The 222,144-nt window shown below is 62.4% G+C and carries 230 protein-coding genes, 8 tRNA genes, 1 other RNA gene and 7 pseudogenes (2 of these 246 cut by a window edge); 123 read left to right on the forward strand and 123 right to left on the reverse strand.

Annotated features, from left to right (window positions below):
- The 3 genes from hmgA to gfo6 all read right to left on the reverse strand — a co-directional run.
- On the reverse strand, positions 1 to 1,005 hold the 5' portion of the coding sequence (hmgA, locus tag NJU76_RS11355; RefSeq protein ID WP_254528576.1) for a hydroxymethylglutaryl-CoA reductase (NADPH). Its footprint begins 222 nt before the window's first position; only the first 1,005 of its 1,227 coding nucleotides appear in the window; its start codon is at positions 1,003 to 1,005; the stop codon falls past the left edge of the window.
- Positions 1,006 to 1,057: 52 nt separating this feature from the next.
- A complete protein-coding gene (locus NJU76_RS11360) occupies positions 1,058 to 1,456 on the reverse strand; it encodes a hypothetical protein (RefSeq protein WP_254528578.1) in 399 nt (132 codons plus the stop codon).
- Positions 1,457 to 1,731: 275 nt separating this feature from the next.
- Positions 1,732 to 2,802, reverse strand: coding sequence for a D-xylose 1-dehydrogenase Gfo6 (gene gfo6 / locus NJU76_RS11365; protein WP_254528580.1), 1,071 nt, complete (start codon positions 2,800 to 2,802; stop codon positions 1,732 to 1,734).
- Between the two features lie 205 nt (positions 2,803 to 3,007).
- Between gfo6 and nadA the strand changes: the two genes are divergently transcribed.
- Together nadA and NJU76_RS11375 are read left to right on the forward strand one after the other, a co-directional pair.
- Entirely contained in the window at positions 3,008 to 4,141 is a 1,134-nt protein-coding gene (nadA, locus tag NJU76_RS11370; RefSeq protein ID WP_254528582.1) for a quinolinate synthase NadA, read from the forward strand.
- 25 nt (positions 4,142 to 4,166) lie between these two features.
- Positions 4,167 to 5,717 carry an L-aspartate oxidase gene (locus NJU76_RS11375; RefSeq protein WP_254528584.1) on the forward strand — a complete coding sequence of 517 codons (1,551 nt, stop codon included), beginning with the start codon at positions 4,167 to 4,169 and terminating at the stop codon, positions 5,715 to 5,717.
- 80 nt (positions 5,718 to 5,797) lie between these two features.
- Here NJU76_RS11375 and NJU76_RS11380 read toward each other — a convergent pair whose 3' ends face one another.
- Positions 5,798 to 6,961: a mechanosensitive ion channel family protein gene (locus NJU76_RS11380; protein ID WP_254528586.1), complete on the reverse strand. Its 1,164-nt coding sequence runs from the start codon at positions 6,959 to 6,961 to the stop codon at positions 5,798 to 5,800.
- 299 nt (positions 6,962 to 7,260) lie between these two features.
- Here NJU76_RS11380 and nadC point away from each other — a divergent pair, with 299 nt between their 5' ends.
- Positions 7,261 to 8,076: a carboxylating nicotinate-nucleotide diphosphorylase gene (gene nadC / locus NJU76_RS11385; protein ID WP_254528588.1), complete on the forward strand. Its 816-nt coding sequence runs from the start codon at positions 7,261 to 7,263 to the stop codon at positions 8,074 to 8,076.
- Positions 8,077 to 8,092: 16 nt separating this feature from the next.
- Here nadC and NJU76_RS11390 read toward each other — a convergent pair whose 3' ends face one another.
- Positions 8,093 to 8,656 (reverse strand): DUF7529 family protein, encoded by a 564-nt coding sequence (locus NJU76_RS11390; RefSeq protein WP_254528591.1) that lies wholly within the window; start codon positions 8,654 to 8,656, stop codon positions 8,093 to 8,095.
- A 64-nt stretch (positions 8,657 to 8,720) separates the two neighbouring features.
- Positions 8,721 to 9,422, reverse strand: a complete 702-nt coding sequence (locus NJU76_RS11395) for a lipoyl protein ligase domain-containing protein (protein WP_254528593.1) — start codon at positions 9,420 to 9,422, stop codon at positions 8,721 to 8,723.
- A gap of 58 nt (positions 9,423 to 9,480) precedes the next feature.
- Between NJU76_RS11395 and NJU76_RS11400 the strand changes: the two genes are divergently transcribed.
- Entirely contained in the window at positions 9,481 to 10,362 is an 882-nt protein-coding gene (locus tag NJU76_RS11400; protein ID WP_254528595.1) for a DUF8155 domain-containing protein, read from the forward strand.
- Between the two features lie 110 nt (positions 10,363 to 10,472).
- Here NJU76_RS11400 and NJU76_RS11405 read toward each other — a convergent pair whose 3' ends face one another.
- The gene (locus NJU76_RS11405) at positions 10,473 to 10,913 is read right to left on the reverse strand and encodes a DUF4385 family protein (protein WP_254528597.1); all 441 of its coding nucleotides are present in this window, start codon (positions 10,911 to 10,913) and stop codon (positions 10,473 to 10,475) included.
- Between the two features lie 150 nt (positions 10,914 to 11,063).
- On the opposite strand from NJU76_RS11405, the gene NJU76_RS11410 reads away from it, so the two are divergent.
- Positions 11,064 to 11,555 carry a PaaI family thioesterase gene (locus NJU76_RS11410; RefSeq protein ID WP_254528599.1) on the forward strand — a complete coding sequence of 164 codons (492 nt, stop codon included), beginning with the start codon at positions 11,064 to 11,066 and terminating at the stop codon, positions 11,553 to 11,555.
- Between the two features lie 65 nt (positions 11,556 to 11,620).
- Here NJU76_RS11410 and NJU76_RS11415 read toward each other — a convergent pair whose 3' ends face one another.
- Positions 11,621 to 11,785: a hypothetical protein gene (locus NJU76_RS11415; protein ID WP_254528601.1), complete on the reverse strand. Its 165-nt coding sequence runs from the start codon at positions 11,783 to 11,785 to the stop codon at positions 11,621 to 11,623.
- A gap of 131 nt (positions 11,786 to 11,916) precedes the next feature.
- Complete coding sequence (locus NJU76_RS11420) at positions 11,917 to 12,489, reverse strand: cysteine hydrolase family protein (protein ID WP_254528603.1); 573 nt, start codon at positions 12,487 to 12,489, stop codon at positions 11,917 to 11,919.
- Positions 12,490 to 12,563: 74 nt separating this feature from the next.
- Here NJU76_RS11420 and NJU76_RS11425 point away from each other — a divergent pair, with 74 nt between their 5' ends.
- Together NJU76_RS11425 and NJU76_RS11430 are read left to right on the forward strand one after the other, a co-directional pair.
- On the forward strand, positions 12,564 to 12,725 hold the full coding sequence (locus NJU76_RS11425) for a hypothetical protein (protein WP_254528605.1): 162 nt from the start codon (positions 12,564 to 12,566) through the stop codon (positions 12,723 to 12,725).
- Positions 12,726 to 12,879: 154 nt separating this feature from the next.
- Positions 12,880 to 13,152, forward strand: coding sequence for a DUF7967 family protein (locus NJU76_RS11430; RefSeq protein ID WP_254528607.1), 273 nt, complete (start codon positions 12,880 to 12,882; stop codon positions 13,150 to 13,152).
- Positions 13,153 to 13,550: 398 nt separating this feature from the next.
- Here the strand turns inward: NJU76_RS11430 and NJU76_RS11435 are convergent, their stop codons facing one another.
- A complete protein-coding gene (locus NJU76_RS11435) occupies positions 13,551 to 13,898 on the reverse strand; it encodes a four-helix bundle copper-binding protein (RefSeq protein ID WP_254528609.1) in 348 nt (115 codons plus the stop codon).
- 457 nt (positions 13,899 to 14,355) lie between these two features.
- On the opposite strand from NJU76_RS11435, the gene NJU76_RS11440 reads away from it, so the two are divergent.
- The 7 genes from NJU76_RS11440 to NJU76_RS26555 all read left to right on the forward strand — a co-directional run bounded on the left by NJU76_RS11440 (position 14,356) and on the right by NJU76_RS26555 (position 23,863).
- Positions 14,356 to 16,263, forward strand: a complete 1,908-nt coding sequence (locus NJU76_RS11440; RefSeq protein ID WP_254528611.1) for a glycoside hydrolase family 15 protein — start codon at positions 14,356 to 14,358, stop codon at positions 16,261 to 16,263.
- A 6-nt stretch (positions 16,264 to 16,269) separates the two neighbouring features.
- Positions 16,270 to 17,778: a vitamin K epoxide reductase family protein gene (locus tag NJU76_RS11445; protein ID WP_254528613.1), complete on the forward strand. Its 1,509-nt coding sequence runs from the start codon at positions 16,270 to 16,272 to the stop codon at positions 17,776 to 17,778.
- A 2-nt stretch (positions 17,779 to 17,780) separates the two neighbouring features.
- Positions 17,781 to 18,800 (forward strand): SDR family oxidoreductase, encoded by a 1,020-nt coding sequence (locus NJU76_RS11450; RefSeq protein WP_254528615.1) that lies wholly within the window; start codon positions 17,781 to 17,783, stop codon positions 18,798 to 18,800.
- A gap of 129 nt (positions 18,801 to 18,929) precedes the next feature.
- Entirely contained in the window at positions 18,930 to 20,666 is a 1,737-nt protein-coding gene (locus NJU76_RS11455) for an Hvo_1808 family surface protein (RefSeq protein WP_254528617.1), read from the forward strand.
- Between the two features lie 54 nt (positions 20,667 to 20,720).
- A complete protein-coding gene (locus NJU76_RS11460) occupies positions 20,721 to 22,217 on the forward strand; it encodes an Hvo_1808 family surface protein (protein ID WP_254528620.1) in 1,497 nt (498 codons plus the stop codon).
- Between the two features lie 201 nt (positions 22,218 to 22,418).
- A complete protein-coding gene (locus NJU76_RS11465; RefSeq protein ID WP_254528622.1) occupies positions 22,419 to 23,618 on the forward strand; it encodes a nicotinate phosphoribosyltransferase in 1,200 nt (399 codons plus the stop codon).
- 116 nt (positions 23,619 to 23,734) lie between these two features.
- Positions 23,735 to 23,863, forward strand: a complete 129-nt coding sequence (locus NJU76_RS26555; protein WP_256566006.1) for a hypothetical protein — start codon at positions 23,735 to 23,737, stop codon at positions 23,861 to 23,863.
- A 76-nt stretch (positions 23,864 to 23,939) separates the two neighbouring features.
- Here NJU76_RS26555 and NJU76_RS11470 read toward each other — a convergent pair whose 3' ends face one another.
- The 3 genes from NJU76_RS11470 to NJU76_RS11480 form a co-directional block, all read right to left on the reverse strand.
- Positions 23,940 to 24,542: a TIGR00296 family protein gene (locus NJU76_RS11470; protein ID WP_254528624.1), complete on the reverse strand. Its 603-nt coding sequence runs from the start codon at positions 24,540 to 24,542 to the stop codon at positions 23,940 to 23,942.
- 119 nt (positions 24,543 to 24,661) lie between these two features.
- On the reverse strand, positions 24,662 to 25,201 hold the full coding sequence (locus NJU76_RS11475) for a hypothetical protein (RefSeq protein ID WP_254528626.1): 540 nt from the start codon (positions 25,199 to 25,201) through the stop codon (positions 24,662 to 24,664).
- Between the two features lie 141 nt (positions 25,202 to 25,342).
- On the reverse strand, positions 25,343 to 25,504 hold the full coding sequence (locus tag NJU76_RS11480) for a hypothetical protein (protein ID WP_254528628.1): 162 nt from the start codon (positions 25,502 to 25,504) through the stop codon (positions 25,343 to 25,345).
- Between the two features lie 231 nt (positions 25,505 to 25,735).
- Between NJU76_RS11480 and rnpB the strand changes: the two genes are divergently transcribed.
- An RNA gene (gene rnpB / locus NJU76_RS11485) (RNase P RNA component) lies at positions 25,736 to 26,254 on the forward strand.
- A gap of 201 nt (positions 26,255 to 26,455) precedes the next feature.
- Here rnpB and NJU76_RS11490 read toward each other — a convergent pair.
- Positions 26,456 to 26,710, reverse strand: coding sequence for a hypothetical protein (locus NJU76_RS11490; protein WP_254528630.1), 255 nt, complete (start codon positions 26,708 to 26,710; stop codon positions 26,456 to 26,458).
- A 244-nt stretch (positions 26,711 to 26,954) separates the two neighbouring features.
- Positions 26,955 to 27,027: transfer RNA gene (locus NJU76_RS11495), tRNA-Arg, on the reverse strand.
- 411 nt (positions 27,028 to 27,438) lie between these two features.
- Between NJU76_RS11495 and NJU76_RS11500 the strand changes: the two genes are divergently transcribed.
- The 3 genes from NJU76_RS11500 to NJU76_RS11510 all read left to right on the forward strand — a co-directional run bounded on the left by NJU76_RS11500 (position 27,439) and on the right by NJU76_RS11510 (position 30,463).
- Entirely contained in the window at positions 27,439 to 28,932 is a 1,494-nt protein-coding gene (locus tag NJU76_RS11500; protein ID WP_254528632.1) for a single-stranded DNA binding protein, read from the forward strand.
- A 66-nt stretch (positions 28,933 to 28,998) separates the two neighbouring features.
- A complete protein-coding gene (locus NJU76_RS11505) occupies positions 28,999 to 29,430 on the forward strand; it encodes a histone family protein (protein ID WP_254528634.1) in 432 nt (143 codons plus the stop codon).
- Positions 29,431 to 29,434: 4 nt separating this feature from the next.
- Positions 29,435 to 30,463, forward strand: coding sequence for a histone deacetylase family protein (locus tag NJU76_RS11510; RefSeq protein WP_254528636.1), 1,029 nt, complete (start codon positions 29,435 to 29,437; stop codon positions 30,461 to 30,463).
- Positions 30,464 to 30,484: 21 nt separating this feature from the next.
- On the opposite strand, the gene cca is transcribed toward NJU76_RS11510, so the two are convergent.
- Entirely contained in the window at positions 30,485 to 32,032 is a 1,548-nt protein-coding gene (gene cca / locus NJU76_RS11515; protein WP_254528638.1) for a CCA tRNA nucleotidyltransferase, read from the reverse strand.
- Between the two features lie 130 nt (positions 32,033 to 32,162).
- On the opposite strand from cca, the gene NJU76_RS11520 reads away from it, so the two are divergent.
- Positions 32,163 to 32,235: transfer RNA gene (locus NJU76_RS11520), tRNA-Asn, on the forward strand.
- A gap of 135 nt (positions 32,236 to 32,370) precedes the next feature.
- On the opposite strand, the gene NJU76_RS11525 is transcribed toward NJU76_RS11520, so the two are convergent.
- Positions 32,371 to 33,852, reverse strand: a complete 1,482-nt coding sequence (locus NJU76_RS11525) for a right-handed parallel beta-helix repeat-containing protein (RefSeq protein WP_254528640.1) — start codon at positions 33,850 to 33,852, stop codon at positions 32,371 to 32,373.
- Positions 33,853 to 34,232: 380 nt separating this feature from the next.
- Here NJU76_RS11525 and NJU76_RS11530 point away from each other — a divergent pair, with 380 nt between their 5' ends.
- From NJU76_RS11530 to NJU76_RS11540, 3 genes are all read left to right on the forward strand, one after another.
- Positions 34,233 to 34,817 carry a MogA/MoaB family molybdenum cofactor biosynthesis protein gene (locus NJU76_RS11530; protein WP_254528642.1) on the forward strand — a complete coding sequence of 195 codons (585 nt, stop codon included), beginning with the start codon at positions 34,233 to 34,235 and terminating at the stop codon, positions 34,815 to 34,817.
- 280 nt (positions 34,818 to 35,097) lie between these two features.
- A tRNA-Ile gene (locus NJU76_RS11535) sits at positions 35,098 to 35,172 on the forward strand.
- 1,005 nt (positions 35,173 to 36,177) lie between these two features.
- A complete protein-coding gene (locus NJU76_RS11540; RefSeq protein WP_254528644.1) occupies positions 36,178 to 37,281 on the forward strand; it encodes an IS630 family transposase in 1,104 nt (367 codons plus the stop codon).
- 680 nt (positions 37,282 to 37,961) lie between these two features.
- Here the strand turns inward: NJU76_RS11540 and NJU76_RS11545 are convergent.
- A complete protein-coding gene (locus NJU76_RS11545) occupies positions 37,962 to 38,234 on the reverse strand; it encodes a helix-turn-helix transcriptional regulator (protein WP_254528646.1) in 273 nt (90 codons plus the stop codon).
- A gap of 394 nt (positions 38,235 to 38,628) precedes the next feature.
- On the reverse strand, positions 38,629 to 38,823 hold the full coding sequence (locus NJU76_RS11550) for a cold-shock protein (RefSeq protein ID WP_006087767.1): 195 nt from the start codon (positions 38,821 to 38,823) through the stop codon (positions 38,629 to 38,631).
- A gap of 510 nt (positions 38,824 to 39,333) precedes the next feature.
- Here NJU76_RS11550 and NJU76_RS11555 point away from each other — a divergent pair.
- The 4 genes from NJU76_RS11555 to NJU76_RS11570 all read left to right on the forward strand — a co-directional run bounded on the left by NJU76_RS11555 (position 39,334) and on the right by NJU76_RS11570 (position 43,001).
- Complete coding sequence (locus tag NJU76_RS11555; RefSeq protein ID WP_254528648.1) at positions 39,334 to 40,059, forward strand: queuosine precursor transporter; 726 nt, start codon at positions 39,334 to 39,336, stop codon at positions 40,057 to 40,059.
- Positions 40,060 to 40,149: 90 nt separating this feature from the next.
- Positions 40,150 to 41,247 (forward strand): aminopeptidase, encoded by a 1,098-nt coding sequence (locus tag NJU76_RS11560; RefSeq protein ID WP_254528650.1) that lies wholly within the window; start codon positions 40,150 to 40,152, stop codon positions 41,245 to 41,247.
- A gap of 190 nt (positions 41,248 to 41,437) precedes the next feature.
- Complete coding sequence (locus tag NJU76_RS11565; protein WP_254528652.1) at positions 41,438 to 42,052, forward strand: DUF309 domain-containing protein; 615 nt, start codon at positions 41,438 to 41,440, stop codon at positions 42,050 to 42,052.
- A 76-nt stretch (positions 42,053 to 42,128) separates the two neighbouring features.
- A complete protein-coding gene (locus NJU76_RS11570; RefSeq protein ID WP_254528654.1) occupies positions 42,129 to 43,001 on the forward strand; it encodes an LLM class F420-dependent oxidoreductase in 873 nt (290 codons plus the stop codon).
- Between the two features lie 42 nt (positions 43,002 to 43,043).
- On the opposite strand, the gene NJU76_RS11575 is transcribed toward NJU76_RS11570, so the two are convergent.
- Complete coding sequence (locus tag NJU76_RS11575) at positions 43,044 to 44,015, reverse strand: aldo/keto reductase (protein WP_254528656.1); 972 nt, start codon at positions 44,013 to 44,015, stop codon at positions 43,044 to 43,046.
- A 132-nt stretch (positions 44,016 to 44,147) separates the two neighbouring features.
- Positions 44,148 to 44,891 (reverse strand): NAD-dependent glucose-6-phosphate dehydrogenase Azf, encoded by a 744-nt coding sequence (azf, locus tag NJU76_RS11580; protein WP_254528658.1) that lies wholly within the window; start codon positions 44,889 to 44,891, stop codon positions 44,148 to 44,150.
- A gap of 259 nt (positions 44,892 to 45,150) precedes the next feature.
- Here azf and NJU76_RS11585 point away from each other — a divergent pair, with 259 nt between their 5' ends.
- The gene (locus NJU76_RS11585) at positions 45,151 to 45,516 is read left to right on the forward strand and encodes a dihydroneopterin aldolase family protein (protein WP_254528660.1); all 366 of its coding nucleotides are present in this window, start codon (positions 45,151 to 45,153) and stop codon (positions 45,514 to 45,516) included.
- Positions 45,517 to 45,982: 466 nt separating this feature from the next.
- Positions 45,983 to 46,429 (forward strand): DUF5790 family protein, encoded by a 447-nt coding sequence (locus NJU76_RS11590; protein ID WP_254528661.1) that lies wholly within the window; start codon positions 45,983 to 45,985, stop codon positions 46,427 to 46,429.
- A gap of 71 nt (positions 46,430 to 46,500) precedes the next feature.
- Here the strand turns inward: NJU76_RS11590 and NJU76_RS11595 are convergent, their stop codons facing one another.
- Positions 46,501 to 47,238, reverse strand: a complete 738-nt coding sequence (locus NJU76_RS11595; protein WP_254528662.1) for a creatininase family protein — start codon at positions 47,236 to 47,238, stop codon at positions 46,501 to 46,503.
- 138 nt (positions 47,239 to 47,376) lie between these two features.
- Here NJU76_RS11595 and NJU76_RS11600 point away from each other — a divergent pair, with 138 nt between their 5' ends.
- Positions 47,377 to 47,721 carry a DUF5789 family protein gene (locus NJU76_RS11600; RefSeq protein WP_254528663.1) on the forward strand — a complete coding sequence of 115 codons (345 nt, stop codon included), beginning with the start codon at positions 47,377 to 47,379 and terminating at the stop codon, positions 47,719 to 47,721.
- 79 nt (positions 47,722 to 47,800) lie between these two features.
- Here NJU76_RS11600 and NJU76_RS11605 read toward each other — a convergent pair whose 3' ends face one another.
- Entirely contained in the window at positions 47,801 to 49,738 is a 1,938-nt protein-coding gene (locus NJU76_RS11605) for an ABC transporter ATP-binding protein (protein ID WP_254528664.1), read from the reverse strand.
- A gap of 90 nt (positions 49,739 to 49,828) precedes the next feature.
- Complete coding sequence (locus NJU76_RS11610) at positions 49,829 to 50,389, reverse strand: DUF192 domain-containing protein (protein ID WP_254528666.1); 561 nt, start codon at positions 50,387 to 50,389, stop codon at positions 49,829 to 49,831.
- Between the two features lie 62 nt (positions 50,390 to 50,451).
- Here NJU76_RS11610 and NJU76_RS11615 point away from each other — a divergent pair.
- Positions 50,452 to 50,525: transfer RNA gene (locus NJU76_RS11615), tRNA-Val, on the forward strand.
- 314 nt (positions 50,526 to 50,839) lie between these two features.
- Here NJU76_RS11615 and NJU76_RS11620 read toward each other — a convergent pair.
- Complete coding sequence (locus NJU76_RS11620) at positions 50,840 to 51,286, reverse strand: DUF7344 domain-containing protein (RefSeq protein WP_254528668.1); 447 nt, start codon at positions 51,284 to 51,286, stop codon at positions 50,840 to 50,842.
- A 264-nt stretch (positions 51,287 to 51,550) separates the two neighbouring features.
- Between NJU76_RS11620 and NJU76_RS11625 the strand changes: the two genes are divergently transcribed.
- Together NJU76_RS11625 and NJU76_RS11630 are read left to right on the forward strand one after the other, a co-directional pair.
- Positions 51,551 to 51,624 (forward strand) — tRNA-Phe (locus NJU76_RS11625).
- An 825-nt stretch (positions 51,625 to 52,449) separates the two neighbouring features.
- Positions 52,450 to 52,890 carry a hypothetical protein gene (locus NJU76_RS11630; RefSeq protein ID WP_254528670.1) on the forward strand — a complete coding sequence of 147 codons (441 nt, stop codon included), beginning with the start codon at positions 52,450 to 52,452 and terminating at the stop codon, positions 52,888 to 52,890.
- A gap of 325 nt (positions 52,891 to 53,215) precedes the next feature.
- Here NJU76_RS11630 and NJU76_RS11635 read toward each other — a convergent pair whose 3' ends face one another.
- Positions 53,216 to 53,761 carry a hypothetical protein gene (locus NJU76_RS11635; protein ID WP_254528672.1) on the reverse strand — a complete coding sequence of 182 codons (546 nt, stop codon included), beginning with the start codon at positions 53,759 to 53,761 and terminating at the stop codon, positions 53,216 to 53,218.
- On the opposite strand from NJU76_RS11635, the pseudogene NJU76_RS26905 reads away from it, so the two are divergent.
- Positions 53,666 to 53,887, forward strand: a pseudogene (locus tag NJU76_RS26905) (ATP-binding protein); the annotation flags it as partial. The gene NJU76_RS11635 and the pseudogene NJU76_RS26905 overlap by 96 nt on opposite strands.
- Before the next feature lie 3 nt (positions 53,888 to 53,890).
- Here NJU76_RS26905 and NJU76_RS11640 read toward each other — a convergent pair.
- Both NJU76_RS11640 and NJU76_RS11645 read right to left on the reverse strand, forming a co-directional pair.
- Positions 53,891 to 54,238 carry an AzlD domain-containing protein gene (locus tag NJU76_RS11640; protein WP_254528674.1) on the reverse strand — a complete coding sequence of 116 codons (348 nt, stop codon included), beginning with the start codon at positions 54,236 to 54,238 and terminating at the stop codon, positions 53,891 to 53,893.
- Positions 54,235 to 54,935 (reverse strand): annotated as a pseudogene (locus NJU76_RS11645) (AzlC family ABC transporter permease). The gene NJU76_RS11640 and the pseudogene NJU76_RS11645 overlap by 4 nt, the downstream one beginning before the upstream one ends.
- A 287-nt stretch (positions 54,936 to 55,222) precedes the next feature.
- Between NJU76_RS11645 and NJU76_RS11655 the strand changes: the two are divergent.
- The 3 genes from NJU76_RS11655 (at position 55,223) to NJU76_RS11665 (ending at position 57,305) form a co-directional block, all read left to right on the forward strand.
- Positions 55,223 to 55,900 (forward strand): cysteine dioxygenase family protein, encoded by a 678-nt coding sequence (locus tag NJU76_RS11655; protein ID WP_254528678.1) that lies wholly within the window; start codon positions 55,223 to 55,225, stop codon positions 55,898 to 55,900.
- Positions 55,901 to 56,145: 245 nt separating this feature from the next.
- Entirely contained in the window at positions 56,146 to 56,286 is a 141-nt protein-coding gene (locus NJU76_RS11660; RefSeq protein WP_254528680.1) for a hypothetical protein, read from the forward strand.
- A 155-nt stretch (positions 56,287 to 56,441) separates the two neighbouring features.
- A complete protein-coding gene (locus NJU76_RS11665; RefSeq protein ID WP_254528682.1) occupies positions 56,442 to 57,305 on the forward strand; it encodes an aldo/keto reductase in 864 nt (287 codons plus the stop codon).
- Positions 57,306 to 57,387: 82 nt separating this feature from the next.
- Here the strand turns inward: NJU76_RS11665 and NJU76_RS11670 are convergent, their stop codons facing one another.
- Entirely contained in the window at positions 57,388 to 58,665 is a 1,278-nt protein-coding gene (locus NJU76_RS11670) for a DUF2238 domain-containing protein (RefSeq protein ID WP_254528684.1), read from the reverse strand.
- Between the two features lie 182 nt (positions 58,666 to 58,847).
- On the opposite strand from NJU76_RS11670, the gene NJU76_RS11675 reads away from it, so the two are divergent.
- Positions 58,848 to 59,696, forward strand: coding sequence for an alpha/beta fold hydrolase (locus NJU76_RS11675; protein ID WP_254528686.1), 849 nt, complete (start codon positions 58,848 to 58,850; stop codon positions 59,694 to 59,696).
- Positions 59,697 to 60,000: 304 nt separating this feature from the next.
- Here NJU76_RS11675 and NJU76_RS11680 read toward each other — a convergent pair.
- Positions 60,001 to 60,072: transfer RNA gene (locus NJU76_RS11680), tRNA-His, on the reverse strand.
- Positions 60,073 to 60,273: 201 nt separating this feature from the next.
- On the opposite strand from NJU76_RS11680, the gene NJU76_RS11685 reads away from it, so the two are divergent.
- From NJU76_RS11685 to NJU76_RS11695, 3 genes are all read left to right on the forward strand, one after another.
- Positions 60,274 to 60,729 (forward strand): DUF5814 domain-containing protein, encoded by a 456-nt coding sequence (locus NJU76_RS11685; RefSeq protein WP_254528688.1) that lies wholly within the window; start codon positions 60,274 to 60,276, stop codon positions 60,727 to 60,729.
- Between the two features lie 256 nt (positions 60,730 to 60,985).
- Entirely contained in the window at positions 60,986 to 61,474 is a 489-nt protein-coding gene (locus NJU76_RS11690) for a hypothetical protein (RefSeq protein ID WP_254528690.1), read from the forward strand.
- A 271-nt stretch (positions 61,475 to 61,745) separates the two neighbouring features.
- Positions 61,746 to 61,955: a hypothetical protein gene (locus NJU76_RS11695; RefSeq protein ID WP_254528692.1), complete on the forward strand. Its 210-nt coding sequence runs from the start codon at positions 61,746 to 61,748 to the stop codon at positions 61,953 to 61,955.
- 76 nt (positions 61,956 to 62,031) lie between these two features.
- On the opposite strand, the gene NJU76_RS11700 is transcribed toward NJU76_RS11695, so the two are convergent.
- On the reverse strand, positions 62,032 to 62,439 hold the full coding sequence (locus NJU76_RS11700) for a DUF8146 domain-containing protein (RefSeq protein ID WP_254528694.1): 408 nt from the start codon (positions 62,437 to 62,439) through the stop codon (positions 62,032 to 62,034).
- Positions 62,440 to 62,618: 179 nt separating this feature from the next.
- Between NJU76_RS11700 and NJU76_RS11705 the strand changes: the two are divergent.
- Positions 62,619 to 62,780 (forward strand): annotated as a pseudogene (locus NJU76_RS11705) (VOC family protein); the annotation flags it as partial.
- A 101-nt stretch (positions 62,781 to 62,881) separates the two neighbouring features.
- On the opposite strand, the gene NJU76_RS11710 reads toward NJU76_RS11705, so the two are convergent.
- From NJU76_RS11710 to NJU76_RS11720, 3 genes are all read right to left on the reverse strand, one after another.
- A complete protein-coding gene (locus tag NJU76_RS11710; RefSeq protein ID WP_254528696.1) occupies positions 62,882 to 63,517 on the reverse strand; it encodes an RPA family protein in 636 nt (211 codons plus the stop codon).
- A gap of 1 nt (position 63,518) precedes the next feature.
- Complete coding sequence (locus NJU76_RS11715) at positions 63,519 to 64,448, reverse strand: replication factor A (RefSeq protein WP_254528698.1); 930 nt, start codon at positions 64,446 to 64,448, stop codon at positions 63,519 to 63,521.
- Positions 64,449 to 64,678: 230 nt separating this feature from the next.
- Positions 64,679 to 65,569, reverse strand: coding sequence for a dihydrodipicolinate synthase family protein (locus NJU76_RS11720; RefSeq protein ID WP_254528700.1), 891 nt, complete (start codon positions 65,567 to 65,569; stop codon positions 64,679 to 64,681).
- 130 nt (positions 65,570 to 65,699) lie between these two features.
- Between NJU76_RS11720 and NJU76_RS11725 the strand changes: the two genes are divergently transcribed.
- Both NJU76_RS11725 and NJU76_RS11730 read left to right on the forward strand, forming a co-directional pair.
- Positions 65,700 to 66,011: a DUF7091 family protein gene (locus tag NJU76_RS11725; RefSeq protein ID WP_254528702.1), complete on the forward strand. Its 312-nt coding sequence runs from the start codon at positions 65,700 to 65,702 to the stop codon at positions 66,009 to 66,011.
- A gap of 1 nt (position 66,012) precedes the next feature.
- Positions 66,013 to 67,065, forward strand: a complete 1,053-nt coding sequence (locus NJU76_RS11730) for a mannose-1-phosphate guanylyltransferase (RefSeq protein ID WP_254528704.1) — start codon at positions 66,013 to 66,015, stop codon at positions 67,063 to 67,065.
- A gap of 91 nt (positions 67,066 to 67,156) precedes the next feature.
- On the opposite strand, the gene NJU76_RS11735 is transcribed toward NJU76_RS11730, so the two are convergent.
- From NJU76_RS11735 to NJU76_RS11750, 4 genes are read right to left on the reverse strand one after another with little or no spacing between them, the layout of a single operon-like run.
- On the reverse strand, positions 67,157 to 67,366 hold the full coding sequence (locus tag NJU76_RS11735; protein ID WP_254528706.1) for a CbaC protein: 210 nt from the start codon (positions 67,364 to 67,366) through the stop codon (positions 67,157 to 67,159).
- Positions 67,367 to 69,124, reverse strand: a complete 1,758-nt coding sequence (locus tag NJU76_RS11740; protein ID WP_254528708.1) for a b(o/a)3-type cytochrome-c oxidase subunit 1 — start codon at positions 69,122 to 69,124, stop codon at positions 67,367 to 67,369.
- Entirely contained in the window at positions 69,111 to 69,902 is a 792-nt protein-coding gene (locus NJU76_RS11745; RefSeq protein ID WP_254528710.1) for a cytochrome c oxidase subunit II, read from the reverse strand. Before NJU76_RS11745 ends, NJU76_RS11740 begins: the two co-directional genes overlap by 14 nt.
- Positions 69,899 to 70,108, reverse strand: a complete 210-nt coding sequence (locus tag NJU76_RS11750) for a signal peptidase complex subunit 2 (RefSeq protein ID WP_254528712.1) — start codon at positions 70,106 to 70,108, stop codon at positions 69,899 to 69,901. The genes NJU76_RS11745 and NJU76_RS11750 overlap by 4 nt, the downstream gene beginning before the upstream one ends.
- Positions 70,109 to 70,208: 100 nt before the next feature.
- Here NJU76_RS11750 and NJU76_RS11755 point away from each other — a divergent pair, with 100 nt between their 5' ends.
- Genes NJU76_RS11755 through NJU76_RS11765 form a run of 3 tightly spaced genes read left to right on the forward strand, consistent with a single transcriptional unit; the run spans position 70,209 to position 73,803 of the window.
- Positions 70,209 to 70,427 (forward strand): DUF8131 family protein, encoded by a 219-nt coding sequence (locus tag NJU76_RS11755; protein WP_254528714.1) that lies wholly within the window; start codon positions 70,209 to 70,211, stop codon positions 70,425 to 70,427.
- A 14-nt stretch (positions 70,428 to 70,441) separates the two neighbouring features.
- A complete protein-coding gene (locus NJU76_RS11760) occupies positions 70,442 to 71,263 on the forward strand; it encodes a sulfite exporter TauE/SafE family protein (RefSeq protein ID WP_425604271.1) in 822 nt (273 codons plus the stop codon).
- Between the two features lie 2 nt (positions 71,264 to 71,265).
- The gene (locus NJU76_RS11765; RefSeq protein WP_254528716.1) at positions 71,266 to 73,803 is read left to right on the forward strand and encodes a heavy metal translocating P-type ATPase; all 2,538 of its coding nucleotides are present in this window, start codon (positions 71,266 to 71,268) and stop codon (positions 73,801 to 73,803) included.
- 120 nt (positions 73,804 to 73,923) lie between these two features.
- Here NJU76_RS11765 and NJU76_RS11770 read toward each other — a convergent pair whose 3' ends face one another.
- On the reverse strand, positions 73,924 to 74,166 hold the full coding sequence (locus NJU76_RS11770; RefSeq protein ID WP_254528718.1) for a CDGSH iron-sulfur domain-containing protein: 243 nt from the start codon (positions 74,164 to 74,166) through the stop codon (positions 73,924 to 73,926).
- Positions 74,167 to 74,315: 149 nt separating this feature from the next.
- Between NJU76_RS11770 and NJU76_RS11775 the strand changes: the two genes are divergently transcribed.
- Positions 74,316 to 74,609, forward strand: coding sequence for a DUF7521 family protein (locus tag NJU76_RS11775; protein WP_254528720.1), 294 nt, complete (start codon positions 74,316 to 74,318; stop codon positions 74,607 to 74,609).
- Between the two features lie 266 nt (positions 74,610 to 74,875).
- Complete coding sequence (locus NJU76_RS11780; protein ID WP_254528722.1) at positions 74,876 to 76,069, forward strand: NAD(P)/FAD-dependent oxidoreductase; 1,194 nt, start codon at positions 74,876 to 74,878, stop codon at positions 76,067 to 76,069.
- Between the two features lies 1 nt (position 76,070).
- Here NJU76_RS11780 and NJU76_RS11785 read toward each other — a convergent pair whose 3' ends face one another.
- Complete coding sequence (locus NJU76_RS11785; RefSeq protein ID WP_254528724.1) at positions 76,071 to 76,556, reverse strand: Hsp20/alpha crystallin family protein; 486 nt, start codon at positions 76,554 to 76,556, stop codon at positions 76,071 to 76,073.
- Between the two features lie 239 nt (positions 76,557 to 76,795).
- Positions 76,796 to 76,954, reverse strand: a complete 159-nt coding sequence (locus tag NJU76_RS11790) for a DUF7559 family protein (RefSeq protein WP_254528726.1) — start codon at positions 76,952 to 76,954, stop codon at positions 76,796 to 76,798.
- A gap of 159 nt (positions 76,955 to 77,113) precedes the next feature.
- On the opposite strand from NJU76_RS11790, the gene NJU76_RS11795 reads away from it, so the two are divergent.
- Together NJU76_RS11795 and NJU76_RS11800 are read left to right on the forward strand one after the other, a co-directional pair.
- The gene (locus NJU76_RS11795; RefSeq protein ID WP_254528734.1) at positions 77,114 to 78,865 is read left to right on the forward strand and encodes a radical SAM protein; all 1,752 of its coding nucleotides are present in this window, start codon (positions 77,114 to 77,116) and stop codon (positions 78,863 to 78,865) included.
- A gap of 127 nt (positions 78,866 to 78,992) precedes the next feature.
- The gene (locus NJU76_RS11800) at positions 78,993 to 79,403 is read left to right on the forward strand and encodes a TRAM domain-containing protein (RefSeq protein WP_254528736.1); all 411 of its coding nucleotides are present in this window, start codon (positions 78,993 to 78,995) and stop codon (positions 79,401 to 79,403) included.
- A 64-nt stretch (positions 79,404 to 79,467) separates the two neighbouring features.
- On the opposite strand, the gene NJU76_RS11805 is transcribed toward NJU76_RS11800, so the two are convergent.
- From NJU76_RS11805 to NJU76_RS11815, 3 genes are all read right to left on the reverse strand, one after another.
- Positions 79,468 to 80,145: a YkgJ family cysteine cluster protein gene (locus NJU76_RS11805; RefSeq protein WP_254528738.1), complete on the reverse strand. Its 678-nt coding sequence runs from the start codon at positions 80,143 to 80,145 to the stop codon at positions 79,468 to 79,470.
- Between the two features lie 30 nt (positions 80,146 to 80,175).
- The gene (locus NJU76_RS11810) at positions 80,176 to 80,967 is read right to left on the reverse strand and encodes an MBL fold metallo-hydrolase (protein ID WP_254528740.1); all 792 of its coding nucleotides are present in this window, start codon (positions 80,965 to 80,967) and stop codon (positions 80,176 to 80,178) included.
- A 179-nt stretch (positions 80,968 to 81,146) separates the two neighbouring features.
- Positions 81,147 to 81,428, reverse strand: coding sequence for a MarR family transcriptional regulator (locus NJU76_RS11815; RefSeq protein ID WP_254528742.1), 282 nt, complete (start codon positions 81,426 to 81,428; stop codon positions 81,147 to 81,149).
- Between the two features lie 222 nt (positions 81,429 to 81,650).
- Between NJU76_RS11815 and NJU76_RS11820 the strand changes: the two genes are divergently transcribed.
- Together NJU76_RS11820 and NJU76_RS11825 are read left to right on the forward strand one after the other, a co-directional pair.
- On the forward strand, positions 81,651 to 82,358 hold the full coding sequence (locus NJU76_RS11820; protein ID WP_254528744.1) for a class I SAM-dependent methyltransferase: 708 nt from the start codon (positions 81,651 to 81,653) through the stop codon (positions 82,356 to 82,358).
- A 53-nt stretch (positions 82,359 to 82,411) separates the two neighbouring features.
- On the forward strand, positions 82,412 to 83,311 hold the full coding sequence (locus NJU76_RS11825; protein WP_254528746.1) for a glycosyltransferase family 2 protein: 900 nt from the start codon (positions 82,412 to 82,414) through the stop codon (positions 83,309 to 83,311).
- Between the two features lie 78 nt (positions 83,312 to 83,389).
- Here the strand turns inward: NJU76_RS11825 and NJU76_RS11830 are convergent, their stop codons facing one another.
- Positions 83,390 to 84,178 carry an enoyl-CoA hydratase/isomerase family protein gene (locus NJU76_RS11830; protein WP_254528748.1) on the reverse strand — a complete coding sequence of 263 codons (789 nt, stop codon included), beginning with the start codon at positions 84,176 to 84,178 and terminating at the stop codon, positions 83,390 to 83,392.
- A 68-nt stretch (positions 84,179 to 84,246) separates the two neighbouring features.
- Between NJU76_RS11830 and NJU76_RS11835 the strand changes: the two are divergent.
- A pseudogene (locus NJU76_RS11835) lies at positions 84,247 to 84,486 on the forward strand (hypothetical protein); the annotation flags it as partial.
- 15 nt (positions 84,487 to 84,501) lie between these two features.
- Here NJU76_RS11835 and arcS read toward each other — a convergent pair.
- Positions 84,502 to 86,259: an archaeosine synthase subunit alpha gene (gene arcS, locus NJU76_RS11840; RefSeq protein ID WP_254528750.1), complete on the reverse strand. Its 1,758-nt coding sequence runs from the start codon at positions 86,257 to 86,259 to the stop codon at positions 84,502 to 84,504.
- 323 nt (positions 86,260 to 86,582) lie between these two features.
- Here arcS and NJU76_RS11845 point away from each other — a divergent pair, with 323 nt between their 5' ends.
- Positions 86,583 to 87,182, forward strand: a complete 600-nt coding sequence (locus tag NJU76_RS11845) for a nitrous oxide reductase accessory protein NosL (RefSeq protein ID WP_254528752.1) — start codon at positions 86,583 to 86,585, stop codon at positions 87,180 to 87,182.
- Positions 87,183 to 87,277: 95 nt separating this feature from the next.
- Here the strand turns inward: NJU76_RS11845 and NJU76_RS11850 are convergent, their stop codons facing one another.
- From NJU76_RS11850 to NJU76_RS11865, 4 genes are all read right to left on the reverse strand, one after another.
- Positions 87,278 to 88,168, reverse strand: a complete 891-nt coding sequence (locus NJU76_RS11850; RefSeq protein ID WP_254528754.1) for an ABC transporter permease — start codon at positions 88,166 to 88,168, stop codon at positions 87,278 to 87,280.
- The gene (locus NJU76_RS11855) at positions 88,165 to 88,902 is read right to left on the reverse strand and encodes an ABC transporter ATP-binding protein (protein ID WP_254528756.1); all 738 of its coding nucleotides are present in this window, start codon (positions 88,900 to 88,902) and stop codon (positions 88,165 to 88,167) included. Before NJU76_RS11855 ends, NJU76_RS11850 begins: the two co-directional genes overlap by 4 nt.
- The gene (locus NJU76_RS11860) at positions 88,899 to 90,830 is read right to left on the reverse strand and encodes a NosD domain-containing protein (RefSeq protein ID WP_254528758.1); all 1,932 of its coding nucleotides are present in this window, start codon (positions 90,828 to 90,830) and stop codon (positions 88,899 to 88,901) included. The genes NJU76_RS11855 and NJU76_RS11860 overlap by 4 nt, the downstream gene beginning before the upstream one ends.
- Positions 90,831 to 91,014: 184 nt before the next feature.
- A complete protein-coding gene (locus NJU76_RS11865) occupies positions 91,015 to 91,377 on the reverse strand; it encodes a TRAM domain-containing protein (protein ID WP_254528759.1) in 363 nt (120 codons plus the stop codon).
- A 252-nt stretch (positions 91,378 to 91,629) separates the two neighbouring features.
- On the opposite strand from NJU76_RS11865, the gene NJU76_RS11870 reads away from it, so the two are divergent.
- Positions 91,630 to 93,276 carry an outer membrane protein assembly factor BamB family protein gene (locus NJU76_RS11870; protein WP_254528761.1) on the forward strand — a complete coding sequence of 549 codons (1,647 nt, stop codon included), beginning with the start codon at positions 91,630 to 91,632 and terminating at the stop codon, positions 93,274 to 93,276.
- 166 nt (positions 93,277 to 93,442) lie between these two features.
- Here the strand turns inward: NJU76_RS11870 and tgtA are convergent, their stop codons facing one another.
- Positions 93,443 to 94,927: a tRNA guanosine(15) transglycosylase TgtA gene (gene tgtA / locus NJU76_RS11875; protein WP_254528763.1), complete on the reverse strand. Its 1,485-nt coding sequence runs from the start codon at positions 94,925 to 94,927 to the stop codon at positions 93,443 to 93,445.
- 163 nt (positions 94,928 to 95,090) lie between these two features.
- Between tgtA and NJU76_RS11880 the strand changes: the two genes are divergently transcribed.
- The 3 genes from NJU76_RS11880 (at position 95,091) to NJU76_RS11890 (ending at position 98,060) form a co-directional block, all read left to right on the forward strand.
- On the forward strand, positions 95,091 to 96,191 hold the full coding sequence (locus NJU76_RS11880) for an archaeosine biosynthesis radical SAM protein RaSEA (protein ID WP_254528765.1): 1,101 nt from the start codon (positions 95,091 to 95,093) through the stop codon (positions 96,189 to 96,191).
- A 225-nt stretch (positions 96,192 to 96,416) separates the two neighbouring features.
- Positions 96,417 to 97,520 carry an IS630 family transposase gene (locus tag NJU76_RS11885; protein WP_254528767.1) on the forward strand — a complete coding sequence of 368 codons (1,104 nt, stop codon included), beginning with the start codon at positions 96,417 to 96,419 and terminating at the stop codon, positions 97,518 to 97,520.
- Between the two features lie 375 nt (positions 97,521 to 97,895).
- Positions 97,896 to 98,060 (forward strand): hypothetical protein, encoded by a 165-nt coding sequence (locus NJU76_RS11890; protein ID WP_254528769.1) that lies wholly within the window; start codon positions 97,896 to 97,898, stop codon positions 98,058 to 98,060.
- Positions 98,061 to 98,603: 543 nt separating this feature from the next.
- On the opposite strand, the gene NJU76_RS11895 is transcribed toward NJU76_RS11890, so the two are convergent.
- Positions 98,604 to 99,323: a TetR/AcrR family transcriptional regulator gene (locus NJU76_RS11895; protein ID WP_254528771.1), complete on the reverse strand. Its 720-nt coding sequence runs from the start codon at positions 99,321 to 99,323 to the stop codon at positions 98,604 to 98,606.
- On the opposite strand from NJU76_RS11895, the gene NJU76_RS11900 reads away from it, so the two are divergent.
- Positions 99,322 to 100,239 (forward strand): ABC transporter ATP-binding protein, encoded by a 918-nt coding sequence (locus tag NJU76_RS11900; protein ID WP_254528773.1) that lies wholly within the window; start codon positions 99,322 to 99,324, stop codon positions 100,237 to 100,239. The two genes, NJU76_RS11895 and NJU76_RS11900, sit on opposite strands and share 2 nt — an antisense overlap.
- Entirely contained in the window at positions 100,232 to 101,023 is a 792-nt protein-coding gene (locus tag NJU76_RS11905; protein ID WP_254528775.1) for an ABC transporter permease subunit, read from the forward strand. Before NJU76_RS11900 ends, NJU76_RS11905 begins: the two co-directional genes overlap by 8 nt.
- Before the next feature lie 340 nt (positions 101,024 to 101,363).
- Here the strand turns inward: NJU76_RS11905 and purQ are convergent, their stop codons facing one another.
- From purQ to NJU76_RS11920, 3 genes are all read right to left on the reverse strand, one after another.
- Positions 101,364 to 102,056 (reverse strand): phosphoribosylformylglycinamidine synthase I, encoded by a 693-nt coding sequence (gene purQ / locus NJU76_RS11910; protein WP_254528777.1) that lies wholly within the window; start codon positions 102,054 to 102,056, stop codon positions 101,364 to 101,366.
- Between the two features lie 59 nt (positions 102,057 to 102,115).
- Entirely contained in the window at positions 102,116 to 102,367 is a 252-nt protein-coding gene (purS, locus tag NJU76_RS11915) for a phosphoribosylformylglycinamidine synthase subunit PurS (protein ID WP_254528779.1), read from the reverse strand.
- A gap of 139 nt (positions 102,368 to 102,506) precedes the next feature.
- Positions 102,507 to 102,821, reverse strand: a complete 315-nt coding sequence (locus tag NJU76_RS11920; RefSeq protein ID WP_254528781.1) for a HalOD1 output domain-containing protein — start codon at positions 102,819 to 102,821, stop codon at positions 102,507 to 102,509.
- 580 nt (positions 102,822 to 103,401) lie between these two features.
- Here NJU76_RS11920 and NJU76_RS11925 point away from each other — a divergent pair.
- Positions 103,402 to 104,361 (forward strand): formyltetrahydrofolate deformylase, encoded by a 960-nt coding sequence (locus NJU76_RS11925; protein ID WP_254528783.1) that lies wholly within the window; start codon positions 103,402 to 103,404, stop codon positions 104,359 to 104,361.
- Between the two features lie 64 nt (positions 104,362 to 104,425).
- Here NJU76_RS11925 and NJU76_RS11930 read toward each other — a convergent pair whose 3' ends face one another.
- Positions 104,426 to 104,596 carry a DUF7576 family protein gene (locus tag NJU76_RS11930; protein ID WP_254528785.1) on the reverse strand — a complete coding sequence of 57 codons (171 nt, stop codon included), beginning with the start codon at positions 104,594 to 104,596 and terminating at the stop codon, positions 104,426 to 104,428.
- A gap of 194 nt (positions 104,597 to 104,790) precedes the next feature.
- Between NJU76_RS11930 and NJU76_RS11935 the strand changes: the two genes are divergently transcribed.
- Together NJU76_RS11935 and NJU76_RS11940 are read left to right on the forward strand one after the other, a co-directional pair.
- A complete protein-coding gene (locus tag NJU76_RS11935; RefSeq protein WP_254528787.1) occupies positions 104,791 to 106,098 on the forward strand; it encodes an acetamidase/formamidase family protein in 1,308 nt (435 codons plus the stop codon).
- 177 nt (positions 106,099 to 106,275) lie between these two features.
- Positions 106,276 to 107,034, forward strand: coding sequence for a hypothetical protein (locus NJU76_RS11940; RefSeq protein WP_254528789.1), 759 nt, complete (start codon positions 106,276 to 106,278; stop codon positions 107,032 to 107,034).
- Positions 107,035 to 107,105: 71 nt separating this feature from the next.
- Here NJU76_RS11940 and NJU76_RS11945 read toward each other — a convergent pair whose 3' ends face one another.
- The 4 genes from NJU76_RS11945 to NJU76_RS11960 all read right to left on the reverse strand — a co-directional run bounded on the left by NJU76_RS11945 (position 107,106) and on the right by NJU76_RS11960 (position 109,528).
- Positions 107,106 to 107,396, reverse strand: a complete 291-nt coding sequence (locus NJU76_RS11945) for a MoaD/ThiS family protein (protein WP_254528791.1) — start codon at positions 107,394 to 107,396, stop codon at positions 107,106 to 107,108.
- 165 nt (positions 107,397 to 107,561) lie between these two features.
- The gene (locus NJU76_RS11950; RefSeq protein WP_254528793.1) at positions 107,562 to 107,771 is read right to left on the reverse strand and encodes a hypothetical protein; all 210 of its coding nucleotides are present in this window, start codon (positions 107,769 to 107,771) and stop codon (positions 107,562 to 107,564) included.
- A gap of 302 nt (positions 107,772 to 108,073) precedes the next feature.
- A complete protein-coding gene (locus NJU76_RS11955; protein WP_254528795.1) occupies positions 108,074 to 109,093 on the reverse strand; it encodes a phosphoribosylaminoimidazolesuccinocarboxamide synthase in 1,020 nt (339 codons plus the stop codon).
- Between the two features lie 144 nt (positions 109,094 to 109,237).
- Positions 109,238 to 109,528 carry a hypothetical protein gene (locus NJU76_RS11960; RefSeq protein ID WP_254528797.1) on the reverse strand — a complete coding sequence of 97 codons (291 nt, stop codon included), beginning with the start codon at positions 109,526 to 109,528 and terminating at the stop codon, positions 109,238 to 109,240.
- Between the two features lie 272 nt (positions 109,529 to 109,800).
- Between NJU76_RS11960 and NJU76_RS11965 the strand changes: the two genes are divergently transcribed.
- The 4 genes from NJU76_RS11965 (at position 109,801) to NJU76_RS11980 (ending at position 113,809) form a co-directional block, all read left to right on the forward strand.
- Positions 109,801 to 110,814, forward strand: a complete 1,014-nt coding sequence (locus NJU76_RS11965; protein WP_254528799.1) for a potassium channel family protein — start codon at positions 109,801 to 109,803, stop codon at positions 110,812 to 110,814.
- Positions 110,815 to 110,978: 164 nt separating this feature from the next.
- Positions 110,979 to 112,367, forward strand: a complete 1,389-nt coding sequence (gene cofH / locus NJU76_RS11970) for a 7,8-didemethyl-8-hydroxy-5-deazariboflavin synthase subunit CofH (RefSeq protein WP_254528801.1) — start codon at positions 110,979 to 110,981, stop codon at positions 112,365 to 112,367.
- Positions 112,368 to 112,539: 172 nt separating this feature from the next.
- Complete coding sequence (locus tag NJU76_RS11975) at positions 112,540 to 113,298, forward strand: SDR family NAD(P)-dependent oxidoreductase (RefSeq protein ID WP_254528803.1); 759 nt, start codon at positions 112,540 to 112,542, stop codon at positions 113,296 to 113,298.
- 58 nt (positions 113,299 to 113,356) lie between these two features.
- Positions 113,357 to 113,809 (forward strand): nucleoside deaminase, encoded by a 453-nt coding sequence (locus tag NJU76_RS11980; protein ID WP_254528805.1) that lies wholly within the window; start codon positions 113,357 to 113,359, stop codon positions 113,807 to 113,809.
- A gap of 59 nt (positions 113,810 to 113,868) precedes the next feature.
- Here NJU76_RS11980 and cofG read toward each other — a convergent pair whose 3' ends face one another.
- From cofG to NJU76_RS12005, 5 genes and pseudogenes are all read right to left on the reverse strand, one after another.
- Positions 113,869 to 115,047, reverse strand: a complete 1,179-nt coding sequence (gene cofG, locus NJU76_RS11985) for a 7,8-didemethyl-8-hydroxy-5-deazariboflavin synthase subunit CofG (RefSeq protein WP_254528807.1) — start codon at positions 115,045 to 115,047, stop codon at positions 113,869 to 113,871.
- Between the two features lie 256 nt (positions 115,048 to 115,303).
- Positions 115,304 to 115,417 (reverse strand): annotated as a pseudogene (locus NJU76_RS26910) (N-methyl-L-tryptophan oxidase); the annotation flags it as partial.
- 61 nt (positions 115,418 to 115,478) lie between these two features.
- On the reverse strand, positions 115,479 to 116,147 hold the full coding sequence (cofC, locus tag NJU76_RS11995; protein ID WP_254528809.1) for a 2-phospho-L-lactate guanylyltransferase: 669 nt from the start codon (positions 116,145 to 116,147) through the stop codon (positions 115,479 to 115,481).
- 181 nt (positions 116,148 to 116,328) lie between these two features.
- On the reverse strand, positions 116,329 to 117,504 hold the full coding sequence (locus NJU76_RS12000; RefSeq protein ID WP_254528811.1) for a tubulin/FtsZ family protein: 1,176 nt from the start codon (positions 117,502 to 117,504) through the stop codon (positions 116,329 to 116,331).
- 228 nt (positions 117,505 to 117,732) lie between these two features.
- On the reverse strand, positions 117,733 to 118,650 hold the full coding sequence (locus NJU76_RS12005; RefSeq protein WP_254528813.1) for a complex I NDUFA9 subunit family protein: 918 nt from the start codon (positions 118,648 to 118,650) through the stop codon (positions 117,733 to 117,735).
- Positions 118,651 to 118,746: 96 nt separating this feature from the next.
- On the opposite strand from NJU76_RS12005, the gene tmk reads away from it, so the two are divergent.
- The 4 genes from tmk (at position 118,747) to NJU76_RS12025 (ending at position 120,803) form a co-directional block, all read left to right on the forward strand.
- Entirely contained in the window at positions 118,747 to 119,349 is a 603-nt protein-coding gene (gene tmk, locus NJU76_RS12010) for a dTMP kinase (protein WP_254528815.1), read from the forward strand.
- A 93-nt stretch (positions 119,350 to 119,442) separates the two neighbouring features.
- Positions 119,443 to 119,673 carry an Lrp/AsnC family transcriptional regulator gene (locus NJU76_RS12015; protein WP_254525475.1) on the forward strand — a complete coding sequence of 77 codons (231 nt, stop codon included), beginning with the start codon at positions 119,443 to 119,445 and terminating at the stop codon, positions 119,671 to 119,673.
- A gap of 159 nt (positions 119,674 to 119,832) precedes the next feature.
- The gene (locus NJU76_RS12020) at positions 119,833 to 120,573 is read left to right on the forward strand and encodes a potassium channel family protein (protein ID WP_254528817.1); all 741 of its coding nucleotides are present in this window, start codon (positions 119,833 to 119,835) and stop codon (positions 120,571 to 120,573) included.
- On the forward strand, positions 120,573 to 120,803 hold the full coding sequence (locus NJU76_RS12025) for an Lrp/AsnC family transcriptional regulator (protein ID WP_254528819.1): 231 nt from the start codon (positions 120,573 to 120,575) through the stop codon (positions 120,801 to 120,803). Before NJU76_RS12020 ends, NJU76_RS12025 begins: the two co-directional genes overlap by 1 nt.
- Positions 120,804 to 120,934: 131 nt before the next feature.
- On the opposite strand, the gene NJU76_RS12030 is transcribed toward NJU76_RS12025, so the two are convergent.
- The 3 genes from NJU76_RS12030 to NJU76_RS12035 all read right to left on the reverse strand — a co-directional run bounded on the left by NJU76_RS12030 (position 120,935) and on the right by NJU76_RS12035 (position 122,821).
- Entirely contained in the window at positions 120,935 to 121,381 is a 447-nt protein-coding gene (locus NJU76_RS12030) for an AAA family ATPase (RefSeq protein ID WP_254528821.1), read from the reverse strand.
- 130 nt (positions 121,382 to 121,511) lie between these two features.
- Positions 121,512 to 121,646, reverse strand: coding sequence for a DUF7577 domain-containing protein (locus NJU76_RS27040; RefSeq protein WP_425604272.1), 135 nt, complete (start codon positions 121,644 to 121,646; stop codon positions 121,512 to 121,514).
- A 137-nt stretch (positions 121,647 to 121,783) separates the two neighbouring features.
- Entirely contained in the window at positions 121,784 to 122,821 is a 1,038-nt protein-coding gene (locus NJU76_RS12035; RefSeq protein ID WP_254528823.1) for a DUF7972 family membrane protein, read from the reverse strand.
- 115 nt (positions 122,822 to 122,936) lie between these two features.
- Here NJU76_RS12035 and NJU76_RS12040 point away from each other — a divergent pair, with 115 nt between their 5' ends.
- Entirely contained in the window at positions 122,937 to 123,980 is a 1,044-nt protein-coding gene (locus tag NJU76_RS12040) for a DUF5787 family protein (protein ID WP_254528825.1), read from the forward strand.
- 115 nt (positions 123,981 to 124,095) lie between these two features.
- Here the strand turns inward: NJU76_RS12040 and NJU76_RS12045 are convergent, their stop codons facing one another.
- From NJU76_RS12045 to NJU76_RS12055, 3 genes are all read right to left on the reverse strand, one after another.
- Complete coding sequence (locus tag NJU76_RS12045; protein WP_254528827.1) at positions 124,096 to 124,596, reverse strand: DUF5797 family protein; 501 nt, start codon at positions 124,594 to 124,596, stop codon at positions 124,096 to 124,098.
- 134 nt (positions 124,597 to 124,730) lie between these two features.
- Positions 124,731 to 125,894, reverse strand: coding sequence for an epoxide hydrolase family protein (locus tag NJU76_RS12050; RefSeq protein ID WP_254528829.1), 1,164 nt, complete (start codon positions 125,892 to 125,894; stop codon positions 124,731 to 124,733).
- A 105-nt stretch (positions 125,895 to 125,999) separates the two neighbouring features.
- Entirely contained in the window at positions 126,000 to 127,289 is a 1,290-nt protein-coding gene (locus NJU76_RS12055) for an MFS transporter (protein WP_254528831.1), read from the reverse strand.
- Positions 127,290 to 127,404: 115 nt separating this feature from the next.
- Between NJU76_RS12055 and NJU76_RS12060 the strand changes: the two genes are divergently transcribed.
- Positions 127,405 to 127,659 carry a DUF5789 family protein gene (locus NJU76_RS12060; protein WP_254528833.1) on the forward strand — a complete coding sequence of 85 codons (255 nt, stop codon included), beginning with the start codon at positions 127,405 to 127,407 and terminating at the stop codon, positions 127,657 to 127,659.
- A gap of 74 nt (positions 127,660 to 127,733) precedes the next feature.
- Positions 127,734 to 128,042, forward strand: coding sequence for a transcription factor S (locus NJU76_RS12065; protein WP_254528835.1), 309 nt, complete (start codon positions 127,734 to 127,736; stop codon positions 128,040 to 128,042).
- Between the two features lie 77 nt (positions 128,043 to 128,119).
- Here NJU76_RS12065 and NJU76_RS12070 read toward each other — a convergent pair whose 3' ends face one another.
- The 3 genes from NJU76_RS12070 to NJU76_RS12080 all read right to left on the reverse strand — a co-directional run bounded on the left by NJU76_RS12070 (position 128,120) and on the right by NJU76_RS12080 (position 130,564).
- A complete protein-coding gene (locus NJU76_RS12070) occupies positions 128,120 to 129,193 on the reverse strand; it encodes a phosphotransferase family protein (protein WP_254532459.1) in 1,074 nt (357 codons plus the stop codon).
- A 211-nt stretch (positions 129,194 to 129,404) separates the two neighbouring features.
- Positions 129,405 to 130,196 (reverse strand): methyltransferase domain-containing protein, encoded by a 792-nt coding sequence (locus NJU76_RS12075; RefSeq protein ID WP_425604273.1) that lies wholly within the window; start codon positions 130,194 to 130,196, stop codon positions 129,405 to 129,407.
- A complete protein-coding gene (locus tag NJU76_RS12080) occupies positions 130,193 to 130,564 on the reverse strand; it encodes a nascent polypeptide-associated complex protein (protein ID WP_254528837.1) in 372 nt (123 codons plus the stop codon). The genes NJU76_RS12075 and NJU76_RS12080 overlap by 4 nt, the downstream gene beginning before the upstream one ends.
- Before the next feature lie 196 nt (positions 130,565 to 130,760).
- On the opposite strand from NJU76_RS12080, the gene NJU76_RS12085 reads away from it, so the two are divergent.
- Positions 130,761 to 131,381: an HD domain-containing protein gene (locus NJU76_RS12085; RefSeq protein WP_254528839.1), complete on the forward strand. Its 621-nt coding sequence runs from the start codon at positions 130,761 to 130,763 to the stop codon at positions 131,379 to 131,381.
- 147 nt (positions 131,382 to 131,528) lie between these two features.
- Here NJU76_RS12085 and NJU76_RS12090 read toward each other — a convergent pair whose 3' ends face one another.
- The gene (locus NJU76_RS12090) at positions 131,529 to 132,017 is read right to left on the reverse strand and encodes a PUA domain-containing protein (RefSeq protein ID WP_254528841.1); all 489 of its coding nucleotides are present in this window, start codon (positions 132,015 to 132,017) and stop codon (positions 131,529 to 131,531) included.
- Positions 132,018 to 132,216: 199 nt separating this feature from the next.
- Between NJU76_RS12090 and NJU76_RS12095 the strand changes: the two genes are divergently transcribed.
- The gene (locus tag NJU76_RS12095; protein WP_254528843.1) at positions 132,217 to 132,393 is read left to right on the forward strand and encodes a hypothetical protein; all 177 of its coding nucleotides are present in this window, start codon (positions 132,217 to 132,219) and stop codon (positions 132,391 to 132,393) included.
- Between the two features lie 105 nt (positions 132,394 to 132,498).
- On the opposite strand, the gene NJU76_RS12100 is transcribed toward NJU76_RS12095, so the two are convergent.
- The gene (locus NJU76_RS12100) at positions 132,499 to 132,996 is read right to left on the reverse strand and encodes a LabA-like NYN domain-containing protein (RefSeq protein WP_254522761.1); all 498 of its coding nucleotides are present in this window, start codon (positions 132,994 to 132,996) and stop codon (positions 132,499 to 132,501) included.
- 414 nt (positions 132,997 to 133,410) lie between these two features.
- Here NJU76_RS12100 and dapA point away from each other — a divergent pair, with 414 nt between their 5' ends.
- The 3 genes from dapA to NJU76_RS12115 are packed head-to-tail and all read left to right on the forward strand — an operon-like array spanning position 133,411 to position 135,931.
- Positions 133,411 to 134,334, forward strand: a complete 924-nt coding sequence (gene dapA, locus NJU76_RS12105) for a 4-hydroxy-tetrahydrodipicolinate synthase (protein ID WP_254528845.1) — start codon at positions 133,411 to 133,413, stop codon at positions 134,332 to 134,334.
- On the forward strand, positions 134,331 to 135,098 hold the full coding sequence (dapB, locus tag NJU76_RS12110) for a 4-hydroxy-tetrahydrodipicolinate reductase (protein WP_254528854.1): 768 nt from the start codon (positions 134,331 to 134,333) through the stop codon (positions 135,096 to 135,098). The genes dapA and dapB overlap by 4 nt, the downstream gene beginning before the upstream one ends.
- On the forward strand, positions 135,095 to 135,931 hold the full coding sequence (locus tag NJU76_RS12115) for a 2,3,4,5-tetrahydropyridine-2,6-dicarboxylate N-succinyltransferase (RefSeq protein WP_254528856.1): 837 nt from the start codon (positions 135,095 to 135,097) through the stop codon (positions 135,929 to 135,931). The genes dapB and NJU76_RS12115 overlap by 4 nt, the downstream gene beginning before the upstream one ends.
- A 191-nt stretch (positions 135,932 to 136,122) precedes the next feature.
- Here the strand turns inward: NJU76_RS12115 and NJU76_RS12120 are convergent, their stop codons facing one another.
- Positions 136,123 to 136,887 (reverse strand): hypothetical protein, encoded by a 765-nt coding sequence (locus NJU76_RS12120; RefSeq protein ID WP_254528858.1) that lies wholly within the window; start codon positions 136,885 to 136,887, stop codon positions 136,123 to 136,125.
- 186 nt (positions 136,888 to 137,073) lie between these two features.
- Between NJU76_RS12120 and lysA the strand changes: the two genes are divergently transcribed.
- The 7 genes from lysA (at position 137,074) to NJU76_RS12155 (ending at position 143,359) form a co-directional block, all read left to right on the forward strand.
- Positions 137,074 to 138,342, forward strand: a complete 1,269-nt coding sequence (gene lysA / locus NJU76_RS12125) for a diaminopimelate decarboxylase (RefSeq protein WP_254528860.1) — start codon at positions 137,074 to 137,076, stop codon at positions 138,340 to 138,342.
- A gap of 213 nt (positions 138,343 to 138,555) precedes the next feature.
- Positions 138,556 to 139,389 (forward strand): diaminopimelate epimerase, encoded by an 834-nt coding sequence (gene dapF, locus NJU76_RS12130; RefSeq protein WP_254528862.1) that lies wholly within the window; start codon positions 138,556 to 138,558, stop codon positions 139,387 to 139,389.
- Positions 139,386 to 140,525: a M20 family metallopeptidase gene (locus tag NJU76_RS12135; RefSeq protein ID WP_254528864.1), complete on the forward strand. Its 1,140-nt coding sequence runs from the start codon at positions 139,386 to 139,388 to the stop codon at positions 140,523 to 140,525. Before dapF ends, NJU76_RS12135 begins: the two co-directional genes overlap by 4 nt.
- A gap of 304 nt (positions 140,526 to 140,829) precedes the next feature.
- Positions 140,830 to 141,384 carry a hypothetical protein gene (locus NJU76_RS12140; protein WP_254528866.1) on the forward strand — a complete coding sequence of 185 codons (555 nt, stop codon included), beginning with the start codon at positions 140,830 to 140,832 and terminating at the stop codon, positions 141,382 to 141,384.
- Between the two features lie 323 nt (positions 141,385 to 141,707).
- On the forward strand, positions 141,708 to 142,121 hold the full coding sequence (locus NJU76_RS12145; RefSeq protein WP_254528868.1) for a DUF7994 family protein: 414 nt from the start codon (positions 141,708 to 141,710) through the stop codon (positions 142,119 to 142,121).
- Between the two features lie 396 nt (positions 142,122 to 142,517).
- Positions 142,518 to 142,721 (forward strand): hypothetical protein, encoded by a 204-nt coding sequence (locus NJU76_RS12150; RefSeq protein ID WP_254528870.1) that lies wholly within the window; start codon positions 142,518 to 142,520, stop codon positions 142,719 to 142,721.
- Complete coding sequence (locus NJU76_RS12155; protein WP_254528872.1) at positions 142,718 to 143,359, forward strand: formate/nitrite transporter family protein; 642 nt, start codon at positions 142,718 to 142,720, stop codon at positions 143,357 to 143,359. The genes NJU76_RS12150 and NJU76_RS12155 overlap by 4 nt, the downstream gene beginning before the upstream one ends.
- A 20-nt stretch (positions 143,360 to 143,379) precedes the next feature.
- Here the strand turns inward: NJU76_RS12155 and NJU76_RS12160 are convergent, their stop codons facing one another.
- The 4 genes from NJU76_RS12160 to purB form a co-directional block, all read right to left on the reverse strand.
- The gene (locus NJU76_RS12160; protein ID WP_254528874.1) at positions 143,380 to 143,796 is read right to left on the reverse strand and encodes an EamA family transporter; all 417 of its coding nucleotides are present in this window, start codon (positions 143,794 to 143,796) and stop codon (positions 143,380 to 143,382) included.
- Positions 143,797 to 143,819: 23 nt separating this feature from the next.
- Entirely contained in the window at positions 143,820 to 144,791 is a 972-nt protein-coding gene (locus NJU76_RS12165) for an IS1595 family transposase (protein ID WP_254528876.1), read from the reverse strand.
- 12 nt (positions 144,792 to 144,803) lie between these two features.
- Positions 144,804 to 145,265 (reverse strand): EamA family transporter, encoded by a 462-nt coding sequence (locus tag NJU76_RS12170; protein WP_254528878.1) that lies wholly within the window; start codon positions 145,263 to 145,265, stop codon positions 144,804 to 144,806.
- A 186-nt stretch (positions 145,266 to 145,451) separates the two neighbouring features.
- Complete coding sequence (gene purB / locus NJU76_RS12175) at positions 145,452 to 146,840, reverse strand: adenylosuccinate lyase (RefSeq protein ID WP_254528880.1); 1,389 nt, start codon at positions 146,838 to 146,840, stop codon at positions 145,452 to 145,454.
- 177 nt (positions 146,841 to 147,017) lie between these two features.
- Here purB and purH point away from each other — a divergent pair, with 177 nt between their 5' ends.
- A complete protein-coding gene (purH, locus tag NJU76_RS12180) occupies positions 147,018 to 148,694 on the forward strand; it encodes a bifunctional phosphoribosylaminoimidazolecarboxamide formyltransferase/IMP cyclohydrolase (RefSeq protein WP_254528882.1) in 1,677 nt (558 codons plus the stop codon).
- 120 nt (positions 148,695 to 148,814) lie between these two features.
- Positions 148,815 to 150,167 carry a glycerate kinase type-2 family protein gene (locus NJU76_RS12185; RefSeq protein WP_254528884.1) on the forward strand — a complete coding sequence of 451 codons (1,353 nt, stop codon included), beginning with the start codon at positions 148,815 to 148,817 and terminating at the stop codon, positions 150,165 to 150,167.
- A 60-nt stretch (positions 150,168 to 150,227) separates the two neighbouring features.
- On the opposite strand, the pseudogene NJU76_RS26720 reads toward NJU76_RS12185, so the two are convergent.
- Positions 150,228 to 150,695 (reverse strand): annotated as a pseudogene (locus NJU76_RS26720) (amidohydrolase family protein); the annotation flags it as partial.
- Positions 150,626 to 151,054, reverse strand: coding sequence for a hypothetical protein (locus NJU76_RS26725; RefSeq protein WP_340681215.1), 429 nt, complete (start codon positions 151,052 to 151,054; stop codon positions 150,626 to 150,628). The pseudogene NJU76_RS26720 and the gene NJU76_RS26725, both read right to left, overlap by 70 nt.
- Before the next feature lie 186 nt (positions 151,055 to 151,240).
- Here NJU76_RS26725 and thsA point away from each other — a divergent pair, with 186 nt between their 5' ends.
- Complete coding sequence (gene thsA, locus NJU76_RS12195; protein ID WP_254532461.1) at positions 151,241 to 152,785, forward strand: thermosome subunit alpha; 1,545 nt, start codon at positions 151,241 to 151,243, stop codon at positions 152,783 to 152,785.
- 48 nt (positions 152,786 to 152,833) lie between these two features.
- Here the strand turns inward: thsA and NJU76_RS12200 are convergent, their stop codons facing one another.
- Together NJU76_RS12200 and NJU76_RS12205 are read right to left on the reverse strand one after the other, a co-directional pair.
- The gene (locus NJU76_RS12200) at positions 152,834 to 153,658 is read right to left on the reverse strand and encodes an SAM hydrolase/SAM-dependent halogenase family protein (RefSeq protein WP_254528886.1); all 825 of its coding nucleotides are present in this window, start codon (positions 153,656 to 153,658) and stop codon (positions 152,834 to 152,836) included.
- Between the two features lie 28 nt (positions 153,659 to 153,686).
- Positions 153,687 to 154,205, reverse strand: a complete 519-nt coding sequence (locus tag NJU76_RS12205) for a nicotinamide-nucleotide adenylyltransferase (RefSeq protein ID WP_254528888.1) — start codon at positions 154,203 to 154,205, stop codon at positions 153,687 to 153,689.
- Between the two features lie 366 nt (positions 154,206 to 154,571).
- Between NJU76_RS12205 and lonB the strand changes: the two genes are divergently transcribed.
- From lonB to NJU76_RS12220, 3 genes are read left to right on the forward strand one after another with little or no spacing between them, the layout of a single operon-like run.
- Positions 154,572 to 156,746: an ATP-dependent protease LonB gene (lonB, locus tag NJU76_RS12210; protein WP_254528890.1), complete on the forward strand. Its 2,175-nt coding sequence runs from the start codon at positions 154,572 to 154,574 to the stop codon at positions 156,744 to 156,746.
- On the forward strand, positions 156,747 to 157,838 hold the full coding sequence (locus NJU76_RS12215) for a CPBP family intramembrane glutamic endopeptidase (protein ID WP_254528898.1): 1,092 nt from the start codon (positions 156,747 to 156,749) through the stop codon (positions 157,836 to 157,838).
- A gap of 24 nt (positions 157,839 to 157,862) precedes the next feature.
- Positions 157,863 to 158,207 carry a hypothetical protein gene (locus tag NJU76_RS12220; RefSeq protein ID WP_254528900.1) on the forward strand — a complete coding sequence of 115 codons (345 nt, stop codon included), beginning with the start codon at positions 157,863 to 157,865 and terminating at the stop codon, positions 158,205 to 158,207.
- Between the two features lie 109 nt (positions 158,208 to 158,316).
- On the opposite strand, the gene NJU76_RS12225 is transcribed toward NJU76_RS12220, so the two are convergent.
- The 3 genes from NJU76_RS12225 to NJU76_RS12235 all read right to left on the reverse strand — a co-directional run bounded on the left by NJU76_RS12225 (position 158,317) and on the right by NJU76_RS12235 (position 159,790).
- A complete protein-coding gene (locus NJU76_RS12225; protein ID WP_254528902.1) occupies positions 158,317 to 158,694 on the reverse strand; it encodes a DUF8147 domain-containing protein in 378 nt (125 codons plus the stop codon).
- Between the two features lie 113 nt (positions 158,695 to 158,807).
- Positions 158,808 to 159,479, reverse strand: a complete 672-nt coding sequence (gene rnhB, locus NJU76_RS12230; protein WP_254528910.1) for a ribonuclease HII — start codon at positions 159,477 to 159,479, stop codon at positions 158,808 to 158,810.
- 134 nt (positions 159,480 to 159,613) lie between these two features.
- Entirely contained in the window at positions 159,614 to 159,790 is a 177-nt protein-coding gene (locus NJU76_RS12235) for a hypothetical protein (RefSeq protein ID WP_254528912.1), read from the reverse strand.
- Between the two features lie 122 nt (positions 159,791 to 159,912).
- Here NJU76_RS12235 and NJU76_RS12240 point away from each other — a divergent pair, with 122 nt between their 5' ends.
- Complete coding sequence (locus NJU76_RS12240) at positions 159,913 to 160,053, forward strand: hypothetical protein (RefSeq protein WP_254528914.1); 141 nt, start codon at positions 159,913 to 159,915, stop codon at positions 160,051 to 160,053.
- Between the two features lie 68 nt (positions 160,054 to 160,121).
- On the opposite strand, the gene NJU76_RS12245 is transcribed toward NJU76_RS12240, so the two are convergent.
- A complete protein-coding gene (locus NJU76_RS12245; RefSeq protein WP_254528921.1) occupies positions 160,122 to 161,471 on the reverse strand; it encodes a tRNA pseudouridine(54/55) synthase Pus10 in 1,350 nt (449 codons plus the stop codon).
- Positions 161,472 to 161,665: 194 nt separating this feature from the next.
- On the opposite strand from NJU76_RS12245, the gene NJU76_RS12250 reads away from it, so the two are divergent.
- The 4 genes from NJU76_RS12250 to NJU76_RS12265 all read left to right on the forward strand — a co-directional run bounded on the left by NJU76_RS12250 (position 161,666) and on the right by NJU76_RS12265 (position 163,837).
- Positions 161,666 to 162,781, forward strand: a complete 1,116-nt coding sequence (locus NJU76_RS12250; protein WP_254528923.1) for a S1C family serine protease — start codon at positions 161,666 to 161,668, stop codon at positions 162,779 to 162,781.
- Between the two features lie 296 nt (positions 162,782 to 163,077).
- Positions 163,078 to 163,269, forward strand: a complete 192-nt coding sequence (locus NJU76_RS12255; protein ID WP_254528925.1) for a DUF7511 domain-containing protein — start codon at positions 163,078 to 163,080, stop codon at positions 163,267 to 163,269.
- Between the two features lie 7 nt (positions 163,270 to 163,276).
- On the forward strand, positions 163,277 to 163,465 hold the full coding sequence (locus tag NJU76_RS12260; RefSeq protein WP_254528927.1) for a DUF8028 family protein: 189 nt from the start codon (positions 163,277 to 163,279) through the stop codon (positions 163,463 to 163,465).
- A gap of 213 nt (positions 163,466 to 163,678) precedes the next feature.
- Positions 163,679 to 163,837 carry a hypothetical protein gene (locus NJU76_RS12265; RefSeq protein ID WP_254528929.1) on the forward strand — a complete coding sequence of 53 codons (159 nt, stop codon included), beginning with the start codon at positions 163,679 to 163,681 and terminating at the stop codon, positions 163,835 to 163,837.
- Here the strand turns inward: NJU76_RS12265 and NJU76_RS12270 are convergent.
- Positions 163,834 to 164,019, reverse strand: coding sequence for an HVO_A0556 family zinc finger protein (locus NJU76_RS12270; RefSeq protein WP_254528931.1), 186 nt, complete (start codon positions 164,017 to 164,019; stop codon positions 163,834 to 163,836). The two genes, NJU76_RS12265 and NJU76_RS12270, sit on opposite strands and share 4 nt — an antisense overlap.
- Before the next feature lie 110 nt (positions 164,020 to 164,129).
- Between NJU76_RS12270 and NJU76_RS12275 the strand changes: the two genes are divergently transcribed.
- From NJU76_RS12275 to NJU76_RS12290, 4 genes are all read left to right on the forward strand, one after another.
- Positions 164,130 to 164,693: a metal-dependent hydrolase gene (locus NJU76_RS12275; protein WP_254528933.1), complete on the forward strand. Its 564-nt coding sequence runs from the start codon at positions 164,130 to 164,132 to the stop codon at positions 164,691 to 164,693.
- A gap of 104 nt (positions 164,694 to 164,797) precedes the next feature.
- Entirely contained in the window at positions 164,798 to 165,400 is a 603-nt protein-coding gene (gene trmY / locus NJU76_RS12280) for a tRNA (pseudouridine(54)-N(1))-methyltransferase TrmY (protein ID WP_254528935.1), read from the forward strand.
- A 100-nt stretch (positions 165,401 to 165,500) separates the two neighbouring features.
- Positions 165,501 to 165,573, forward strand: a tRNA-Pro gene (locus NJU76_RS12285).
- A 535-nt stretch (positions 165,574 to 166,108) separates the two neighbouring features.
- Positions 166,109 to 166,258: a hypothetical protein gene (locus tag NJU76_RS12290; protein ID WP_254528937.1), complete on the forward strand. Its 150-nt coding sequence runs from the start codon at positions 166,109 to 166,111 to the stop codon at positions 166,256 to 166,258.
- Between the two features lie 96 nt (positions 166,259 to 166,354).
- On the opposite strand, the gene NJU76_RS12295 is transcribed toward NJU76_RS12290, so the two are convergent.
- The 6 genes from NJU76_RS12295 to NJU76_RS12320 all read right to left on the reverse strand — a co-directional run bounded on the left by NJU76_RS12295 (position 166,355) and on the right by NJU76_RS12320 (position 175,381).
- Entirely contained in the window at positions 166,355 to 166,750 is a 396-nt protein-coding gene (locus NJU76_RS12295) for a rhodanese-like domain-containing protein (protein WP_254528939.1), read from the reverse strand.
- 346 nt (positions 166,751 to 167,096) lie between these two features.
- Complete coding sequence (locus NJU76_RS12300; RefSeq protein ID WP_254528941.1) at positions 167,097 to 169,463, reverse strand: amino acid permease; 2,367 nt, start codon at positions 169,461 to 169,463, stop codon at positions 167,097 to 167,099.
- A gap of 149 nt (positions 169,464 to 169,612) precedes the next feature.
- A complete protein-coding gene (fen, locus tag NJU76_RS12305; RefSeq protein WP_254528943.1) occupies positions 169,613 to 170,590 on the reverse strand; it encodes a flap endonuclease-1 in 978 nt (325 codons plus the stop codon).
- 298 nt (positions 170,591 to 170,888) lie between these two features.
- Entirely contained in the window at positions 170,889 to 172,814 is a 1,926-nt protein-coding gene (locus NJU76_RS12310; protein WP_254528946.1) for an aldehyde ferredoxin oxidoreductase family protein, read from the reverse strand.
- 381 nt (positions 172,815 to 173,195) lie between these two features.
- Entirely contained in the window at positions 173,196 to 173,384 is a 189-nt protein-coding gene (locus tag NJU76_RS12315; protein ID WP_254528948.1) for a DUF1328 family protein, read from the reverse strand.
- 110 nt (positions 173,385 to 173,494) lie between these two features.
- Entirely contained in the window at positions 173,495 to 175,381 is a 1,887-nt protein-coding gene (locus NJU76_RS12320) for a bacterio-opsin activator domain-containing protein (protein WP_254528950.1), read from the reverse strand.
- 107 nt (positions 175,382 to 175,488) lie between these two features.
- On the opposite strand from NJU76_RS12320, the gene NJU76_RS12325 reads away from it, so the two are divergent.
- Together NJU76_RS12325 and NJU76_RS12330 are read left to right on the forward strand one after the other, a co-directional pair.
- Positions 175,489 to 175,680 (forward strand): HVO_0649 family zinc finger protein, encoded by a 192-nt coding sequence (locus tag NJU76_RS12325; protein ID WP_254528952.1) that lies wholly within the window; start codon positions 175,489 to 175,491, stop codon positions 175,678 to 175,680.
- 300 nt (positions 175,681 to 175,980) lie between these two features.
- Positions 175,981 to 177,003 (forward strand): hypothetical protein, encoded by a 1,023-nt coding sequence (locus tag NJU76_RS12330; RefSeq protein WP_254528954.1) that lies wholly within the window; start codon positions 175,981 to 175,983, stop codon positions 177,001 to 177,003.
- Between the two features lie 53 nt (positions 177,004 to 177,056).
- On the opposite strand, the gene NJU76_RS12335 is transcribed toward NJU76_RS12330, so the two are convergent.
- Positions 177,057 to 177,629 carry an NUDIX hydrolase gene (locus NJU76_RS12335; protein WP_254528956.1) on the reverse strand — a complete coding sequence of 191 codons (573 nt, stop codon included), beginning with the start codon at positions 177,627 to 177,629 and terminating at the stop codon, positions 177,057 to 177,059.
- Between the two features lie 197 nt (positions 177,630 to 177,826).
- Here NJU76_RS12335 and NJU76_RS12340 point away from each other — a divergent pair, with 197 nt between their 5' ends.
- Positions 177,827 to 178,102: a PadR family transcriptional regulator gene (locus NJU76_RS12340; protein ID WP_179262730.1), complete on the forward strand. Its 276-nt coding sequence runs from the start codon at positions 177,827 to 177,829 to the stop codon at positions 178,100 to 178,102.
- 367 nt (positions 178,103 to 178,469) lie between these two features.
- Here NJU76_RS12340 and NJU76_RS12345 read toward each other — a convergent pair whose 3' ends face one another.
- Entirely contained in the window at positions 178,470 to 179,198 is a 729-nt protein-coding gene (locus tag NJU76_RS12345) for a profilin-fold protein (RefSeq protein WP_254528958.1), read from the reverse strand.
- 87 nt (positions 179,199 to 179,285) lie between these two features.
- A complete protein-coding gene (locus NJU76_RS12350; protein ID WP_254528960.1) occupies positions 179,286 to 179,549 on the reverse strand; it encodes a hypothetical protein in 264 nt (87 codons plus the stop codon).
- Positions 179,550 to 179,727: 178 nt separating this feature from the next.
- On the opposite strand from NJU76_RS12350, the gene NJU76_RS12355 reads away from it, so the two are divergent.
- Both NJU76_RS12355 and NJU76_RS12360 read left to right on the forward strand, forming a co-directional pair.
- Positions 179,728 to 180,117 (forward strand): PPOX class F420-dependent oxidoreductase, encoded by a 390-nt coding sequence (locus NJU76_RS12355; RefSeq protein ID WP_254528962.1) that lies wholly within the window; start codon positions 179,728 to 179,730, stop codon positions 180,115 to 180,117.
- A gap of 133 nt (positions 180,118 to 180,250) precedes the next feature.
- On the forward strand, positions 180,251 to 181,834 hold the full coding sequence (locus NJU76_RS12360; protein ID WP_254528964.1) for an acetolactate synthase large subunit: 1,584 nt from the start codon (positions 180,251 to 180,253) through the stop codon (positions 181,832 to 181,834).
- A gap of 42 nt (positions 181,835 to 181,876) precedes the next feature.
- On the opposite strand, the gene mvaD is transcribed toward NJU76_RS12360, so the two are convergent.
- Both mvaD and NJU76_RS12370 read right to left on the reverse strand, forming a co-directional pair.
- Entirely contained in the window at positions 181,877 to 182,860 is a 984-nt protein-coding gene (gene mvaD, locus NJU76_RS12365; RefSeq protein WP_254528966.1) for a phosphomevalonate decarboxylase MvaD, read from the reverse strand.
- A gap of 190 nt (positions 182,861 to 183,050) precedes the next feature.
- Complete coding sequence (locus NJU76_RS12370) at positions 183,051 to 183,755, reverse strand: hypothetical protein (protein WP_254528968.1); 705 nt, start codon at positions 183,753 to 183,755, stop codon at positions 183,051 to 183,053.
- A 163-nt stretch (positions 183,756 to 183,918) separates the two neighbouring features.
- On the opposite strand from NJU76_RS12370, the gene nth reads away from it, so the two are divergent.
- Both nth and NJU76_RS12380 read left to right on the forward strand, forming a co-directional pair.
- Positions 183,919 to 184,602, forward strand: coding sequence for an endonuclease III (gene nth, locus NJU76_RS12375; protein ID WP_254528970.1), 684 nt, complete (start codon positions 183,919 to 183,921; stop codon positions 184,600 to 184,602).
- A 149-nt stretch (positions 184,603 to 184,751) separates the two neighbouring features.
- Entirely contained in the window at positions 184,752 to 185,012 is a 261-nt protein-coding gene (locus tag NJU76_RS12380) for a hypothetical protein (RefSeq protein WP_254528972.1), read from the forward strand.
- A 48-nt stretch (positions 185,013 to 185,060) separates the two neighbouring features.
- Here the strand turns inward: NJU76_RS12380 and NJU76_RS12385 are convergent, their stop codons facing one another.
- Together NJU76_RS12385 and NJU76_RS12390 are read right to left on the reverse strand one after the other, a co-directional pair.
- A complete protein-coding gene (locus tag NJU76_RS12385; RefSeq protein WP_254528974.1) occupies positions 185,061 to 185,882 on the reverse strand; it encodes an NAD(+)/NADH kinase in 822 nt (273 codons plus the stop codon).
- 87 nt (positions 185,883 to 185,969) lie between these two features.
- On the reverse strand, positions 185,970 to 187,280 hold the full coding sequence (locus NJU76_RS12390) for a M28 family peptidase (protein ID WP_254528976.1): 1,311 nt from the start codon (positions 187,278 to 187,280) through the stop codon (positions 185,970 to 185,972).
- 138 nt (positions 187,281 to 187,418) lie between these two features.
- Between NJU76_RS12390 and NJU76_RS12395 the strand changes: the two genes are divergently transcribed.
- Positions 187,419 to 188,483, forward strand: coding sequence for a polyprenyl synthetase family protein (locus NJU76_RS12395; protein ID WP_254528979.1), 1,065 nt, complete (start codon positions 187,419 to 187,421; stop codon positions 188,481 to 188,483).
- A 27-nt stretch (positions 188,484 to 188,510) separates the two neighbouring features.
- On the opposite strand, the gene NJU76_RS12400 is transcribed toward NJU76_RS12395, so the two are convergent.
- Entirely contained in the window at positions 188,511 to 189,215 is a 705-nt protein-coding gene (locus NJU76_RS12400) for a DUF2270 domain-containing protein (protein WP_254528981.1), read from the reverse strand.
- 370 nt (positions 189,216 to 189,585) lie between these two features.
- Between NJU76_RS12400 and NJU76_RS12405 the strand changes: the two genes are divergently transcribed.
- From NJU76_RS12405 to NJU76_RS12415, 3 genes are all read left to right on the forward strand, one after another.
- Positions 189,586 to 189,981, forward strand: a complete 396-nt coding sequence (locus tag NJU76_RS12405; protein WP_254528983.1) for a DUF7541 family protein — start codon at positions 189,586 to 189,588, stop codon at positions 189,979 to 189,981.
- A gap of 184 nt (positions 189,982 to 190,165) precedes the next feature.
- Entirely contained in the window at positions 190,166 to 190,414 is a 249-nt protein-coding gene (locus tag NJU76_RS12410; RefSeq protein WP_254528985.1) for a DUF6684 family protein, read from the forward strand.
- A gap of 157 nt (positions 190,415 to 190,571) precedes the next feature.
- A complete protein-coding gene (locus tag NJU76_RS12415; protein ID WP_254528987.1) occupies positions 190,572 to 190,850 on the forward strand; it encodes a DUF7520 family protein in 279 nt (92 codons plus the stop codon).
- 84 nt (positions 190,851 to 190,934) lie between these two features.
- On the opposite strand, the gene NJU76_RS12420 is transcribed toward NJU76_RS12415, so the two are convergent.
- The 17 genes from NJU76_RS12420 to NJU76_RS12500 all read right to left on the reverse strand — a co-directional run bounded on the left by NJU76_RS12420 (position 190,935) and on the right by NJU76_RS12500 (position 208,998).
- Positions 190,935 to 192,635: a methylmalonyl-CoA mutase family protein gene (locus NJU76_RS12420; protein ID WP_254528989.1), complete on the reverse strand. Its 1,701-nt coding sequence runs from the start codon at positions 192,633 to 192,635 to the stop codon at positions 190,935 to 190,937.
- 85 nt (positions 192,636 to 192,720) lie between these two features.
- A complete protein-coding gene (locus tag NJU76_RS12425) occupies positions 192,721 to 193,461 on the reverse strand; it encodes an SDR family oxidoreductase (protein ID WP_254528997.1) in 741 nt (246 codons plus the stop codon).
- Between the two features lie 171 nt (positions 193,462 to 193,632).
- The gene (locus tag NJU76_RS12430) at positions 193,633 to 194,463 is read right to left on the reverse strand and encodes a CBS domain-containing protein (protein ID WP_254529006.1); all 831 of its coding nucleotides are present in this window, start codon (positions 194,461 to 194,463) and stop codon (positions 193,633 to 193,635) included.
- 298 nt (positions 194,464 to 194,761) lie between these two features.
- The gene (locus NJU76_RS12435) at positions 194,762 to 196,261 is read right to left on the reverse strand and encodes a DHH family phosphoesterase (RefSeq protein ID WP_254529008.1); all 1,500 of its coding nucleotides are present in this window, start codon (positions 196,259 to 196,261) and stop codon (positions 194,762 to 194,764) included.
- A 45-nt stretch (positions 196,262 to 196,306) separates the two neighbouring features.
- A complete protein-coding gene (locus NJU76_RS12440) occupies positions 196,307 to 197,833 on the reverse strand; it encodes an NADH-quinone oxidoreductase subunit N (protein ID WP_254529010.1) in 1,527 nt (508 codons plus the stop codon).
- The gene (locus NJU76_RS12445; protein ID WP_254529012.1) at positions 197,833 to 199,356 is read right to left on the reverse strand and encodes a complex I subunit 4 family protein; all 1,524 of its coding nucleotides are present in this window, start codon (positions 199,354 to 199,356) and stop codon (positions 197,833 to 197,835) included. The genes NJU76_RS12440 and NJU76_RS12445 overlap by 1 nt, the downstream gene beginning before the upstream one ends.
- Entirely contained in the window at positions 199,353 to 201,401 is a 2,049-nt protein-coding gene (gene nuoL, locus NJU76_RS12450; protein WP_254529014.1) for an NADH-quinone oxidoreductase subunit L, read from the reverse strand. Before nuoL ends, NJU76_RS12445 begins: the two co-directional genes overlap by 4 nt.
- A gap of 1 nt (position 201,402) precedes the next feature.
- The gene (gene nuoK / locus NJU76_RS12455) at positions 201,403 to 201,708 is read right to left on the reverse strand and encodes an NADH-quinone oxidoreductase subunit NuoK (RefSeq protein WP_006181260.1); all 306 of its coding nucleotides are present in this window, start codon (positions 201,706 to 201,708) and stop codon (positions 201,403 to 201,405) included.
- The gene (locus tag NJU76_RS12460) at positions 201,705 to 202,187 is read right to left on the reverse strand and encodes a hypothetical protein (protein WP_254529016.1); all 483 of its coding nucleotides are present in this window, start codon (positions 202,185 to 202,187) and stop codon (positions 201,705 to 201,707) included. Before NJU76_RS12460 ends, nuoK begins: the two co-directional genes overlap by 4 nt.
- Positions 202,184 to 202,462, reverse strand: coding sequence for an NADH-quinone oxidoreductase subunit J (locus NJU76_RS12465; RefSeq protein WP_254529018.1), 279 nt, complete (start codon positions 202,460 to 202,462; stop codon positions 202,184 to 202,186). Before NJU76_RS12465 ends, NJU76_RS12460 begins: the two co-directional genes overlap by 4 nt.
- 39 nt (positions 202,463 to 202,501) lie before the next feature.
- On the reverse strand, positions 202,502 to 202,963 hold the full coding sequence (locus NJU76_RS12470; protein ID WP_254522901.1) for a NuoI/complex I 23 kDa subunit family protein: 462 nt from the start codon (positions 202,961 to 202,963) through the stop codon (positions 202,502 to 202,504).
- Positions 202,960 to 204,042, reverse strand: coding sequence for a complex I subunit 1/NuoH family protein (locus NJU76_RS12475; protein WP_254529020.1), 1,083 nt, complete (start codon positions 204,040 to 204,042; stop codon positions 202,960 to 202,962). Before NJU76_RS12475 ends, NJU76_RS12470 begins: the two co-directional genes overlap by 4 nt.
- A 1-nt stretch (position 204,043) precedes the next feature.
- The gene (locus tag NJU76_RS12480; protein WP_254529022.1) at positions 204,044 to 205,705 is read right to left on the reverse strand and encodes an NADH-quinone oxidoreductase subunit D; all 1,662 of its coding nucleotides are present in this window, start codon (positions 205,703 to 205,705) and stop codon (positions 204,044 to 204,046) included.
- Positions 205,702 to 206,409 carry an NADH-quinone oxidoreductase subunit B gene (locus NJU76_RS12485; protein WP_254529030.1) on the reverse strand — a complete coding sequence of 236 codons (708 nt, stop codon included), beginning with the start codon at positions 206,407 to 206,409 and terminating at the stop codon, positions 205,702 to 205,704. Before NJU76_RS12485 ends, NJU76_RS12480 begins: the two co-directional genes overlap by 4 nt.
- Positions 206,406 to 206,810, reverse strand: coding sequence for an NADH-quinone oxidoreductase subunit A (locus NJU76_RS12490; RefSeq protein WP_254529032.1), 405 nt, complete (start codon positions 206,808 to 206,810; stop codon positions 206,406 to 206,408). Before NJU76_RS12490 ends, NJU76_RS12485 begins: the two co-directional genes overlap by 4 nt.
- Before the next feature lie 312 nt (positions 206,811 to 207,122).
- Positions 207,123 to 207,758, reverse strand: coding sequence for an AIR carboxylase family protein (locus NJU76_RS12495; protein WP_254529034.1), 636 nt, complete (start codon positions 207,756 to 207,758; stop codon positions 207,123 to 207,125).
- 25 nt (positions 207,759 to 207,783) lie between these two features.
- Positions 207,784 to 208,998, reverse strand: coding sequence for a 5-(carboxyamino)imidazole ribonucleotide synthase (locus NJU76_RS12500; RefSeq protein ID WP_254529036.1), 1,215 nt, complete (start codon positions 208,996 to 208,998; stop codon positions 207,784 to 207,786).
- Between the two features lie 142 nt (positions 208,999 to 209,140).
- On the opposite strand from NJU76_RS12500, the gene ribH reads away from it, so the two are divergent.
- The 7 genes from ribH (at position 209,141) to NJU76_RS12540 (ending at position 215,317) form a co-directional block, all read left to right on the forward strand.
- Positions 209,141 to 209,578 carry a 6,7-dimethyl-8-ribityllumazine synthase gene (gene ribH / locus NJU76_RS12505; RefSeq protein WP_254529038.1) on the forward strand — a complete coding sequence of 146 codons (438 nt, stop codon included), beginning with the start codon at positions 209,141 to 209,143 and terminating at the stop codon, positions 209,576 to 209,578.
- A complete protein-coding gene (locus tag NJU76_RS12510) occupies positions 209,575 to 210,720 on the forward strand; it encodes a pyridoxal phosphate-dependent aminotransferase (RefSeq protein WP_254529040.1) in 1,146 nt (381 codons plus the stop codon). Before ribH ends, NJU76_RS12510 begins: the two co-directional genes overlap by 4 nt.
- Before the next feature lie 869 nt (positions 210,721 to 211,589).
- Positions 211,590 to 211,692, forward strand: a tRNA-Gln gene (locus tag NJU76_RS12520).
- A 444-nt stretch (positions 211,693 to 212,136) separates the two neighbouring features.
- A complete protein-coding gene (locus tag NJU76_RS12525) occupies positions 212,137 to 213,135 on the forward strand; it encodes an IS110 family RNA-guided transposase (protein ID WP_254529042.1) in 999 nt (332 codons plus the stop codon).
- Between the two features lie 380 nt (positions 213,136 to 213,515).
- On the forward strand, positions 213,516 to 214,208 hold the full coding sequence (locus tag NJU76_RS12530) for a helix-turn-helix domain-containing protein (protein WP_254529044.1): 693 nt from the start codon (positions 213,516 to 213,518) through the stop codon (positions 214,206 to 214,208).
- Positions 214,209 to 214,445: 237 nt separating this feature from the next.
- On the forward strand, positions 214,446 to 214,766 hold the full coding sequence (locus NJU76_RS12535) for a HalOD1 output domain-containing protein (RefSeq protein WP_254529046.1): 321 nt from the start codon (positions 214,446 to 214,448) through the stop codon (positions 214,764 to 214,766).
- Between the two features lie 227 nt (positions 214,767 to 214,993).
- The gene (locus NJU76_RS12540; RefSeq protein ID WP_254529048.1) at positions 214,994 to 215,317 is read left to right on the forward strand and encodes a DsrE family protein; all 324 of its coding nucleotides are present in this window, start codon (positions 214,994 to 214,996) and stop codon (positions 215,315 to 215,317) included.
- 34 nt (positions 215,318 to 215,351) lie between these two features.
- Here NJU76_RS12540 and NJU76_RS12545 read toward each other — a convergent pair whose 3' ends face one another.
- Entirely contained in the window at positions 215,352 to 216,086 is a 735-nt protein-coding gene (locus tag NJU76_RS12545) for a helix-turn-helix domain-containing protein (RefSeq protein WP_254529050.1), read from the reverse strand.
- Positions 216,087 to 216,298: 212 nt separating this feature from the next.
- Between NJU76_RS12545 and NJU76_RS12550 the strand changes: the two are divergent.
- The 3 genes and pseudogenes from NJU76_RS12550 to NJU76_RS12560 form a co-directional block, all read left to right on the forward strand.
- Positions 216,299 to 216,568 (forward strand): annotated as a pseudogene (locus NJU76_RS12550) (MBL fold metallo-hydrolase); the annotation flags it as partial.
- Positions 216,569 to 216,571: 3 nt separating this feature from the next.
- Positions 216,572 to 217,864, forward strand: coding sequence for an MFS transporter (locus NJU76_RS12555; protein ID WP_254529054.1), 1,293 nt, complete (start codon positions 216,572 to 216,574; stop codon positions 217,862 to 217,864).
- Positions 217,865 to 218,384: 520 nt separating this feature from the next.
- On the forward strand, positions 218,385 to 219,884 hold the full coding sequence (locus tag NJU76_RS12560) for a glycoside hydrolase family 55 protein (protein WP_254529056.1): 1,500 nt from the start codon (positions 218,385 to 218,387) through the stop codon (positions 219,882 to 219,884).
- A 252-nt stretch (positions 219,885 to 220,136) separates the two neighbouring features.
- On the opposite strand, the gene NJU76_RS26560 is transcribed toward NJU76_RS12560, so the two are convergent.
- Positions 220,137 to 220,268 (reverse strand): hypothetical protein, encoded by a 132-nt coding sequence (locus NJU76_RS26560; protein WP_256566012.1) that lies wholly within the window; start codon positions 220,266 to 220,268, stop codon positions 220,137 to 220,139.
- Between the two features lie 734 nt (positions 220,269 to 221,002).
- Here NJU76_RS26560 and NJU76_RS12565 point away from each other — a divergent pair.
- Positions 221,003 to 222,144, forward strand: the 5' portion of a protein-coding gene (locus NJU76_RS12565) for an alkaline phosphatase family protein (RefSeq protein ID WP_254529063.1). The gene runs 544 nt beyond the window's last position; the window shows 1,142 of its 1,686 coding nt (coding positions 1-1,142); it begins with the start codon at positions 221,003 to 221,005; the stop codon falls past the right edge of the window.

Here is a 222,144-nt window from a genome sequence, read left to right on the forward strand (position 1 = left end):
GAGCGAGACGCTGGCGTAGAGATCCGATGTGCCGTCGGCGCGTTTGCGCGCGTCCATCGTAGTGATGGTGTTGGCAGCCTCGACGACCTGCGCCTCGTCCTGGCCGGTCGCGAGGAAGGCGGAGCCAACGACGTTGGCCGCGTGGGCGTTGAACCCGAGACTGCCCGCTTTGGCGCTGCCGATCAGGTTCTTGCGCATGTTAGCCTCCGCAATGGCCTCGGCGGTCGTGTGAAGTCGCTCCTCGACGAGGTCGCCGGGAACCAGGACGTCCGCGGTCACGGAGCGGCCCCGGCCCTCGACGGCGTTGACGGCGGCCGGTTTCTTGTCCGAGCAGAGATTCCCCGACAGCGCTACGAGCGATGCGGGGGTTTCGGCCTCGATGAGTTCACAGGCTTTTCCGGTGGCGATTGTGGCCATGTTCATGCCCATCGCGTCCTTGGTGTCGTAGGCGAAGCGCAAGAAGACCGAATCGCCGACAACGTACGGCTCGATATCGAGCAGTTCACCGTGATTCGTCGTCGATTCGGCAGCCTCCCGCAGCGCCTCGACGTTGTCCGCGACCCACTCGACGGTCTCGGCGGCCTCGACGACGCCGTCGACGCGAAACACGGGTGCGCGAGTCATCCCGTTCTTGGTGACGCGCGCCTCGGCTCCGCCCGCGGCGCGGATCACGCCGAGTCCACGATTGACCGACGCCAGCAGCGCACCCTCGGTCGTCGCGAGCGGCAAGTAGTGTTCGCCGTCGGCCGCGCCACCGTCCACAGGAACGGGGCCCACGACGCCCATCGGAACCTGCGCAGCGCCGATCATGTTCTCGATATTCGGGTCGGCCCGCTCCGCGGCGAACGCATAGTCGCCGATCGCCTCGAGTTCGGCTCCCGATTCGCGTTCGACGAGTACTCGGCGCGCTTCGGCCGCCGTATCGTGATCTGCGTGGTCCTCGAGTTCGTGCAGTCTGAGGTCGCCGTCGCGCACCCGCTCGGCTATGTCCTCGGGGTCTGTCATGGATGGGTCGAGACGGTGGGGCGTCCTAACAGTTGCTGATTCCCACGCTCCGTTACCGATCGCTCAGGTCGAGCGACCAGTCGGTACTCGAGGATCGATATCCGCCGAGCGTCTCGTAACAGAGCAGCCCGAGTATCGAGCCGACGCCGATGGCACCGATCAGCAGGGACTGCAGTCCGGCTGCGCTGTCGGCGAACGCGACGGCGAACGCGGCCGTCGCGATCGCTGCGAAGCGGAGTCTACTTTGCGACGTGGGCCCGGCACCGCCTTCGATCGACGCGAGATAGAGCTGCGGCAGTGCCACGGCGACGCCGGCAAAGAGGAACAGCGACGGAAGCGGTTGGTCGCGAAGCGCGACCCCGAGCTGAAGCTCGAGGACGAGTGAGCTGGCCCGGATCAGGACGAACACCAGAAACGAGCCAAAGACGATGCGGCCCTCGCGGTCGAGCATATAGACCGGCCAACGGGCAGGCAGGTCAAGTTTGCGCTCCGTTGCAATATCTCGAGTTCGAATCGGGACGCGGTCGTGCCGGCTTCTGTGCATGGGGGTCACTGTTCGGTCGACTTCTCGGCCCGGCTCCGGGTCACGAGTCATCCGTCGGGTCGCATTCGCGACGTGGCGAGCGGGTCGACGAGGTAGTACGACTGACGATACCGAGATGGCCGTGAATGACGGTCTCGGGAACGCCGTGACTCTGCTCGAGAGCGCGCAGTTCGAACGGCCGCTCATTCGAGGTCGACCCGATAGCCGGTTTCGGCCGATTCGTAGGCGGCCTCGACTGTGCGGAGATCCATGACCCCGTCTTCACCGTCTGGTTCGGGATCGGTTCCCGTTAGCACGCAATAGCCGAAGTAGTCGAACTCTTCGCGAACTTCGTCGATTCTGGGACCGGTGTACTCCATTCGCATGTCGCCGCTCTCGATGGTCATCTCCTGGGGAACGACGCCTCCGAACGGCGACTCGATGTCGATCATTCCCTCCGTGCCGACGAATTCGAGTGCGCTACTCGCGTGAGCGTCGAAACTCGCCGTACAGGAGGCGGTCACGTCGGTTTCGTAGTCGAGCTGGAACGCGACGTGCTCGTCGACGTTCGCGAACGGGCTGTCCTCCGAGCGAGTGGTGGCGTACACCCCCGTTGGCTCGCTGTCGAGGACGAACCGAATCGTGTTGAGCGGATAGATTCCGAGGTCGACGAGCGCGCCACCGCCGGCGATATCGGGATCGAGTCGCCACGTGTCGGGCCCGGAATCCGTCAGAAGTGGATGCGAAAAACCGCCGTGAACCTGCACGACGTCGCCAATCACGTCCTCGCGGACGAGTTCTCGAGTGCGCCGAACTGTCGGTTCCGTTTGCAACCGATAGGCGGTCATCAACGTCACGCCGGCGTCCGCACACGCGTCGACGACGGTCCGCGCACGATCGACGGTTATCTCGAGCGGTTTCTCACAGAGGACGTGCTTTCCGTATTCCGCCGCAGTCGTGGCGTATCGGCCGTGAAAGGCGTTCGGTGCTGCGATATAGATCGCGTCGTAGGCATCGACGTGATCGCCCGCCAGAAAGCCGTCGTAACTGACAACGTGGTTCGCACCGTACTTCTCGACGACGTCGGATACTCGTCCTGGGGATCGGGCGACCAGCACCGACGTCTCGCAGTAGGTGCTGTCGGCGATCGCGGGGAGCGCACGCTGTCGTGCGAAGGACCCGACCCCGATGACGGCGAGTCGAATCCTCCCCCGGGCCGGTTCGCGCTGCCAGTCTCGCCGCGTGAAGTGTGAGAATGCGTCTTCGAGTCCCATGCAATTGGTACGGACGCTATAAAAAAGGATTTCAGCGAACGGAACCGTGACTCTCGTCGTCGAATATCTCTCACGTCTGGTGATACAACGCCGATCAGATTTCGGTCAACGCATCAATTAGTGGTATTCCCACAGACTGCCTTTTCGAAGGAAAAAGTTATTCAATGACCTCCACTGATATGCGATCAACCACAGGTGACGTGAAATGGTCAAAATGGAAACGGCGGAGCTAGAAACCGATTTGAGTCTGTTCAAATACGACACCCTCGAGCAACTGCCGTCCCGATACCGGAATCTCGAGGCGGACGAACGGACCGAACGCATCGAGGCGGCACTCGCCGAACTCGGCGACGACGTCGTCATCCTGGGTCACAACTACCAGCGTCGGGAGATCGTCGAACACGCCGACTTCATCGGCGACTCGTACCAGCTCTCGAAGGAAGCGGCAAACACGGACGCCGAGTACGTCATCTTCGGCGGCGTGACGTTCATGGCCGAGAGCGCGGACATTATCACGGACGACGACCAGTCCGTGATTCTTCCGAGCATGGAAGCGTCGTGTCCGATGGCGGGAATGGCCGAGGCGCTCCAGGTCGACAGCGCGTGGGCTGAAATCACCGATGCGGCCCCCGACGCGGACATCGTCCCGATCACCTACATGAACTCCTACGCGGACCTGAAGGCGTTCTGTGCGAGCAAGGGGGGGCTCGTCTGTACCTCCTCGAACGCGCACAAAGCATTCGAATACGCCTTCGAGAGGGGTGACAAGGTGTTGTTCCTCCCCGACAAGCACCTCGGAGAGAACACTGCGTACCGGCTCGGGATGGAAGACGAAATCGCTGAGTGGGACCCATGGGACCCTGAGAGCAAAGACATCGACGACGTCGCGGACAGCGACATCATCCTTTGGGACGGTTACTGCCAGGTTCACGAGCGGTTCCGGGTAGATCACATCGACCGGATTCGCGAAGCGAACCCGGATGCGAATGTCATCGTCCACCCGGAGTGTCGCCGCGAAGTCGTGGAGGCGGCGGACGTGGCCGGATCGACGGCGACGATCTGCGAGACGATCGAAAACGCAGCCCCCGGCGATACCTGGGCCATCGGTACCGAAATCCACCTCACGAACCACCTCCAGCGCTGGCACCCGGAGGTCGACGTCTTACCGCTCTGTGGCGACGCCTGCATGGACTGCAACGCCATGCGCCAGATCGACCCCAACTACCTCACCTGGGTTCTCGAGGAACTCGCCGAGGGCCGTGAACACAACGTGATCGAGGTCGCACCCGAGGAGAAGGAACTCGCGGGCGTCGCGCTCGATCGAATGCTCGAGATCTGATCACAATCAACTGAGAAAATGACACATGACTGAAACAGACACCGCCACGGCGACCACGACCGACGTCCTCGTCGTCGGCAGCGGCATCGCGGGCTGTGCAGCCGCGCTCGCGGCCGCCAGGAAGGGCGCGGACGTCCTCCTGGTGACGAAAGCGACGAAACCCGACGATGCGAGCACCGACTGGGCACAGGGCGGCATTTCGACGACCCGCGGGAACCCCCCGTCGCTCAAAGAAGACATCATCGAAGCCAGCGACGGAACCGCCGATCCGGACGCCGTCGACGTTCTGGTCGAACACGCCGACGACGTCGTCGAAGACGTTCTCATCGACACCCTCGGGGTTGGATTCGATCAGAGCGACGACGGCACGCTCGACTACACGCGGGAAGCCGCCCACTCCGAGTACCGCATTCTCCACGTCGACGCCGCGACCGGCACGCACATCTTGCGGCCGTTCCTGAACCACGTCGACGATCACGAGCGCATCGACGTCCGCCAGGATACCGCCGCGCTCGAGTTGATCACCGCCGAGGGGCGCGTCCACGGCATCGTCAGTGACGAAGAACCGACCGGCAAGCCGATCTACGCTGGCGCGACGATCCTCGCAACGGGCGGCATCGGTGCGCTCTACGGGCGCTCGACCAATCCCGACGATGCGACCGGCGACGGAATCGCCATGGCCGCCCTCGCAGGTGCCGACGTCGATGATCTCGAGTACATCCAGTTCCATCCGACGGCGTACGCGGGAAGCGAGGCGCTAAGTGCCTCGAAGCGAAGCGGCGAAGCCGCGGAGCAAGACGATACGTTCCTCCTCTCCGAAGCCCTCCGCGGTGAGGGGGCGGTCCTCCGCAACGCCGACGGCGAGCGGTTCATGGAGGACGTCCATCCGCAGGCCGACCTCGCGCCGCGGGACGTGGTCGCTCGCGGGGTCGAGACCGAACGCAATGCGACCGGCGAGGTCGTCCTCGACGTGAGTCCGCTCGAGTTCGAGGCCGACTTTCCCGCCCTCGCCGAGACGTGTCGGGACCGGGGTATCGACGGCGACGAGATTCCCGTCGCGCCGTGCGAACACTTCCTCTGTGGCGGGATCGACGTCGACGACCGCGGACGAACGAGCCTCGATCGACTCTACGCTGTCGGCGAGTGCGCCCGTACCGGCGTCCACGGTGCGAACCGACTGGCGAGCACGAGTCTGCTCGAGGGACTCGTCTGGGGCCTCCGAGCGGGCGGGGACGCGACCGGCTTCGAACCCGAGGTCGTCGAGTCTCCCGACCTCCTGAATCGGGATCCGGAACTGCCTGAGCGCTTCGTCACGGAGAAGTTCACCCGCCTAAAGCGGACGATGGACGACTATCTGGGTCTCGAGCGCGATCCCGACGACATCGAACGCGCGAGCGCCGTCCTCAGGCGGCTCAAAGGCGAGGTCGACGCCTATACCCGTACGCGAACTGCTCGAGATCTGTACGAACTCCGGCACGCCAGCGTCACCGCGGTGTTGATAGCGCGCGCGGCGAGTGAGAACACCGAGTCGGTGGGTTGTCACTACGTCGCCGACGACGAAGCGCCCCTCGCGTAAGACCACTCGATCGTGCCGCCTGTGTCCCGACCGTCGCGGGTGCGTTGCTCCGGTTTCCGCTCTCTCCCGTCCGCCGCTCGTCACGTCCGCGGATCCGGCAGAGATTCGTCCGAATCGCCCAGTACCGGCTGCGTCGAGTCCGTCCGTTCGGCCGTCGGTTCCGCCCACTCGGTGATCACGTCCTCGTCCGAGACGTGGATCTCGCGCTGGGGGAACGGAATGTCGATATCTGCCTCGGTCAGCGTCTTGTACATCGTTCTGTTGAGTTTGTGCGTCGCCTTGGCCGCGCGCGTCGGCGAGGCCACCCAGCACAGCAGTTCGTACTGGAGCGCCGAGTTACCGAACGACCGAAACCGCATCCGCGGCTTCGGCGAGTCGAGGACGAGCGATTCCTCCGCTGCGATTTCGAGAACGAGTTCCTCGAACGCGTCGATGTCCGTCCCGTAGGCGACGCCGATCGGCACTTTGAGTCGCTTCCGGCGCTTCGGGGCCGACTGGTTGATTACCTTCGCGGCGTTTAGAACCGAGTTCGGAACCGTCACCAGGACTTCGTCACGCATCATAAGAGTCGTCGATCGGATGCCGACCGAGACGACGGTGCCCGCCTCCCCGGAATCCAGTTCGATAAAGTCGCCCAGTTTGTAGGTGTCGTCGAAGTAGAGCGCGATACCCCCGAAGAAGTTTGCCACGGTATCTTTCGCGGCGAACCCAACGGCGATGCCCGCGACGCCGGCGGCGCCGAGCAGCGGCGAGATGCTGTACTCCCACACCGACAGCAAGACGGCGATTGTGCCGGCGGAGACGATCAGGGTCCAGACGTTCGAGAAGACGGGTGCGAAGTCGAATCGCGAACCTTTGTCCTTGACCTCCTCGACGAACCGGTTGACGATCCGATTCGAGGCGAACGCCCAGGCGACGATGATGACGGACAGCGAGGGCTTTCCGAAGAACGTATCTAGCTGGTCCTTCGTCACGAGAACGGTTTCGGTGACAGAGAGCACTTCCGTGAGCAGAAAGACACCCGCCAGCGCGGCCGTCACGACGATCGGCAACCTGAGTTCCTCGATGAGAATGTGATCGTACTGGGTCTTCGTCCGACTGGTGTATCGAAGCAGCGCCCTGAGAACGACGACCTCGAGGGCGACCGCCATGCTGAGGGAGATGCCGATGAGCAAAACCGTCGCCTGCCAGCCCGGAATACCGTCGAAGAGCTGCGTGAGTAGATCGATGAGAGCCGCGTTCATACAGGGAACAGGAAGATGGACGAGGTAATAGTTTCTGAAGAATGACTGTCAAATTTACGCGACAGTCCCCGAAGCCAACAGTTGGCCCGTGGTCGGCGTGAACAGGCGCTTTATCGGCGGTACAGGAGAATACTTCGGGGCGTGACTCCGAAGATGAATCCGAGAGGCAGAGTCAATACAAACCACTAAGCAGACACATTCCTAACCAGTAGACAGCGATGGAACGTAGTAGCTGGCCAGACGATCAAGTCTCGAAACCCTCCCTGTCCCAGGAGGCGGGGGTTCCCGCCTGAAGAAAGATGATAACCGATACACAAATCGAACGCTGGTTGCGCGAGGATATCGGCCACCACGACGTCAGTAACGAGGTCCCGGGGGAGACAGTCGGTCGACTCGTTGCCAAGGAATCGGGTGTCGTCGCCGGTTTAGAGGCCGCGGCGGCAGTCTTCGACTATCTCGACGTGTCCGTGACCGATCGGATCGAGGACGGTACCGACGTCGACGCCGGTGACGAACTGCTCCGGGTCATCGGTCCAGCACGGTCGGTCTTTCGCGGCGAGCGGATCGCCGTCAACCTCGCGGGCCACGCCTCAGGGATCGCGACGCGGACGCACGAAGCCGTCGAGAACGCGCGGACCGAATCGGACGACGTGGCGATCGCAGCGACGCGAAAGACCACGCCAGGTCTGCGAGGGCTGGAGAAACGTGCCGTCGTCGCGGGCGGCGGCGACACCCATCGGCTCGACCTCTCCCACATGGCGATGGTCAAGGACAACCACATCGCGGAAATGGGTCTCGAGAACGCGATTGCACACTTCCGGGAGCAGACGTCGTTCGTTACAAAGATCGACGTCGAAGTCGAAGACGTCGCGGACGCCCCCCGGGCGGCCGAGGCGGGTGCGGACATCGTCCTGCTCGACAACATGACGCCCGAGGAGACGCGGGCGGCCGTCGGGGAACTCGCCGAGTACGAGAGCGTCCTGGCCGAAGCAAGCGGCGGTATCACGATCGAGGACATTCCGGCGTACGCCGCGACAGGCGTCGACGTGATATCGATGGGGGCGCTCACTCACTCGGCACCGTCACTCGATCTGTCGTTTCGCACCGGCCAGTGAACCGACGCGCGCTGGGTCACTCCGCGGCCCAATTTTGTACGTCGGACTCCTCTACGAACAGCGACGGGTCGTCGTGGGAGAAGCTGACCCAGCCGTCGTCCGGATCCGACAGGACGTGAATCAGCAGTTCCTCGTCGACGAGCGCCGTTTCGAAGACGGATCGCGTCTCGGTGATGTCGTAGGAAAGCGGGACGAAGATCGCGGTTTCCTCGTCCTCGTCGCGCTCGACCGCTAGCGCAACCCGCCGATCGCTTCCGCCATCGGTGAGCGGGCGGTAGTAGACGTCCGCCGCCGAAATCGTGACCCCGCCTGCTTCGATTCTGTCCGAGACGAGGTCGTACTCGTCGTCGGAGACCGTGACGTCGAGCCCGACTCGCTCGTCAATCTCGACGGGCGAGACCCTGGTGGGCTCGAGAACGACGACGTCCCAGCCGTCATCGCGATACTCCTCGGCGATGTCTCGTGCGTCTTCGAGGAGGTCGCCCCAGAGTGGCGCCGTCGAATTCGAACTGTCTGCGTCCGCGTCCGCGTCGTCATCGGCTGCCGAGTCGTCCGTCGTTTCGGGCCGATCCGGTGTCATCGTCCACCCTCCGGTCCTGATCGTGACGTCATACTCGAGTAGGCCACCGCGGAGCGGAAAAACGTTACCCGACGTCGGTTACCGTTTTCTGTGACTCGCCAACCAGCGCGTCCTCGAGTGCTGACCGGACGATTTCGGGGTCCGACGGGCCGCGGGCGTCTTCGACGGTTCCCACGGTCGACGGATCGAACGACACCTCGAGCGCGCCGTAGACGCCATCGAGAACGTCCGCGAGATCCCCGCGGTTGGCCACGGCGACGACACCGGCGACGAGTGCTGCGTCCTGTCGAACGCGTTGAGCGATACCGACGAGTTTTCGCTGGCGGCCGACAGTAGCTCCGTCTGCGACCGATAGCGAATGTGTTCCGGGACAGAACGAGTCCGTCGGCTCGCCACGGACCAGTTCCACGTCCAGCGATCGAAGCGCTCGCTCGACGTCGACCGTGGCCCGTTCGTATCGGGTGGCAGTTTCGGTTCGGAAATCGGCAGTCGGTTCGGCGCGAGCGAACGCCAGCGTCGTCTCCCCGTCGTACGCGACCGCCCGGCCGCCGACGTCGCGCTCGATCGGCGGAAATCCGCGCTCGCGCGCGGCCTCGCGGGCACGATCGTAACCATCACGACCGGCGTCCCGGCGGCCGAACGCGACCTGGCGGTGGGGGATCCAGACGCGGACGGCGTGGTCGCCGGTCGCGGCAACCGACAGGAGCTGCTGACTCATGTCGCGATCGGTCGCGATCGATGCCGCTCGGCCGCGAAACACACGCATAGTGGAACGTTGATCCCGATGCACCTAAACGCTCCCGCCGCCCAGATTACGGCACTCGATGGCCGTTACGCTTCCCGAAGCCATGCTAGAGCAGTACGAACGCTTCTCGCTGTACAATTCGCCGTATCCGGCACACGACGGCGGCTGTGCGGTCGACCTGTATCCCGGAACGCTGGTCGACGGACGGACGACCGCCGCGCCGAGTCCGGTCGCCGGTACCGTCACCGAGATCCGCTCCGTCCGCGCGCCGCCGAAACCCTACGCACCCGAACACGACCACTTGATTCTGATCGATTGCGAGGGCCCCGCCCCGCTCGATGGAATGACCGTCCGCATCCTCCACGTCGAGCCGACCGTCGAAGTCGGCGATGGGATCGACTGCGGCGACTCGCTGGGCCGACTCGTCCGGGCGGGCTTTTTTGCGCCGTGGGTCGACAATCACCTCCACGTTGGCTTCCGCGCCCCCGAACAAAACCCGTACCGAGCGTCGGGCTCGCTTCCGATCGAACTCGAGGTCTCGCCTCGGCCGCTCGCGTGGGACGGCAGCGGGCGGGTCGTCTCGAGCGGCGATACTTACGTGGTGCTGGACGCGCCTGCCCATCCCGACCCCGGGACGGGATTCGTTGGCGTGCGTGCCGACGGTGGTGGCGTTCTTGACGGCGGAATGCCACACTACGAGGGTGGCGGTGTGTTCAGACGGGGCAGATCACTCGAAGACGGCTCCGAGTCGGTCTCACTGAACGGCGACCGACTCGGCGTCGCCGACGGCCGGACGGTCGCGTGGGACGGCGTGACCGTCACGGCGAACGACGACCCGATCACCGGACTGTCGCTGTTCTGCGCTCGAGACGGAGATTTCGGCGCGAAGCTGATCTGTCCAGATCGCGCGTTCGACGTCGGCGAGCGGGTGCAGGTGCGGGTTCGGTCGGACGAGTCGTAGTCGAGCAGAAACGGGAGGCGTTTATACTCCAGCGATGACACCGACGCACTCGACCGGCGGACGTGCGTCGCCCTCTTGAGCACCGTATCGAACGGTTCAGTTTTCAGCCGTTACCGTTCGCGGTGGGCTGCTTTCGCTCGCTGGTAGGCGTCGTCGTCGCGGACACGGGTCCAGTACGTCTGGAAAACGAGCGCGGCGGCTCGTTTGTCCCGGTCGGCCCAGCGGTGTGGTTCGCGTTCGTCACCGTTCTCGTCGTACTTCCTCCCGCCGGGATACTTCGCGTAGCGCATCGCTCGCGTGTACCCCATTCGAAGGTATTTTCGGGCCATGTCCATTCCCGGAAATTCGTCGTCGTCGCGGTAGCGTTCGTACTGTTCGTAAATCGCCGTCGCGGACTCGCGGGCCGCCGCTGCATCCGCGTAGGACCACAGCGGGAGGAGTTCGCTCTTGTACGGTTCGACCTTGAAGACGCCCGCCTCGCCGCGCCCGATCTCATACTTTTCGGGATGATCCCGAAAATCGATATCGTATTCGGGGCCGTCGTCACTCATCGGACTCACCATGGACAGTGCCGTTTGCGATCTCTCCATAGACAGTTCCATCGACCATCGATTCCCAAACGGTCCGGAGACGGAAGACCCCTTGCCGAGCGAAAATCGAGAAACGTAGCGGTAAAGTCGGTCGCACGGTGACGAGCGTACATGACGCGTAATATGCAGGCGCTGATCGAGGAGTTCGGTGACCTCGAGAGCGTGCTCCAACACTTTCTCGATGAGAACCAGGAATTTCTCTCGTGGCTCGGAACGACGGTCGAGCACATCGGCGACGGAACCATGACGCTCGCGATTCCCTATGACGAGAAACTGACCAACGTGCGTCCGAACGCGCCGGACGACCGACGTGACGATCTTCACGGGGGTGTCGCTGCGACCCTCATCGATACCGTCGGCGGATTCTCGCTTCGGACCGCAATCGAGGACGAGGAACCGTTCTCCGTCGGCATGGCGACGATCAACCTGAACGTCAACTACCTCCGGCCGGCGACCGGCGACCTCGAGGCGACGGCAAACGTGATTCGCGTCGGACAGAGCGTCGGGGTCAGCGAGATCACCGTCGAGAGCACGACCCCAGACGGGGAAACGAAGGCCGTGGCGACCGGTCAGGGCGCGTATCGAGTGTTCAGACACGACTGAGCGGCTATCAGTGGGCAGAGTGGTGAGGCAGGATACGTGGCGGGGCAGCGCCGACGATGTGATCGTCAGGAGCCAGCGGTCAACGTTCGGAGACGGAGTAAGAAAAATCCCGTCAGAAGGACGAATGCGGCGGCGGGCACCGCCGCGCCCGACGAGACGAAGTACCAGAGCGCGTACGCACTGACCGCGATGCCCAGCAGGTACACCGACCGCAATCGTCCTTCGTTCATTCGGAATCATCCCCGAGCCCCGCTCCGAGTCGCGGTCTCGTCACTCGGTGCGCGAGTCGCGTGTGCGGCGTGGCCATGCCCACTCGTTGGATCCGCCGCGACGAAAAGACGGGGGAAGACGGCGGGATCGATTACGCGAACTGGATGTTCTCGCTCGGATCCACCTCGCCGAACAGCCACGCGGCGTGATCCAGGGCGTACTCGTGATGTTCGTCCTCGATCGCTCCGATACAGTCCTCGACCAGGACCGGATGGAAGTCCCGGAGTCCGGCACTACCGCCGGTATGGAGCACGCAGACGTTCGCGAGCGTCCCACAGATCACGAGGTTCTTGATCCCGCGTGCGTCGAGCCACCCCTCGAGTTCGGTGTTGTAGAAGGCGTCGTAGGTGTGTTTTTCGACGACGTGATCCTCGTCTTCGACGTGGAGTTCCTCGACGATCTCTGCCTCCCACGTTCCCTCGAGGACGTGTTCGCCCCATTGCTCGAACTCGTCGTAATAGTGGACGTCCTCGAACTGCTCGAGCGTGTGGACGTCGCGGGTATAGATGATCTGCACCCCGGCCTCGCGGGCTCGAGCGACGAGATTCGCGATCGGCTCGATGACCTCCTCGCTGCCCGGCGCGTACAGCGACCCGTCCGGGTGACAGAACCCGTTTTGCATGTCGATGACCAGGACTGCCGTCATGTCTGGCTCGAATCGCATATGTACCCAATTCTAGGGGTGGAACCCTAAAAACGATCACGTTGGGCTCGAGGTGGTAGGAGACGGCTGTAGAGGTGACGGACCCCAGTCAATCGTCGCACTCGCCGGAGGGATCGACGAGCGACGACGCCGAGTCGCCCGCCGAATGGACGACCGATGCGGACTCGATCCTCGCCACCGTCGTGTTGGGGCGACGGTCGGTCCAGAGTCCGCGCCACAACACGTCGATTGGCTGACCGTGGGTGACCGGATTCCCGACCGGCAAAGCCAAGCCACGTGGCTGTGGGGACTCGAGGAGACCGCAGCGACCCCGTGTAAGGTGTCACGGGCGTGGGACGGAATCGTCCCCGCGACCAAACGACTAAATCCGTGCTCCCAGTGTGTTCGGTCGTGCCACCGGAGACCGATAAGGTTCGCGTTTGGCTCGTCGAGCGTGGATACAACAACCGCGATCTGATTATCCTCCAGTATGCGACTCCCGATGGGGACCGGGTCTACCGACGGGAGCTCGCACCGCAGGTTCTCGATACGGCGACAGTGACCGCCGCCAAGGACGTCTCTTCCGGCGATCTCGAAACCGTCGACGACGCGGATGTACAGAAACGGTACGCGGCCGAAGCCGGACGGATGGCTGGCAAGCACGACCCCGATGACGTGATTTGACCACCGCTCGTCCGTTCCGTGTCGGGGTTTTCCGCCATCACTCGCCGGCAGAACGGCTGTCGGAAGTGCCAGAAGGGGTTCGGGGGATGTCCACGAAAGCTAGTCTTGCTGTACTCACAGAGAGACGGGTGGAAGAAGTGTCTCGGTCGCGAGCAAAACCATCGGCCATACGTACGGCATCGGGCTACTGCACGACCTGAGTCTGGCGCTCCTTCTCGGCGGTGGGCTAGCGATGAGCGGTACCGTCCTCTCGCTGGGGTGCAGAATGTGCGTAAAGAACGGTTGGCTGCACACCAATAGCGCGGCCCCTCGAGGACACCGGACCCACTGATCCACTCCGGAAACGAGGGACGGGGCACTGGCCGACGTTCGGAATGGAATAATACCGGACGGCTGCGTTACGACGCCTGTACCATCTCGCGGCACGATTCGGCGCACGCTTCGACGACGTCGGCACAGACCTGGCAGTGCTCGTGGTCGTGACGCCGACACTCCTCGGCGCACTCTTCGGCGGCACCGGCGGTGGCTTCGGCGAGTTCGGTGCTGTAGTTGGAGTCGCGCGCCATAAACCGGGCGTTGTCGCTCGCGAGGTCGGCCACGTCTCGGCAGAGTCGGATGCAGCGGGACATGTCCATGTCTTCGTCGAGGCACTCGTCCGCGCACCACTCGCAAGCCTGCACGGCTTCGAAACAGTTGTCTATACACTCGTCTTCGAGTTCGCTCAGGTTGAGTTCTGCAAGTGACATCGCATGGGATGCACAGTTGCGATGGGAAAGGGTATTGTGCCTTCCATTTCAGTGGTTCCTGGGTTTGACGCTCAGGCGTCCATCTCGCGTCCCATCTTCGCTGGGTTCATCGTCCCTTCCTTGACGCCGGTGTCGATGAGCATGGGTTGACCGGATACGCCGCGACCGATCCGACGGTGGGCGAGAAGACGAGGCCGGCGCCGCGGAACGCACCGAAATCTCGTCGCTCGTCGTCCATCGGTATCATTCACTCTGCCGGCAATCGATCCCGGAACGGCTCACTCAGCAACGCGCCCACTCCGTCGTCCGTACGTCGCGCCTGTTTCGGCCGAGAGTGGCCCTTTCGTATGACTGCCCAACTGGGAACTCGATCCACCGACAAGACATCGATCGGCGGTTGGCGGTCGACATCCGCCCCGTACGCACACCGATCCGTGTCCACGTCACACCGCTTCCCATGCAGTACAAACGCCTTGAGGAATACGGCGCGATCGGCGATAGGAACGCCATCGCCCTGGTCGGTCGAGACGGCTCGATCGACTGGTGTCCGCTACCGCACGTCGAATCTCCGAGCGTCTTCGCCGCACTACTCGACGCGGGTCGTGGCGGTCGATTTGCCGTTCGCCCCGTGCAGTCGTTCGACTCCGTCCAGCGGTACCGCGATCGGACGAACGTCCTCGAGACGACGTTCCAGACCGCTAGCGGGAGCGCGACCGTGACTGACTTCATGCCCGTGCCCGAAGCGACCGGGTCGAACGCCCTGCCGCCGGCCCTCTTCCGGAAGGTGACGTGTGAGTCCGGGCCGCTCGAGCTCGAAATCGCGTTCGATCCGCGCTTCGACTACGCGCGGGACGTCCCCGAGATCGAACCCGTTACAGACGGCGTCGTCGCGGTGGGCGACGACGAACGGGCGGTCCTCTCGAGCGACGTGCCGCTCGCGCCGTCGTCCGACGACCCCGGAGCGAACGGGACGGTGACGCTCGACCCCGGTGAGACGAGCTGGTCGGTGCTCGGCTACGACGAGACGATTCCGCTGGAGCCGGCGCGGTTTCAGGAGATACTCGACGGCGTCGTCGACTACTGGCGGGGGTGGACCCACGACTGCGACGGGTCGGACTGTCCCGTCGGCGGTTCGTGGCACGACCTCGCGACACGCTCGTCGCTCGTGCTCAAGCTGCTCTTTCACGGAGAGACGGGCGCGGTGTGCGCTGCACCGACGACCTCGCTCCCGGAGGCCCTCGGCGGCGTCCGCAACTGGGACTACCGGTTCAACTGGATCCGCGACGCGGCCTTCACCGTCCGCGCGCTCTCGGAACTGGGCCACCTCGAGGAGGCGCGGTCGTACTTTCAGCTGTGTCTCGACCACTGCCGACATCACGATCCCGCTTCGATTCCGCCGGTCTACGGACTCCACGGCGGCGACGGCCTCGAGGAACGCGTTCTCGATCACCTCGAGGGATACCGCGAATCCGCTCCCGTACGCATCGGCAACGCGGCCCGGGAGCAACACCAGCTGGACGTCTACGGCGAGTTGATCCTCGCGATATACGAGAGCGTTCGCTACGGCGAAGCGATGACGACCGACGACTGGGCAGTGATGTGCGACCTCATCGAGTACGTCTGCGAGGGGTGGGACGAACCCGACGCGGGTATCTGGGAGATGCGCGTCGACCGAGAGCAGTTCGTCTATTCGAAGATCATGTGCTGGACGGCACTGGACCGGGGGATCGACCTCGCCGAGGCGGCCGACCGCGTCGACGCCCCTCTCGAGCGCTGGCGGTCGTGCCGAGAGGCCGTTCGGGAGGCGATCCTCGAGCAGGGGGTCAGCGAGCATATGAACTGTTTCGTGCGCTCGTTCGGCGACGACGACACGCTCGACACGGCGAATCTGCTCGTCCCGGTCGTCGGTTTCCTCCCGCCGGACGACGACCGCGTTCAGGCAACGATCGACGCGACGCTGAACCGGCTGGCGACCGACGACGGGCTCGTCCGACGGTACGAAGGTGACGATGGCCTTCCGGGCACAGAGAGTCCGTTCGTCGTCAGCTCACTGTGGCTCGTCACCGCCCTCGCGCTCTCCGGGCGGACCGACGAGGCGGTCGATCGCTTCGACTCCATCCTCGAGTTCGCCAGTCCGCTCGGGCTGCTGGCCGAGGCCGTCGATCCAGAGACCGGCGAACAGCGCGGCAACTTCCCACAGGCGTACAGCCACATTGGACTCATCAATGGGGCGCTTTCCCTCGCCGACGCGGACGACTCGACCGACGGTCCACCGGCATCGCCGGCACCGCTGGGTCGAGACGAGTCGATCGCCGACGTCGTCTCCAGCGGAGAGATCGTTCGCCGACCGACCGATACGAAGTGAGAGACCATGACCGACGACAGACAGACCGACTCGATCGACGACCCGACCGCCGTGACGACCGACGCACGAGAGCGAAACTCGCGGATCGACGGCGGGGGCGAGACGACGGACGACAGCGCCGAGAATGGAAGCGACGGCGAGAACCGAGACGGCGGCGACGGCGGATCGATGCGGCCGGGGACGATGATGCTCGCACACCCGACGAAGGAGATCTGGCCCCAGTACGCGATCATCTCGCTTGGCATCTGGCTACTCGCGACCGCGCCGGCGCTCGGTTACGAGAGCGCGCTGATGAGCTGGAACAGCGTCGTCAGCGGGCTCGTTCTCGTCGCACTCGCCGGCCTCACGATCTACCGGGAGAGCGGCTACGCCAATTACGCCAACGGTTTCGTCGGCCTCTGGCTGGTGTTCGCGCCGATCGCGTTCTGGGCGCCGTCAGCCGCCGCGTACGCCAACCACGCGCTCGTCGGCGTCATGGTGATCACGTTCTCGGTCCTCATCGTGATGCGTTCGGAGATGGACGGTCCAGCCGTCCCGCCGGGCTGGTCGTACAATCCGTCGACGGGGACCCAGCGCGCGCCGCTGATCGCGCTCGGTATTTTCGGCTTCTTCGCCTCGTGGTACATGGCGGCGTTCCAGCTGGGGTACATCGGCAGCGTCTGGGACCCGATCTACGGCACCGGCTCCGAGCAGATCCTCACCTCGAAGGTGTCGAAGGCGTTCCCGGTTTCCGATGCCGGCCTCGGCGCGGTGGCCTACTCGGTCGAGGCGCTGATGAGTTTCATGGGCGACCGGCGGCGGTGGCGCACGATGCCGTGGATGGTCGCCTTCTTCGGCGTCGTCGTGATCCCGCTCGGTTTCGTCCAGGTACTTCTGGTCATCATGCAACCGATCATGGTCGGGACCTGGTGTACCCTCTGTCTCCTGTCGGCGTTCGGTATGCTCTGGATGATCTCGCTGACCGTCGACGAGGTCGTCGCGATGGGACAGTTCCTCGTCAGGCTGATGCGGCAGGGCGACTCCTTCTGGACCGCCTTCTGGATGGGTGGGACCATCCCCAAGGACGAGTCCGCCGTGAGCGATGGCGCGATGCGAGCGATCGATAACTCGCCCGTTCGCGAGCCGTTCTGGGGCGTTTCGATCCCGTGGACGCTGCTGGCCGCGATGGCACTCGGCGTCTGGCTCATGCTGTCGCCGACGGTCTTCGGGACGACGGGACTCATGGCCGACAGCAGCCACCTGGTCGGTTCGCTCGTCGTCTCCTTTACCGTGATCGCGACCGGCGAACCCGCTCGAGCGATCCGGTTCCTCAACGTTCCGCTGGCCGCGTGGATCGTCGTTGCACCGTGGTTGATCGGCGGGGTGCCGACGATTGCCGTCATCAACGCTATGGTCGTCGGGGCGCTCGTAGTGGTCTGTAGCGTCCCGCGCGGCCCGATCGAGGATCGCTACGGCGGTTGGGAGCGCTACGCCACCCTCGACACAATCGACCGACTGAACCCCCTCAGTAGCTAACCATGTCAGAATCCAATCATTCCGAAGTCGTTGTCGTCACGGGCGCATCGGCCGGCGTCGGGCGAGCCACCGCTCGCGCGTTCGCCGAACGTGGCGCGAAGATAGGGCTCCTCGCGAGAGGCGAGGACGGCCTCGAGGGCGCACGGAAGGACGTCGAGCGAGCTGGTGGCGAGGCCGTCGTCGTTCCGACTGACGTCTCCGATTCAGAAGCTGTCGAAGACGCGGCCGATACCGTCGAGAACGCGTTCGGACCGATCGACGTCTGGGTGAACAACGCGATGGTGTCGGTGTTCTCGCCGGCCGCGGAGATGACCGCCGACGACTACCGCCGCGTCACCGACGTGACGTATCTGGGGTACGTGTACGGGACGCAGGCCGCCCTCGAGCGGATGCGGCCCCGCGACGAGGGGACAATCGTCCAGGTCGGGTCGGCGCTGGCGTACCGCGGCATTCCGCTCCAATCCGCCTACTGCGGTGCGAAACACGCGATACAGGGCTTTACCGAATCCGTGCGGACGGAACTCATCCACGACGACTGTAACGTACAGCTGTCGATGGTCCAGATGCCCGCCATGAATACCCCGCAGTTCGAGTGGTCGAAGAGCAGACTGCCGCGGAACCCCCAGCCGGTACCGCCAATCTACCAGCCCGAGGTCGCCGCTCGAGCGATCACCTGGACCGTCGATCACGGCGAGGACGAACTGTGGGTCGGACGGTCCACCCTGAAGGCGATTCTCGGCGAGCGCCTGATCCCGCGGCGGCTCGACGAGTATCTCGCCCGCGGTGGCTACGAGTCACAGCTGACGGACGAGTCGGTCGACCCCGATCGGAAGAACAACCTGTACGAACCGGTTTCGGGTGACTTCGGCGCGCACGGCCGATTCGACGAGCGGGCTCGCGATCGAAGCTACCAGCTTCAGGCGTCGATGCACCGGCGCGCGCTCACGCTGATCGTCGGACTCGCGGGCGCCATCGCGGCCACGATTCTCGGCCGGCACGCCGTGACTGGCGATCGCGAGTGAAGTACTCGCACACGTTCAGTACGAGCCCCGATCGGTCTCGGCTCGGCGTCTCTCGGACCGTTCGCGCTCGAACGGTGCAACCGTCGCGCTTTTTGCAATCCCATTCGTACGGATAGCTATCCAATCCAGATGCAATCGACGTCCCCTCGCTCGTCCGTCGTCCTCTTTTCGGTGCTGCTCGCCACGGTGATTCTGACCGGTGGGCTCGCTGGCCCGGCACTGGCGACCGGTGGACTCGCCGACTCGGACCCGACGTCGGCCGCGGCCGCACGCGCGGACGAACCAGTCGCCGCCGACTCGACTGCGGCGGTAGCGTCGGCAGCCCTCCAGACCCAACGCGATCGGCCCGAGAATCCCACGACGGAGGGCACCGTCGGCTACGTCGCGGGCTACTGGTACGACGACGAACTGCCGGTCGACGATCAGTCGAACGCGGTCGTCGACGACGACGAACTCACGCCAGTCGTCTACCGGGCGATGGCTCGCGTCGAGCGCATTCGGAACCTGACCTTCGAGGACGAAATTTCCGTGGACGTCGTCTCTCGTGCGGAGTACCGACGGACCAACGGCGACCGATTCGCGAACCTCTCCCCGGCCGAGCGCTTAGAGCAGAACGTCGGCTACGAAGCGCTGTTCACGGTCGATCGGAACACGGCGGCCGCCGACGCGACCGAGTCGTTGTACGGCGGGGCCGTCAACGGCTACTACGACCCTGCCACCGACGAGATCGTTATCGTCTCCGAGAACCCCGAGACGCCCGAACTTGATGAACTCACGCTCGGTCACGAACTCGCCCACGCTCTCCAGGACCAGCGGTTCGACCTGTCCCAGCTCAACGGATCGACGCAGGACGAGACCCTGGCTATCGACGGGCTCGTCGAAGGTGACGCAAAGCAGGTCGAACTCGAGTACGAGAATCGGTGTCAATACGAGTGGGACTGTCTCAGACCGAGCACCGGCGATCGAAATATCTCCGCCGACGTTAACTGGGGCATCTATTTCACCGTCTATCAGCCATACAGCGACGGTCCCGACTACGTCACCCTCCGTCGCTATCAAGGTCGGGGCTGGTCGGCCATCGACGCGGCCTACGACGACCCGCCGACGACCACCACGGCCGTGATCCACCCCGACTCGGAACGCGAACCGGCGAACGTGTCGGTTCCGGACCGTTCGGGCGACGGCTGGCGACAGCTCACCGTCGACGGCGACGCGGCGTCCGACACCGTCGGCGAGGCCGGCATGGTCGCGATGTTCGTCGCCGACGCGTTCGGATCGAGCCGGCAACCGGTAATCGAGCAGAGCGACTTCCTCGACGGCGGTCCCGGGTACGACTACAACCAGTCGGTCACGAACGGATGGGCCGGGGACCGACTGGTCGTCTACACGAACGACGACGTGACCAACACGAGCGCGCCGACGGCTGCCGGCGACGCCGGCTACGTCTGGCGGTCGGAGTGGCAATCAGCCGCTAACGCCCAGGAATTCGTCGACGGCTACCTCCGATTGCTCGAGACGCACGGTGCCGAGTCTGTCGACGGCCGCCGAGACGCATTCCGGATCGCCGACGGTGGCTACAGCGGTGCGTACTATCTCGAGCAAAATGGGTCGACGGCGACGATCGTCCGCGCGCCGTCAGTCGACGAACTGTCCGCCGTCGAGGCCGGTGCTGCACCTGCAGGTGAAGATTCACTCGACCTCCCGGCGAGCGACGAGTCGAACGAGTCCAACAATATACCTGGCCTCGGGCCGTCCGCCGTGGCTGGAGCGATTTGCCTCGTCGTCCTCGGTGCGGTGACTCGGATCGCGGTGAGTCGAGGCTGGCTCCAAATCGATCCTCGCGGCCGGAACCGGAATCGTGACTGAGCCTCGAGCCGATAGATTGATATGCTGAATGCCGTCGTACCGAACAGCAGGCACATGAATCGGGTCAGACTGCTCGCGGTTATCGCGTTGGTGGTGCTCTCGGGGTGTACGCTCCCCGGCGACACGAATGGGTTCGATTCCGACGGCGACCTCGGGCACGTCGGCGAGTACGCACACGACGAGACGCTCGCGTTCGACACGAGCGACGGCCTCACTCGCGAGCAACTCGAGGCGGTCAAGTACCGGGCGATGGCGCGGATCGAGGTCGTCCGTGGGCGCCAGTTCACACGCGACGTCGAACTCGAGGTGCTGACCCGAGCCGAGTATCGCGACCGGCGGGCGGCCGGAACCGCGAATGCGTCGGCGTTCCGGAACGAACTCTGGCGTGGTGCGTTCGTGGTCGACGGCGAGACGGACGTCAGTCAGGCGTTCGACGATCTCTACAGGAACGCCATCCAGGGCTACTACGTCAACGATCGGATCGTGATCGTCGCCGAGGACACTGATCGGATCCGGATCGACCGGTGGGTCCTAGTCCACGAACTGACTCACGCGCTGCAGGATCAGCAGTTCGGGATTTCACGGGAGGCGGAAACGATAGACGGCATTCGAGCCGAGAACGGCGTGATCGAGGGTGAAGCGAGCTACGTCTCGCGTCGCTACGACCGCCGTTGTGGGGACGAGTGGCAGTGTCTCCCGGGCGGGAAGGGAGAGACGAGCACCGGCGAGGCGCTCGCCGACCGTCCCTTCGACGCCGGTCTCTACCTCTCGATCTACGTCCCATATGCGGAAGGGCCGCAGTTCGTCGCCGATCTCGCCGAACGCGGTGGCTGGGACGCCGTCGACCGTGCTCACAGAACTCCTCCCCGGAGCACCACCCAGTTGATCCATCCAGGCCACTATCCCGCCACCCAACCGGAAGCGGTCACGATTCCGGATCGCTCGAGCGACGACTGGCGGCCGATCACGGAGAGAACCGACGACGAGGGCGATCGCGCAGGCACACCTGACCCCCGCACGGAGACGATCGGCGAGGCGACCCTGTTCGCGATGCTGTGGGAAAACGGCGTGATCGACCGCCCGCTCACTGAGAGTGGGTCCGATCTCGCGCCGTACAACTACTCTCACCCAGCGACCGCGGGGTGGGCCGGGGACAGCTTCCGGGTCTACCAGAGTACGTCTGATCCCAATCGAACCGGACACGTCTGGCGGCTCGCCTGGGACAGTCCGGCAGATGCGACGGCGTTCGCCGACGCGTATCGACGGCTCCTCGAGAATCGTGGAGCCGAAGCGGTCGAATCCGCGGGATCGACGGCGGGAACCGTGTATCGAATTTCAGACGGAGAGCCGTTCGCCGGCGCCTACCGAGTCGCTGTCGTCGACGAAACGGTCGTGATCGTCGGCGCCCCGACAGGTGACGATCTCGAATCGATCCACGCTGCGAGGTCGGAGTCGGAGATGGCCCCTTCACTCGAGCCTGCTGCTACCCTCGAATCGACCGCCCGACCTCCCGGTCTCCTGGCTTCCGATCGGTCGGCGGTGTCCACCTAGCGGGGAACCAGAACCGTCACAGCAGGGACGGGAACCGTCGCCGCGAGTATCGGGCCCCTCAGCACGAGTGGTACGTACGATCACGGCGCCGATACTACGGACACCGACAGCGACGCCGGCGCAATCACAGCAGGGTCGGTGGCCATGTCTCAGTCGGCGCCAGACGGGTAGCTTTTTTGCCTCCCGGGAAAAACCGGTGATATGTCAAATCCGTTCGGAACGGTCCCCCCTGAAGCGATTCTCGAGGGGAAAGCGACCGACGCCTACTTCGAGCGCACCCGGGCCACGCTCGAATACGCGGACAAGAATCCACACGTGGTCGCCGAAGTGACCGCAGATCAATTTCCGACCGGGGAGTTCGAGGTTTTCACCGGCGTGAAGGATGTCGCGACGCTACTCGAAGGCAGACGGCTCGACGTCGACGCGCTCCCCGACGGCCAGTTGTTCGACGGTGGGCCGGTACTTCGGATCGAGGGACGGTACCTCGAGTTCGCCGAATTCGAGACGTCGTTGCTCGGCTTTTGTTCACAGCCCAGCGGGTTCGCGACGGCCGCACTCGAGGCTCGACTGGCGGCCCCGGACTCGCTCGTCCTCTCGTTCGGCGCGCGCCACGTCCACCCTGTGATTGCGACCACGGTCGAGCGTGCAGCCTTGCTCGCGGGTTTAGATGGCTTCTCCCACGTCGCCGCAGGAGAGATCCTGGGACGGGAAGCGGGCGGGACGATGCCCCACGCGCTCATGTTCTGTTTCGGCGAGGGCAACCAGGCCGAGGCCTGGGAGGCGTTCGACGAGGCCGTTTCCGATGACGTTCCCCGAATCGCGCTGGTCGACACCTTCTGGGACGAGAAAAGCGAGAGTCTCCTGGCGGCCGAGACGCTCGGCGACGACCTCGACGGCGTTCGCATCGACACGACCAGCTCCCGTCGCGGAGACTTCGAACACATCATCCGCGAAGTCCGCTGGGAACTCGACGCTCGCGGCTACGAGGACGTCGACATCTTCTGTAGCGGCGGCCTCGAGCCCGATACTATCCGTCCGCTGCGCGAGATCGCAGACGGGTTCGGCGTCGGGAGCTACATCACCGGGGCCGATTCGGTTGACTTCAGCCTCGATATCGTCGAAATCAGCGAGGGATCGGACGGTCCCTCGAGCAGCCGGACGCAGTCCGGCGACGAGGGCGAACCCGTCTCCAAGCGGGGCAAACTCGGCGGCGTCAAGGAGGTCTATCGAACCCCTGACGGCGGCCACCAGATCACTCTCGCAGACCGCGAGGGCCCGACCGACGGCGAGTCGTTGTTCGAGCCGCTGATTCGCGACGGCGAGATCGTCCGCGAATTCGATCTCGACGAGGCGACCGACCGGTGTCTTGAGGACGCCGAGACGGTCGGGTTCGGTCAGTGACTGATTCGATTCCTGATACCGATATCGCAATGGGACTGGCAATTCGACTCGTCACCGTCGTCGCGCTCATCGGGTTCTGTAACTGGATCGTCCTCTAGTGACCCTCGGTCAGTTCGATGCTGTTCCTCATCCTCGTCGACACGATTGCCATCTGGCTCGCCGTCCACTATGTCTTCGATGCGCTGAACGGCCCGGTTGGCGTGAACCCCGCGGATCTGAACGAGCCGGTGCGGACGGGGGAGTGAAGTGTCGGTGCGATCGGTACCCGGAGACAGGGCGGACTCTCGAGGAACGAATCGTCGGACGAACGGTATCTAGTACTCAGACTTGTTCGATGCTGCCGTCTGCTTTGCGTTCGCGGAAGACCTGCCCCTCGAATAGCGTGACGACGACGTCGTCGTTCTGCCAGGCGCCGGGGGCGAGCTTGGCTTTTCGGCACGTTCGATCGAGATACTCGCGGGCACTCCAGTTGTTCTCGACCGGTACCGTCGGGTACAGCCAGCCACCTTCGCCGCCGCCATCGATGGCGACGCCGTGGGTGCCGAGTTCGAGGTCGACTAACGGATCGTCGGTGAGAACGACGTTCCTGACGGTACAAACCGAAACCGTGAGATTCGGTAGTTCCGATGGACTCACCTCAGAGCCACAGGAGTCTCCGCTCGCGGCTTCGATCGCCGCGTCGACGATGACGTGGCCAAGTTGGTCGTCCGAGCGGTAGCCGCCCGCACAGCCCCGCAGGCTTCCCCGTCCACGGGTCGACTCGAGGCGGACGAATGCGCCGGTTCGCTCGTAGAACGCTTCGCGCATGCTGCCGGGTTGTTCTCGTTGTCCGTGTTGTACGTAAGATTCGACGGCCTCGCGCGCAAGTTCCACGGCGCGCGCGCCGTCTTCGTAGGAGAGGTCGACGCCCTGTCGCTGGGACATACAGATGAACATGGGAACCGTCGTCCTAAAACGCTTCCATTCGTTTCCGGCGTTCGTACGGGGGACGACGGGCGAATTAATTCACTCACGTGATCGTCGATAATTGGGGGACGGCCCGTTCACTCTGTCCGATGCGAACGTTCAGAACACGTCCCATATATTCGAAAATTTATAATTTCGGCACCGATTCGAGTTCCATCGCGCGTGATCGAGAACCGTTCTCGATCGGAACGCCCCTTCGATACGACGCCGTGGAACACGCTGCTAGCAAGTACTGCAGCCGGTCGTACGAAGTCGTCGACGACTCGATCGATGCAGCCGACCGGGCGACCGGGGACGAAGTAATCGCAGTGCTGCGGCACGGACGTCGTCACGTCGACGTCGTCGTAGTCGTCGGGCATCGATCCGTCGTCCCACCAACTCCCGCAATCCGCGCCTTCACACCCCAGTCCGTCCTCGACGGTACGAAGGTCGTAAAACGTACAGACCACGGTATCGTTCTCGGAGCGATAGCTGTACACTTCGTCCGCGGAGGCCCGAATGCCGGCCGAAAACCGACCGTCGTCACACACCGAATCATCTTCGACGGCAGCTCCGAGCAGCGAAACGGTATCGAGGACGACGTCACCGTCGAGTTCGGAGAGCGTCTCGAGTATCACTCGAGTCCCCAGCGAGTGGCCGACGACACGAATCGTCGTCTCTCCCGTCGGTTGTAACTCGTCGCAGAGCCAGCGACCGAGCCGAACCCCGGCAGCGTCGGCGTTGCTCTCCGCCTGCCAGAAATTGAGCGTGTCCGACGCCTAGAACGCGGCGATCACTGGTTGGGCGTAGCCCGCTTCCCGGAGTACCTGCTCGAGCGCGTACGTCTGGCTGTCGCTCTGCGCTCTTCCATTCCAGCCGTGGATGTAGAGGCATAGTTCGTCTTCGTCCAGTCCCAGTAGGCTGGGTCGCTCCTGTGTCAAATCGACCGTCTGATACGTCTTCGGCGAGTCCGGCCAGTTCGAGCAGTCTTTGATACTGCCCGCAGAGACGGAGCCGTACGCGCCCGCGAATCCGATCGTGCTGACCGTTGCAGCCGACGCGATCCCGAGAACGCGGCGCCGAGTCGTTCGTTTCGGTTTCCGCTCTGTTCTCCCGTCGCCATGTCCTACGACGATCGGGGGACTTATTCTCCAGAGGGCCCAATAGATACTGGGAGAGAGAGCCCGGCTGCCGCGATGGTCGTGCCGGCAACGGCGCGACCACGGGATACGTTGGCCGACCCACCGGGTCGCCCAGCGCCTGCGAGGAAAGTCCCCCCACCCGTTCGGGCAGGTGACCGGGCGCAAGTCCGGAGCGGGAGACCGCTGGCCCTGGAACAGAAACGACACGTCTCGGCCCGACCGATGACGCGCGCGAACCCAACCGCGAGGAAGGGGAGTTAACCCGCAGAGGGATCGAGCGACTCCGAGTGCGTTACACAGGGTCGCCCGGTGGTCGACCGATCACGGTTCGAACCCGTGGATCGCGCACGACAGGTGACGGCGGTGCACCCGCCAGTCGATCTCGTCGTGATCGACCACTCCGTGACGGCCGAGGATCGATGGAACGGCGAATCCTCACCGGTGCAAGTCCGCGCCGTGGTAGCCCGAACGTCCCACGGCCCGCCGTGGACGGCGCGGATGCTCAGCCGAATGCCGGGTCGAACAGAAGGGGGCTTACTCCTCTCACCCACGTTCATCTCCGCGAGCGATGCGTCCAGCATCTCGTCGGTCGATCGACGGACCGAATCGACGTTCGCTTGCACGTACCATCGGTTGCAGAACACTCATCGTGACGAACATGGGCACCGTTCGCGGACTCGACGAGATCGAAGGCCTGTTCGAAGACCTCTTCGAGGAGTTCTCCCAGGAAGGAGCCACGATCGACGTAGATCAGGAGCGCGTCTCGGCCGGCCGGTCGACTCCAGCGGCGATCGAGGCCTCGATCCCAGTGAACAGCCCGTGGACGGCGAGGAACACGCCGAGCAAAAACAGGGTTCCGAAGATCAAGGGGTCCCAGAGACCATAGCTGTCTATTTCACCGTAGGTGATCAACGCGATCGCTAATCCAGCCACGACCTTCAGAACGTGATTTGCGTATCGATCCGACGACCAAAGCTCCAGCAGGGTGTGATTAGCGTACGTCATACCCGTTCGTACCCAGTACTGTATGAAAACTGTTCCAGTTCTGACGGAAGTCTGAACCCTTTCCGCACGACCTGAGCGACGCGAAGCATTCGCAAGGAGTGAGCGTCCTGACGGAGATTTCAACTCGTGAAGACGGTTGACCTCACTTCGTTCGGTCGCTGCGACTTCCCTGCTCAAATCTCCGTTTACGAGTTTCGTCGACGCTGGCCGCTCGCTACGCTCGCAGGCTTGGCGTCGACAGAAACGTCCTGACGGAGATTTGAACTCCGGTCCCTGGCTCCGCAAGCCAAGAGGATAGTCCACTACCCTATCAGGACTCATCTCATCGTAGCCGCGTAGACATTAAAGCCCTTTCGAAAGGATTCGGTCGCCGCCCGTCGATTCCTGTCGATTGCGGACACGGTTCGGACTCGAGAGCGGACGTGGACACACCTCGGCGATTCGACGGTCGATCGGACAGTCGGGGATTCGGATCGCGAGTGTCGAATTGGCCTCCTCGAGCCGCCTGTTTCAGTTTTCAGACTGAATTTTTTATATTATGGGGAGGCCAGCGGACCTCGTGATCTATCGCTCGCAGTATCCCGACTTACGAACCGACCGACCCGGTTCGACGAGACCGAGTTCGGTCAATCCGACCGGCTCTACCGCGCCCCACATCGAACGCAGAACGACGCTGGGATACCGAATGGATAACGCTTATGCGCGGGCTACCCATGCACGAGCATAGAATGAGCGACATCGAGGGCGTATACGAGAACCTCGAGGCCGACGTCTCCCTCGAGGAGTTTCGCGAGGCCGTCGAGGCGAAAGTCGAGCAGATGGGAGGGCTCGCGGACGAGGAGACGGCGGCGATGCTCGTCGCTCACGAAATCGACGAGAGCGAGGTCGGTGGTATCGCCGATATCGAGCCCGGAATGGAGGACGCGAAGTTCGTCGCGAAGGTAACAGCTATCGGTGAGGTGCGAACGTTCGAGCGCGACGGCGAGGACGAGGACGGCACGGTCGTCAACGTCGACGTCGCCGACGAAACCGGGTCCGTCCGGGCTGCGTTCTGGGACGAACACGCCGACGCAGCCATCGAGGAACTCGAGGAAGGGCAGGTCCTGCGCATCAAGGGCCGACCCAAAGAGGGTTTCAGCGGCGTCGAAGTCAGCGTCGACGACGTCGAACCCGACGACGAGACCGAGATAGACGTCACGGTTTCCGATACGCACACTGTCGAGGACCTCTCACTCGGCCTCTCGAACGTCAACCTCGTCGGCCTGCTCCTCGATACGGACAGCGTCCGGACGTTCGACCGTGACGATGGCTCCGAAGGAAAGGTCTCGAATCTCGTCCTCGGTGACTCGACCGGCCGCATCCGCGTGACGCTCTGGGACGAGCAGGCCGAGCTGGCGACTGCGTTCGACGTCGGCACCACCGTCGAGGTGATCGACGGTTACGTCAAGGAGCGCGACGGATCCCTCGAGCTCCACGTTGGTAACCGCGGCACCGTCGAGGAAGTCGACGAGGACGTCGAGTACGTCCCCGAGAGTACTTCTATCGAGGATCTGGAGATCGATCAGACGGTCGACATCGCAGGAGTCGTCCGCTCGGCCGATCCGAAACGGACGTTCGATCGCGATGACGGCTCCGAAGGACAGGTCAGGAACATCCGCGTCCAGGACGCGACCGACGACATCCGCGTGGCGCTCTGGGGAGAGAAAGCCGACATCGATGTGGGTCCGGGCGACGAGGTCGCGCTCGGCGATGTCGAAATCCAGGACGGCTGGCAAGACGACCTCGAGGCCTCTGCGGGCTGGCAGTCGACGATTACGGTGCTGGAATCCGACTCCAGCAGCGCCGCCGCAGGCGAGGATGCGGCCGACTCGAGCGATGCGAACGCCGGCCTATCGGCGTTCGCTGGGGACGACGACGGCGTGGACGACGAGACGGCACCAGTCTCGACCGAGATGAGCGAGACCGACAAACCCGATTCGGCCGGCGAGTCGAAGACGGAGACCGAAGATACCGAACGCGCGAATGCCGGGACGGACACCCCGTCGGACGGTGACACAGTCGAGTTCACCGGTGTCGTAGTTCAAGCCGGCGACCCGATCGTCCTCGACGACGGGGAGACGACGATGAGCGTCGCGACCGACGCCGACGTCGGACTCGGCGAGGAAGTAACCGTCCGAGGGGTCGTCCGCGACGGCCGTCTCGATGCAAACGACGTATTCTGATGCCGCGAGCAACCTCATCGGCCGACTAGGAAAAGCGTTAAGGGAGTCAGCTTCGCCTATCATGATATGAACGTCGAACTCCCGTTCGCCCCGGTTGATACGATCATCCGGCGGAACGCGGGCGATCTTCGGGTGAGTGCCGACGCGTCGAAGGAACTCGCAACGCGGATTCAAGAACACGGGAGCGAACTCGCGATCGACGCTGCCGAGGAAGCGACGGCGGACGGGCGCAAGACCCTGATGGCGGCGGACTTCGGGGTCGAGACGGTCGTCGAAAAGACCGACCTCGAGTTGCCGGTCGCACCGGTCGATCGGATCGCCAGACTGGAGATCGACGACCGATATCGCGTTTCGATGGACGCCCGCGTTGCCCTCGCCGACATTCTCGAGGATTACGCGGACAACGTCGCGAGAGCGGCAACGATCCTCGCACACCACGCCGATCGGCGGACGATCACCGAGGCTGACATCGAGACGTACTTCTCGTTGTTCGAGTGAGCAAATGCAGTTCGGTTACAGCGAGACCTGTCTCGCACACGATCCCGGTTCGCGCCACCCGGAGTCACCGGACCGGCTACGGGCGATTCGGGAACGGTTGAAGCGCAAACACGGCGTCGCCTACGTCGAAGCCGATCCCTGCGAACTCGACGAGATGGCGGTCGTCCACGATCGGGATTATCTCGAGTCCGTACGAGAGTTCTGTGACGCCGGCGGCGGGAGCTGGGATCCCGACACCGCTGCCGTCGAGGCGACCTGGGACGCGGCCCGGCAAAGTGCAGGTCTCGCTTGCTGGGCCGCTGAAACGGCCCTCGAGGGGGCGACAGGCCGGGAAACTCCGTTTTCGATCGGGCGGCCACCGGGCCACCACGCGGTCGTCGACGATGCCATGGGGTTTTGCTTCGTCAATAACGTGGCCGTCGCGTCACAGCACGTGCTCGATCACGATGCGTACGATGTCGATCGGGTGGCGATCCTCGACTGGGACGTCCATCACGGCAACGGAACGCAGGACATTTTCTACGACCGGGGCGACGTATTCTTCGTCTCGCTCCACGAGAAGGGGCTGTATCCCGGTACCGGCGCCGTCGACGAGACCGGCGAGGGTGATGGCGAGGGCACGACGATGAACGTCCCGATGCCCGCCGGGACGGCCGATGCGGAATACGTAACCGCACTCGAAGGACCGATCAGTGCCGCGCTTTCCGAATTCGATCCCGATCTGCTGTTGATCAGCGCCGGCTTCGACGCCCACCGCCACGATCCGATCTCGCGCATCCGGCTCTCGACCGAGGCCTACGGGCTACTGACCGATCGCGTCCGATCGCTCGCCGACGACACCGACGCCGCGCTGGCGTTCATCCTCGAGGGTGGCTACGGACTCGACGTCCTCGCCGAAAGCGTCGCGCTCGTCCACGAGACCTTCGACGGCCGCGAGCCGATCGAACCCGACGACGAACCCGATGAATCGGTAGAATCGGCACTCGAGGACGTCATCGACGCACACGATCTCGATGTCGACATAGATGGTTAGTGCCGATCGACGCTGGCGGGCTCAGGGGCGAGGCTCGAAGTAGGCCGCGAGTTCCGCGTCGAATTCGTCGAGCAGCGCCGTGATTTCGTCGCCGACCAGCACCTCGTAGCCGTCCTCGAGCGCCGTCTCGACGTGCGCGCCGAGCCCGACGTCGAAGAGGCGATCGCTTTCGAGGAACGCGAGAGCGGACGTGAACTCCCGGTCGCGCTCGGTGACGTAGCGGTCGCCCTCGATGAACGGGCCGTAGGCATCGGGATCGTCGCGATAGGTGTCGTAGAACCCGGTGGCGTGATCGCGGACGTGTATCGGCGGCCCCTCGTGGCGTTCGACGGCGGGTCGAACGCTGACGGCGAGTTCGACGAAGACGACGGCCGTTTCGTCGGCAACCGTCGTCGCTCGGAAGACGTCGAATCCGCGGTCGTTCAGCCCCTGGGTGATCCCGTGTTTCGATTTTCGGAGTTGCGGGTATAGCTGGTCGTCGACGAGGTCGGGCGCCGTGAATCGGACGGCGACCGGAGTCGTCTTCCGGCGCGTGACGTGTGCGAGCAGGTCCGATTCCGAAAGCGGGTCGGGCTGGTCGGGGACGAAGATGTCGGCACTCGGGGTCGCGAGAAACTCGCGCGCGTAGTGCTGGAATCGGGCGACGTTGTCCCGCGAGCAGACGGCTGCCACGTTGCGCCCAGGGTCGGTGGGATCGATGACGATCAGCGGATCGTCGAACGGCAGGTCGGCATCGTCGACCTCCTCGTCCCAAGACGCCTTCTCCGTCTCGTGCGCACGGCCGTGGTCCTCGGGATCGAGTATGATCGGCGGCTTCCAGTCGGCCGCGGCCTCGAGCAACGGCAGAAAGCCGTCGTACTCATAGACGAGTAGCTCGGTGAGGTAGCCGCTGAAGCCTCGCGTCCGGAGATCACTCCCGTAGACGCCGATCCCCGTCAGAAATTGTTTCGCGACTCGTACGTCAGCGGCGAGGTCGTCGTCGAGTCGCGCCTGGAGGTATCGGGTGTGAAACGGCGTCCGATCGACAGCCGAACGGATCTCCGTGGCCGAGTCGAGCCGAAAGCACGGGACAACGTCGACGTCGAACGCGTCGACCGTGCCCTTGACGTAGGGATGTTCGGCGTACTCCTCGTGGCCGTCGGGAAGCGTGGCGTGGCCGACCTCGAGGCCGTAGCGCTCTAAGGTTTCGCGGTCGAGATCAGGCGGAAAGCGGACGAAGATGTCGATGTCTTGGTCGCCGCTAATCCAGGTATTCCTGGCCGTCGAACCGACCTGCAAGACGTCGGCGTCCGCACACCGCTCGGTCGCGGCGCGTTCGGCACGGTCGATCAGCCGGTCTGCGATCTCGCGGAGCTGTCTACGTTCGTCCGCGTCGGGCGTCACCCAGGCCCGAACGTCGGCGACGACCTGCTCTCTGTCGGGGGCTCCGTTTCCATCTGCAACCACGTCACGATCGTCGGTACGAGTCTCGCGCTGACCGTTCGTGGAATCGCCTTCCACGCCGTCACCGGCCCGTGGCCGACTGCTCGTGGGATCCCGGTCCACGTCGTCGGCGTCCTCCTCGCTCATCGACTGCTCATACTCGATCCCCGCGTGAAAGAGTATCGACCTCCCGGCATCCGATACTGCGTGAAACGGTCTCGAATCGCGGGACTGAAAACGAAAGCCCTATCAAATCAACCCGGCTATCACAGGACGAGCCGAAGTAGCTCAGATGGTAGAGCACCTCGCTGTTAACGAGGTTGTCCCAGGTTCGAGTCCTGGCTTCGGCGTCCGACAACTTTCCTCGAAATATTCTGGAAAACTCGAACGCGGCGCGTTCCAGCCGAGCCGTTTTTTCACTGCCCGATTCGATCTCACCGTCAGCGTCCGTCAGAGCTCGCTTGTCGTCTCGGTCGCTACGCTGGTCATCCGTCGACCGGTAATTCCGCGTCAGCCACGTCGATTGTCTCCAAGAGCTGCTCTCGTTCGCCGGTTTCGACGAGCACCTCGAGTGGGTCCGAGAGCATCGGTTGCTCGTCGGTCCCACGCGGCGTTCCGTCCGCGGTCGCCTCGGTGTAGACGACCCCGTTGATTTCGATACTGTTGCCCTCGCCGCCGACGATATTTATCGGTCCGCCATCGTTGCCTCGCGCGGTGTTGGCGCGCCCGCGGTTGGCACTCGAGTCGAACAGGTTGAAGCCGGGCCCGAGGGTGGGGTCGATGTCCGGACCGCTGAGCGCGCTCGCCCCGATGTTGCCGTTTGCAGTATTGTTCGAGAGCGTATTTCCGTCCGAGTACGTGAGGACGATCCCCCCGTCGAACCCGTTTCTGTTCGCCGTATTACCGACGAGCGTATTGTCGTCTGCCTCTACGAGCGTGATGCCACCCTGTGCGTTCCCGTTGACGGTGTTTTCCTCGAGCGTGGTCTCGTGTGAGTCGAAGAGGATAACGCCGAAGAGGTTGGTGTTCGAATTCACGGCGTTGCCGACGAGCGAGTTCGCTCGCGATCCCAGCAGGACGATGCCGTCGAAGATGTTGCCGCTTACGCTGTTTTCCTCGAGCCTGTTACCGTGTGAGCGGTTGAGTTCGAGGCCGCTGATGTTTCCATCGACGTCGTTGCCGACGAGTCGGTTCTCGTGCGACTCGGCGAGTGTGATGCCGGTGCCTCCCGGCAACCCGTTGTCGTTTGCAGTGTTCGCTTCCAGCAGGTTCCCGTTCGCACGCTCGAGTCGAATCCCATTTCTGTCGTTTCCGGTCGACTCGTTCCCGCGGAGCGTATTTTCGGACGACTTGATCAGTAAGAGTCCGTACTGCATGGTCGTCATAGTCGTCCCCGAGATCTCGCCGCCCGTCACCCCCTCGAAGGTGATACCGGCGTCGAATCCTTGGACGGTGAGATTCTGAACCGTCACGTTCGAAAGGCCGTCGGTCAGCGGCACCGTGACGCCTGCTTTCTTCCGTTTCTTTTTCGCCGCCGTCAACGTCGGCCGGACGAGGACGCCGGTGGTCGCCGGTTCGAACGGCTCCTCCAACGGCTCGGTCCGCCCGCTGCCGGTGATCGTCCGCCCCCGCCCGTCGAGCGTGACGTCGCTCGCGCGGATCTCGATGCAGGTTTCGCCCGGCCCGGCCTCGAGATCGGCCGCCAACACGTACGTTCCCGGTTCGGTGATCGTCGTACACTCGGTGATCGACACGGCATCAGTCGCCTCGTCGTCGCCGCCATCGACTCGCTCGTCGGTCGTCTCGTTGCCCGAATGGACCGCTGTCGACTGCTCGCCCGTGCCCTTGCGCGCTGTCCGGTCGTCCCTCGCACCAAGACATCCTGCGAGTCCACTCACCGCAGCAACGCTCCCGTAGAGATACGATCGACGTCTGATCCTCGGTCCATCGGGGTCGGAATCTCGCATGTCAGTTTTGGGCTGCAGCGCGCTAATCTTGAGTATGAGCGGCCTTTGAAACCAGCGTGTGTGACACGTGTTCCGTACGAGCACTGTGTTTGAAACCGGCAGGTGATGAATCTGTGATATCGCAGTCGTCATCGGTGCGGTCGCGATTGAAGACGGTGTACTCGAGGCGATCCGACAGGTGCCCGAAGAGCGCCGCCACCCCCTACGACCGGAGATGTGGCCGTGTTCGGTCCGGCTACCGGCACCAATCGTCACCTCCTCGTGATGGTCCCGGTCGCCCTCGCTATGAAGACCGTCTAATGAACTGATCGGGACCGAGGGGACGCTGGCGGTCTGGCGAGAGGGGAGGGATTATCGCCTTCCAGCGTGGATGTCACTGTATGACAGTCGATAGCGACGACCGACGAAGTACCGACCATCACGGCCACGACGTCATCGATCCGCTCTACGTCGGGATCGTGACCGTCTCGAGTTCGCGAGCGGCGGAAACGGATCCCGACGATCCGGGTGGGGACACGATCCAGGCTGCATTCGAGGCCGACGGACACGAGATTCGGGAGCGGCTGCTGGTCCGGGACGACTACTCGGCGATTCGGACCGCCGTCAGGGGGCTGGTCGCGCGCCGTGACATCGACGTCGTGTGTACGACTGGCGGCACGGGAGTCACCGCCGACGACGTCTCGCCAGAGGCGACCTCGTCGCTGTTCGAGCGCGAACTGCCAGGCTTCGGCGAACTGTTCCGCTCGTTGTCGTGGGATGAAGTCGGGACGCGAGCGATGGCCTCGCGTGCGACGGCCGGAATCGCCGTCGATACTCCGGTTTTCTGTCTCCCCGGAAGCCGAGGTGCGTGCGAAACGGCCTGTGAGGAGTTGATCGTCCCCGAGACGCCCCACCTCGCGGGGCTGGCGACGCGTCATCGCGCCGAGGCGAAGGACCCGACGCTCGCCGAGTACCAGGAGGACTAGAGTCGGGTCGGTCCAGCCACCGCCTCAGGCGACCGGGTCTGCTTGGCTGAGCACCACTGGATCTCGTCTCGTGTTCGACCGCTGTGCCCCCTTCGGAACTGCTGCGGAATGCGACATCGAGCGCCACGAAGGCGGCCTCGAGTTACAGTGCGACGACGAACTGATAGCGGTGACCGGACGGAACTCGAGACCACGATCGGAGAGCGACCCTGCGCGGGGTGTCCTCCTGACGAACCGGACAGCAAGTGTTAATTAGTGCGCGCGATTTCTCCCGACTGAAGGGCCCTTAGCTCAGTCTGGTGAGAGCGCTCGGCTCATAACCGAGTGGTCGATGGTTCGAATCCGTCAGGGCCCATCCGTTCACTACCCGAAGTGTGGCTGAAACGGATTCGACCGCTATAGGTGTTTGGAGCACCCGCCACCCCATATTCGTTTCAGAAACAGTGGTCCCCGGATCGATACTGAACGAGTCACTCGTGCCGGGTCGTCGCCATCTCGCGAAATTAGCGGACGGAACGAGTCGAGTAGCGGTGTCCCAGGTCGAGGTTACGCTCACGACGGATGATCCGGCCGCAAAAACTCGATCGAACGGACGCGTCCGACGCGTCCGTCGACGGAGCCCCAATCTTGTTGACTATACGGACTATGCCAACATCGAAGATGGAGTCGGTACGCGATCATAACTATGCCCTTCCTAAAGAGTGGGCTATTCCCGGTTTCAAAACAATCAAATAGACGTTGAACCGCACCAGATACTCACGTGATCGGTTCTATTGCCGAACTGTACTTTTCGCTTCCGACTGTCGTAGCTATCGTCGGTGTAACCGACGTGTTCGTGCCCGATCGACCCCTCGAAATTCTCGACTAGCGCTCGTACCCGGTTAGCTTCGCCTGCGGCCATATGGCCCGTTTCTGGGCTTGCCGCCAAAACGGCGAAGCCACGGGACTTGCCCCCGTGGTACTTCACGAGCCGTATTAGCTGTAATTGAGGACGCTAACCCCACCTTCTTGTTCACGGCGACGCCGTTCGCATGGTCAGCGGGACCGACGGTCCCGCGCTATCCGCAGCGAGCGAAGCGAGCAGGGAGGGGAGACAACGCCCGTACGTCTTGTTTTCGTGTGAATCGGCACCCTTATTATCCCTTCGGTCGAAGGTGAGAATAAGATGCTCACCACGCTTCCGGCGGTGTTCACACGCGACAACAAGCGTGCATCGTCGATTGTGGCCGAGTGTCGATTCGGTAGGAGCGGGACACTCCGAACCGCCCGTAACGGGAAGCCGCCTGCGGAGTCTGGAACCGTCCGCAGAACGCCATAATGAGTGACGGAAGTTATGGGCATAGACTGAGACGGGCGAGTGATGGGAGGAGACCGGCGAGGCGATCTTGTTCGTCATCTAAGTGAGCAGGAGTTGGATCGTCTGCTGGACGAAGCAGACGATCCAAAGATCATCAAGCGACTCACCTTTGTCAAACGTCTCTACAAGGGAGCAACGTACGAGGAAGCAGCCGACGACGTTGGCAAATCTGCGTCGACTGGAAGTCGCTGGGCGCGTCGATGGAACGATGGCGGACTTGGTCAGTTGACACCGAACTTCGGGGGCGGAAGGCCCCCGAAGCTCGGTGACGAGGAACAAAAGCGTCTTTTAGAACTTCTCCGGGAGGGGCAACCCTGGAAAGCACAGGAAGTTCATCAGCTCTTGGACGAAGAGTTCGGTGTAGAGTACCATCCGGATTATCTCGGTCGATTCCTCCGGAATCTCGGACTGTCCTACGCTAAACCACGTCCAAAGCGCCCCTCTCGGCCAGAAAACGCAGATGAAATCCTCGAAGAACGCGTCGCAGACGCGTTCGACGAGGAGACAGAGACGGCACATAACAAGCGTCCTGATGATGAGGACGAAGGATGGGTCCTCGACGACGATATTTGCACGGATGGGGGAACTGTCGTCGGTTTTTGTGATGCTTCGCATCCACAACCATACGACAATTCGCATCGACTGTGGTACGTTGATGATCCGACACTGGAACGACCGCTGGTGAAACTTGACGAACCAGCGGTCGGATGCTATACGCTCAACGGCGAAAGTGTCCTGACGTTCCCTGAAGATCAATCGAAAGAGAACATCTGTGCGCTATTGGAGCAAGTCCGCGAGCAGAATCCGGGAACACGGATTCTGCTCGTCTTGGATAACTTCTCGTCTCACATCTGTGAACACACGCGCAAGCGCGCACATCAACTCGGTATTGATCTCGTCTTTCTTCCGGTCGGCTCACCGCATCTCAACCCGATTGAACAGGTCTGGAAAGTACTCAAACGCACTGCCTCGCCAATCGTGGTGGCGAGCGAGAGCGCGTTCCGAACTCTCGCTCGCCGTCTCTTTGACACCCTTACCGATCGACTCGGATTTGCCAAGTCCTGGATCGATCAATTCCTCAGTCCATATTTGCAAAAGTTATCTTGATCATTACGGCGTTCTGACGGGCCGCACGAGACGCTCCGCGTCTTGTGGACGCTGTGGGATCTGTTCCTGCACGTTCCGACACAGAAACAGGACGCTCCGTCCGCACCAAGCGAGGGCCGGGGAGACCCGAGCGCGGTAGGGCGGAGTAGTTCACCGGTCTTCCTCTTCCTCAGTCTCGCAGCAGTCCTCCACTTCTCCGGGAACGACCCGAACCCTGGGGGTGACTCGACCCACCTATCAACTGCATGCATGAAGCTCGGAGAGTTTTGCCGTCATTCTTGGCGCTTCTGGCTGTACACTCGATGAACGGTGCCGTTTGCTCGTCAGTCTGGTTCGTCTTCAAGGGCGAAGCCAGCCCGGTCGCTACGATGATGGTGATGCGTTTAGGGCGGCCGAGTTGAAACACCGGCGACTGCCATTCTGGGGTTCCGATCCTCGAACCGTCGTTGAACCATCACACGGGAAAACCAACGCCCAGTTTGGTATATTCCGTTCTCGAGTCGAGGAATCCGCTCTCCTCGAAATTTTGGTCTGGCGGTAACCGGAACCGGAGGTCGTCTCTCCACTCTGTGAATCCTGCAAGGCACTCTCAGCCGTATCTCTGGGTGCTACCTGCCGCGTCTCTGCAGGAGCGGGACGCTCGGTGGCGGTGCGGCCGCTACGGGACGGGCCGTCTCGAGTCAATCGAGATATTGTTGTTCCCACTCTTGGCGTTCTTCGATTGCCTGGCGGCCATGGTCGCTGATCTCGTAGTAATTCGTTCGCCGGTCGAGTTGACCTTTTTCGACGAGATCTTTGTTGACGAGCGTATCGAGGTTCGGATACAATCGTCCATGATTGATCTCGCTGTTGTAATACGTCTCGACTTCGTCTTTAACGTCCTGGCCGGACGGCTGATCGGCCCCTGCGATCACGTACAGGAGGTCTCGTTGAAACCCTGTCAGGTCGTCCATTGTTGTATTCCAGTGGACGAACGGGAACACGGCTAATTGTTATCGATTTCGTATCAACTGTTTCTCATACGTTCAGCGCCACTAACTGAGTCAAGTCTGGCACTGTCTCTCGTTTCATCTGGTAATCTGAGACTACAGTCGGCGGCTCGAGCCCCGATTCGTACGTATTGCTGCCGGAAATAGAATACTACGGTTCCGCTGATTCGAACAGCAGACAGTCATCACTGAAACTAGTCAAGGGACGTGCGTCGACGAACAGCGAGTGTCGGCGCTGGCAGTGTGGACTGCCGGTACCACAATGTCGACTGGCGACGCTTGCTGTCGCTGGTCGCGCGTCATGTCTGCAAGAATAATAGTCGAATGTGAAACCCGTTACCGAACGTGAAAAGCCGTGTTACAGGCGGGTGACGTTGGTGGCGCGGGGGCCCTTGGGGGCCTGTTCGATATCGAATTCGATGTCTGTGCCTTCTTCGAGGTCCGGACCGCCAACGTCTTCCATGTGGAAGAATACGTCATCGTCTGCGTCGTCCGTCGAAATGAAACCGTAACCGCCTGTGTCGTTGAAGAAATCAACGTTTCCTTTCGCCATTGCATTTCGAGAGAGACCTCCGATACGTATAACGGTTATGTTACGGATCGAGTGTCGAAACAAGATAAATGGCGCGATATACCGGATAATCGGTGGTCGAAATCGGCAGAAACGACTGATTCGGTTTTTCTATTTCGCCGAGACGTTTTGTGGTTGGTTCTCGCTCGTAACCCGTACGAGACCGCACTATTTGCGCCTCGAGCACGGCGAGCGGTCGGCAGTCGATTACAGGAACCGACGAGAGCGCGTCGGTCCTACTGCTTTTGACGCGAGTCTAACCGACCGTTCGTCCAGAAGGACCGGTCGCGACGGTGGCCAACTCGGGCCAGTCGCCGCAGCGACGGTCGGTCGTCGTCGCGCGCGCATACTCGGCTCGGGGGCGTACCTTCGTACGAGCAGACTCGCTACGGGCTTTCCCCTTCTCAAGCGAATACCCGGTACGTGTACCGTGCATACTCGAGGCATCCTCGAATAGCACCGCTTAGGTACGTCCGATGGATACGCTGTGCTATGACCGACGGACAGACCCGCGTCGGGCCCACCATCGCGCAGGTCGCGTTGATCGGGCTCTTCGTGACCGCGCTGGTGACCGCACAGTTGACCGCATCGAAAGTACTCGCGTTCGAACTGCCGTTTGCGGTCCCGATTTCCGGGTCGCAACTCGCACTCCCCGGCGCGGCGCTCGCGTACGCGCTCACCTTTCTGGCGAGTGATTGCTATACCGAACTGTATGGCCGACGCGCCGCCCAGATCGTCGTCAACGTTGGGTTCGTACTGAACTTTCTCGTTCTCGCACTCGTCTGGTCGACGATTGCCGCACCGGCGGCCGACTCGAGCGTCGATCCGGACGCGTTCGCGACGGCACTCGGTGCGTCGACGAACGTCGTCGTCGGGAGCCTGCTCGCATACATCGTCAGTCAAAACTGGGACGTGATCGTCTTCCACCGTATTCGAGTGTACACCGGCACCGAGATGCTCTGGCTCCGAAATATCTTGTCGACGGCGAGCAGTCAGGCGATCGACACCGTCATTTTCGTCGGGGTCGCATTCGCCGTCGCACCCGCCGTTTTCGGTGTCGGTGTCGTCCTTCCGACGGACGTTATCCTCTCGCTTATCGTGGGTCAGTACCTGCTGAAACTCGGAATCGCCGTCCTCGATACGCCGATCGTGTACGCCATCGTCTCGCTGGTTCGCTCCCGCGAAGGGCTGGCCGCCGAAGACGTCCACCCCGTCTGAATTTTCACCTCGATCTGTGATGGCCGTGTCCGACTTCCGACTTGTGTTCCGAACGGAGAGCGTTTAGTAGCCCGCTCGAGAGGGACGGATATGGACGAACGCGTACGCGAACACGCCGCGGTACTGGTCGACTGGAGCGCTCGCGTCGAGGAGGGCGATACCGTCGTCTGTTCTGTAGGGCCGGATGCCCACGAACTGGCGGTCGCGGTGGCGGAGAAACTCGGCAAACGCGGTGCGAATCTGGTGGCGACGTACAGATCGGGCGAGATCACGCGGGCGTACCTTCGGGCCCACGATGGCGACTTCGACGAGAACCCCGCCCACGAATTAGCTCTGGTCGAGAACGCCGACGTCTACCTCTCGCTCGGCGGTGGTCGAAACGCGAGCGCGACAGCCGACGTCCCCGGAGACAGGCGTCGATCCTACGATAGCGCCAGAACCGAAATTCGCGAGAGTCGGCTAGAAACTCGCTGGGTGTCGACGGTCCACCCGACGCGGTCACTCGCCCAGCAGGCGAACATGGCCTACGAGGAGTACCAGGCGTTCGCCTACGACGCGATCTTGCGGGACTGGGAATCGCTCGCCGAGGAGATGGCTCGGCTCAAAGCCTTACTCGACGACGGTGACGAGGTGCGACTCGTTTCGGACGGGACCGATATCACGATGCGGATCGACGGCCGTACGGCGGTCAACAGCGCCGCCTCGGTCGCCTACGACTCGCACAACCTGCCAAGTGGCGAGGTTTTTACCGCCCCCTACGCGACGGATGGCGAGGTGACGTTCGACGTACCCATGACGATCCACGGCGAAGCGGTTCGGAACGTTCGCCTCGAGTTCGACGCGGGTGAAGTAGTCGAGTTCGACGCCGAACAGGGTGCGGGCGTCATCGAGGACGTCCTCGAAACTGATGCGGGCGCGCGCCGACTGGGCGAACTCGGGATCGGAATGAACCGCGGTATCGACCGCTACACGGACAACATCCTCTTTGACGAGAAGATGGGCGACACGGTCCATCTGGCGCTCGGCCGGGCCTACGATTCCTGTCTCCCCGACGGCGAAACCGGCACCGAATCGGCCGTCCACGTCGATCTGATAACGGACGTGAGCGAGGACTCTCGCCTCGAGATAGACGGCCGGGTGGTCCAGCGAAACGGTGTGTTCAGATTCGAGGACGGATTTTCGGGCTAGAACTGCGCCGACTCGAGGCGGCCGTCCTTCGAGCGTCGTCTTCGACATCCGGAACGTCCGTCGATATTCGGCTTCAGCATTCGGAACGCGGTGTTTCGTGCGCCAGGATCGATCGACCGCCGCGTTCGACTGGATATTGGCCGGTCATCGTTTTCGTTACGTTCTCGGGTCTGGAACTCCACGTACCGGTATGCGCGACCGGCTCAGAGCGGGCGTCGCAATCTTCAACGACGGCTACTATCACGCCGCACACGACGCCTGGGAGGACCGCTGGCTCGAACTCAAGTCCGGCAGCGACGACGAGCGATTGCTCCACGGCCTCATTCAGTACAGCGCCGCGGTCTATCACGCGCGCGAACGCAACTGGGAAGGGGCGGTCGGACTGGCCGAGAGCGCGGGGGGGTATCTCGCAGCTCTACCCGCAGACTATCGCGGACTCCGGCTCGAGCCCGTTCGATCGGCACTGGCACAGCTGGCGGCAGATCCCGAGGTGATCGAGCGGCGGTCGCCAGTACGACTCGAACACGAGGGATCCACACCGACGCGTTCGGATCTCGGGTTCGGGCCGACGGCGATCGCGGCTGTCGTCCTCGCAGAGGAGTTCGGCTTCGACGAGGAGCCGATCGAACGGGCGCGGGCGTACGCTCGGCGGGACCTCGAGGCCGGCGCGGACGACAGCCTGTTCATCACGCTCCTGTTCGATTTCGTTCGTGAGGACGAGCATCGCGGTCTCGTCGCACAGCGCCTCGCAGATCACGTCGGGAGGCGGCAGGCTCGGGAAGCGGACGTGGATGGACTGTTTTGAACGCAGACGAGCGCATGGTCGGGGACGCGTCGGATTCGCCCAGAGCTTCAAGATCGACCCGTCCGAACGCGAGGATATGGAAATTGGAACGGTGCTCCCGCAACTCGAGATCGGGAACGATCCGCAGACGATAGCCGAGTATGCGATCCAGGTCGAAGAATCCGGCTACGAACACCTCGTCGCGTACGATCACGTCCTCGGTGTGAACCCCGACCGCGAGGGGTGGGACGGTCCGTACGATTACGAGAGTACGTTTCACGAGCCGCTTTCCACCTTTTCGTATTTGGCGGGTCAGACGGACGAACTGGCGTTTATGACCGGCATCCTGGTCCTCCCTCAGCGCCAGACCGCGCTGGTGGCCAAACAGGCCGCTCAACTGGACCGCTTTGCCGACGGACGCGTCCGCATGGGCGTCGGCGTCGGCTGGAACGAACCCGAATACGTCGCGCTGGGGGAGGACTTCTCCCGGCGCGGGCGGCGCATCGAAGAACAGGTCGAGGTCCTCCGACGGCTCTGGACCGAGGAACTCGTCGAGTTCGAGGGCGAGTTCCACGAGATTCCGGACGCCGGCATCCGGCCGCTCCCGCTCCAGCGACCGATTCCGATCTGGATGGGCGGGATGTCCGAACCAGTCAAGCGCCGAATCGCCCGACTCGCCGATGGCTGGCTCCCGCAGTTTCAGCTCGGCGACGAGGCCGAGGCTCACCTTGCCGACCTCTACGAATACGCCGAGGACGCCGGTCGAGATCCCGACGACATCGGCCTCGGGGGTCGGATGTACGCCGTTCCCGGTGAGGAAGACGAGTGGATCGACTGCGCGCAGGACTGGGACGACCTCGGTGCCGACTACCTCTCGATCACGACGATGTACCAGGGCCTCGAGGGCGAGGAACACGCGGCTCACCTCGAGCGAGTTGCCGAGGTGCTGCGAGACGCCGGTCTGTTGTAGCTGGACGGAAACGGTCCCGCGTCCGCGTTGATCCGTCTCCTTTTAATCGTGGCCCGTGACCGGAAGCGGTTCGTATGGATCTTCGAGATAGTCCATCTCAGAGCCGGTGAGGTCGATTTCGATCGCCTCAACTGCGTCTTCGAGGTGCTCGACGGAGGTCGTTCCGACGATGGGTGCGTCGACCCAATCTTTATGAAGCAGCCAGGCGAGCGAAATCTGGGCCATCGAAACGCCCTTGTCGTCGGCGAGTTCCTGAATCCGCTCGTTTATTTCCTCGCCGCCACCCTGGAGGTAGGACATCTGCTCGAGGTACTGGTCGGTCCGGCCGCGCGTGGTAGACTCGAGTTCTTCGTGCGGCCGGGTCGCGACGCCGCGAGCGAGTGGCGACCACGGAATCACGCCGATGTCTTCCCTGTCGCACAGCGGGAGCATCTCGCGCTCTTCTTCCCGATAGAGGACGTTGTAGTGGTTTTGCATCGTTGCGAACCGATCGAGACCCAGCGAATCGCTTGTCTGTAAGGCGGAGGCGAACTGGTGTGCCCACATCGACGATGTTCCGATGTACCGCACCTGTCCGCGTCGAACTGCGTCGTCGAGGGCTCGCAGGGTTTCCCCGATCGGCGTGTCGTAATCCCAGCGGTGCGTCTGGTAGAGATCGATCGTGTCTACTCCCAACCGGTCGCGACTCGCCGCAAGTTCCTGCTCGATCGCCTTGCGCGAGAGACCGCTCGCGTTTGGGTTTTGCGGGTCCATTTCGGCGAATACCTTCGTCGCGATCACCTGCGCGTCGCGATTGTAGCCCTCGAGTGTCTCGCCTAGAATTTCCTCGGATTCGCCCGTGGAGTAGACGTTTGCGGTGTCGAAGAAGTTGATTCCGAGGTCGATGGCACGATCGATGAGATCCTGACTCTCGTCGGGATCCAGCATCCACTCTCGGCCGGTACCGAAACTCATGCAACCGAGACAGATGCGACTGACCGTCATTCCCGTCGATCCGAGGGTGGTGTACTCCATACGGATAGACGACACGTCGAGAGACAAAAGGTCGCGGCTCGTCCGAGTCGGTTGCCGGCTTCCGACCGCACTCGGCCCATGTTTCGTCTTTTCTTCCTACGATTCGTCTCGTCCGTTCCCCGTGTGGCAGACTCAGTCGTGGTGGGCGGAATTGTCCCGTGGCTCGTAGTCGAGCACGTCGCGGGCGCGCTCTATCGAGTAGTACTTTCGGTCGTTATCGGAGATGCCGTAGACGATCTCGTAGTCGTAGTCGGCACGGATGCAGCGGTCGAAGAGGTGGGCGCAGTCGCGATACGAGAGCCACATCGCCTGCCCGCGCTCGTAGTCAATCGGCGGGTGACTTTCGGTCAGGTTTCCGATACGGACGCAGACCACAGAAATTCCGTATTCATCGTGGTAGTACCGTCCCAGCGTTTCACCGGCCACTTTCGAGACGCCGTAGAGGTTGCTCGGCCGGGGGAGTTCAGTCCCGTCGAGACGGTAGTCGTCGTGCGTGCGGTACAGTTCCGGCGTGCGTTCGTCGGTCTCGTAGGAACCGACGGCGTGGTTCGACGATGCGAACGCGACCTTCTCGACGCCGGCGTCGACGGCGGCGTCGAAGATCTTCTGGGTGCCGTCGATGTTGTTCGTCAGGACGCTGTCCCACGGTGCTTCCGGCCGCGGATCGCCAGCGAGATGAATCACGACGTCGATGTCGTCCATCGCGTCGCGAACGGCCACTTCGTCCGTGATGTCTGCGACGACGAACTCGCCCGGTTGGTCGTCCGTCGGCGGATCGCGGTCCAGCAACCGCCACTCGTGATCGTCCGCGAGGCCGCCGAGGATAGCCTCTCCGACCCGCCCCGCAGCCCCAGTAAGCAGGACTGACTGTGCCATTCATTCGATGTGAGGGAAAGCGGCGATAAGAACCATACGATTCGGATGCAAAATGGACGGAGGTGGAACTTCGGACGTAGAACAGATGTTGATGGTGGTGGAACCCACCATCCGGAGACGCAGGCGGTCGACGTCCCGAGAAGCGCGTAGTCGCCGTACGAAAAGACGGAGACGTCTGTCACGACAACCTGGCGATGGCCCACATCGAGCGGCCGTTCGCATCGAAACCCCCTTCCTCCCCGCCTGCGAGTACTCGCACATGTCCACGGACACGTCGCCCACCGACGCCGAAGCTGCCTGCTTCGAAGCCGGCATCAAGTTCGGCTCGCTCTACCACCAGTTCGCTGGGACACCGATCTCGCCCGACAGCGCCTCGAGCCTCGCGACCGCGATGGAAGAATCGATCCAAAACCAGCCCCACTGTACGGACGTCGTCGTCGAGATCCGAACCGACACACTCGAGTCCGCCATCGCCGACTCGAGTGCCGATTACACCGAACTGACGGGCCGCTTTCTCGAGGTGGAAATCGTCGTCGAGTACGAGGGCTGCGAGGTCGTCACCCGCATGGAAATGGATGGCGGCTATCCGCTGATGCGACTCGAGTCGGTTCGAGGCCGGAAGTAACATCGCGTCAGAAGGGGAACGACGTTTCGATTCGGCCGGGAAACGCAGTGCTTCGTCGCGAGTTGGATTCTGCACGCGGCCTTTCCGTTCATCTTGTTTGGTCGGGGTCGGAATAGACGATCGATTACCTGTTCGACTGGCGGGGGTCGCTCGTTCGCTCGGAGGGGCAGAATTCGGTGGGCGGGGACCGTGTCGCTGTTTCACTCTCGATACGAAACACGCCGACGCCGGACCGGCGACGGACTATCTGCGGACCGAATCACTCGAGCCGACACGGAACGTCCCCGCGCCGACCCGACGTTCACCGGGTCGATATCGGGATCGGCTGGGCCGATCGGATCTCCGTTACTCGAGGTCGTTCCTTTCGAAATCTCGTCGCTGTTCGACCGATATCGGCACGCTCCCGACGGATTTCACTTTCACTTTCGGGCTATCTTTTAACCTCGGTGGCCGCAAAGACGAGGATATGAGCCAAGCCACATTCGGTGATGACGAACTGTTCGGGGAAGCGGCCAGCGAAATGCGCGAGGACGTCGAATCCTCGCTTGCGGACGCCTGGTCGGCGTTGCCCGATGCCGACGACGTCTGGGAGACAGACGCCGACAACGTACTGGGCGCTCTCAACGGCCTCAACTCCGCGCTGAATGCCGGCGACGCCGAGGACCATCTCCGCGACGCGAAAAAATGGTTCACCATGGGACAGCGAGCCGATGCCTTCGACGACGCCGACGACCTCGAGAAGGATATCAGCGATCTCGAGGACACTATCGCCGATATCTCGGATGCGGGCGAGCAGGTCGGTGAACTCACCTCGACGATTCCGGCGCTTCGCGGAACGCTCGAGGATGCGGGCCCCGATACCGAAGACACCGACGAGACTGACGCTGCGGGCGAGGACGAAGCCGAGGCGTAACGGGATTCGCGCTCTCGAACCGATCGCGGTTAGACAGTCCCGTCTCGAACCCACCCCCGCGAACCGTCTGGCTATCGGCGCTCGGACTGCGTAATATCTCGCTCGGCGACCGCCTCGAGCAGCCGAGCCAGCGAATCCGCGGCTAACTCGAGTAGTTCGTTACCACGCTCGGCGTCGCCCCCGCTCGGATCCCCGACGACTCCGTTTTCTGTAAACTCCGCCGAGTCGTAGGCCAGATTGACTCCACTCGTCCAGTCGCCCCACCCTTCGGCCGCACCTGCACGCGCCTCGTCGATTCGATCTTCCCGGATCGATTCCGGCTCGAGGTGGCGAAGAAGCGCCGTCTCGAGGGGGCCACCGTGTCCCATCTCTGCGGCGTGTTCACCGACGCAATCGAACCAGGTGAACGGGACGACGTACGCGTCGCTGTCCCTGGTGAGTCGTCCCCCGACTTCTCGCAGCGCGTCGACGTTGCCGCCGTGTCCGTTGACGACGACTACGCGGTCGAAGCCGTGGTGAACGAGACTCGAGACGGCCTCACCGACGTAGTCGCGGAAGGTGGCGTCGGAGACCCACATTGTTCCGGGGAACTGGCGGTGTTCCTCGGCGATCCCCACCGGAATCGCCGGTGCTCGGACGACCGTCCGGTCGACGCACTCAATTCCGGCGTCGGCTACCGCCTCCGCGGTCAGAACGTCCGTTCCGAGTGGCGCATGAGGGCCGTGCTGTTCCGTACTCCCGACGGGAACGACCGCGAGATCCGTCTCGAGGTCCCGCACGTCCGTCCACGTCGCGTCGGAGAGATCCATGCCCGACTATGTCCGCCGTGCGGGCATGAAACCCTCGGTGCGACGGCCGAGACGCCGATCCGGAGTCGTTGGCCACCGGCCGCCATCCGTGGCGAACGCAGGGCGAAACCGTTTCTGCGCCGTCACAAATCATCGAACATGCCAGATGATAGCCGCGAACTCGGCGTCGAACTCGGCAACCTTCAGGAAACGCTCGAGAACGAGGAATATCCGATCGGCCACGATGAATTGCTCGACGAATACGGCGACGCGGAGATCGAAATGAGCGGTGACACGAGCACGCTCGAGGCTCTCATCGGGCCGATGGGGGAAGACGAGTACCGGGACTACGACGAAATCGAAGGTGCGATCATGACGATGGTCGACGACGAGGCGATCGGCCGGAAGAACTACAGCGACCGCACGCCGCCCGCGGCGGGCGAGGACAGGCAGGACGAAGGCGCACCGGACCAGGACGACCAGCGGGAACAGGAGTCGTTCTAAGTTACGGTGGGAGACAGATCAGCTACTCGTTCGTGGATGATTCGCTTGCGGTCGATCGGTTGCGGTCTGACGTCTACCGTCAGTCGTCACCGACTTCCGTTCGCGCCTGCCGGCGCTGGGCGCGCTCGATGAACTCCTGTGGCAATTCATCGATCTCGCCGGCTTGCACGCCCCAGAGGTGCGAGTAGAGGCCGTCGTTTGCGAGCAACTTCTCGTGAGTTCCGCGTTCGGCGATCTCGCCACCCTCGAGGACGAGGATGTGATCCGCGTCCTTGATCGTCGAAAGCCGGTGGGCGATGGCGAACGTGGTCCGATCAGCGGCGAGGTCGTCGATCGAGCGCTGGATCAGCATCTCCGTCTCGGTGTCGACGTCGCTGGTCGCCTCGTCCAGCAGGAGGATGTCGGGATCTCTGAGAATCGCGCGGGCGATGGAGATCCGCTGGCGCTGCCCGCCGGATAGCTTGACGCCGCGCTCGCCAACCTCGGTGTCGTACCCGTCGGGTAGATTCTGGATGAACTCGTGCGCCTCGGCCATCTTCGCCGCCTCGACGACGTCCTCGCGGTCCGCGTCGAACGTACCATACGTGATATTCTCTGCGACGCTCCCGTAGAAGAGAAACGTGTCCTGACTGACGTACCCCAGCGACTCGCGGAGGCTCTGGAGCGTGACGTCCTCGATATTCTGGCCGTCGATACGGATCGCCCCGTCGTCGACGTCGTACATCCGGAGGAGAAGCTTGAGGACCGTCGATTTACCGGCTCCGGTGGGCCCAACCAGCGCGACCGTTTCGCCGCCCTCGGCCGCGAAGTCGATTCCCTCGACGATCGTCTCGTCCCCGTCGTACCTGAACGCGACCTCGTCGTACGCGACGCGGCCCTCGGTCACCTCGAGGTCGGGAGCGTCGGGCTCCTCGCTGACCCGGTTGGGCTGGTCCATCAGTCCGAAGATGCGCGCGCTCGAGGCGCGAGCGCGCTGGTACATGTTTATTATCTGCCCGAACTGGGCCATCGGCCAGATGAATCGCTGGGTGTAGAGGATGAAAACGACGAACATCCCGGTGCTCAGGTCTCCCGAGAACGGGCCTGGCGGGCCGCCGATGACCCAGAGCCCGCCCACGAGGAAGGTGATTACAAAGCCGATGCCCGCGAGGACGCGCAACCCGGGGAAGAACTTGATCCGTGTCCGGATCGCGCTCCAGTTGGCGTCGAGGTACTCCCGTGAGACGTCCTCGACACGGTCCGACTCGTACGATTCAGTCGTGCTGGACTTGATGACCTGGATACCGCCCAGGTTGTTCTCGAGCCGGGAGTTGACCTTTCCGACGGTCGAGCGCACTTGGGCGTACTTGGGCTGGATGGTCTGGATGAAGAGATAGGTGAAGACGGCGATCAGCGGCACCGGAAGCAACGCGACCAGCGCCAGTTGCCAGTTGATCGCGACCAGCAAGCCTCCGATCCCGAGGACCATCACGAGTAGCCGGAACATGGAATTCATCCCGTCGTTGAGAAACTTCTCGAGTCGGTTGACGTCGTTCGAGAGGATCGACATCATCTCGCCAGTCTGCTTGTCGGCGAAAAATCCCATGTTGAGCCGCTGCATCTCGTCGTAGGTGTCGGTCCGGACGTCGTGCTGGACGTGCTGGGCGAACGTGTTGAACCCCCAGTTTCGGGTCCAGTGAAAGACCGCCGAGAGGAGAAAGGCGCCCGCGATGATGCCGATCGTCAGCCAGAACTGGGCCATCCGGCTCTCGGGAACGTACGGCGCGACGAGACTCCCACCGATTGGGAAGGCCTCGACGTACCCGATCTCCCGGCGGATCACGGCGTCGATGGCGACACCGAGCATGAGCGCCGGCAGTAGATCGAGAATCCGGGCGAAAAAGCTCGCGATCACGCCGATCGTCGCAGCGCCTAGATAGTTCGACCCGTACTCGAAAAATAGTCGCTTCATCGGATTTTCGACCTCCTCGCGCTGCTCCTCGAACGGATCGTCCTCGTCCAAGTCGGCGCTACTCATTGAACGGGCCTCAGGGGGCGCCAGCAATAAGAATTACCTACGAATCGAAATACGTTGCTCGACCGACGACGGTTCGCAGAGGCGATTCGCTCACGCGACTCCCTCGAGTATCACGGCACTCGCTCCCTGCCCGGTGATGATCGTCTGGTTCGACTCGAGGTCGATCTCGACCTCGTCGCCGGCTTCGATGCCCGTTTCGTTCGTGTAGCCCCGCGGGACCTCGAGGACCCACTTTCCGCGGCCCGAATACTTGATGTCGTTTCCATCCTCGTTCGGGCCGGGCGCGCGGGCGTGGTGAATCGACGTGATTTCGTGATCCGCGCCGATGAAGATGATGTCGATCGGAAAGTCCATCTTCCGCATCACGTACGTCAGATCTTGCTCGTCGTCGTAGACGAACAACATCCCGTTGCCCGACTCGAGAGAGCCGTGGTTACTCAGCCCGATATACCGCTCTCGCGAAGAGTCTGCCACCTCGACGTCGATGACAGCTTTCGGATCGCCAGAATCGGTTTCAGGATCCACGACGCGGGTCTCTCCGTTCTCCGGACTCCAGGGGCCTGAAACGAAGCCTGCCTGCACGAGGGCAATACCAACGATTGAGAGGGTCGCGATTATGAGGAGCGCTTTCCATCCGCGCTCGAAAGCCATGGACGATACTTCCACCGCCAGAAGGTAAAGGTTATTCGGACGGGGGCACTCGTCTCGAATGCGGGCTCGTGGTCTAGTTGGTCATGACGCGGCCTTTACAAGGCCGAGGTCGGTGGTTCGAACCCGCCCGAGCCCACTGTTGCTGTCGTGAACAATTCGTGAGCGACAGCAGCGTAACGGGAGGGCGGTTCGAACGAGACGAGACGTGCTCACTCCATTGCGCGCGTCTCGGCGTGGTTCGAACCCGCCCGAGCCCATTTTCAGCCAGCAACACTCACACGTCGTGACCGAAGCCAGTCCTCACAGGCCTCGTGGAAGCGACTCTGCCTGAGCCATCACACGTCGGAAAGCACTGTGTCGCTCTCGCGGAAGCGGACGCGAGACCTCGAGTCTGACCGGCACTACCAATCAGTCACTATCTCCGAGTCAGCCTGTTGTAACCGAAAGTAGTCACTGCTTGAGCCGCGCGACGTTCTCCCGGATTTGACCGAGCAGCCCCTCACCCGAATCGGTTTGCAGGGCGGCATGGAGCGTCGAATTCTCCGGCTCGTCTTTGACGACGATCCGAAGGTACGGTTCTAACTGATCGAAGTTGTCCGCGAGGACGACGGTGTGATTGTCCTCGTCGTGGTCGACGACGCCTGCATCGTCGAGTTTCGGGACGTGACACTGAACCGAAGAGACGTAGACGCTCTTGTACTCGTTTTTCGCGACCTCGTCCGGCGGAACGTCGTGTTCCCAGCCCGCGACCGTCTCGGCCAGCGTCGAGAGTTCGATGGGATCCTCCCGTCCGCGCAAGGCGTACAGAAGGTAGCGCCGCCGCCGGTTCGCCAGTAATTCGAGGATGGTATTTGCGGAGAGTTTTTGCTCCGCCTGGCTCGAGGCAAGTGCTTCCATAACATGATATTACCCCCCAGGGCGCAAAAGAGTGTCTTGAATATCCGATAATCCAACAGACAGCCGGTAATCGTGCGGAGGCGCGACCGTAGCCTCAGTGTAACGTCCGTTTCGAGTAACTTACGTGAAATCACGAAGCCATGTGATCCGGTCCGAGCGGCAGACTGACACGACGTGTGCGACCCCCGCCAGTCCCGTACTGGGGTCGGGTCGTCGGCCCCGATTCGAAATCCTTTTTTATACGATGGACGGAGGGAGGAGTAGGCCGCCTTAGCTCAGACTGGGAGAGCACTCGACTGAAGATCGAGCTGTCCCCGGTTCAAATCCGGGAGGCGGCATTTCGATTCTACTCGGTCCGAATTCACAGGCTAGTAGCGCCGTGTGTCGATTTCTCCGCGATTCCAGGCTGAGACTTGATCATCATTCCATTCGTGCCCCGACGCCTTCGACCACTTCAGGCTAGATTCGATTTGAGCGGGCTTATATTTCAGCGTACAGAATGGAACTCACAGGGACTCGTCCCTCGAAAACCTCTCTCGCGTCATCTCTATGGGATCAGGATCGAATTTCACCTCATTGACTAATCCGGCGGACTTGGAGAAAAGTACGCTGCGATCTACAATGACGCCTCTACCAATTGACTTTCTCTCTAACCCTCTCGCTTCGAGGATCCACTAAGCGCGGCAGAGAGTAGCGAGGGGCAGATAGCAACCGAATTCCCTTTATCATCTCGACAGGTCCGACGGATTCGCCTTCTTGCCACGAGAAATAGTGAAGAGAATAGACTCGAGGATCAGGTGGTGTCATAGAACGGATCAGAGACTCCCTCTACGACGATCCGATGAGCGGTATGCAAAAGTCAGATATCTAACAGAACGGGGCTGCTCCTACCGATGGCCGTCGATGGTGGACACAGCGGGCGAGGTCAGCACGACATCGCTGTTTCTTTCGCTCCGTTTCGATCATCTCCTCCCCGTCGCGGATTTACCGAGGGAATCGCTTCCGGTGTCTCTCCTGGTTAAGCTATGTGACTTGACAAACGAGTCTGGGAAGATGTTCTTAAAGTCAAGTGTGGTTATAATTTTACCGTGTAACAATTGTATTCAGTACAATTAACTCATAACAACTTGATAGGGAAGGTGTCTATCGGAGTTGATGGTGGTATGTCAAACTGGCATCGCCGAACGGTCCTCGTGACAGGTGTAACGCTTTCGAGCGGACTTGGACTCGCTTCGAGTGGGGCGGGTGAATCTAACGATGACGATGTCGAGGGGGAGGGCGATCTCGAACTCTCGGTGTCGGCACCTGAGTCGATCCCATACAAAGAGGTCGCCGATCCGAGCGAGGACGCCGCCGACTTCAACATTGAGGTGACAAACTGCGGCGACGAATCCGTCACGGTCGAGGGGAGATTCAAGATCGGTCAGTTTAACGAACCTCTATTGTCCGCTTCGCCAATCGAGCTGGAGCCTGGCGAGACGGATACCGCCCACTTCGGCGTCATGAGCCGGGATCTCGGTCCCGGTGACCACGAGTGGACCATCACCGCGAACGACGAAACCGAAACCGGGACGCTGACGGTGACCGACGACGAGGAGTGCTGACCAGTTTCGGGCCCCGAATAACGGGAAAGATTCGAGTTGAGTAGGGTCCTCGAATTCACTTTTCTGACGACCTGTTGGCAAAAAAATTGATGAAAACGACCACTGTTGTGGGGTTCCCTCCGCGCCGGGAATAAAACACTTACACTGCTCGCGGCTATTTGCTTCACACCGGCTGTCCCATTCGCACCTCTACGTACCGGCTGGTTCATCAAAATGTGGGTGAAATCAACCCTTGGGGATAGTTCTATAACATACTCTCGGGGATTGGTCTACTCACCAAGCTTCCGGGTTCTATGAGATATCCCACTCGAATCTCGGTCATTTTCTACCAGAAATGCCAGTGATCTCCGATAGATTTCGTATCGATTATCTCACTCTGGATGTGGTGGTCGAGCAGTTCCTCTTCTTCCATGTCGAACTCTTCCGAAATCTCATCGAACGAGATGACTGGATTGTCCCTGGTCCGGCGAACGAAGTGAGTGGGTCCACGGCAAGCAAAGCTCGCCGGAAGTTCAACTTCGGAAGGCGGCATCATATTCACAGTTCCAATGCCTATGAGCAGCGGGTCGGCCGTCTGGAATCCCCTTATTTGGACTCTTTCTATCGCCGAGGTAACAGTCGGCAGTATCGACTCGGTATCGGTCGAAAAGCGACCGACGAAGTGCGAAAATAGTAAAAACAGGATTAGTACAATTGTGATTTGGATGATCGAAAGCATCGCCGTCGAAGCGGAACGATTGATATGGTCACTCCGCGTTTTGTCGACCGCGACCTGTTGGAATCGCGGTTCGGGAACGACACCGCCGAACTGGTAGTCATCTACGGACGTCGACGACTCGGCAAAAGCGCGCTCGTCCGTGAAGCGGTCCACGGCTGTCAGGATGCTATCTACTGGCAGGCGACCGAAGAGACGCCGGACGTACAGCTTGCGAATTTCGTCGACACTGCCAACGAGATGTTTCCATTCTTGGACGACATACAGCGTGACTGGGAAGCCGGATCACCCGATCAGCAACGGCCCGAACCGTATCACCCACAACGCGCTCATGCCGACCACGATCGTATAGAAAATGTCTCCGGTGCGCCACGCCACCAGCGTCGCGATCGTCCCTGCGATCAGGCGGTCGTCGAGCAGGGTTTCGCCGACCGTCGGCTGAACCGTCACGACCGCCGGGACGACGAGCGCGGCGAGGACGGCCGCGGGGACGTACCGGAGTATGTGGCGGATGCGCGGCGGAATCGAGTCGATTCGACCGAACAGATAAATGAACGAGAGCCGGATCGCATACGTACAGATACCGATGCCCGCTATTGCGGCCCAGATACCCGCGTGTGACCACTCCGTCATACGTTCCTCCACGCGTCGACGGCCATCCCAGAAAGGATTCCGATCACGGCAGCGATCGGCAGATCGAAGTTGAGCGGCACGCCGACCGTCGCAATACCGAGCGAAACGATCCCCGCGACCACGCCCGCAGTTGTCGTTCCTGCGTCTTTCATTGCCGGCACCAGCAACGCGATGAACACCAGCGGCAGCGCGAAGTCTAGCCCGAGTGCGTCGGGAACACTCGCTCCGAGAACTGCCCCGACGACCGTCCCGACTTGCCAGACGACCCACAGTGTCGCAGCGATTTCGACGTAGTACCAGAGTCGGTGTCGTTCGTCGTTCGTTTCGTATTCAGCCACGGATATCGCGTACGCCTGGTCGGTCAGTACGTATGCGGCCAGGCCGCGAATGCGGAGGGAGAACGGTTGAAAATACGGCGCGATCGACGCCGAATACATTATCATCCGGATGTTGATCACGACCGCTGTTCCGACGACGACGATAAACGACGCGTTCGAACCGATAAGGTCGATCGCAGCTAACTGTGAGGCGCCCGAAAGACGATGACAGACATTCCGACCGTTTCCGCGATCGTCAACCCCGCACCGATGGCAGTGATTCCAGTAACCAGCGCGAAGGGGATAATTCCGATGACGATCGGCCCTGCTGCACGGATGCCGGCAACCAGATCGGGGTGGAGCCGCTCACGAAGCGTCATGTACCGCTCTCACGGATGAGAACGTGAAACCGTACCGATTCACCGATGCCGACGAGGGCCTCTGCGTTTCGGCGTTGTCAGTTCGTCCGATCTCCAGAACGGTTCACAGTCCGGAGAACGCGCGGGTGGACGCCCGTTCGCTGGCGGGAACTGCCGGGAGTACCAGCAGTGTCGTTCGACCGCATTTGAACGATGCGAGACGAGCGTCGAACGGCTCGAGTGAAATGTTGATAGAGGAGCGATGGCACCGGGAGAAAGTTAAGACAGTTGGGGAGAAACGGGGTGCCATGACCGAAGAATGGCACCTCGAAAACGAGCGTCTTCAGTCGTTCATCGACACGGTAGACGAAGCTGCAAACACACACGAGGAGATTCCGGATCTCCTGGACGCACTCCACGATCCCTTCCAGGATCTTCTGACCGACGATGACTGGCTTTCCGAACCGTACGACGGGCTCGTCCCCGATGGGTACGACGACAAGGGTGAGATGGGGCGTGACATCGCCCAGTGGCTCCTGTACCGCAGACCAGAGAAACTTACGCTGTTCACGCTCGCACTTCCGCCGGGCGTTGAGACGCCGGTTCACGACCACCTCGCCTGGGGACTCGTCGGAATCTACTCGGGAACCCAGACTGAGGAATTCTACCGGCGGGCGGACGACGCAGACAACCACATCGGCCACGCCGACCTCGAGCACCTCCGAACCGAAGAGATGGAACGCGGCGATTTTTACGAAATCGTCCCCCCAAACAACGATATCCACCAGGTAGAGACGTCGTCTGACGTGCCGAGCGTGAGCGTGCACTTGCTCGGGGCAGACGTGGGATGCATCCAGCGCCACCAGTTCGATCCCGACGACGAATTCGTGGAACTGTTTCAGTCGCATTACTCGAACGTCCGGTGTGAGCGGTCGCTGTCACCACCGGAAGAACACGGCCATATGCACAGCCACAACCACGGGTGACGGCGGCGGTAGACCTCGTTTCTCATTTTCACCGACGCTGTGCTGGAAGCCGTCCGAGGCTCACTGTACTCTGCGAAGCCGCTAGGTGGCGCATCGCAGGTTAACGCGAGGCCCACCAGGTAGTCAGCGCTCTTGGCGTGAGACCGATCGAGAGCCGTCGAATCCATCTACGTTGGCTTCGCGGCGGTCTCCAGTTCGTCCGTCGCGATGCTCGTCTACGATGGCTCGCTCGACTGTCGGCTTCCGTGCCGGCGCAGCTCGCCGGATTCAGTCTGCTGTGCGGGGTGGCGTTTGCCCCGCTCGCGTTTCTGCTTTCGTACACGCTTCGGCTCTCGAAGATCGTGAGTTATCCGCCGCTTCGGAACTCGTTCATCACCGACGGGTGAACGATAAGAGGTTCGGACGGCCGTCGGATCGATTTCGTCGCGCGGACGTCGTCGCACGTGATAGCGAATATGAGCGCGACCATCCGCACTCGGATCGGCCCGCGTCGGCGGCCGAACGCCCAACGGTTATCAGTCCGCTCTGAGTTATGCCACTCGTGAGCAGCGATACGATCACCAACGAGAGCGATACGTTCCACATCGGCGAAACGACCGTCCATCGACTCGGGTTCGGTGCGATGCGACTCTGTGGCGACGATATCATTGGTTCGCCCGAGGACGAGGAAACCGCGCGCGAGGTCGTCGCGCACGCGGTCGATTGCGGAGTCGACTTCATCGACACGGCCGACTCGTACGGCCCGGCCGTCAGCGAGCGGCTCATCGGCGAGGCGATCGGCGATCCCGACGACGTCCTCGTGGCGACGAAAGCCGGCCTGTTGCGCAACCGCGAGGGCGATTGGATCGCCCACGGCAATCCGGATTACATCCGAAATCAGGTCCTCACGTCGCTGGATCGGCTTCGGACCGATACGATCGATCTCTATCAGTTCCACCGACCCGACGACGAGAAAACGCCGTTCGAAGACTCCGTCCGGGCCTTCGCGGAACTCACAGACGAGGGGGTCGTCGACCAGGTCGGGCTCAGTAACGTCTCCGTCGACCTCATCGAGCGGGCCCGCGAACACGTCGAGGTCGCGACCGTCCAGAACCGGTACAACCTGAACGATCGCGGAAGCGCGGCGGCCCTCGAGTACTGCGAGGAACACGACATCGGTTTCATCCCGTGGGCACCGATCAACGGCGACGACCTGGCGGAACACGGCGACCTCGTAGACGAAATCGCAGCCGATCACGGCGCGACGCGGCGACAGGTCGCGCTCGCGTGGCTACTCGAGCGGTCGCCGGTTATGCTGCCGATTCCGGGCACGTCCGATCCCGGCCACCTCGAGTCGAACGTCGCCGCCTCACGGCTGTCGCTCAGCGACGACGACGTCCGCCGATTGACCAACGCAGCGGACTGATTCGGCTATCGCATTTTCGTGTCCGTCTCGCCCGGTCGTCGCCCGTTGTCGTTCAGTAGCGCATCGACGATGAGTACACGGGTCACCTCTCGAGTCGCCGTGCGATCTGCTGGGAGAGGTCCGTGAGGTAGAACGAGCCCCAGATCGCGGCGACGACGGCACCAGCGCTATCGAAGACGAGGTCGACGATCGTATCATCGAGTCCGTACTGGGCGACGACCGCCCGGAACCCAAGCAGCCGTGCACTCTCGTCGATGGCGAATTCGAGGAGTTCCCAAATGACGCCGAAGGCCAGAACGAACACGAGGATGAACGCGAACAGCATCGTCGTCGGCAGATACACCTCGTCGGTGTGAAGGTCGATCCCTCGAACGACCGCGTACCCCGCCGCCGCGACGATCGACGCGGAAATCGTGTGGGTCAGACTATCCCACTGGCCGACGAGAGCGTAGGCTCCGGCGGAGCCGAGCGCGTGGAGGAACACGGCCGTAGTGAGCCAGAATACGAGCCCCGGCTCGAGCGGTAGTCTGGCGTCTCGTTCGAGGACGGCGGGGAGAAACGTGATCGCCAGCGCGACGCCGGCGTTGACGAGGGTCGTCAGGTCGCGGCGGACGACCCCGACTAACAGGAGAGCGGCGAGTGCGAGTTGCATCGCTCGCGAGACTGTCCTGACGGTTTCGTCGGCCACGTTTAACCGATCGCGGATCGGGGCAGGGACCGGGTCGGATTTCGCGGCCGGTCCGGTTTCGTTCGTCGGCGTCGTCCGCTCGGAGACGCCCTCCGAGTACGATCGGAACGACCGGTCGAAGAGGATTCCCGCGACCAGACCCGCGGCCGCCGCGTATGCGAAGTCGACCATCAAGACTCGATTGGCCGTGTCCTGCGATCGGCCGTCCAGAAGGTAGTCGGTACCGAACGCCACGTCCGCGACCCACTGGGCGACGTTCCAGGCGCCGGCGACGGCGAGCGTCGTGAGGACGACCAGTACCACCGCGAACGAGTGGCTCATCCGAACCGCGGTAAACCGGTCGATTTCGACGGCGACGATGAGCGCAACCGCGGCGACAGCGACGTAGGTCGTGATCGCCGTCAGGAACGACTCACCGAACACCGTCGCGTCGGTAACGGGAAGGAGGACGAGAACGAGCAGGTTCCAGGGCGGGATCGCGAGCGGGTCCCGAAACGCGACGACTGGGAGCAACACGATCACTACCGCAGACCCGGTGAGGGCGAACCACCGATACGAGTCGGTGAGTCCGTGCTGGATCGCGAAGAGAACGAGGACGACCGTGATGAACCACGCCAGCGCTGCGTCTCGCTGTGATTCGTCGAGCAACCCGTCACGTCGTGCGTCCGCCATATGCCAAATTACGGGTCCGGCCGTCTAAACGAGAGTGCCTGTGTATCAGGGGTGGATCGCCGCCCGTTCGAGTGTACCCGTCGACAGGAGCGGAAGTCGACCGAAGCACGAACTCGCCACCGTCGGCAGTCCCGACCGACACGGTACCGAAGACTGATAGATCGCTGCTTCAACAATGACATATGGTCGCAATAAACGGCCTCGAACACGGATCAGCCCGCGTCAACGGTGTCGAGCTACACTACGTCATCGCCGGGGAGGGGCCGCCGCTCGTCCTGCTCCACGGGTGGCCCCAGACGTGGTACGAATGGCGGCACGTGATTCCGGACCTCGCGGAGCGATACACCGTCATTGCTCCCGATTTGCGGGGACTGGGCGACTCCGAGACGCCCGTCTCGGGTTACGACAAAGACACCGTCGCGACGGACGTGAGGGAACTGGTCCACCACCTCGGATTCGGCGGCGATCAGCTCGCGCTCGTCGGCCACGACTGGGGAATGCCGACGGCCTATGCGTACGCCGCGCAGTACCGCGACGAAGTCCGAGCACTCGCCGTTCTCGAGGCCGGGCTCCCGGGCGTTCACGAGGATGAGAAACGAAAGCTCTGGCACACCCGGTTCCACAGCGTTCGAGACCTCCCGGAACAGCTCGTCGCCGGACGGGAGCGGCTGTATCTCTCGTGGTTCTACCGAGAAGGAGCTTATGACCCGTCCGCGATCGACGACGACGCTCGCGACGAGTACGTCCGGTGTTATTCTGCACCCGGCGGCCTTCGCGGCGGCTTCGAGTACTACCGCGCGTACGACTCCGACGCCGAACACAACCGGGAACACGCCGATGACCTCCTCGAGATGCCGGTTCTCGCACTCGGTGGTGTCGCCTCGTTTGGCGAACTGCCGATCAGAGACATGAACGCCGTCGCGACGTCAGTCGACGGCGAGGTTGTCGACCGCGCTGGCCACTGGATCCCCGAGGAACGGCCGGCGTATTTCGTCGACCGAGTGACGTCCTTCCTCGAGGACTCGGCGTGACTTCTTCCACACCCTACTCGCTCACTCCGTGAGAATATGGCTTCCTGTTTCCACGACGACGTCAGACGTCGTCTGACAGCCTGTCGAGGGAACCTCGATAAACGCGCGTTGCAGGAACCGACGCGGTTCCTATCGGAAGCGCAGTCTCAGCGGGCGTTCGAAAATCGCGGCGCGATTTTCACAGCCCATCAGCATCGCAGCGTGATTCCGAGGACGTTGATTCGGGACAGCCCGTCCCTCCTTTCACGACCCGTGGTTCGACCTTCCCTCCCGGCTTTTCCACTCCCACCGGTCGTCGTAAAAAGTCCGGGTGCGAGAATCGAACCCGCGTCTCAGCCTCCACAAGGCTGAAGGATAACCACTACCCCAACCCGGACGCGCTTGCAAGTTATCCTACACGCGGTCGGCCTGAAATACGTTACGACTCCGCGTTCGGGGTGTGCGACTCCGTACCGCGCGATTTCGGGGCCGTGATGACACGCGGTGACGACGTCCCAGTTCGGTCGACCGCGATCTCGACCCGATCAGGTCGCGACCGAGACGTTTTTCGGTCTACGGCCGCAAGAACCGCCAACGCGTGGCTATCACCGACAAGATTTACGTCAAAAATCACCGCCAACTCAGTTCGCAACTCGAGACGAACATTCCCAAGGGCGCCTTCAAGGGCGCGACGCTCGACGTTCTCTTTCAGGGGTCGGGCCTCGAGAAACTCGACGACGCGACTCGCGAACGCGTTCTCGATTTCGCAGGGGACTTCCTCGATTGTGACTGTGACACCAACCCCTACTGCGGCTGTCCGGAGCGGAAGTTCATCGAGTACCTCCTCGAGTTACGCGCCCAGGGGCTCGGCCCGGACGCCATCGTCGACGTGATGACCGACGACTACATGGTCTATGCGTACTCCGGCGACGTGCTTTCGTTTCTCGACAGCGCCGTCCGAACGCTCGAGGCGGCAGAAGGACTCGCTCGCGTCGACGGCGCTGACGAAAAATACGACGAGATTCGGCATTCGAAACAGGAACTGGCTCGGTGAGGCTGTCTCCGACTCGCCCCCGTCGAGTCGGCGCGTCGCGCTTTTCCTTTGCCCCAGCGTTGTATCGTGTCTCTGGGGCACCGTGTAAGTCGATGATGACGACGTAGAGTGGCTATCTTATAGAGTTGCTGAAATGATCGAGATGATCGAGAAAGTATAGTTTGACAGCCTGAGAGGCGATTAATACGGACAGAACTAACTTAATTTTATATCATCGGAGATTTTTCTCGCAAAGAAAACTCTCGAAATGATTAATATGCAATCACCATTTGTTTTGGTCGTGGCGAAAGATAATCGTAACCGACCATCAAGGCGGAACGTAATCAGATCGACAGCGGGTCTCTCCAGTCTCGGAGCAGCCTCGTTCCTTGCAACAGGAGCGGGAGCAGCCGCGTCTGGTACTCGAGGGAAATACGGGTACGGGATTGACGACAGCGGGTATCTCGTCTACTATGGCGACGATGACGATGCGATGACCGCCTCTACTGAGGCGATGAACGAGGCGAAAGACGAGGGAAAACTCGATTTCTCGATGCAGAATGGTGCGGTTACGATTAACTCGCAGACCGAGTCGCAGACGCAGCCCGATACGGGCAAGATAGGGGCTCTTAGATGGAGCCGTTCGCCGGTTTGCCCAGGCAAAACCAAATATGGCAATACTTCACCGCTGGCGGAATCAGACATAAGCTCTGGATCGATCACTGTGACTGCAACGACCTCGTGGATCTACTCACTGCCGGTGTAGAACTCGGGGCGCTGTCCACGACGATTAGTACACTCTACGGTAACATCCCGGCTGCAATTGCCAGTGCTGCCGCAGCGTTCCTTCTGCGAACCGCCAATGGCCTAATCAACAACAACGACGGGGGCGCGGGCATCGTCGTTGGTCTTATAACGTCCTATATCGGTGGGAACGTCAGGGGCGCTGGCCTCGAACCACAGGCCTGATTCCATCGAAGCGTCGAACAACCATCACACCACAAAATACTTACGTTCATTCGCTGTTAAAATAACCAATGGTATTCGAAACAGGATTCACGAAACACCCGGCATGGTCCGTATATTTGCTCGTGATGTCGATTTTTCTCATGGCTTCGTCAGTGTACTTTGAAGGGATAGACGGAATACTGAGAGTGGATAGTTTTTGGGAAACGGCCATATTCTTCACAGGCGGTGCCTTTGGGCTGATTTCGATAGTCGTACTGGTTTGGCTTGCTGTCCGGTAGGGTCAGAACCAGTATCAGCCATCTCAAATTTTGAGACCACCTGCTCGAGTACGTCCGTCGTCCAAGCTAAGAAATACTATCGGAGCTGATACGATCCTTCCTCGTCGTCTAACTCGTCGAGTAGCAGGACTTCGTCCTCCTCGTCATCGAGCCGATCTTGAAGATCGTTGACGTATCCTTTGTACTCGTCGAGTTGTTCCCGGAGGTGTTCGGCCTCCAGTTCCAGGCGCTCGTGTTCGCGGATGAACCGCTTCGGGACTTCGACGGTCGGTGGGAACGAGATGTCGTCTTCCCCGTCGTTGACGCGCGCCTCGAGGTCACCCTCGGGGACGACCTGGACTCGTCCGTCGTGTTCGACTAGCTGGTCGACGTAGTCTCGGAAGACCGCCGAGAGGGAGATGTTGCGTTCTTCGGCGATCTCCTGGAGTGCCTCGAACGCGTCCTCGTTGACACGAAACGAGATGGTCTTGTTCTTGTTCCCCATGGTTACCCATACTCTTCTTTCACGCCACTTAACAGTTTGTCAGACGATCAGGTTCGATCGATCGGGCTCGACCGGTCCCGACGGATCGCGACTGGACTGGACTCGACCTCGTGCGGTCGCGATCGAACCGGACTGGCCGATCCGATAGGCTATCCACTTCGAGGGCCAACTGAGCGGTAATGGTATCCGACACGCCGGGCCTCCACCACGTGACGGAAATCGTCGGGGACGCCCAGACGGCGATCGATTTCTACGGCGGCGTGCTCGGCCTGCGGCTCGTCACGCGGACCGTGAATTTCGAGGACGTTCTCCAGCACCACCTCTACTTCGACGACGCGGCCGTCCTCGAGGACTGACCGGAACGCGGACTTCCGGTCTCGGATCGGATCTCGCGGGAAAATCGACGAACGGAGAATCGAGAGCGACCGCAGGCGCGGGCGTGTCAGGCGGTCGCTTCCGCGTCGTCGACGGTCTCGAGGCTCTCGAGCGCCTGGATCACGTCGTTGCGGTAGTTGACGACGGGCGAGTCGTACTGCTCGCGGGCCATCTGAGCGTACTCGTTCGTCGGCGCAGTCGAACCGCTTTCGGGCGCCTCCTGTTCGCGTTCCCACTCTTCGAAGGCCTCGATGCGGTCTATGGTTCGCTCGGCGGTTTCGACGACCCAGCGGTCGCGGGTGTCCTCGTCGACGATCGAGATGGACTCCGGTCGCAGGGAGACGTTGACGGTGCCGTCGTCTGTTTCGTAGGTTCGGGGTTTGCCGACGATGGAGACGTAGGCCGGCGGTTCCGTGTCCCGCAGGACCGAGGCGGCCTCGGGCTGGTATTGACCAGCATAGACGAAGAACGTGCCCGTCGGGTCGACGACCCGGCCGCGCCAGTACTCGCTGTCCTCGCCGACGTCTTCGGTTTCGGTGAGGGTGCCGACGACGAACACGCGGTTCGCACGGTCGCCTGTCGGGAGCAAAGCGTAATTGGGTGCGCGCTCGTCATCGCTCTCTTTGAAGGTGTACGTCGAATCGTTGAATTCCGAGGCGAAGACGCGGCGAGCGACTTCGCGGGTGAGTTCTGCCTGGCTCATGTCACATCGACCTCGCTTTGATCAGCAACTGTTCTGCATCCGCCGGCCCGCCGAGTTCGTCGACGTCGTCGGCCAGGACGTAGCGACCGAACGTCGGGCCCTCGATTCGGTAATAGGTGCCGACGATGTCGTCTGCGATCTCGTCGGCGACGACGGTCGTATCCAGCGCGTCCATCGCCATTTCCTTCGCTTCCTCGAGGCTCAGACCGGTCAGCGCTTCGGTGGCGTCCTCGTCGAAGATGACTTCGTGGGCGTCGATGCCGTCGTCGACGACGGCCTTGATTCGGAGATCGAATTCGCCTTCGACCTCGCCGTGTTCGTTACAGCGGCCGTTCTGAAGGACACGCGTACAGTCGTCCTCCGGGCAGCGCTTGATGAGGCCGCTTCCGCTTTGCATGTCGACTAACGCGCCCTCGATCTCGCTGGTGTCGTCGCCGACCTCGAGGTCCTCGTCGAGTTCCTCGATGACGGTCGTCGAGTTGAGTTTGACCGAGTACCGGCCCTGGTACTCGTCGGTGACGACGTTGCGAAGCTCGTAGACGCCGCCCTCCTCGAGGGCGGGAAGGTCGGACTTGGCCCATTTGGTGAATTTGATGGTTCCCGTCGGGTCGCCGAGCAGACCGACCTGCGCGACCGAGTCGCTGCGGGGATCCCAGAGTTCGATGACTTTGGCCGTCAGATCGATCCACTCTTCGGGTTCGTCGATGTCCTCGACGTTGGCCGCCTCGCTGCTATCGCCTGCGATATCCTCCCGCTCGAGGCCGGCCTCCTCGAGGTAGTGGTTCGTGACGCTCCGTCGCGCCTCGTCGATCGGGACCTTGTATTCGTCGACGAGCGTGGTCAGGCGCTCTTCGACGTCCTCGACGCTCACGTCGAGGTGGTCCGAAAACTGCTCGTGTATGTCGTCCGCGTGTTGGCGTACGTCGCTCATTGTGTCTCGCCTCCTCCTTGGTTTCACTGGGAGGCACACGTCCGTTCGCGCCCGATAGTATTTAAAGTACCGCCACCGGAGCGGAAGTGAACGGCGAGGCGTGAAACCGAAAGAGTGCGTCGAGGTCCCGGTTCGTCTCTGGGTTTGCCGCCGACGCGTTCGATTCGATGCGAGGGTTGGCGCTCGCCGACTGCGAGTGCAGTCCTGAATCCGTCCTGTCCCGTAGCCCGTCAGCGCGCATGTGCTGTGACGATCTCGTCGACGGTGTCGCCGATCGTCTCCGTCCCGGCGTCGTCGACGGCGACCAGTGGCGGACGAACCTCGTCGGACGGAACGATACCGCGGTGGGCCAGCGCCGTTTTCGTCGCCGGGGCGAAGTCGTGCGTCGTACAGGCGTCGAACAGCGGTGCGATGGCGTCCAGCTGGAGAGCCCGGCCGCGCTCGTCTCCCGCGTGCTCGAACGTCTCGCCCAGCACTTCGGGGATGACGTTCGACAGCGCATTGATCCCGCCATCGGCACCCATCCGTAGCGCGGGGACCAGCAGGGCGTCGTATCCTTGCAGACACAGGAACTCGTCGGGGGCTTTCCGGAGGACGGACTGGACGTACGCCAGATCGCCGCTCGAGTCCTTGATCCCGATCGCTCGCTCGTGGTCCGCGACGGCGGCGACGGTCTCGGGTTCGATACGCTGGCCCGTACACTGCGGAATGTTGTACAGCAGGACTGGGAGCGACGCCTCGTCGAGGACGGCCTCGATGAACCGTCGATTGCCCGCTGGCGCGTTCGCGGTGGTGAAGTAGGGAGTAACGATCGCCACGCCGTCGGCACCCGCTGCCGCGGCACGGTCTACGGCCGCGACCGTCTCGTCGATGCTCGTCGCAGTGGCGCCGGCGACGACCGGAACGGCGGCGTTGTCGACGGTCGTCTCGAGGACGTGTTGCCGTTCGTCGGCCGTCAAACTCGGAAATTCGCCGGTCGTCCCGCAGGGAAAGACGGCGTCGATCCCGCCGTCGTGGAGATGCTCGAGCAGGTCGACGAGCGCCGATTCGTCGATCGATCCGTCGTCGAACGGGGTCACCATCGGACAGGTGATTCCCCGAAGCGCGTCGCGGACGTCCATGTGACTTGATACGGTCGATCCGCTAAAGTCGTTCTCATCGGACCGGCTGACGGCGCCCGGGCGGCGTCGCTCGGCTGACGACGGTCCGTCGGCGACGAACCTATGTGCCCGGCGCTCGAACGGCGGAGCAATGGCGGATCGGCGTCAACTCGAGCGATTCCTCCGCTCGACGCTGCAAGGGGCGGGCGAGCAATTCGAAGCGTTCCGCAGGTCGACGGACGAGCAACTCGAGGAGGCTCGTGGCACCTACGAGGTGGCGAAGAACGCCCGCAGTCTTCCGACGGACGAGGCGGGGCGGGCGAAGATCGTCTGTCGGCGCTACGCCCAGGAGCGGGCCGCAACGCTCGACGAGGAGTACCGACCGGCCTGTTACGAGGCGGGCCACCCCGACTGTGAGGGCTGTGTCGAGGACGTCCGCGAAGGGCGAATCGAGACCTGGTGACATGGATCGGCCAATCGTCGCCTGCGTCCTCGCTGGTGGGACCGGCAGTCGCCTCTACCCTGCCAGTCGAAGCGATCGACCCAAACAATTTCTCTCGCTCGTCGGTGAGCGATCGTTGCTCTCCCGAACGATGGACCGGACTGCCTTCGCCGACGAACGGTACGTCCTGACCCGCGACTCGTTCGCCGACGAGATTCGCGACCACGCGCCCGAGGCGGGCGTGCTGGTCGAACCGGCCGGCAAGGACACCGGTCCCGCGCTGGTCTACGCCGCCTGGCGGCTTCGCGAGCAGTCCAGGCGGGAACCGGTACTGCTCTGTCTCCCAAGTGACCACCACGTTTCCGACGACGCCGCGTTCGCGGCACGCCTCGAGCGCGCCGCCGAAATCGCCGTCGAAACCGACGGACTCGTGACGTTGGGCGTCGAGCCCACACGACCGGCGACGGGATACGGGTACATCGTCCCCGAACGCGACGGTCCGTCCCTCGTGGCGGGTGACGGCCCGGAGACGGACCACACCGGAATCGATCGATTCACGGAAAAACCCGACTGCGAAGAAGCGACGCGGCTCATCGAGTCCGGCGCGTACTGGAACGCGGGGATCTTCGCCTGGACGCCGAGTGCCCTTCTCCGGGCGGCGCGGACCTCGCCGCTGGCACCGCTTGTCGAGGCGCTCGAAGAGGGAGACCCCGACCGCGGATTCGACGCGATCGACCCCGTGAGCGTGGATTACGCGATCATGGAGCGAGCGGCCGAGGCGTACGTGACGCCGCTGTCGGTCGGCTGGGACGACCTCGGGACGTGGGACGCCGTCGGACGGGTGATCGATCGGCGCGCCGAACGCGACGGCGAAAACCAGATCGTCGACGGAGACGTGCTGTCGGTCGACGCGTCGAACAACGTCGTCGCCGCGCCCGACGCGCACGTCTCCCTTCTCGAGGTCGAAAACCTGCTCGTCGCGGCGTTCGACGATCGAATCGTCGTCGCCCCCCGCGGTGCGTCACAGCGACTCCGGACGGTCGTCGAGGCGCTTCGCGAACGCGATGCGTTTTGAGAGTCTGAGACGTACGAGGACTTCTTTTTGAGTGCCTGAGAAGGAGGATTCGGGAAGCCGGACTCAGTTCCGATCGTGGGAGTCAGTTCGGTTAGCCGGCCCGGGACGACTCCCCGTTCGCGTCACCGTTTGGCGACCACACCGCCCAGACGATGATCGCGAGGGCGGCTGCCGAACCGATGACGCCCGTCTCGAGGATGGATAGCTCGACGCCGAACCACGAGAGCGCCGTCCGGAGTTCGACGACGAATGGGATGAGCATAACCAGAACGACGAGGAGCGCGCCCTCGGAGATGCGCATCTACTGCATCACCTCCGTGAGCAACTCGAGGGCGAGCCTGGGATCGGCTCCGATCGTGAGCTTGAAGCCGTCGATGCCAGGACCGAACAGGCCGCCGGAGTCGACGATGCTCGCGAGCGGGAGGGTGTAGGCGATGATCACGAGGGTGGTCGCGATGGCAGTCCAGAGTTTCAGGTTGTCCAGAACGGCCGGCGAGTCCTCCGGTCCGGAGAGTGTGCCGGCGAAGGTGTTGTCGGGAATTTCGTGGCTGGTGCCGTTGAACGAGGTCATGATCATGTTCGCGAGGAACAGGGCGAGCGACACGGTCAGTATCACGCCGCCCAGCGCAACCTGCATGTTGATCTCGCCGACGGTACCGACGGCGGGCTCGAACTCGAAGCCCTGATACTGCGGCTCAGCGGTCCGACGGGGCATCCCGAACAGGCCGGACCGGTGCATCGCGTTCGACATGAACGTCATCCCGACGAACCAGAGCAGAACCTGCGCCAGCGCGACCGACTGGTTCCAGAGCTTCTTCCCGGTTAGTTGCGGGATGAACCAGTACGACGCCGCCATGAAGGTCAGCGCGACGGCCGTGCCGACGGTGAGGTGGAAGTGACCGACGACCCACCAGGTGTTGTGGACGAGGTAGTTGATGTTCATCCCCGCGTTGATCATGCCCGAGAAGCCGGCCGCGGCGAACATGAGTCCCGCAAGCGCCATTCCGGTGAAGACCGGATCACGCCACGGAAGCGCTTTGAGCCAACCGAGATAGCCCTCGCCGCCGCGCTGGCGTGCGCCGTGTTCGATGCTCGCAACGACGGTAAAGGCCGTGAGCAGACTCGGCAGGAGGAGGAACATCGTGTTCGTCATCGCGATGAACTTGTACCCCTCCGCGATGCCGGGATCCAGGTACTGGTGGTGGATCCCGAGCGGCGTCGAGAGTAACAGGAACAGCACGAAGACGACACGCGCGAGGGGATCGCTAAACAGCTTTCCGCCGGAGAACTTCGGCAGCATGACGTACCACAGCAGGTACGCCGGCATCAGCCAGAAGTAGACGACGGCGTGACCGAAGTACCAGAACAGCGTCCGGGTCAGCAACGGATTCACCGACTCGGTGATCCCGAGCGACCACGGCAGCAAGAACACGAGTATCGACAGGGCGACGCCGAGGGTACAGATGTACCAGAACAACGTCGTGGTCAACACCATGAACGCCGGAAGTGGGATCCGCTCGTCGGGGTTCTCGTCGCGCCAGGCGAACCACGTCCAGAACCAGTCGGCGCCGGCCAGCCAGGACCCGACGACGAACAGCACCAGGCCTACGTAAAAGAACGGGTGGGCCTGCAGCGGCGCGTAGAACGTAAAGAGGACGTCCGCGTTCAGCGGCGCGCCGAGTACCTCCGGCGCTTCCTCGAGGAATCCGCTGAAGATCGTGACGGCGACCAGCACGGAGCCGACGACCATCATCGCGTACCACCCCCACGTGAACCGGCTGTCCACGACGCCGCGCTCGAGGCTCGTCGTCACGGCCCAGGTAAAGGTCCCTACCAGGAAGAAGATCGTGAACGTAATCGCGAGCAAGACGCCGTGGGCTGTCAACACGGTATAATAATCGGGCGACTGGAGGAATCGGAAGACGTCCGTTCGGTGCAGCGCCTGTACGAGACCGAGCGTCCCGCCGATTGCCAGCGCGACGAAGGAACTCCAGAACGCGGCCTTGATAACCCTGGCTTCGGTCGGGAACTGGTCGACGTAGGCGTTACGCATCGCCATCACCCCCGCTGGTCTCGTTGCTGACCGTGAGCGTCCCGGTTTCCTCGTGGCTGTCGACCGTCACCGTCCAGTCGTAGTCGCCCGTGCCCAGTTCCGCGGTGTCGACCGGGAACTCGACGGATTCGCTTCCGGCGCCGGAGATCGAAACGTCACGCTCGTACGTTTGTTCGCCGATCTCGAGCGAGACGGTCGTCTCGAGGTCGGTCTGTTTGCCGTCGCTCACGGTCGCAGTGATCGTCGTTTCGTTGCCCGCCTGGACCTGTTCGGGTGCCTCGACGGACAGTTCGGTCATGTCGAACTCGTTTTCGGGGACGACGTTCAGTTTCCCTTCCATGGTGTGGTGAAACTCGCCGCAGTATTCGTTACAGAGGATGCCGTATTCGCCCGGTTCGTCGAACTTCACGGTCATCTGGGACACCTGACCGGGGACGACCATGGTGTTCATGTTCGTTCCGACGACGGTGAAACTGTGCGTCACGTCCCGGCTCGTGACGTAGAACGTTACCTCGCTGTTCGCCGGGACCTCGATTTCACTCGGCGTGTACGACCACGCCTGTGCGACGACGGCGACCTCGTATCTGTTGCCGCCGAGGTGTGTGACGCCGGGTTCGCTGAACCGCTCGTCGTCGTTGATCTGGGCGGGATCGATCGACCCGCCGTCGTCGTCGATCATGGCGATCCCAGGCCCGACGGCGCCGTAGGTGATCGTCGCGATGAAGCCCACGATCAGTACCATCGAGGCGACCAGCCACGCTTTCTCGTACGTGTGGATATTCATGCCAGTCCCACCACCGTCAGGGCCGCCCCGACGACGGTTGGACCGTTGCCGAGGAACTCGACGAAGTACATGAACACCCATAGCAGGACCAGTATCAGGAAGTAAATCCCGATTAAGATCGCGGTCCCTATTGGATCGTACTCCTCGTGACCGATCTCGCGAACGTGATCGGGGTCCCGTTCCCGTCGTTCCGTCCTGGAACTCATACGGATGAGTAGGGAATAGGGGTGACTTACGACCAGTTGTGATTCCCGTCCCGTGGGAAGTGCTCGGGGTATTAAGCCCTGGTCGTGTATAGAACCGAGTATGCCCCTCGAGACACTCACACCGCGGCTCGCAGCGGCCGTCGGGCTCCTCGCTTTCGTGCCGATTCTCGTCTACGGGATCACTAACTCGGGTCTCGCCGGGATCGTCAGCGCGGTCAACGTCGTTCTCATTATCGGCGCGCTGTACATCGCGATGTCACCAGTCCAGGGAACGCACGGGAGGGACCACCACGGCGACGGAAACGGAACCGTCAGCTAATTCTCGCCGTCCAGATGACCGTCGTTTCACTCGTCGCGCCGCAGATGGCTTCCGCCGGTCCGGGCCCCGGCCTCGAGCGTGTGAATCTGCTCGTGCTCTTCGTCGTCGGCCTCCTCGCCGGGGCCCATTGCCTGGGGATGTGCGGCCCGCTGGTGACGACGTACGCCGATCGGATCGGTGCGGTGAGCGGAAAGCGTCGCGACGATACGCTTACCGGCTACGAGGTGCGCCAGCACGCGCTTTTCAACCTTGGTCGGACCGCTAGCTATGCCGTCATCGGCGGCCTGTTCGGCCTGCTCGGTGCGGTCACGATCGCCTCGAGCGATGCCATCGCCGCAGTCGGCGACACCGTCAGAGGGGCGACCGGAATCCTCGTCGGAATCGCCATCGTCGCGAGCGGGCTCTACTACGTTCGCGGGCGGACCGCCGTCCCCGGCCACGACCTGCCCCTCGTCGGCACGCTGTTTCGTCGCCTTTCGGAGGCACTCTCGAGTCGAGTCGATCGGCTCGCGACGTCGCCGGGGATCGTCGCGCTCGGCGCGGTCCACGGATTCATGCCGTGTCCGATCATCTACCCGGCTTACCTCTACGCGTTCTCGCTCGGCTCACCGACACGAGGGGCGCTCTCGCTGGCCGTTCTCGGGATCGGGACGATCCCGACGTTGTTCGCGTACGGCACCGTCCTGACCTCGATCGGCCCCGAGACGCGCGTCCGCCTTCATCGCGGACTGGGCGGGGCGTTTATCATTCTCGGCTACATCCCCCTGTCACACGGCCTGATGCTGTACGGGGTCCACCTGCCGCATCTGCCGCTCCCGTTCGCCCCCCTGTTCTAACGATGGGAAAGGAATCACGATCGTCCGCGCGGTCGCACGCATCGCCGACAGCCGATGCTTCGAATGCGCCGGGGGCTGCAGCCACCGAAGGCAGAGACGGTGCGCCGGCCGATGCCGAAGCGCAGGGAGGACCGGCGACCGATTCCGAGTCCGGAGGCGGATCGACGGGCGATGCCGACGCCGAGTCCTGTGACCTCTGTGACCTTCCGACCCCCGCGGAGCCGATAACCGATTCCGACGTGGACGGGTCGTTTTGCTGTCGTGGCTGTCTCGAGGTCCACCGCGCGCTCGAGCGAACTGACGACGGGCCCGACGAGTCCGTGGTTCGGTCCCGGCTCGACCGGGCGGACGCCGAGGACGGCCCCGACCTCGACGACCTCGACGGCGAGGACGCGTATCTGTCGGTCGACGGCATGCACTGTTCGACGTGCGAGGCCTTCCTCGAGACGAGCGCCGAGCGAGAGGCGGGCGTCCTCGGCGCGACGGCGAGCTACGCGACCGATACGATTCGGCTCGTCTACGATCCCGACCGGGTCGCGTCCGACGACCTCCCCGATATCGTCTCCGGATATGGCTACACCGCCGCCGATCGGTCCGAGACCGATGACGACGCAGGATCCGACGACGGACTCGCCCCGCTGCTGCTCGGCGGCTTCTTCGGCATGATGGTCATGGTGTGGTACGTCCTGTTTCTGTACCCGACCTACTTCGGTCTCGAGCCAGTCGCAGATTTCGGCCGCTACGAGACCGTCTTCCTGTCGGCGAACATCTGGGTATTTACGTCGTTCATTCTCTTTTACACCGGTTACCCGATTCTCCGAGGTGCGTACGTCAGTCTCCGGGCGAGACGGCCCAATATGGACCTGCTCGTCGCGACGGCTGCGCTAGGTTCGTACGGGTACAGTGCAGTCGCGATCCTGCTCGGGGAGGCCCACATCTACTTCGACGTCACCGTCGCGATCGTCCTCGTCGTCACCGCGGGCACCCTCTACGAGAAGTCCGTCAAGCGCCGCGCGACCGGATTGCTCTCCGACTTGACCGAACAGCAGGTAGACGAAGCGCGTCTCGAATCCGGCGAGACGGTCCCGCTCGAGGCCGTCGAGCCGGGGGACCGCCTGCTCGTCCGCTCCGGCGAGCGAGTCCCGCTCGACGGCGAAATCGAAACGGGCAGTGCCGCAGTCGACGAGTCGCTCGTCACCGGCGAATCGCTCCCCGTCGGGAAGGGGCCGGGCGATCCCGTCCGCGGCGGCACGGTCGTCACCGACGCGCCGATCGTACTCGCGGTCGGCGACGACGCCGAGAGCACCCACGATCGGCTCGTCTCGCTGCTCTGGTCGATCCAGAGCGCTCGGCCCGGCGTTCAGCGGCTCGCAGACAAGCTCGCGACCGTGTTCGTTCCGCTGGTGGTCGTCCTCGCGGTCGGGACGGCGGTCTCCCTGCTGGCGACCGGCTCGAGTGCGTCGACGGCCCTCCTGATCGGATTGACGGTCGTGATCGTCTCCTGCCCGTGCGCGCTCGGCCTCGCGACGCCACTCGCGATCGCCGCGGGCGTTCAGAGCGCCGCGGAGCGTGGCATCGTCGTCGCCGCGGAGACGATCTTCGAGGACGCCCCGGACGTCGACGTCGTCGTCCTCGACAAGACGGGGACCCTCACGACCGGACAGATGACCGTCGAGGAACTATCCGCCGTCGACGACGCTGAAAACGACGAACTGCTTCGGCGGGCCGGCGCGCTCGAGGCCCTGTCTCACCATCCGATCGCGGCCGCCATTACCGAAGCAGCCCCCGATTCCGTCACGGAAGACGCCGTGAGCGCGGTCGAGGGGTTCGAGCAGTCGGATCGTGGGGTCAGCGGCGTCGTCGACGGCGAGCGCGTCGTCGTCGGTCATCCCGAGTTCCTCAGAGAGAGCGGGCAGACCGTTCCCCCCGCCCTCGTGTCGTCGATCGAGGACGCTCGAGCAGCGGGCGATGTCCCGGTCGTCGTCGGCTGGGGTGGACGGACCCGCGGCACTATCGTCGTCGGTGACGCCCCTCGCGAGGAACTGGATAGTGCGCTTTCGACCCTCTCGGAGGGTCGCGAACTCGTTGTCCTCACCGGCGACGAAGGACCGGCGGCGGCGCAGTTCCGTGCGATCGACGCGGTCGACGAGGTCTTCGCCGGTGTTCCGCCGGAGGCGAAAGCCGAAACCGTCGATCGGCTTCGCGCCCGCGGGACGGTCGCGATGGTCGGCGACGGGAGCAACGATGCCCCCGCGCTGGCCGCCGCCGACGTCGGAATCGCGATGGGCAGCGGAACGAAACTCGCGACCGACGCGGCGGACGCGGTGATCGTCGGCGACGACCTCCAGGCCGTCGCCGAGACGTTCGCCGTCGCCTCGAGCACCCACCGGCGAATCCGGCAGAACCTCGGCTGGGCGTTCGGGTACAACGCGGTCGCGATCCCGCTGGCGATCGCCGGCCTGCTGAACCCGCTTTTCGCTGCCGTCGCGATGGCCGCGAGCAGTGCGCTCGTCGTCTGCAACTCGTCGCGGTCGATGTAGCGATTCGTCGACTGACGGTCGGTCGGTACTGCTGCCTGACATACTCCCACGACTGCAGTCGTGGGCTTTCTCCTCGAACCTCTGTAACTGCTGAGTAGGCGTCGTTCCTGTCGTCCGCGGTCACGATTTCTCGTCGGTGTCGTCGGCCGTCACGACCCGTTCGACTTCTCTCCGCCGCCCGTTCTCGTAGACGTAGGTCATCTCGTCGTCCTCGTCGCGCGTCCGCCGGTGGCTCCCATCACAAAAGGGAAACGAGTCCGAGAGTCCGCACTGACAGACTGCGAGGTCTCCTTTCTCGTCGTCGATATCGGACGGTTCGAGTTTGCGCGGTCCCGTCGCCTCGAGTTCGACCAGTCGAGTCATCGACTTCGTCTCGGGCCGCCGCGATCAAAACGCTTCGCACGAGTTCGCGTGAGTGGACCGCCATCTGCGTGAATCGGTGCCACGCACCAGGGCTTACGGGAACGGCAAAGTTCTTGGTACAGGTCTTGAATATCGGAGTGAGAACAGACATGTCGTTCTACGCCGCGGCAATGCCGACCGCACTCGCGCTCGCGGTCGTCAAGACGCTCGTCCTCATCGTCGGCGGCGTGATAACGTTTTTCGCGTACAAGGCCTATCGGCGAACTCGCCAGCAGGCGCTTGGTTACCTCGCGTTCGGGTTCGGCCTCGTGACGCTCGGTTTCGTCCTGGCCGGCATGCTGTACGAACTACTTTCGGTTCCGCTCGCGACGGGCATCCTGCTCGAGAGTCTGCTGGTCCTCGCCGGCTTCGTCGTGATCGCCTACTCGCTGTACGTCACCTGAGTGTGACCTGCACCCTGCACTCCTCACTCGCGTTTCGACCGTTCGCGACAGCAATCGGGAGAGACGGGGTTCGCTCCGTCGGACGGAGCTGTCGCCGCACGGATCGCGGCTCGCGTCTTACTGCGTGATACCGTGGCACGACCATCTACAGGTAAGTGGTTCCCACCCTCAGTGGCGTCTATGATTGCCGACCCAGAACGCGCGAAATCGTTCGCTCGTCGCGTTTCGAGGCGACCCAACCGACCCGTACCGGCGGGTGATCTCTCATGACCGGCGCCAGCGAACCGGAACTGGCCGTCGGTGCGGACGCACTCTCTCAGCAGGGCGCGGGCCTCGAGATCGCCATCGTCGGTGCCGGTGCAGTCGGCGCGACCGCGGCCTACGACCTCGTCCGGGAGGGAGCGGACGTGATACTCTACGACCGCGATGACGTCGCGAGTGGCTCGTCCGGGCGGGCGGCGGGGATCTGTTACGACGCCTTCGCAGACGATTTCGACGCCGAGATCGGGGGCGAAGCGATCGAACGATTCCGCGCGCTATCGGGTGACGATACGTTTTCGTTTGTCGAGTGCCCCTACGTCTGGTTGGCTCGCGATGGGGACCCAACGCGAGCCGACGCAATTCGAGAACAGGTCCGACGCATGCAGGAAAACGGCACCGTCGTCTTCGAGATGGACGACGGAGCACTCGCCGACAGGTTTCCCGCGTTGCGGACCGACGATATCGAACTCGCGGGGGTCGCCAGCGCGGCGGGCTACGCCGATCCGACGGCGTACACGGCCTGTCTCGCGTTCGCGGCGGCCGGGGCTGGGGCGACCCTCGAGACCGATACCGCCGTCTCGATTCGAACCGATCCCCCGCGTGTGGTCCAGCCCGACGGTAGCACCCGCGAGTTCGACGCAGTGCTGGTGGCCGCCGGTGCCCACACGGCGGCCCTGGTTGCGGACGCGGGCGCGGCCCTTGCGATGAAACCCTATCGCGTCCAGGCGCTCGTCGCGGACGTCGATTTCCTCGCCCCGATGTGTTACGATGCGACCGGCGGCTTCTACCTCCGACCGCACACGGACGGCATTCTCGCGGGCGATGGCACGGAAAACCGCGAAGCCGACCCCACCGGATACGATCCCGACGCCGATCCGGCGTTCGCAGACGACCTTCTGGAACGGATCGCACACCGCGTTCCGTCGGTCGGCAGCGCGGGAGACGCCCGACTCGAGCGAGCGTGGGCCGGCCTCTGTACCGCGACGCCCGATCGAGATCCGCTGGTCGGAGCGGTCCGAGATGGTCTGTACGTCGCGACCGGCTTCCAGGGTCACGGCTTCATGCGTGCACCGGCGATCGGACGGCGGCTCGCAGACGAAATACTCGGCGGATCGGGGATCGACGCGTTCGATCCGACGCGGTTCGACGGCGACGAAGACTTCGACGTCGTGGAGGGACTGGCGCTCGATCCGAACTGAGTCAGTCCTCGATCGTGACTCGTTCCGTCTCGGCGCTCGATTCCGAATCGGCGTCCGCCACGCCGGCATCCTCGCGATCGGGTGTGCTCGCGGTTTCGTCGGCGTCGATCGCCGAATCTTTCGGGATTTCGACGCTCAGCGTCCCCGTTTCGGAGAGTCTCGCCGTTCCGGCGTCCGGATCGACCACCGCATCGGTCGGCAACTCGGCGTCGCCGTTCAGGGCCATTCCGCGTCCGGGAAATCGCATCTCGTACCCCTCGTAGAACTGCCGGAATCGGTCGACTCGGATCTTGACGTTGCCATCGAGGTAGCGAACCTGGACGTCGTCTGGTTCGGCCCCGGGCGCATCGAAGACCACTCGATATGAACTGTCGTTCTCGAGGATGTCGGCGGGCAGCGACCGATGGCTCTGGACGCGGCCGTTCGCGCGGCCGATCTGGCGGTACAGCGCGCTGCTGAGCGATTCCCCGATGTCTCTGAGCGTCACGGGTCTTCACCTCGGGCGGTACGTCCGTCACTGACCGCTGTCGGAGGGAGCGGGATCAGGGCTTGCGTAGACATGGAAGTGACGAGTGTGAACGGAACTACGACTGCCGTGATGATATCCCTTTTGCCAGATACGACGGAACCGTTCGAGGAGTGTGCCACTCGTCCGGGCGGTCGCGTCGCCTGCGGGGGGACTGTGACCCCCACCTCAGTAGGTCGGGAACTCGCTCTCGTAACTAGTTAGAGTTCGACCCGTTCGAGGCAGTCGGTGCCGCCACAGACCGGACACGACAGGTCCGAGACGCCGAAATCGTCCGGTACGTCGTAGGTGTAGTGGTTCTCGAACAGGTCGAGGAAACAATCATCGGCGGTACAGACGATTTCTTCCGTCGGGGGCATGTCCAGTTGTAGTGCCAGGAGAACTATCAACGCAGGGGTTGCGGCTGGACGTGCAATGTTACTGCGTCACCGCTGTATTTTGCGACGCTGTGGCGTCGGTCTCGCCCGGTTCCCGCGCGTGTAGTCACCGTTTTATCTCTCGAGTCGTTATCCGAGGGCATGACAGACCCCGAGACGCTGTTGGTGACGGTCGTGGACGGATACGTCGACGAGCCAGCACACTTCGGGGTGCCGCCGTACATTTCGACGTACCCGCGGTACACGGCGGGGGCGCTCGTGGACGCGGGCGTTCCGCGCGAAGGGATCACGTATCACACGATCGATGGCCTCCGAGACGACCCGGATCGATGGCGGGATGTCGACGAGGCGGATCTGCTGATCTACCTCGGCGGAATGACCGTCCCCGGCAAGTACGTCGGCGGTACGCCGGCCGAACCCGACGAAGTCAGAAAGCTCGCCTGGACGGCCACCGGAACGAGCCTGATGGGCGGCCCCGTCAAGTTCGGCGTCGGCGACGAAAACGCTGGCGCGACCGAGACTGAACGGCAGGACCTGGACTTCGACTTCGTCGCGAAAGGAGACGTCGAGGCCGCCGTCTACGATCTGGTCGAGAGCGGTCTCGAGGGATTCAACAATCGGATGCGAGACGTCGACGAAGTATCGCGGTGGGCTCGGGACGGCGCGTTCGTGGTCGAAGAACACCCCAACCACCCGGACCACCTCATCGCCGAACTCGAGACTTCTCGGGGCTGTGCATATCGATGTTCGTTCTGTACGGAGCCGCTCTACGGCAACCCCGAGTTCCGGCCACCACCGTCGGTCGTCGGCGAAGTCGACGCGCTGTCCGACCACGGCGTCAGGCACTTTCGGATCGGCCGACAGGCTGACATCCTCGCCTACGGCGGCGACGGTGAGGCACCCAACCCCGACGCGCTTCGGCAACTCTACGGCGGGATTCGCGCGGTCGCTCCCGACCTCGAGACGTTACACCTGGACAATATGAACCCGATCACGATCGTCCGGTGGCCCGACGCGAGTCGCGAAGGGATCCGGATCATCGCCGAACACAACACGCCCGGTGACACGGCGGCGTTCGGGCTCGAGTCGGCGGATCCGGTCGTTCAGGAGGAGAACAATTTAAACGTCACCGCCGAGGAGTGCTTCGAAGCGGTGAGGATCGTCAACGAGGAAGGGGGGTGGAGACCCGGCGAGGAGGGTGAACAGCGACCCGAGACCGAGCAGATAGTCGCCCGGCGAAGTGGTCGGGACGGACCCCGACGATTGCCGAAATTACTTCCCGGCATCAACCTCCTCCACGGTCTCAAAGGTGAGCGCGAGGAGACCTACGAGCGAAACCGCGAGTTCCTCCGACGGGTCTACGACGAGGGATACATGCTCCGACGGGTCAACATTCGGCAGGTGATGGCCTTCGACGGCACCGACATGTCCGACACCGGCGCCGCGATCGCGAACGAGCACAAGAAGCTCTTCAAACGATACAAACGACAGATCCGCGAGGAGATCGATAATCCGATGCTCGAGCGCGTCGCGCCCGTCGGCACCATGTTGCCGGACGTCCACCTCGAGTACCACCAGGACGGTACGACCTTCGGCCGCCAGCTCGGCACCTATCCGCTGCTGGTCGGGATACCGGGCGAACGCGACCTCGGGCGAACGATCGACGTCGCGGTCGTCGATCACGGCTACCGTTCGGTGACCGCGGTTCCCTACCCGCTCGATCTCAATGCGGCATCGATGGACGAACTCACCGCCATCCCCGGCATCGGCGACAGCACCGCGGGGGATCTCATCGTCGATCGTCCCTACGAATCCGTCGAGGACGCGGCGTTCGGGACCGAGTTCGACCTCACGCAGTTTGTGACCACGCGACCGCTCGAGCGGGCGGAGTGATCCAGTCCGAAGTCCGTCGCAACCGTGTCCGTCACTCGCGTTCGACTCGATTTGCCTGTCTATCGACCACTCGGTGTCGGTAGTTCTATTATGGATGGGAATCAGAGGTGAAATAGAGGGTCTACCTGTGGAAATATCTGAAAAACTGTTGTGTCTGTTCAGTACGGACGTTTCGGAAGAGGAGGACCGATACATCATCGAAGTACCGAGTCAAGAGGTCGAAACCGGGGACGTCGACCCGGGCGAGATCTACCGAGTCGCGCTCATCTCGCGCGAGGAGGAGACACGGGCCGAAGAGAGCACGGCGACCACCCAGCCAAAAACTGCGCCGTCCGAACCGCAACCGCCGGTCGACGTCGGAGAAACGCGCTACGTCGAAATCGAGGACATCGGCAAGCAGGGCGACGGAATCGCCCGCGTCGAACGCGGGTACGTCATCATTGTCCCCGGTGCCGACGTCGGCGAACGCGTCAAAATCGAAGTGACCGAAGTCAAGTCGAACTTCGCTGTCGGCGAGATCATCGAGGAGACGTTCTAAGCACGACTGGACGACTGGTTTTCCAACGCACGCGAACCACTCACCGCGACGATCACGACAAAAGTTACTCCTCGAGCAAGGTCCCGTCGTCCCGTTTCGCGCCCTCTGAATCGTGAACGACGACCTCGTCGGGGGCGGGGTCGGCGGGCCGGTAGGCGTCTCGGACGTCGATCGCTTCCTCGAGTTCTCGTACGGCGCGTTCTTTTACCGCTCGAGCGAACGCCTCGGCGTCCGCTCGTGAGATGTCGCGGCCGAGTCCCTCGCACTCGTGTGCACGAACCACGCCTTCCTCGTCGACGGCGTCGCCCATCGGCTGACTCGTGCCCGCGAGCGCCACGCTGAAGGGGTAAGTCTGACAGATGAGCGGCCGATCGTCGTGGGCGACGCACGCGCCGACCCCGGCGTCGTCTTCCTCGTAAAACACGCAGTCGCCGCAGCCATCGGTCTGAAGGGCCCACTCGAAAGTTTCACCCTCGAGTTCGCCGTCGCCGGTCTCCGAGAGGCCGTACGGCATCGGTCGCGCGACGTCGCGCCAGCCGCGGGTCGTCTCGCCGGTCGCATCGCCGTCCCGGAGGTCGCGCACCTCGTCGGGAAAAACCGTCGCCGTGTGGTGGTCGTCGCCGTGACTTGTACAACAGGCACCGCAGCGAGTACACTCGAAGCCGATCGATTCGATCGCGTCCGCGAGGTCGTCGACGGCGAGTGAACGGGCTTGCTCGAGTTCGGCTTCGAGTGATCGCACACCCGAGAGGAGTCCGTCGATGCTGAAAAGTTAGTCGCCATCAGGCGGGGCCGCTCGCCGTCCGTCCCACGCCACCCGACCCTCGACATCGAGTTTCTCGAGGTGGGCTGCGACGGTCCCCCGTGCGAGGTCGCGGACGCCGGAGAGGTCCTTCTCGTACGCCCTGTCGAGGATTTCGTCGAGCGTTTCGGCCCCGTCGGTGACTGCCACGTGCACGCGCTGTTCGCGCTTAGCTCGGTGGGAGAGGAGTCGCTCGAGGGTCTCGCGAGGGGCGTCGATTTCGGGGCCGTGGCCGGGATAGAGCGCTGGCGGATCGATCGCCCAGAGCCGACGCAACGTGGTCACGTACGCACGCATATCGCCTTCGGGTGCGCCGACGACGACGCTTCCCTCGCGGACGGCGCAATCCCCACAGAGGATGGGACCGCTGCGACCGGCTTCGAAAACGACGTGGTCCGGAGCGTGTCCCGGTGCGGTCAGGACGCGAACGCGCGTGTCTCCGAGCCGAATCGTCGTCCCCGGGGTGAACGTGCGGTCGGGTTCACGGCCAGTTGCGTCGCGGAACCGGTCGGTTCGACCGTATCGTGCCCAGACCGTCGCGTCGGTCTGAGCGGCGTACGAGTCGACCGCGCCGACGTGATCGGGATGCGTGTGGGTGACGAGGATGTGCTCGACGCGATGGTCGCGAACCAGTCGATCGAGTTCGGGAGTTTGGGTCGCTGGATCGACGAGAATCGCCGGTTCGGCCCCGAGAAGATACACGTTCGTATCGCCGCTCGGCGCACGCGTCGGGACCGGAACGGAACGGGTCTGAACGTCCATACGTCGAGGTATCACCGAACGAAAAAGTGGGTATCGGCTGGTCTCGTCGCGGCACTCGCCGTGGTGTGATTACAGCCCGTTCCCCCGTGGCGTCGACTCATACGGACTACTGTACGTCATTGCCGGTGCAACCGCGACCGTCCTGCGGTTGCACCGGTACATCGTTACAGCAGACCGTATCAGTGTTTGAGGAAATAGACCTGCTTCCGAGCGTCCCGGAAACTGTATCGGGAGCCGACCAGACCGGCGTCATCGAGTCGGTTGAGCGCGTAGCGGACGGTTCGGTCGGGAAGCAGCGATTCTTCGGCGAGTTGTCCCTGCGAGAGCGGGGAGTCGATTTCCAGCACCTTGGCGATGAGTTTCGCACTCGGTGGCAACTCGCGGAGCCGCTCGCGGTATTCGTCCTCGGATAACGCTTCCTCGGCGACGGCACCTGGGTCCTCGGCTGTACTCGTGCTCATATCTACGGAAGCGGAATCAGCAGTGGTAAAGCTTCCCTATATGTGGATACGAACAATCCAGTTTGTATAAGGCATATAAATGTGCTACTAACACAGGTATATTCGATCCCCATTCCGCGAACAGGTGCTCGGTAAATCGGGTCGATCGGGGGTCGATTTCGACGGCCTCGCTGACGGACTCCAGTATCGTTTTATCCCCGCAGGATAGTAGATCCGTCCAGTGTGAAAGGACAGGAGTGGTACCAAGCCGACGACGTCGCCAAGGAATACGACGATAAGCGGTTTTCCCGGGGCGGACAGCTCATCGATAGCCGGGAGAAGAACGCCGTTCTCGAGGCCATCATGCCGGTCGAGGATCGGAAAGTACTCGAAATCGCCTGTGGTACCGGGCGATTCACGCTTATGCTGGCCCATCAGGGGGCCGACGTCGTCGGACTGGACATTTCGGCGGCGATGCTACAGCAAGGCCGGCAGAAAACCCGGAACGTGGACATCGCGGGCACGATCGAGTTCCTCCGCGGTGACGCGGGCCGGCTTCCGTTTCCAGACGATCACTTCGATACCGTGATCGCGATACGGTTTTTCCATCTCGCGAACGACCCAGAGGCGTTTCTACGGGAGATGCGGCGAGTCTCCCGCGATCAGATCGTCTTCGATACGTTCAACCGGTTTTCTGCACGCAGCGTCTACAACTGGGCGCTCCCGATGGGGTCACGACTGTACTCGAAGAGCGAAGTAGCAGTCCTCCTCGCGAAAACGGATCTGACGCTTGCCGACGTGGAAGACGATTTTCTCCTTCCCTACGGTCTATATCGCTCGATTCCCAACGCATTCGCGTCCCCGCTGCGAAAACTCGACGAATCGGCCAGCGGACTGCCGATCATGGACTACCTCGCGTCAGTCTCGTACTGGAACGCACACGTTCGCTGAGCGATTCGGCCGGAATCCCATCTATTTACTATCAGGAGCCCCTATCGGGCCGTATGGAGCTCTCGGTAATTGTGTCGACGCTGAACGACCGGGAGCGACTGCTGTCGTGCCTCGATGCGCTTTCGGCGGGGACGCCACGGTCGACCGAAGTTATCGTCGTCAACGGCCCCTCGTCCGACGGGACGACAGGCGTCGTCCGTGAACGCGACGACGTCGACGTTCTCGTCGAAATCTCCGAGCGGAACGTAAACGTGTCGCGAAACGCGGGCTTCGAGCAGGCGACAGGTGACGTCGTCGCGTTTCTCGACGGTGAATACGCGATCGACGATAGCTGGTATCCGGCCATCGAGGGGGGGATCGGCGACGAAATAGACGTCGTTACCGGACCGGTTACCGGGGACCCGGTCGAATCCGATCTCCGGTCGCAACGTGAGATGTGGAGTCAACGGGTGACGCAGTTCCACGGCGACAACGTCGCGTTCGAGCGACAGGTTCTCGAAGCGCTGGACGGGTTCGACGAGTATCTGGAAAAAGAGAGCGAACGCGACTGCGCCAACCGAGTTGCCGGTCTGGGTTTCGAAGTTTTGTGGGACGCGACGATGGCCGTCCGCTGTGAGGTTGGGACCGACGGTGGTCGGGCCGAGCCCGACTGGGGAACGACCTATCGGTCGATGTCGTACCGACTCGCGAAGAACCACGGACTGCAACCGCGGGTCCTCGGTCGTACTGTTGGGAGCGCAGTACGCGACGGTGCCACCGGTGCCCGACTGCTCGCTTCCGGAGACGTGACGCCGACGGGCTGGGTGTCCAACGGCGTAGATGTCGTCAAAAACGTTGCGCGCGGGTTCTGGGACGGCGTTCGGGCACGGTACGCCGATCAAACGAGCCGGCGAAACCCCCACGGTCTCTCGAAACGACACGACCGGGCAGTTCACATATACGACCGGCGCTGATTCTGATCTGGCGCTGATTCCGGGCTCCATCGGCTTCGGACCGACGCTACTCGTGATCCGTCGACCGAGAGGCTCGACTCACTCGCCGCGAAATTCGGGCTCTCGATCGTCGAGTCGGGCTTCGAATCCTTCGCGGTAGTCGGCGGTGTCGTCGAGTTCGCGTCCCAATTGCCGTTCGTACTCAAGTCCGTGTTCGAGGGGCATCTCGAGTGCGGCGTTGAGCGCCCGTTTTCCGTTCCGAAGGCCGAGCGGCGCGTTATCACAGAGCCGATCCGCGAAGGCTTTCGTCCGCTCGTCGACCGCGTCGGCATCGACGACATCGTGAACCAGCCCCATATCGGCGGCATCGACAGGATCGACGAGTTCGGCCGTCAACACGATCTCTTTCGCCTTCGAGAGTCCGACCAGTCGGGGCAGGCGTTGGGTACCGCCGCCGTGCGGGAAGGTCCCGAGTGCGACCTCGAGCAATCCGTACTTCGCGTCCCGGCCGATGAGACGGAAGTCACATGGGAGCGTTAGCTCGAACGCGCCCGCGAGAGCGGCTCGCTTGATTCCGACGACGACCGGCTGGCGGGTGGTCTCGATCGTCTCGAGGAGTTTCGGGAAAACGTCACGGTCGATTTCGGTCTCCGGTTCGACGCGTTCGCGCATCATGTTCAGGTCCATCCCCGCGGAGAAGACGGGACCCTCCCCAAGGAGGGTGACCGCTCGAATGTCGTCGTTCGCGTCGACCCGCTCGAAGGCCACGATGAGGTCACGCATCAACGCGACGGTCATCGCATTTCGTTTGTCCGGCCTCGAGAGGGTGACGTCCGCGCGGTGGCCGTTCCAGTCGATCGCCACAAATCCGTTACCGATGGATTCCATGGGCGGAAGTCGTGTGCTGTTCTTATAATACTCGGGCAGGGGAACGTGCTGCCGACCCAGTCGGACGTGACGCGTGCGAAACTGTCGTCAACGCCGACGTCACCGGAGCCGAGAACATTCGACGCAACCTCGTGGACGCACGAGCATCTCCGAATCCGACGGACGATTCGTCCGTGGATAGGAGTATCGGCTGGATGGCACAGCCGCCAGTCCACTCGTTCGATCGCGAGAGCGGCCGGTTCACACCGAGAGAACAGGTTGTCGACTGCAAACCATACTATCCTACCACCAGGGAAACCCTGGCGTGAACGCCGAAGCGAATGTCATTTCTCTTCGACGTGGCGGATCTCGCATGCGATGCCGCGTGTGCTCTCCGCCATCTCGCGTCCGAACATTTCGGCGCGGCCGACGGCGAAGGCCCTGGGTCCGTCGACGATCACCTCGTCACCGACGCGTATCTCCTCGTCGGCGTCGACGACGCCCGGTGCGAGGACGCTCCCATGCGGAACGAAGCCGTCTATCTCGACGCGTTTGACCGGCGCGTCGCTCTCGAGCCAGCGCCGGGCGCCCTCGAGGGTAAACGAGAGCGTGCCGTACTGCGGAACCATCGTCGCGAGCTGGGTGTCCGCCGCGTCACGGACCTGGATCTTCGGATACCGGCTGGTCGTTCGAATGTCGTCGAAGAGGTCGTCGCCGGCGCCGTCGCCGAGCAGGTAGTCCGCGATGGCGCGGACGGTGTTGTGTTCGCGCTCGCGCTTCGAATACTTCAATTCGCCCGACAGCGACTCGGAGAGGTTCGCGAGTGCCGTCCCGTCGGTCGGATGTCCGCCCTCGGGAACGGTGTACGTGATATCGATCTCGAGCCGTTCTTCGACGCGCTCGACGATGTCCCGATACCCTTCGTCGGGGACGTGCGCGATTAGTTTCGGATACTCGTTGCGCTCGAGATAGCGCCGCAGAACCTCGCTTACGAACGCCTTTTCGTCTTTGGACCAGCGACCCGTGACGACGGTGTCGTAGTGTTGTGCAGGGTAGGTCGTCTCGAGTTCCTGTGGAACGACGCCGATGGGACTGGTCATGGAGACGAGATGGGCGCGCCACTGGACGGCGTCGTGGAACTGGCGGTGGCTTTGGGACTCGCTGTACGGTTTGGTGGCCGAACAGGGAACGAGCACAAGTGGGTTCTCGAACCGGTTGCGGTACCGCGTCGTCACCCGGTCTGCGAATCGTTGGATTTCCACCCGGCGGAGGGTATCCTCGGTCGTGGCGCTGATCTGGGCGTCCCGGAGGACCGGCGTTCGTTGCTCGAGGTATCGCCACTCCGAGTCGAGTTCGCGCATCGCGGCGGTGAGCCACTGATCCTGGCGCACCTGGCCTTCCACGTAATCGCGGAGGCGACCGTCCCGAATCCGCCGCCGGACGATCGCCAGTTCGGCCGCGAGCACGTTGACGTTGTGCTCGGCGCAGTCCGCCCGGGTGAACGACTCGCGGGGCTGTTGACAGGACGGACACGAGCAGGGCAGTTCGTCGAGGTCCTCGAGGAAGTACGCGTCGTCGGTCGTGAGATATCGACCTTCCGTCCCCTTCACGACGGCCGCGGTCTCGTCGAACAGGTCGACCCCGGCGTAGGCGAGGAGGGCGACGTTCCGTGGTGTTGCGACGCCCGAGAACAGCAACGCAGTGTCGGTCGGGATCAGCTCGCGGACGCCGACGACGGCCTCGACGAGCGCGGCGCCGTGGCCCATCACTGACTGTACGTCCGAGAGGGCGTACGCGTCAGTACCGTGGTCTTGGACGTGGTCGCTCGAGACGACGGCGACGCTGGGATAGTCGACGTCGGGGTAGTCGACGGCGAACGAGTCCTGAACTTCCTCGGCGGTACCGCCGGGGAACGCCCGATGGGGAAGAACGGTGAGTGCGGACGCGTCCCCTGGTGGGACCTCGCGGTCCGCGCTCCAGAGCGAACCCGCATCCTCGAGGACGTCGTCGACGAGCGCAGGGGTCGTAATCGGCGAAGAGAGGCGGAGTTCGCCCACGCGCGCGGCCCCGTCGCGCTCGTGTACTTCGAAAGAGTCGGTCATACACGATATGACCGGGGCGAGCGAAAGAGGTTGTCGATAGCGAGTGGCGGCTGTCTCGAGCCGAGCGCGTTCCAGTCTACAGTTATTCGTATTGCTTGGCCTATCAGCTAGCTTGATTGATGCGCTAAGCCCCTTCCTCAGTGAGCGAAGCGAGTAGGGTTGCTGACGGCGGTCCTCCTCCGTCACTACGCTAGAGCCGAGAATCGGACACGTCGATCCAAACCGCATCACGGACTTTCTCACTGGTGTTCCGGTACCGGGGCGGTTCGCGCTTTCGTCAAAAGGACCAGATAACGTTTACCGCTACCTACCTACGTTCTCATATGGAGAAGCTGACCAGACCTACCGGTTCAGGACGTTCTGTGACGCGTCGAGCAGTTCTGGACGGCGTTGGGGCTGCCGGTATCGGAATGATGGCCGGTTGTTTCGGCGGCCAGGAGTCGGAGAACGTTCCCGACCCGATGAGCATCGATCCGGAGCAGGCGTGCGATAACTGCACGATGATCATCGGGAACCATCCCGGACCAGCAGGGCAGTCCCACTACGCCGATCCGACGGCGATTCTCGACGAGGATCGCCCGGCGCAGTTCTGCAGCACGCTCTGTCTCTACGCGTTCACATTCGAACACGAGCGCGAAAGCGAACCCGCCGTCTCCTATATGACTGACTACTCGACGGTCGACTACGAGGTCGACGACAGCGGTCAGCGCACCGTCATCTCTCGCCATCTCGAGGCCGACGCGTTCGGAGACGTCACGGCGTTGACGATGATCGCGGACAGCGACGTCGAGGGAGCGATGGGAAAATCGATCGTGCCGTTCGGCGACGCCGACGACGCCGACCAGTTCCAGTCCGAGTACGGCGGTGAGACCTACGTCCACGACGAAATCACGCAGGAACTGATAATGTCGCTGATGGGGTGAGTCGATCGCTCGAGATCCGAGCGAGGGTCGCTACAGTGATCGACGGCTCCGTTTCTAATCGTCCTCAGAGAACCGATCCCGTCCACGACCGTCGGCTACCGGTTCAACAGCCACGTCGCGATTCCGAGGGACGCGGCCGTCCAGACGACGAAACTCAGCAGACTCGAGATCGGTGATGCCGCCGCTGGGCCGGTTCCCGCCGCGACGATGATGGCACTTTCGAAGACGAGCCCCCTGTACGCGCTGAGCGGACTGATCGCGAGTACGTGGATGAGCGAACTGTCGCCGATTATCCCGGCCGAGAAGCCGTAGACGAGCGCGAGGTCGATCCCGACCAGCAGGACGACGAGCGCGACGACCGACAGCGCGAGTGCGCTCCGCGTACTGCTGACCATCGCCGAAATCGCGATCGCGACGGCGAGGACGGTCAGTGCGAATAGTATCGTCAGCACGACGAACCGGGCAAACAGGATCGGCGAGTCGACGCCCGAGTGAGATGCGTAGAGGGTCCGTCCCTCGTCTTCGACGACGAATACCGTTACTGCGACGAGGACGAGCGGGACGACGAGGGTGGTAACGAGGCCGACCGCTCTCCCAGTGTAGACGCCGAGGACGATCTCGCGGTTCGAGACGGGATACGTCTTCAGGACGTCGAGTTCACCGCGCTGGGCGTCACCGAGAATGGCGCGATAGCCGTACGCGACGGCGACAACCGGAACGAGCAACTCCATCGGCGTGAGTAAGTCGACCAGCGTCGGAACGTACCCGCCGCGGACGCTCCTGCTGACCCAGGCGATGCCGAATACGACGGCGGCGAACGCGACCCCCAGGACGAAGAACGTTCGCGTCCGCACGACCGTCCGAAGCTCTCGTCCGACGATCGCCTCGAGGATGTGTTTCGATCCGGGGGCCACCGTCGTTCGACCGGCACTGGTCCCGTCCTGGCCGCCGGTGGTGTCCCCCGTCGGATTCGTGTCGGCGCTCATTGGCTGTCACCCAGAACCTGGACGGTATCACGCTCGCCACCGATGGCGGTGTCGTAGACCGGTCGTAGCGAGTCGACTCCCTGTCGATCCCGCAACTCGACCGCCGATCCCTCCGTTACGACACCGCCGTCGGCGAGTATCACCACGTTATCGGCGACCCGTTCGACGAGTTCTAGATCGTGCGAACTCAACAGGACTGCAATCCCGTCGTCCGCGAGCCGTTCCGCGACGTCGAAGACGTGCAGGCGCATTCCTGGATCGAGTCCGCTACCCGGTTCGTCGAGAACGACGATCGGCGGGTTCCCGATCGTCGCCTGGGCGATGCCGAGCAGTCGCGTCATCCCCCCGGACAGCGCTTCGACCGGTCGGTCGGCCGCATCTTCGAGTCCGATCCGCTCGAGGTGCGTCGACGCGTGTGTTTCGTCGCCACCGACGAGAGACGAGTAAAACCGAAGCGTCTCCAGGGCCGTGAATCCAGGTCGAAACGCCGGCTGTTGTGGCAAGTATCCGATATGTCGTGCGGTGTCGGGTCCGTTGTACGCGACCTCGCCGGCCGTCGGCTCGTTGAGTCCCGCCAGAACGCGGATGAGCGTCGTCTTGCCGGACCCGTTCGGTCCGATCAGAGCCGTCACCGTTCCGCGCTCGATGGTCATCGAGACGTTCCGGATAACGGATACCGTCCCGTAGTCGTAGTCGATACCGGTCGCCTCGAGGATGGGTGTGGTATCGGTCATGGATCGTATCGGGTCGTTTCGTAACAGGACCAGGCGTCGTCAGCCCAGTCGGTTCGGTTCAGCAGCTCGGGGTTATTCGGCTCGCAACTCGGGGCCCTGTCGACGATGCTCCCGGTTCGCATCCCGGGGACCGACCCCTCGAATCCGGCGAGGGCCTTGAGCGCCGGTGCTCGGGCCAGCGTCGGCGTCCCGCCGGTCCGGTGGAGTCGCCTGTCAATGGGGTCCGTTGGCGTGTACGAGAGGTCGGATTGGCCCTCGCCCGCGACGCCGGCAGCACCCTGCCAGTAGTTCCCATGCCCCTCGTAGCTCCAGATTCGGAGCGGGCCCGACATCGCGTCGGCGTGAATATCGTTCCCGACGAAGTCGTTCCCGACGACGCGGTTCGTGGGGAGCATGGCGCTGGCTTCCGCACCCACGTCGTTGCCGACGATGACGTTGTGTTCGTAGATCGACGTGGTCGAACTGACGCGAAGCCCGAGTCCGTTGCCCTCGAGGAGATTGTCCGCGATGTACGCCCCGCTCCCACCCGGGCTGAGACCGGCTTCGGCGTCGCGAATCGTGTTTCCGACGACTGCGTTTCGCTCAGGACCGGTCATGATGACGATGCCGTGATTTTCCTGGGTGCGCAGGTCGTTATCTGCGAGGAGGCTGTCGCCCGTGTACATCAGGTGAACGCCCAGGAAATTCCCCTCGATCTCGTTCGAACGGACGACGGTCGTGGGGGACCGGTAGAGATAGACCCCGTTTCTCGTACCGTTGATCGTGGAATCTTCGACGACGCTCGGCGACTGGAACAGCAGGGTACCGGCGAGTCCCGACGACGGATCGTCGGGGCCGTTCACAGTTACGTCCCGGATGACAGCAGCGTCGCTCTGATAGGCGATGATACCGCTGGCGGGCGTGTCGATGCTGACGTCCCGTACGAGTAATCCCGTGGCGTCGTAGGCTGCGATCCCGGCGTCAGTTCCCGCATAATACTTCGTAAAGGTCGCGTCCCACGCTTGCTCGTCGATTTCGACGGGTAATTCCCCGCCCTCTCTGGTCACGTTCCCGACACCGGTAATGTCGATCCCTCGAATCGCCGTTCGTTCGGCGGTGACTGTTATCACCGAGCCGTTTCCGTTCCCACGAAGCGTCACGTTCCCGTCACCGGCGAGCGTGATCGGGTGGTCGATTTCGATCTTCTCGTCGTATGTCCCGTCGGGAATCACGACCGTCGTGTTCGCCGGCGCCTCGTCGATCGCCTCCTGGACGGTGTCCGTATCTTCGCCGACGACCACCGACGTCGGCCGGTCGGTGAGTGAGGATGCGTTTTCTCTCCGTTCGTCGGCCAGTCGCCTGCGGTCGTCGACGCGGTCGCGGGCAACCGCGGCATCGTCGCGATCGAACGAGCGATCCAGGATCGATTCCCACGTCTGAACGGAGCCGCCGTGCTCCTCGGTGAATACCGCCGCATCGTCGCGGTCTGAGAACGGGATGACGGTGTCTCCGGCCGGCGTCTGTGCATCGCTCTCGACGACGAACCACGCTGTCTCGGCGTCGGTCCAGCCGGGAGACCGGTCGGAAACCGGAAGGCCCTGCTCCGTCAGTTCGACTCCGGTGTCGCTATAGTCGGAGACGTACACCGTAAGCGGATAGCCGAATCGCTGCTCGTGGGCCGGCTGGCGCTGATTTTCGACGAACGTTTCGATGCCATAGTAGCCGACGACGTACTGGTACTGCGAATAGAACACCTGCGCGCGGGGGAGTTCGACGGAGTCGTCGAGCGAGTACTCGGCCTCGAGTGTGAGACCGACGGAGACCGTGTCGTCGAACGGGACGGGATCAGGCGACGTCGAACCCACATCGACGACGAAGAGACCCGCAGCACCGACTGCAACCACGACGAGGAATCCGAGAAAGATGGTGCTGGCAGAACGATCGATCACGACCGGTCCTTTGGACCTAGAGAAAATATACCGTCTGGTCTGCTCCTCGAACCAGCCCGCCCGAACTCGTCGAAGTCGCCCGCCGGAGTCGCTCGAACGCACCCGCTCGAACAGTGCTCGTCGCGATCGTGGGATCACCGTCGCGTTTCGTCGGTATCCCCCGTCTCTGTGGGTTCCGACGTCGCTACGCGGCCTCGAGAAATCGCGCCGTCGCCGACGTGTGGCCGCGGTTGAACGAGAGGATCGCGACCCGAATCACGTCCGTCACCTCACACTCGTCGGGAATGTCTTCGATGAAGATGACGAATCCCTCCACCTTTCCGACCGCCCGCCGTTCGCCCGAGTGGTGGTCGCTGAACTCGCGAATGGCGACTGTTACGGTGTCGCCGATGTCGACCGGTGGGTCGCGTTCCTGCGCTGCCTCGTGACGTTCCCTCGATCGCCGCTCGTCCGCTGATCGATTCCGGCCTCGAACTCGTTTGAACAGCAACGAGCCGACCAAGAGGATGACGAGTCCGCTCGCGCCGATCATCGTTGGGTCGAGCATACTCAAATCGGTTCCGCCGGGGTCTTTGGTGTTGCGGTACTGGCGACCGGATTCCTCCGCGACATCGCGTCCGCGAGCCGATTCCGTTATTCATTCGAAAAGCAGAATCAGTTCGCGATCGTTGCCCGGACTACAATTCATCGACGAATCCACGAAAGAGAGTGTCCCGACGCCGCTCAGGGCGTATGTTGCTCGACGTGCAACATACTTAGATTGTGTGTATGAATATATGTTCTTTGTAATTTTCTGTGTATGTCGAGATGTAATCGGCGCGGCCTCCTGATGACGGGGGCTGGGGCAGCTTTTGCTGGCAGGGTAGCCACCGCCGGTGATAGCGTCAGCGCCAACACGGGACCCGAATCCGACGTTTCGGACGGAAGTGAGACTTCTGGGGAGAGCGAGGAGCCGAACACGCCCTCCGAAACTGCGGCCCTGCCTGACTGGACGTCGTATCGGGGAAATGAGGGGAATACGTGTTTCTTCGAAGCTGGTCACGAATTCGACGGGGAGACCCTCGAGGTCGCGTGGTCGGTCGAGTGTGGATGTGACGGGTTTGCGATCGCGGACGATATCATCTACACGGGAACGGGTGACGGTGTCGTCGCCCGCCGCGTCGACGACGGCTTGATCGAGTGGGAAACGACCGACGTGAGCGGTACGTATCCGGTCGTGGCCGACGGAACACTCTACGTCGACGGCGACGGCGAAATCGTCGCGCTCGATCCGACGAACGGGAGTCGCCGTTGGCAGAGCGACATCGGTGGTGCATACGTCTCCGCGCCGACGGTGGCCTACGGCACGGTCTACGCGACCGTGGATGCAACGCTGTATGCACTCGAAACCGACGACGGATCGATCCGGTGGCAGCGGGAGTTACTCGAGCCCACGGGGAATACGTGGAGGTGTAGCGCCCCCCTCTTCGGTACAGCCGCAGCCAACGAGCGGCTCTACGTCGCGACGGCTCAATCCTGTTTCACGATCGATCCAGAGACGGGCGAAACGGTGGACCGATTCAGGAGCGACACGGAAAGCCCAGTGACGTCGATTGCCGCCAATTCGACCGTAATCGCGACCGAGACCACTGCGTTTGGCGGGACTGACGCGACCATCTACGACTCCGAGACCAAGGATATCCGCCTCACACGCGGCGGGAGCAGTTTCGCGCTGGGCGACGACATCGCCGTTTCCAGCCACCGGGAAAACGGTCTGAAGACGGTCGACCTCGAGAGCGGCGAAACGATCCATGAGTGGTCGATCGGGAGCACTCGGCCCGTCCTCGTCGGTGATACGATCTACGTTTACTCCCCGGCGCAGTACTCGAAACCCGAGACGGAATCCGGTTCGATCGTCGCGCTGGACACGAACCAGGGGACCGAGAAGTGGCGGTTCGAGGTAGACCGCGCGGTTCAATTCGGCCGTCTCGCTCTCAGCGGAAACGCGATCTATCTGGTGAGCGAGGACGGCGTGACGGCGATTCGGGAAGCGTCGTCCGGCGAAGTTCCAGACGACGGGGCCGGCGACGGATCCGATGGCTCTGGCGGTTCGGATGGATCTGGTAGCTCCGGCGACGGATCTGATAGCTCGGATGGATCTGGTGGCTCCGGTAGCTCGGACGGCTCAGGCGAGTCCAGCGACGGGTCCGCCGGCTCTGGCGGCTCGGGGTCCGATTCAAACGGGGCCGGCGGATCCAGCAGCGAATCCATCGAATCCGACGACGATACCCAGAACGAATCAGCGGCTCCCGCCAGTACGAAATCGACGGGCGGTATATTCAGCGATATCAACCCGCTCGGCGCCCTCACCGGGCTCGCCGTCATGGGCGGCGGTGCTGCACTCGCCTCACGGCGGTTCAACCCGCACAACGACACGACGGACGACGATGGATCGTCAGAAGACTGACCTTGCGCTATCCGTCCGTTCGAAGTGTTAGCCAACCATAGGGCGATGTCGGGATCCCCGAGGAATCATTCGAGGCGCAGTGACGTGGCGCTCACGATTCGGCGAACGTGGTAGCCGTCGTGCGCTCGCGGTGTCCCGCAGATGCGAGGGTGTGATGCGGATATCGTCACCGATCGTCGGTCGACCGGAGATCGAGCAGTTCGACCGACTCGGGCACGGTCTCGAGGACGCTCGCGGGCCACCCTCGGTGCGCGAGCGAGACGGACGCGTTCGGATTCGCGTCGACGAGCCGAGCGACGCCGTCGGCCGCGGCCTCGAGCGCCGCTCGATCGGTCCGCGCTGGAACTTCGGCGGTGAGCGGGTAGCTCTTCGAGAGGGCTCTTGGGAAGGGACCGAACGGGGGCTGGACTCGCCAGACTTCGTCGAACCCGTCGTCGGGCGCGGACCGGTCGACGGTGAGCAACAGCGAATCCGGGACAGAGAGTCGCTCGAGGCGCTGCTGGTGGCGCACGACTTCGGGCCGGCGCGCGCTCTCGTGGGAGGTGTAGAAAAAAGACCCTTTTGAGACGGGATCCGAGCGCTCGAGTTGGGCTGCGTGGTCGAGCAATGCGCGGTACCCGTCGAGCATCGTCGGGTGAGCGCGGGCACGTTGCTCGACGAGTTCGAGCAGATCGCCGGCACGGATGGCCTGCTTGATTCGGCGGATCTCGGCGAAGGTAACGTGGAGGTTGTGGGCTGCCAGTTCCGACTCGCGGTCGTCCGCCGGGAGTGCGCGGAGGTCGTCGGGCGAGTGCTCGGTGCAGACGGCACAGGAACAGGGGAGGTACTCGAGATCCCCGAGCGCTCGAGTGCCCCGAACCGTCAGGTAGCGGTCGTCACGAGCGTATATCGCGTAGGCCGCCGAGTCGAACAGGTCACAGCCCATCGCGACCGCAAGCGCGAACATCATGGGGTGGCCGGCGCCGAAGAGGTGGACGGGAGCGTCGGCGCCCAGGCCGCGTTTGGCCGCGGCGACGACGTCGATCATGTCGTCATACCGGTAGTCGTTCATCAACGGAACGACCGCGCCGACCGGGAAGACGTCGAGATCGGTCCCCGCTGCGTGGCGGCCTGCTCGCTCGCGCAGGTCCGGATCGGTCGACCCCTGGACGGGCGCGCTGACGAGCATCTCGCCCGTGTCGGCGGCCTCGGCGATTTCGAGCCGTTCCTGCGTTGTCTCGAGGTCGGCTTCGGCGCGCTCGCGGGAAACGTCCGGCGGCGTCGGGATGTCGACGGGGGTAGCGATATCGGAGCCGATCTCGCGCTGGAAGGCGAGAATCTCCTCGGTCGTGACGTCGATTTCGCCGTACTCCGAGAGCTGAAAGGAGCCGGAGTCCGTCATGATCGCACCCGAGAAATCGAGCATGTCGTGGAGACCGTCGGTGCGGGCGCGCTCGCGGAGGACGTCGTCACCGTGAATGATATACGAGTTGGTGATGAGAATCTCCGCACCGAACTCGTCAGCGAGCCGACGCGGGCGTATCGTATCCAGATTTGGGTTGATTACCGGCAGAAGCGCCGGGGTTTCGACGGTGACGCCGGCACGCGGGACGGTGAGTTCGCCGATGCGACCGCCGGCATCCGCGCCCCGAAGTTCGAAGCACTCGCGCATTGACCGCCCTTTGTGCCGTCGAACGTAAGTCGTGATTGTTTTCGATCGGCCGACGAGCCGACCACGGACGGCCACTCGGATCGACGGTGCGAGACTGTACCCACGTATTCGGCAGCGAAAGGAGACGAAGCCGCTTTACGCGCTGGACCGCTTGCGTTTCCTAATGAGTAATCCCACGCCCGAAGTCTACGAGCAGGGCAAGGGCATGGACGCCCACAATCAGGTGATGCGGGAAATCCGCTCGCGCAAAGAGGCCAGTTACGATCCCCACGAGCCAACCCGCGTCTGGCTCGACGAGGACAACACGCCCGGTGGCGTCAAAACGAGCCTCACGATCATCCTCAACACCGGCGGCTGCCGCTGGGCCCGCGCTGGCGGTTGTACCATGTGCGGTTACGTCGCCGAGAGCGTCGACGGCGGCTCCGTCTCCCACGATGCAATCATGGACCAGATCGACGTCTGTCTCGAGCACGAGGCCGACAACGCGGACGAGCCCGCTGATCTCATCAAGATCTACACCTCCGGTTCGTTTCTCGACGAACGTGAAGTCGATGCAGAGAGCCGCCGAGCGATTGCCGAGACCTTCGGCGACCGTGAACGGATCGTCCTCGAATCCCTGCCCGACTTCGTCGACCGTGAGAAGATCGGCGACTTCACCCGGCACGGACTGGACACCGACGTCGCGATTGGCCTCGAGACGGCGACCGATCGCGTTCGCCACGACTGCGTGAACAAGTACTTCGACTTCGCGGATTTCGAGGCTGCGTGCGCGGAAGCGACAGCCGCAGCCGCGGACGCGAGTACCGACGCCGCGGCGGGGATCAAGGCCTACCTCCTGCTGAAACCGCCGTTTCTCACCGAGTCCGAGGCCGTCGAGGACATGATCTCGTCGATCGAGCGCTGTGCGGACGTCGAGGGCTGTCACACCGTCTCGATGAACCCGTGTAACGTCCAGCGCTATACGATGGTCGACGAACTCTACTTCAACGACGGCTACCGCCCGCCGTGGCTCTGGTCGGTCGCCCACGTCCTGGAGGAGACGGCGGGGGTCGACGCAATCGTGGTCTCGGATCCGGTCGGCCACGGCTCCGATCGCGGCCCCCACAACTGCGGAGACTGTGACGACCGCGTCCAGACGGCAATCAAGGACTTCGACCTCCGTCAGGACCCGACGGTCTTCGAGCAGGTGTCCTGCGACTGCGAATTGACCTGGGAGACCGTCATGTCGCGCGAGCGAAGCTTCAATCAGCCACTCACGCACTGACGACGCCAGTCCACGAGACGTGATAACCGGAGGTGAACTACTCCGCCCTCCCGCGCTCGGGCCTCCCCGGCCCTCGCTTGGTGCGGACGGAGCGTCCTGTTTCTGTGTCGGAACGTGCAGGAACAGATCCCACAGCGTCCACAAGACGCGGAGCGTCTCGTGCGGCCCGGCAGAACGCCGTAATGAGTGACGGAAGTTATGGGCATAGACTGAGACGGGCGAGTGATGGGAGGAGACCGGCGAGGCGATCTTATTCGTCATCTAAGTGAGCAGGAGTTGGATCGTCTGCTGGACGAAGCAGACGATCCAAAGATCATCAAGCGACTCACCTTTGTCAAACGTCTCTACAAGGGAGCAACGTACGAGGAAGCAGCCGACGACGTTGGCAAATCTGCGTCGACTGGAAGTCGCTGGGCGCGTCGATGGAACGATGGCGGACTTGGTCAGTTGACACCGAACTTCGGGGGCCTTCCGCCCCCGAAGCTCGGTGACGAGGAACAAAAGCGTCTTTTAGAACTTCTCCGGGAGGGGCAACCCTGGAAAGCACAGGAAGTTCATCAGCTCTTGGACGAAGAGTTTGGTGTAGAGTACCATCCGGATTATCTCGGTCGATTCCTCCGGAATCTCGGACTGTCCTACGCTAAACCACGTCCAAAGCGCCCCTCTCGGCCACAAAACGCAGATGAAATCCTCGAAGAACGCGTCGCGGACGCGTTCGACGAGGAGACAGAGACGGCACATAACAAGCGTCCTGATGATGAGGACGAAGGATGGGTCCTCGACGACGATATTTGCACGGATGGGGGAACTGTCGTCGGTTTTTGTGATGCTTCGCATCCACACCCATACGACAATTCGCATCGACTGTGGTACGTTGATGATCCGACACTGGAACGACCGCTGGTGAAGCTTGACGAACCAGCGGTCGGATGCTATACGCTCAACGGCGAAAGTGTCCTGACGTTCCCTGAAGATCAATCGAAAGAGAACATCTGTGCGCTACTGGAGCAAGTCCGCGAGCAGAATCCGTGTTCCCGGATTCTGCTCGTCTTGGATAACTTCTCGTCTCACATCTGTGAACACACGCGCAAGCGCGCACATCAACTCGGTATTGATCTCGTCTTTCTTCCGGTCGGCTCACCGCATCTCAACCCGATTGAACAGGTCTGGAAAGTCCTCAAACGCACTGCCTCGCCAATCGTGGTGGCGAGCGAGAGCGCGTTCCGAACTCTCGCTCGCCGTCTCTTCGACACCCTTACCGATCGACTCGGATTTGCTAAGTCCTGGATCGATCAATTCCTCAGTCCATATTTGCAAAAGTTATCTTGATCATTATGGCGTTCTGCGGACGGTTCCAGACTCCGCAGGCGACTTCCCTTGACAGGTGGTTCGGAGTGTCCCACTCCTACCGGTTGGACACTCGACCACAACCGACGATGCACGCTTGTTGTCGCGTTTGAACACCGCCGGAAGCATGGTGAGCATCTTATTCTCACCTTCGACCGAAGGGATAATAAGGGTGCCGATCCACACGAAAACAAGACGTGCGGGCGCTGTCTCCCCTCCCTGCTCGCTTCGCTCGCTGAAGATAGCGCGGGACCGTCGGTCCCGCTGACCATGCGAACGGCGTCGCCGTGAGCAGAAGGGAGCTTAGCGCCCTCAATTACAGCTAACTACTTCACTTTCGAGGCGGTACCGTCGGATATGGACCTCCCGTCGCTTTCGGAGTACTGGAACGAAATTGAACCCACACTGCTGATCGCCGTCGGCTTCGTGCTGTTCATTTTCCCCGAGCCCGCGACCTCCGCTTTCGGCGCGGGGCTCATGCTACTCGGCGTTAGCTGGTGGTTCTACGAGTGGGGACGCTGAGGAGATACTGGACGGTGAGGACAGGCTAGTGCTATCGAGGGGACCTCTGCGGTCCACTTCCGATCGAAGTGGTTCAACTCAACTCGACGTGACTCAGACGGACTGCTGTCCGTCGGTTCCGGAGCAATCGCAACCGTCCGGTGGGTGCTCCGGCAAAACGTTACAGCAGACCGTATCATCCCCCCTTTCTCGATGGCGTTGCTCGCTCAGTGGTTCCGAAGGTGTCTCGTCGTTTTCGACGCGTCGATCGCTGGTCGCCGTGCGATCGTACGCCGCGAGACCGACTTCGCGTCGGCGCGGGGAACCTCGAGCGTCACGACGGGGCCACGGGGGTCATTGTCCGTAAAGGAGAACTGTTCGCCCGTCTGAGTGACGATCCGGTCGACTAGAGGAATTAGCAAAACAATTCGTAGTTTTGCTTCAGTGCTCTTCAGAGACCGATGAATACTTCGCGATGAATACAGCGCGCGAGTCTTGCATCCTGAAAAAGTCCGAACAGCAGGTATCTGTGGAACTCGATCTGATAAAATCGAGACGTATTCGTTAATTCGGAGTGGTCGTCAATCCGCGGGAAAGTGCACTAATAAGCAGGTCCTGGATGGCTTCGTAGTACTCTGGACCGTAGGCCTCGAACTCCGATCTATTCCGAACGACGAGGCTGATCACACTCATCACGCCCATGACAGTGACCGGATCCTCATCGGATACCAGACCGTCACTCTCAGTACGGATCGACTCGATGAAGGGCAGGAATTTGCCCAAGCCTTCCTGCTGGACTTCTTCGAATCGTTCAGACGAGACGTTCTTCCGGAACATTTGATTCACGTTCTCCTCGGCCATCATCTGTTGGATGTAGGGATTCTCCTCCGCGAACTCTCGATAACACCGGAATAGTGCTTCCAACTGTTCGCTTGACCCATCGGCACCAGCTATCTCATCCTGAGCTCGGTCGTGAAGTTGTTCGAATTCTCGTCGAAGAATTTCGAGGTAGAGGTCAGCCTTCGATTCGAAGTAAAGATAGAATGTACTCTTTGCGACCCCGACAGGTTCGGTGATGTCGGCAACGTTGGTCTTTTTTGGACCGTACGAAAGCAGCCGCTCACGCCCTGACTCGAGAAGGGCCTCATACATCTCGCGTTTCTCTTCGGTCTCGAAATCGGTCATATCGGAACGAGGGTTTCTAACTCTATAACTAATTTGGTCATCGGTCAGTGACTTACTGACCAATACAGTTATTAGGTCAGTCAACGCAGTTGTAGCCATGGATCCAATCGAAGTACTCGATCTCACGAAGGAGTACGGGAGCGTCCGGGGTGTCGATTCGCTCTCGTTCACCGTCGAATCGGGCGAAGTATTCGGGTTTCTCGGCCCCAACGGGGCTGGAAAGACGACCACCATCGAAACCCTTCTCGGATTACTCAACCCCACTGAAGGGACAGCCGAAGTCCTCGGGGCAGACATCCGAGACGAGGATGCTCTCATCGAAGCGAAGCGGCGAATCGGGTATCTGCCAGCCGAACTTGGGTTCAATGAAGAGGTGACCGGCGAACGCGTTCTAGAGTATCACGAATCGGTCAAAGGGGCACAGCGCCGAGCTGATCTGCTTGAGGTGTTCACTCCTCCGCTCAAACGACCGATTCGGGAGTATTCCTCCGGAAATCGCCGAATGCTCGGCCTCGTCCAGGCGTTCATGCACGACCCCGACCTCGTCATCTTGGATGAACCGACCTCCGGTCTTGACCCGCTCAAACAAGCGGAGTTCAACGAGTTCATCAGGGACGAACGAGAGCGCGGGACGACGATATTCTTCTCCTCGCACGTCCTCAGTGAGGTCCGTCGAATCTGCGACCGTGTCGGAATCCTCAGGAACGGTCAGCTGGTCGGTCTGGTGGACATCGAGACGTTACTCGAGCAGGGCGGGAAGCGGGTTCAGGTCAGAATCGACAGTGACGCAGCTGAGGAGGTAATCGAGCTCGACGGTGTTATCGAAGCGACGGTGATAGGGGGTGAGCTTCAGTTCACGTATGTGGGCGACTACAACGAACTGTTTCGGGTTCTCGCAGAGCAGCATGTGCTCGATGTCGAAATCAGTGAACCGCCGCTCGAAGACGTCTTCATGCACTATTACGAGTCAACCGATGCAAATCCGAACTTTTCAGCTGAGGTCGCCAATGTTTGAGACCACTCAGTACGAGGTGGGTCGTCGGCTTCGGGGGACGGCGATTCTGACGGCCGGTGTCAGTGTTCTCGCTGTCTTCATGATTTCAATATTCCCATCGATGGAGGCCTCTGGTATCGATCTCGATGCGATGATCGAGTCGTATCCGCCGGCAATGCGGGAAGCGTTCGGAATCGAGACGCTCGCCTCGATCGAAGGGTTCCTCGCCGTGGAATTCTACAACTTCGTCTGGCTGCTGCTCTTTGGACTGTATTTCGCGTATTCCGCAGCGGGTCTCATCGCAGATGATATCGAGCGAGATCGGATGGGCTTGTTACTCTCGTTCCCGGTGGCGCGGACACGTTTGCTTGGAGAGAAATTCGCCTCGTTGCTGGTCCAGATACTGGTTTTGAACGCGGTGGCTGCTCTCGTGGTCTATGCTGGAGTGACCGTCATTGGGGAGTCCATCGACCCGGTGAGCGTTGGAATGGTTCACCTCCTGTCCGTCCCGTATCTGCTGGTCTGCGGTGGGATTGGGCTCACGTTGTCAGTTCTCGTGAATCGAGCAGAAACCGCCAAACGAGGCGCTATTGCGTCTGTTTTCGTGTTGTACTTGGTCGATTCGATTACCGCGGGACTCGAAGCGTTGGACTGGCTTCAGTACATCAGTCCAACACAATACTTCGATCCCACGGCGATCCTCGTACACGGGAGTTACGACCTACTGAACGCAGCGACTCTGATAGTGATGTTCATCGGCCTACTTTCGGTGAGTCAGCTACTATTCGCCCGTAGAGATATCTGAGATTGGAATCGCGAATATCTTCGGTAACCGACTGAAATTCCCTGATTCTCCTCCACGGACGTACTCGGTTGCGTGATGCTGGACTCCTGCTCTGAATCGTGCACGGCAAAAGAAAAGTGATAGAGAATATCTATTTTGGGACTATGAATTTAAATGCTGATTCTTATAGCCAGCGGCCGAGTCCGCTCGCGTGTCTCGTGCGTGGAACACTGGCAGTTGAATCGGTGTCTGTTGCGGCGAGAGCCGGTGTCAAACGAGTGAGCCGACTGTGTCGACCGACATAAAACAAGTTACCCCCCGACCGTGAGCGAACGTACCGTCAGCCCCCCGCTCGTGCCCGCTATGCGATCGTATCCGTGTTAGCGAATCCCCGGAGGATACCCTGGCCGTCCGTCGGGCCGACGTCGGGGAGGGTGGCGCGCTCGGGATGGGGCATCAACACCGCGACGGTTTCGCGCTCGCCGAGGACACCGGCAACGTCGTGTTTGGATCCGTTAGGGTTCGCTTCGGGTCCGGTCGTCCCGTTCTCGTCACAGTACCGAAAGAGGATCTGGCCCTCGTCTTCCAGTTCCGTGAGTCTATCGTCGTCGGTCTCGTAGCGGCCCTCGCCGTGGGCGATCGGAACTTCGATGACGTCGCCTTCGCTGTAGGCGGCCGTCCACGGTGTGTCGTCTCGTTCGACGCGCAGATAGACGTGTTCGCACTGGAAGCGAGCGCTCTCGTTGGTCGTGAACGCTCCCTCGGTGAGGCCGGACTCGCAGCCGACCTGTGCCCCGTTGCAGATGCCGAGGACCGGAACGCCCTCGGCCGCAGCGTCGCGGATCTCGGTCATAATCGGCGAGCGGGCCGCCATCGCCCCTGCGCGCAGGTAGTCGCCGTATGAAAAGCCTCCTGGCAGGACGACGCCCGTCGTATCTGGCGGCAGACCGTCTTCGTGCCAGACGATCTCGGCGTCGATGTCGAGGTGTGCGAGAGCGCGTTCGGCGTCGCGGTCGCAGTTCGAACCGCCGAAACGAATTATCGAGACCGTCACAGTCGCCACCCCGCAGTGCCGTGACTGCCGGACTCGATACGGGTACTGGAACCCACCATCTACCGTTCGTCGACTTCCACGTCGTAGTCGTGGATCGTCGGATTCGCCAGGAGTCGGTCGGCCATTTCGCCCGCGCGATCGCGAGCGCCATCCGCGGAGTCGGCCTCGAGATCGATCTCGAAGCGATCGGCCGAGCGTAGATCCTCGAGCGCGAAGCCCAGTCGCTCGAGGGCTCCTTTCGTCGTCTCGGCTTCGGGGTCGAGCACGCCGTGTTTGAGTCGAACCGTCACCGTCGCGGTGTAGGCGGTCATCATCTAATACCCCGTAACCGTGCTCAAAAACGCTTTCGTTGTTTGCCTGCAATGCACGTACGTGGACACAACCTGGCGCTCCCGATGACAGGTCGCCGCTCGCACGGCCGGTGTCCGGTGGCGCTCGGCCGGGCGGCGATCACGCCGGGCGCGCAACGACGATGTCGCCCGTCGCGTGGACGGTGATCGAGTACGCGTCTAGCTGGAACGTCACTTGGCCGATGTTTCGGCCCGCGGTCCCGCCCGTCGGCGCGAAGAGCGTCTCGAGGCTTTCGGGATCGATTTGGTCGTAGAGCCGTTCCACCTCGGTTGGGTCGGATTCGGAGAGTTCAGCGACCATCGAGACGATCGTCGTCGTCAGCGAGTCGGTACCCGTCCAGTCGTGTGAAACGAACGCGGTCTTCCGTTCGCGATCGATTCGTGATCGTCCGTAATCGTGTGGTTTTGCCGTCATTGTAGTTACCTATCAGCTGGCGACTGTCACTGTACGTGACTGAAAAGTCATTCCACAGACGAAGGTATAAATCCCTGTCAGACAATTTACGAACGGTTGTAGGACAAAATAATCGCATTCGCGAGACGGGGTGGCGGTCTCTCGAGAGCGTCCGTCATACGTCAGACACGGGAGACCAGATCGACCGAGGGACCGCCCCAAGAACGCTCGGTTTCTCAATCGAACCGGCGAACACACCGACAAATCGTGCCGAACGGCGTCAGACAATCGGCCGGGATGCTCGAGCGAACGGTCCGCATCCGACCGCAGGCCACAGCGAACCTAACCCGGGGCTTACAGGTTCCGGTGGTGGTCGATACCGGTGGACACGGGACGAGTCGACGAGAAGATGCGGCACAGCGTTGCACGAGCGTGACGCGGTGGACGATCAGCGAGCGACGACCGGTTCCATTCATCCACGGAAATTGTCGGATCGATGGGATAGTGTGGGTAATTCTCACGCGGTACCGCGGAAAGCAGGATTTTTAGCCGCTCGAAAATTGATATCCGTCGTGATGAATCGACAATCGCTCGAGCGGAGGTGGCAGCGTTGACGACCGACGTAACCGAAATCACGGTGATCGGAGAGGACGATACCGGGCTCGTCGCCCGGGTGACCAGCCTGCTGTTCGAGCGAGGAATCAACATTGAGGATCTCGACCAGGCGGTCCGCGACGGCGTCTTCCGGATGTATCTGGCCGTCGACACCTCCGAAATGGTCTGTACGGAGGCGACGCTCCGGACGGATCTCAACGACCTCGGAGACGACCTCGGACTCGACGTTCAGGTCCGGTTCCCCGCCGACCGCGAAACGCAACAGATCGCGGTCCTCGTCACCAAGGAGAGCCACTGTCTCGAGGCGCTGTTCGAGGCCTGGGCCAACGACGACCTCGGCGCGGACATCGGCGTCGTCATCGGCAACCACGATGACCTCCAGCCACTGGCCGAACACTACGACATTCCGTTTCACGACGTCGGCGACGAGGGCGGCCAGCAAAACGAGGAACGCCTCCTCGAGTTGCTCGCCGAGTACGACGTCGATCTGATCGTTCTCGCCCGGTACATGCGCATTCTCAGCCCGAACGTCGTCTTCCGCTACGAAGACCGCATCATCAACGTTCACCCCTCGTTGTTGCCGGCGTTCCCCGGGGCGGAGGCCTACCGACAGGCAGTCGAGGAAGGTGTTCGCGTCGCCGGCGTCACCGCCCACTACGTCACGACCGACCTCGATCAGGGGCCGATCATCACCCAGCGCGCGTTCGACGTGCCCGACGACGCCGACGTAGAGGAGATGAAACATCGCGGCCAACCGCTCGAAGCCGACGCCCTGCTCGAAGCCGTCCAGCTTCACTTAAACGGCGATATTTCGGTCCATCGCGGCCGGACGTCCGTCCGGGAGAACGGCGATACGTACCAGCTCGGTCTGCCCGATGAAATCCGGGAGTTCACCCCGGACCGGCCGGTCGACGGAATCGGTAGCGCGGTCGCCGACAACCAGTAGGTCCCTCGGATCGGTATTCGCAGTGATCGGTCGGGTTCCGTCCGGTCTGACCGCCGTCAGTCCGTCAGGCCGACCTCGACATCTCCCAGGTCTCGAGGCATCCGTCGCTACAGAAGTACTGGTAGACCGCCGTTCCGTCTTCGACGGTCGTCACGACGCGCTGTTCAGAAGCCGGTCCTGACCGTTCGCCACACTTGTGACACGCGGGTGCGTCCTCGTCTGTCGAGTCAGTCATCGATCGACAGATGGGACGAGACTCACTTTAACGAATTCATTTCGGCCGTATCAGCCGTAAAGGGTCTACTCGTCCCGACCGCGTGCTGTGGGGGCTGAAGCCCGATACCCCGACTCTACCTGCTTGAGTCGGTGGTGCGTACGCGTGGGTCCACGGGTAGCCTTATCGCAACCGACGACGTACAATGGGATGTCATGGCACAGCAAGAAATACAGCAGGAGTTGTACGTCGATCAGTACACGCTCGGTCTCGTCGGTCCCGACCAAGAGTGGGCAGGAACCGTCGCCGACGGGGGGACGGTCACGACGTATACGCCGCCGGGGTGTTGGGGGCCGATGATCACGCCGGAGTTTCGCGGGGGACACGAGGTGACGAGACCGATCCGTGTCGAGGGCGCGTCGGTTGGCGACGCCGTTGCGCTCCACATTCGGGACGTCGACGTGACGAGTATGGCGACGAGCACGGGATCGATGGCCGAGCGGGAGGACGCCTTCGGTGACGACCCGTTCGTCGATCACCGCTGTCCGGAGTGTGGCACCGAGTGGCCGGAGACCGTCGTCGAAGGGACCGGCGAGGACGCGATCAAGTGCGCCGAGTGCGGTGCGAACGCCTCTTCATTCGGTTTCGAGTACGGCTATACCGTCGCCTTCGACGACGACCACACTGTCGGGATCACGCTCGACGAAGACGGCGCCCACGACCTCGCCGAAACCGCCGACGAGGTGATGGACATCCCGGAGAACTCGCGCCAGCACCCCATCGTACTGTACGAACCCGGCGAGATGCCCGGCACCCTGGGACGACTGCGCCCGTTCATCGGGAACGTCGGCACGACTCCGCCGATCACGATGCCCGATTCGCACAACGCAGGCGACTTCGGCCAGTTCCTCATCGGCGCCGAACACGACTACGGCCTCGAGAGCGAAGCCGACCTCGAGGCCCGCACCGACGGCCACATGGACGTCCCGCAGGTCCGGCCGGGCGCGACGCTAATCTGCCCGGTCAAGATCGATGGCGCCGGAATCTACGTCGGTGACTTGCACGCGAATCAGGGTGACGGTGAACTTTCGCTGCACACGACCGACATAAGCGGCACCGTCACGATGGACGTCGACGTCATCGAGGGCCTCGAACTCGATGGTCCGGTCCTCCTGCCCACCGCTGAGGACCTCCCGTTCATCAGCAAACCGTACAGCGACCGGGAGCGCGAAACGGGGCGTGAACTCGGCGAAGAGCACGGTGTCGACGTGGAAGACGACATGGGTCCGATTCAGGTGATCGGCTCCGGTGCGACCGTCAACGACGCCACGCAGAACGCGTTCGACCGCGCGACCGAACTACTCTCCATGAGCGAGGGCGAGGTTCGCTCGCGGTGTACGTTCACTGGCGGCGTCCAGATCGGCAGGCTCCCCGGCGTCGTCCAACTCGACATGCTCGCGCCGATGGACGTCCTGGAGGACTTGGATATCGCTCATCTGGTGCGCGAGCAGTACGGGCTCTAGCGCCGGCCGCTTTCTCCTGGCCGACATGACGTTCTCCGGTCGATATTCCCGTTGGAACGACGCGATGCGTCGAACGGCGTCGGTGTCGCCCTGCCCTGTTCGTTTCGACCGTGTATTACATTCTGGAATCCATTCACCAAAGGATATTGTCTCTGGCCATCGGATTGAACACATGTGATGGCCAGTTCACAACGATCAAAAAGCGTCGAAATTCAAGAGCATTTGCTAGAAGCCAGAGAGCGTGAACTCTCGAGTCAGATCGAATCCGTCGAGTACACCGATGCGAAAGCAGCGAGCCTCTTTACGCTGATTTCCGGCGCTTCGGGGATCGTTTCGCTCGTCGCCATCGTCTCGCCCTACGTCGGCCTCCCAGTTCCGCCCTCGCAAACCTCTGGCGCGGATGTCCTGACATATTACGAGCCATTTTTGGCCGAACCCGCGATCATTTTCGGGATAGTGAGTTTGCTGTTATCACTCGTACTCGCAGTGTTGACCCGCGACGTCGGTGACTATTACGACGGACTGAAAGAAGACGAGTTCGACGATGTTATCGCCGACGTCGAATCCGGTTCGGTCTCGGATCAGTGGCGAATTGACGTGATAAAAGACTTAGAGAAGAGCGTCGAACACAATGCCATTCGCATTCAACACAAGACCTTCACGTACAGTCTCTCGATCTACTGTCTGATGGGTTCCATTCTGTTTCTCTTCACCGGTCTGTACAATCTCGCATACGATACGTCCCCCTCCGTTTCGAATATTACCGCGGCCAGCATCGTGTTCCTGGTCGGCATCGTGTGGATCGTTTCGAAGATAACAGCGCCGACGGTGGACGAAAACGCGCCGCAGAATCGGGGGATGCCGAGTACTACCGTCGTTCAGGTCGCTCGGAAACGAGCCGGAGAGACGACACATTCGAGCGTCGACGACCGGTAAGGAAGAGATTGAGACGGCAGCGCGTGGCCAGTGAGCAGTCGTCTGGGTCTCCGATCCGTCGTGATTTTCGGTCAGTTCGGTGGATCCGTCCGCTTCCCGGAGCCACCCTGAACGGCCGGAACTACCGTCAGCGTCGCGTCGTCCGGCACTCGGTGCTCGAACCCGGTGCGCTCTCCATCGACCGTCGCCCTGACGCTCGGTCGCACGGTATCGCCATCATAGAGGTAGCCCTCCGCCCGCGGATACGCGTCGACGAGGGCGGCCATGGCGTCGGCGACCGTTCCACCCGACCACTCGAGTGTCACCGTTTTCGCACCTGTCGCGCTCCGCAGGGGGCCGTACACCGTGACTACGGTCTCCATGGGTGCGACTGGGTCGAGCGGACACATATATCGACCGGACGCGTTAGTCGTCCAATGCCCGTCGAGAAACGTAGGACCGACCCTCATACGGACTCCTGTACGTCATTGCCGGTGCACCCGCAGGACGGTCGCGGTTGCACCGGGACATCGGTACAGCAGACCGTATCAGTCGTCGCTCGGTTCGGCGGTACTCGATGCGGTCGCCGTCGTGTCTCTCTGGCCGGCCCACTCTCCGGAGAACGCAGATGCGGCGGTGAGACCGACCATCGCGAGAACGATGAGTCCGAGGACGACGCTCGCGACGGTTGCGACTCCGGTAGTGAGGTTGAACAGGACGATACCCGCCACGATTCCACTGGCTGTTGCGAGTGTCATTTTCGCTCACTCGAACGTGGTTGATCCCCCCATATGAGGGTTACTTTGTCCGATTCCTGTTGTGAAACGATACCAGTGGACGTACCAGAGTTCGTCCGCGGACCGTCCTCGTTGAGCGACGGTATCCGTGCAGCCGGGCCGATACCATGCGGTCGAGCTGTCGGGTCGAGACAGTGCAGTCGGGCCGTCGAACCGGCGAACCGTTCCTGGGCGTTCGAGCCGAGAAAATTCACCTCCTCGCTCTATCCCCATCGAACTGGGCGTCGATCGACCGAGCGGCGTCGGGTTTCGCCGAAATCCGTTCAGAGACGGCGAACTGCACCGATCGCAGTCGAGAGCGGCGGTGCGTCGAAAATCTCACGGCCGGTGTACGCGTTCGCACCGGAACAGTACATGTCGCGGGCCGTCTCGAGGACGCCGTCCGCGAGCGGTTCGGGGTCTACGCCGCAGAGCGACTTCCAGTCGGCGACGCCCGCTTGTTTTGCTTCGGCTTTCGCGGCTTCGACGGCCTGCACCCACTCGGGCTGGGTGCGCTTGTGGTACTGGCGCAGCACCTCCTTCGAGAGCTGCGTTCCCTCGTAGCTGAACCGATTCTCGTCGAACGTGCCGACGACGTCGGCGACGCGGATTTCGCCTCGGTAGTACAGGCACTCAATCTTGCCGTCCTCGTGGACCAATCCAGCTTTATTGGCCTGTTCGGTGACGATCCGATTGACCTCGCGGGCGACCGACGCAAGGTCCTCGATATCGGCCTTGCCCGCGATTACGTCGGCTTCGCCACGCTCTAGATAGCGGTCGCCTTCCTCGTACTTCGTCGAAAACTCGACGATTGGGACGTCCAGATCGACAGCTTCCGCCGGCCACTCGTCGAATTCGAGGTCGTGATCGGATGGCTCGGTCCGGCGCCGAAGACTCGAGCCGACCGGGACGCGGTTCCGGAAGACGATTTCGAGCGGAATCAGATAGTTCTCGCCAGCTGCGTCGTGGTAGCGGTCGTACTCGTACTCCCGGCCCTTGTGTGGCAGATCCGGCACCTGCGTGAGATCGATGGCCATCTCCCAGGGCGGGTGCGACGCGTTGTCGAGGTCGATCATGTCACCATTTTTGACGACGCCCCGATAGTGAGTGGGGACGCCTTCGCTCTCGAGGAGTTCGAAGTTGAACGCGCCCATCGTACAGAGGCTCGCGCCTTTCTGCGGGATCTGATCGGGCATCTTTCCCCAGTCGAACACCGAGTAGTCGTCTGTGAAGACGAACGAGCCGCGACCGAGATCCGTCGCGGTCGCTTCTTCCTCGATGCGGAATTCTTTGACGCTCGTCACGCGAGACACCCCGGGACGCATTCGGCGCCGCAGTTCATACCTCAGTTGCCGTGTCGGGACCGTAAGAAGGTTTCAATATCCGATTGGGGTCCGGCGACCGACGATGAAACTCCCTCGAGTACGAATCAGCGGCGAGTCGTTCGCTCAGTCGTCTTCGACGGTCTCGAGCAGTTCCGTTGCGTCCTCTCGTAACGGCTCTTTCAGGGCTCCTTCGTCGACGAGTCCGCGCAGTGTTGAATGGCATTGTGGCGTCGCTAACGCCTTGAGGGTTTGCTGCCGGTACCGATCGTCCAGACTCTCCCGTCGAACGAGTCGCTCGAGTTCGTCGCACTCGTTCGCCATCTTCAGTTCGCTGATAGCCTCCCGTCGCGTTTCGGCTGTGGCGCTCTCGTTGAGTGCGAGATCGATACACTCCTCGGGCGTCCGAGAACTCATGTGGTACCGTTTGCGGCCCCGGCCGATAACTCCACGACCTGCGTTCGACGAGCGTTACTCGTCTGTGGCGAGAGCGAACAGTTCGGGTGTTTCGACGGCGACGGGCGCGAAGCGCGAACACGCCGAACGGAGACCTTTCCGGCTCGAGAACGAAGCTGGGTACGTGATCAGACCGATTTCGGTCCAAAACGTCGCACAGTCCGCGTCCGATCGCTCGCAGTTCGGCTGCGACGGGGACCCGGAAAGCCGTTCAATCGCGAGGTGGCGGTGAAGTGGATTTTCTCCGCTTTGCCCTCGGGAGCGTTCTTCTCGCTACCATCGTCGTGGATCTCCTGTGGACGACGATCTGGGTAGAGGGGGGTGCGGGTCCGCTCACATCGCGGTTACTGGTGTGGACGTGGAGCGGACTCCGACGAATTGGAGACCGGGACTCCCGTCTGCTCACGCTCTCTGGACCGCTCTGTCTCGTGAACGGCCTCGCCGTCTGGATTTTCCTCCTCTGGGCGGGCTGGACGCTCATCTTTGCGAGCGCCGACTATTCCATCATCGATACGATCGACGGCGGGCCGGTCTCCTGGCTGGACCGTCTCTATTTCACCGGATACACGATATTCACGCTGGGAAACGGTGATTTCGCCCCACGGGATGGTATCTGGCAGCTCATGACCACGCTCACGACGGCCAGCGGAATGTTGTTCGTCACCCTGAGCGTCACTTACGTCCTTTCCGTCCTCGACGCCGTCACGCAGAAACGGTCGTTCGCGAGCAGCGTGAGCGGCCTCGGAACGCGGAGCGACGAAATTCTTCGAACGAGCTGGGACAGCAACGAATTCCGCGGCCTCGACGTGCCCCTGAACGACCTCACCTCGCAGTTGAACGCGCTCACGGAGAACCACAAGGCGTACCCGATCCTGCACTATTTCCACAGCGGACAAAGCGACCGTGCGCCGGTGACGAGCATCGCTATCCTCGACGACGCGCTCACGCTGCTTCGGTTTGGCGTCTCCGAATCGGACCGTCCGAGCGACACAATCGTGAAAAACGCGCGGATGAGTGTCCACAGTTATCTCAGAACGCTCCACGAGACGTTCATCGAGCCCGCGGATCGATCGCCACCCGACCCGGCTCTCGATTCGCTTCGCGACGCCGGAATCCCGACCGTTTCCAACGAGGAGTTCACCGCGTCCCTCTCGGATTTGACCGAACGCCGGAAGACGTTGCTCGGTCTCGTCGAGTCGGACGTCCGGGAGTGGCCAACCGGGGACGGACGGCGTCCCAGTTCGTGACGTTTGACCCGCGAAGCCGTCGCTGTCCAGTTCGAAAGCCGCGGATGTCGGGCCAGCAAATTCCTGTGTCGAATCCGCAACTCCGTGTGCGGCGGGTCCACACATCCGCGTGTCGGGCCGACAAATCCATCACGTTTTTCTCACTGTACGGGAATCTTTCGTCGATGGCGCGACCGGTGACCGAGGCTGACCTCACGTTCGAACACGTTCCCGAGACCGACCAGTCCTTCGAGAACGCACTGGCAAAGGCACGCGACGGCGACCGGCTCACGGTCGATGACGCGATCGAGTTACTCACCACGGGGACGGAACATGAGGGACTCGATCGGACTCGTAAGGAACGCGTCCTCGAGGCAGCCGACCGCCGCCGCGCAGAGACCGTCGGCGAGGAGGTAACGTTCATCGCGAATCTGAACAACAACGTCACGACGGCCTGTAACGTGGGCTGTCTGTTCTGTAACTTCAAAGACGCCGCACACACCTTCGAGCGCGAGACCGATGTCGAGTCGGCGGGGTTCACGAAGACGCCCGCCGAATCCAGAGAGATCGTCGCCGACGCGGTCGAACGCGGCATCTACGAGGTCACGTCCGTTTCCGGACTGCACCCCGCGTTCGCACTCGACGACGAACATCGGGAGATACTCGAGGCTCATCCGAACCCGAAGGAGGTGAACTACAAGTCCCCCGCCCTGTACGAGACCAGCCCCGGTACCTACACCGAGCAGATGTCCGCGATGAGCGTCGGCGGGGTGCACGTCCACTCGATGACGCCGGAAGAAGCGTATCACGCGCGACGCGGGACCGACTGGTCGTACGAAGAAGTCTACCGACGGTTGCGTGATGCAGGGCTCGATACGGTCCCCGGAACGGCCGCCGAGATCCTCGTCGACGAGGTCAGAGACGTGATCTGTCCTGGAAAGATCGACACCGACGGCTGGCTCGAGGCCATGGAGGCCGCTGCGACCGTCGGTTTCGACATGACGGCGACGATCATGTACGGTCACGTCGAAAACGAAGCCCACCGAGCGATGCACCTCAAACGGGTCCGCGACTTGCAAGACCGGACGGGGACGATCACGGAGTTCGTTCCGCTTTCCTTTATCCATCAGAATACCCCGTTGTACGAACACGACGTGGTGTCCGGTGGCGCAAGTACTGACGAGGACGAGCTGCTGATCGCCGTCTCGCGGCTCTTTCTCGACAACGTCGATCACATCCAGTCTTCGTGGGTCAAGTATGGCGATCAGCAGGGGGTGAAGATGCTCTCCTGTGGGGCCGACGACTTAATGGGGACGATCCTCTCCGAGGAGATTACCAAACGGGCCGGCGGGGAGTTTGGCGAGTACCGATCGTTCGCCGACTACGTCGACCTCGTTCGTTCGATCGGCCGGATCCCCGTCGAACGGTCGACCGACTACGAGAAACGTCGCGTGATCGATCCCGACGAGTCCCCCATTGGCCCCCGGCTCGGCCCGAAAGCGAACGGAACCCCGCTGCTGACTCGCGAAGAACGGGACGAACGCGAGGCCCGCACCGCACCCATGGACGATTGACCCCATCGGGAACGACCGACCGCCGCTGGTGGCGATAACCCACTCTCGAGCCCGTCATCGTCCGGGCTCTGGTCACGAGCGTGCTGATTCCTATCGAAAGCCAGTACCCCGGTGAAGCCCGAGCGGGTTCCGGTGTGACATACTTTATATCACGTCGAAATGAGATATGGGTATGCGACTCAAAGGCAAGACGGCATTTATCACTGGCGCAGGCTCCGGCCTCGGTCGGGAGGCCGCCGAACTGTTCGCCAAAGAGGGCGCAACGATCGTCGCTGCCGATGTCGACCTTGAGAGCGCCGAGGAGACGGTCGGTCGGGTCGAAGACGCCGGGCAGGAGGGGACGGTACTCGAAGTCGACGTTCGCGACTCGGACGCGGTTCATGCGGCCGTCGACGAAGCGGCCTCGGCGTTCGGTCTCGATATCATGCTCAATAACGCCGGAATCAGCCATGGCCGCGCCGCGGTCGAAGAAATCGGCGAGGACGAGCGCGACCGTCTCATCGACGTAAACATCAAGGGCGTCTGGAACGGCTGCCAGGCGGCCATCCCGCATTTCAGGGAGCAGGGATCGGGCGCGATCGTGAACACGGCCTCGCTGGCCGGCGTCATCGGTGCGCCACAACTCGGGGCGTACTCGCTGACGAAGGGTGCGGTCGTCAACTTCACCCGCACGGTCGCGGCGGAGGTCGGTCCGAGCGGCGTCCGGGCGAACGCCGTCTGTCCGGGCGTAACGGACACGCCGATGCCTCGAAAGAATCGGACCGATGCGGAGTGGGAAGCAACCAAAGAGAAGATGGCACGTCACTACCCGCTCAAGCGACTCGGGCGGCCCGAAGATATCGCCAACGCGATGCTGTTCCTGGCGAGCGACGAGGCCGACTGGATCACTGGCCAAGCGCTGGTCGTCGACGGCGGCTTCTCCTGTGCATGACATCCCGTGAGTTCTCGAGAGAGGAAGTATTTCAGTGCCGGCGACGGAAGAGCGGGGTATGTCGACGGACGAATCCTACGTACGGCGGGCGATCGAACTCTCGAAGGGAGCGGTCGAGAACGGAAACACGCCCTTCGGCTCGCTGCTCGTGATCGACGACGATGTCGTCCGGACGGCCGAGAACACCACGCTCACCGAGGACGATATCGCGGCGCATCCGGAGTTCAAACTCGCCCGATGGGCCGCACGTGAACTCGAGGCGGCCGAGCGTGAGGCGTGTACGATGTACACCAGTACGGAACCGTGTCCGATGTGTGCGAGCGCGATTGCGTACGCGGGGCTCGAGCGGGTCGTCTACAGCGTCCCCGTCGAATCGCTCGCGGACGTTCGAGACGACGGCGTGATCGAAATCCCCTGCGAGGAGGTATTCGACCGGGCCGACGTGAGAACGGGCGTCGACGGACCGATTCTAGAAGACGAGGGACTCGCGGTTCATGACGCGTATTTCTAGCGTTGCTCGCCCCTTCAGCACGGTCGACGGAGCGTTGGCGAGTTGCTATCGGACGGCCGTTACCGCGTCGCGGTCGTCGTTTCGCCTCGGAGCACCGATCGATAGCGCTCGCCTGCGGGGTCGGCCGCCTCGAGCGCATCCCGAATCGTCGGCGAGATCCAGTCGCGTTTCCCGTCCGATCCGTCGTCATCCGCGCCGTCGGCGACGAGGCCGTCGAATTCGTCCGTTCGCACGTCCTGCGGCAGGAACCGTTCGTAGACCGGCAGCCGTTCGCCCAGCGGAACGCCGGCGTAATCGGCAATGTCCTCGAGTTCTCGTAGCGCGGGCCATTCGTATTCCGGATTGATGTGGTCGTCGGTGACCGGTGAGACGCCGCCGAGATCGTCGACGCCGCAGTCGATCAGGTCCTTTGCAGGGGCGAGGTTGGGTGGGACTTGCACCGAAATCTCCTCGGGCAATGCAGCGCGAGCCATCGCCGTCACGCGGCGCATCGTGGCGAGGTCGGGCGAGCCGTCGGACCAGCGTTCGTTGTTCACGACCGGCTGGACGATCACTTCCTGGATGTGGTCGTAGCGCTCGTGCAGTTGGCGGATGGCCAGCAGGCTCTTTGCGCGATCCCGCCAGCTCTCGCCGATCCCCACGAGGATCCCGGTCGTGAAGGCGACATCGAGTTCGCCTGCGTTCGCGAGCGTTCGGAGCCGCTGTCCAGGTACCTTGCGCCGCGGGCCGGCGTGTGCGCTGACTTCTGCGGTCGTCTCGAGCATCACGCCCATGCTGGCGTTGACGTCCGCGACGAGCTCCATCTGCTCACGTGTCTGGTCTCCCGGATTGGCATGTGGGAGCAGTCCTTCCTCGAGCGCGACTTCACAGGCCTCGCGGAGGTAGGCGTGGATCGAATCGTGACCCCACGCCTCGAGTTGTGCGTGAATTTCGGTGTAGCGATCGTCGGGGTCGTCGCCGAACGTGAACAGCGCTTCCGTACAGCCCGCGTCCGCGCCGCGCCGACAGATCTCGCGGACCTCCTCGAGCGAGAGCAACGAGGCCTGGCCGGGCGGGTCGAAGTACGTGCAGTAGGTACAGGTGTACCGACAGGCCGTCGTGAGGGGAACGAACACGTTTCGTGCGAACGTCAACGCTGGCGGTGCGTCGACGTCGTTCGGGCTCGCTTGGAGGAGGTTCTCGACGGCCCGATCATCGACCGTGATATCGACGCCGTACTCGCTCGCCCCGGGGAACATTACGTCGAAGTGTCGGCGCTCGGCACATAAGACTTCACTTCCTCGAGCGGCGGACGCGGACCCAGGCTTGTCGGTCGCTGCTTGCGTGCGACGGACGAGTGGACGCCGCGAATTGGTCACACGCGTCCGGCCAGCCGGTGGACGTCGATTGGGTTGTCGGTATCGCCGTCTGCGGGTCCGGCGTGGGTCGAGCCAGTCTCCGTGAGGAGGTCGGCGTCCGACCCGGCCTCCAGATCCTGCCACAGCGATCCCGCCCGTCGTGGCGCTCGAGGCCGAGGACGTCGACGCCCCGCCTCGCAGGGTGATAGACCGCGGCACTCCCCATGCCACCGACGCCGATCACGATCGCGTCGTGCGAACTGCGTGTCATCGGCCCACCCGACGGAGCAAGGTGGAGAAGTCTTTACGTCACGTCGACACCGGAACCGCCGTCACTCGGTCGGATCGCTCCTCGCTCGAGTCGCCTGGAGCCGTCCCGTCGCCCTCTCGAGTTCGAACCCGAACGCTCGGAGCTGATCGGCCGTTCGCCCGGTCCCGTGGACGAGCACTTCGACGAGGTCCGACGGCTCGTCGACGTCGGTTGCGAGCCGGAAGGAGTCGACCGTCTCGAGGCTCGCGTCCGCCGCCCGAGCGATCTCGCGGTGGTCCAGGTAGGACGCACCGTGGTAGTCGACCCGGAACTCCGGGTGGCGGACGACGAGCCCGTTCGTTCCCCCGCCCCGTCCCGGTGCGATCGCGACGTCGGCGTCAGTCGCGAAGAGAATCGCGAGCGCGTCCGGCGTCGCCAGCGCGAGATCGGCCATGACGACGGCGACGGGTTCATCGTCCTCGCTTGCCGGGAGCCGCGCGTTGACCGCCGGCGTGAGCGGGCGGTCGTCGACTTCGACGGACGTCGCCTCCGCCACCTCGTCCGGAAGTGCGAGATCGGCAGCGACGAGCGGTGCGGTCGAGACGACCGTCGGCTCGTGGTCCGCCTCGACGACGGCGCGCAGGACGTCCGCGAGCATCTCGCGAGCGAACGTCGATCGCTCCGGTTCGGTGAGGACGGCCGCGAGTCGAGTTTTCGGCGTCTCAGCGGCGAAGGGGACCACGACGCGCATCTGAATCTGCTTGTGGTACTCCGGGTGCGCTCAAAAACACGTCGAACCGAGTGCGATCGCCGATCCCGTCGCGGCGGGTGGCCCTTCGTTCCTACCGGCGCCGACCGAATCGTTCTGTGCTCCCGCGGCCCCCAACGTGAACGCGACCGTTCGAGACGTCGAAAAGAGACCGAAACGTAACCTAGAAGAGCGGTTCGAGTTCGTCCTCGTCGTCTTCGACCAGTTCCTCGAGGTTCTCCTCACTTTCCCGTTGAATGTCGTCGATGTTGTCCTGTGCCTCGATAGCGACCTGCTGGAGGCGCTTGATTCGGGGAACGTTCGTCACGCCCGAGAGCAAAACCGCCGCGGCGACCTCCGGTTCGCCGCGCGGGAAGTCACCGCCGCGGACCTCCATGCTCCCGGTTTCCTCCTCGAGCCACTTCCGTCCGCGTTCGATACCTTTCCGGTTCAGGTAGTCCGAGGGACCGGAGAGGACGAGCAGGGCGCGTTCGGCGCCTTCGATCTCACACGGAAGCGTCAGTCGGCCGAGCGCGGCCTTACGGACGAGGCTCGTAATGCGGTTGGTCGTGTTCGCGGCGTCCAGGTTGTCGTCCCCGCTGGTATCGCCGGTGAACCGCGAGAGGAGCCCACCCGTGTTGAGTTCGACCTCTTCTGAGGCGAAGCCGACGGTGGAGACACCGCCGCCGGAGAGCGTGTTGATGATCTCCGAGGAGTCGACGACGCTCTCCGCGACTTCCTGGCCGTCGCTGACCTCGCCGGCACCGAAGAGAATGCCGAAGCGACGAACGATCTCTTCATTGATCTGATCGTAGCCGCCCTCGACGGATTCGCCAGTCTGTCGCCAGGAATCGTTATCGAAGACGAGCAGGTTGTCGACCTCGCGGACGAACGTCGGGAACGAACGAGCCGCGTTGAGCGTGTATATCCCCCCTTCGTCCGTGGCAGGGAGGACGCCGAGCCCGTAGATGGGGATCGTATAGATCCGCTTTAGGTGCTTTGCGAGGATGGGCGCGCCGCCCGAACCGGTTCCGCCGCCCATGCCGGCGACGATCAGAAAGGCGTCGACCTCGTGGGTCGGAATCGAGTCGATGGCGTTTTGGGCCTCGTCGATGTCCTCTTCGGCGATTTCCGCGCCGAGTTCGTTATCAGCACCGACACCGTGACCCTTCACGCGGGCCTGGCCGATGAGGACACGATTCTCCTGTGGAATATTATCGAGGCCGAGGAGATCCGCCTTCGCGGAGTTGACGGCAATCGCCGCGCGGACGATTCCGCTGTTCGTCCGATCGTCGTACTCGAGGAATCGATCGACGATCTTACCACCGGCCTGTCCGAATCCGATCATCGCCAGCTTCATTGTTTGATAGGGGCCCCGTTGGATTTATAACAGTTCGATGAAGGATATAAATCTTGTGCTGACGTGAATTTCCTGAATAAATCAATAACGAGTTTGACTGATCAGTTAGTGGGGTTTCTGGCGGATATTATGATGTACATTAGCAAATGTACAAATTATCGAATTATATTTTATATTATTCGGGCGCGCCAAGTATGGCCGGTCGTGACCGCACTGTCGTGGCCGTCGTCAGGTCGTTTTCATCGGCCTCTCACCCGCGCTCGAGGGTTCGAGACCGAGTTGTTCGCCGAGGGTCCGCAAGTCGGCCGGGTCGTGGTCGAACGCGCTCACGTCGTTGTCCGAGACGGTATTGTCGATTTCGAGCGACCGAGCCTGGTCGGGACCGAACGGAACGAACGGAACAGGTCCTGCCGCGGCGAATCCGAGTTTGGAAATGGCCATCGGAACGGGGACGATCATGACGTCTTTGCCCTCGGCTTGGTAGACGAGTTCCGTCACGTCCGCGAGGGTGAGGACCTGCGGACCGGCGACTTCGTAGGTCTCACCGACGTGGGCGCCGTCTTCTAGGGCGTCGGCCAGCAGCGGGACGAGGTCGCCGACCCAGATCGGCTGAAATCGTGTCTTCCCACCTCCAGGCAGTCCCGTCACGTACGGCGTGGTCACCGTTTTCGTGAAGTCAGTGAACTCGGCGCCCTCGCCGAAGACGACCGAGGGGCGAACGATCGTCCACTCGAGAGACGAGTCCCTGACGACCGCTTCCGCCTTCCCCTTGGCGCGAAGGAAGGCGGTGGTGGCGTTCGGATCGGCCCCGAGCCCGCTCATTTGGAGGAACCGGTCGACGTCGCCGGCTTCGGCGGCGCGAACGAGGTTTTCCGTCCCACCGAGGTGGACCTCTTCGTGCGTCTTCCCGCGTGGGGGCTGATAGAGCGGTGAAAGGGACACGAGGTTGACGACCGCATCGTGGTCCGCGACCGTCTCAACGATCGAGTCGTACGCGCTGACGTCGCCCATAGCCGAATCGACGCCCTCTGGGAGGTCGTCGGCCGGGGATCGTGACAGCGCCGTTACCTCGTGGCCGCGCTCGGCCAGTTCTGCACACAGATTCGTGCCAATGAAGCCGGTGCCGCCGGCGACGAGGATCTTCATACAATGGATATGCAGACACGGCGATATATAGATGGGCGACTGCACTGTATGGCTCCTCTCGACAGATTGTAGTAGTAGTCACGACGAGGTGTGACCATGCTCGTCACGCTCGAGGGGTTAGATGGTAGCGGCAAGACGACGGTTTGGAAGGCCCTGCACGAGCGCTATCCGGACGCCACGTTTACGCGCGAACCGACGGATTCGTGGTACGGCGACGCCGTCTATCGCTCGATCGAGGACGACGACGCGGATCCGCTCGCCGAACTCTTTCTCTACACCGCCGATCACGCCGATCACCTCTCACGAGTGATCGAACCCGCACTCGAGCGCGGCGATCTCGTGGTCTCCGATCGCTACTCCGACTCCCGGTTCGCCTATCAGGGTGCGACCCTCGAAGCGGCCGATGCCCACGGTCTCGCGGATCCGCTCGAGTACGTCGTGGACGTCCATCGGCCGTTCTCGATCGAACCGACGCTGACGATCTACCTCGAGCTCGATCCCGAAACGGCCGCGGCGCGAGCGGGTACGACGAACAAGTTCGAGCGGGCCGACTACCTCGCATCGGTTCGCGACAACTACGAGCGGTTGATCGAGCGAGATCCCGACCGGTTCGCCCGCGTCGATGCGACCCAGTCGCCGGACGCCGTTCTCGAGGCGGTGACCGAGACACTTGCGGCGACCGTCTCAGAGTCGCGATAGGCGCGTTTTCGGGCCGTCGTCTGCGTCGTTGAGAACGTGAGGCGTCGGTCTCGGGCAAAGGCTTTAGTCGTGCCAGGGTGTACCACACCGCCGATGGTCCACGCGTTCATCATGGTGAAGACAGCCGCCGGGAAATCCGAGGGCCTCCTCGCGGAGATCGGCGACCTCGAGTCGGTCACCGCTGCCCACATCGTCGCGGGTAACTACGACATTATCGCGGAAATCGACGCGCCCGAAGTCTACGACGTGTTACAGACTGTCTCCTCGAGCATTCAGGGCCTCAGCGGTGTCACCGACACGAAAACGTACATCGCGATGGGATAGAGAGCGCTCCCTCCCGATCGGTCTGTACGACCGATTGAAATCCTGCCTGCCGGCCGCTCGGCGTTTTTCGTCCTTCTCGTCGCTCGAGCGCCGCCTTCCGAACAATTAGCATGGTACATGGGGGCAAACTTATTCACCCGTGCGAGCGTATCCCCGTTCATGCGGTTCGTGATTATCGGGGCTGGACGGGTCGGTTTGCGTACAGCGCGTGTCTTGCGTGACGAAGGCCACGAGGTGACGCTGGTCGAACGCGACGACCGGCGGGTCAAGCGCGCCCGTACGCAGGAGTTCACCGTCGTAGACGGCGATGGTTCCCGCGATGTCGTTCTCGAGGAGGCTGGCGTCACGACGGCCGACGCCGTCGGTGCGTTGACCGGCGATTTGAACGTCAACTTCACGGCCTGTATGATCGCCAACCATTACGGCTGTCGGACGGTCATGCGAATCGACGAAGCCTATCGAGAGGGAATCTACCGGAAGTACGCCGATCAGGTCGACGAGGTGGTCTACCCCGAGCGCCTCGGCGCAATCGGCGCGAAAAACGCCTTGCTCGGCGGAACCATCCGCGCCATCGCCGACATCGCACCGCACCTACAGGTCGTCGAACTCACGATCACCGATTCGGCCCCCGTCAACGGGTATACGATTAGCGAACTGCAGTTGCCGGCCGACGCGACCGTCCTCGCGTTCGGCAAGCACGACCGACCGCTTGGTATCCCGGATCCCGACCTGTCGCTCGAGGTCGGCGACCGGCTCGTCGTCCTCGCGGACTTCGACGTCTTGAGCGACATCCGCCAGCTGCTGGTCGGTAAAACGGCCAGTCGGGCGGCCACGAATTCGGGCGACGAGTCGGCGGCGACGAAACTCGAGCCGGATACCGACACTGGAGGTGTCAACTGATGGTCACGGCATTCGTTATGATCAAAGCAAACACTGGAGAGGCGGATCGACTCAAAGAGAGCATCGACTCAATCGCAGGTGTGCAGTCGGTTCATATCGTCGCCGGCGACGTCGACCTCATCGCGAAAGCGCAGGTCGAAACGCCAGCCGAGGTCAAAGAGATCGCAGCTACCCGAATCCAGGCCATCGAAGGCGTCGAAGACACGCAGACGTACATTGCGATGGACTGACACACCCGTTCGCGCTGTCGTTCGAGCGTCGCTTCGCGCCTGCTGCGTGCAATATCGTCGGATCCTACGGGGTGTGGTCCCGTCGAAATCGACTCGTCCGCGACGCCTGATTCAGTATGTCTGCTGCGCGGTCAATCGAGCCACATCTCGAGCGCAGCGAGAACCCTGTCGGCCGCGTCCTCGGAACTGCATTCGTCGGTATCGACCACGAGGTCGGCATTGGGTTCGTCGAACTCCCGATAGACCACGTGTACTCCCTGCTCGTCGATCGGATTCGCACGGTGACGGTTTCGATCGAGGCAGGTCTTGAGGCCGGCGGTCGCGAGGACGAACCGGAGATCGCCGAGCGCCCGAAACCGCGTTTGCCACGTTCGACGGTAGAACGTCCCGTCGACGAGCGTAATCCCTGTCGACGGCGCGTCGGCGACCTGCTCGGCCAGTTGATCGTAGGTACGACTCGAGAAGTCGTCCGAGTGAAACAACCGGACGGGGCTGCCGCTCGACTCGAGTCGATCCCGGACCAGGGTCGCGATAGTGGTCTTTCCCGCCCCCGGTGGACCGCAGATGGCGACGATCACGGCCGTCGGTAGCGGCCGCCGCTATACCAATGGCTCGATCCGAGCAGTGAGGGTGTCGTCTGGTATCAGCGGAGACGATCCAGGTTGTCGAAGGGCCGGTTCGAGGTGGGGACCGCACATGCCCACGGCATTACACGAACGACTTGTCCGATGCACTTGCAGGAAGTTCCGCGAGGCACTGTCGACAGTAGGAGTAAAAAAAGTCGTTCTCGGTCTCACAGACCGGGCATTTCTGCTGATCCGTGGGCTCGCCTGATGTCGACATGTGCGTCAATTCGAACCGCGGACGAAAAGACGCGGGGCTGACGAATGCAAGGGTCCGCGCCTATCGCGATCCCGAATCGGGCACCGCCAGAGACGCATACTCGAGTCGGCAGCACACACACACACACACTCGAGATTTCACTCCCAGTCGATTTCCTCGCCGCGACTCGACTCCCTGAGGATGAACGGGCCGATCGCCAGCGTCCGCTTTGCGACCGTCGCGATCCGCAGAATAAAGGCGATCAGCAGGAGGAAAGGAGTGACGGCGATGGTCGCCGCGAGTGCGACGATCCACACCAGATAATCGATTCGCAGGAGCGTTCCGGTCACGGCAGTGGCATCGAAGAACATGATCATCGACAGCGTGATCACCAGCGCGGGAACGGCCACGTACATCATCGCCCGCGAGAGGTTGATCAGTTCCCACTGGAAGTAGAGCGTCTTGAAGTGCTCACGCGCGAGGCCGAACAGCTCCAGCGTCTCGAGCAAGTCGTCGTACGCGGTACGGATTTCGTCGTCGAACTGGTCCGTATGGGCGTTCTCGATTCGGCGCAGCCGAAAGATTTTCCACGAATAGTTGTAGTCGAGCGCCGCCTTGAGCACGTCGTATGTCCCGAACTGTGCGTTCTCGAGTTCCCCGCGGATCGAGTCGGCGTGGGACGTGATGTTATCGGTGAAGGCGTCGACGCGATCGCCGAACTCCTCGCTGGAACTCTCGGAAACGGCGTCGCGAAATTCGGTTGCGCGCTCCTCGGAGGCGGCGACGACTGCTTGTAGGAACGATGCCGGTTCGGGTGGACTGATTGGCGCGTCGATCGCCGACTCGACGTCGTCTCGAAAGTCCATGGCGCCTTCGAACCGCTCGCGCTGGTCCTCGACGGCCCCGAGTTCCTGTGAAAGGACGAGCGAGTTGATCGTGACCACCAGCGTCACGCCGGTTATCAACGCGGTCACGAGCGCCTGGAAGGCGGTTTCGACCGGGTCGCTCGTGCCGATGAGGGCCCGAAGTGAGACGGGGCTGATGCGAGCGACGACGAGCAGGCCTCCGAAGACGAAGACCATCAACGCAGCCGTGATCACCCACCGATTCGTGTCCAGTAATAGCCGGTGCTTCATCGTCGGGGCCTCGCTGCGCTGGGCCATCGTATCGCTCGGCCGGGAGCCGTCGCCGCTCATCGTACGACCCCGACGGTACCACGGCCCCGCAAATATATCTACGCCAGTACTGCACAGCGTGGCTCGAATACGGCCAACCACAGGGGATATTATTCTGCAGCCGCACCGTAGTAACGTGACTCTCCGGGCAGAGACCGAATTCTCGTTCGAACTTCGGACGTGTCGATGGGTCGAACGAGAGTGGCAATCGGACGCGGCCGACCGCTCGATCATCGTCGCTCGACAGCTCGGAACGAAACGACGCCGCTGGGACACCATCGTCCTCGAGTGCGATTCCGACGGGCTCCGTCGACGGGCGAATTTCGGCCCCGACCGGCTCGATAGCGATTTGCTTCACGTCGTCCGGAACGCCCCCGACGAGTGGACGTACTACCGTGCGACGCTGCCACATCCCGGCTACCCGTGGCGGTACGTCCGCGAGGCGATTCATCGCGCCGACGACCGCGGGATCGTCGAGACGAGGCGGAACGGCAACCGGATCGAAATCCGACGGAAATGGGAGTATCCCGACTGGCTCGAGCGGATCGTCGCGATCGAGAACAAACCCGACCTCGAGGCGAGCGCGGCCCGAGCGCTCGCCTCCCAGCTCGAGTACGACGTCGCGATGGGACTGGCTGACGAAGTCTGGGTCGCGACCCGCGCGACCGGCGAGCGTGTCGAACCGGTTCTCTTCGAAGGACTCCCGGTCGAGGTCGGCATCCTCGCGCTCGATCCCGAGGCGCTGGCGGCTGAGGTCGCCTGGCACCCCCGCACGCTGGCAGCTGACGAACCGGGGACACGAATTCTCGAGCGTCCCGACGGAGGACGGCACGACGGCTCCGCTGCTCGATTCGAATACGTCGCTCCCGAAACGAAAGCCGACACCCGGCTCGCGATCGCCGAACGTGCGTACGAACGCGGCTGGCGCTCGTTCGTCGACACGATGCGACCCGACTGTCGGCACTTCCAGTTATGGGCATCTGACTCGCGACAGGCGGTGCCCTATTGCGCCGCCAACGACCGCGCCCAAACGGCCGCCGAGTGTTCCGGTGGCTGTGCCGACTTCGAACCCGAACCACCGGCGTGGCGCACCCGCAGCTGGCCGATCGAAGGCGGGCCGGGAAAACGGTCTCAGAAACTCCTCGAGGAGCGTCGCCGGCGGCGACGGCCGGGATTGTAGCAGTCTCAGCGGGCCCACCGGTCCGCCGTTCCGACCGGCCCCCGTCTCAGCGGGCCACGGGTCCCGGACCGGCCCCGATTCTGGACGGTCCGTCCGTGCGATTCCAGCGGCGAATTCAACTGGAGACGCCGACTTCGAGATCGTCGCGCTCGAGGGCCAGTCGGAACGTCGGGACGGTTCGGTACTCGACTTCGACGACGCCCTTGCGGCGCAGACTCTGGAGCCCGGAGCGAACGTCCTCGGCGTCGGGATCGACGTCGTAGGCGTCCCGGAGCTTGTGCAGCACGGAGACCACGCTCTCCGATTCTTCGTCGGGGCCGGCGAGCACGTCGACGATCTGGGCCTGTAGTTCAGGAACGCGGATCCGAGAGGGTATTCCGTCGTCTTCGTCGCTCTCGACGCCTGGCTCCACGTCGACGAGCTCCGCGGCGTCGGCGGTCGCTCGGATCAGACTGTTGTCGTCTCGGAAATAGTAGTCCCCGAGTTCGTTCTCGAGGTACTGGTGGACTTCGCTCCCGCTTTCCATCCCCCATCGGTCCTGGAGTTCGGCATTCTTCGTCGGCTGTAGCTCCACCACGTCCGCCAACCGTTCCGTTGCCTCCTCAGAGAGCGTCATCGTCGAACTGTATGCGGATACAGTACTTTTGCGTTGCGTCCCACCTCGGGTATCGCGGGCGTCCGAACCCGAGTGCTGCGTTCCAACCAGTTCACTCCTATCCGATCGGACGTCCGCCAACCGAAGGAACGTCGCTACCCGACGTCGGCACCGAAGGTGCGCAGATCGACGACGAATAGCTCGGGGACCTCCATCGCCGCGAAGTGACCTCCTTCGGGCAGTTCGTTCCAGTGAGCGATGTCGTACACTTCTTCCGCCCAGTCGCGGGGCGTCTTGTACACCTCAGCCGGGTAGCGGGCGTGACCTGTCGGAACGTTGACGGCGTTCGGCGTCGCCGCTCCGACGTCGGTTTCGTGGTACACCCGCATCGAGGAGTTGATCGTCTTCGTGAGCCAGTACACGCTCACGTTGTCGAGCAGGCGGTCGCGTTCGAATCGAGATTCGAGGTCGCCGTCGCAGTCGCTCCAGGTCCGGAACTTTTCGACGATCCAGGCCGCGAGTCCGGCCGGCGAGTCAGTCAGTCCGTACGCCAGGCTCTGGGGCTTGGTCGCCTGAATGTCGTGGTAGGCTGTCTCCCCGTCGCGGAATTCCGCAGTTTCTCGGTAGTCGGTCCGCCCCTGTTCGTCGAGTAGCTCCACCGGGTCTTCAGCCTCGATCGACGCGGGATTCAGAAACAGCATGTTCGTGTGGATCGCGTCCACGCGATCGGGGTAGTTCGCGCCGAGTAGGGCGGTGACCAGTGCGCCCCAGTCGCCGCCCTGTGCAACGTACCGGTCGTAGCCGAGTCGCTCCATTAGTTCGGCGACGACGTCCGTCATCGCTGGAACGTCGTACCCCCGTTCTCGAGTGGGACCCGAATACCCAAATCCGGGGAGTGACGGGGCCACGACGTGGAACGCCGCCGACGGATCGCCGCCGTGGGCCTGCGGATCGGCGAGCGGTCCGAGAACGTCGAGAAACTCGACGACCGATCCCGGCCAGCCGTGATTCAGGAGGAGCGGTGTCGCGTCCGACTCCGGCGAACGGACGTGATAGAAGTGGACCCGCTGGCCGTCGATCGTCGTGACGTACTGGTTGAATCGATTGAGCCGATCCTCGAATGCCGACCAGTCGAACTCCTCGCGCCAGTACCCACAGAGTTCCCGTAGATACTCCCGCTCCGTTCCGTACGCCCATCCAGCGTCGGGGAGCTGATCCGGCCAGCGCGTCCGCGCCAGTCGCGTCCGGAGGTCGTCGATCTCCTCCCGATCGACTGCGACCTCGAACGGTCGGATCTCCTCGTCGCGTTCCGTCGTCATGACGCTGTCCGTCCCTCCGTACCGCCGTTTCGGGTGTCGATGGAAACGACTCGCATATCGGTCCCGACTCGTTCGCGTCCCAAAATACTGTCGCGGTGACAGGCCTCAATCGCTTCCGACGATCGGCATCGAGGCCGTCGTTTCGAGGGTCTCTTCGACCTGCGTGTAGACCAGGATCGCCCCAAGGACGGCGAGAGCGGTGCCGAAAACGAAGGGGGTCTCGAAGTCGAACCTGACCAGCGCGCCCGAGGAAAGCGGACCAGCGGCGATTCCGTAGCCGAATGCCATCGTAAGGATCGAGAGTTTCGACCCGGACTCGCCTTCGCCGGCGAGGTCGCCCGCCAGCGCCAGCGATGGTGCGAACACCATCGCGGCAGCAATGCCCTGGAACAACCGGGCGAGGAACATTAGCACCGAGGACATGATGAACCCCTGTGCGAGGGTCGTCGGGACGAGAAACACCATGCCGGCGACGATGAACGGTCGACGGCCGTACAGATCGCAGGCCCGCCCGATCGGCGTCTGGAGGGCGACCTGGGCGATAATGAACGCGGCGAACTGCAGGCCGAACCAGGTCGCACCCTGTTCGAGTCGGGCGTTGACCTGCGGTTGAAGGGTCGCAAAGAGCGCGATCGAGGTCGCCATGAAAAACGACGCGACGCCGAGCGTAAAAATCGGGTCGAGCAGGTTCGTTCCGGACCGGTCGAGAATCGGAATCGAGAGGTCTGCACCGGCGTTCGCGGCGGTCGACTCTGGATCGGAGACGAGTACCGTCACGACGGCGTAACTCGTCGTGGCAGCGACCGTGGCGATGTAGAACGCGGCGTCGAATCCGTTGACCAGTATCCCGCTGGGAAGCGTGTAGGGGCCGAGGTTGACCACCGCACCGGCGACTGCGGGCCCGGCGCCGAATCCGATCAGCCGGAACGTGTTGTAGACGCCCATGTTTCCGCCGCGGTCGCCGGTCGTGGCGAGTTCGTTCACGAGCGCGACCGACGACGGAATGATGAACGCGACGCTGACGCCCTGCAGTCCCCGGATGACGAGCAGCGAGACGTACGTTTCTGCGAAGACGTAGGCGGCGTTCGTCAGCGCGAGTCCGGCGAGCCCGATCAGAATAAACGGTTTCCGTCGGCCGAGTCGATCCGACAGTCGGCCGGTAAACGGCTGGAAACTACTGTTGAGAAACCCGAAAAGCGAGAGAATGAGGCCGATAATCAACGAGTCTCCGAGTCCGAACGCCGATCCGCTAACGATCCCGCTCGTCACATAAAGCGGGATCACGATGATCAGAAACGAGTTTCCGATCCCGTCGGCCATCCGCGCCCCCGCCAGCGCGAGTACCCGCCGGTCGACGGCAAACGGCGCTACGAGCTGGTCCACGACTCCTCGCATCACTTTCACGTCCGGTTTCCCGCCCGATTACAGTTTCGAATCGAAATACTGTCGGGGATGACAATCCGTAGCGGGGTCGAAGAACTTCAAGCAGTCCGGCAGCGTTTCTCGTCTCGTGAGAGAAATTACACTCAGCCACATCAACCACGTCCTCGACGACCTCGAGTATCCCGTCACGAACGAACGGGCCGCCGCAGACCTCGAGGACGTCACCCTCCTGCTCGCCGACGGCCAGCGAAATCTGAGCGCACTGATCGAACAAAGCGAGAGCGATCGGTTCGAGTCGACCGACGATCTCGTGACGGAACTGCACAACGTACTCCCGCGAGAAGCCGTCGGTGAACCGTACCAGTCGGAGGGCGAGGGGTAGCCGCCGCGTCAACTGACCGATCGACGTTTCAAACGGGTTCCTTAAGTCGCTCGACCCCCGTAGGCCGGGTAACGATGGAATTTTGCGACGAATGCGGTTCGATGATGAAAGCCGACGACGGCACCTGGAAGTGCGGCAGTTGCGGCTTTACGAAGCCGAGAGGCGACGCCGCCGAGTACACGCTCACGGAAGATCAGGAGGCGAGCGAGATCATCGAGTCTTCTGAGGAGACCTCGCTGCCCGAGACCGACGCCATCTGTCCCGAATGCGGGAACGACCGCGCCTACTGGTACATGCAACAGATTCGCTCGGCAGACGAATCCGAGACGCGCTTTTTCATCTGTACCGAGTGCGAGTACAAGTGGCGGGAAGACGATAACTGACTCGATCAGCATAGCGAACACCGGAGCAGCACAGTCGCGTTCCGGCTTCGCCACACACCGGAGACCGTCGATAGTCGTCAGAGGGGTTCTTCACCGTCTATGATTCGCTTGGCCCGGGCGGCGTATGCGGGAACTCGTTTCTTCATCTTCGGATAGATCGGGTCGTTGCTGTTGCCTTCCAAGTATCGTCGGAAGAACATCTCTGAGGCAGACGCTATCTTGAACACGCCGAACGCCCAATAAAATCGGTGGTTCTCGAACGACCACCCCGTTCGAACCTCGTACCGATCGAGCAGTTGCTGCCGAGTCGGATAGTCAGTGTGCGCGAGGATCGCAGGCGTTAGCTCCGTCGTCTGTTCGGGGTCTTTCTCGTCGGGCCAGTACGCCAGCATCCAGCCGAGATCCATGAAGGGATTCCCCCGGGTACACATCTCCCAGTCGAACACGCCGACGATTTCGGGCGGCGTCCCCGTCGCGAACATCATATTGTCGAGTTTGAAATCACCGTGGACAAGGGTGTTTGCGGGCGGTTCGGGAACGTTATCTGCCAACCAGTCGGCCACTTCGAACAGCGTCGGTACCTCCCGTCGTTCGCTCGTCACTTCCATCGCCCACTCGATTTGCGACGTCCACCGGTCGACTTGCCGCTCTGTGTAGCCGTCTGGATGCCCGAGCGACCTCAATCCCACCGCTTCAGGATCGAGCGTGTGTATCTCTGCGCCAACATCGATGAGCTCCGTTCCGATTCGACGGCGGAAGTCTGGACTCCTGAATCGCTTCGGCTCCGTCTCGCGGATCACGTCGCCGTGAAGACGCTCCATCACGTAGAAGTCGGAGCCGATGACATCGTGATCGGCACAGCTGAGAACGGTTTCGGGCAGTGGAACGGCAGTACTCTGGAGCGCGTTCATCACGCGGTACTCCCGAAGTACGTCGTGTGCGGATTCGGCGGTCGCTCCCGCCGGCGGTCGGCGAAGGACGAACTCTCGCGTGCCCCAATCGACGAACAGCGTTTCGTTCGAGTGTCCCGCCTGGTGATACGTCACCGCGAACTCGTCGACAGCGCCGAGTTCCGATTCGAGGTACGTCCGCAGCGAGTCCTCGTCGACGAGTTGTTCGAGATACTCTTCCTCGCTCCGTTCAGTCGTTATACCGGTGCTGTGTTCGGTGTTAGTGATAAATATTCACTATCACACTGTTCGCTGCGACCCACCGCCAAGTCACGGTTCGAGAAACCCTGCAATTCGCTCCCGCGTTCCCGGTCGTATTGGGAGCACACGACGGTACAGACACGTCAGTCGTCGCGTCGGCTTCGTCCCCGTGCGACCCCGGCATCGCCGACAATGGAAAGAGCAGACCGCTTTATTCGTTGCGTGCGACCGTCAGATAGCCGGTGTGACCGACGGGTGCAGTCGAGGGCCGCGAGCCACGCTCGTCGAACTGCATCTCGCGCTGGATCGTCTCTCGAGTAGTGACGTTCGAGAGGCCGGCATCGCGAGCCGTCGCCGCGACCTCGCGCGTCGACTCGACGAACGGACTGTAGACCGCGACGAAACCGCCGTCGACGAGTAGGTCGGGGGCCCGTTCGACGACTGCCGGCGCGTCGCCGGTATCGAGGGTCAGGACGTCGAACGATGCGGGCTCGAGGGTCTCGAGGTCCTCGGTCACGTCGCCGGTTCGGACGTCCACGGCGTCTGCGACGCCGCCGAGGGCCATGTTCTCCCGGGCGACGTCGGCGAACTCGGGGTCGCGCTCGTAGGTCACGATCGATGCGCCGGCGCGGGCCATCGACGCGGCGAGGACGCCGGTTCCGGTCCCGGCGTCGAGCACGCGGTCGCCGCGTGCGATTCCCGTCTCGGCGATCACCAGTCCAATGTCGCGGGGGACCATCGGCGCGCCCGTCCGCTCGAAGTGATGGAAGAGGTCCGGACCCCGCAATCGGCGGACCCGAAACGAGTCGCCCAGATGGGTCTCCAGGGTGTCGCCCGGTTGAACGTCTTCGGGGACCTCGAGGACGCCGAGGTCGGTTCCCATTTCGTCGCCCGGCTCGACGAGGTACTCGCGGTCGCCGCGAACGAGCAGGACCGGAACGCGTTCGCGCTCGCCGTCGGTGTCCGCGGTGACGTCGTCGTCCGCGTCGTCGGACCCGCTCACTCGAGGGATTCGACCGCCGCGGCGAGGTCGCCGTCGTTGTCCTCCAGGGCTGCGCGGGCCTCGTCCTCGCTGACGTCGGCTCGCATGGCGACGAGTTCGACGTCGCCGTCCGGGATCGACGGTCCGGCGTCGCCGCCGGCACTTTCGCCGGCCAAACCGGCCTCGACTTCTTCGGGCGAGCCGATGACCTGGTACGTCTCCTGGCCGCGGGCGTCCATCTTGGTGACCTCGGCGTTGTTGAAGACGAGATCGTACTCTGCGGTGCGGATGATGACCTCTTCGGCGTCGATGTCCTCGACGTCGATTCCCATCTGTTCCATCATCTGTTCCATCTTGCGCGGATTGAGTCCGCCACCTCCTCCGAACATACTCGCCACGTCGCCACCAGCACCCTTTTACTTTGTCGTTCGGGCGACGGATGTGCGGCCGAACAGATACTACAGCTCACACGACGGTGAGTGTCACGCGAAATCGGCGGCCGAACGGACCTGGTGGGACGGCCCACCAGACCCGCTGATCGACGGATCGACGTTTTCAATCGACGCGATCGCGTAGCGTGCCCTCATGGTAAACGAACTCGATGCGCTGCTCGAGTTGCTCGAACTGAAAGACGAGCGCCGGACGGGATGGGTCTTCCGCGGAATCGAGGAACCCGAATCAGTAGCGGCCCACACGTGGGGAACAGCATTGTTGTGTCTCCTCTATGCGGATCGGGCCGAGGGCGCGGTGGATCGCGACCGGGCGATTTCGATGGCGCTCGTCCACGACCTCGCGGAAGCGCGCACGGGTGATTTCGCCACTCGAGCGGACGACGAGTCACAGCGCGTGTCCACCGAGGAGAAAGCGGCGCTCGAGCGGGACGCGATCATCGACCTCCTCGACCCGTTCCGGAACCGAAACTGTGATACCCTGTCGCTCTGGGAGGAGTACGAAGCCCGCCAGACGCCAACCGCACAGTTCGTCAAGGATATGGACCTGATCGACAACTGCCTTCAGGCGCTCGCGTACGAACGAGAGGATCGCTACGACGAGGCCGAAACGAGCGACGCGTTCTCGCGGTTCGACAACCTCGACGAGTTCTTCGCGACGGCAGCTCCTCGGATCCGGACGGCGATCGGCGACTCGTTGTTCGAGACGATCAGAGGACGATACGAACGGGAGATCGGGCGGGACTGTCAGCTGTAGTCTTCTCGCTGCTCGAGCAGTCGTCGTCTCGACATTTACAGGTGGTCAAGGCGCCTTCGAGATCGTCGTCCCACCGGTCTTCGGTATCGTCGTCGTGCTATCGTTTCCGATCAACGAACTCTCTTCTGCGACCGGCGAACCACGAATTCACGATTCTGCGGGCGCGCCCTCGCGGACGTTCACCGCCATCCCTGTCTCGAAGTCGAGTATCGCGTCGGCGGCGAGTTGTGCCGTCCCGACCGCGAGCAATTCCCCGCGCTCGTGGATCACCAGCACCTCGTCACCCGGTCGGATTTCCGCGCCGGCCTCGTGGACGAACTTCGCGAACACGTTCTTCTCGTCGCGGACAAACGGCTCGCTTTCGTCGTCGACCACGACCCGATAGGCCGGTGTCGAGAGGCCGGCGTGGAGACGGCGCCCGCCCTCGAGACCCAGGGTGAAACGGCCGTCGGTACCGAACGAGACGATGCGGCCCGCCTCGGCGTGAATCTGCTGTGGACGGCCAGAGGTCGTCCGCGTGATCGTCAGCGAGTCCGCTGGCGGGAAGAGTGCGTCACCCGCACCCGCGCCGAACTGATAGTCGGCGACGGTCCGAAGTTCGGGAAGTCCGGGGCTTCCGTCCGATGGGTCGCTCATCGGCCGGAGTTAGACCCGGTGGGTCGAAAGCCCTTCGACCTGCCTGCGTCGGTACCGGCCGTTCGTCCCTTTCGAATTCGACCCAGTGAGACACCGTTCCGGCGGAAATCGGAACGGTCACACGCATCCGATAGCATGTCCCCATGATTCAACAAAAATAGTGACTGTTATATTATCCGAACTACAATTACCGTCAGCGATGGACGTTACTCAAATCGGTCTCGGGATCGCCTTGCTCGTCCTCGGCACCCTGACGTTCGTCGGTCCGGCCACGTTCGTCACGGGACCGTTCGTCTACCTCTTGACGGGTGCGACGCTACTCGTCACGGGGTATGCGCTCGTGATCGGACTCTCGCAGAACAGACAGCCAAATTAGTCGACGGATCCATTCCGGTCGGTTTCCGGTCCTCCCCACCGTCCGCCGATTCCGAACCCGATAGCGTCCGATCCCGGTCGAGCATGGTGGCGTGATTCGGGGTGCTCAGAGCAGGAACGTCTCGTGACGATCGCCGAGATCGAGGAACGAATCGGCTTCGGCGATCAGTTCTTCGGCCGTCGAGGACTCGAACGCCATCACCTCGACGCGGACGCCTTCGTGGCGCAGATGCGAACAGAGCCGGGAAAAGTCGCCGTCGCCCGTACAGAGGACCATCGTGTCGACGTGGTTCGCGAGCGTCACCGCGTCCAGGCTCATCCCCACGTCCCAATCCGCCTTTTTCGTCCCGTCCGCAAACCGCTTGATGTCCTTGATCTTCGGCTCGAAGCCGATGTCGACGAGCGCTTCGAAGAAACTCTCCTCTTCGGGCGCTTCCGCGCGAATGACGTACGCGATCGCACGGGTGAGTTGGCGGTCCTGGACTGCCTTCTCGAGCAGGGCGGAGTAGTCGATGTTACGGCTGTGGAGGCTCTGTGCGGTGTGGTAGAGGTTCTGAGCGTCGACGAGGACCGCGACGCGCTGACCGGGGTGAATTTCCGTCACGTACTAGGGTGTCAGGGATGAGCGTAAAAAATTTCGTCGGTCGATCGATCGTGATCAGGCACGCACACCACGCCTCAGACGAGGCCCGACGGCGTGCGTGCGAACCGGAGTACCCGCGAGGGGGCACACCGCTGATGCTCGGTCGAAGTCACAACGAATAAGTCAAGTCAGCTTCGTGTATGGTATATGCGTCGCGTCGCTCACTCGACCGTCGGTGCCGTCGTGAGCGTCGCTAGCCCTCGCTTTCTGAAACGCAAACGCTCGTGAGAGTGCTCGAGGCGGGAGTGGCATCCCGTCCCGGGCGCGATTCGATCGCTCACTGCTGCGTTCCACCGATCACGACCACCTCACCGATCGGAACCGATACACCCTACCGATTGGGAGCCAATACACGACTCAACGACACCACACACTATGACAGCAATCGACCTATCGGGCGTCTTTCCGGCGATGTGCACGCCCTTCGACGAGGACGAACGGATCGACTTCGAAACGCTTCAGACCGACGCACAGCGACTCGAGGCCGCAGGCGTCGACGGGCTCGTACCGGTCGGCTCCACCGGCGAGTCTGCGACCTTGACACACGACGAACACGTTCGCGTCGTCGAGGCGGTCATCGAGGCCGTCGACGACGTGCCAGTCATCGCTGGGACCGGTTCGAACAACACCCGCGAGGCGCTCGAGTTATCCGAACGCGCTGCCGAGGCCGGCGCTGACGGCCTCTTGCTCATCTCGCCGTATTACAACAAGCCGGAACAGCGCGGCCTGGTCGAACACTACCGAACGATCGCGGATGCGGTCGACCTCCCACAAATCGTCTACAACGTCCCGTCGCGGACGGGCCGAAACATCGAGCCGGACACGGCCGTCGAGCTCGCGAGCCACGAGAACATCGCGGGATACAAGGCCGCGAGCGGCGACCTGGGACAGATCGGCGAGATCACCGAGCGAACGACGGACGAGGACTTCGCGGTTCTCTCCGGTGACGACGCGCTCACCCTGCCGATACTCTCTGTCGGCGGGACCGGAACGATCAGCGTCGCCGCCAACGTCGAACCCGAGCTGACCTGCGCGATGGTCGGCGCAGCGCTGGACGGCGACTACGAGCGCGCCCGGAGACTCCACCACGAGCTCGGCCCGCTGTTCCGCGAACTCTTCGTGGAGACCAATCCGATTCCGGTCAAAGAGGCTATGGAGATCCGCGGCTACGGTCCCGCTCGGATGCGCTCGCCGCTGACACGCCTTGCCGACGAGTACCGCGAGGGGCTCGAGGCCGTTCTCGCCGACCTCGAGCGCGATACGACCTCGGTCGTCGACGCTGCGGAGGGGGATCGATGACGGTACGGCTCGGCGTCACCGGTGCGACGGGCCAGATGGGTCGAGAAGTGATCGCAGCCGCGACGGATCGCGGGGACTGCGAGGTTGTCTTCGCCGTCAACCGCCAGCCGGACGAGGAGACTGTCGACGGCGTCGAGGTCGAATCCGCGACCGAGTTCGACTCGCTGGTGGTCGACCGCGAGCCATCCGTCGTAATCGATTTCACCGGGCCGGAGTCCGCCGTCGACTATGCCGAGGCCTGCGCCGATGCGGGCGTCGCGTTCGTCACCGGGACCACCGGCTTCGACGACGACGGCCGAGCGGCGCTCGAGGCCGCGGCCGAGGACGCAGCCGTCCTCCACGCGCCGAACTTCGCCCGCGGCGTACAGGCGCTGCTGAACGCCGTCGGCGAGGCGGTGCGAAACCTGCCGGGCTACGACGTCGAACTCGTTGAGACCCACCACAACGGAAAGCGCGACGCCCCGAGCGGAACCGCAAACCGCCTGCTCTCCGAGATCGAGTCCAACGGGGACTTCACCGAACGCACGCATGGTCGCGAAGGTGAGGCCCCGCGCGAGACCGGCGAAATCGGCGTCCACGCGCTGCGTGCCGGTGACATCACGGGTGAACACGAAGTCGTTCTCGCGGGCAACCACGAGGAGGTTCGACTCATCCACCGCGCCGAGGACCGCGGCGTCTTCGCGGCGGGCGCAGTCGACGCAGCGGTCTGGATCGCTGGACAGAAGGCGGGCAGCTACGACTTTGCGGACGTGATCGCAGAATGAGCGCACTCGAGACCGAAATCGGCGAGCTGTGGGAGCGGAAACAGAACGACGACATCGGTGCCGAGACCGCCGGCGAAGACGAGTACGCGACCCTGGAGGCCTTCCTCGACGCCCTCGAGATCGGCGAGATCCGGGCCGCCGAGAAGCACGGTGACGCGTGGGAGGCAAACGAGTGGGTCAAACGGGGCATCCTGCTCAACTTCGGCCTCCGCGCGACTGAGCCCCGTGAGTACGGCGGCGTCACGTACAACGACGTCCTCCCGCTCGCGGACTCGAGCGGGTACGGCGACCGCGGCAGCCGCAACACGCCGGACGGCACCGTCGTCCGTCGCGGCGCGAACGTCGGGTCGGACTGCATCCTGATGAGCCCCGCATTCGTTAACATCGGCGCCCGCGTCGGCGACGGCACCCTCGTCGACTCGTGTGACACGGTCGGCTCCTGTGCCCAGATTGGTGACAACGTCAAACTCGGCGCGAACCTCCTCATCGGGGGCGTCCTCGAACCGGTCGAGAACGCGCCGGTCATCGTCGAGGACAACGTCTCGCTCGGCGCCGGCTGCCGAGTTACCAGCGGCTTCGTCGTCGGCGAGAACAGCGTCGTCGGCGAGAACACCCTCCTGACGCCCCGAATTCCGGTCTACGATCTCGTGGAGGACGAAATTCTCTACGGCGAACTGCCCGCCAACCGGCGCGCGTTCACCCGGTTCGTGGAATCCTCGGTCGGCGACCACGACCTCTTCGACGGCGGCGCGTACAAGCCCGCCGTCGTCGCGACCGACCTCGAGACCGAGACGCTCGAGGCGACCGAACGCGAGGACGCGTTGCGGGAATAGCTGTTTTCGAACGGGGCCAGTGAGGGAGGTCCGTCGCGTCGACCGAAACGGAGACCCGACAGTTGTCGTGGTCGGGTCTGCCTTTTCGTAACCGGCTCTACAGGCGGAGCAGGCCGAGTGCCTCGGGGCTTGACCCCGAGGTGGTTCACCGCTCTCGAGTTACGTCGGGTTGACTGAGTTGCGTCGGTTCGCTAGCTCCGATCGTCGTCATAGACAACTGTTACCACGAGGCGATCCATGCGACGACTGACCAGCCAGAAGCCAAGGAGCGGCACGAGATACGTCACTCCGAGGTCTAGAACCTGTGGCAGCGACGACGACGGACGCCTATGAGAGTCAAGGTACACGCGGTAGTACGTCCCGTCCTCCCGTTGAATCGGCGTTTTGGGGACGTCAACCTTTTGGCGTGAGACGGCCCCGCCGCTCCGTGCAGCCTCGGCGACTGTTGGTGACAGATCGTCCGACGTGATGTCGATGCTTACGGTCTTGAGCGCCCGGTCGGGTGCCACCTTCGAAAGAGCCAGATCGACACGACCCGTCACAGCGCTTTCCGCTGTTGACGTGTTGTCGGTGTACGTCGGCTCGTATACCGTCTCGTTGATCTGTACGTATCGGTACCGTTTTTCGAAGTACGGAGGCGTTCGGTTCGGATTGATCGAGGTACTATTTGTCGTGACGGTCTCGTTCTCGAGCAACGATCGTTCGAATGCACAGGCACGCATCTCCTCGGGGCCCGAACACGCGATCTCGTCGCTAATCGGTCGTCCGTACATCCGGGCCCCGCTCGTGTACGTGATACTCGTTTCGTCAGTCGTCACTTCGGTCCGTTCGTATTCGTATGTCGGTTCGCCAAGCGGCAGTTGGGCTGGCCAGAACGGGGTGGCGAACAGACAGAGCACGGCAAGGACGACGAAGAGATTGCGGCTGATCGGAATACGGTACCGAGCAGATGGCATAAAACGCACATTCAGACACATAATATAATACTGTATTGAATGTAAGTAGGGACGAACGTACGGATCTGGTTACACGAATGGCCGACGTAGCTCTCGTGTCATGCAACCGACGAGCTACGTCTCCACGTCGAACGACGGCAAACGGAATCCAAACGCTTGAATCCTTACGGTGACTTGGAATCGACAATGACTGACGCTGCGGATTCGCCACCCGTCCGCCGCCTCTCCGATTGGGACGCGGCCGAACTCGAGTCCCTCGCCGACGAGTACGGCTCGCCGCTGTACGTCCTGGATATAGAGCGCGTCCGGGAGAACTACCGACGACTCGCGTCCGCGTTCCCAGACGCCGACGTCCTGTACGCGCTGAAGGCGAACGCGCTGGGAGACGTTCTCGCGGCGCTTCGAGAGGAAGGTGCCGGACTCGAGTGTGCCTCTGCCGGCGAGGTCAGGCGGGCACTCGAGTCCGGCGCGTCGGGCGCCGACGTCCACTACACTGCGGTCAACCCACCCGCGCGAGACCTCGACTGGATCGTCGACGCCTGGGCGGACGATCTCGAGCTGACCGTCACGGCGGGTTCGGAGGACACGATTTCCCGCCTCGCCGACCGCGGCTACGACGGCCGGCTCTGTCTCCGGGTCAACCCCGGCATCGGCGCCGGACACCACGAGAAAGTACAGACGGGTGCGGCCGCGAAGTTCGGCGTCCCGGCCGAACGCGCCGTCGACGTCCTCGAAGATGCCACGGAGAGCGGCTTCGACGTCGTCGGGATCCACGCCCACGTCGGGTCCGGCGTCTCGAGCGACCAGCTCGGAGCCCACCGGGATTTCGTCGCGCGGATGGGGGACCTGGCACGGGACGTCAGCGATGCGGTCGGGGAACTCGAGTTCGTCGACGTCGGCGGCGGCTTCGGCGTGCCGTATCGAGAGGACGAGGAGCCGTTGGACCTCGAGTCGGTCGCCGGGGCGATGTGGGACGCCATCGGCGGGATCGACGCCCGGCTCGCGATCGAGCCGGGACGCTTCTTCGTCGCCGATGCGGGCGTCCTCCTCACCGAAATAAACACCGTTAAGCGGGCTCGAGAGACGACCGTCACCGGCGTCGATGCGGGGATGACGACCCTGCTGCGTCCGGCGCTGTACGGCGCCTATCATCCGATCCGGAACCTGACGGCCGACTCGAGCGATGCAGACGTCCGCGAGACGATTCCACAGACCGTTGCCGGACCGATCTGCGAGAGCGGCGACGTGTTCTGTTCGGACCGCGACCTTCCGGCGAGCGAACGGGGGGACGTCCTCGCGATTGGCAACGCCGGGGCCTACGGCTACGAGATGGCGAACCAGTACAATTCGCGGCCGCGACCCGCGTCGGTCGTCCTCGACGGCGACTCGGTTCGGCGCTCCCGTCGCCGTGAAACCGTCGACGACGTCACCCGACTCGAGCGCGAGGCCCGCTGAAAGTCACCGAGATACCAACGGCTTCGGCTGTCCAGCTAACCAAACGTGCTCCTCGCCTCCCTACGCTCGCTTCGCTCGTGCGTGCGGAAGGAAACTGCGCTACCGAATAGTTGAAGGCGGAACCGAACTGAGTGGTAGCACACGACTTCGCGGTCGCCACGGATACCGCCGATGACGACCGCGACGACGAGACACTCACCCAGTGATCGCACGATGACCGTTCCATTCCAGAAGTACCACGGCACCGGCAACGACTTTCTAATTATCCATGCGGACGAATCCGTCCCCGACCGGGCCGCACTCGCCGAGCACGCGTGCGACCGCGAGACCGGTGTCGGTGCCGACGGTGTCCTCTATCTCGCCTTGGAGGAGAAATTCAATCCACCTCGCGTCGTCATGACGCTCGTCCAACCCGACGGGTCGGTCGCCCCGATGTGCGGCAACGGCGCTCGCTGTGCCGCCGAGTGGGCGATGGAGCGGACGGATACCGACAGCGTGATGATCGATACCCAGGCGGGGACGCTGCGCGCCGATCGGACGGACGATGACGACATTATCGTCGAGATGGGCACCGCCACGTTCGACCCCGCGAAGATCCCCGTCGACACGGACGAACAGGTGTTCGAAACGGATATCGAAGGCCTCGAGGTGACGATGGTAAACACCGGCGTCCCCCACGCCGTCGCGTTCGTCGACGACGTGGACGACGTCGACCTCGAGGCGGTCGCACCGCCCATTCGCTACGCGGACATCTTCCCGAAGGGGACGAACGTCTCCATCGCGAGCCCCGACGGGGCGAGCGGGTTCCGGCAGCGAACCTACGAACGCGGCGTCGAAGCTGAAACCGAGTCCTGTGGCACTGGTGCGGTCGCAATCGCCGTCGTCGCCCGCAGACTGGGGCTCACGGACGCCGACCCGGTGACGGTCTCCCCGCCCGGTGGAGACCTGCAGGTGAGTTTCAACGAGCGCGGAAACGCGACGCTCGCCGGCCCCGTCGAACACGAGTTCGACGGCGAGGTAGCCGTCGAGTCGCCGGTCGAGTCGTGACTGGGAGCAGTCGGGACGACGCGTTCGAGCCGATCGCATTTCTCGAGGACGCCGTTCAGTACCCCTCTCACGCGGACGTCGATCCGATGCGCGGCTTTCTCCGCGAGACGATAGAGAAGCGGGGCCTCGAGGTTCGCATCGACGATGGCGGGACCGTGTTGGCCTCTCGTGGACCGCCGACCGCCGACGCTGAGGCACACGTCGTCTTGAACACGCACATCGATACGGTGTCGCCACACGTTCCGTTCGAACGCACTACGGACGACGGAGGCGCCGACGTCGTTCGCGGCCGTGGAGCCTGCGACGCGAAGGGGCCGCTCGCGGCCATCCTCTCTGCGTTTTTCGCCGTGGAACCGACCGATGGCCGCGTGACGCTCGCGATCACGCCCGACGAGGAAGTTCTCTCGACGGGCGCGTACGCGCTGGTCTCGGACGAGGATGCACCGACGCGAGACGCGGACGCAGTGATCGTCGGCGAACCGACCGGCCTCGACGTCTGTACGGCCGCGAAGGGCCGCTTTCAGGGAACGGTCCACCTCACCGGGGCGAACGCTCACGCCGCCGAACCCGAGACCGGAACCAACGCGGTCGCGGCGCTGGAACCCGTTCTCGAGGCGATCCGGACGTTCGACGAGCGCGAGGACGCGCCGCCGGCGCACCCCCAACTCGGGGCAGCCACGCTCACGCCGACGGTCGTCAAGGGCGGTGCGGCGACCAATCAGGTGCCGGCGGACTGCGCGCTGACGGTCGACCGCCGGAGCGTTCCGCCCGAGACCGCCGATGACTTCCACGAGGCGCTGACCGCACAGCTTCGAACCGCCGTTCCCGACGGCGTGGGCGTCGAGTTCTGCTTCACGGATCGGCCGACGCCGTTCCTCGAGGCCTGGGAGACCGATCCGGAGGCTCGAGTCGTGGATATCCTCGCGGACGCGGCCGGTGGCGACGTCCGGCCGTTCATGGCCGCGACGGAGGCCTCGTACTTCGCCGCGGACGCGCCGACGGTCGTCTTCGGGCCCGGCGTCTTGACCGACGACGACGGTGCCGTCGCACACGCCCCACGTGAGTACGTCCGCGTTGCAGACGTCAGAGCGGCGGCGCAGGCGCTCGAGACGGCGCTTTCGGATTTAGTCGGATAGCACATTTAAATAATCAATAATAGTCTTGTTTCCAACAAATGAAGTTTAGACCGTGATCCGTATAATTAACAATTTTCCTGCATATTATCAATGATGACTTAGTTCACTCTTTCGTATTGGAAGCTCTATCCAGTTCCTTGTCACTTCTCCCGTCTTTATTTCCACATTCTTTTAATTATTCTATACGTATTTATCATTTATAAGTATATGACCCGAATCTGTTCTTATCCTTTGTCGGAATCCTCATACAATAACTAATGGTGATATCGAAAAATATAATTGAGGGCTGAGGCATATAAAACAAATGAGAAATAATGAAAGTAAAGGCTGGAAACGACGTTCATTACTAAGCACCATCCCAGAAACTGCCCTCGTGGGGAATATCGAAAGTACAACCGTTGCTTCTGCAAACGAAGACGCTCCGCCTGAAGACCGGTCATTCAACTCTGCACAGGTACAATCTATTCTGAGTGACTTGGATAACCCGATCGTAAACGAAGTCACATCAAAAAAAGAGATGAATGGGGGTAGCATACTCCAATATACCAAAATAAAGACGAACCTTGGGACAGTGGTTTATGCCGAAGCAGAGAATGGTACAAATGGGTCACACTTTTCGTTTCACGACGTTCAAAATACTTCTGAAATACCAAGCAAATATCGGGAAATACCGGAAGGAACCAATCCCTCCTTGATCGGATATGAAAGCGATACTGTTTTTAGAAGATCAGCAACAGACCAAGAAATTAACACTCTTAAACAAGTCACCGACATTAGGGACGAATCGGATGTGATTACTGGGTCCGATATTAATAATTTCCTCATAATCGAGTACAATAATAGTAAAATAATAGGGTGAAAGAATATCACTATTGGTGAGGATTTTGACAGCACTACTGATAGACTTGATGTTGATTTGAACATCGATCGTGGTGATGTGACTGTCTTGCCACAACAGCGTGGTATTACACTGGCTGCTGACTGTAGCACATGGGCGTGGCGATGTGCTACAAGTGGAACATCCTGTGTAGCCTGTTCATCTTCGTGTGCAGGTGTAGCAACAGGAATTGGGGCCCTGGCATGTGTTGCTTGTATCCAAGGTGTGTGTACCGGAGTTGGAGGTACCGCATGCGCTGCTGCGATCGGGAAGTGTTTAGATTGAAAAAAGATAATTAATATCAAATGGTAACTAGGATTAGAAATATGATACAGCGCTGGTTCCACAACTTCGGTATTTTTCTGATCCCCGTGGTTATTGTACTCTCAGCACTCTCGTTTAGAGCAGGACGATCTGACTTACTTGTTGGAACAGGTTTGCTCTCAGGGACTGCAATTGCATTCCTCATCGGTGGGTCTAATGACGGAATTACAATTTCATCAAAAAGAGTTCGATGGTATCAAATTGTGAGTGTAGGATATCTTTTCCTAGCAGCCTTCTGGGTTGTATTTCTACTTGGGGTTAGCCGCTCGGAACAATATTCTGTTGTGATGATCGTAGGCGGACTGATAGGTGTACTGATCTTTTTGGGCATGGGTATCGACATGTACTTTGGTGGGAAGTATTTTAAGCCGGAATTTCGTAAAAACCAATCATGATTCGTTCGGTAGTCCAGGTAGCGTTTTACCGGCAATAGAAGGAAATCATTTAGAATCATTGAATTTTGTCGGTGGTGCAAGTGCCAATGATTACAACTCAGCCAGCAACTCTCACGAGATAGTATCATAATTCTTCCAGTCGATTCAAAGTGGAATAAAATCACCAGAAGACGGGTGCAGACCGGATCCTGATCGTTTTACTGCCCGCGTGGAGGAGTACCGAATCGGTCTATTTCGGAAACGATACTAAATCCTGGCGCTCGAGTCGACGCTCCTCGAACTGGTCGGGTGACTGCGGCTCGAATCGCTGACGACTCGCCGTTCGTCTCGGAACCGTGCTGTATGCAGTGGTTACTGACAGTACCGCTAACTGACTGGAACACGTTCACCCCGCAGATGAGTAGTCAGGAGGTCACCGAGGAGACGCGAACCTATCGGGAGGTGCTCGAAATCGAACTTCGCAGCGCGCTTCGCGAGTTCGAACGTCCGACCTTCGGGCTCTTTCTCTCGGCGTTCGCGGCCGGGTTGAACGTGAGCTTCGGCGCGTTGTTCATGGAATGGCGCTTACGTTTTCGCCGTCCTTTTCGTCGGAACTGGTGAAACAGCTGGTACTCGCGAACGTGTCCGCGGTGGGATTCGTGCTCGTGATCTTGGGACAGACGGAGCTGTTTACGGCGCACACGACGCTGGGTCTGCTCCCGGTCCTGAACGGGCAAGCGGCCGTCGCCGATCTCGCGAGGCTGTGGGGCATGATCTATGTCGCGAACCTCATCGGGTGTACGGCATTCGCCGGTCTGATCGCCGTTACGGGTCCCGCGTTGGGCATCGTCGATCCGAGCGCGTTCGGCTCGCTCGCAGACGCACTGGTACCGGTTTCCGCCTGGGCGATCACGCTCAGCGGGATCATCGCTGGTTGGCTGATGGGGCTGCTCACCTGGCTCGTTGCCGCGTCTCGAGACTCCGTCGGGGAGTTTCTGGTGACGTGGGTCGTTGCGAGCGCAATCGGGTTCGGTCCGTTTCACCACAGCCTCCTCGGTTCGACCGAAGTTCTCACGGCGGTGCTTCTGGCACAGGGCGTGTCGATCGCCGATTTTGTGCACTTTCTCTCCTACACGACGATCGGCAACGTGATCGGCGGGACCGTCTTCGTCGCCGCGCTCAATTACGGGCACGCGATCCGTGGGAGTCGGTCCCGGGAACTCGATATCGACGTGGCCGAAGAGGACGAAGATCACTGACGTCGGCCGGAAACGGCGGGTCAGATCGACATCAACGCGATCGCCACCGCGCTCAACCCGATCGCGGCGAGTTTGCGAGCGGTGACAGCCTCGTCGAGGGCCACCATCCCGATCAGCGAACTGACGACGATGAAGAGCCCGTAGATCGGGACGACGATGCTGACAGGACCGAGTGCAAGCGCTCGGTAGTAACTCAACAGGCCGATCGTTAGCAGCACGCCGATCGCGATGAGTGTCGGCGTCTGGGGGTGATGAAGGAACGGACGCACCCGGAGGCCCCGGTAGGCGATCACGAGGCCGACGGTGACGAACATGACCGAGTTCGAAAGGAACACGGCGAGCGTGCTGGGAAGGTCGGTCATCGCGATCGAGAGCAGCGGCACGACGAGGCTGTACGCGAGACAGGCGAGAATCGAAAGTTCGAGATATCGTCGCATCACTCTTCACCCCCGGCGCGCTCTTATGTAGAGCTGGGGAATGCCCCCATAGCAAGGCAGTCGATGACGCTTACGAGGGATGCGCCAGCGAGATTCAATGAACGGATGATTCCAAATGTGTGAGCGGCCTGCTCCAAGCCGTGCTTGGACAGGCCGCGGAACTTCCGTAGCCACGGTTTGATGAGTGAAAAGAGGCACTCAACCTGGTTAATATGGACACCGTCAGGCGAGACGTACGTCTCGTCGTGCACAACGATCTGGTGAGTGTACTCCATCTGCCGATACGCTTGGAGACCATCAGTCCAGACCTCTCCCAGCGGCTGGGAGAGGTCTTCAGCCTCCTGTATTACTGGATCAAGGTCTGTTTCGTAACTGATGCCAAGCTGGCCGTGAACAACCCGTAGCACGTCGCGGCACGCCGCGACGAGCGTTATCTGGTCGCCGTGTCGTCCACGCCAGCGCGAGCGTCCTGATCGAGACGACCCGCCGCGGTGACGGCTGTCCCGCGGCGGGTCTTGGCCTTTGTATCCTGAACAGACGCTGCTGGATTCATCGATTTGTACCGGTCCGTCGATTTCCTGTTGGAACTGGTTCCAGACGACCGGGAAGCCTCGCTGAACCGCGGCTTCGACCTCTCGAATGGCGTAGTAGACGGTCTTGTACGCTCGATCGAGCAGTGTCGCAATTTTCGAGATACTCAACAGCGTGTCGGCATAGAGGATGAATGCGAGAAGCACCTCACCACTGGAGAGGTGCTTCTCGTGAAACGGTGTTCCGTAGGTGCAAACCGGCTTGAACCCGCAGCTTCGGCAGATAACACGATTCGATGACGGCCACGTTTGGATGCTTGGATCACCGCATTCTGGACACGGAGCCTGCTCCCAGAATTTCTTGAGTCGCCGCTCGATTTGATCATCGAGCGGCTTCGTCTGCAGTTCAATCACTCCAAGATCAACGAGCTGTTGCAGCATCTTCCCGAATGCTGGCTGAGACATATTCTCTTGAGATCAGCCATCACAGTGTAACCGTGGGGCATTCCCCAGCTCTACATAAGAGCGCCCGGCGGCGAGGTAAATCGCAACGGCGGCGACGACGATTCCGGCGGCGCGGGTCGCGGTCAAATCTTCGCCGAGGAACGCAATTCCGATGATCGAACTTCCCACGATGAAGAGGCCGTAGATCGGGACGACGACGCTGACCGGGCCGTGCTCGAGTGCCCGGTAATAGGCGAGAATACCGGTGGACAGAAAGAGACCAGCGATGTAGACGATCCCCGCCGCGGGCGTGACCACGTCCGATGGCCGGCCCGTCCCCGTGACGACGAGGACAACGGCGGTCAGGCAGAGAAAGATCGTCGTCGAGAGGAAAAGCGCGACTGCGGGCGGTACATCGGACGTGACGACGCTCGTCAATGGTGCGATCAGCCCGTAGGCGACGAGGGCGACGATCACCCAAAGCAGATATTCCATATCACTTGTGGATCGACCGGCGACTTTTGTATCCGTTTCGCCACTGCGTGCTCGAGAGCAGGCAGGAGAGCACGCGGTTGCATTGCAGATTCCTGTGGAAATAACCGCTAGTTCGGACGGCCGTAACGGCGCCCCGCGAGGATTGACTGCATTCTGACGATGGTCACTCGGATGCGGTGTCGACTGTCACTCGGCCATGTCGTCGACGAGTTCGCTCGCGACGCCAGTGTAGCCGGCCGGCGTCAGCGCGTGGAGTTCCTCGCGGACGTCCTCGTCGACGTCCAGTTCGTCGAACAGTTCCCGGAAGTCCGCGAGTGTGACGTCCTTGCCGCGGGTGACGGCCTTGACGCGCTCGTAGGCGTCGGCCTGGCCCTCGCGTCGGAGGATGGTCTGGACGGCTTCGCCGATGATTTCGGGGGTCGCTTCGAGGTCGTCGCGCATGACCCGCTCGTTGGGGACGACCTTCGAGAGGCCGGCGGCGGTCTTGCCGTAACCAATCTGGCAGTGAGCAAGGGCGGTTCCGATGTTGCGCTTGACGGTCGAATCGGAGAGGTCGCGCTGGAGTCGGGAGGTGGTGACGTACTCTGCGAGGAAGGCGAGATCCGAGTTTGCTTTCGAGAGGTTCCCCTCGCTGTTCTCGAAGTCGATCGGGTTGACCTTGTGTGGCATGGTCGAAGAACCCGTTTCGCCTTCGACGGCTTCCTGACCGAGGTAGCGATCGGAGACGTAGAGCCACACGTCGAGGTCGAGGTCGAGCAGGACTTCGTTGGCTCCACGGAACGCATCGAACAGGGCCGCGAGGTCGTCACAGGGGTTGACCTGCGTCGTCAGCGCTTCGAACTCGAGGCCGAGGCCCTCGACGAAATCCCGAGCGAAGGCCTGCCAGTCGACGTCGGGGTAGGCGGCGATGTGGGCCGCGTACGTTCCGGAGGCGCCGCCGAGTTTGCCCCGCAGATCGTCGGTTGCCAGCCGGATGCGACCGGTGGCACGGGCCAGCCGAGAGGCGTAGACGGCCATCTCTTTCCCGAACGTGGTCGGCGTCGCGGGCTGACCGTGGGTACGGGCCAGCATCGGAAGGTCGCGGTAGTCGCGTGCCATGTCCGCGAGCGTCTCGCGGACGTCGTACAGTTCGGGGAGGAGGACCTCGTCGACGGCGTCGCGGACGAGCAGTCGGTGAGCGAGGTTGTTCACGTCCTCGCTGGTCAATCCGAAGTGGATCCAGGCTGACGCGTCGCTTTCTTCGGGGAGCCGGTGGCGGACGAAGTATTCGACGGCCTTGACGTCGTGGTTCGTCGCCGCGAAGTCGGCGTGGCCCTCGGTTTCGAGTTTCTTGATCAACTGCGCGTCCTCCTCGGCGAAGCTCTCGAAGAGGCTCCGCAGGTGCGTTCGCTCCTCGAGGTCGAGTTCCAACGGCGTCGCCTCGAGGTCGGCCAACGCGATCAGGTATTCGACTTCGACGCGGACTCGGGCGCGCATGAGTGCGGCCTCGCTCGCGTACGGCGACAGCAGTGCGGTCCGGCCGCCGTACCGGCCATCGAGCGGCGAGACGGCGTACAGGGCGTCGGTCTCGGTCATAGTGGGCGTTGGTCAAGCAGGTCGCAAAAGCGTGTCGAAACCACTGGCTCACCGATGCCACGAGCGTGCATATCTCTGAAGTTGGAGATGCGCATGAGACCGGATTAATACACGTATGTGCACATATTGGTGATCGAGACCGTAATCACTTTGCCGCTCGCGGGCGCGGATTCGACCATGACGCGAATCGCCGGGATGGCCGGCAACCGAGGGCGCAACCTGTTGAACATCGCCGACCACGAACCGGGAGGAGCCGAGTTCGCCGTCGTCCTGACGAACGTGGCGGACGCGCCAGTGCTCGAGGCCGCCACCGAGCGCGGGATCCCCACCGAAGTCGTCCCCCTCGAGGAAGGAATGAGCCGTCGAGAACACGAGGAGGCCGTTCTCGAGGTGCTGTCGGATTACGAGTTCGACCTCGTCTGTCTGGACGGGTACATGCGGATCCTCTCCGATACGTTCCTTGAGGCCGCCCCGATGACGCTGAACGTCCACCCTTCGCTGCTGCCGTCCTTCCCCGGCATGGACGCCTGGAACGACGCGCTCGAGGCCGGCGTTTCGGTGACGGGCTGTACGGTCCACGTCGTGACGGACGCGACCGACGAGGACGGCGAGGTCGTCGAGGAGGAAGTCGACGCCGGCCCGATCGTTACCCAGGAGCCGATTCCCGTCTACGAGGGCGACGACGAGGAAACACTCAAAGAGCGCGTCCTCTACGAGGGTGAGTTCCGCGCGTATCCGCGGGCCGTGACGTGGATCGCCGAGGGGGCGGTGGACGTGGATACGGAAACCGGCGAGGTGACCGTCGAAGCAGACGCACCGAATGCGCCGGACGCCGAGGGACTGCCCGCACGTCGGCTCACCTCCAGCGACCGCACCGATACACTCCGCTACGGGGAAAATCCGCACCAGGATGCCGCGGTCTACGCCGATTTCACATGCGACGAGGCCAGCGTCGTCCACGCCGAACAGTTGAACGAGGGCGCGAAGGCGCTGTCTTACAACAACTACAACGACGCCGACGGCGCGTTGAATCTCATCAAGGAGTTCGACGAGCCCGCGGCGGCGGTCATCAAGCACACGAACCCCGCGGGCTGTGCGACCGCCGATTCGATTTCCGATGCCTACGAGAAGGCGCTCTCGACGGACCCCATGAGCGCCTTTGGCGGCATCGTCGCCCTGAATCGGACGTGTGACGCCGCCACCGCCGAACGGGTCGTCGACTCGTTCAAGGAGGTCGTCGTCGCGCCCGGCTACACCGACGACGCGCTCGCGGTCCTCCGCGAAAAGGAGAACTTGCGTGTCCTCGACGTGGGTCGCGAGGCGCGTGGTGCCTCGGATGCGAGCAGCGAACAGCCGCGAACGCTCGGGGAACGGATGGAGCGCTTCACCGAGAAGCCCCTCGTCGGCGGTCGACTGGTTCAAGAGCGCGACCTGCAGTCGATTACGGCCGACGACCTCGAGGTCGTCACCGAGCGCGAACCGACCGACGAGGAACTCGAGACGATGGTGTTCGCCTGGCAGACGCTCAAGCACGTCAAGTCCAACGGGATTCTCTTCGCGGACGGTACCGAGACCGTCGGTATCGGGATGGGACAGGTTTCTCGCGTCGACGCGGTTCGACTGGCCGCGATGAAAGCTGACGAGCACGCCGAAGGTAAAGACGCCGAGGGTGCGGTCATGGCCTCGGACGCGTTCTTCCCGTTCCCGGACGGTATCGAGGAGGCCGCGAAAGCGGGGATCGGGGCCGTGATCCAGCCGGGTGGCTCGGTCAACGACGAGGACGTGATCGAGGCCGCGGACGAACACGGCATCGCGATGGCGTTTACGGGGCAGCGGTCGTTCAGGCACGATTAGCGCCCTCGAGCGACCGCAATACCCGATCGGATTCACGGGCAGATTCCTCGAGGGGCGTTCGCGAACGCGGTGAGCGAATCGCACGGTAAACTATCAGTGATCGTCCCGAGGTGTACAGACATGATCGAGAATCGTGATCGTCTCGCCTCGAGTGCGGCCCACGACGTGGCACTCGAGTGCATCGAAGCCGGAATCGAAGCGGGACACCCGCGGCGGGTCATCCGCGACGCCGTGGCGCTCAAGGGCGAGTCCCTGCGCGTCACCGGCGAGTCGTACGACCTCCGCGAGTACGGCGAACTCGTCGTTCTGGGCGGCGGGAACGCGGCGGCTCACGTCGCGGCCGCGCTCGAGGACCTGCTGAGCGATCGGATCGACGGCGGTGTGGTGGTCACGGACGACCCGGTCGAAACGGAGCGCGTCGACGTCCGCGAAGGCGACCATCCCGTCCCCAGCGAGCGCGGCGTCGCGGGAACGCGTGACCTTCTCGAGGTGGCGGACGGAGCTGACGATGGGACGCTCGTGCTCGCGGCGATCACCGGCGGCGGTAGCGCGCTCATGGCAGCGCCCGCTGGGACCGTCTCGCTTTCGGCCCTTCGGTCGACGACCGAGCAACTCCTGACGAGCGGCGCCGACATCCACGAAATCAACGCGGTTCGAAAACACCTGTCGGCGCTCAAAGGCGGCCGACTCGCGCGTCGGACCGCGCCCGCGACGGTTGTCTCGCTGATCCTGAGTGACGTCGTCGGGAACGATCTGAGCGTCGTCGCAAGCGGGCCGCTCACGCCTGACGAATCGACGTTCGAGGAGGCGATTTCGATCCTCGGCAGGTACGGGGTCGACGCGCCCGATCCGGTCGTCGCCCGCCTCGAGCGCGGCGCGGCCGGCGAGATCCGGGAGACGCCCGAATCCAATGATCCGGCGTTCGCGACCGTTTCCAACCACGTGATCGCCGACGGGATGACCGTGCTTGAGGCGGCCAGCCAGGCGGCGGCCGGATGCGGGTACGAGCCCCTGGTCCTGACTTCGCGCGTCCGCGGCGAGGCCCGTGAGGCGGCCACGACTCACGTCAGCATCGCGGAGGAAGCGCGGGCGACTGGCACGCCGATCTCGCCGCCGGCCGTGATTCTCTCCGGCGGAGAGACGACGGTGACGGTCCGTGGCGACGGCCACGGGGGCCCGAACCAGGAGTTCGCGACGAGCGCGGTGCTGGCGCTCGAGGGGCCCGGAGGCGAGGAGCAGGTCGAAGACGGCGGGACCATCGCAGTCGCCGCGGTCGACACCGACGGCATAGACGGCGTGACCGACGCGGCCGGGGCGCTCGTCGACGAGACGACCGCTCCGGCTCCCGACGCGGCACGTACCGCTCTCGCAGAGAACGACGTGTATCCGTATCTCGACGCCCGAGACGCGCTGATACGCACTGGATCGACTGGGACCAACCTGAACGATCTACGGGTGCTGGTCGTGGAGTAGGCCTCGTAACGCAGTCGTGACGCGCCCAGGACGCGAACGCCGTCGGTTCCGAACGCAGACTCAGGGCTCCCCTTTCTGCGCGAGCGAGTCGATCACGCGACAGGCGTTTTTCGAAAATGCGCGTCGAAGCAGGTCCTCCGAGACGTCGAGGGTAAGTATCTCCATGACGGCGACGTTCGGATGGCAGGCCGGCGCGCCGCTTCCGAAGAAGACGCGGTCGGGGTGTTCGAGCAGCGCCCGCTCGAGTTGCTCGCGGTAGCGGACGAAACTCGTCTCGAGGTAGCAGTCGTCGTACGTTTCGAGGAGGTCGATCATCTCGTCCATCAGCGACCGGTTCAGCGGATGGCCGCCGAATCTGCCGACGATGACGGGAAACGAGCGTCCGAGCAGTGTTTCGGCGAGCGTCTCGGGCGGCGCGTCGACGCCACCGCGGACGATCACGGGAAGATCGACGTCCTCTAAGGCCGTGAGGACGTCGTCGTCGGGATACTCGTCGACACCGGGTCGATAACGAACCCGTGAAAGCGGTCGTCGTACGCGTACTTCTCGACATCGCCGGGGGAGGTATAGTGGTCCGCGCGCCGGCGAACCGCGTTGCGGAGCCGTCCCGCCGCGTTTCGGCCCGGCGTCTGGGTTCCGCTAATTCGGGCGAACGTGATGAACGGCCGGTCGACGCTGCGCCTCGCGACGCCATTGTTCGGCGCGAGATAGCCCGTCTCAGATCGAGACGGCGGGAACACGATCGACCTGGTGATTCCCGCCTGGTGCATCTCCCGCTCGAGCCGATCCGCCGTGGTCGTTCTTCTCTGGGAATCTCCACTGCCGTCGACTGGCGGCAGTCGCGTCGCGACGTCGACGACGCGAAATCCGTGTTCCAGTTCCAGCATATCGGGAATGTTCCGAGTCGAGCCATATTTCCTTACCGCCCCCGTCGTCGACGGGTCTGTTTCGCGTTCGCATGGGCAATCGCAAGACGGAGCGGTGGCTGTAGGGAAAGAGTTATATAGAAGTGCTGACGACATGGTTAGTGAGGATCTACGATGGCACAACAGCGACGCATGGGCGGACAGCCTATGTTTATTTTGAGCGAGGACAGCCAGCGAACCCAGGGACGCGACGCCCAATCGTCGAACATCATGGCCGGCAAGGCCGTGGCCGAGTCGGTACGCACGACGCTCGGCCCCCGCGGAATGGACAAGATGCTCGTCGACTCCGGCGGGGACGTCGTCATCACGAACGACGGCGCGACCATCCTCAACAAGATGGACATTGAGCACCCCGCGGCTCAGATGATCGTCGAAGTCGCCGACTCGCAGGAAGAGGAAGTCGGTGATGGGACGACGACAGCGGCAGTCATCGCCGGCAACCTGCTCGGCGAAGCAGAAGATCTCATCGAACAGGACGTCCACGCGACGACGATCGTCGAGGGCTACCACGAGGCCGCCGAGATCGCGCTGGACGCGATCGCCGAAGCGATCAACGAAGCCGACGTCGACGACGAGATTCTCTCACAGGTCGCCGAGTCGAGCATGACCGGCAAGGGAACCGGCGGCCTTACGGCCAAATCGCTGGCCGAAACCGTCGTCGAAGCAATCCATCACGTCGAAACCGACGACGGCGTCGCACGCGACAACGTCACCGTCCACACGCAGATCGGTGCCTCATCGAACGCGACCGAACTCGTCCCCGGGATCGTCGTCGACGAAGAGCCCGCTCACGAAGCGATGCCCGCCGAGGTCGAGGACGCATCGCTCGCGATTCTGGACGTCGAACTCGGCGTTCGCACGGGCGACGTCGACGCGGAGTACGCCATCGACTCGATCGATCAGCTCAACGCCGCGATCGACGCCGAAGAAGGCGAGCTTCAGGGCTACGCCGAGACTATCGTCGACAGCGGGGCTGACGTCGTCTTCACTACCGACGACGTCGACGACCGCGTTGCGACCGCGCTCGCTAACGAGGGCGTCCTCGTCTTCGAGAACCTCGGCGACAGCGACGCCCGTCAGGTCGCGTCCGCGACCGGCGCCCGCCGCGTCGGCGCACTCGAGGACTTAGAGGATGAGGACTTCGGCTCGGCCGACCGGATCCACACCGAGACGTACGGTGACGACGACCTCGCGTTCGTCGAGGGCGGCGCTGCCGCAGAGACGGTTACCGTTTTCGTTCGCGGTGGCACCGAACACGTTGTCGACGAACTCGAGCGTGCCATCGAGGACGCACTGGACGTCGTCGCGACGGCGCTCGAATCGGGCGAAGTCGTCCCCGGTGCGGGTGCGACGGAAATCGCGATCGCTGATAAGATTCGTCAGGAAGCCGCCGGTATCGAGGGTCGCAAGCAACTCGCCGTGACATCGTTTGCCGATGCGATCGACGTGGTTCCCCGCACGCTCGCGGCCAACACGGGTCAGGACCCGATCGACGCGCTCGTCGATCTCCGCGCCGCCAACGAGTCCGAGGGTCGGGCCGGCCTGATCACCAGCGGTGACGAGGTCACCATCGACGATCCGTTCGAGCACGGCGTCGTCGACCCCGCCGACGTCAAGCGCGAGGCCATCGAAAGCGCGACCGAAGCCGCGACAATGATCGTCCGTATCGACGACGTTATCGCAGCCGAGTAACGCCGTCGTTCGACGACGGCAGGTCAACGAAGCGATTTTTTCGCACCGTCACTCGCCGACTCGTTCAGTCGGCTCGAGGGCGATCCGATCGCCGGTTTCGAGTCCGAAGGCCTCGTCGCCGCGCCCCTGATTGACGTCGAGTTCGACGAAACCGTGGCTACCGACGGTCGCGAGCCGGTCCCCGATTGGGACGTCGGCGAAGGTTTCCCCGACCGGGACGACGTCGCCGTTCGCGGCGATCAGATCGCATCCTGCGAGGAAGTCGCCTGAAACGTTCGTGATGACGTTGCCGAAGCCGTCGACGACCAGCACCTCGCCGATCGCTCGCGCGCCGTCGAGCGTCGGCGTCGGTAGCTCGAGGTCGATGTCGACCGCGGACGGCGCGAGATACGCGAGCGAAGACAGTTCGTCGGCGTCGTGGACTGCGGCGGCGACCGGTGCGAACACGTCTCGGCCGTGAAACGTGTTGCTCTTCGGGGGACGACGCTCGCTCGAGCCCTCGGCCGTCGTAGGGGCGACGGGATCGACGTCGCGCTCGTCGACGGCGTATGCCTCGAGTCCGTCCGCCTCGTCATCGGCGAGTCGCCGCGCGGCTGGGAGCAACACGCCGTTGTCCGGGCCGACGAGCGTGTGATCACCTGCACGGAGAACCAGCGCGTTTCGTTCGGTACCGACGCCCGGATCGACGACGACGAGATGGGTCGCGGGCGGAAAGTAGGGGAGCACTTCCCGAAGCCAGAACGCGGATGCACGGACGTCCTGCCGTGGGAAGTCGTGAGCGACGTCGACCAGTTTGGCGTCCGTTCGGTGCAGCAATACGCCCTTCATCGCCGCCGGGTACGGGGAGCCGAAATCCGATGCGAGCGTGATCATGGCCGAACGTTGGAGCCGCCGACACAAGTCAGTCGCCGTTCGAATCCGTGTCACTCACCATCTGAATGCGCTCGATGCCGTTCATCTCCTCGACGACTTCGACGACCGCTTTGGGGACGAGTGTCTGCCAGTCGTCACCGTTTATCATTCGCTCGCGGACTTCGGTTCCCTCGAGGACGTCTCGGTTGAACATCGGCGACTGACGAATCTCGATGCCGGCCTCCCGAAAGAGCTGGATGACCAGCGGGTTGTTCGAGTAGGCGACGTCGAAGTCGGGACTCATGCTCTGGATGTGGCTCACCCAGACCGAGTTCCGCTCTAAGTCCTCGATCGGAACCGCGTACGTCACGAGATCGTAGTCGACGAGCGATTTCGTGATCATCATGATCCGCTCGCCCGCTGTAAACGGATTCCGCCCGGTGTGTGAGTCGTCGGCGCTCCCGATCCCCAAGACGAGTTCGTCGACGTCCTCGGCGATCTGTTCGACCATGCTCAGGTGGCCGTTGTGAAAGGGCTGAAAACGGCCGATATAGAACCCCCGCGTCATGCCGGACACTGCTCGAGCAGCACGCTTAAGCGTGGCGAGTTCGCTGCGGACTGTGCGCATCCAGATATATCAGATGTTCGTCTACTCGCGTTTTGTCCCGTCTTCACCGCTTTGCTTCAACCAGGTAATCCCGTCTCGGCCAGATTCATGGTAATTGTTGACACTATTCACGAATACTAGTCGAGCTTGACTGACTGGTGAACAGAATATTTCAAATTAATATATAGTGAATCAATACAATCGCATCTATTCTTGATTTCGACCCTCGGACGCTGTGCCCCCCGGTTTCAGCAACTGACACCATGCTCCGGATGGAGAAAGTATATCAGTCGCAATCCCTTCCAGACAGATACCGAACAGAGTTCTATGAGTAACGATACGAACGTTGACGACCCTCCCAAAGACGCCCCGGAGGCTGCTCCCGACGAGGAATACGTCGAGGAGCAACCAGAGCGTCAGGGAGAGCGGTCGCCGCTCGAGGAGGAAGACGGTGACCGTCGCACCGACGTCGACGATCCGGGCGACGAGAGCGACGAGTTCGAGCCGTCGTCCGACGAGACCGACGTGGACGACGAGATCGAGACCGTCGACGACCTCGGCAGTACGGTCGAGGTCGATCCCGGCGTCGAGGTCGACGAGGACATCGCCGAGGACGACCTTCTCGGCGGCCTCAAGATTGATTCGACGGAGGACATCGAGGTCCCCGATCGACTCGTCGATCAGGTCATCGGCCAGGACGAAGCACGAGATATAATCATCAAAGCGGCGAAGCAGCGCCGCCACGTCATGATGATCGGCTCGCCGGGGACCGGCAAGTCGATGCTGGCGAAGGCGATGAGCCAACTGCTGCCCAAGGAGGATCTCCAGGACGTTTTAGTCTACCACAACCCGGACGACGGCAACGAGCCGAAGGTCCGCACCGTTCCCGCCGGCAAGGGCGAACAGATCATCGACGCCCACAAGGAAGAAGCCCGCAAGCGCAATCAGATGCGCTCGATCCTGATGTGGATCATCATCGCGATCGTCATCGGGTACGCGATTCTTTCGGGCAACATACTACTCGGCGTTGTCGCCGCGGGGATCATCTGGCTGATCTTCCGGTACACCAGCCGAGGCACCGACGCGATGGTGCCCAACATGATCGTCAACAACGGCGATCAGCGCGTCGCGCCCTTCGAGGACGCGACCGGCGCTCACGCCGGTGCGCTGCTGGGCGACGTCCGCCACGACCCCTTCCAGTCCGGCGGCATGGAGACTCCGAGCCACGACCGCGTGGAACCCGGCTCCATCCACAAGTCCAACAAGGGCGTGCTATTCGTCGACGAGATCAACACGCTCGACATCCGCACTCAGCAGAAGCTGATGACGGCCATCCAGGAAGGCGAGTTCGCGATCACCGGCCAATCCGAGCGCTCCTCGGGCGCGATGGTCCAGACCGAACCCGTCCCCTGTGACTTCATCATGGTCGCCGCGGGCAACCTCGACGCCATGGAGAACATGCACCCTGCACTCCGCAACCGGATCAAGGGGTACGGCTACGAGGTCTACATGGACGACACCATCGAGGATACCCCCGAGATGCGCCGCAAGTACGCCCGCTTCGTCGCCCAGGAGGTCGAACGCGACGGCCGCTTGCCCCACTTCACCGACGAAGCCGTCGAGGAGGTCATCCTCGAGGCGAAACGCCGGTCGGGCCGGAAGAACCACCTGACGCTGCTGTTCCGCAGCCTCGGTGGCCTGGTCCGCGTCGCCGGCGACATCGCCCGCGCAGAGGACCGTGAGTTCACCACCCGCGAGGACGTCTTGCAGGCCAAGGAACGCTCGCGCTCGATCGAGCAACAGCTCGCCGACGATTACATCGAACGCCGCAAGGACTACGAACTGCAAGTCAACGAAGGCGGCGTCGAAGGTCGCGTCAACGGCCTCGCCGTCATGGGCGAGGACTCGGGTATCATGCTACCCGTGATGGCCGAAATCGCGCCCGCCCAGGGCGGCGGCCAGGTGATCGCGACCGGCCAGCTCAAGGAAATGGCCGAGGAGTCGGTCCAGAACGTCTCCGCGATCATCAAGAAGTTCTCCGACGTCGATCTCTCGGAGAAGGATATCCACATTCAGTTCGTTCAGGCCGGTCAGCAGGGCGTCGACGGTGACTCTGCCTCCATCACGGTGGCGACCGCGGTCATCAGCGCTCTCGAGAACATCCCGGTCGATCAGTCGGTCGCGATGACCGGCTCGCTGTCGGTCCGGGGCGACGTGCTTCCGGTCGGTGGGGTCACCCACAAGATCGAAGCTGCTGCCAAGGCTGGCTGTTCCAGGGTTATTATCCCCGAAGCGAACGAACAGGACGTGATGATCGAAGAGGAGTACGAGGAGATGATCGAGATCATCCCCTGTGCGAACATCAGCGAAGTCCTCGACGTCGCCCTGATGGGCGAACCGAAGAAGGATTCACTGGTCGACCGGCTCAAGTCGATCACCGGATCGGCCTTCGATCAGAGCGCCGTCGGCTCCGCCGGCGGCTCGAACCCGAGCCCGCAGTAAATGCCCCAGTGGGCGGCGTTCCTCGGTATCGCGGGCGTCGTCCTCGTGTTATTACTCGTTTTAACGCATCTGACGCAGACGGCGTTTACCGACGGTGACCGGGAACAGAGCGACAGTGGCTGGTCTCGAGCCGACGCGTCGGTGGGAGGCGACCGACCCGACGTCTCGACCGACACCGGCCACGCGGATGGGACGACCGACGCCAACCGCGCCGACATCGCAGTCGAGTTACCGTCCCGAACTGACGAATCGGGTCGAGAGTCGCGTGGGGAGACGAATCCGACCGACTCATCGGCAGACGACACCGACGGACGAACTCGTGGTGTCGACGAGTCCCCGACACCGCCTCCCGCCTCGAGCACCGCCGCTTCCGTCGACGAAACCGGAGCAGGATCCAGTCCGCATTCCGGCTGGAATCGAGGGCCCGACCCGATCGCTTCGGACGAGGACCGCCGGCCGAGCGGCCATCGTGGCGACCCGACCTCGATGACGACGGGAATGGTCCTCCTGAACGTGGCGCTTTCCCAGGGGCTCTTCGCGCTCGTGTTGCTTGGTGCGGCTATCTACACGGCGATTCCGTCGTCGGCACTGGGCCTCGAGCTCTCGGTGTCCTATCTCGAAACGGGACTCCTGGCGGGGGCGGCCGCCGGAGTCGCGTTCTACGTGGCGAACGAACTCGGAGCGGCGGCAGCGACGTGGGTCGGATTCGATCACGATGAAGGCCTGCGGGAACTGCTCGCACCGGATTCGGTCGGCGGCTGGGTGCTCCTGCTGGTCTGTGTCCTGCCGATTATTGCCGTCTTCGAGGAGTTCCTCTTTCGGGCGGCCCTCATCGGCGTCCCGGCTGCAGGATTCGGCGTTTCGCCGTGGCTACTCGCGGTCGTCTCGTCGATCGCGTTCGCGATGGGTCACGGGATGCAGGGCTCGGTCGGCATCGTCGTCACCGGCCTTCTCGGCTTCGCCCTCGCTACCGTCTTCATCGTGACGGGGAGTCTGCTGGTCGTCGTCGTTGCCCACTACCTCGTTAACGCCCTCGAATTCGTCGTCCACGAGGCCCTCGGCATCGAATGGGCAGAAATCCTCGAAAGCTAAGGATCGGGGCCCGTTACGTGACGCATGAACGGATCTCCCGAGTTGGGATCCCGCTCCCGCGTGATCGTCGGTCTGATCGTCGCCTATTTCGTGGTAATGGCGTATGCAACGAGTACGAACAATCCGCTCGCGGCTACCGTCGGCGCGCTTGGCTTCGGCGTCATTGCCATCGCCGTTGGTGCGACGTTGTACGAACGTGGCAGGCGCCCGCGATCGGCGCTAACGGTGGCCGCGGGCTGTCTCGTTGGTGGCGGCTTGCTCCAGCTCGCTGCCGTTCTCACCGGAGCGGCCACCCTCGACTTGCTCTCGTCGCTTCTGGTGTTTCTCGGTGTCGGCTCCTACGGATACGCGATCTGGCGAGAGACCTGATTCGTGCGGCGGTCGTTCGACGCGCTCCAGCGGACGTCGGGGATCGAACCGATGGCTCGCCTGAAATTCGAGCGGCGAATCGCGAGCAGCCGCGATCGGGTAGGGCGGATTACCCAGGGGGCTGTAATTCGTGGCGAGATCGAGCGCCGACGACGAGTCCCGACAGAAGGCCGAGGATCGTCGCGCTCGCGACCGAACTCGTCACGCCCGCCCGGAACCCACCGAGTGCGACGACGAAGACGGCGAGAAAGGTCAGACCGAACGTACCGAGGGTCTGCGCGAGCGGCCGAGGTGCTCGATCCGTTCCGCGACCGAACTGGACGACAACGACGGCTGCTGTCAGGACGCCGGCCACTATCCCGGCCGGAATGCCCACGAGTACGGAGAACTCGATGAACGGGGCCATGAGTTCCGACACGGCGACGAAGATACCGAGAAACGTTGCAATCCCTGCCGCCCCCGCGTAGCCGAGCATTCGAATGCCCATCGTGGGTGGTCGGTTCGCACATCGTCGAGGTAAACGTTCGGATTGGCGATGCGAGCGGGGCCGGGCGGTCAGTGAGAGCGCCCTGAATCCGTCGACTATTGACCCAGACCGCCCTAAAACTGCTCGAGCCCAGTCTGCTCGGCCGCTGCAAGAACGCGTTCACAGGTCGACCACGACGCGCGCGCGAACGGCGGAAGGGTGCCGTGATCGTCGACGTAGTCCTCGAGAAACTGGCGGGTGGTCGGGTCGCCCGGATAGCCGCTCCCGACCGGCCCGTACTCGTCGGCGAGGGCAGCCACGTGTGCGTCTCGTTCGACTTTGGCGACGATGCTCGCCGCGCCGACGAGGAGAGACTCGTCGTCGGCGCCGTGACGTGCGTCGACAGCGACGTCCTCGAGTGAACACGCCTCGGTAACGCGGCGTGCGAACCGGTCGGCGTCTGTGTCACACGCGTCACAGAGTCCGGACAGTGGCACTATCGTCGCGTTCCCTCGCTCGTGGCTGGCGACCGCGCGCTCGATCGCCGTCGCGTGGGCCGTGACGGCGAGCGAGTTCATATCCGTCTCTGGGGTATCGATCCGCTCAGACGTGATTTCGGCGACGCCGATCGCGATCCGGTCGTCGTCCCAGAGGGTCGCCGCCAGTTCCGTCCGGCGCTCGGGCGTGAGCCGTTTCGAGTCTTTGATCCCGTTCGGAAGGTCGGCCGGTTCCTCGAGGTGGACTGCCGCGGCGAACATCGACCCAAGTACCGGGCCTTTTCCCGCTTCGTCGACGCCGAAGGGCATAGAGGGCTGCTCGAGGGGCGAAAGCAAAATCGTTGTGACTCCGACCAGCGGACGACAGTGCTGTTGTTCCTCCGATAAGCGGACGACAATACCGCTGTCAGTGACGAATCCGGTCTTCGAACCGGCACCCGCAGTCAGTCGTCTTCGATGGCGTCGGCTACGTCCTCCCTGTCGAACGCGGTGACTGATCGGTCGGCGTTGACCGGCAGCCCAGCGGCACACGAGGCCACCGAAATCCCGCCCCGCGACCTCGAGCAGTATCGCGAGACGGGGCCCAACTGCGGGACGAACTGGACGTTCTTGGCCGACATCGGAGCAGCACGGCCAGTGCGAGGAGGGCTGTGAGACGTCTTCGGCGGGCGCTTGTGGCCCCATACAGTTCGTGCCGTCACCGGGGGACAGCGGGTTTCCAGGAGCCAAGCAGATCGGAGGAATGAGGGATACCGGACGGGCGACCCCATCGCACCTGCACTTTTCGATCGAGCGAAATCGGACGCACCAGTCGATTCCCGGCGGCGACGGACGAACCGTCGCTGCGGGCGAGGTGATCTCGAACGAGTACGCCGAAATCTGACCGAGACGACGAGACGGTCGGGTCCGCTCGAGACGTCGACGGGTCCCATCGCGTCGAATTCGCGTCCGTCAGTTGTCGTCCGATCCGTCCAGGAAGTATTCCTCGCGTTCGAACGGTTCGGTTTCCCCTTCGACGCCGGTCACGTCCAGTGCCGTGATCTCGGCGTCGGTCCCGAGCAGGCCCGCGAGACTGGGCTCTGTGCGTCCGTCGTCGCTGCTGATGAGTTCCTTGACGTAGAGACCGCCCTCGCCGTGGAGCCGGACTTCCGCGTCGGTTGACCCCCGGAGGTCGCCGTCGATCCCGTAGACCGTCCGCTCGCGGGTGAGGCCGGCCCGTCGGTGATCGACCCGCTCGGGCGTGTACTGGTTCACGGTCGTCCCCGCAAGTTCGGCGAGGGCCGCGTCGAAATCGGCCTCGCCGATCGGGTCGGCGAACGCGACGTCGGCCCGGTAGCGCTTGCTCGCATCGTGCTCCTTGACGCGCTCGACCATCTCGTGGGTCGCGAGCCGAAGCCCCTCGACCTCGACTGCACCCTCTGCGGCCTCGTTGATCGTCTCTTCGAGCGCTTCCACATCGGGGTCGCGTTTCCAGGGCCGTTTCACCTCGAGGACGAACGGCCGGCCTTCGCCGAGCATGCGAGCGTCGACGTCCTCTCGGCCCGCGCCGTGGAACGTCCCCTCATCACCGTCCATGGCCTCGACGATGTAGGGGCGAACGACCTGCTCGACACTGGTATCGTACATGTATCCCGAGCCGCCGCAGTAGTCGCAGGTCTCCTCGCCGTCGTCACCCAGTTGGACGCCGCTCCCGCCACATTCCCGACAGGGCCACTCCGTCTGTGGAATGTCACGGTCGAGTTTTCGGTAGCGGCCGTAGACGAACGCCGGGTTGATCTGCACGTCGACCGCGTGGCTTGTGACGGTTCCCGATCCGAGCGCCTCAAGCGGATCGAACCCGTCGAGGTCGACGATAGCGAGCACATCGGGTCTGTCGAAGTCGACGTCGGTCCCCGTTTTTGCGCCGACGCGTCGGCCCACCTCGCGGTTGACCTCCCGCTTCATCGATTCACCGGCATCCGGTTCGAGGCCAGCGTCTTCCCGGAGTAGTCGTTCGTTTTCCTCGACCAGCGGTGGCACGCGCGTGCCGACCTGATAGGTACCGAACCCGACGCCCTCCAGGGAGTCAACGATGGTTTCAGCGATCGCGTCGAAGGTCCCGCAGTACCCCTCACAGACCCAGCAATCCGCGGGATCGGTGGGGTCGAAGTCCTCGTCGTCGGCCAGCGCGACCGTGATCCGCAGCGCTCGACCGCGCTCGGCGTTGGTCAGCCCGAAGCTCTGCTCGGCGAAGGGGCGCCCAAGACAGGAGTCACAGACGGCTCCGGTCCCCAGCAACGCGCGGGCGTTTTCCGTGATCATGTCTCGGGTGTCGGGCGGCCGCGGGTAACACGTTTTCCCTTCGTCGGAACGGGACTTCTATCGCTGGAATGTGACGAGTCCTCGTCGTTGGGACGAACCCTGGTCTCGACACGGCGGCCACGGTCGACTGCCGCAGCTTGAAAATGCAGGCCATTTCTCCGGAGGTTAAAATGGATCGGCTCCTATCCCCCGCTATGCACGATTCCCGACTGGGCCGTCGGTCTTTTCTCGCGGCCGCCAGTGCCGGTCTCGCCGGTGCGATCGCCGGCTGTTCCGAACCCCGGGCCGATAGTTCGTTCGATGGCGATTCCTCGTACAACATCGATCGAGAAAACCTCGCGAGCGGATCGGCGTTCACCGATCTGTACAACGCCCTCATCGAATCGGTCACGCAAGTTCGCGTCTTCGGCCTCAAGAATCCGGACACGGGCGCAGAAGGCCGTGGGCAGGGTTCGGGCTTCCTCTACGATACGCGCCACGTCGTCACCAACGACCACGTCATCGCCAACGGCACGGCGGCAGATCTCCAGTACATCACCGGCGACTGGACCAGTACCACGCTCGTCGGCCGCGACTATTACAGCGATCTGGCCGTCCTCGAGGTCGATCACGTACCCAACTCAGCGACACCGCTGTCCCTCACCGACCAACGGCCCGTCGTCGGCCAACAAGTCGCCGCCATCGGAAACCCCTACGGCCTCGAGGGGTCGATGTCTGCAGGGATCGTAAGCGGCGTCGATCGAACGTTGAAACTTCCCCAGCGACGGTTTTCCTATCCGAACGTCATCCAGACTGACGCCGCGGTCAATCCCGGCAACAGCGGCGGTCCACTCGTGGATCTCGATGGCAGCGTCGTCGGCGTGGTTACTTCGGGTGGCGGAGACAACATCGGGTTCGCGATATCCGCGGCACTCGCCGGACGTGTCGTTCCGTCGCTCATCGAATCGGGTTCGTACGACCACTCCTCTCTGGGAATCAGGCTTCGAACCGTCGACCGGTTGCTCGCCGATGCAAACGACCTCCCCGAAGCGACCGGGGTGATGGTCACGGCCGTCGTCGACGGTTCGGCCGCGGAAGGTGTCCTCGAACCGGCCACTCGATCGGTACGACGTCGCGGCGAATCGATCCCCGTCGGGGGCGACGTCATCTTCGAACTGAACGGTAATTCAATCCCCGACCGACACGCGCTGTCGACGTTTCTCGCACTCGAGACCAACCCGGGAGAAAGACTCACGGTTCGACTTCAGCGCGGCGGACGAACCGTCACCCGGGACCTGATCCTCCATGCTCGGCCGTCGATACGACGGTAACGGTCGGACGAGGTCGACTCGGATTCGATATAACAGACGTGAACTAATGAAAAGAATAGCTGAAATTAGCGTAATAGATCGTTGTAGCCGCGACAGAAACCGTTTTTTGGATCGATTACGGTCATAGCGAGTTCGTACACGTCAGGACGTATTACGGTCTTTTTCGAGGGAATGAAACGTGTGAATCGTGCCGTCGATACTCGCTACCGTCGGTGTTCCACACATTAGATACTCGATAACAATAGTATCAAATTCTGTAGCACTATCTGGCGCGAACATCCGCCGCCTGATAACGTATGACCGACGCTGACGTTCACCCATCAGATACCGAGGAACCGACACTCGAGTTCGATCACGTCACGGTCGAAAACGATCACGCACCGGACGAGTGTGCCATCTTCCCACGCAATGCCAGTGAGGACGTCCTGATGACCACCTGGATTTCGGCACACGACGACTCGTTCGTCGACCTCGAATCGATTCGGTAGCCCTTCAATGTATTTGAGCTACTCCGTCACCGCCGCCGGCTTCTGGCTCGGCACCGTCCTTCCGGTCGTCTATCTGCCCATCGTCGTTTCAGGTATCGATTCGATACGTCACCTGTCACTCTTCATCGGGCTCCTGACGGTCCACGCACTCGCGCTCGTCGTCGGTCACGACTATTCTGGTTCGAGATCACAGTGATCGGCCGGTTCGCCTCACCCAGACGGTATCCACTCCCTAACGAGACTTGGCGCGGATATCCGCCGTTCAGGAAACCTCCGATCACACCGCTGCGCAAAATCTGCGCGGAGTCGCTGGCAGAGACGGCCACCGTCTCGGACTCCCGTCGTCGGTCGGATTCGATACACGACGAAATATGAGGAAATATATGCTGATTCCGTTGGTCGTACTCATATGCGCACTCGCTGTCCGCTCTGTCGGCGGACCATCACGACCGATGCACAGCACTGGTGTCGATGCGGCAAAGCCATCGGCACCCACTGTTACGAGGATCACAGTAACTGGTGTGCCGGCAGCGGCGCTGACGCCTGGATCGGGGCGCTCGAGCGCTAGTCGGAAGAAACCGACCAGACCTGCGCCCGGGGCGTGCCACAAGTGTTACAGACGACTGCCAAGTTACCCTTGTATCGGCCACGTTCGAGTGTACCTTCGGCACAGGACGGGCACGGCCGTCCCTCGAGAATCGCGAGCAATCGTCCCCTTCCGCGGGCTTGTGCCGACTCTGATTTCGCCATGTAATCACTCCATACCGGTGATACTGGAAACTGTTGGCCATGCCTATGCAGTGTAAGCGCGGTGTCTCGAGTCGAAGCACCTATGCCCGCCTCCGGAGTATGGCCGCAGGATGTGGCCCTGGGGACATCTCGCCGTCGCCTACCTGTCGTATTCCGTCGCCGTCCACCGGCAGTTCGACCGACCGCCCCGCGCAGTCCCGGTGATGGCGCTCGCGGTCGGTTCGCAGACGCCCGACCTGATCGACAAGCCCCTCGCGTGGAACTTCGGGGTGCTGCCCGGCGGCCGAACGCTCGCACACTCGCTTTTCGTCGCCGCGCTCCTCGTGCCGACCGTCCTCGTTGCTGCAGATCGACTCGGCGGTCGCACGGTCGGCGTCGGCTTCCTCCTCGGCTACTGCTCACATCTACTCGCGGACATCCCGCCGACAGTCTTCTCGGGGAACCTCGCCGGCGGCGCCTACCTGTTATGGCCGATTCTCGAGCAACCGCCCGAACACCCCGTCGCCGGTATTCTCGACGCGATACTCCACTACTACGAGCTAGGGGCCTACGAATGGGTCCAGTTCGGTCTCTTTGCCGCTGCGATTCTCGTCTGGTACCTGGACGAAACGCCTGGGACCGGCATCGTCCGGACGACGCTCGAACGGCGACTCAACGTCGGCTCACGGTCGTGAACCGTCCCTGACCGATCCACGACCACGGTTCGTGAACGCACGGCGTCGTCCAAGATGCGGTGTCGAACCGGCAGGGCTATCCCGGCGCCTGGCTTCGTCCCGACATGCGCCAGTTCGTCCTCATCGGTCACGACGTCCCGACGACACCCAATTTCTCGCTCGATGATCTCGCCGGCGGAGCTGGCCGCCTCGACGCACTCTGTCGGTCGATCACCTCGGCATTCGTCACGTCCCACGGTATCCGCGAGTCCGTCCGCGTCCACCTCGTCGCTCGAGACCAACTGACGATATCTTTCGACGGACGCGACCTCCGACGACTCAATCCCGACGAGCGAAGTACCGCCGCGCTCGTACGGACGGCCCTCAAGCACCGCGACGAAGCCATCGGTGCCCTCCCTGCAGAACCCAGTCCCGGAATCGAACTGTACCGGCGCGGCTTCGAGGGAACGCTCGCGGAAATCGCCGCCGACGGTCCCATCGTTCACCTCCACGAGGACGGCGACGCGGTGGTCGACGTCGACACCGATGCCCTCGCGGATTCGATTTTCGTCCTGTCGGATCATCGTGACTTCACCGACGCGGAAGCGGCGCTGCTCGAGGACATCGCCGAGTATCGACTCCGGCTCGGCCCCGAGCGGCTTCACACCGACCAGGCAATCACCGTTGCCCATCACTATCTCGATACGAACGGCTACGAGCGGTTTTGAGGCGAAGATGGTGGTGCGCTCACGGAGTCGAACCGGCTGCCGGCGGGCGGACGACGGCTTTCGGAAGCGTTAAACGAACAGATGCGTACACTACGAATGCGGGCCGGTGGGGTAGCTTGGTATCCTTCGGCCTTCGGGTGGCCGTAACCGCAGTTCGAATCTGCGCCGGCCCACTGGATATAAACCCCTTTTCCCGCATTTCCTGACAGTTAGCGGCCGGTTTTCGAGGTGGTCTGCGTGACGCTTTCCGACGCGGAAAGTGAACGGATTCTGAGAAATCAGTCGGTTAACCCCGAACCGACGAAGAGTCGCGAGTTTCGCTGCGCAGAGTGCGGTGCGCGCTGCACACTGCTGCTCGATGGTCGGTCGGAAGCCGGTCATGGGCATAGTTGTTCTCGTCGACTCGAGCGGACGGGCTCGAACCGAGTTTGTCCGGAGCTGACCGACGGCGGTGATGTGCAGCGATGATGGGCTTCGTCCGAGCGAATCGGCTATACGAGGTCGCGAGTCGGACGTCGATAGCCCGTCCCTCGATTTCGGAAACCGACACTGAGGCTCGTGATGTGACCGAGTCTGCTGGAGGGGATCCAGCGTGAGCCGCGTCGTCGATCGGGACGAGTGCCCTCGGTGCGAGGCGAAGGTCTCGGCGACTCGACCGCTGTGTCCTGACTGCTCTCGTGAGGTCAGCCGTGCTCGAGGTGATGTACTGTGAGCGTCACCGACAGTACCGATTGGGCCTGGGTTGTCGAAAGTTCCGTCTGCGAGGCCTGGCCGCTCAACCAGGTCACCGGAGACAACAGCGAACCGGATTGGTTCGACGCCCATCTTGTCGTCACGGTAGATATCCGGAGCGAGTAGCGGTGTTCCAGGTCGAGGGCCGCCCCACGGGGTTCCGCTCACCCGAGCCGTTGTTTTCGAACGACGACGATCTCTCGTTCGACGGACCCTCGCACGTCACGAGACTGCCTGCATCGACTCCCGGAGGCTCCAGACGACCGACCGGAGCCTGTATCCGAGCGATCCCGTCCGATAGCCGGTCCATCCGCTCATGCCTCCCGCGAGCGTCGCTGCGTCGTATCCTTCTTCTTCGAGCACGCTGGTCGCTCGTTTGGCGACCACGCCCATCTTGCACACCACGACCACGTCGTTCTCGGGTGGGATCTCATCGAGCCGGTCGCGTAATTCGGCGTCGTCGCCTCGTCGCAGGTCGTCGTAGACGGGGATGTTGTAACTCCTCTCGATCGAATCTGCCCGAAAGGCAGGTTCCGGTCGGATATCCAGGAGAAAGAGGTCGTCTCTCGAGTTCGACTCGAGGCGCGCTTCGAGTTCGTCCGGACGAATGCGTTTCATTGGTACTATATTGTACTCGATTCACAAAGCCGTGACGTTTCGAGAGCCGGTCGGACGGTTCGGCGATCGAATTGGCGATCCCCGTCTCAGAGTAGGGGCCAGCCATCGCGATGGGTCCGAACGACGGGGTCCGAGCCTGGTTCTGAAACCGATCCTGGGCCGCTCGTCGCATCGCGTCTCACCGGATCGTCATCCGGTCCTCGCGGGGTCGGATGATGGACGAGGAACCGATTCGGTGCGACGGCTGGGACGGAGACGTCGCGTGCAGACAATTCGACGGCGGGAGTACCGCGGTGGCGTGATTGTCACAGTGGCGTGAGTGCCACTACCGGCGGCGAGCGCCCGATCAGGACCGCGAGAACAGCCGGCGGAGACGAGAGGTAATGCCGAGGTCCTTTTTGGCCATGATGACCGTCCCGCCCGCCTCTCGCCCGACCGTCTCCGGAATCGCGCCGAACACGAGCTGTTGGAAGAGTCCTTCGCGAGTCGCACCGACGATCGTCGCGTCGTAGTCGCTCGAGGTATCGACGATCGTGTCGGCTACGTCCTCGCCCTCGACGAGTTGCGTTTCGAAGGAGACGTCCTCGAGTATCGTCCCGATTTCGTTCAGCGACGCCGATGCCAACTCACGATTCCGTTCGTTGTGGGGTTCGACGACCTGGAGGACGGTGATGGACGCGTCGGTCACGTGTGCGATGGCGCGTGCTACCTCGGTGGCGTATTTCGCGTGGGGCCCCCCGGCGACCGGGAGGAGAATCGAGTCGACGGACCCGTTGGTACCGATTCGTTCGACGAGTACGTTACAGTCGGCTTCGCGAACCACGGTATCGACCGTCGATCCGACGACCACGTCACGGCGCCGAGCGGGTCTGCCGCGCCACCCCATCAAGATGGCGTCCGAGCCGTGCTGGGTCACGGTATGGAGGACCGCCTCGTCGACGTGGTGGCCGATCTTGACGATTCCGTTAACCGGAATATCAGCGTCACCGCCTCCGACGTCGACGTTCATCGCCTCGTTGATGATCGCACGCCGATCGTCGACCAGACCGTGGCCCTCCGTGAGCGGCGTCTGTTCGGGGAGGGCGACGACGGACAGGACGAGTATTTCCCCGTTCTTGTCCGCGGCAATGTTCCTGGCCGTTCGCATGAGTTGTTCCGTGTGCTCGGGGTCTGCGATGGGAACGAGGATCTGGTATTCGCGATCCTCGGGGAAGATCTCCTCGACGACGGTCGGCGTCTCCTGTTCGATGGTTTCCTTGGTCGTGGTCCCGATAACCGTAACCCAGAGCGCGACGCCGATGACTTCGGCGAGGAGTCCAAGCAGAAACGCCCCTGGCTCGACGTTGACCATGAGAATCAGGTTCGCGAGCACGGCGACGATCGGAACGTAGGGGACAGCCGGCACCTCGAAGCCACGATCGATTTTGGGATACTTCTGTCTGGATCTGACGATGGCAAAGTTCACGACGATGAGGCCGGTCAACAGCATGAAGTCCGCGAAGTGGGCGATGGCCTCGATACCCATATGGAACTCGAGGAACCCGGCGTGAATCGTCGTCGTCCCGAAGATCAGTTGCGGCAGGACGGTAAAGAAGAAGATGAAGAACGCGATCAATCCGCCGGTGAGCAGCACTGACCAGTACGGCGTGTTGAACGCCGGATGGAGGTCCTCGAAGCGTTCGGGCAAATGATCACGACGGCTCATGGCCAGCTTCACGCGCGAGCCGGCCAGAACAGTCGCATTTGCCGCCGATAACATCGAGAACAGTGCGCCGACGATGATGACGTAGAAACCGATGTTTCCGAGGTAAAACGACGCTGCGTATCCCATCGCGATTTCCCCATTTTCGGTGATATACGACTCTGCACCGGCGGTATCGGCTATCGTCGCGACGGTTCCGATGAGGAACTCGAGATACTCGGGATTGTTGATCGCAAGCGTCACAACGAGGACGACGAGCGCGTACACGAAGGTTACGAACCCCATCGCAAAGAAGATGGCTCGAGGGACGTTCTGTCCCGGTTTCTCGATTTCTTCTGCGTTGGTCGCGATGGCCTCGAAACCGAAGAAGGTGATAAACACCAGCGCGCTGGTCAGGCCGATCTGACGGTATTTATCGGCGTTTTCCGCGAACGACGTTGCAATCGTCGCGGAGTCAAACGCCTGGAGGCCACCGAATAGAAAGACGAGAATGAGCAAGACCTTCAACACGGTGACAACGATCTGGAATTGGCCGGACTCCTCGGTTCCCTTCAAATTCAGCCCGACCAGGAGGCCGAGGATGACGACTCCCGAGAGCCAGAACGGGAGCGCTTCGTTCAGGCCGGCGGAGAACAGGGGGACGATGAATCGATCGAACCAATCGGAAAACGAAGCGAGGTAGAACGCGGCCGACGCAGGGTACCCCAGAATCATCGACCAGCCGACGATATAGGTCAGATCCGAGTCGAACGTGTTCGAGACGTAGGCGTAGCCTCCACCGGATTCGGGGTAGATCGAGGCGAACTCGGCGTACGCGAAGGCGGTGAACGAGGCCACGATCGCCGCGATGATGAACGCGACGATTGCCATCGCTCCGATATTGCTGACCGCAAGACCCGAGAGAACGAAAATACCCGCCGCGATCATCGTTCCGACGCCGAGGGAAATTGCGCCAACGATCCCGATATCCCGGTCGAGTTCGGTCTCGATCGTCGAGGGACCTTCGTTCATTGAACCCGACGACTCACTCGGAAGATAAAAGCCATTCGACACGCAGAAAACTGTACACAGACTCGAACAGAGTGGCGATATGGATGCGTAGCTGACTGGTCTGTGCCACCGCCCGTTCGACTACGGGCGATGGAGGCTCGTCCGTCCGATCACGTCCATCGGTCCAGTCCGGTCTGCGTGACGCTCTCTTCGATACGCTCGAAGCCGCGTTCGACTTCGTCGGCGTGGACGTCCCACTCTTCAGTGACGTAGGCCGTGGCAGCCTCGAGGTCCGGATCGAGGGACGTGTCGAATTCGTACTCGTCCGTTACGGTCGGATCACGAAACAGTTGGCGGATCCGGTCACCGTGCTCGATGTGCTCACCGCGGTCCTCGAGGACGCTCCAGAGGTCGCCGTGTTCCGTGATCGCCGAAATCGCCGTCTTCGGGCCGATTCCCGTCACACCATCGTTGAAGTCCGTCCCGATGAGGATCGCCGCGTCGATCAACTGCTCCAAGGTGAGGTCGTGGTGATCGAGGGTGGCCTCTAGGTCCATCAGTTCGGGATCGCCTTTGCTCGTCAACTGGCGGAGGGTGAGGGGGGCGCCGAAGAGCAGGGCGTCGTAGTCCTCGGAGCCGACGTAGTCTGCGTCTCCTCGCTTGGCCATGTGGGCGGCCTGGGCTTCTCCCTCGGCCGGCGCTTCGACGATCGGTACGTCGAGCAGCCGAAGGACTTCCCGGCTGGTCTCCTGAATCGTCGGGGTCAGCCGCTGCGTTCGGGATTCGAGTTGGGCGATCGCAATCTCGTCGCCTTCTTCGCGCGCGGTCTCGAGTTGCGCTTCGTAGCTGCGGCGTTGTTCGCGTCGGGATTCGATCTCGTCGGTCTTGAGTTCAGAGGGACCACCGTCGAAGACCATCACCGGCGTGACGTCGTTTTCGAAGAACTTGGGCAGTCCCTGAACGATCCCGACGAGGTTCGCGACCTCGGTTCCGTCCGCGGTCGTGTATGCGTCGCTGTTGGTCCACTTGACCGTCGTTGTCAGGTAGCGATAGAGCCAGTTGTGTGCATCGACGGCGACGACGCCTTCGATGTCATCGAACGGAATCTCTTCGATAACGGCGATATCCCGAAGTGCAGCGTTTCCCATTACCAACGTATTGGAACGACTGGGATTTGAATCGTTGGCTTTTCCGCTGGGAGAGCGATAGAGCGGTGGTACCCCGACGATCAATTTCGCGAAGACTGGTTTCGTCTTCGGTGGCTTCTCGGCCATCTCACTCGGGTGCGACAGGACGTGCCACCGAACCACCACCGTATTCGTGCTTCGGGCGGCCACGTAGTGTGGTCCTGCGGTGCTACCTGCTAGCGAACGATGCGCGAAAATCGCGACTGGTCAGAACTCGGGGCCAAACCCGACCTCCAGCGCGGTCGATCGGCGACGCCGATCAGTCGTCGCCCGAGACAGCCGCACCGCCGCCACCGCTGACGCCCGTTCCGGGACCGATGTCGATCCCGAGATCGTCGAGTTTCTCGTCGGGGACGACGCCGTCGACCCAACCACGGTGCTCGTAGTATTCCGCTTTCATCTCCTCGAGTTCGCAGTACTCGCCTTCGCTCGCGCCCTGGCCGCGGATGCCGTCCTCGAGGAAGCGGGCGGGTAGCGAGTCGTCAGCGCCGTCGAAGCCGTTAACGTTGTTGTAGTAGCGTTCCAGGTTGTAGACTCGTTCCCCGGCCTCGAGGAGTTCCTCTTCGGTGACGTCGAGTCCGGTCATCCCGTTGTACTGCATGACGTACTCTTCGATGCCCTCGGCGAAGGCATTGAACTTGCAGATGTCGAAAGAGTCGCTGATGGCGTGGAGATCCTGGAACTGGGCGGTGAGTTCGCCTTTCCCTTCGTATTCGTAGGGGTCGACCTTCTCGGGAATGCCCAGAATTTCGGCGGCGGGTGTGTATCCCCGCAGGTGGCAGGCACCGCGATTCGAGGTGGCGTAGCCGATTCCCATGCCCTTCATGCAGCGAGGATCGTACGCCGCGATGGTCTGGCCTTTGACCGCAAGCGAGTTCTCGTGTGCATTTTTTCGGTCGGCGACTCGTCGCGGTCCCTCGGCCAGCAGACCGGCGAACTCGTCTTCGCGGCGGGCGATCCGCTCGATCATGTCGATCATCGTCTCGGTGTCGCCCCAGTCCAGTTCGCCGACGCCCTCGAGTTTGCCGTCCTCGGTCATCTCCATGGCCATCGCCATCATGTTGCCCGTGTCGATGGTGTCGACGCCCATGTCGTTACAGCGGTCGATCATGAGGGCGACGGCGTCGCGGTCGGTATGGCCGGAATTCGGACCCAGCGCGTACGCCGATTCGTACTCGTAGGACTCGGTGCGGACGTTCATCTCTTCGCCCTTGTGCATCGCCGTGACCTCGACTTCCTTCTTGCAGGCGACCGGACAGGAGTGACACGTTGGTTCGTCGACGAGGATGTTCTCGCGGACGTTTTCCCCGGAGACGCGTTCGGCGTCGATGTCGACTCCTTCCGTCTCGCGCATGCTCTCGGTCGACGTGTACCGGCCGTTCTTGGTCGGGAGGCCGTCCATCTCCTCGCCGATGTTCATCAGGACGTTCGTCCCGTACATCGAGAGTCCGCCCTCGTTTGGAGCGGTGACTTCGGACTCCTGGATGGCCTGCATCGCCTGTTGGTGGCCTTCCCTGAACGTCTCCGGGTCGGCCGGTTTGGGCATCTTCGTGGTCGACTTGACGACGACCGCCTTGAGATTCTTCGACCCCATCACACAGCCGGTGCCGCCACGGCCCGAGGCGCGGTCGTCCTCGTTCATGATACAGGCGTACTTGACCCCGTTTTCGCCGCCGGGGCCGATCCCCATGATGCTCAGATTCTTCCCGTAAGAGCCCTCGACCTCTTCCTCGATCGTATCGCGGGTCTCGTGGAAGCCAGTCCCCCAGAGGTGGGAGGCGTCTCGGAGTTCGACCTCACCGTCTTCGACGACGGCGTACATCGGCTCGTCAGCCTGGCCCTCGAAGAGCAGGCCGTCGAAGCCAGCCCACTTGAGGCGGGCACCAGACCAGCCACCGTGATGGCTGTCGGTAACGGTGCCTGTCAGTGGTGACTTCGTACAGACGGCGATCCGACCGCTCATCGTCACCTGGGTTCCCGACAACGGTCCGTTCATGAACGCGAGAAGGTTCTCGGGCTCGAGCGGATCGACCTCCGGCCCCTGATCGAAGACGTACTTTACTCCCAGGCCGCGCGCACCGATGTATTTCTTCGCGTCCTCCTCGTCGATCGACTCGTACGCGACCGTTTCGTCCGAGAGGTCGATGCGAGCGACCCGATCCTGGAATCCTCCGAGTTCAGTCATGGTAAACGCTAGCTGTTATCTACGGCGTCCAGCGTGTTAGGAGTTGACAATCAAACGTAACCGGATGCGGTTACGCCCTGGAGTGACGTTCCCTCGAGCGATTGCCGCAGCGAAGACCGAACGAAACGAGCGAATTCGTTCGACTGCTCTCGAGAGGTGCGCGTACTCGGACCCTCGACTGGCGGGCCGTACGGCTGGATCATTTCCGGTGCTGCGAACACCAGTGCGGACGGCTCGCCAGCAGAACCGGGAACTGGCGTCCGAACCGGCACCGATACTGGCCGCACTTGCACCGGGACGGTCAACACCTACAACGAGCGTGACACCATGAGAATCCCGCTAAATATATGAAGCGTGAAGTATGCCATGGAGTCACGCGTCCTACAACAGTAAGGCGACCACCGCGAGGATGATGAAGATCAGGACGAAGATTCGCGCAATCTCCATCGAGATTCCGGCGACGCCGCGAGCACCGACTGCGGCGGCGACGATGGCGAGGATGAAGAATATGATCGCCCAGTACAGGAATCCACCACCACCAATCTGAAGCGGCGTTGCAAAGGTGAGCATGTACTCGGCTCCCACGACCGATCACTTAAACGACGCGACCGTCCGCGACCGTTTGCGGGGATAAGTACGGACTACAGGCATCGACACGTGAATTTCATAGATACGAGGAGTCACATGTCACCGAAAAAGGCTCGGCACAGTTTCCCCTCGGCCGTCCGGAGATGCTCGTGGAACGTCGGGCGCGAAACCCCCATCGATTGGGCGAGTTCCTCGCCGGTCGTCGGCCGCGGCCACTCGAAGTAGCCACCGAGGTAGGCTCGCTGTAACGCGGCGAACTGACGGTCCGTCAGCGCTCCCTCGAGTCGGGCCGCGAACTCCTGGCGAGTCTCGCGCTCGCGCTCGCGTTGCTGGAACGAGACGACGTCGGTTCCCGGATAGCGGTCCTCGACGGCTTCGACGACCGAGCGGACGTTCGCCGAGCGGGGAATCTCGAGGGTGACGCGGGCCCGACCGTCTCCGCTCTCGATCGCCTGCGTGCGAACCCCGCGCTCGGAGAGCCAGTCGACGAGGTCCTCAGTCCCGATTAGTTCGATGAGACACTCGTCGTCGCGCTCGACGACGACGCGGCAATCGACGTCCGAGAGTTCCGTCGCGGCGGCGGTGAGGTCGTCGGCGCTCGCACCGGTTGCGGTGAACAGCGACGCCGTTTCGTCGTCGGTGTGGTGTACCGAACGGCGATAGTCGAGTCGACAGTCGGCCGCTGCTGAGAGGGCGACGGGTGCGAGTGACCGATCCGTGAGCTCGAGTTCGACGGCGACGACGGCGTCGGTCGCGAGGACGCGACTGGTCTCTCGCGCGTTGATTCCGCTCGCGACTGCACGTGCGAGCGCGGAGAGGATCACCCGTTCTCGGTCGTCGACGGTTCGATCCCGGTCCGTCAGAACGGTCAAGACGCCGTATTCGATACCATTGTACGACAGTGGAAACGCAGCGCGGGCCGTTCCGTCGGCCGTATCGACGGCGGGATCGGTCGTCGCGAGCGTCTCGGCGGCGGGATGGTCGGGATCGGTCGTGATGCCGTCACTCTCGGGTTCGATTCCCGCACTCGAACGGACCTCGATCGTCCCGGTCGCGGGGTTCCGTTCGCCGATCCAGGCCCCCTCGTAACCGTCCTCTTCAGCAATTCTCGTACAGACCTCATCTTCGAGTTCGGAGCGGTCGGTCGAGCCCGCGACGACGGCCGTCACGTCCTGGATTAACCCCTCAACGCGCTCGAGGATGTACTCCAGTTCCGTCGTTCGGCGCTCGAGCGCGAGTTCGGCCTCTTTGCGGGCGGTGATGTCGTTCTGGAAGCCGACGTAGTTGGTCACGCTGTCGTCCTCGTTGCGAACGGGGGCGATCGTCACCTCGTTCCAGAACTCGGTGCCGTTCTTTCGGTAGTTCTTCAGTTCGACGGTGACGGGCCGTTCGTCGTCGATCGCAGCCGCCATCTCGGCGATCGCATCCTCGTTGGAGTCGTCTCCCTGTAGAAACCGACAGTTTCGGCCGACGACCTCGTCGAATCCGTAGCCGGTGATCGTCTCGTACGCCTCGTTGATGTAGACTAACGGATTGTCTTCGCGATCGGGATCGGAGATAGTGATACCGACCGGCGCCGCTTCGAGCGCACGGTCTTTCACCAGCCGATCGCTCGCGCCGGATGGTGAACCACCGGCCCCGTCGGTGTCGGTCGCTCCCCGATCGAACGTGATCGTCGCCCCGTCGGCCCCGCGGTGGATCCGTGCGCTGCCCTCCTCTCCCTCCAGGTCGACCCGACGGGCAGTTCCCACCGTGGTCTCGTTGATGGCCGTCGCCAGTCGGGTCCATCGCGCACCCAGCGCGGTCGCCGCGTCTCGGTCGGCGTCACCGAGTTCGAAGGCGTCCCTGGCAGCCTCGTTGGCGAACGTAATCGTCCCATCGGCGACTGCTACCACCGGATCGACGACGTACTCGAGAGCACGCGCCGCACCGGGAGCGTCACCGACGTCGCCACCGTGTTTCGCGTCGACGTCGTCCATAGTCTCCGCTACGGTGTGACGACTTAGATTCGTTGTGATCACTCGACAGGGGGACGTGTCGACGTGAAGGCTAGAATGTTATGTGTTATCACGTCATATTATGTCATATGTCGGTTCACCGATCACCATTCGAGCGTCTCCGCGAAAAGTTCGACGACTCGGAACTCCGCTGTCCGGCGTGTGGCTACGTCGATACCGAAGGCGGTTGGCGCGTCACCACCTCGGGGGGACGAGTCCGGTATCAGTTCGTCTGTCCGTCCTGCGACGCGGTCGAGACCAGGGAACTCCGTCTCGAGTAGCCGGAACGAAGGCCGGATCGGATCCGGTAGCGACCTCTCTTGGGATACGTTCGTGATTTCTACCGCGTCCAAATGCCCTTTCGAGTGACAACCGGAGGTTTCGATGCGGGACAGCGGACACGCGGTCGCCGGGAGGAGGAGAACTGATCGGTCTCAGGGCGGAATCGACTCTGCTTTCAGCACCGATCGATCGACGGTCTCGAAACCGGATCGCGCAGTCGACTCAACGGTCGTTTTCCGCCCGATAATATCGAAACAGTCGTCCTGTTTTAGCCCAGGAACTGCTGTACGTCGGGTCGTATGGTTTCACGACCAGGATCGACCAGTGTCGCATTCGTCGCGCTGTTAGTCGTACTCTCGGGGGGTCCCGCCCTCGCTGGTGCGGCACCGCCCGCGGACGGCGACACCGGAGACATGAGCGCATCGCAACCCAGTGCAACACTCACGAACGTACAGGTCGGCACGCTCGAACTCGATAATCTCACCATCGAGAACGCCACGATCGAGCAGCTCACGGTCCAGCAGTTGGACGTGCAGGCTGACGAAGAAGTTCAGCAGCAACTGAACGAAACCGACGGAAATCAGACCGCAGGAAACGAATCGGCTGGCAATCAGACGGCTCAACCGGTGATCATCTCGAACGTCGCTTTCGACTCGCTGTCGCTCGAGAACGTCTCGCTCGAGGAACTCGACGGCGGTGCGAACGAGACGGACGGGAGCAACGAAACCGGCGTTGCTAACGAGACCGGGACAGGTCTCCAGCAGGTAGTCGACGAGAACGCGAGCAACGTCACGGTACAGAACATGACGATCGAGAATATGACCACCGATCGACTGACTATCGAGGACCTGACCGTCGAAGAAGGCGGCGACGGTGGTGGTATCCTCTCCGACATCGCTGACTTCATTGGCGGCCTGTTCGGCGGCGATGGCGCCGACGACGGAAACCAGACCAACGCCACCGCGACCGACGGACCCGAAACCGAACAGGAGATCGAGTCGCTGACCATCGAAGAGTTCGACGTCGACGAGATCACGTTCGAATCCATGACCGTCGGTACCCTCGAGAGTCGTCAGGACGGAAACGCGACAGCAGCGAACGAGGCCGGCGGAAACACGACGCAGAATCAGACCACCGCGGATGCCAACGAGACAGCGATGGGCGAGACCGTCTCCTCGGTCTCCGCGAGTTCGATGACCGTCGAAAACAGCTCCGTCGACACGCTCACCCTTGGCGAAACCCAGGGACTCGAGCAAGCGCTGCAGCAGCAAGCCGTCGGTGCCGTGAACGAGACAGACGGCGGCGCGAACGAAACGGGCTGACGATTCGAACGGAACCGTTGCTCGTCGTCACTGCATCTCGAGCCGTCGGACGGTCACTCCGTTTTCGATTGACTGCACGCCGCGTCGAACAGCCGATAGTATGAGAGGGCGAGAACCGTCCGTCCGTCTCGGATCTCGCCGTCGGCCACCGCGTCGGTCAACTCTTCGAGTGACAATTCGATCGGCCGAATGCTTTCGTTGTGATCGAGTTGCTGTTCGGCGGTCGGCCGACAGCCCTCTGCGACGAAGAAGTGCATGAGCGTGTCCGCGATTCCATTGGCCGGTTCGACGGTGACCAGGGGCTCGAGCCCCTCGGCCTCGTAGCCGGTCTCTTCGGCGAGTTCTCTGCGAGCCGCGGCCTCGAGGTCGTCGTCTTCGGGTTCGATGCCGCCGACGGGGAGGCCGCGGTTGAGTCGAGAGACGGCCTGTCGCCACTCCTCGATGCAGACGACGTCGTCGGCGGGCGTAAACGGAAGGACGCAGACGCTCGCTGGTTCCGAGAGGTAGTCGAATTCGGTTTCCGTGCCGTCGGGGAGGCGAACGGACTCATTAACGATTTCGAATCCCGGACAACTATAGGCTACCCGGCGCTCGCAGGTCTCCCAGGCGAGTGGATCGGTTGTCATGGCGGCTGCTACGGTGGTGATCGTCAAAAACGCCCCGTCACGCCCGTGGGTTTGGTCTACGGGTGACGAATGGTTCGTCAGGTGTCGGAAACAGTCCCAAGCCGGACCTACACGATGTGTTCTGCGTTAGTACGGTACCGTACTACCTCTATAACGAAACCACAGAGCGGTGAACGTCGTCATTCAGAGGGTGATCCATGGATCAGCTAACTGGCTTCCAACGTGACCTGCTGTACGTAATCGCAGGGAAAGACCGTCCGTCCGGACAGGAGATTCTCGACGATATCAATAGCTACATCGACCAGCCGGTCACACACGGCCGGCTGTACCCGAATCTCGACACACTCGTCGAGACGGAACTCGTCGAAAAAGGAGAACTCGACCGCCGGACGAACTACTACGCGCTAACGCCGAAGGGCCGACGCGCGCTACAGCGCCGTCAGGAGTGGGTCGACCAGTACGTCGACGTCTAGCTCCGCGGGCTGTCTTCTTTAGCGCCATGTTTCCGAGGAGCAACTCGCTTCGCGCCCGTATCACCAGTGAGGGTTCGAGTTCGACAGCATGTAGTAGAATGTCTCACACCCGTTACTTTGTGATTATATAGCCCGAATTTCGCGTGTACCCTGTGAGTCTCGTCAGTTATCGGTTTTATTCGATATATGAACGAGGGATAATAGCTGTTGGGAACCATTGTATGACACGCTCGTTCGAGTATGAAGTAGTGAGGGTGTGCTCGGTATCGATCCGGACCCAGGCTGAAAGAAACGGACGGATTCGTCGACGACGAAAGGAAAACCGTAGCGTGCCCTGCGTCGGGTGGAGCACCCGGCTTGAGTGTCTCTAGACGACCTCGAACGTGATTTCCTCGAGATCCGCCTCGAGGTCCCCAACGTGGTCGTTGAACGCGGCGACGAATGCGGGAACGTCGTCGGCGAGCCGACGAAGGTCGGGGGCTGCAGGTGGGCCGTACTGTGACAGAAGGTAGATCCCGTCGGCTCCCCCGACACGCAGGTAGGATGCCACGTCGCCGTCCCACTTTAGTTCCCATCGGGTTCCCGAGACCGTCGTCGCGTAGGTGCCGTACTCATCGTCGTACCGATGGAGTTGTCCCGCCATCGCGTCACCGACAGCGCGAATGCGGTCGACGATCCGGTCGCGTTCAGCGGCGAGTTCCGCCGTCGATTCAACCTCGGGAACGTCGTCCTGAACGGCCTCGAATAGGCCGTCGAACGAGCGGACGTACTCGTTGTACGACGCGACGAACGCTCCGTAGTCGGCCATCGCGGTCTCGAGGGCGTCGGGCGCCGGTGGGTGCTTGCTCGAGACGACGTACGTTTCCGGCCCCGACTTCGGGTCGAAACGGAGGTACTGGACGTCACCGGCGTCGTACTTGAGCGTCCAGCGACCGCCAGCCGTATCGACCGTCTCCTGGCCGTAGTCGCCGCCCTGGAGGACGGCGAGTTCCCGCGCAATTTCGCCAGCGTGGGCTCGCACGCGGGCGGCAACTTCGTCCCGTTGCTCGGCGATCTCGCTCGTCCCCTCGACGTCCGTCTCGAGTCCGTCGGTCATCACTCGGAGAAAGGGCCGAGAATGGGTAACGGTTTCGCTGGCACGGAACGCCGAGTCGGGGATCTCGGTCGACGACTGTCCGGGCGATCACTCGCTCTCGTTCGTGTCGTTACCGGTTTCGTTGGTCGCGTTGCCGGTTTCGTTGGTTGCGTTGCCGGTTTCGTTGGTCGCGTTGGTCTCGTTGTCCATTCCGGTTTCGTTATCGCCGGTCGGCTCTTCCTCTGCGCCGCCGTTCCCCTCGGTTTCGTTACCACCGCCCGGGCCGCCACAACCGGCGACGAGAGCAGTCGATGCTGCAGCACCTGTAAGTTTCAGTACTCGTCTGCGCGTCGATTGCCGTTGATCGGTCATATTGCCAAGACCGATGGCATTCTGCATAAGCCGTTAGCCGTCACATGCGGGGTCATCGACACACTGTGACATGTAACGTCTTCTCTCACAGCGGGCCTGATTCCGCCAGAGACGACGCGAATCCTGTCGCGACCAATGTAGGCACCACACACAAAAGCGAGGGCGGTGAACAGATCACATGGCTTCGATACCAGACGAGTTCCACGATCTATTCGAGAAGAAAACGTTCGCCCACGTCGCGACGTTGACGGACGACGGACTCCCCCACGTCACGCCGGTCTGGATCGATTACGATGCGGACGAGGGCTATTTACTGGTCAACACCGAACGTCACCGCCAGAAAGCGCGCAACGCCGAACGCAATTCCGGCGTCGGTGTCAGCATGACCGATCCGGACGACCCCTATCGGTACCTCTCGGTGATCGGTGAAATCGACGAGATCACGACCGAGGGCGCTCGAGAGCACATCGACGAACTGGCACAGCGGTACATGGAAGTCGACGAGTATCCGAATCCGATCGAATCGGAGCGCGTCCTTCTTCGGATCCGGCCCGATCAGGTCCTGTGAATCCAGTGCCGGCTCGATCAAATACTGCGACCGCAGCCCGGAGCGAGTCCATTCCGACCACCGATCGTTCCCTACGCGACCGGGCCGTTCTGCGCGCCGGCCATTAATGCCGAGCGGCGTGGACGACCCAACCATGCAAACGGCATCCGACCTGCTCGTCAACTGCCTCGAAGTGGAGGGCGTCGACCGCGTGTTCGGTGTTCCGGGCGAGGAAATCGAAGACTTCCTCTTTTCGGTTCGGGATTCCTCAATTCGGTTCGTTCCGACCCGCCACGAACAGGGGGCGGCGTTCATGGCCGACGTCCACGGCCGACTGACCGGCGATGCGGGCGTCTGTTGCTCGACGCTCGGTCCTGGTGCGACGAACCTCATGACCGGTGTCGCCGACGCCCAACTCGACAAGAGCCCGGTAGTTGCGATCACTGGGCAGGGCGGCCGCGAGCGGTTACACAAGGAGAGCCATCAGGCCATCGACGTGGTCGACGTCTTCGAGCCGATCGTCACGTGGAACACCCAGATCACCGACCCCGAGATCGTCCCGGAGTCGGTTCGCAAGGCGTTCAAACTCGCCGAGTACGAGAAACCAGGAGCGACCCACCTCGAGTTCCCTGAGGACGTCGCTGCCGAGTCGATCGATGATGCCCCCATCGAAACCCGCCGCCCGGTCCGACGACCGGATCCGGACGACGAGTCGGCCGAGCGCGCAGCGCGATTGCTCGAGTCGGCGGAGCGGCCGATCATACTTGCGGGCAACGGCGCGGTCCGAACCCGCACGTCGGAGACCATTCGGGCCCTCGTCGACCGCGTTGGCGTTCCCGTCGTCGAGACGTACATGGGGAAGGGCTCGATCTCGGACCGCGAGCCGGCGTCGCTAATGACTCTCGATTCGGGACCAGACGACGAGGCCGCGCATGCTATCGAACGAGCCGACTGCGTCGTCGCCGTCGGCTACGATATCGCGGAACACGATCCGGAGGGATGGAACGTGGACCTCGAGAAGACCGTCGTTCACGTCGATTACGAACCCGCCGAGGTCTATCGACACTACAATCCCGACGTGGAAATCGTCGCGGACATCGGCGCGGCGGTCGCTGCCATCGACGATCACCTCCCCGACGGGGCGTGCTCGCTGTGGTGTGACGACCTGCACGATCGGCTGTTCGAGGCGGTGACGGAACCACCGTCAGACGCCGATCCGATCACCGTCAGGAACGCCCTTCCACTTTTGCGCGAGGCCATGGCCGACTCGGACGTCCTCGTCTCCGACGTGGGGAGCCACAAGATGGCAATCGCCCAGTCGTTCCCGACGTTCGAGCCGAACACGTGCGTGATTTCGAACGGTCTGGCGAGCATGGGGATCGCCGTTCCGGGCGCACTCGCGGCCGACCTGGCGGTCGACGCGAACGTCGTCGCCGGAACCGGCGACGGCGGCTTCCTGATGAACGCGGCCGAACTCGAGACCGCGAGCCGACTGGATTGTGGCTTCACCACTGTCGTGTTCACCGACGACGATTACGGACTCATCTCCGAAAAGCAAGACGCACACCGTGGCGAACACACCGGAACCGAGTTGACCAACCCCGACCTGGTGACGTTCGCCGAGAGCTTCGGGATCGAGGCCTACCGGCCGGAAACGTGGGCCGACCTCGAAGCGGCGTTCGGAACGGCGGTGCCGTCAGACGAGCTGGCGCTGATCGAGGTCAGGCTCGAGGGATAACTGCCTAGGACGGGGAGACGGTGGGATTCGCTGAATCCTCGTTCAGAAAAGGTGGTCGTCCTCCTCGAGCAGGCGGGCGGGGCCGCCGACGCTCCAGGTCGTCGTGGAGACGCCGCAGTCCGAGATTGCTTCTTCGACTTCCTCGGCGTATTCCTCGGTTGTGTTGACGTAGACGCTGGCGCCGGTATCGGTCGAGAAGTAGACCGGGATGTCCTCTTTCTCGCGGAGTTCACGGACGCGGTTGAAGATCGCGAGGGTAGCCGGCTGCCAGTAAACCCACCCCGACGGGCCGGTCATCGTGGTCGCGGCCAGGGATAACGAGTCGTGTTCGGCGAGTTCGAACGCGCGTTCGAAATCGTCGGTCCGTAAGGCGTCACGCATCTCCGCGATCTGGTCGTGGATGTGTGCGTTACGCGCCTGGAACATGTGGCTGTCGGCGGCCTCGTGGTGTGCGTCCTCGGTTTCTTTGTGATATGGCACGAGACCGATGATGATCTTGAGATCCTCGTGGAGAGTGGACGGAATTCGACGGGAGCGACAGTCGTCGTCGTTCAGGCCGGTATGAAGCTGGGAGAACGCACCGGTGACTGCGCGCGCGGCCGAGGCCGACCCGACGCGGGCGATCGTCGAAATTTCCTGCTTCGAGGCGTCCAGTTCCGCCGCTTCGGCTAGGGCCATCGCCGCAGCCGCGAACCCCGACGAGGACGAGCCGAGCCCGACGTTCGAGGGGAAACTGTTCTCGCTCTCGAGGCGAACCGGATACACCGTGTGGGCGGCGTCGGACAGCGAACGCGCTTTCTCGACGACGGCCTCGACCCGTTCGAACGCGCGCCCCTCGAGTTCCTCGCCGTCGACGACGTACGTGTCGTCGTCGTGGTCCATCGAGAACTCTACCGTCGTCCGGGTGTGGCTTGGGGCCGTGCAGACGCTGATGCTGTCGTGATACGGAAATCGCTCGATCTCGTCGCGCATCCCGTGATACTTGACCAGCCCCTGAATGGGGTGGGCCATGGCCGTGGCTTTCATACCCTGATAGGTGGATGATGACCGCTTAAAGTTCACGGCATCTCGACGATAGCTCGAACGCGGTGTCATCGGCGCTTCCTGACGATGTGAACCACGAGGGGCCGGCTTTCGAACCGCACGAGGCGGGGGGACTCGACCGAACCGATCACATTGATCTCCCTCCCCGCTGCGAACGAGGGGGCGGTGACGATCAGAACCGAGGAACCTCGTCGTTTGCGCTCGGCTTCGTTCTGGTTTGCTCGTTCGACCTCGTTCTGGTTTGCTCGTTCGACCTCGTTCTGGTTTGCTCGTTCGACTTCGTTCGGGTTTGCTCGGCTGCGTTGTTCCGGGTCTCTACCTCGAGCGACCGCAGTCGCCGCCGCATCGCGTCGAGATCGGCCTCGTAGTTCGCCTGCACTGATTTGAGATCGTTCTCGAGGTTCGACGTGATCTTCTTGAAGGCGTTACTGACCGTTTGCTCGAGTTCGTTGAGTTCTGCCGCGACGGCATCGACATCTGCGGAGTCGTCGGCTTCCTCGAGCGAATTGCGCACGTCGGTGAACTCCGATCGGAGACCGCGCATTTCGGCCCGGGCGCTCGTCAGTTCGTCGTCGAGCTCGCCCAGACGCCGATCGAGCGAGAGCAATCGCGGCTTGATCTGATCCTCGATTATCGACTCGCGCTCGGACTCGGCTGCCGAAAGCTGATTGACTTCCGCTCGGAGCGACATCACTTCGTCCTGGAGCGTCTCGAGTTGCTTCTCCGAACCGTTCTCCTCGATATCGAGCGTCCACCGAAGGGCTGCTGTGCGCTCCCCGTCATCGGCTTCGAGTTCGGCCAGCAGTACGTCTAGAATACCTGTCGCCCGTTCTTTGCTACGGCTGTTCAACTGCGTGTTGTGGGTGTCCCCCGTCATTGTCAGATCTCCATCCCGTCGACTCGTCTTTTCGTAGCACGTGTGCGATACATAATAATAGTATTCATCATCCGACGGAATTCACCGGGATGGCGTCGAGGGTAGACGCGGATCACCGTCACGAATCGAACGGCTCAAATGTCCGGTCTCGCAACGAGTCTCCATGGGAACCCCCCTCGAGACTCCCGCCGACCAGGCCGAGGAAATCGTCCGCCGGCTCGAGGACGCGTATCCGGATTCGACGATTTCGCTGCGGTACTCGAACCGACTCGAGTTACTGATCGCCGTCATCCTTTCGGCACAGTGCACGGACAAGCGGGTCAACGAGGAGACGAAATACCTGTTCGAGACGTACCAACGACCGGAGGACTACGCGAACGCGCCCCAGGACGAACTCGCGGAGGCCCTGAATTCGATCACCTACTACAACAACAAGGCGAAGTACATTCGAAACGCCTGCGAAACGATCGTCGAGGAATACGACGGTGAGGTGCCGGATACGATGGACGAACTGACCGACCTCTCGGGTGTCGGCCGAAAGACCGCGAACGTCGTCCTGCAGCACGGACACGACGTCGTCGAGGGAGTAGTCGTCGATACGCACGTTCAGCGCCTCTCGCTGCGACTGGGGCTGACCGAGGAGGAACGGCCCGAACGCATCGAACCGGAACTGATGGAGATCGTTCCCGAATCCGACTGGCAACAGTTCACCCACCTCTGTATCGATCACGGTCGTGCAGTCTGTACGGCACGAAATCCGGACTGTTCTGAGTGCGTTCTCGCCGACATCTGTCCATCGGAGCGCGGTGACAGCGAGATCGACCTTGCATCCGGCGAGCCCTGGTAACTTGCGAGACCGTACCTGGTACACAGAGGCCCGACGTAGCGCCTGCGCCCCCCATCTCGAGGCATCCCTTCGCACGGCCACCTCGAGGCGCCGACCATCGCAAGCCCAACGCCTTTTCCCGAATCGTGGGTAGCCTCAGGCAGATTCCAATGTCCGACGACACAGACCAGCGCGACTCCATCGGAAAGGAAGAACACGGCCGGGACGTCGAACTCGCGAAAGAGAAGACCGATCCCGATGAAGACGAAGCGGAGGAGGGCCTCACCGAAGCGGAGCAGGAAGCCCGCGAGCGACAAGACGAAGAACAGCGGCGTCAGGACATCGAACACAAATCCGACGACCGCGAGGACGACGCCCTCGAGAACACGAACCCGGACAACCACCGGGACGAAGAACCGTACAACAGCTGAGGCGGCCGGTTACGGCGGTCCGGTCTCGGCTTAGGTTCGCGGTCTCGATTATCGGTACTTCAGCTGCTCGTCCGGAACGACCAGCGTCGGGAGCGCTCCGGTCGCGGTGACGGTGACTCGCGAATCGACGGTGACCGATCCGACCGGTCGGCCGTCGACGACGAGAGTGACGTCCCCTTCGTCACGTTCGACTGTCAGGGCGAGCCCGTCGTCGGGAAGCACCCATCGCCGGGTCTGGGTGACGAATGGGCCGATCGGGGCGACCGCGATCGCGTCGACTGCCGCCGAGAGCGTGGGTGCACCGACGGCACTCGCGTAGCCATGGCTTCCGGCCGGTGTCGCCACCACGACGCCGTCAGCGCGAAAGGTCGCGACGGTTGCATCCTGACTGTGGACGCCGTATTCCGAGATCCGTGCGGGTTCGTCGGTGACGAGCGTCACGTCGAAGAGCGCGCGCTCGTGATCGCTGGCGTCGTGGGCTTCGGACTGTCGTTCGCGCTCCGGGCGAGTCTCGAGAACGACGTCGAGAATGGGCTGCGCGCGACGAACGGCGCGTCCGTCGAGCGCGACCTCGAGCGCATCGGGGAGCCGATCGCGGTCGACCGACTCGATGCCAGTGACGGGTCCGACCGGGAGAACCGGCGTGTCGACGCCGGCACGGGCCACCGCCGCCAGTGACGCGTCGTCGCCTGTCACCAGCACCGTCGGTTCGGCCGCGAGGACGGTTTCGCGGCTGCCACGGACGATCCTCGCGTCATCGACCGGTGCCGCGTCGAGGGGGTCGGCTATCTCGACGGCGTCGCGTCCGTCACCATCGCTGTCGACAATACCGACGACGGGGTCCTCGCCCGCACTCCACGCGGCATCCATGTCCGTCAGTTCACGCGGCCCGATCAAAAGCGTACGGTTGTCGGTTGCGGATCACCCGCCCGGTATCGGCCTCGTTTCGCTCGTGGCTCACCCGTCGTAGGGCCAGTCGCCAGTGATCCGCATCCCCTCTGCGAGCCCCTGCGACTCGAGGTCGGCGGCGATAGCTGCGGGCTCCCTGTGCTCGACCGTCACCTCGTCGCGGGCGAGTTCGACGACGTAAGCGGTCAGAAGGATGGCCTGTTCGCTCAGCGTTCGGGGTTCGAGTTTCTCGATGGTGTCCGCGAAGGTGTGGCCCCAGCCGCGGCCGGCGTCGTCCGACATCGATTTGACGTGACAGCCGGGTACCCCCCATTTGGCGAACGGCCAGTGGTCGCTGTGGGGGCCGACGCGTGGCACTGTCTCGATCGGGTGATCGTAGCGGTCCGCGACGACGGTAGCGGTCTCCTCGAGTGCATCGAACCCGTGCGTGACGATCGAGAGCGTCCGATCGCTGACGACTCCGTCGTTGTTGACCACCGCCTTGATCGCCCTGTGGTCGGCACGCTCTGCGTACCGCGTGGACCCGACGAGTCCGACCTCCTCGGCACCGAAGACGACGAATTCGACGCAGGTCTCGAGTTCGTCCTCGCGATCCGCCAGCGCGTTCGCGAGTTCGACCACCATCGCGGTCCCCGCTCCGTTGTCCAGGGCGCCTTCCGAGATGTCGTGGGCGTCGACGTGACTCGTCACGAGAACGCGCTCTTCCGTGTCAGGTCCGAGTTCAGCCCGGACGTTCTGACTCTGGGCCGGGTGGCTATCAGCTTCGACGGAGATAGCGATCGATTGGCTGTCGAATCGGCGAGCCAACCGGGCACCGACCTCGTTCGAGACGCCGAGAGCTGGGATCGGCCCGATAGGGTCTTCTTTCCAGCCGACGCTGCCGGTCGGCGGGAGACACCCTTCGACGTGATTTCGATAGAGAAAGCCCGCCGCGCCGTGCTCGGCGGCGTGGTGGTATTTCTCCCGTCGGTGGATATACCGGTCGAAGTAATTGGGCACGTCACTGCGAACCATGACGATGGCGTCTTGGACGTCGGTCTCTGCGAAGTCCTCGGGCAGGCCGTAGCCGAGATCGATCAGCGGTGCATCGACACGGCCGGAGGGACTGCGCGGCAAGGCGATACAATCCTGGGTCGTGTCGCCGGCCATGATCGCGCTCTCGCCGCGTGTCCACCCCTGAATTTCGAACGACTCGAGGCGAGCGTCTCGAACGCCGACATCGGCGAGTTCGTCTCGGGTCAGTTCCGCAGCCTCGCGTTCGCCCTCGCTGCCGGCCATCCGATTCCCTACGTCGACCAGCCGCTCGAGGTGGGTCCAGCCGACGTCGCTCTCGAACACGGTTCCAATCCAGTCAGTCATAGCAGCCACCTCGAGACACGACCGTGTAATTGTATCGTTCGCTCGAGTTGGATCGCCGCATCTCCCGTGGTGGATAGTACCACTCATAGTCACGGAAAACTACGAATCTTTTTTACGCCACTCCAACTCGACACGGGTATGCGGGAGACGCTTGCCGACTGGCGGCCGGCGATCGACGAGGAGATCGCCACCCTGATTCCACGCGAGATTGACGCCGATCACCTCGAGTCCTTCTTTGGTCCTCCGACGTACGCGTACGATCCGGACGGTATCCAGAACGCCTTGGCGGTGCCACTGTGGGACCTACTCGATCGCGGGGGGAAACGGTGGCGTGCAGTACTCTTTCTCGTCTTCGTCGACGGCTTCGGCGAGGACCCGGCCGAGTACCTGCCGTATGCCTGTATTCCAGAGATCCTGCACAACGGGACGATCATCGTCGACGACGTCGAGGATGCGGCCACGATTCGACGCGGCGAACCGGCACTGCACCGCATCTACGGCCGTGACGTCGCACTTAACGCCGGCAACGCGATGTACTTTTTGCCGTTGAAGATCCTCACGCGGGATCCGGCAGACCTCCCGGCCGAACAGCGATTAGCCGCCTACGAGATGCTGATGCACGAACTCAACCGGACTCATCTCGGTCAGGGGATGGACATCTGCTGGCACAACGAACGCGAGGTCCGGGTCGGCACCGAAGAGTACCTCGAGATGTGTGCGTGCAAGACCGGCTGTCTCGGCCGGATCGTTGCTCGATTGGCCGCGATAATCACCGGCCAGCCCCTCGAGGTGGAACGGGCGGTCGCCGACTACGCGGAACTGACCGCGGTCGCGTTCCAGATCGGTGACGACATCCTCGACGTCGAGCACTCGCTCGGCCGGGCCGGCGAGTTCGGCAAGGCGTTCGGGAACGACATTCGGGAGGGCAAGAAGACGCTGCTCGTGATTCACGCACTCCGGGAAAGCGACTCCGACCGCGCTCGCCGGCTCCAGGAAATCCTCGAGGCCGACGATAACACCGACGACGAGATCATCGCCGCCCTCGAAATACTCGAGGACGCCGGCAGCATCGATTACGCCCGCGAACGTGCGCTCGAGCTAGCCGCCGAGGCTCGCGCAGCGATCGACGGTCTGGATTTCGACGACGAGACGACTCGTAAACTCGAGGAATTCACCGAGTTCGTCATCGAACGCGACGAGTAGTGGCGATTCCGACTCGGACCGTCGGTACTATTTCCAACTCCCGGGCTCCTCGCCGTGGAACTCGCCTTTCGCTTTCCGCTGGCCCGGTCGGAACGTGAGCACGGTCACGGCGAGATAGAACGCGGTCACGGCGACGATCACGACTTCGCCGGGGACGCCGGGGACGGAGGCGGTTTGCGTCCACGGTTCGCCCGACTCGTAGATCGAGATCCGAAACAGCCACGCGGCCCCCAGAAGCGCGAAGAGGGGGAAATAGATCCGACGCAATCGGCGTGAGAGGGCTTCCCTGTAGGACACTTTGATCGTCGGCGTTTGGAGGTCGTCGCCGAGTTCGGCGCGCCAGTCCTCGAGCGGCGTGCCGCTCGGTTGCAAGGCGTTCGCGAACAGGTTCTCCTCTAGGAGGCGAACCCGTGCCCGAGTCGCGTCGTACGCTCGGTACCGCCGAACGTCGAACACGAGAAACAACGAGACGCCAACGAGGCCAATCAACAGCATATACGCGGAGGCGTCCCCCCCCTGGAAGGCGAGCGCGAGGACAGCCGTAACGACGACGATTGCCCAGTCGGTCGTGAGATCGAGTCGAGACAGGCGGTTACCCAGCTTCGACACCTCGCCACGGTAGTAATGTGGCATCAGCGAGAGGAACTCTTCGCGATCAGCTGCCGCGACGGCGGCGACGTTTCGCCCTTCGGAACCTGCCGAGTCGAAATTCTCGGGGTTTTGTTCCGTCACGATCCACCACCTTCGGCACTCGGCGAACGCGTCTGCGTGCGACCTCGAGACGGACACGAGTCACGTCGATCGAACGCCGTTCTTCGAGCCGGTAGGAGATAGTCGGTCCTCCTCGAGGACTGCGAGTGTTTGGGGAGCGGACCGGGTGCGGCGGGCAGCTGATTCACCGAATACATACGAGCTGTAGTCGTGGCACGAGGATGATCCTTTCGTCGCAGACGGACCGCCCCCGGATTCCGGCTGGGCTCGACTGTCGATTCCGGCTCCAGCCGGGATCCCACCTCGCAGAGTCGCTCGCAGCGCGCACGTGACTGTCACGAAACCCGACTGGTAGGGCCAGTTTCAACGTCCTCGACGTGGAACGACGGCTATGGCCGACCACTCGATCCAGGCCGAAGCCGAGCCCGATCGGACCGATCCCGCACGGCCATGGCACGTCCTCGTGGCCCTCGGGTTCGCCGGCTCGGAAGTGGGCATCGTCGTCGACGCCGTCCCCGTCGCCGTCGTCGGACTCGTCCTGTTCGCCGCGAGCGTCGCCGGCATCCTCTGGGACGCTGACTACGTCGACGACCCCGTGGCACTCGCAGCCGGATTCGGCGCGGCGTTCGTCGTCGTCGGCGCAGTGCTAGCCGCCCACGGAACGGGGACGGCTCCAATCGGGCCGCTCGAGCCACTCTCCGGATTGGCGAGTCGCGGCGTAGCGCTCGTCGTGGCCGGCTTCGCGACGATCGGCGGTGCCGGGGCCGTACGCTCACGGAGACGGTAAACGATGGCAGTCGCTGACCTGACGACGAGACGATTCGCAGATTCGGTGGCCGTATCGGAACGGTCGTCGACCAGCCGATCGGACGGCCTGTCGCCCGGCGTCGTTCGACTGCGGATCAGTCTCGATGAGGCGACCAGCATCTCGATACACAAACCACCATCCCGATAAGTCAACCAGCATCTCAATGAGCAGACCTGCATTCGACGCGGAAGTCGCACTCGATCTCGCGGTCAACCTGATCCCGTTCGCGATCATCGCGTTTTTCGTCGTCGTCTTCGCGGTGTTCAACCCGTGGGGGTTCAATCCGCTTCAGTCGACAGTCCAGTTCACCATTTTGCTGACGACGATGCTTCTCCTCGCGGTCGTGACCCTTATCGCGGCCAGGGCGATCGAAACGGACGAGCACACGCAACAGAGGAGGCCCGAGACCTGACTACCGTCAGAACCGATGCTCGCGGATCAGTTGATGATCAGGACGAACCCGGTCACCGCCATCAGGACCGCGATGGCGACCAGCAGTAGCAAGAACAACTCCTTCTCCTGCATGCTCGTTCCGTCGACGTCGTGCGGGAAAAACCTACGTCCGAACCATGCGACGAGTACTCGTGCTCACTGATCGAACGGTCGGCGGCCGGACCGTCGTCGCTGGCCTCGGTCTCGCGCTCGTGGCCGCGACCGCCGCGTTCGGGGCACTGCTCGGCGCGACGCTGCCGCGCCACCTCGGCGTCGAGGAAATGTCCCTGTTTGCGCTCGCGATTCCCATCACGCCACTGACATTCGCCGTCTACGGAGCCGCCGCAATGGGTTCCATGCTGCTGGCCGTCGGCCTCGTCGTCCGCGTCCTGTCGCGATTCGACGACGCGGTATAGCCGAACGCGACAGTCACCGCGGCGACCTCGAACGCCACTCGAGGCGACCGGTTTCGAGTCGCGTTCGAAGCCACTCGAGGCGACTCACGCCAGTCCGATCTTCTCGCTGTATGCCCCGTGCTGTGCCTCGAACACCGCCATGATCTCCCCCATCGTCGCGTAGGCTTTCACCGCGTCGACGATGAACGGCATCGCGTTTTCGCCGCGCTCGCAGGCCGCACCCAGGTCTTCGAGCGCCCGTTCGACCGCCTCGTCGTCCCGGTCTGTCTTGACGTCCTCGAGCCGGTCGAGCTGGCGCTCGGCAGTGGTCTCGTCGATCTGCAGGATGTCGGGGCTGGTGTCTTCCTCGAGCGTGTACTCGTTGACGCCGACGACGACTTCCTCGCCCCGTTCGACGCGCTCTTGGTACTCGTAGGAGGCCTCCTGGATTTCACGAAGGAAGTAGCCCTCGTCGATTCCTGCGAGGATGCCGTCGCGCACTGACCCGTCGCCCAGGTCTCGAATTTCCTCGATGTAGCGCATCGCTCGCGACTCGATTTCGTTCGTGAGCGTCTCGACGGCGAAGGAACCGCCCATTGGGTCGACGATGTCGGCCGCGCCGGACTCCTCGGCGATGATCTGCTGGGTGCGTAGCGCGACCCGGACGGCCTCCTCGCCGGGGAGCGCCAGTGCCTCGTCGAAGCTGTTCGTGTGCAGCGATTGGGTGCCCCCGAGGACGCCGGCGAGCGCCTGAATCGTCACCCGAACGACGTTATTCAGCGGTTGCTGGGCCGTCAGCGACTGCCCCGCGGTCTGCGTGTGGAACTTCAGCCGCTTCGACTCGTCGGCGTCGGCGTCGTACCACTCGTCCATCACCCGCGCGTAGATCCGACGCGCCGCTCGGAACTTCGCAATTTCCTCGAAAAAGGAGTTGTGACAGTTGAAGAAAAACGACAGGCGAGGGGCAAACTCGTCGACGTCGAGTCCCCTGTCGAGCGCGTCTTCCACGTAGCCGAACCCGTCGGCGAGCGTGAACGCGAGTTCCTGGACCGCCGTCGACCCGGCCTCGCGGATGTGGTACCCCGAAATCGAGATCGGATGGAACCGGGGCGTCTCCGCCGTACTGAACTCGAGGACGTCCGTGACGAGATTCAGCGAAGGTTCCGGTGGGATCACCCACTCTTTCTGGGCGATAAACTCCTTGAACATGTCGTTCTGAAGGGTTCCGCGCAGGTTCTCGCGGGGGACGTCGCGCTGATCGGCCAGCGCGATGTACATGGCGTAGATGACCGGCGCGGAGGGGTTGATCGTGAACGACGTCGAGATGTCCGCGAGGTCGATCCCGTCGAAAAGGATTTCCATGTCCCGCAGCGTGTCGACCGCGACGCCTTCTTTCCCGATTTCGCCCTGGCTCATGGGATCGTCCGAATCGAGTCCCATCAGCGACGGCATGTCGAAGGCCACCGAGAGTCCGGTCTGGCCCTCGTCGATCAGGTAGTGGAACCGCTCGTTTGTCTCTTCGGCGGTTCCGAAGCCGGCGAACTGACGCATCGTCCACGTTCGGCCGCGATACATCGTCGGATACGGCCCTCTGGTGTAGGGCGCTTCGCCGGGGAACCCGAGGTCCTCGAGGTAGTCGAGATCCGAAACGTCTGCGGGCGTATAGATGCGGTCGACCTCGTGATTCGAGACGCTCGCGAACCTCGCGGCACGTTCGCCGTGGCGCTCGAGGGCCGACTCGAGCGTCTCGGCTTCCCACCGTCGTTCCGCCTCACGAATTCGCTCGAGATCATCCGTGTCGTACATGGGTGTAACATTTGCGGACATTGCAATGAAGGTTCGGGGGCGATGGACTGGACCGAAAAGCGGCCGCCGCAGTCCACTGCGGCGGTCAGATTCGGCGGTGTTTACGATCGGCCACGAGCTGGTCCGTGGCCCAGTCGATGTCGACGAGGTTCGTCGGCCTCCCGGAAAGCCCGTCACGGCCGACGATCTCGAGCGTCCGATCGTGCGCCTCGGGCGTGAACGGGGCGGCCGCCATGACTCGAGCGACGTCCGCACGTGAAATCGACCCGGACACGGAGTCGCCGCCTTCGCCGACGACTACCTCGCCGGTCGGCGGGTCGTTCGTGAGTTTTCCGGGACGAACGATCGTGTGATTTAGCCCCGATCGGCGCAGGGCCGCCTCGGCGTCTTCCTTGGCTGCGAGCGACCCGCGGACCAGTAGCCGGGCCGGAAGCGGCATGCCGGACTTCGAGTTTCCGACTCCGATCGCGCTCTCATGGACGAAGTAAGAGACGCCTTCGCTCACGGCGGCCGTCACGAGATTGATGACGCCGGTTCGATCGACGAGTTTGCCGCCGGTCACGTGACGCCAACTGGGGGGCGTGCCGAGCGCACAACAGACGATATCGCAGTCCTCGACCGCCGCGACGGCGTCGGCCGACTCGAAGAAATCGACGACCATCACCTCGTCTACGCCGTGTCGCTCGAGCGGAGTCACGTTCGCGTACGATTGGGTCGTCGCGCGGACGGCGAGATCGGTCGGTCGAAGGGCGGAGAGGAGTTCTTGCCCGGTTGCCCCGCTGGCACCGGCGACGAGGACGCGGTCGGATGTACTTGAGCTATCCATCGGACGAGGTAGGACACGGACAGTAAAAACCCTCACATGCGGTCGTCGTCTGTGACTGTCCGCTCACGGAGACCGTACGGTACACTCCCCTCTTAGTTGAACATGCGATACCGTTTATACGGCGCTCAAGGACCGTCGGACGCCGTCTGGGTGTTCGCCCGGGCGCCGGCTTCAGATCTCTTCGCCGGCACCGTCGCTGTGCTCGGACTGGAGTCGCTTCGTCGTCTGGACCAGCGGGTGACGGGCGTAATCGACGACGTCGATGTCGTCGATTCGCTCGAGGCCCTCTTTCTCCGCCGTGCGAGCCATCCCGAGATCGATCTCGTATTCGACGACGATGACGTACGCGTCCATCTCGTCGATTCCGAGTCGGTCAGCCGCGAGGACACGGTGGTGGCCGTCCGCCAGGAGAAGGGTCCCGCCGTTGTCGATAACCACCAGCGGCTCGGCGAGGCCTCGTTCGAGTTCGTATCGCCGCCCCTCGAGTTCGTCGGCGTATACCCGCCCCTGCGTCGGAGTGAGATCCGCGAGCGGGACCGTTCGGCGCTCCTCCCGGAGATCGATCTCGTGGATCTGCTCTAAGGTCCGCATCAATTTGCCGACCTTCTCCGGGGTCGCACGTTCGATCTGGCTTCGGATGACGTCGGCGTTAGAGATGATCCCCACGAGGTTACCCGCGTCGTCGACGACTGGGAGCTTCTGGATGCCCGACCGCAGAATGACCCGGGCGGCGTCGTTCACTTTCATATCGGGGTGGGCAACCAGCAGATCGGTCGCCATGACCTTGAAGATAGGATCGCCGTCGTCCGCGAGCAACAGGTCGCGGGCGCTGACGAACCCCTCGACGCGACGGCGATCGCAAACGGGAAAGCCGCTGTGCTCTTCACTCTCGGCGATCCGCGTCGCGACCTGACCGACGGTTTCGTCGGGCGATACCGTCGCCACATCGCGCGTCATGTAGTCCTTTACCCGGGGCTTCGTCCGGTCCGACACGACATCCATATGCAATCGTAGGGGAGCCGCGCGCAAAAGTACTGGTACTGACTGCGACGTCTCGTGAATCTGCCGATCGGAACCGGCCACTCCCGCAACGTGGCTACGCAGCTGTTTTGTGCGATGATACCATCAGTCAGCTATCTCTGCCGGCAAGAACCAGTCATACGGTCTGCTGTAAGTCATTACCGGTGCAACCGTGACCGTCCTGCGGTTGCACCGCTACATCGGTACAGCAGACCGTATCAGTCGGCCGTCTTTGGCTGACATAACCGTTGGGTCGGCTCGCGTTGCAGTCTCCTTGCAGTCAGGCCGATTCGCTCTCGTCCTGCTCTCCCCGCTGTGTGAACAGCCACTCGCTGGTCTGCGTGTATGCTCCGACCGACGTTCCCGGTTGCGTCTCGATCGCCTCGAAGAATCGATTCGTGATGACCTCCTCGACGACGCTGACGATCGATTCCACCTCGTCCTCGTCGTCGGCGCTGCCGAGAATACCGATTTCGAGTTGCGCACCGGCCATATTGGCGTGGCCTCCCGCACTGCCGATCCGGTCGTAGGCGTCCCGAAGCGTCTCACCGAGGTCAACGTCGGCCGCTCTCGAGCGGGCCGACAGGTACACCATTTCGTCGTGGAACCCAAAGACGAGCGTCGTCTCGACGCCCTCCATCGCGAGCAACTCGTCGGCCGCCTGTGGTAACGCATCGCGGTCCCCGATCCGACCGACGCTGGCGACGGCCACCGTATCCCGTTGCACTCGGTTTTTGATCGCCCGCGCGATCGTTTCGAGGGTATCTCCCTCGAGGGAGGGCTGTTCGACCTGGCGCAGAATCGACGTGTCGACGTGGGGCCACAGCAGCGATGCGGCCCGGAAATCCGCGGGAGACACTTCGCGGGTGAAGTCGTTCGTATCGACGCGGATACCGAAGAGCAGCGCCGTCGCGGTCGCTGAATCGAACGCGAGGCCGAATCGGTCGACGTACTCGGTCAGGACCGTACTGGTCGCACCTGCCCCCTGACGGAGGTCCACGAACTCGCCCGGAACCGGTCCGCGAGGCGGATGGTGATCGATGACGATCTCGACGTGACTGTCTTCCGGGAGCTGGTCGTTGACGCCAGGTCGAGAGTGGTCCACCAGCGCAATAGCCGAATACTCCTCGAGTAGGTCCTCGCGGCCGACGTTGCGAAGGTCTAGCTCGAGCAGGTTCACCATCGCCCGATTCTCCTGGTGGGAGATGTCACCGAAGTAGCAGGCGTCGGCATCGACGCCGACCGACTCGGCGATATCGACCAGCGCGACCGCGCTTGCGATGGCGTCCGGGTCCGGGTTATCGTGGGTCACCACAGCCAGCCGACCCTCGATCGCCGACAGCTGGTCCCGAAGTTCGATGGCGGTTTCGGCGGCGGGATTCGTCGTTCGATCGAGCACCTGGTCCGCTATCGCGGCCGACGGGTCGACGATGCGATCGGCAAGTGCATCGAATCGGTCGATGTCCGCCGCGGTCGCGTTCCCGCCCAGATAGGCCACGATGGACGTGTCGGGGAATCGGTCGCGCGCGGCCTCGAGCGTGGCTCGGTTGACGTCCGTTCGGTCGCCGGCGACGAAAACCACGTCCGGGGTCTCGACGGTCGCGATGGACGTGGGATCTGCCGGATCGGCGCTCCGGGCCGGGACGCCATTGTCGCGCAACGTCTCGACGACGCCGTCGTTGTCGGTGATGATGAGCAATCGTCCACCGTCACGCGCGGATAGCTGCTCTGTCACCTGCCGACAGATGGTCCCGCAGCCCAGCACGAGCCAGAAGACCATGTAACGCCGCTGCAACCCCGACGGATAAAAGATACACGGTCTCGATCAGGGGACGATCGCGGCCGCCGCCTCGAGTGCCGCGTTAGCGATCGGATCGAACGCCGGCAGGATGAGGACCGTTATCACCGCAGCAGCGACGATTGCCGCATAGAGCCCGGTCGGTTGAGCGAGACGATCGCGGTCGAGGATCGGGTCCTCAATCCAGAGTGCCTTGACCAGCCGGGAATAATAATACAGCGAGAGCGCGCTGTTGACGACGAGTGCACCGGCGACGACGAGCAGGGCCGCGTTGTCCGCTGCCGCTTCTATCGTCGCGGTGTATAGCATATACTTGCTCCAGAAGCCCCCAAAGAGCGGGATACCCGCAAGGCTGAACATGAAGACAGCCATCGCGGCGCAGGCGACCGGCGCCTGTCTGGCGAGGCCGCTGTAGTCTTCGAACGTTCGACCGACGCCCCAGTACTCGGCCAATCCGACGAACAGGAACGCCCCCGTGTTCATGAAGCCGTAGACTAGCAGGTGCATCATCGCCGCGCCCATGACGAAGTCGGCGGCTCCGGTCGAGAGGCCCGCGAGCCCGATCAACACGTAGCCGGCGTGGCCGATCGAGGAATACGCGAGCATTCGCTTGACGTTTTCCTGTGTCGCCGCCGCGAAGTTTCCGACCGTCATCGTCACGACCGCGAGGACGACGAACGCCCACGTCCACTCGACGCCGATGACGTCGGTCGTCGCATCGAGCGGGAACGCCGTCGTGAACACGCGGAACGCGAGGACGAAACCGGCGGCCTTCGAGGCCGACGAGAGGAACGCGGAGATCGGTGCGGGCGCTCCCTCGTAGGCCTCGGGGGCCCAGAAGTGAAACGGAACGCTCGCCGTCTTGAACGCGATCCCGCCGATCAACATCAGGATGCCGAGCCCGAGCAGGCCGCCCATCTCACCGGCGTTCCCGAGACCCGTTGCGACGGCCTCGAGCTGCAGGGAGCCGGTCGCGCCGTAAACGAGGCTGATCCCGTAGACGAAAATCGCCGACGATAGCGCCCCGATCAGGAAGTACTTTAGCCCGGCTTCGACGCTGCCGCGGTTGTCCTTCAGGATCGCGACCAGCGCGTACGACGGCAGACTCGTTAGCTCGAGCGCGATGAAGATAGTTACGAGGCTGTTGGCCGCAGCCATCATCGACATGCCCGTCGCCGCGAGGATCACCAGCGAGTAGTACTCGGCCTGATAGGTGTGATCCCGCAAGTAATCGTGGCTCGCGACCGTAACGAGGGCGGTGACGGTAGCGATGATGATCATGAAATAAAGCGCCAGTCGATCGACGACGAACTGGTCGCCCATGATATCGATGACGCCATAGTTGTCGATTCCCGTCGCACCGACGCCGGCGGCGCTGAACCACACGGCGACGGCGAGCGACGAGAGTGAGCCGACTACAGCGACGCTGGATAGCAGCGTGCGGTTCGTGGAGTGCGGATCTATGCTATCCAGCAGGAACAGGACGAGCGCCGTTCCCGCGAGGATCAGTGCCGGGGCGAGCGCCGCCCACTCGGGTAGCTGTACGACCGCCATCAGAGATCACCTCCCTGAAGAATCGGATCGACTGCGTCGGTTATCATATCGAAGATCAGCTCGGGAGCCACGCCGAGGACGATGATGAGTCCCAGTAACACGACCATCGATGCGACATCGTGAACGGGTGCACGACCCACGTCGTAGTCAGTCTCGAGTCGATACGGCCCGAACACCGTCCGCTGGAGCGCAAAGAGCAGGTATCCTGCCACGATCACGATGCCGAACATCGCCAGACCGGTAAACAGCGGCGAGTACGCGAGCAGATCGGAGCCGAACGCGCCGAAGAAGATGAAGTATTCCGCGGCGAACCCGCTCATCAGTGGCAGACCCATGTAGCCGAAAGCACCGGCGACCAGCACCCCGACCGCAATCGGCATTCGGTCCGCGAGTCCGGACATGTCCGTCACCATCCGGGTGTGGGTAGCGTTGTAGATGACACCGACGGCCATGAACATCAGTCCCGAGATGAGCCCGTGAGAGATCATCTGGAACGTGGCGCCGCCGACCCCGAACTGCGTGTACGCCACCAGCCCGAGGATGACGTACCCCATCGACGAGACGGACGAGTACGCGACGATCCGCTTCAAGTCGGTCTGGGCGAGCGCCAGCATCGCGCCGTAGATTACGCTGATGACGGCGATCGCCGCGATCGGAACCGCGTACGTCTCGACTTGCTCGGGGAACATCGTGAAGTTGAACCGCAACAGGGCGTAGGTCCCCATTTTCAGCAGGACGCCCGCAAGCAGCACCGACGCCGGCGTCGGTGCTTCGACGTGCGCGTCCGGTAGCCACGTGTGGAAGGGGACGACAGGGACTTTCACAGCGAATCCGAGGAACATCGCGACGAACACCGCAGACGCGAGTGCCGTCCCGCTCAGTCCGAAGACGCCGCCGGGTCCGCCTTCGAGCATCGCCGTCGCGATCTCCGGCAGCGCGAACGACGTGACGTCGCCGAGACCGAAGACCAGCGCGATGAATGCGCCGAACATCACCAGCGACGCCACGTTCGTATAGACGAAGAACTTGATCGCGGCGTACTTCCGGCGCGGGCCGCCCCAGATACCGATGAGCAGGTACATCGGGATCAGAACCGCCTCCCAGAAGACGAACCAGAGGAAGAAATCGAGCGCGGTAAAGACGCCGATCAGGTTCGCCTCGATGAACAGTACGAGGCCGTAGAACTGCGATTCGCGCTCGTCGATCGGCGTCCACGAACTGACTATTGCGAGCGTACAGAGGATCGTCGTCAGGATCACCAACGGGAGGCTGATCCCGTCGAGGCCGACGAACCACGAGATCGTGTACTCGCCGAGTTCGATCCACGGTACCCGCGACTCGAACGCCAGTTGACCGTCGAGCAAGGCGTTGCCGCTCCCGTCGAAGGCGGTGAACAGCCAGAGGCTGATCGCCGCCGGAACGAGGCTGATCGCAAAGGCCAGTTTCCCCGCGATTCGATTCGGCGCGACGAACGTTACCAGCGCGCCCACCAGCGTTACCGCGATCAGAGCTTCGATAATCATACGAACCACCCTCCGAGAGCGCCGAGAATCAGCAGTAAGCCGATAAACCCGGCCACCAACAACGCCGCGTAATTAGTCACGATACCCGTCTGCAGTCGTTTCATCCAGTTGCTACCGAAGAGGCTGATCGTCGACGTTCCGTTGACGATACCGTCGACGACGGTCTGATCGAACCTGTCGGCGGTTCGAGCGAGCGGGAGCGTCAGGCCCTCTGCGAGCCAGACCTGATACTCGTCCTGGTAGTAGTTGCTTCGCAGGACGTCGTACGCGCCGCCGAGTTTCTCGGTGTGGCGTGACGGTTCGGGCACGTTGTACAGCGTGTGTGCGACGAACGCGCCCAAAAGTGCCAGTCCGAGCGACAGGCCGGCGCCGAGCAGCATGGTCGTCGTTTCGGACCCGATCACTCCCTCTTCGAAGGCCACCGTTTCGTGGTATTCGTGGTAGGTCAGCCCCTCGACGTATCCGTACTCGCCGTCGAGCCAGAACTCGAGGAACGTGATATCGATGTGGAACAGTTCGGCGACTGGCGCGAGGTTGACGAATCCGGCGACGGTCGCAAGGATCCCGAGGACGACCAGCGGCACCTTGATCGAGAGCCCGACCGGGTGGGGGTCTTCCGCCGTCTCCGTCCGGGGCTCACCGTGGAAGGTCAGGAAGACCATCCGGAATGTGTAGAATCCGGTGAAAAACACCGCGATCAGCCCCATCGCGTAGGCTGCGAGGATGACTGGCTGTTCCAGGCCGACCGCGAGGGCGTCGAACAGCACCTCGTCTTTCGACCAGAAGCCGGCGAAGGGAACGATTCCCGCGAGCGCGAGCGCGCCGGCGAGGAACGTGTAGTAGGTGACGGGAGCCTCGTTTTTCAGGCCGCCCATCTCCCACATGTCCTGTTCGTGGTGCATCAGGATGATGACGGCACCGGCACCGAGGAACAACAGCGCCTTGAAGAAGGCGTGGTTCATGAGGTGGAAGACGCCGGCGACGTAGCCGCCGACGCCGAGGCCGAGCATCATATAGCCGTACTGGCTGATCGTGGAGTACGCCAGTACCTGCTTGATGTCGTCTTTGACGACGGCCATCGAAGCAGCGAAGAGCGCGGTAAAGCCGCCCACGAAGGCGATGATCGCCAGCGCGGTCGGCGACAACGCGTAGTAGCCGAACATTCGGGCGACCAGATAGACGCCAGCCGCAACCATCGTCGCCGCGTGGATGAGCGCCGAGACGGTCGTCGGGCCTTCCATGGCGTCGGGCAGCCAGGTGTGGAACGGGAACTGCGCGGACTTGCCGAGGACCCCGCCGAGGACGAGGAGTCCGGTGATCGTCACCCAAATCTCGGCATCGAAGCCGAACAGCGTCGCGCCGTCGTCGATAGCTGTCTCGGCGGCGGTGACGAACGATTCTTCGCCGGCGAAGCCGAGGGTGCCGAACGTCGCCGCAATGGCGACGACCCCGATCAGGAAGAAGTAGTCACCGAATCGAGTGACCAGAAACGCCTTCTTTGCGGCCGATGGGGCCGATTCCGTCCGGAACCAGAACCCGATCAGCAGGTACGAACATAGTCCCACGAGCTCGAAGAACATAAACGCCATCAGCAGGTTGTCCGCGAAGACGAACGCGAGCATGCTGAAGGTAAAGAGGCCGAGTTCGGCGTAGTACCGCCGCAATCCGGTCTCCTCTTCGGCGTTCATGTACCCGAGGCTGAAAACGTGGACGAGCAAGGCGATGAGCGAAACGATCACCAGCATGAGCGCCGAAAGCGGATCGATTAGCACACCGAAGGAAAAGGCGACGCCGTCGGCGCCCGTTTCGCTGGCGGCAGCGCCGGCCGTCCACTCGTACAGCGTCGTGTGGTGGACGTTGCCGCCCGCGACGGCCGCGAACATCACGAGCGAGATCAGCAGCGACCCCGCCGTCGCGATAATACCCGGGAGTGCACCCTTCTTCGGCAGGTAGGTCCCGAACAGCAGCGTGACGACGAAGGCCACGAGCGGGAGTACTGCGATCGCCGGTGCGAATCCAAAGGGTCCTGTTGCTGTTGCTGCCATCTTACCACCTCATCGTCGTTGGTACCGTAACGTCGACGTCACGGAAGTTTCGGTACAGCACCAGAATGATTCCGAGTCCGACGGCGACCTCCGCGGCAGCCAGCGCCATCGTAAACAGCGCGAATAGCTGTCCCGTCAGGTTGCCGTGATAGAACGCGAACGCGATCAAGTTGATGTTCGCCGCGTTCAACATCAACTCGACGGACATCAGGAACAACAGTGCGTTGCGACGCGTCAGGACGCCGAACAGCCCGATACAGAATACCGCCATCGACAGCAGGACGTAGTACTGTACGTCGACGGTCATCGGGACTCACCTCCGGCGTCTGTGGACCTGGACCGGTCACCACCGTCGGAACGGAATTCCGACGAGGATCGCCTCGCTCCGCTCTGCTTGCCGCCATCGGTGACGGCAAGTTCCGGTCCCGTATCCCTGCTCGAGGATGCACCCGTACTCGAGAGCGCGGAGACGGGTTCACTGCCTTCCTCGCGTTTCGCGAGGACGAGCGAGGCGTCGAGTGCTGCGTCGAGTGCGACGGCGACGAGCAAGACGGCGGCGAGGAACGGTTCTGTGCCGTCGACTTGCTGCAGCGAGTCGAATCCAAACAGCGAGTAGCCGAGTTCGGCCGTGATCGAGACGTCGTCGGGGAAGCCGGCCCCCGCGGTCGCGGTCATCGGCTCGAACGTCGTATTCAGCGTAATGAGTGCCATTATGCCGAACAGCCCGACGGCGAGTAATCCCGGAACGAGCGTCCGGCCGAGCCGGAGTTTCGGGCCGGTCGTCATGCCTGTACCACCTCGTCGGAATCGATGTCGGATTCGTCACGCTGGGTCAGCATGACGGCGAACGTGATAAGAACGAGGACCCCGCCCACGTAGACGAGGACCTGCATCATGGCGACGAATTCGGCCGCCAGCATCACGTAGTGGACCGCCACGCTGAGCAGCGCAACACCCAGCAGGAGCGCCGAATGCCATGGGTCCTGCACGAGTACGACACCCATCGCGCTAGAAAGCGTGACGAACGCGAACAGCGCGAACGCGATCAGCTCGTAGTTCATATTTATTGATAGTGCCCGTTTGCGGGACGGGCAGACCCGTTACTGGTAGTCGACCTCTCCTTCACCCTCGCCGACCCACGCCCCCCGGTCGGGTTCGCGGGACGCGAGCGGGTCGATGTCCTTGTACCACGGTACCGCTTTCAGCTGTTCTTTGTTGTAGACGAAATCGTGTTTCGTGTCCGCCGTGAACTCGAAGTTCTCCGTCAACAGGATGGCGTCGACGGGACAGACTTCCTCACACAGCCGGCAGTAGATGCACTGTCCGATGTGGAGGTTGTACTGTTCGCCGTTTCGTTGTTCGTCCATGACGATCTGAATCGTGTCGTTCGGACAGACGTTCTCGCACTGGCGACACCAGATGCACCGCTCCTGACTGAACTTGTGGACGCCGCGGAACCGCGGCGACACGTCGGGTGCGGTCTCCGGATATTCCACCGTGAAGGTGGAGCCGTCCAGCGCGTGTTTCATCGTCGTTGCCATCGATTTGAGTATCCCGATCATGCTATCAGCCCCACGATTACCGCGGTCAGGACGAGGTTGGCGAACGAGAGTACGAGAAGTCCCTTCCAGCCAATCTCGATCAGTTGGTCGATTCGAACACGGGGAACCGCCGAGCGCAGCCACTGCGTCGCGAAGAACACCGCCCAAATTTTGACGAGGAACCAGACGATGCCCGGAAGGATCGGCCCGGCGGGACCACCCAGGAATATCGTCGCGATGATCGCACCGCCGAGGAAGATGTGGAGGAACTCGCCGAGGTAGATCAACACGAAGTAGACCGAAGAGTACTCGGTCTGGTAGCCCGCAACGATTTCGGTCGGCGCCTCCGGCGTGTCGAAGGGGTTGCGGCCGACCTCCGCGAAGTTCGCGACGAGGAACAGGACGAACGCGAAGGGGTTGACCAGTGCGTACCACGTCGGAATCGAGACGCCAGCGATTTTCACCAGCGTTTCCTGTTGTACGGCGACGATTTCACCCATCTGCAGCGTGCCGGCGAAAATAACGACCGACATCCCGGTGACGACTAGCGGAATCTCGTACGCGATGTTCTGTGCCACAGCGCGAAGTCCACCGATCAGGGAGTACTTGTTCGCCGAGGCGTATCCGGCCATCACCAGGCCGATACTCGCGATACCAGACACCGCGAAGACGTATGCGAGTCCGACTTCTGGGTCAGCGAGTTGGATTCCGCTCCCCATCGGAATAACGGCGAAGCCGAGCAACGCGGACCCCGCGACGACGATTGGCGCGAGATCATAGGCGGGTCGATCCGCGTTTTCAGGTACCACCAACTCCTTTGAGAGGAGCCGGACAGCGTCGGCGACGATGATGCCGATTCCGCCCGGCCCGAGCCGGTTGACAGCGATCCGATCGGTGAAGGCGGCGGTGATCTTGCGCTTGGCCCACGGCCCTGCGACGCCGGTCATCGCCAGCATCAGGGAACCGACGAACGCCGCCGCGATGAACGTAGCTAGCAGTTCGCCCGCGAGTCCAAATTGGTCGAGGCCCGTCAGGGTCCCGATCCGCTCGGGGAGCAAGACCGTCTCCTGTAACGGAGTCGCTGACAGTGAACCGGCCATACTAGCGGTCCACCTCCCCGAGGACGATATCCAGGCTTCCCAGCGACGCGATCAGATCGGGGACGTATTCCCCTTCGGACATCTCGGGCAGCGCGGAGAGGTTGTGGAAACACGGGCTGCGGATCTTGAACCGTCCCGGCTTGTCCGTCCCGTCAGACCGGATGTAGATCCCGAGTTCGCCCTTCGCAGCCTCGACGCTGCGGTAGGTCTCCGTATCTGCGTCCGGCTTCAGCGTGCGCGGCACGTTGCTCTGGACCGTCCGTTCGTCTTCGGGCCAGTCTTCGATGAGGTCGAGACACTGTTCGATGATCTTCGCCGATTCCTCGACTTCGCGCATCCGGACGAGAACGCGGCTGTAGTTGTCACAGCCGTCTTCCGTGACGACGTCCCACTCGAGGTTCTCGTAATAGCCGTAGGGATCGTCCCGACGGAGATCGTACTCGATGCCCGAGCCTCGGGCGACCGGGCCGGTACAGCCGTACTGTTTCGCAACCTCGGGCTCTAGGATACCGGTTCCGTGGGTTCGGATCTGGAAGATCTCGTTGCTGGTCAGCAGGTCGTGGTATTCGTCGACCTTCGCTGGAAGGCCGTCGAGGAAGTCCCGTGTCTTTTCGATGAACTCCTCACGGGGCTCTGGCAGATCCCACGCGACGCCGCCGAGTCGGAAGTAGTTGAACATGAGCCGTTGGCCGGTCAAGTCCTCGAGGATGTCCTGGATGACCTCGCGATCGCGCATGCCGTACTGGAAGATGGCGGTGAAGTCGCCGTAGACGTCCAGCGCGAACGTGGCCAGCGCGAGCATGTGGGAGGCGATCCGACAGAGTTCGGCCCCCATCGTTCGGATGACCTGGGCGTAGTCGGGGACCTCGATGTCGGCGAGATCCTCCACCGCACGTGCGTAGGCCCACTCGTTCAACAGGCCGGCAGAGACGTAGTCCCAACGGTCCGGATAGGGCATGATCTGGTGTCGGTAGGTCCCCTGCTGGCACATCTGCTCCTCACAGCGGTGGAGATAGCCGATGTCGGGGTCGACGTCGACCACCGTTTCGCCGTCGAGTACCGTCTCGATGTGGAGCACGCCGTGGGTCGCCGGATGATGCGGGCCGATGTTCAGAAACATCGTGTCCGACTCGTCGTCGTGGTGGTCCGGCTGGATCGGATTCGCGTGTTCAGTGAGGGTGACGATCTGCGGTTTATCCTGGTCGTATCCCAGGGAAAGCGGGTGCCCTTGCCACGTTTCGGGAAGGAGGATTCGGCGCGGATCCGGATGACCCTCGTAGTCGATGCCGACGAGGTCGAAGGCCTCGCGCTCGTGCCAGTCTGCAGTTCGGAAGACCGGTTCGGCGGTCTCGCTGACCGGGTCGTCGGTCGTCGTCGGGACAACGACCGAGACCTCCTGGGTCGGATCGGCGTATTTTTTGAGGTGGTAGATCGACTCGTATCGGTCCGGATACTCCTGGGCCGTCAGACAGGACAGATGATCGAACCCGGCCTCGTCGTGGAGGTCGGCGAGAACGTCCTGTACGTCGTCCGGTCGGATTACGAACCCGGGGGCGTTCAGGTGATCGTCGCGCGCGAGCGCACGATCCCCGAGGAGCGCCTCGAGATCGCCCTCAGTGACGTCTATCGGTGGCTGTTGTACTCGCTCGAGTCCCGTGCTCATGGCGAATCAGCCCAGTTGTAGCGCATAACAAGGTCTTCTTCGTCGATGTCGTCTGCGAGCTTCTGGACGAGTTCGTCTTTCGGCAGATCGCCGAACGTCTCGAGTTCGTACGGCTTCACGACGACCGGGGTCGACTCGCCGTTTCGGATCCGCTCTTGAAGTTTCATGATGCCGTAGACGAGCGCCTCAGGTCGCGGCGGACAGCCGGGGACGTGAATGTCGATGGGAATGATCTCTTCGGCTCCCTTGACGACGTTGTATCCCTCCTGGAATGGACCGCCGGAGATGGTACACGACCCCATGCCGACGACGAACTTGGGCTCGGGCATCTGGTCGTAGACTCGCTTCATCCGCGGGCCGAATTTCGAGACGATCGTTCCTGGCACGATCATCACGTCGGCCTGACGGGGCGAGGCTCGGGGAACGCCGGCCCCGAAACGGTCGAGATCGTGCTTGATCGCGTACGTGTGCATCATCTCGATGCTGCAACACGCGATCCCGAACTGCAACATGAACATCGAGTTGCCCCGGACCCAGTTCATGAACGCGTCGAACTTCGTGAGGATGAACGGGGTGGAGCCGAAGGCTTCCCGAAGCTTGGAGTTGAATCGGTCGTCGAGTCCTTCTCCGATTCGCGAGTCCCGGGTGTCCGTTGACGGTGCGGTACTGCCGTGGATCGATTGGCGAGGTTGGTCGCTACTCATGATCTTTCAGTCTCCAGTTGGCGGGGTGTCCGCGCCCATTGCACCGCGCCGTTGCGCCACGCCCACGCGAGGCCGACGAGCAGGATGGCGACGAACAACAACATCGGCCCGAGTGCGCGGATAAGCGGGATGTCCGCAGCGAGCGCATCCCGATACACGACCGCCCACGGGAACAATAGGACGGTCTCGATATCGAAAATGACGAACAGTAGCGCAACCATGTAGTACTGGATGTTAAACCGGATGCGCGTGCCGCCGGTCGGAATTTCGCCACTCTCATAGGTGGAACGTTTGCTCATTTCGGGCACGGTGGGCCGCAGGAGATACGATACCGCCATCATACTGAGCGGTATCAACATCCCGACGAGCGCCAGCGCCCCGATGGCGATCCAATCATTCATCTCGGTAACGTTCGAGGCTTCAAACCGCACACACATAAGGGTTGATTCTTCGTTTTTCGGCAAATCACGGGCCCTGCGGCGACTTCAGCGGTGACAAAATCCGATGAGTATTCACCTTACACGATGAATCGTTGTGCGGCGGACAATCGGATCGGTAATTCGGTATTACTGCCGGCCACAGGGCCGCAGCCGACGGATCCTCTGCAACGGACTGGCCGCCCATGTCGGGAACCCGTCGTCGCCGTACGGGAGAAAAACGATAGTACCGTTCGTCGAAGGGAGCTCCAAATCCCTCGAAATATCCCGAGTGGGTCAGTCTCGATCCCGGAACGATGGCGTACCGCGATCGTGTAACTCTTGAGAAACCGTTCCGACGCCCTCTCGGAGTTCGTCGTGGTACTCGACCAGTCGGTCGCGAACCGTGTCGTGTTGCCGGGCGAGAATCTGAGCGGCCGAGAGCGCCGCGTTGAACGACTTGCCGGCATCGACTGCGACGAGCGGCGCGCCCGTCGGCATCCCGATGACGCTGTTGACGGATTTCTCCTGGACTGGAACGCCGACGACCGGCAGTGGGTACGCGATCGACGCGGTCATGTTCGGCAGATCGGCGGACTTGCCGCCCGCTCCGGCGATGAGCACCTCGAGGCCCCGATCCTCGGCGGTTTCGGCGTAAGCAGTCATTAAGTCGGGCGTTCGGTGAGCGGAGGTCACGTAGGTCTCGAACGTGAACTGCTCATCCGGTGGATTCCGGTAGTCGGTTTGCTCGGCGAACCCGAGTTCGTCTACGAAGGCGTCGTACGCACCCCGGCGCGTACCGCCGGTCATCATCGTCTCGAGATCGGAGTCGCTTCCCATCACGATACCCACATCGGGTGTTTCATCGTCCGGACGGTTCAGGGTCGCTTCGCCGCGCAGTCGGTCGATCAAGTCGGAGACGCTGTCGGACATGGCCGTATTTCGTCGGCCCGTCTCTTTAATTCGTTCTGAACGTGACGCGCTCGGTGAGGTCCCGTGCGGTCTCGAGCAGGTCGTCGACAGACGCGTCCTCGTCGCGCCTCGCGAGCGTCACGTGTCCCATCTTCCGACGGGGGCGGGCCTGACGTTTGCCGTACCAGTGGAGACTCGTGCCTGGTGTCTCGAGAATTCGGTCGACGTTTCCGAGCCGTGCAGGCTGGGCTTCGTCTACGTCGCTGAGCAGATTCGCCATGACCGTTGGCGAACGGAGGTCGGTCGACCCGAGCGGCCAGCCGAGGACGGCCCGGACGTGTTGGTCGAACTGTGAACTCTGTGCGCCCTCGATCGTCCAGTGCCCCGAATTGTGCGGCCGCGGTGCGATTTCGTTGAGCAGAATCTCCCCTTCCCCTCGCGGGCGCTGCCCGCTCGCGTCGTCCGAGGCGCGTGGCGCCTCGCGCGTTTCGAACAATTCGATCCCGTAGACGCCGCGGCCGTCCATCACCTCGAGCACGTCGCGTGCGACCGCGTTGGCGCGCTCGGTGACTGCCGCGGACGAGCGGGCGGGAACGATCGTTTCCCGGAGGATCTCCGCTTCGTGGACGTTCTCGCCGAGCGGGAACGTCGCGACCTCGTCGTCGCCCTTGACTGCGATTACCGACACTTCGCGCTCGAAGTCGACGAACGACTCGACCATTGCGGGGCCGGCGACGGAGTCGAGAGCGTCCGCGGCGTCGGCTTTCGAGTCGACCGGGACGTTCCCGCGTCCGTCGTAGCCGCCGGTCCGGGCCTTGAGCATCACCGGCGCGCCGTAGTCGTCGATCGCGTCGCGAACGTCTGTAGCGTCTGTGACCTCGCGAAACGGTGGGACTGGAACGCCGGCGTCCCGCAATCGCCGTTTCTGGACGAGCTTGTCGTGGATCGTCTGCAGCGTCGATGGCTTCGGGTGAACGGGGGTTCCGGTCTCCTTGCTAATCTGCTCTAACACGTCCTGATCCGCCAGTTCGATTTCGAACGTGAGGACGTCGGCGCGTCCGGCGAGGTCGCGAATTCCCGCTTCGTCGTCGAATTCGGCGACGATCTGGTCGCGAGCGACCAGCGCAGCGGGACAGTCCGGGGTCGGATCGAGGACGACAACTTCGACGCCGAGCGGTGCAGCCGCTTCGGCGAGCATTCGTCCGAGTTGTCCCCCGCCGACTACCCCGACCGTCGGTCCCGGCGTCCGTAGCGTCGTCATTGCGCGCTTGTTGACGGCGACCGCGCTTAAGAATTCTCAAACAGACCGCTGAACGGCTGCCGGACGGTGCGCTCGTCCGGCCGCACCCGCGCGGTCACCGGAGAACGGTACCTCTTTTACCCGCCCACTCCACCGCTCGCCTATGACCACGCTCGGACTGGTGGTCGCGGAGTTCAACCGACCGATCACCGAGCAGATGGAACGCGAGGCACTCGAGGCGGCCACCGCCGCCGGCGCCGAGGTGTACGAGACAGTTCATGTCCCAGGGGTCTACGACGCGCCGCTGGCAGCCGACCGACTCGCTCGCCTCGACGACGTCGACGCCGTCGCGGTCGTCGGCACTGTCATCACCGGTGATACGGACCACGACCAGGTGATCACCGACGCCGCCGCACAGCGACTTTCCGACGTGAGTCTCGAACGAGACACGCCCGTGACACTCGGTGTAACGGGTCCCGGCATGTCTGCCGCGGAAGCGCGCGAACGCGTCGAGAACGCGGCGAAAGCCGTCGACGGCGCGCTCGACCTCGTTGCCGAACTTCCAGACTCCAGTCTCGATACCGACTCCGATTCACAATGACGATGGAATTCACCGACCGCGTTAGCCGAGTTGAACCGTCCGCAACCCTCGCAATCTCTGCACTCGCCACCGAACTCGAGGCAGAGGGTGCCGACGTCGTCGACCTGAGCGTCGGCGAACCCGACTTCCCCACGCCCGAGAATATCGTCCAGGCAGGCAAGGACGCGATGGACGCCGGTCATACGGGGTATACGACCTCCGCCGGTATCCGCCAGTTGCGCGAGGCGATCGCCGATAAACTGGCCGACGACGGCCTCGATCACGGCCCAGAGAACGTCATCGTCACGCCCGGCGCGAAGCAGGCGCTGTACGAAATCGTGCAGGCACTCATCCAGGACGGCGACGAGGTCGTCCTCCTCGACCCCGCCTGGGTCTCCTACGAAGCGATGGTCAAAATGGCCGGCGGCGACCTCTCCAGGGTCGATCTCTCACCCTCCGATTTCCAGCTCGAGCCCGCGCTCGACGAGCTCGCGGCCGCCGTTTCCGACGAGACAGAACTGCTGATCGTCAACTCGCCGTCGAACCCGACGGGCGCAGTCTACTCCGACGCTGCACTCGAGGGCGTCCGCGATCTGGCCGTCGAACACGACGTCACCGTCATCTCGGACGAGATCTACAAGGAGATCACCTACGGCGTCGAACCGACGAGTCTCGGCACGCTCGAGGGGATGGCCGATCGCACCGTCACCGTCAACGGCTTTTCGAAGGCCTACTCGATGACCGGCTGGCGACTCGGCTACTTCGCCGGGCCCCAAGCGCTGGTCGACCAGGCGGGCAAACTCCACAGCCACTCCGTCTCATCGGCCGTCAACTTCGTCCAGCACGCCGGCCTCGAGGCGCTCGAGACGGAGACGGCGGTCACGGAAATGGTCGATGCGTTCGAACAGCGCCGCGACCTCGTCGTCGAGGTGCTCTCAGACCACAGCGTCGACGTCGCCGTCCCCGAGGGCGCGTTCTACATGATGCTTCCCGTAGACGACGACGATCAGGCGTGGTGCGAGGGGGCGATCGAGGACGCCCACGTCGCGACCGTCCCCGGCAGCGCGTTCGGAACGCCGGGATACGCTCGCATTTCGTATGCAGCGAGCGAAGAACGGCTCGAGGAAGGCCTCGAGCGTCTCGCTGACGAAGGATATCTGTAATTGTTGTCGTCGGGTTTCGACCCACTCGCAGCCAGTGGCGGCTATCCAACTGCCGGCGCGTTGGTTCCTGTGCGGTCGACCTGGAATCGCTATCGTGAATGCAGCCCGCCTCGAGTTTATAACGGAATGTGAGACCAACCCGGTCATGGACTGCCCGACGTGTGCCAACGAGGAATGCGACAGGATCAGACGAACGTTCACGGCGAGCCGCTTTCGAATCGGACCTGTAGCGGCTGCGGTGCCGATTTCTACAGTATTAAAGCGAGAGTGCCTCGGGACGTGACCCGTGGTGCTACACTGCCCAGACTGTGTCGAGGCGGCTGACGGGTAACTTCCCAACAATCCATCGACGAAGGGCAAGCGAGTGACGGTCGATTGCCGGTCCTGTAGGAGGTCGGTCTCGAAGTCCACCCGGCACGACTCACGGGCAAGAACGTGGGTTTTTCTGCGTCCTCGAGTGTTACAGCGAGTGGTTTTCCGAGAACGTCGTCGGTCCGAATCACCCTCAGTGAGAAGGCACGTCGATCGAATACGGGCGAACCTGGCGGCGTATCAGACGGCAGACCCTCGAGCGGGTTCGGTACGAGTGCCAACACTGTGAGAGAGGGAGAGTGGGACTCGATCGCAATCCCGATTGCACTATTTACGGCCGTTCGCTCGTTCGAGAACCCGGAGGACGCACAGACAATGGCCAACGTAATTTCCCTCTGTCGGAGCTATTACCGCCGTACAGAAGATGACAGGATAGTGTATTACGCGCCACCGAAAAGTAACACTATTGTGTGCCGGTTTCGTACCCGAGAAATGCGTCCCGTGATAGCGAGCAGTTCTACAACTGCGAGGAATACGGGACGGCACATAGCGTGAGAAGTCCCGTGGTGTAGTGGCCAATCATCTGAGCCTTTGGACGTGCCCGGTTCAGTCCGTCACGGAAGTGAGCTCAGGACGGCGGTTCGAATCCGCCCGGGACTATACCCAAAACGGTACGAATCCTCCACTTACCGGCAATATATTCCTGTGATCTGCGTCGTTTTTGAACCGAGGACGTCGTTACGTTCGGCGCTCTCCACGCCCCTGTTGCCGCATCGACAATCTCTCCCGTAGCTTTGCTCCCATCGGCTTCGCCCTTCTCGAACTCTGCGTCACCCTGTCGGCTCTATTGAGATTCTCACCACCTGTCAAAACACGCCTGCTGACTCGATGGAAATTCTGCTATCCCATAAGAGCGTGACACAAGTATGGGACGCAAGAGACCGAGCTGTATTCCGTGCCCGAGAGCACGTGCTGCTGACTGGTCCGAGTGCGTAGGAAGCCGAGTCATGGGCGTCACAGCCCGACTGCCGCTCCTGGCGGCAGTCGGGAAAGCCCGTATAGGTGAATCTCTGTTTCACGCACCGCCGTCCCGAGGTGAACCCAATGTTCATCGGAATCGACGTACACAAACGGTACTCACAAATCGCAGTATTGGACGAAAACGGTGAGATTGTCGAAGAGGTTCGCGTCGAAAACGCGAACCTCGACGACTTTGCCCAGCAGTACGCTGGGTCAAAAGCCGCGCTTGAAGCGACTAGCAATTACTACCACATCTATGATACTCTTTCAGAGTATCTGGATGTGATCGTTGCTAATCCAGGCAAACTAAAGTTAATCTCCGACTCGGACAAGAAAACTGATCGCGTCGACGCAAAACAACTCGCTCGGATGGTTAGGTTAGGCTCGATTCCTGAAAGCTATGTTCCTACCGACGAGGTTCGGCAAGCCCGCGCACTTGTGCGCGGGCGCCAGAAGCTTGTCGAGAACCGGACCGAGTACGCGAACAAGATCCATGGCTTGTTGAGTGACCACGGGATCGCTCAGGAGGTAAAACCGCTGAGTGTGGAGGGACGAGAGTTCCTCGCGGAACTCTCGCTCCCGGCACCATGGGATGCGTTGCTGGAATCGTATCTAGAGCTTATTCAGACACTCACTGAGCAGATTGAGTCGTTGGAAGCAGAGATCGAGGAGCGGGCTGGGTCTCTGAAGGAGACCCAGCTCCTGATGACGATTCCTGGTGTGAGTTACTTTACAGCGTTGACGATTTACGCGGAGTTGGGAGAGGTCGCCCGGTTTGACCGGGCCAAGGAGGTCGTAAGTTACGTCGGGTTGAACCCGATAATCCGCGAGTCTGGCGACTCGCGGTTTGAGGGAAGCATCTCGAAGCGAGGATCAGGACGAGTCCGGTGGCTGCTCGTCCAAGCGTCGTACACGGCAGTTCATACATGCGAAGACGAGTACCTCGGCCGGTTTTTCAACCGGTTAGCTCGAAAGAAGAACTCGAAAACAGCGATTGTAGCAACCGCCCGGAAACTGCTGGTTTCAATGTATCATATGCTGGACCGTGAGGAGGTGTACGATCCACCAGGGGTGAGTGCCTGAGCGCCGCCGGGGCGGCGCTCATTGGCCGGTCGGTGGCATCGTGAGTGATAACTCTCGCAACCAAGAAGTCTCCCGCCTGATGGCTGTTACAGTAGCCATCGGTTCGCCGGTTGTCGATTCTATGCTCGAAGACTGCAGCAAGTCCTGATCGCCCGAAGAATTATCTTAGCAAACGTGGCTTGTTTAATCAGCAGAATTTCCATAGGTGAATACAACCTCCGGATTCAGCGCAGTCCTCTCTCCAGCAGTTCAGTCGCTAAGTACGATTTTGACCCTTACGACAGGGTATTCACATATGCCATCTCCGGGAAGGAATACAGGGTGCCGGAACAGACGGTTGCATTATTTTACAGTGGTGCCCGCCCAATACTAAGGTTAGAATGACTACTTTAGCAGAATTCATAGTCCCTGCAGAAGAGTTCGTCCTCGCCGAGACACTGACTATCGCCCCGGATATGGAAATCGAGATTAAGCGCGTCGCTGGCGGAGAATCAACGGTCACCCCGTATTTTTGGGCTACAGGGGGTGATTTCAACCGCTTTGAGGAGGCTCTACGAGAGGACGATATGGTTCTCGAGGTGCTCACACTAGAAGAACATGAAGAACTGGCCCAAGAAGATCAAGTGGATGAACGGTTCTACCGCGTGACATGGAAGATGGAAGTACCGAATCTCGTAGCTGCCGTATCAGAGGCAAAAGCGACAGTCTTAGAGGCAATTAGCGAAGATACAAATCAGTGGGAGGTCAAGATACTCTTTCCCAGCGAAGAAGCTCTCTCCGAGTTTCATGACTACTACATCGAGCACGATTTCGACATCCAACCCAGACGAGTGTATCGACCGGGAAATCCTGAGGAGCAGGCCGAATACGAGGTGAGTGAGAAACAACAGGACGCCCTGGAAGCGGCATATCACGCCGGGTACTTCGCCGTTCCTCGTGAGTACACGCTGACAGAGATTGCGGAGCAACTGAATATTTCTCGGAATGCCCTGTCTGCCCGTCTTCGCCGTGGCCAGCGGAATCTTCTCGCCAATACTATCATGCATAGAGATCGATATGCAGATCGAGAATAATTCAATTAGAATTATTTTGGTTATAAAAGGTGGTCGTACGAACACAGACAATTTGTAGCGACCTACTTCGTAGGAACGTTCGAGGTGATTATGGTACTATGATTGGTGCTGAGTGTCGATCAACCAGTACCAGCCGGCTGAAGAGGACGGCGGACTACATCTGGACGAAAAGTCAGAGCGGTCTTAGAAGGGCAGTACCGAATCAGCAAATTCGATGGCACTATGGAACGAAGTCCGATGACTGGAGATAACAAAACTGTACCTGTGAGTAATCGTGTAGTGGAGGCAGTTGCAACAGAAATAGAGAAAGAACCGACCGAACTTGAACCGTTATACCACTCTATCGATCCGGAAATCCTTAACAAGGCGTTCCCAGTCACCACAGAAGCCGCTAGTAACCCGGTTCGACAGTTCACATTCTCCTATGAAGATCGCGTAGTAAACGTATCTCACGACGGTTCAGTCGAAGTCTTCCCAAACGGTGGAACAATTCCAGATCTCTCTCCAACTGACTCAACGAGTTCTTCCAGAGAGGGGAGTCCCGAAGCCCCTGATTAGATCGAGGGACAGCAATATCACGTTCGCCATTTTGACAATCTGTTTATACGATCTACTGTAAGTCATTGCCGGTGCAACGGCAGGTCGGTCGCGGTTGCACCGATACATCGTTACAGCAGACCGTGTCAGTCCAGAACTGAAGCAACCCTCCACCATAATTAGGAATTGGGTCCGTCTATTGGAGAAACATCACCGAGACTCAAGTCAACACCTACCGAAGCTTCTGTATGAACCTCGGAATCATCCTGGAGACCAACGACCCTGAGCGCGTCTGGAACGCATTCCGTCTCGCAAATACAGCGCTCGAAGCGGATCACACGGTCGAGATTTTCCTCCTTGGGGACGGTGTCGAAGGACCGGACCTCGAGCACGAGAAATTCAATCCGCACGGTGTGATGCTCAAATACATCCAGAACGGGGGCGAACTCTCCGCCTGTGGGACGTGTCTCGATTCCCGTGACCTCGAAGCGGATGATCTTCGCCCTCGTGCGACGATGGAGGACTATCTCCGAATCGTCGAAGATGCTGAGAAGGTGCTTACTATCGGGTAGCCAAACGCTCACTCCCCGGCGAATTGCCGGCGGACTAGTCGACAGCCTGTTCGGTCTGTCGTGTCTTTTCGACTTCTAATGGGTCTGCCGTCGTTGTTGTGGTCACCAGTCGCAAGAACTGTCCTGCGTTCGTGAGGAGTTTGTTCTCCGCCTTCCGGAGGTGTTCTTCGTACGTCGAGCGAGCGACAGCGGTCTGCTCGGCCAACTCTCGCAGCGATGTCTTCCGGGGCTGTTCGTAGTACCCACTTTCCAGTGCCAGTCGAAGTGCTGCCATCTGTCGCTCAGTCACGTCCTCGAACAACTGATCGACCGGGGCGAGCATACTGTGGGGAATCTGCTGTTCCGTGATCGCCGTTTTCGAGAGCACCTCGATATCGCGATCAGCCTCCAGATCCTGCATGAGTGCGCGGACGTCACTCTCGTCGAACGCGATCACCGAGTAGTGCTCCCAACCCTGACGATGAATCGTCGGCGGCTGATACAGGCAGTTGTACTCCTCGAACCGGTCGATGATAGCATCTTCCAGCGAACAGAGACAGGACTGCGTGACGACGTGGAGACCGGATTCATCGACCGACTTGTGGAGAATCGTTCCCAGGTGGTCGATCTCGTCGAGGAGTTCGTCAGCCGGCGATCCTGGTGAGGTAATTTCGATTACCTGGCAGTCGCTCAGATACCACTCACGGATTGTGAGATCCGGATAGTGTTCCGAAATTTCTCGATACGGACACTCGTGTTTGACCCGGAAGGTGGCCTCGTATAGACTCATAGAACCATATTTGGCCTGAACCGGATTAACGGTACCGGTCATGTCTGGCAGCACCTATATCCCTGTACTCTTCATATAGATGAACACTGATGTCGGAGAGGAGTCCCGATGAACTCGGTGACCGATTCCAGAGTGTCGAGGACGAATTGCTCGTCCTCAATATTCGCCACGAGAAAGAGTACGACGACTGGCACGTCTCTGGCAGCGTCAAACTGGACCGACCGGACGACGCGCTCGTCCTGCCAGCCCACGATCCAGGTTCCCTCGAACCGCCAGTAACTGTGACGCTCGTTGACGTCAAAGAGCGGAACGAGGGCCTCGGGCGTGACCGCGAGAAATTCGTCCACGAAGTCGCGTCGGATATCCCGAATCATCCGCCGAATTTCGAACGCATCAAACGGACGAACGTCAGGCAGGAATCAGTTCCTGCCGACGAGCCGGCCGAACTGGAACTGGGCCCAAACAACTGCGTAGCTGCTTAATTCATGCGTACGGAAACTGGACTCGAACAGGGAATCCGCGAACATCTCGGACAGTTCTCGCTACACGTCCTGCTGGTCTTCGCAACGGGCCTGACTATCGGGTCCGAACGTGCTGTCGTTCCCGTCTTGGGCCGCGACGTGCTCGGTGTCGAGTCGCTGTTCGTCATCGGGTCGTTCGTTATTTCGTTCGGATTCGTCAAGGCGCTGCTCAATCTCTACGCCGGCAAGTGGGGCAGTGAGTATGGGCGCAAGCCGGTGCTCGTCCTCGGGTGGGCAACCGCACTACCGCTCCCGATCATCCTCATCTTCGCGCCGAGCTGGGGCTGGATCACCGTCGGGAACATCCTACTGGGCATCAACCAGGCGTTGACCTGGAGTATGGCGATCAACGCCAAGATCGACATTGCAGGTCCCGAACAGCGAGGACTGGCTGTCGGTATCGACGAGGCGTTCGGGTACAGTGGCGTCGCTGCCGGCGCCTGGATCACGGGCGTCATCGCTGCCCGGACGAGCCTTCGACCCGAGCCGTTCTACTTCCTCGCTGTCGTGGTCGTGCTGGCGTTCCTCATCTCGATCTTTCTGATTACGGAGACGGTCCAACTCGCGGAGGTAGAGGTCGATGACGACGACCACCAAGACGCGAATCTCCCGTTCGTCGAGGTCCTGAAACGGGCGACCTACGGCGACAAGACGCTGTTCGCCGCGGCCCAAGCGGGTCACATCGAGAAGTTCGTCGATACGTTGTTCTGGCTCGCTGTCCCGCTGTATCTCACGAATCAGGGACTCGGGATCGCAGCGGTCGGATTCGTCATCGGCGTTCATAGCGCGATGTACTTCCTTCAGATTGCGACCGGTGGACTTGCGGACCAAATCGGTCGCCGCCCCCCTGTCGTCGCTGGGATGTTCCTCACCGGCGCGGGCGTCCTCGGGATGGTACTCGTCGAGGGGTATCTCCCGTGGGCCATTCTCGCCGGCGTATCTGGCCTTGGAATGGCGTTGCTCTACCCGAACCTGATGACAGTCCCGGGCGATGCCGCCCACCCGACGTGGCGTGCGACCGGGATGGGCGTCTACCGGATGTGGCGCGACGCCGGTTACGGAGTCGGCGCAATCCTGGTCGGTCTCTCGATGGAGTTCGTCAACCTCGAATCCGCGTTCGTCGTGACCGCTGTATTGATGTTCGTCTCGGGGACGGTCGTCTATCTGTGGATGGAAGAGACTCACCCCGAGTTCGGTACGCACGAACCGCCAGCACCCGCTACTGACACCTCAGATCGAGCAGTCTCCGGTGATTAAGACCGTCGTCCTCCGATCAACGTGGGGCTTGCTCACAGACTCTCTGGGGTCGTCGCCGAGGTTCGTAATTCGCCCGGGACTACTATCCTGCAGACCGAATCCATGTTCACATTACTGGCGGCCGGGCGCAGCTCCACCGCGACAGCTAGTCGCCACTGCCACTCTGTAGGCCGTTGTGGTCCGGAACGAACGATCGTAGCAGTCGGGAGTACCCTTTTATAGCCAGATGGACCGCTCTTCCAGTCGACGGTCCACCCGAGGAAACTGCCGTCTCGAGTGGGAAGCGCTTCAGAATCCGACGAAGGAACCCGTTACGAGGAATTAGATTCACAATCTTTTTGGTGATAAAGGGACGCAATTTTCGCATGAAACGTTCGGGGCTCCGGCGACGGGCAGTTCTCGTCGCGATATCGGGTAGCGGCGTTTCGCTTACAGGGTGTTCGTACGACAGTTCGGATGAGCCGGCCGCACACTCTGGATACGGTACGGCGTACGGTCGCGGGTACGAAACCGACTAGCTATGGCTGACCAGACACCCCGACTTGGACTGGGGACGTACGAATGGGGCGACGACTGGGATCACACCGACACGGTCGAGGCTGTCGACGAACACGCGATCGTGCACGGGCCGATCGCCGAGCGGCCGGCGACGGGCGAATACGACGACGAGCTGTACCACGCGATCGATCAGGGAATCACCTGGCGCTGGGACGCCTCGAGCGAAGACTGGACCTATTTCAGCGGTCAGGGGTGTTCCACCCAACCAGTCCCGGGAACGAGCTACTTCGAAGCGGTGCAGTTCGTCCACGGGCGAACCGAGCAAACACCGGTGTGGAACGTCGAGGCCCACGGAATCGAGGGTGACGGGACGACCGAAGTCGGAGACGCCGTTCACGACCTTCTCAAGACGGTCGATCAGGCCGGTGGTGGGATCGTGTATTTCCCGCCCGGCAGGTATTTGCTCGAACGGACGCCGCTGGTGGGTGACGATACAATTCTGATGGGTGCGGGTCGATCGACGGTCTTCGATGGACCGCGTTCCGCCGGTGACGAAGGCCGGGCACTGTTTTCCAATACGGGGTACAATGCGACAGAATACGAGGGCGCATCGAACTGGGGAATCTGCAACGTCCGAATAGATGCGCCGAATGCAACCGGGATCATGCCTGCACACGCGAAAAACGTTCGGTTGGAACGTATCTATGGCGATCGAATCTATTACCATCACGTCGACATCGTCTCGTGCAAAAACGTCGTCGTGAACGGGTTCTGGGCCACTCGCGGCGGAGAGGGCGACTCGGACGCACCGGTGCAGTTCGACAGTCAACAGTCCGGGACAGATTGGAATAGCGTGTGGAACGGCAGTCGCGATGCTCTCGTGGAAGACGACGGTACCCCCACCAGAAATTGCACACTTACGAACTTCGAAATCGATCCGGTGAACGGTCCTGAGTACGGCGTCCACCTCCACCGAGGAAGGAACGAATCGATCACGATCGAAAACGGATTCATCTCCGGATGCCGGTATTCGGCCATCAGGGCAGACCCCGATGAGGAAGTCGAGGATCTGACGGTTGACGGCGTCTCGTGCATCGAAAACGCGAGGGGAATCACGCTCGGCCAGATGAAGCGAGGCAGGCGAGAGTTGACGATCAACAACGTAACGATCAGAACCGACGATGACGAGGTGGCTGCCGGTTCGGGGTTGTATGCGAGCGGGTTCGCCTGCGCTGCGGTCGCGAACGTCTCCGTGGACGGAGCATTTACGAACTCGATAATTTTCGATGATATGAGGGACCTGAAGCTGAGCAACATCACGGCGACGGGAGCGGATCACCAGGCATTTCGGTTCCGGGAGAACGTCGATGCGACCCTCACAACCGCCCGTGCAGCGGACTGTGGCACAACCGGCATCTACTCCGGGCCCGGCAGTAGTGTCGCCTACGGTGGCGTCACGTTCGACGATGTGGGGACACCTGTAGAAGTCGACGGCGAGATTCGGGAGTGGAACTCGTCCTGAGATGCGTCCGCGCCTCCAGCGGTGATTCCGAATCAACGTGCACTCAGACTCCGGGAATACAGTAGTCGTTGAAACGATTCACTCACCGCTTGCAGTGAGGCGCCCAGCGAAGACTCGCTAACCGCGAATTTGCGATCGGGGCGTGCACCGGCTTTCAACGACTACTATAGAGTTCTCCGATTGCGAACCCGACAGGGTTACCACGCAAGACTCTCGATTGAAACGGCCGCTCGAGTCACGAGCGACCGTTCGTCAGTCTTGTGCCGTTTTCGCATCGGCGGCCGCTTCTCCGTTGGCAGTGACGTCGGAGCCATGGGCGTGGAACGAACCGAGACAGAGGTAGAGCCCCCGTTCATAGATATCGGGCTCTTTCTGGATGCCCACGTGTAATCCGATCTTTGCATTCGCCCAATAAGCGCTGTGTGGCCCTCGAAAACCCGTTTCAGGGGTCGTGGATCGACCTCGATCTTGACGTAGCCGTCGTAGTCGCTGACGTGGGGGTTCGACATGTACCGATAGCCGCCGCCATTCAGCGATAGTTCGAGGTAGACATCATCGACAGCGGAGACGAGAACCGGCGTATCGGTCGCGTAGCCGATACGTTCGCGTTCGGCTTCCTAAGTTTTTCGTACGCGTGGGGGCGTACGCCTGCAGTTTCGACACGGGAGGGAACGGGGTCGACCCCGTATTCGAACGACCGCGACACTAGTTCCTCTTCGATACGCGCTGGGATAGGGCAGCCTCGCTAACCGCGGTGACTATCTGGTATACCCTCGATGACCGGAGTCGTAACACACGCCGGTGTCCAGTCGCTATCGATAGCGTTGCAGTCGTCGATCACGTCTGTCTCCACTACTACTGACCGAGTGGCTCCTCGAATGCGGATCCCCCTAAACTACCGAATCGATATCTCCGCACTTTCGTTTTCCAATCCGAGCTCCCAACGCTGGCAGTGTGGCGGTATTCAGGCCTCAGTAACGGATTTAATGCACAGATAATGAAGTATTCTTTCTCTCTTTCTTGGGTTAGATACGTGGAGCAACGAACGATACCGCTGCTGCGATCTATAGGCAGCGGTCGAACGGGGATACTAGCTGTAAACGAATACCAATGAAACGATGACTCGGACGTTTCGCCGTGAAGAAGCTGCATCGACTGGAAGTAACACGAGCGAATCGAGCGAGCTGGATACGCTTCTCATCGGGATCGATGCGGGGTGTTTGCCGGTCTTCGAGCGATTGTTCGACGCTGGTCGGATTCCGACCATCGAACGAATCTGTTCTGAGGGGGTAGCAGCGCCGCTCGAGTCACAGATTCCACCGTGGACACCGAGCGCCTGGCCGTCGATTTACACCGGGGTCAACCCCGGGAAACACGGCGTAGTCGGCTTCGTGGGCTACGACGGGTACGACTGGCACGTCACGAGCAACGACGACGTCCGCGAACATCCCATCTGGACGCTGTTGAACCATCACGACCGCTCGAGTGTCGTCGTCAACGCGCCGGTCACGCACCCGCCCGACGAGTTCGACGGGGCGATGTTACCTGGATTCCTCGGCCCCGAGGATCCGACGTGTCACCCCGACGGACTGTTGGACGACGTTCGTGAGGCGATCGGCGAGTATCGCATCTACCCGAAATATACCCGGGACGACGACTCGCTGCCTGACGACGAAAAGATCGAGGAGTACCAAAACCTGGTTCGGATGCGGGGCGAGGCGTTTCGCTATCTCGTCGATCGGTACGAGCCTGATTTCGGATTCGTTCAGTTCCAGAAAACGGATACGGTCTTCCACGAGTTCGAGGGAAAGGAAGACTACGTCGATCGCGTCTACGAAGCGACGGATGCACAGATCGAGTCAATCCTCGAATCGTGCGACCCGAACCGTGTCTTCCTCGTGAGCGACCACGGGATGGGTCCCTACGAGGGCTACGAATTCCGGATCAACGAGTTCCTCCGCGACGAGGGGTATCTCGAGACGACGACCGGCGGTAAGGGAATGCCGTCGTGGACGCCGATGCGCAGACGTCTCAGGGAAGGTGAAGAGGTCGAGACGTGGGAACCTGGACGGTTCGCACGGGCCCTCTCCGTCGCCGCTCGATTCGGCGTCACCGCGAGTCGAATCAGGACTGCCCTCGAGCGGGTGGGTATGGCCGACCTCGCGACGGCGCACGCCCCGGGAGGCGTCACTCGGACGGCGAACGAACAGGTCGACTTCGCTGCATCGGAGGCCTACGTTCGCGCGCGGACTGAACTCGG

Source organism: Natrinema gelatinilyticum (assembly GCF_024266705.1).
GTDB classification, from domain to species: domain Archaea; phylum Halobacteriota; class Halobacteria; order Halobacteriales; family Natrialbaceae; genus Natrinema; species Natrinema gelatinilyticum.

Bases quoted from the DNA above. Each gene is read 5' to 3' on its own strand.
- NJU76_RS11390 (WP_254528591.1), bottom strand. From the start codon at position 8,656: ATGACACCGGATCGGCCCGAAACGACGGACGACTCGGCAGCCGATGAC.
- NJU76_RS11815 (WP_254528742.1), bottom strand. From the start codon at position 81,428: ATGAGCACGAGTACAGCCGAGGACCCAGGTGCCGTCGCCGAGGAAGCG.
- NJU76_RS12270 (WP_254528931.1), bottom strand. From the start codon at position 164,019: ATGGCGAAATCAGAGTCGGCACAAGCCCGCGGAAGGGGACGATTGCTC.
- NJU76_RS11890 (WP_254528769.1), top strand. From the start codon at position 97,896: ATGGACCTCCCGTCGCTTTCGGAGTACTGGAACGAAATTGAACCCACA.
- arcS (WP_254528750.1), bottom strand. From the start codon at position 86,259: ATGACCGACTCTTTCGAAGTACACGAGCGCGACGGGGCCGCGCGCGTG.
- NJU76_RS12215 (WP_254528898.1), top strand. From the start codon at position 156,747: ATGCCCCAGTGGGCGGCGTTCCTCGGTATCGCGGGCGTCGTCCTCGTG.
- NJU76_RS12480 (WP_254529022.1), bottom strand. From the start codon at position 205,705: ATGAGCACGGGACTCGAGCGAGTACAACAGCCACCGATAGACGTCACT.
- NJU76_RS11505 (WP_254528634.1), top strand. From the start codon at position 28,999: ATGAACGTCGAACTCCCGTTCGCCCCGGTTGATACGATCATCCGGCGG.
- NJU76_RS12045 (WP_254528827.1), bottom strand. From the start codon at position 124,596: ATGACGCTCTCTGAGGAGGCAACGGAACGGTTGGCGGACGTGGTGGAG.
- NJU76_RS11640 (WP_254528674.1), bottom strand. From the start codon at position 54,238: ATGACGGAGTGGTCACACGCGGGTATCTGGGCCGCAATAGCGGGCATC.
- NJU76_RS11725 (WP_254528702.1), top strand. From the start codon at position 65,700: ATGGCGGATCGGCGTCAACTCGAGCGATTCCTCCGCTCGACGCTGCAA.
- NJU76_RS11420 (WP_254528603.1), bottom strand. From the start codon at position 12,489: ATGCGATTCGAGCCAGACATGACGGCAGTCCTGGTCATCGACATGCAA.
- NJU76_RS12390 (WP_254528976.1), bottom strand. From the start codon at position 187,280: ATGACTGACTGGATTGGAACCGTGTTCGAGAGCGACGTCGGCTGGACC.
- NJU76_RS12265 (WP_254528929.1), top strand. From the start codon at position 163,679: ATGCGCACTCGCTGTCCGCTCTGTCGGCGGACCATCACGACCGATGCA.
- NJU76_RS12360 (WP_254528964.1), top strand. From the start codon at position 180,251: ATGCAAACGGCATCCGACCTGCTCGTCAACTGCCTCGAAGTGGAGGGC.
- NJU76_RS12300 (WP_254528941.1), bottom strand. From the start codon at position 169,463: ATGAACGAAGGTCCCTCGACGATCGAGACCGAACTCGACCGGGATATC.
- NJU76_RS11490 (WP_254528630.1), bottom strand. From the start codon at position 26,710: ATGACGTACGCTAATCACACCCTGCTGGAGCTTTGGTCGTCGGATCGA.
- NJU76_RS12540 (WP_254529048.1), top strand. From the start codon at position 214,994: ATGAACCTCGGAATCATCCTGGAGACCAACGACCCTGAGCGCGTCTGG.
- NJU76_RS11530 (WP_254528642.1), top strand. From the start codon at position 34,233: ATGACAGTCGATAGCGACGACCGACGAAGTACCGACCATCACGGCCAC.
- NJU76_RS12310 (WP_254528946.1), bottom strand. From the start codon at position 172,814: ATGACTGAACTCGGAGGATTCCAGGATCGGGTCGCTCGCATCGACCTC.
- NJU76_RS12425 (WP_254528997.1), bottom strand. From the start codon at position 193,461: ATGGATAGCTCAAGTACATCCGACCGCGTCCTCGTCGCCGGTGCCAGC.
- NJU76_RS12315 (WP_254528948.1), bottom strand. From the start codon at position 173,384: ATGCTCACCTTTGCAACGCCGCTTCAGATTGGTGGTGGTGGATTCCTG.
- NJU76_RS12445 (WP_254529012.1), bottom strand. From the start codon at position 199,356: ATGATTATCGAAGCTCTGATCGCGGTAACGCTGGTGGGCGCGCTGGTA.
- NJU76_RS11895 (WP_254528771.1), bottom strand. From the start codon at position 99,323: ATGGCTACAACTGCGTTGACTGACCTAATAACTGTATTGGTCAGTAAG.
- NJU76_RS11525 (WP_254528640.1), bottom strand. From the start codon at position 33,852: ATGCGAGATTCCGACCCCGATGGACCGAGGATCAGACGTCGATCGTAT.
- NJU76_RS12325 (WP_254528952.1), top strand. From the start codon at position 175,489: ATGTCGGTTCACCGATCACCATTCGAGCGTCTCCGCGAAAAGTTCGAC.
- nth (WP_254528970.1), top strand. From the start codon at position 183,919: ATGGGAACCCCCCTCGAGACTCCCGCCGACCAGGCCGAGGAAATCGTC.
- NJU76_RS11740 (WP_254528708.1), bottom strand. From the start codon at position 69,124: ATGGCGATGCGTAACGCCTACGTCGACCAGTTCCCGACCGAAGCCAGG.
- NJU76_RS12495 (WP_254529034.1), bottom strand. From the start codon at position 207,758: ATGTCCGACAGCGTCTCCGACTTGATCGACCGACTGCGCGGCGAAGCG.
- NJU76_RS12490 (WP_254529032.1), bottom strand. From the start codon at position 206,810: ATGAATGATTGGATCGCCATCGGGGCGCTGGCGCTCGTCGGGATGTTG.
- NJU76_RS11745 (WP_254528710.1), bottom strand. From the start codon at position 69,902: ATGAATATCCACACGTACGAGAAAGCGTGGCTGGTCGCCTCGATGGTA.
- NJU76_RS12145 (WP_254528868.1), top strand. From the start codon at position 141,708: ATGGTAACTAGGATTAGAAATATGATACAGCGCTGGTTCCACAACTTC.
- NJU76_RS11905 (WP_254528775.1), top strand. From the start codon at position 100,232: ATGTTTGAGACCACTCAGTACGAGGTGGGTCGTCGGCTTCGGGGGACG.
- NJU76_RS12460 (WP_254529016.1), bottom strand. From the start codon at position 202,187: ATGACGACCGGCCCGAAACTCCGGCTCGGCCGGACGCTCGTTCCGGGA.
- NJU76_RS11755 (WP_254528714.1), top strand. From the start codon at position 70,209: ATGCCCCTCGAGACACTCACACCGCGGCTCGCAGCGGCCGTCGGGCTC.
- NJU76_RS11770 (WP_254528718.1), bottom strand. From the start codon at position 74,166: ATGACTCGACTGGTCGAACTCGAGGCGACGGGACCGCGCAAACTCGAA.
- NJU76_RS12410 (WP_254528985.1), top strand. From the start codon at position 190,166: ATGAGCAGACCTGCATTCGACGCGGAAGTCGCACTCGATCTCGCGGTC.
- NJU76_RS11675 (WP_254528686.1), top strand. From the start codon at position 58,848: ATGGTCGCAATAAACGGCCTCGAACACGGATCAGCCCGCGTCAACGGT.
- NJU76_RS11900 (WP_254528773.1), top strand. From the start codon at position 99,322: ATGGATCCAATCGAAGTACTCGATCTCACGAAGGAGTACGGGAGCGTC.
- NJU76_RS12485 (WP_254529030.1), bottom strand. From the start codon at position 206,409: ATGAGTAGCGACCAACCTCGCCAATCGATCCACGGCAGTACCGCACCG.
- NJU76_RS12330 (WP_254528954.1), top strand. From the start codon at position 175,981: ATGGTTTCACGACCAGGATCGACCAGTGTCGCATTCGTCGCGCTGTTA.
- NJU76_RS12240 (WP_254528914.1), top strand. From the start codon at position 159,913: ATGAGGGATACCGGACGGGCGACCCCATCGCACCTGCACTTTTCGATC.
- NJU76_RS11760 (WP_425604271.1), top strand. From the start codon at position 70,442: ATGACCGTCGTTTCACTCGTCGCGCCGCAGATGGCTTCCGCCGGTCCG.
- NJU76_RS11600 (WP_254528663.1), top strand. From the start codon at position 47,377: ATGCCAGATGATAGCCGCGAACTCGGCGTCGAACTCGGCAACCTTCAG.
- NJU76_RS11730 (WP_254528704.1), top strand. From the start codon at position 66,013: ATGGATCGGCCAATCGTCGCCTGCGTCCTCGCTGGTGGGACCGGCAGT.
- NJU76_RS11460 (WP_254528620.1), top strand. From the start codon at position 20,721: ATGAATCGGGTCAGACTGCTCGCGGTTATCGCGTTGGTGGTGCTCTCG.
- NJU76_RS12435 (WP_254529008.1), bottom strand. From the start codon at position 196,261: ATGGTCTTCTGGCTCGTGCTGGGCTGCGGGACCATCTGTCGGCAGGTG.
- NJU76_RS12415 (WP_254528987.1), top strand. From the start codon at position 190,572: ATGCGACGAGTACTCGTGCTCACTGATCGAACGGTCGGCGGCCGGACC.
- NJU76_RS12295 (WP_254528939.1), bottom strand. From the start codon at position 166,750: ATGAAACGCATTCGTCCGGACGAACTCGAAGCGCGCCTCGAGTCGAAC.
- NJU76_RS12170 (WP_254528878.1), bottom strand. From the start codon at position 145,265: ATGGAATATCTGCTTTGGGTGATCGTCGCCCTCGTCGCCTACGGGCTG.
- NJU76_RS12095 (WP_254528843.1), top strand. From the start codon at position 132,217: ATGGACGTTACTCAAATCGGTCTCGGGATCGCCTTGCTCGTCCTCGGC.
- NJU76_RS11980 (WP_254528805.1), top strand. From the start codon at position 113,357: ATGTCGACGGACGAATCCTACGTACGGCGGGCGATCGAACTCTCGAAG.
- NJU76_RS12055 (WP_254528831.1), bottom strand. From the start codon at position 127,289: ATGCGAGGAGTCGTGGACCAGCTCGTAGCGCCGTTTGCCGTCGACCGG.
- NJU76_RS12225 (WP_254528902.1), bottom strand. From the start codon at position 158,694: ATGGGCATTCGAATGCTCGGCTACGCGGGGGCGGCAGGGATTGCAACG.
- NJU76_RS12385 (WP_254528974.1), bottom strand. From the start codon at position 185,882: ATGGATGCCGCGTGGAGTGCGGGCGAGGACCCCGTCGTCGGTATTGTC.
- NJU76_RS11560 (WP_254528650.1), top strand. From the start codon at position 40,150: ATGGACGAACGCGTACGCGAACACGCCGCGGTACTGGTCGACTGGAGC.
- NJU76_RS12000 (WP_254528811.1), bottom strand. From the start codon at position 117,504: ATGAAGCTGGCGATGATCGGATTCGGACAGGCCGGTGGTAAGATCGTC.
- NJU76_RS12050 (WP_254528829.1), bottom strand. From the start codon at position 125,894: ATGACGACGGAACGCGACGAGGAGATCCGACCGTTCGAGGTCGCAGTC.
- NJU76_RS12465 (WP_254529018.1), bottom strand. From the start codon at position 202,462: ATGAACTACGAGCTGATCGCGTTCGCGCTGTTCGCGTTCGTCACGCTT.
- NJU76_RS12245 (WP_254528921.1), bottom strand. From the start codon at position 161,471: ATGATCACGGAAAACGCCCGCGCGTTGCTGGGGACCGGAGCCGTCTGT.
- cofH (WP_254528801.1), top strand. From the start codon at position 110,979: ATGGCGCGACCGGTGACCGAGGCTGACCTCACGTTCGAACACGTTCCC.
- purB (WP_254528880.1), bottom strand. From the start codon at position 146,840: ATGACCGAGACCGACGCCCTGTACGCCGTCTCGCCGCTCGATGGCCGG.
- NJU76_RS12165 (WP_254528876.1), bottom strand. From the start codon at position 144,791: ATGTCTCAGCCAGCATTCGGGAAGATGCTGCAACAGCTCGTTGATCTT.
- NJU76_RS12275 (WP_254528933.1), top strand. From the start codon at position 164,130: ATGTGGCCCTGGGGACATCTCGCCGTCGCCTACCTGTCGTATTCCGTC.
- NJU76_RS12235 (WP_254528912.1), bottom strand. From the start codon at position 159,790: ATGTCGGCCAAGAACGTCCAGTTCGTCCCGCAGTTGGGCCCCGTCTCG.
- NJU76_RS11940 (WP_254528789.1), top strand. From the start codon at position 106,276: ATGGCCAGTTCACAACGATCAAAAAGCGTCGAAATTCAAGAGCATTTG.
- NJU76_RS11930 (WP_254528785.1), bottom strand. From the start codon at position 104,596: ATGACTGACTCGACAGACGAGGACGCACCCGCGTGTCACAAGTGTGGC.
- ribH (WP_254529038.1), top strand. From the start codon at position 209,141: ATGACCACGCTCGGACTGGTGGTCGCGGAGTTCAACCGACCGATCACC.
- NJU76_RS11865 (WP_254528759.1), bottom strand. From the start codon at position 91,377: ATGCTCGACCCAACGATGATCGGCGCGAGCGGACTCGTCATCCTCTTG.
- trmY (WP_254528935.1), top strand. From the start codon at position 164,798: ATGCGCCAGTTCGTCCTCATCGGTCACGACGTCCCGACGACACCCAAT.
- nadA (WP_254528582.1), top strand. From the start codon at position 3,008: ATGGTCAAAATGGAAACGGCGGAGCTAGAAACCGATTTGAGTCTGTTC.
- NJU76_RS12150 (WP_254528870.1), top strand. From the start codon at position 142,518: ATGAGTAGTCAGGAGGTCACCGAGGAGACGCGAACCTATCGGGAGGTG.
- NJU76_RS12350 (WP_254528960.1), bottom strand. From the start codon at position 179,549: ATGACCGATCAACGGCAATCGACGCGCAGACGAGTACTGAAACTTACA.
- NJU76_RS11415 (WP_254528601.1), bottom strand. From the start codon at position 11,785: ATGAACGAAGGACGATTGCGGTCGGTGTACCTGCTGGGCATCGCGGTC.
- NJU76_RS11380 (WP_254528586.1), bottom strand. From the start codon at position 6,961: ATGAACGCGGCTCTCATCGATCTACTCACGCAGCTCTTCGACGGTATT.
- NJU76_RS11620 (WP_254528668.1), bottom strand. From the start codon at position 51,286: ATGGAAGCACTTGCCTCGAGCCAGGCGGAGCAAAAACTCTCCGCAAAT.
- NJU76_RS11715 (WP_254528698.1), bottom strand. From the start codon at position 64,448: ATGAGCGACGTACGCCAACACGCGGACGACATACACGAGCAGTTTTCG.
- NJU76_RS11360 (WP_254528578.1), bottom strand. From the start codon at position 1,456: ATGCTCGACCGCGAGGGCCGCATCGTCTTTGGCTCGTTTCTGGTGTTC.
- NJU76_RS12395 (WP_254528979.1), top strand. From the start codon at position 187,419: ATGCGGGAGACGCTTGCCGACTGGCGGCCGGCGATCGACGAGGAGATC.
- mvaD (WP_254528966.1), bottom strand. From the start codon at position 182,860: ATGAAAGCCACGGCCATGGCCCACCCCATTCAGGGGCTGGTCAAGTAT.
- NJU76_RS11810 (WP_254528740.1), bottom strand. From the start codon at position 80,967: ATGGACGTTCAGACCCGTTCCGTTCCGGTCCCGACGCGTGCGCCGAGC.
- NJU76_RS12535 (WP_254529046.1), top strand. From the start codon at position 214,446: ATGACTGGAGATAACAAAACTGTACCTGTGAGTAATCGTGTAGTGGAG.
- NJU76_RS12020 (WP_254528817.1), top strand. From the start codon at position 119,833: ATGCGGTTCGTGATTATCGGGGCTGGACGGGTCGGTTTGCGTACAGCG.
- NJU76_RS11500 (WP_254528632.1), top strand. From the start codon at position 27,439: ATGAGCGACATCGAGGGCGTATACGAGAACCTCGAGGCCGACGTCTCC.
- NJU76_RS12370 (WP_254528968.1), bottom strand. From the start codon at position 183,755: ATGACGGGGGACACCCACAACACGCAGTTGAACAGCCGTAGCAAAGAA.
- NJU76_RS11935 (WP_254528787.1), top strand. From the start codon at position 104,791: ATGGCACAGCAAGAAATACAGCAGGAGTTGTACGTCGATCAGTACACG.
- NJU76_RS11690 (WP_254528690.1), top strand. From the start codon at position 60,986: ATGCAATCACCATTTGTTTTGGTCGTGGCGAAAGATAATCGTAACCGA.
- NJU76_RS12500 (WP_254529036.1), bottom strand. From the start codon at position 208,998: ATGACGACGCTACGGACGCCGGGACCGACGGTCGGGGTAGTCGGCGGG.
- NJU76_RS11395 (WP_254528593.1), bottom strand. From the start codon at position 9,422: ATGCGTGTGTTTCGCGGCCGAGCGGCATCGATCGCGACCGATCGCGAC.
- NJU76_RS12340 (WP_179262730.1), top strand. From the start codon at position 177,827: ATGGATCAGCTAACTGGCTTCCAACGTGACCTGCTGTACGTAATCGCA.
- NJU76_RS11550 (WP_006087767.1), bottom strand. From the start codon at position 38,823: ATGGCGAAAGGAAACGTTGATTTCTTCAACGACACAGGCGGTTACGGT.
- NJU76_RS11570 (WP_254528654.1), top strand. From the start codon at position 42,129: ATGGAAATTGGAACGGTGCTCCCGCAACTCGAGATCGGGAACGATCCG.
- NJU76_RS11405 (WP_254528597.1), bottom strand. From the start codon at position 10,913: ATGAGTGACGACGGCCCCGAATACGATATCGATTTTCGGGATCATCCC.
- NJU76_RS11720 (WP_254528700.1), bottom strand. From the start codon at position 65,569: ATGGACGTCCGCGACGCGCTTCGGGGAATCACCTGTCCGATGGTGACC.
- NJU76_RS11790 (WP_254528726.1), bottom strand. From the start codon at position 76,954: ATGCCCCCGACGGAAGAAATCGTCTGTACCGCCGATGATTGTTTCCTC.
- NJU76_RS11465 (WP_254528622.1), top strand. From the start codon at position 22,419: ATGTCAAATCCGTTCGGAACGGTCCCCCCTGAAGCGATTCTCGAGGGG.
- NJU76_RS11885 (WP_254528767.1), top strand. From the start codon at position 96,417: ATGGGAGGAGACCGGCGAGGCGATCTTATTCGTCATCTAAGTGAGCAG.
- NJU76_RS11855 (WP_254528756.1), bottom strand. From the start codon at position 88,902: ATGACCGATACCACACCCATCCTCGAGGCGACCGGTATCGACTACGAC.
- dapB (WP_254528854.1), top strand. From the start codon at position 134,331: ATGACGGTACGGCTCGGCGTCACCGGTGCGACGGGCCAGATGGGTCGA.
- NJU76_RS12345 (WP_254528958.1), bottom strand. From the start codon at position 179,198: ATGACCGACGGACTCGAGACGGACGTCGAGGGGACGAGCGAGATCGCC.
- NJU76_RS12205 (WP_254528888.1), bottom strand. From the start codon at position 154,205: ATGACGCGGGGGTTCTATATCGGCCGTTTTCAGCCCTTTCACAACGGC.
- NJU76_RS12470 (WP_254522901.1), bottom strand. From the start codon at position 202,963: ATGATCGGGATACTCAAATCGATGGCAACGACGATGAAACACGCGCTG.
- NJU76_RS11610 (WP_254528666.1), bottom strand. From the start codon at position 50,389: ATGGCTTTCGAGCGCGGATGGAAAGCGCTCCTCATAATCGCGACCCTC.
- NJU76_RS12035 (WP_254528823.1), bottom strand. From the start codon at position 122,821: ATGAGCGGCGACGGCTCCCGGCCGAGCGATACGATGGCCCAGCGCAGC.
- NJU76_RS11590 (WP_254528661.1), top strand. From the start codon at position 45,983: ATGAGCCAAGCCACATTCGGTGATGACGAACTGTTCGGGGAAGCGGCC.
- NJU76_RS12560 (WP_254529056.1), top strand. From the start codon at position 218,385: ATGGCTGACCAGACACCCCGACTTGGACTGGGGACGTACGAATGGGGC.
- NJU76_RS12335 (WP_254528956.1), bottom strand. From the start codon at position 177,629: ATGACAACCGATCCACTCGCCTGGGAGACCTGCGAGCGCCGGGTAGCC.
- NJU76_RS11545 (WP_254528646.1), bottom strand. From the start codon at position 38,234: ATGGACGACCTGACAGGGTTTCAACGAGACCTCCTGTACGTGATCGCA.
- NJU76_RS11450 (WP_254528615.1), top strand. From the start codon at position 17,781: ATGTCAGAATCCAATCATTCCGAAGTCGTTGTCGTCACGGGCGCATCG.
- NJU76_RS11920 (WP_254528781.1), bottom strand. From the start codon at position 102,821: ATGACGGCAAAACCACACGATTACGGACGATCACGAATCGATCGCGAA.
- NJU76_RS12355 (WP_254528962.1), top strand. From the start codon at position 179,728: ATGGCTTCGATACCAGACGAGTTCCACGATCTATTCGAGAAGAAAACG.
- NJU76_RS11850 (WP_254528754.1), bottom strand. From the start codon at position 88,168: ATGAGCGCCGACACGAATCCGACGGGGGACACCACCGGCGGCCAGGAC.
- NJU76_RS11655 (WP_254528678.1), top strand. From the start codon at position 55,223: ATGACCGAAGAATGGCACCTCGAAAACGAGCGTCTTCAGTCGTTCATC.
- thsA (WP_254532461.1), top strand. From the start codon at position 151,241: ATGTTTATTTTGAGCGAGGACAGCCAGCGAACCCAGGGACGCGACGCC.
- NJU76_RS12440 (WP_254529010.1), bottom strand. From the start codon at position 197,833: ATGGCGGTCGTACAGCTACCCGAGTGGGCGGCGCTCGCCCCGGCACTG.
- purS (WP_254528779.1), bottom strand. From the start codon at position 102,367: ATGACCGCCTACACCGCGACGGTGACGGTTCGACTCAAACACGGCGTG.
- dapA (WP_254528845.1), top strand. From the start codon at position 133,411: ATGACAGCAATCGACCTATCGGGCGTCTTTCCGGCGATGTGCACGCCC.
- NJU76_RS12530 (WP_254529044.1), top strand. From the start codon at position 213,516: ATGACTACTTTAGCAGAATTCATAGTCCCTGCAGAAGAGTTCGTCCTC.
- NJU76_RS11780 (WP_254528722.1), top strand. From the start codon at position 74,876: ATGACCGGCGCCAGCGAACCGGAACTGGCCGTCGGTGCGGACGCACTC.
- dapF (WP_254528862.1), top strand. From the start codon at position 138,556: ATGACCGTTCCATTCCAGAAGTACCACGGCACCGGCAACGACTTTCTA.
- NJU76_RS12120 (WP_254528858.1), bottom strand. From the start codon at position 136,887: ATGCCATCTGCTCGGTACCGTATTCCGATCAGCCGCAATCTCTTCGTC.
- lonB (WP_254528890.1), top strand. From the start codon at position 154,572: ATGAGTAACGATACGAACGTTGACGACCCTCCCAAAGACGCCCCGGAG.
- NJU76_RS11830 (WP_254528748.1), bottom strand. From the start codon at position 84,178: ATGGAATCCATCGGTAACGGATTTGTGGCGATCGACTGGAACGGCCAC.
- NJU76_RS11845 (WP_254528752.1), top strand. From the start codon at position 86,583: ATGGAGAAGCTGACCAGACCTACCGGTTCAGGACGTTCTGTGACGCGT.
- tgtA (WP_254528763.1), bottom strand. From the start codon at position 94,927: ATGCGCGAGTGCTTCGAACTTCGGGGCGCGGATGCCGGCGGTCGCATC.
- NJU76_RS11555 (WP_254528648.1), top strand. From the start codon at position 39,334: ATGACCGACGGACAGACCCGCGTCGGGCCCACCATCGCGCAGGTCGCG.
- NJU76_RS11975 (WP_254528803.1), top strand. From the start codon at position 112,540: ATGCGACTCAAAGGCAAGACGGCATTTATCACTGGCGCAGGCTCCGGC.
- NJU76_RS12185 (WP_254528884.1), top strand. From the start codon at position 148,815: ATGATCGAGAATCGTGATCGTCTCGCCTCGAGTGCGGCCCACGACGTG.
- NJU76_RS12320 (WP_254528950.1), bottom strand. From the start codon at position 175,381: ATGGACGACGTCGACGCGAAACACGGTGGCGACGTCGGTGACGCTCCC.
- NJU76_RS11435 (WP_254528609.1), bottom strand. From the start codon at position 13,898: ATGTCACTTGCAGAACTCAACCTGAGCGAACTCGAAGACGAGTGTATA.
- NJU76_RS12025 (WP_254528819.1), top strand. From the start codon at position 120,573: ATGGTCACGGCATTCGTTATGATCAAAGCAAACACTGGAGAGGCGGAT.
- NJU76_RS11400 (WP_254528595.1), top strand. From the start codon at position 9,481: ATGGCCGTTACGCTTCCCGAAGCCATGCTAGAGCAGTACGAACGCTTC.
- NJU76_RS12475 (WP_254529020.1), bottom strand. From the start codon at position 204,042: ATGGCCGGTTCACTGTCAGCGACTCCGTTACAGGAGACGGTCTTGCTC.
- lysA (WP_254528860.1), top strand. From the start codon at position 137,074: ATGACTGACGCTGCGGATTCGCCACCCGTCCGCCGCCTCTCCGATTGG.
- NJU76_RS11455 (WP_254528617.1), top strand. From the start codon at position 18,930: ATGCAATCGACGTCCCCTCGCTCGTCCGTCGTCCTCTTTTCGGTGCTG.
- NJU76_RS12115 (WP_254528856.1), top strand. From the start codon at position 135,095: ATGAGCGCACTCGAGACCGAAATCGGCGAGCTGTGGGAGCGGAAACAG.
- NJU76_RS11440 (WP_254528611.1), top strand. From the start codon at position 14,356: ATGCAGTACAAACGCCTTGAGGAATACGGCGCGATCGGCGATAGGAAC.
- NJU76_RS11870 (WP_254528761.1), top strand. From the start codon at position 91,630: ATGTCGAGATGTAATCGGCGCGGCCTCCTGATGACGGGGGCTGGGGCA.
- NJU76_RS12405 (WP_254528983.1), top strand. From the start codon at position 189,586: ATGGCCGACCACTCGATCCAGGCCGAAGCCGAGCCCGATCGGACCGAT.
- NJU76_RS12545 (WP_254529050.1), bottom strand. From the start codon at position 216,086: ATGAGTCTATACGAGGCCACCTTCCGGGTCAAACACGAGTGTCCGTAT.
- NJU76_RS11950 (WP_254528793.1), bottom strand. From the start codon at position 107,771: ATGACACTCGCAACAGCCAGTGGAATCGTGGCGGGTATCGTCCTGTTC.
- NJU76_RS11750 (WP_254528712.1), bottom strand. From the start codon at position 70,108: ATGAGTTCCAGGACGGAACGACGGGAACGGGACCCCGATCACGTTCGC.
- tmk (WP_254528815.1), top strand. From the start codon at position 118,747: ATGCTCGTCACGCTCGAGGGGTTAGATGGTAGCGGCAAGACGACGGTT.
- NJU76_RS12380 (WP_254528972.1), top strand. From the start codon at position 184,752: ATGTCCGACGACACAGACCAGCGCGACTCCATCGGAAAGGAAGAACAC.
- NJU76_RS12005 (WP_254528813.1), bottom strand. From the start codon at position 118,650: ATGAAGATCCTCGTCGCCGGCGGCACCGGCTTCATTGGCACGAATCTG.
- NJU76_RS11960 (WP_254528797.1), bottom strand. From the start codon at position 109,528: ATGAGTTCTCGGACGCCCGAGGAGTGTATCGATCTCGCACTCAACGAG.
- NJU76_RS11470 (WP_254528624.1), bottom strand. From the start codon at position 24,542: ATGTCCCAGCGACAGGGCGTCGACCTCTCCTACGAAGACGGCGCGCGC.
- NJU76_RS11585 (WP_254528660.1), top strand. From the start codon at position 45,151: ATGTCCACGGACACGTCGCCCACCGACGCCGAAGCTGCCTGCTTCGAA.
- NJU76_RS12430 (WP_254529006.1), bottom strand. From the start codon at position 194,463: ATGGATGTCGTGTCGGACCGGACGAAGCCCCGGGTAAAGGACTACATG.
- NJU76_RS11510 (WP_254528636.1), top strand. From the start codon at position 29,435: ATGCAGTTCGGTTACAGCGAGACCTGTCTCGCACACGATCCCGGTTCG.
- cofC (WP_254528809.1), bottom strand. From the start codon at position 116,147: ATGCGCGTCGTGGTCCCCTTCGCCGCTGAGACGCCGAAAACTCGACTC.
- NJU76_RS11445 (WP_254528613.1), top strand. From the start codon at position 16,270: ATGACCGACGACAGACAGACCGACTCGATCGACGACCCGACCGCCGTG.
- NJU76_RS11565 (WP_254528652.1), top strand. From the start codon at position 41,438: ATGCGCGACCGGCTCAGAGCGGGCGTCGCAATCTTCAACGACGGCTAC.
- NJU76_RS11375 (WP_254528584.1), top strand. From the start codon at position 4,167: ATGACTGAAACAGACACCGCCACGGCGACCACGACCGACGTCCTCGTC.
- NJU76_RS26725 (WP_340681215.1), bottom strand. From the start codon at position 151,054: ATGCTGGAACTGGAACACGGATTTCGCGTCGTCGACGTCGCGACGCGA.
- NJU76_RS11630 (WP_254528670.1), top strand. From the start codon at position 52,450: ATGTCAAACTGGCATCGCCGAACGGTCCTCGTGACAGGTGTAACGCTT.
- NJU76_RS11765 (WP_254528716.1), top strand. From the start codon at position 71,266: ATGGGAAAGGAATCACGATCGTCCGCGCGGTCGCACGCATCGCCGACA.
- gfo6 (WP_254528580.1), bottom strand. From the start codon at position 2,802: ATGGGACTCGAAGACGCATTCTCACACTTCACGCGGCGAGACTGGCAG.
- NJU76_RS12085 (WP_254528839.1), top strand. From the start codon at position 130,761: ATGGTAAACGAACTCGATGCGCTGCTCGAGTTGCTCGAACTGAAAGAC.
- rnhB (WP_254528910.1), bottom strand. From the start codon at position 159,479: ATGCCCTTCGGCGTCGACGAAGCGGGAAAAGGCCCGGTACTTGGGTCG.
- NJU76_RS27040 (WP_425604272.1), bottom strand. From the start codon at position 121,646: ATGTCGACATCAGGCGAGCCCACGGATCAGCAGAAATGCCCGGTCTGT.
- NJU76_RS11670 (WP_254528684.1), bottom strand. From the start codon at position 58,665: ATGGCGGACGCACGACGTGACGGGTTGCTCGACGAATCACAGCGAGAC.
- nuoK (WP_006181260.1), bottom strand. From the start codon at position 201,708: ATGACCGTCGACGTACAGTACTACGTCCTGCTGTCGATGGCGGTATTC.
- NJU76_RS12140 (WP_254528866.1), top strand. From the start codon at position 140,830: ATGAGAAATAATGAAAGTAAAGGCTGGAAACGACGTTCATTACTAAGC.
- NJU76_RS11540 (WP_254528644.1), top strand. From the start codon at position 36,178: ATGGGAGGAGACCGGCGAGGCGATCTTGTTCGTCATCTAAGTGAGCAG.
- NJU76_RS12555 (WP_254529054.1), top strand. From the start codon at position 216,572: ATGCGTACGGAAACTGGACTCGAACAGGGAATCCGCGAACATCTCGGA.
- NJU76_RS11710 (WP_254528696.1), bottom strand. From the start codon at position 63,517: ATGAGCCAGGCAGAACTCACCCGCGAAGTCGCTCGCCGCGTCTTCGCC.
- azf (WP_254528658.1), bottom strand. From the start codon at position 44,891: ATGGCACAGTCAGTCCTGCTTACTGGGGCTGCGGGGCGGGTCGGAGAG.
- NJU76_RS12160 (WP_254528874.1), bottom strand. From the start codon at position 143,796: ATGCGACGATATCTCGAACTTTCGATTCTCGCCTGTCTCGCGTACAGC.
- NJU76_RS11595 (WP_254528662.1), bottom strand. From the start codon at position 47,238: ATGGATCTCTCCGACGCGACGTGGACGGACGTGCGGGACCTCGAGACG.
- NJU76_RS11575 (WP_254528656.1), bottom strand. From the start codon at position 44,015: ATGGAGTACACCACCCTCGGATCGACGGGAATGACGGTCAGTCGCATC.
- NJU76_RS12015 (WP_254525475.1), top strand. From the start codon at position 119,443: ATGGTCCACGCGTTCATCATGGTGAAGACAGCCGCCGGGAAATCCGAG.
- NJU76_RS11700 (WP_254528694.1), bottom strand. From the start codon at position 62,439: ATGGGGAACAAGAACAAGACCATCTCGTTTCGTGTCAACGAGGACGCG.
- NJU76_RS11825 (WP_254528746.1), top strand. From the start codon at position 82,412: ATGGAGCTCTCGGTAATTGTGTCGACGCTGAACGACCGGGAGCGACTG.
- NJU76_RS11735 (WP_254528706.1), bottom strand. From the start codon at position 67,366: ATGCGCATCTCCGAGGGCGCGCTCCTCGTCGTTCTGGTTATGCTCATC.
- NJU76_RS11605 (WP_254528664.1), bottom strand. From the start codon at position 49,738: ATGAGTAGCGCCGACTTGGACGAGGACGATCCGTTCGAGGAGCAGCGC.
- NJU76_RS11795 (WP_254528734.1), top strand. From the start codon at position 77,114: ATGACAGACCCCGAGACGCTGTTGGTGACGGTCGTGGACGGATACGTC.
- NJU76_RS11695 (WP_254528692.1), top strand. From the start codon at position 61,746: ATGGTATTCGAAACAGGATTCACGAAACACCCGGCATGGTCCGTATAT.
- NJU76_RS12250 (WP_254528923.1), top strand. From the start codon at position 161,666: ATGCACGATTCCCGACTGGGCCGTCGGTCTTTTCTCGCGGCCGCCAGT.
- NJU76_RS12510 (WP_254529040.1), top strand. From the start codon at position 209,575: ATGACGATGGAATTCACCGACCGCGTTAGCCGAGTTGAACCGTCCGCA.
- nuoL (WP_254529014.1), bottom strand. From the start codon at position 201,401: ATGGCAGCAACAGCAACAGGACCCTTTGGATTCGCACCGGCGATCGCA.
- NJU76_RS26555 (WP_256566006.1), top strand. From the start codon at position 23,735: ATGCTGTTCCTCATCCTCGTCGACACGATTGCCATCTGGCTCGCCGTC.
- NJU76_RS12255 (WP_254528925.1), top strand. From the start codon at position 163,078: ATGACCGACGCTGACGTTCACCCATCAGATACCGAGGAACCGACACTC.
- NJU76_RS12420 (WP_254528989.1), bottom strand. From the start codon at position 192,635: ATGTACGACACGGATGATCTCGAGCGAATTCGTGAGGCGGAACGACGG.
- NJU76_RS12525 (WP_254529042.1), top strand. From the start codon at position 212,137: ATGTTCATCGGAATCGACGTACACAAACGGTACTCACAAATCGCAGTA.
- fen (WP_254528943.1), bottom strand. From the start codon at position 170,590: ATGGGAAACGCTGCACTTCGGGATATCGCCGTTATCGAAGAGATTCCG.
- NJU76_RS11775 (WP_254528720.1), top strand. From the start codon at position 74,316: ATGTCGTTCTACGCCGCGGCAATGCCGACCGCACTCGCGCTCGCGGTC.
- cofG (WP_254528807.1), bottom strand. From the start codon at position 115,047: ATGTTCCCCGGGGCGAGCGAGTACGGCGTCGATATCACGGTCGATGAT.
- NJU76_RS12200 (WP_254528886.1), bottom strand. From the start codon at position 153,658: ATGATCACGCTCGCATCGGATTTCGGCTCCCCGTACCCGGCGGCGATG.
- NJU76_RS11410 (WP_254528599.1), top strand. From the start codon at position 11,064: ATGACGCGTAATATGCAGGCGCTGATCGAGGAGTTCGGTGACCTCGAG.
- NJU76_RS12220 (WP_254528900.1), top strand. From the start codon at position 157,863: ATGAACGGATCTCCCGAGTTGGGATCCCGCTCCCGCGTGATCGTCGGT.
- nadC (WP_254528588.1), top strand. From the start codon at position 7,261: ATGATAACCGATACACAAATCGAACGCTGGTTGCGCGAGGATATCGGC.
- NJU76_RS12260 (WP_254528927.1), top strand. From the start codon at position 163,277: ATGTATTTGAGCTACTCCGTCACCGCCGCCGGCTTCTGGCTCGGCACC.
- NJU76_RS12065 (WP_254528835.1), top strand. From the start codon at position 127,734: ATGGAATTTTGCGACGAATGCGGTTCGATGATGAAAGCCGACGACGGC.
- NJU76_RS12080 (WP_254528837.1), bottom strand. From the start codon at position 130,564: ATGTTCGGAGGAGGTGGCGGACTCAATCCGCGCAAGATGGAACAGATG.
- NJU76_RS11945 (WP_254528791.1), bottom strand. From the start codon at position 107,396: ATGGAGACCGTAGTCACGGTGTACGGCCCCCTGCGGAGCGCGACAGGT.
- cca (WP_254528638.1), bottom strand. From the start codon at position 32,032: ATGAGCGAGGAGGACGCCGACGACGTGGACCGGGATCCCACGAGCAGT.
- NJU76_RS12090 (WP_254528841.1), bottom strand. From the start codon at position 132,017: ATGAGCGACCCATCGGACGGAAGCCCCGGACTTCCCGAACTTCGGACC.
- purH (WP_254528882.1), top strand. From the start codon at position 147,018: ATGACGCGAATCGCCGGGATGGCCGGCAACCGAGGGCGCAACCTGTTG.
- NJU76_RS11880 (WP_254528765.1), top strand. From the start codon at position 95,091: ATGAGTAATCCCACGCCCGAAGTCTACGAGCAGGGCAAGGGCATGGAC.